The sequence below is a fragment of the Spirosoma panaciterrae DSM 21099 genome (genome assembly GCF_000374025.1).
Classification (GTDB): domain Bacteria; phylum Bacteroidota; class Bacteroidia; order Cytophagales; family Spirosomataceae; genus Spirosoma; species Spirosoma panaciterrae.
Genome location: NZ_KB893184.1, coordinates 230,685 through 405,892, shown reverse-complemented (window position 1 = coordinate 405,892; position 175,208 = coordinate 230,685). Strand labels below are relative to the sequence as shown.

At 49.5% G+C, this 175,208-nt stretch carries 164 protein-coding genes and 1 tRNA gene (1 of these 165 only partly in view); 74 read left to right on the top strand and 91 right to left on the bottom strand.

All coding sequences use genetic code 11. From position 1 onward, the window contains the following. A partial coding sequence (locus B153_RS38260) for a hypothetical protein (protein ID WP_026262203.1) occupies positions 1–258 on the top strand: 258 nt, incomplete at its 5' end. Between the two features lie 25 nt (positions 259–283). Here the strand turns inward: B153_RS38260 and B153_RS36690 are convergent. The 8 genes from B153_RS36690 to B153_RS0115905 form a co-directional block, all read right to left on the bottom strand. Continuing rightward, positions 284–1,378 (bottom strand): hypothetical protein, encoded by a 1,095-nt coding sequence (locus tag B153_RS36690; RefSeq protein WP_211221686.1) that lies wholly within the window; start codon positions 1,376–1,378, stop codon positions 284–286. A 38-nt stretch (positions 1,379–1,416) separates the two neighbouring features. After that, positions 1,417–2,235, bottom strand: a complete 819-nt coding sequence (locus tag B153_RS0115935) for a tetratricopeptide repeat protein (protein ID WP_020597731.1) — start codon at positions 2,233–2,235, stop codon at positions 1,417–1,419. Continuing rightward, the gene (locus B153_RS0115930; RefSeq protein ID WP_020597730.1) at positions 2,232–3,374 is read right to left on the bottom strand and encodes a hypothetical protein; all 1,143 of its coding nucleotides are present in this window, start codon (positions 3,372–3,374) and stop codon (positions 2,232–2,234) included. The genes B153_RS0115935 and B153_RS0115930 overlap by 4 nt, the downstream gene beginning before the upstream one ends. A 24-nt stretch (positions 3,375–3,398) precedes the next feature. Beyond that, positions 3,399–4,373, bottom strand: a complete 975-nt coding sequence (locus B153_RS0115925) for an AAA family ATPase (RefSeq protein ID WP_020597729.1) — start codon at positions 4,371–4,373, stop codon at positions 3,399–3,401. A 95-nt stretch (positions 4,374–4,468) separates the two neighbouring features. Beyond that, positions 4,469–5,665 (bottom strand): DUF4350 domain-containing protein, encoded by a 1,197-nt coding sequence (locus B153_RS0115920; protein ID WP_020597728.1) that lies wholly within the window; start codon positions 5,663–5,665, stop codon positions 4,469–4,471. A gap of 7 nt (positions 5,666–5,672) precedes the next feature. Continuing rightward, positions 5,673–6,503: a DUF4129 domain-containing protein gene (locus B153_RS35295; protein WP_020597727.1), complete on the bottom strand. Its 831-nt coding sequence runs from the start codon at positions 6,501–6,503 to the stop codon at positions 5,673–5,675. Continuing rightward, the gene (locus B153_RS0115910) at positions 6,487–7,416 is read right to left on the bottom strand and encodes a hypothetical protein (protein WP_020597726.1); all 930 of its coding nucleotides are present in this window, start codon (positions 7,414–7,416) and stop codon (positions 6,487–6,489) included. The genes B153_RS35295 and B153_RS0115910 overlap by 17 nt, the downstream gene beginning before the upstream one ends. After that, a complete protein-coding gene (locus tag B153_RS0115905) occupies positions 7,413–8,357 on the bottom strand; it encodes a stage II sporulation protein M (RefSeq protein WP_020597725.1) in 945 nt (314 codons plus the stop codon). Before B153_RS0115905 ends, B153_RS0115910 begins: the two co-directional genes overlap by 4 nt. 158 nt (positions 8,358–8,515) lie before the next feature. Between B153_RS0115905 and B153_RS0115900 the strand changes: the two genes are divergently transcribed. The 11 genes from B153_RS0115900 to B153_RS0115850 all read left to right on the top strand — a co-directional run bounded on the left by B153_RS0115900 (position 8,516) and on the right by B153_RS0115850 (position 23,841). Next, positions 8,516–9,211, top strand: coding sequence for an RDD family protein (locus tag B153_RS0115900; RefSeq protein ID WP_020597724.1), 696 nt, complete (start codon positions 8,516–8,518; stop codon positions 9,209–9,211). A gap of 53 nt (positions 9,212–9,264) precedes the next feature. Then, positions 9,265–10,464, top strand: coding sequence for a M20 metallopeptidase family protein (locus B153_RS0115895; protein WP_026262202.1), 1,200 nt, complete (start codon positions 9,265–9,267; stop codon positions 10,462–10,464). Between the two features lie 134 nt (positions 10,465–10,598). Continuing rightward, the gene (locus tag B153_RS0115890; protein WP_245564898.1) at positions 10,599–11,237 is read left to right on the top strand and encodes a gluconate 2-dehydrogenase subunit 3 family protein; all 639 of its coding nucleotides are present in this window, start codon (positions 10,599–10,601) and stop codon (positions 11,235–11,237) included. Between the two features lie 105 nt (positions 11,238–11,342). Next, a complete protein-coding gene (locus B153_RS0115885; protein WP_020597721.1) occupies positions 11,343–13,061 on the top strand; it encodes a GMC oxidoreductase in 1,719 nt (572 codons plus the stop codon). Positions 13,062–13,205: 144 nt separating this feature from the next. Beyond that, a complete protein-coding gene (locus B153_RS0115880) occupies positions 13,206–13,715 on the top strand; it encodes a hypothetical protein (protein ID WP_026262201.1) in 510 nt (169 codons plus the stop codon). 103 nt (positions 13,716–13,818) lie between these two features. After that, the gene (locus B153_RS0115875; RefSeq protein ID WP_020597719.1) at positions 13,819–15,240 is read left to right on the top strand and encodes an ATP-binding cassette domain-containing protein; all 1,422 of its coding nucleotides are present in this window, start codon (positions 13,819–13,821) and stop codon (positions 15,238–15,240) included. 277 nt (positions 15,241–15,517) lie between these two features. Further along, complete coding sequence (locus tag B153_RS0115870) at positions 15,518–17,671, top strand: T9SS type B sorting domain-containing protein (protein ID WP_026262200.1); 2,154 nt, start codon at positions 15,518–15,520, stop codon at positions 17,669–17,671. A 75-nt stretch (positions 17,672–17,746) separates the two neighbouring features. Further along, positions 17,747–20,197, top strand: coding sequence for an OmpA family protein (locus B153_RS0115865; protein WP_020597717.1), 2,451 nt, complete (start codon positions 17,747–17,749; stop codon positions 20,195–20,197). Between the two features lie 61 nt (positions 20,198–20,258). Beyond that, the gene (ispE, locus tag B153_RS0115860) at positions 20,259–21,065 is read left to right on the top strand and encodes a 4-(cytidine 5'-diphospho)-2-C-methyl-D-erythritol kinase (RefSeq protein WP_020597716.1); all 807 of its coding nucleotides are present in this window, start codon (positions 20,259–20,261) and stop codon (positions 21,063–21,065) included. 54 nt (positions 21,066–21,119) lie between these two features. Further along, positions 21,120–21,734 (top strand): cytochrome c oxidase subunit 3, encoded by a 615-nt coding sequence (locus B153_RS0115855; protein ID WP_020597715.1) that lies wholly within the window; start codon positions 21,120–21,122, stop codon positions 21,732–21,734. 130 nt (positions 21,735–21,864) lie between these two features. Next, entirely contained in the window at positions 21,865–23,841 is a 1,977-nt protein-coding gene (locus B153_RS0115850) for a M1 family metallopeptidase (protein ID WP_040761478.1), read from the top strand. A gap of 255 nt (positions 23,842–24,096) precedes the next feature. Here B153_RS0115850 and B153_RS0115845 read toward each other — a convergent pair whose 3' ends face one another. Beyond that, complete coding sequence (locus B153_RS0115845; protein ID WP_026262198.1) at positions 24,097–25,134, bottom strand: fatty acid desaturase; 1,038 nt, start codon at positions 25,132–25,134, stop codon at positions 24,097–24,099. A 229-nt stretch (positions 25,135–25,363) separates the two neighbouring features. After that, complete coding sequence (locus B153_RS0115840; protein ID WP_020597711.1) at positions 25,364–26,056, bottom strand: porin family protein; 693 nt, start codon at positions 26,054–26,056, stop codon at positions 25,364–25,366. Positions 26,057–26,334: 278 nt separating this feature from the next. Between B153_RS0115840 and B153_RS0115835 the strand changes: the two genes are divergently transcribed. From B153_RS0115835 to B153_RS0115820, 4 genes are all read left to right on the top strand, one after another. Next, the gene (locus B153_RS0115835) at positions 26,335–27,147 is read left to right on the top strand and encodes a lysophospholipid acyltransferase family protein (protein ID WP_020597710.1); all 813 of its coding nucleotides are present in this window, start codon (positions 26,335–26,337) and stop codon (positions 27,145–27,147) included. A 91-nt stretch (positions 27,148–27,238) separates the two neighbouring features. After that, positions 27,239–29,530, top strand: coding sequence for a DUF7133 domain-containing protein (locus B153_RS0115830; RefSeq protein ID WP_020597709.1), 2,292 nt, complete (start codon positions 27,239–27,241; stop codon positions 29,528–29,530). Between the two features lie 15 nt (positions 29,531–29,545). Continuing rightward, on the top strand, positions 29,546–30,373 hold the full coding sequence (locus B153_RS0115825) for a formylglycine-generating enzyme family protein (RefSeq protein WP_245564897.1): 828 nt from the start codon (positions 29,546–29,548) through the stop codon (positions 30,371–30,373). Positions 30,374–30,390: 17 nt separating this feature from the next. Beyond that, on the top strand, positions 30,391–31,086 hold the full coding sequence (locus B153_RS0115820) for a 3-keto-disaccharide hydrolase (RefSeq protein ID WP_020597707.1): 696 nt from the start codon (positions 30,391–30,393) through the stop codon (positions 31,084–31,086). A gap of 72 nt (positions 31,087–31,158) precedes the next feature. Here B153_RS0115820 and B153_RS0115815 read toward each other — a convergent pair whose 3' ends face one another. The 4 genes from B153_RS0115815 to B153_RS0115800 form a co-directional block, all read right to left on the bottom strand. Further along, positions 31,159–32,580: an inorganic phosphate transporter gene (locus B153_RS0115815; protein WP_020597706.1), complete on the bottom strand. Its 1,422-nt coding sequence runs from the start codon at positions 32,578–32,580 to the stop codon at positions 31,159–31,161. 215 nt (positions 32,581–32,795) lie between these two features. Next, complete coding sequence (rlmN, locus tag B153_RS0115810; protein ID WP_020597705.1) at positions 32,796–33,839, bottom strand: dual-specificity RNA methyltransferase RlmN; 1,044 nt, start codon at positions 33,837–33,839, stop codon at positions 32,796–32,798. 89 nt (positions 33,840–33,928) lie between these two features. Continuing rightward, positions 33,929–34,432 carry a CvpA family protein gene (locus tag B153_RS0115805; protein WP_020597704.1) on the bottom strand — a complete coding sequence of 168 codons (504 nt, stop codon included), beginning with the start codon at positions 34,430–34,432 and terminating at the stop codon, positions 33,929–33,931. Positions 34,433–34,532: 100 nt separating this feature from the next. Then, positions 34,533–34,982 (bottom strand): GatB/YqeY domain-containing protein, encoded by a 450-nt coding sequence (locus tag B153_RS0115800; protein WP_020597703.1) that lies wholly within the window; start codon positions 34,980–34,982, stop codon positions 34,533–34,535. Between the two features lie 159 nt (positions 34,983–35,141). Here B153_RS0115800 and B153_RS0115795 point away from each other — a divergent pair, with 159 nt between their 5' ends. Continuing rightward, positions 35,142–35,885: a pyridoxine 5'-phosphate synthase gene (locus B153_RS0115795; protein ID WP_020597702.1), complete on the top strand. Its 744-nt coding sequence runs from the start codon at positions 35,142–35,144 to the stop codon at positions 35,883–35,885. 71 nt (positions 35,886–35,956) lie between these two features. After that, complete coding sequence (gene mnmH / locus B153_RS0115790; RefSeq protein WP_020597701.1) at positions 35,957–37,006, top strand: tRNA 2-selenouridine(34) synthase MnmH; 1,050 nt, start codon at positions 35,957–35,959, stop codon at positions 37,004–37,006. A gap of 1 nt (position 37,007) precedes the next feature. On the opposite strand, the gene B153_RS0115785 is transcribed toward mnmH, so the two are convergent. The 3 genes from B153_RS0115785 to B153_RS38255 form a co-directional block, all read right to left on the bottom strand. Continuing rightward, positions 37,008–37,544, bottom strand: a complete 537-nt coding sequence (locus tag B153_RS0115785) for a hypothetical protein (protein ID WP_245564896.1) — start codon at positions 37,542–37,544, stop codon at positions 37,008–37,010. A 109-nt stretch (positions 37,545–37,653) separates the two neighbouring features. Continuing rightward, positions 37,654–38,064, bottom strand: a complete 411-nt coding sequence (locus B153_RS0115780; protein WP_020597699.1) for a putative toxin-antitoxin system toxin component, PIN family — start codon at positions 38,062–38,064, stop codon at positions 37,654–37,656. Then, complete coding sequence (locus B153_RS38255) at positions 38,057–38,266, bottom strand: hypothetical protein (RefSeq protein ID WP_040761528.1); 210 nt, start codon at positions 38,264–38,266, stop codon at positions 38,057–38,059. Before B153_RS38255 ends, B153_RS0115780 begins: the two co-directional genes overlap by 8 nt. A gap of 167 nt (positions 38,267–38,433) precedes the next feature. Here B153_RS38255 and prfA point away from each other — a divergent pair, with 167 nt between their 5' ends. Beyond that, positions 38,434–39,507, top strand: coding sequence for a peptide chain release factor 1 (gene prfA, locus B153_RS0115770; protein WP_020597697.1), 1,074 nt, complete (start codon positions 38,434–38,436; stop codon positions 39,505–39,507). A 72-nt stretch (positions 39,508–39,579) separates the two neighbouring features. Here prfA and B153_RS0115765 read toward each other — a convergent pair whose 3' ends face one another. From B153_RS0115765 to B153_RS0115750, 4 genes are all read right to left on the bottom strand, one after another. Continuing rightward, the gene (locus tag B153_RS0115765) at positions 39,580–40,068 is read right to left on the bottom strand and encodes a GtrA family protein (RefSeq protein WP_020597696.1); all 489 of its coding nucleotides are present in this window, start codon (positions 40,066–40,068) and stop codon (positions 39,580–39,582) included. Between the two features lie 126 nt (positions 40,069–40,194). Next, positions 40,195–40,953, bottom strand: coding sequence for a succinate dehydrogenase/fumarate reductase iron-sulfur subunit (locus tag B153_RS0115760; protein WP_020597695.1), 759 nt, complete (start codon positions 40,951–40,953; stop codon positions 40,195–40,197). A 70-nt stretch (positions 40,954–41,023) separates the two neighbouring features. Continuing rightward, positions 41,024–42,961: a fumarate reductase/succinate dehydrogenase flavoprotein subunit gene (locus B153_RS0115755; RefSeq protein WP_020597694.1), complete on the bottom strand. Its 1,938-nt coding sequence runs from the start codon at positions 42,959–42,961 to the stop codon at positions 41,024–41,026. A 112-nt stretch (positions 42,962–43,073) separates the two neighbouring features. After that, positions 43,074–43,769 carry a succinate dehydrogenase cytochrome b subunit gene (locus B153_RS0115750; protein WP_026262194.1) on the bottom strand — a complete coding sequence of 232 codons (696 nt, stop codon included), beginning with the start codon at positions 43,767–43,769 and terminating at the stop codon, positions 43,074–43,076. Between the two features lie 316 nt (positions 43,770–44,085). On the opposite strand from B153_RS0115750, the gene fabD reads away from it, so the two are divergent. The 6 genes from fabD to B153_RS38695 all read left to right on the top strand — a co-directional run bounded on the left by fabD (position 44,086) and on the right by B153_RS38695 (position 47,847). After that, a complete protein-coding gene (gene fabD / locus B153_RS0115745; protein ID WP_020597692.1) occupies positions 44,086–44,961 on the top strand; it encodes an ACP S-malonyltransferase in 876 nt (291 codons plus the stop codon). Positions 44,962–45,085: 124 nt separating this feature from the next. Continuing rightward, positions 45,086–45,156 (top strand) — tRNA-Gln (locus B153_RS0115740). Positions 45,157–45,504: 348 nt separating this feature from the next. Continuing rightward, a complete protein-coding gene (locus tag B153_RS0115735) occupies positions 45,505–45,699 on the top strand; it encodes a hypothetical protein (protein WP_020597691.1) in 195 nt (64 codons plus the stop codon). A gap of 96 nt (positions 45,700–45,795) precedes the next feature. After that, complete coding sequence (locus tag B153_RS0115730) at positions 45,796–46,173, top strand: hypothetical protein (protein WP_020597690.1); 378 nt, start codon at positions 45,796–45,798, stop codon at positions 46,171–46,173. Between the two features lie 143 nt (positions 46,174–46,316). After that, positions 46,317–47,540: a glucuronyl esterase domain-containing protein gene (locus tag B153_RS0115725; protein WP_020597689.1), complete on the top strand. Its 1,224-nt coding sequence runs from the start codon at positions 46,317–46,319 to the stop codon at positions 47,538–47,540. A gap of 178 nt (positions 47,541–47,718) precedes the next feature. Continuing rightward, on the top strand, positions 47,719–47,847 hold the full coding sequence (locus B153_RS38695; protein ID WP_281167737.1) for a hypothetical protein: 129 nt from the start codon (positions 47,719–47,721) through the stop codon (positions 47,845–47,847). Between the two features lie 147 nt (positions 47,848–47,994). Here B153_RS38695 and B153_RS0115715 read toward each other — a convergent pair whose 3' ends face one another. The 3 genes from B153_RS0115715 to B153_RS0115705 form a co-directional block, all read right to left on the bottom strand. Beyond that, on the bottom strand, positions 47,995–49,530 hold the full coding sequence (locus B153_RS0115715) for a RagB/SusD family nutrient uptake outer membrane protein (RefSeq protein WP_020597687.1): 1,536 nt from the start codon (positions 49,528–49,530) through the stop codon (positions 47,995–47,997). A 70-nt stretch (positions 49,531–49,600) separates the two neighbouring features. Continuing rightward, positions 49,601–52,951, bottom strand: a complete 3,351-nt coding sequence (locus B153_RS0115710) for a SusC/RagA family TonB-linked outer membrane protein (protein WP_020597686.1) — start codon at positions 52,949–52,951, stop codon at positions 49,601–49,603. A 48-nt stretch (positions 52,952–52,999) separates the two neighbouring features. Then, positions 53,000–53,869, bottom strand: coding sequence for a hypothetical protein (locus B153_RS0115705; RefSeq protein ID WP_020597685.1), 870 nt, complete (start codon positions 53,867–53,869; stop codon positions 53,000–53,002). Between the two features lie 397 nt (positions 53,870–54,266). On the opposite strand from B153_RS0115705, the gene B153_RS0115700 reads away from it, so the two are divergent. From B153_RS0115700 to B153_RS0115675, 6 genes are all read left to right on the top strand, one after another. After that, positions 54,267–54,641: a DMT family transporter gene (locus tag B153_RS0115700; protein ID WP_020597684.1), complete on the top strand. Its 375-nt coding sequence runs from the start codon at positions 54,267–54,269 to the stop codon at positions 54,639–54,641. Between the two features lie 342 nt (positions 54,642–54,983). Beyond that, positions 54,984–55,850, top strand: coding sequence for an STAS domain-containing protein (locus B153_RS0115695; protein WP_020597683.1), 867 nt, complete (start codon positions 54,984–54,986; stop codon positions 55,848–55,850). A 12-nt stretch (positions 55,851–55,862) separates the two neighbouring features. Continuing rightward, on the top strand, positions 55,863–56,261 hold the full coding sequence (locus B153_RS0115690; RefSeq protein WP_020597682.1) for an STAS domain-containing protein: 399 nt from the start codon (positions 55,863–55,865) through the stop codon (positions 56,259–56,261). Then, entirely contained in the window at positions 56,242–56,655 is a 414-nt protein-coding gene (locus tag B153_RS0115685; RefSeq protein WP_020597681.1) for an anti-sigma regulatory factor, read from the top strand. Before B153_RS0115690 ends, B153_RS0115685 begins: the two co-directional genes overlap by 20 nt. After that, a complete protein-coding gene (locus B153_RS0115680; protein WP_020597680.1) occupies positions 56,648–57,682 on the top strand; it encodes an ATP-binding SpoIIE family protein phosphatase in 1,035 nt (344 codons plus the stop codon). Before B153_RS0115685 ends, B153_RS0115680 begins: the two co-directional genes overlap by 8 nt. Beyond that, on the top strand, positions 57,666–59,339 hold the full coding sequence (locus B153_RS0115675; protein WP_020597679.1) for an ATP-binding protein: 1,674 nt from the start codon (positions 57,666–57,668) through the stop codon (positions 59,337–59,339). The genes B153_RS0115680 and B153_RS0115675 overlap by 17 nt, the downstream gene beginning before the upstream one ends. Positions 59,340–59,341: 2 nt before the next feature. Here B153_RS0115675 and B153_RS0115670 read toward each other — a convergent pair whose 3' ends face one another. Next, positions 59,342–59,737 carry a hypothetical protein gene (locus tag B153_RS0115670; protein ID WP_020597678.1) on the bottom strand — a complete coding sequence of 132 codons (396 nt, stop codon included), beginning with the start codon at positions 59,735–59,737 and terminating at the stop codon, positions 59,342–59,344. A 357-nt stretch (positions 59,738–60,094) separates the two neighbouring features. Between B153_RS0115670 and B153_RS0115665 the strand changes: the two genes are divergently transcribed. After that, positions 60,095–60,649 (top strand): RNA polymerase sigma factor, encoded by a 555-nt coding sequence (locus B153_RS0115665; RefSeq protein ID WP_020597677.1) that lies wholly within the window; start codon positions 60,095–60,097, stop codon positions 60,647–60,649. Between the two features lie 69 nt (positions 60,650–60,718). Here the strand turns inward: B153_RS0115665 and B153_RS0115660 are convergent, their stop codons facing one another. Beyond that, complete coding sequence (locus B153_RS0115660) at positions 60,719–61,036, bottom strand: hypothetical protein (protein WP_245564895.1); 318 nt, start codon at positions 61,034–61,036, stop codon at positions 60,719–60,721. 208 nt (positions 61,037–61,244) lie between these two features. Continuing rightward, positions 61,245–61,424: a hypothetical protein gene (locus B153_RS38250; protein ID WP_211221685.1), complete on the bottom strand. Its 180-nt coding sequence runs from the start codon at positions 61,422–61,424 to the stop codon at positions 61,245–61,247. A 98-nt stretch (positions 61,425–61,522) separates the two neighbouring features. Between B153_RS38250 and B153_RS0115650 the strand changes: the two genes are divergently transcribed. Together B153_RS0115650 and B153_RS0115645 are read left to right on the top strand one after the other, a co-directional pair. Then, on the top strand, positions 61,523–62,341 hold the full coding sequence (locus tag B153_RS0115650) for a universal stress protein (RefSeq protein ID WP_020597674.1): 819 nt from the start codon (positions 61,523–61,525) through the stop codon (positions 62,339–62,341). 23 nt (positions 62,342–62,364) lie between these two features. Then, on the top strand, positions 62,365–63,360 hold the full coding sequence (locus B153_RS0115645) for a 2-hydroxyacid dehydrogenase (RefSeq protein ID WP_020597673.1): 996 nt from the start codon (positions 62,365–62,367) through the stop codon (positions 63,358–63,360). A gap of 123 nt (positions 63,361–63,483) precedes the next feature. Here the strand turns inward: B153_RS0115645 and B153_RS0115640 are convergent, their stop codons facing one another. From B153_RS0115640 to B153_RS0115620, 5 genes are all read right to left on the bottom strand, one after another. Beyond that, positions 63,484–63,879 carry a hypothetical protein gene (locus B153_RS0115640; RefSeq protein WP_020597672.1) on the bottom strand — a complete coding sequence of 132 codons (396 nt, stop codon included), beginning with the start codon at positions 63,877–63,879 and terminating at the stop codon, positions 63,484–63,486. Between the two features lie 7 nt (positions 63,880–63,886). Next, positions 63,887–64,762, bottom strand: coding sequence for a universal stress protein (locus B153_RS0115635; RefSeq protein WP_020597671.1), 876 nt, complete (start codon positions 64,760–64,762; stop codon positions 63,887–63,889). Between the two features lie 51 nt (positions 64,763–64,813). Beyond that, positions 64,814–65,587, bottom strand: a complete 774-nt coding sequence (locus B153_RS0115630) for an LOG family protein (protein ID WP_020597670.1) — start codon at positions 65,585–65,587, stop codon at positions 64,814–64,816. Between the two features lie 90 nt (positions 65,588–65,677). Beyond that, a complete protein-coding gene (locus B153_RS0115625) occupies positions 65,678–66,178 on the bottom strand; it encodes a hypothetical protein (protein WP_020597669.1) in 501 nt (166 codons plus the stop codon). 30 nt (positions 66,179–66,208) lie between these two features. Next, positions 66,209–66,637 (bottom strand): pyridoxamine 5'-phosphate oxidase family protein, encoded by a 429-nt coding sequence (locus B153_RS0115620; RefSeq protein WP_020597668.1) that lies wholly within the window; start codon positions 66,635–66,637, stop codon positions 66,209–66,211. Positions 66,638–66,823: 186 nt separating this feature from the next. Here B153_RS0115620 and B153_RS0115615 point away from each other — a divergent pair, with 186 nt between their 5' ends. Both B153_RS0115615 and B153_RS0115610 read left to right on the top strand, forming a co-directional pair. Next, positions 66,824–67,651, top strand: coding sequence for a universal stress protein (locus B153_RS0115615; RefSeq protein WP_026262191.1), 828 nt, complete (start codon positions 66,824–66,826; stop codon positions 67,649–67,651). Between the two features lie 108 nt (positions 67,652–67,759). After that, positions 67,760–68,065, top strand: a complete 306-nt coding sequence (locus tag B153_RS0115610; RefSeq protein ID WP_020597666.1) for a rhodanese-like domain-containing protein — start codon at positions 67,760–67,762, stop codon at positions 68,063–68,065. Between the two features lie 93 nt (positions 68,066–68,158). On the opposite strand, the gene B153_RS0115605 is transcribed toward B153_RS0115610, so the two are convergent. The 6 genes from B153_RS0115605 to B153_RS0115580 form a co-directional block, all read right to left on the bottom strand. After that, complete coding sequence (locus B153_RS0115605) at positions 68,159–68,608, bottom strand: OsmC family protein (RefSeq protein WP_020597665.1); 450 nt, start codon at positions 68,606–68,608, stop codon at positions 68,159–68,161. A 57-nt stretch (positions 68,609–68,665) separates the two neighbouring features. Next, positions 68,666–70,078, bottom strand: a complete 1,413-nt coding sequence (locus B153_RS0115600) for an MBL fold metallo-hydrolase (protein WP_020597664.1) — start codon at positions 70,076–70,078, stop codon at positions 68,666–68,668. Positions 70,079–70,176: 98 nt separating this feature from the next. Then, the gene (locus tag B153_RS0115595; protein ID WP_020597663.1) at positions 70,177–71,382 is read right to left on the bottom strand and encodes an NAD(P)/FAD-dependent oxidoreductase; all 1,206 of its coding nucleotides are present in this window, start codon (positions 71,380–71,382) and stop codon (positions 70,177–70,179) included. 279 nt (positions 71,383–71,661) lie between these two features. After that, positions 71,662–72,144 carry a YeeE/YedE family protein gene (locus tag B153_RS0115590; RefSeq protein ID WP_157634712.1) on the bottom strand — a complete coding sequence of 161 codons (483 nt, stop codon included), beginning with the start codon at positions 72,142–72,144 and terminating at the stop codon, positions 71,662–71,664. A gap of 31 nt (positions 72,145–72,175) precedes the next feature. Then, positions 72,176–72,748: a YeeE/YedE family protein gene (locus B153_RS0115585; protein ID WP_020597661.1), complete on the bottom strand. Its 573-nt coding sequence runs from the start codon at positions 72,746–72,748 to the stop codon at positions 72,176–72,178. An 8-nt stretch (positions 72,749–72,756) separates the two neighbouring features. Then, positions 72,757–74,145, bottom strand: a complete 1,389-nt coding sequence (locus B153_RS0115580) for an OprD family outer membrane porin (RefSeq protein WP_020597660.1) — start codon at positions 74,143–74,145, stop codon at positions 72,757–72,759. A gap of 126 nt (positions 74,146–74,271) precedes the next feature. Here B153_RS0115580 and B153_RS0115575 point away from each other — a divergent pair, with 126 nt between their 5' ends. Beyond that, positions 74,272–75,597 carry a chloride channel protein gene (locus B153_RS0115575; protein WP_020597659.1) on the top strand — a complete coding sequence of 442 codons (1,326 nt, stop codon included), beginning with the start codon at positions 74,272–74,274 and terminating at the stop codon, positions 75,595–75,597. Positions 75,598–75,622: 25 nt separating this feature from the next. On the opposite strand, the gene B153_RS0115570 is transcribed toward B153_RS0115575, so the two are convergent. The 7 genes from B153_RS0115570 to B153_RS0115540 form a co-directional block, all read right to left on the bottom strand. Then, positions 75,623–75,997, bottom strand: coding sequence for a DsrE family protein (locus B153_RS0115570; protein WP_020597658.1), 375 nt, complete (start codon positions 75,995–75,997; stop codon positions 75,623–75,625). A 48-nt stretch (positions 75,998–76,045) separates the two neighbouring features. Continuing rightward, positions 76,046–77,116, bottom strand: coding sequence for a c-type cytochrome (locus B153_RS0115565; RefSeq protein ID WP_020597657.1), 1,071 nt, complete (start codon positions 77,114–77,116; stop codon positions 76,046–76,048). A 234-nt stretch (positions 77,117–77,350) separates the two neighbouring features. Next, on the bottom strand, positions 77,351–77,953 hold the full coding sequence (locus B153_RS0115560) for a class I SAM-dependent methyltransferase (protein ID WP_020597656.1): 603 nt from the start codon (positions 77,951–77,953) through the stop codon (positions 77,351–77,353). Then, positions 77,946–78,269, bottom strand: a complete 324-nt coding sequence (trxA, locus tag B153_RS0115555; protein ID WP_020597655.1) for a thioredoxin — start codon at positions 78,267–78,269, stop codon at positions 77,946–77,948. The genes B153_RS0115560 and trxA overlap by 8 nt, the downstream gene beginning before the upstream one ends. After that, the gene (locus B153_RS35285; RefSeq protein ID WP_020597654.1) at positions 78,241–78,474 is read right to left on the bottom strand and encodes a hypothetical protein; all 234 of its coding nucleotides are present in this window, start codon (positions 78,472–78,474) and stop codon (positions 78,241–78,243) included. The genes trxA and B153_RS35285 overlap by 29 nt, the downstream gene beginning before the upstream one ends. Next, positions 78,458–78,706, bottom strand: a complete 249-nt coding sequence (locus B153_RS0115545; protein WP_020597653.1) for a hypothetical protein — start codon at positions 78,704–78,706, stop codon at positions 78,458–78,460. Before B153_RS0115545 ends, B153_RS35285 begins: the two co-directional genes overlap by 17 nt. 9 nt (positions 78,707–78,715) lie before the next feature. Further along, positions 78,716–78,931 (bottom strand): YgaP family membrane protein, encoded by a 216-nt coding sequence (locus tag B153_RS0115540; RefSeq protein ID WP_020597652.1) that lies wholly within the window; start codon positions 78,929–78,931, stop codon positions 78,716–78,718. 141 nt (positions 78,932–79,072) lie between these two features. Here B153_RS0115540 and B153_RS0115535 point away from each other — a divergent pair, with 141 nt between their 5' ends. Next, the gene (locus tag B153_RS0115535; protein WP_020597651.1) at positions 79,073–79,516 is read left to right on the top strand and encodes a DsrE family protein; all 444 of its coding nucleotides are present in this window, start codon (positions 79,073–79,075) and stop codon (positions 79,514–79,516) included. Positions 79,517–79,571: 55 nt separating this feature from the next. On the opposite strand, the gene B153_RS35280 is transcribed toward B153_RS0115535, so the two are convergent. The 5 genes from B153_RS35280 to B153_RS0115510 form a co-directional block, all read right to left on the bottom strand. After that, complete coding sequence (locus B153_RS35280) at positions 79,572–79,997, bottom strand: DUF983 domain-containing protein (protein ID WP_020597650.1); 426 nt, start codon at positions 79,995–79,997, stop codon at positions 79,572–79,574. 196 nt (positions 79,998–80,193) lie between these two features. Continuing rightward, complete coding sequence (locus tag B153_RS0115525) at positions 80,194–81,609, bottom strand: MBL fold metallo-hydrolase (protein ID WP_026262190.1); 1,416 nt, start codon at positions 81,607–81,609, stop codon at positions 80,194–80,196. Positions 81,610–81,649: 40 nt separating this feature from the next. After that, positions 81,650–82,453 (bottom strand): sulfite exporter TauE/SafE family protein, encoded by an 804-nt coding sequence (locus B153_RS0115520; RefSeq protein ID WP_020597648.1) that lies wholly within the window; start codon positions 82,451–82,453, stop codon positions 81,650–81,652. Positions 82,454–82,546: 93 nt separating this feature from the next. Further along, positions 82,547–83,188, bottom strand: coding sequence for a Crp/Fnr family transcriptional regulator (locus B153_RS0115515; protein ID WP_020597647.1), 642 nt, complete (start codon positions 83,186–83,188; stop codon positions 82,547–82,549). A 213-nt stretch (positions 83,189–83,401) separates the two neighbouring features. Further along, entirely contained in the window at positions 83,402–84,394 is a 993-nt protein-coding gene (locus tag B153_RS0115510; RefSeq protein WP_020597646.1) for a 2-hydroxyacid dehydrogenase, read from the bottom strand. 209 nt (positions 84,395–84,603) lie between these two features. On the opposite strand from B153_RS0115510, the gene B153_RS0115505 reads away from it, so the two are divergent. The 3 genes from B153_RS0115505 (at position 84,604) to B153_RS35270 (ending at position 88,473) form a co-directional block, all read left to right on the top strand. Continuing rightward, on the top strand, positions 84,604–85,143 hold the full coding sequence (locus tag B153_RS0115505; protein WP_026262189.1) for a hypothetical protein: 540 nt from the start codon (positions 84,604–84,606) through the stop codon (positions 85,141–85,143). Between the two features lie 388 nt (positions 85,144–85,531). After that, positions 85,532–86,929, top strand: coding sequence for a vanadium-dependent haloperoxidase (locus tag B153_RS35275; RefSeq protein ID WP_083928210.1), 1,398 nt, complete (start codon positions 85,532–85,534; stop codon positions 86,927–86,929). Positions 86,930–87,048: 119 nt separating this feature from the next. Next, complete coding sequence (locus B153_RS35270; protein WP_020597643.1) at positions 87,049–88,473, top strand: vanadium-dependent haloperoxidase; 1,425 nt, start codon at positions 87,049–87,051, stop codon at positions 88,471–88,473. A gap of 46 nt (positions 88,474–88,519) precedes the next feature. Here B153_RS35270 and B153_RS0115490 read toward each other — a convergent pair whose 3' ends face one another. Both B153_RS0115490 and B153_RS0115485 read right to left on the bottom strand, forming a co-directional pair. Further along, complete coding sequence (locus tag B153_RS0115490) at positions 88,520–88,774, bottom strand: RNA-binding protein (RefSeq protein WP_020597642.1); 255 nt, start codon at positions 88,772–88,774, stop codon at positions 88,520–88,522. A 62-nt stretch (positions 88,775–88,836) separates the two neighbouring features. After that, positions 88,837–89,958 carry a L,D-transpeptidase family protein gene (locus tag B153_RS0115485; RefSeq protein WP_040761514.1) on the bottom strand — a complete coding sequence of 374 codons (1,122 nt, stop codon included), beginning with the start codon at positions 89,956–89,958 and terminating at the stop codon, positions 88,837–88,839. A gap of 180 nt (positions 89,959–90,138) precedes the next feature. Here B153_RS0115485 and B153_RS0115480 point away from each other — a divergent pair, with 180 nt between their 5' ends. After that, a complete protein-coding gene (locus tag B153_RS0115480; RefSeq protein WP_020597640.1) occupies positions 90,139–90,384 on the top strand; it encodes a FixH family protein in 246 nt (81 codons plus the stop codon). Between the two features lie 288 nt (positions 90,385–90,672). On the opposite strand, the gene B153_RS0115475 is transcribed toward B153_RS0115480, so the two are convergent. Continuing rightward, positions 90,673–91,077, bottom strand: coding sequence for an Hsp20/alpha crystallin family protein (locus B153_RS0115475; RefSeq protein WP_020597639.1), 405 nt, complete (start codon positions 91,075–91,077; stop codon positions 90,673–90,675). A gap of 279 nt (positions 91,078–91,356) precedes the next feature. On the opposite strand from B153_RS0115475, the gene hemC reads away from it, so the two are divergent. The 3 genes from hemC (at position 91,357) to B153_RS0115460 (ending at position 94,008) form a co-directional block, all read left to right on the top strand. Then, positions 91,357–92,283: a hydroxymethylbilane synthase gene (gene hemC, locus B153_RS0115470; RefSeq protein ID WP_020597638.1), complete on the top strand. Its 927-nt coding sequence runs from the start codon at positions 91,357–91,359 to the stop codon at positions 92,281–92,283. Continuing rightward, positions 92,280–92,717, top strand: coding sequence for a GNAT family N-acetyltransferase (locus B153_RS0115465; RefSeq protein WP_020597637.1), 438 nt, complete (start codon positions 92,280–92,282; stop codon positions 92,715–92,717). Before hemC ends, B153_RS0115465 begins: the two co-directional genes overlap by 4 nt. Positions 92,718–92,781: 64 nt before the next feature. Then, positions 92,782–94,008 (top strand): ABC transporter permease, encoded by a 1,227-nt coding sequence (locus B153_RS0115460; protein WP_020597636.1) that lies wholly within the window; start codon positions 92,782–92,784, stop codon positions 94,006–94,008. Positions 94,009–94,118: 110 nt separating this feature from the next. On the opposite strand, the gene B153_RS0115455 is transcribed toward B153_RS0115460, so the two are convergent. After that, a complete protein-coding gene (locus B153_RS0115455; RefSeq protein ID WP_020597635.1) occupies positions 94,119–96,293 on the bottom strand; it encodes a tetratricopeptide repeat protein in 2,175 nt (724 codons plus the stop codon). A gap of 109 nt (positions 96,294–96,402) precedes the next feature. Between B153_RS0115455 and B153_RS0115450 the strand changes: the two genes are divergently transcribed. Beyond that, positions 96,403–97,287 carry a DNA/RNA non-specific endonuclease gene (locus tag B153_RS0115450; RefSeq protein WP_020597634.1) on the top strand — a complete coding sequence of 295 codons (885 nt, stop codon included), beginning with the start codon at positions 96,403–96,405 and terminating at the stop codon, positions 97,285–97,287. Between the two features lie 111 nt (positions 97,288–97,398). Here the strand turns inward: B153_RS0115450 and B153_RS0115445 are convergent, their stop codons facing one another. Together B153_RS0115445 and gnd are read right to left on the bottom strand one after the other, a co-directional pair. Beyond that, positions 97,399–98,478, bottom strand: a complete 1,080-nt coding sequence (locus tag B153_RS0115445; RefSeq protein WP_020597633.1) for a fatty acid desaturase family protein — start codon at positions 98,476–98,478, stop codon at positions 97,399–97,401. Between the two features lie 147 nt (positions 98,479–98,625). Next, positions 98,626–99,522 (bottom strand): phosphogluconate dehydrogenase (NAD(+)-dependent, decarboxylating), encoded by an 897-nt coding sequence (gene gnd, locus B153_RS0115440; protein WP_020597632.1) that lies wholly within the window; start codon positions 99,520–99,522, stop codon positions 98,626–98,628. Positions 99,523–99,863: 341 nt separating this feature from the next. On the opposite strand from gnd, the gene B153_RS0115435 reads away from it, so the two are divergent. Then, the gene (locus B153_RS0115435; protein ID WP_020597631.1) at positions 99,864–101,237 is read left to right on the top strand and encodes a tetratricopeptide repeat protein; all 1,374 of its coding nucleotides are present in this window, start codon (positions 99,864–99,866) and stop codon (positions 101,235–101,237) included. Positions 101,238–101,306: 69 nt separating this feature from the next. Here the strand turns inward: B153_RS0115435 and B153_RS0115430 are convergent, their stop codons facing one another. The 8 genes from B153_RS0115430 to B153_RS0115395 all read right to left on the bottom strand — a co-directional run bounded on the left by B153_RS0115430 (position 101,307) and on the right by B153_RS0115395 (position 107,443). Then, the gene (locus tag B153_RS0115430) at positions 101,307–101,660 is read right to left on the bottom strand and encodes a VanZ family protein (RefSeq protein WP_020597630.1); all 354 of its coding nucleotides are present in this window, start codon (positions 101,658–101,660) and stop codon (positions 101,307–101,309) included. Beyond that, positions 101,657–102,382, bottom strand: a complete 726-nt coding sequence (gene gldF / locus B153_RS0115425; protein ID WP_026262188.1) for a gliding motility-associated ABC transporter permease subunit GldF — start codon at positions 102,380–102,382, stop codon at positions 101,657–101,659. The genes B153_RS0115430 and gldF overlap by 4 nt, the downstream gene beginning before the upstream one ends. Before the next feature lie 62 nt (positions 102,383–102,444). Then, on the bottom strand, positions 102,445–102,963 hold the full coding sequence (locus B153_RS0115420) for a DUF4199 domain-containing protein (RefSeq protein ID WP_020597628.1): 519 nt from the start codon (positions 102,961–102,963) through the stop codon (positions 102,445–102,447). Between the two features lie 25 nt (positions 102,964–102,988). Beyond that, entirely contained in the window at positions 102,989–103,540 is a 552-nt protein-coding gene (locus tag B153_RS0115415) for a DUF4199 domain-containing protein (protein ID WP_020597627.1), read from the bottom strand. Next, a complete protein-coding gene (locus tag B153_RS0115410) occupies positions 103,537–104,865 on the bottom strand; it encodes a dihydroorotase (RefSeq protein ID WP_020597626.1) in 1,329 nt (442 codons plus the stop codon). Before B153_RS0115410 ends, B153_RS0115415 begins: the two co-directional genes overlap by 4 nt. Before the next feature lie 100 nt (positions 104,866–104,965). Continuing rightward, positions 104,966–105,349, bottom strand: a complete 384-nt coding sequence (gcvH, locus tag B153_RS0115405) for a glycine cleavage system protein GcvH (protein ID WP_020597625.1) — start codon at positions 105,347–105,349, stop codon at positions 104,966–104,968. Positions 105,350–105,478: 129 nt separating this feature from the next. After that, a complete protein-coding gene (locus B153_RS0115400; RefSeq protein ID WP_020597624.1) occupies positions 105,479–106,534 on the bottom strand; it encodes an aldo/keto reductase in 1,056 nt (351 codons plus the stop codon). Positions 106,535–106,633: 99 nt separating this feature from the next. Continuing rightward, the gene (locus B153_RS0115395; RefSeq protein ID WP_020597623.1) at positions 106,634–107,443 is read right to left on the bottom strand and encodes an SDR family oxidoreductase; all 810 of its coding nucleotides are present in this window, start codon (positions 107,441–107,443) and stop codon (positions 106,634–106,636) included. 82 nt (positions 107,444–107,525) lie between these two features. On the opposite strand from B153_RS0115395, the gene B153_RS0115390 reads away from it, so the two are divergent. Next, positions 107,526–107,870: a MerR family transcriptional regulator gene (locus tag B153_RS0115390; RefSeq protein WP_020597622.1), complete on the top strand. Its 345-nt coding sequence runs from the start codon at positions 107,526–107,528 to the stop codon at positions 107,868–107,870. Between the two features lie 7 nt (positions 107,871–107,877). Here B153_RS0115390 and sov read toward each other — a convergent pair whose 3' ends face one another. Continuing rightward, positions 107,878–115,521, bottom strand: coding sequence for a T9SS outer membrane translocon Sov/SprA (gene sov / locus B153_RS0115385; protein WP_020597621.1), 7,644 nt, complete (start codon positions 115,519–115,521; stop codon positions 107,878–107,880). A 317-nt stretch (positions 115,522–115,838) separates the two neighbouring features. On the opposite strand from sov, the gene B153_RS0115380 reads away from it, so the two are divergent. Both B153_RS0115380 and B153_RS0115375 read left to right on the top strand, forming a co-directional pair. Then, entirely contained in the window at positions 115,839–116,648 is an 810-nt protein-coding gene (locus B153_RS0115380) for a Rossmann-like and DUF2520 domain-containing protein (RefSeq protein WP_020597620.1), read from the top strand. Continuing rightward, complete coding sequence (locus B153_RS0115375) at positions 116,638–117,672, top strand: WD40/YVTN/BNR-like repeat-containing protein (protein ID WP_020597619.1); 1,035 nt, start codon at positions 116,638–116,640, stop codon at positions 117,670–117,672. Before B153_RS0115380 ends, B153_RS0115375 begins: the two co-directional genes overlap by 11 nt. Positions 117,673–117,743: 71 nt before the next feature. On the opposite strand, the gene B153_RS0115370 is transcribed toward B153_RS0115375, so the two are convergent. The 4 genes from B153_RS0115370 to B153_RS0115355 form a co-directional block, all read right to left on the bottom strand. Next, positions 117,744–118,475, bottom strand: coding sequence for a DUF3891 family protein (locus B153_RS0115370; protein WP_020597618.1), 732 nt, complete (start codon positions 118,473–118,475; stop codon positions 117,744–117,746). 48 nt (positions 118,476–118,523) lie between these two features. Then, positions 118,524–120,266 (bottom strand): FAD/NAD(P)-binding protein, encoded by a 1,743-nt coding sequence (locus B153_RS0115365; RefSeq protein ID WP_020597617.1) that lies wholly within the window; start codon positions 120,264–120,266, stop codon positions 118,524–118,526. 306 nt (positions 120,267–120,572) lie between these two features. Beyond that, positions 120,573–121,310 carry a LytR/AlgR family response regulator transcription factor gene (locus B153_RS0115360; protein WP_020597616.1) on the bottom strand — a complete coding sequence of 246 codons (738 nt, stop codon included), beginning with the start codon at positions 121,308–121,310 and terminating at the stop codon, positions 120,573–120,575. Continuing rightward, on the bottom strand, positions 121,288–122,340 hold the full coding sequence (locus B153_RS0115355) for a sensor histidine kinase (protein ID WP_020597615.1): 1,053 nt from the start codon (positions 122,338–122,340) through the stop codon (positions 121,288–121,290). Before B153_RS0115355 ends, B153_RS0115360 begins: the two co-directional genes overlap by 23 nt. A gap of 192 nt (positions 122,341–122,532) precedes the next feature. On the opposite strand from B153_RS0115355, the gene B153_RS0115350 reads away from it, so the two are divergent. The 7 genes from B153_RS0115350 (at position 122,533) to B153_RS35260 (ending at position 131,769) form a co-directional block, all read left to right on the top strand. After that, positions 122,533–123,339, top strand: coding sequence for a hypothetical protein (locus B153_RS0115350; RefSeq protein WP_020597614.1), 807 nt, complete (start codon positions 122,533–122,535; stop codon positions 123,337–123,339). Next, positions 123,336–124,535, top strand: a complete 1,200-nt coding sequence (locus tag B153_RS0115345) for an acetyltransferase domain-containing protein (protein ID WP_020597613.1) — start codon at positions 123,336–123,338, stop codon at positions 124,533–124,535. Before B153_RS0115350 ends, B153_RS0115345 begins: the two co-directional genes overlap by 4 nt. 550 nt (positions 124,536–125,085) lie before the next feature. Next, the gene (locus tag B153_RS0115335) at positions 125,086–125,910 is read left to right on the top strand and encodes a metallophosphoesterase family protein (RefSeq protein WP_083928209.1); all 825 of its coding nucleotides are present in this window, start codon (positions 125,086–125,088) and stop codon (positions 125,908–125,910) included. Between the two features lie 25 nt (positions 125,911–125,935). Then, positions 125,936–126,799: a hypothetical protein gene (locus B153_RS0115330; protein ID WP_020597610.1), complete on the top strand. Its 864-nt coding sequence runs from the start codon at positions 125,936–125,938 to the stop codon at positions 126,797–126,799. Next, positions 126,789–130,178 carry a trifunctional glycoside hydrolase family 18/polysaccharide deacetylase/glycosyltransferase family 2 protein gene (locus B153_RS35265; protein ID WP_020597609.1) on the top strand — a complete coding sequence of 1,130 codons (3,390 nt, stop codon included), beginning with the start codon at positions 126,789–126,791 and terminating at the stop codon, positions 130,176–130,178. The genes B153_RS0115330 and B153_RS35265 overlap by 11 nt, the downstream gene beginning before the upstream one ends. A 91-nt stretch (positions 130,179–130,269) precedes the next feature. Next, positions 130,270–130,494, top strand: a complete 225-nt coding sequence (locus tag B153_RS37675; protein ID WP_157634711.1) for a hypothetical protein — start codon at positions 130,270–130,272, stop codon at positions 130,492–130,494. Positions 130,495–130,542: 48 nt separating this feature from the next. Next, positions 130,543–131,769: a DUF2252 family protein gene (locus tag B153_RS35260; protein WP_020597608.1), complete on the top strand. Its 1,227-nt coding sequence runs from the start codon at positions 130,543–130,545 to the stop codon at positions 131,767–131,769. Positions 131,770–132,367: 598 nt separating this feature from the next. Here the strand turns inward: B153_RS35260 and B153_RS0115305 are convergent. Genes B153_RS0115305 through B153_RS0115295 form a run of 3 tightly spaced genes read right to left on the bottom strand, consistent with a single transcriptional unit; the run spans position 132,368 to position 136,094 of the window. After that, positions 132,368–133,270 (bottom strand): hypothetical protein, encoded by a 903-nt coding sequence (locus tag B153_RS0115305; RefSeq protein ID WP_020597607.1) that lies wholly within the window; start codon positions 133,268–133,270, stop codon positions 132,368–132,370. 11 nt (positions 133,271–133,281) lie between these two features. Next, positions 133,282–135,780, bottom strand: coding sequence for an Hsp70 family protein (locus tag B153_RS0115300; RefSeq protein ID WP_020597606.1), 2,499 nt, complete (start codon positions 135,778–135,780; stop codon positions 133,282–133,284). Positions 135,781–135,791: 11 nt separating this feature from the next. Beyond that, positions 135,792–136,094, bottom strand: a complete 303-nt coding sequence (locus B153_RS0115295; protein WP_020597605.1) for a hypothetical protein — start codon at positions 136,092–136,094, stop codon at positions 135,792–135,794. Between the two features lie 194 nt (positions 136,095–136,288). On the opposite strand from B153_RS0115295, the gene B153_RS0115290 reads away from it, so the two are divergent. Together B153_RS0115290 and B153_RS0115285 are read left to right on the top strand one after the other, a co-directional pair. Next, entirely contained in the window at positions 136,289–137,326 is a 1,038-nt protein-coding gene (locus B153_RS0115290; RefSeq protein ID WP_026262186.1) for a M48 family metalloprotease, read from the top strand. Between the two features lie 454 nt (positions 137,327–137,780). After that, positions 137,781–138,050: a hypothetical protein gene (locus B153_RS0115285; protein ID WP_020597603.1), complete on the top strand. Its 270-nt coding sequence runs from the start codon at positions 137,781–137,783 to the stop codon at positions 138,048–138,050. 179 nt (positions 138,051–138,229) lie between these two features. Here B153_RS0115285 and B153_RS0115280 read toward each other — a convergent pair whose 3' ends face one another. From B153_RS0115280 to B153_RS0115270, 3 genes are all read right to left on the bottom strand, one after another. Then, complete coding sequence (locus tag B153_RS0115280) at positions 138,230–139,153, bottom strand: YihY/virulence factor BrkB family protein (RefSeq protein WP_020597602.1); 924 nt, start codon at positions 139,151–139,153, stop codon at positions 138,230–138,232. 268 nt (positions 139,154–139,421) lie between these two features. Beyond that, the gene (locus B153_RS0115275) at positions 139,422–140,189 is read right to left on the bottom strand and encodes a LytR/AlgR family response regulator transcription factor (protein ID WP_020597601.1); all 768 of its coding nucleotides are present in this window, start codon (positions 140,187–140,189) and stop codon (positions 139,422–139,424) included. Beyond that, positions 140,186–141,250: a sensor histidine kinase gene (locus tag B153_RS0115270; RefSeq protein ID WP_020597600.1), complete on the bottom strand. Its 1,065-nt coding sequence runs from the start codon at positions 141,248–141,250 to the stop codon at positions 140,186–140,188. Before B153_RS0115270 ends, B153_RS0115275 begins: the two co-directional genes overlap by 4 nt. Positions 141,251–141,583: 333 nt before the next feature. Between B153_RS0115270 and B153_RS0115265 the strand changes: the two genes are divergently transcribed. Further along, positions 141,584–144,211: a TonB-dependent receptor gene (locus B153_RS0115265; protein WP_026262185.1), complete on the top strand. Its 2,628-nt coding sequence runs from the start codon at positions 141,584–141,586 to the stop codon at positions 144,209–144,211. Positions 144,212–144,392: 181 nt separating this feature from the next. Beyond that, positions 144,393–144,986 carry a YceI family protein gene (locus B153_RS0115260; RefSeq protein ID WP_020597598.1) on the top strand — a complete coding sequence of 198 codons (594 nt, stop codon included), beginning with the start codon at positions 144,393–144,395 and terminating at the stop codon, positions 144,984–144,986. A gap of 97 nt (positions 144,987–145,083) precedes the next feature. Here the strand turns inward: B153_RS0115260 and B153_RS0115255 are convergent, their stop codons facing one another. After that, positions 145,084–145,320, bottom strand: coding sequence for a GlsB/YeaQ/YmgE family stress response membrane protein (locus B153_RS0115255; RefSeq protein WP_020597597.1), 237 nt, complete (start codon positions 145,318–145,320; stop codon positions 145,084–145,086). Positions 145,321–145,540: 220 nt separating this feature from the next. On the opposite strand from B153_RS0115255, the gene B153_RS0115250 reads away from it, so the two are divergent. Together B153_RS0115250 and B153_RS0115245 are read left to right on the top strand one after the other, a co-directional pair. Further along, entirely contained in the window at positions 145,541–148,600 is a 3,060-nt protein-coding gene (locus tag B153_RS0115250) for a PVC-type heme-binding CxxCH protein (protein WP_020597596.1), read from the top strand. A 126-nt stretch (positions 148,601–148,726) separates the two neighbouring features. Then, positions 148,727–149,668 carry a hydroxypyruvate isomerase family protein gene (locus B153_RS0115245; protein WP_026262183.1) on the top strand — a complete coding sequence of 314 codons (942 nt, stop codon included), beginning with the start codon at positions 148,727–148,729 and terminating at the stop codon, positions 149,666–149,668. Between the two features lie 109 nt (positions 149,669–149,777). Here the strand turns inward: B153_RS0115245 and B153_RS0115240 are convergent, their stop codons facing one another. Then, entirely contained in the window at positions 149,778–150,086 is a 309-nt protein-coding gene (locus tag B153_RS0115240; RefSeq protein ID WP_020597594.1) for an isoamylase early set domain-containing protein, read from the bottom strand. A gap of 287 nt (positions 150,087–150,373) precedes the next feature. On the opposite strand from B153_RS0115240, the gene B153_RS0115235 reads away from it, so the two are divergent. Continuing rightward, the gene (locus B153_RS0115235; RefSeq protein ID WP_020597593.1) at positions 150,374–150,577 is read left to right on the top strand and encodes a hypothetical protein; all 204 of its coding nucleotides are present in this window, start codon (positions 150,374–150,376) and stop codon (positions 150,575–150,577) included. Positions 150,578–150,641: 64 nt separating this feature from the next. Here the strand turns inward: B153_RS0115235 and B153_RS0115230 are convergent, their stop codons facing one another. Both B153_RS0115230 and pnuC read right to left on the bottom strand, forming a co-directional pair. Next, positions 150,642–151,616 (bottom strand): AAA family ATPase, encoded by a 975-nt coding sequence (locus B153_RS0115230; protein ID WP_020597592.1) that lies wholly within the window; start codon positions 151,614–151,616, stop codon positions 150,642–150,644. Beyond that, complete coding sequence (gene pnuC, locus B153_RS0115225) at positions 151,613–152,284, bottom strand: nicotinamide riboside transporter PnuC (RefSeq protein WP_020597591.1); 672 nt, start codon at positions 152,282–152,284, stop codon at positions 151,613–151,615. Before pnuC ends, B153_RS0115230 begins: the two co-directional genes overlap by 4 nt. Before the next feature lie 78 nt (positions 152,285–152,362). On the opposite strand from pnuC, the gene B153_RS0115220 reads away from it, so the two are divergent. Then, positions 152,363–153,556: a Gfo/Idh/MocA family protein gene (locus B153_RS0115220; RefSeq protein ID WP_026262182.1), complete on the top strand. Its 1,194-nt coding sequence runs from the start codon at positions 152,363–152,365 to the stop codon at positions 153,554–153,556. 592 nt (positions 153,557–154,148) lie between these two features. Next, on the top strand, positions 154,149–155,852 hold the full coding sequence (locus tag B153_RS0115210) for an AMP-binding protein (protein ID WP_020597588.1): 1,704 nt from the start codon (positions 154,149–154,151) through the stop codon (positions 155,850–155,852). Positions 155,853–155,900: 48 nt separating this feature from the next. Here the strand turns inward: B153_RS0115210 and B153_RS0115205 are convergent, their stop codons facing one another. After that, positions 155,901–156,326 (bottom strand): LytR/AlgR family response regulator transcription factor, encoded by a 426-nt coding sequence (locus B153_RS0115205; RefSeq protein ID WP_020597587.1) that lies wholly within the window; start codon positions 156,324–156,326, stop codon positions 155,901–155,903. Between the two features lie 237 nt (positions 156,327–156,563). Between B153_RS0115205 and cysM the strand changes: the two genes are divergently transcribed. The 4 genes from cysM to lolA1 all read left to right on the top strand — a co-directional run bounded on the left by cysM (position 156,564) and on the right by lolA1 (position 162,053). Next, positions 156,564–157,436 (top strand): cysteine synthase CysM, encoded by an 873-nt coding sequence (gene cysM, locus B153_RS0115200; protein WP_020597586.1) that lies wholly within the window; start codon positions 156,564–156,566, stop codon positions 157,434–157,436. Positions 157,437–157,486: 50 nt separating this feature from the next. Beyond that, complete coding sequence (locus B153_RS0115195) at positions 157,487–158,536, top strand: quinone-dependent dihydroorotate dehydrogenase (protein WP_020597585.1); 1,050 nt, start codon at positions 157,487–157,489, stop codon at positions 158,534–158,536. A gap of 181 nt (positions 158,537–158,717) precedes the next feature. Continuing rightward, the gene (locus B153_RS0115190; RefSeq protein ID WP_020597584.1) at positions 158,718–161,303 is read left to right on the top strand and encodes an FtsK/SpoIIIE family DNA translocase; all 2,586 of its coding nucleotides are present in this window, start codon (positions 158,718–158,720) and stop codon (positions 161,301–161,303) included. A 108-nt stretch (positions 161,304–161,411) separates the two neighbouring features. After that, positions 161,412–162,053, top strand: a complete 642-nt coding sequence (gene lolA1, locus B153_RS0115185; RefSeq protein WP_020597583.1) for an outer membrane lipoprotein periplasmic chaperone LolA1 — start codon at positions 161,412–161,414, stop codon at positions 162,051–162,053. Positions 162,054–162,116: 63 nt separating this feature from the next. Here lolA1 and upp read toward each other — a convergent pair whose 3' ends face one another. After that, positions 162,117–162,764, bottom strand: a complete 648-nt coding sequence (gene upp / locus B153_RS0115180; RefSeq protein WP_020597582.1) for a uracil phosphoribosyltransferase — start codon at positions 162,762–162,764, stop codon at positions 162,117–162,119. A 133-nt stretch (positions 162,765–162,897) separates the two neighbouring features. Between upp and B153_RS0115175 the strand changes: the two genes are divergently transcribed. Continuing rightward, the gene (locus tag B153_RS0115175) at positions 162,898–164,697 is read left to right on the top strand and encodes a hypothetical protein (protein ID WP_026262181.1); all 1,800 of its coding nucleotides are present in this window, start codon (positions 162,898–162,900) and stop codon (positions 164,695–164,697) included. 174 nt (positions 164,698–164,871) lie between these two features. Further along, positions 164,872–165,444, top strand: coding sequence for a D-sedoheptulose 7-phosphate isomerase (gene lpcA / locus B153_RS0115170; protein WP_020597580.1), 573 nt, complete (start codon positions 164,872–164,874; stop codon positions 165,442–165,444). A gap of 59 nt (positions 165,445–165,503) precedes the next feature. Here lpcA and B153_RS0115165 read toward each other — a convergent pair whose 3' ends face one another. From B153_RS0115165 to B153_RS0115155, 3 genes are all read right to left on the bottom strand, one after another. Next, on the bottom strand, positions 165,504–166,337 hold the full coding sequence (locus tag B153_RS0115165; protein WP_020597579.1) for a TPM domain-containing protein: 834 nt from the start codon (positions 166,335–166,337) through the stop codon (positions 165,504–165,506). An 8-nt stretch (positions 166,338–166,345) separates the two neighbouring features. Next, entirely contained in the window at positions 166,346–166,780 is a 435-nt protein-coding gene (locus tag B153_RS0115160) for a TPM domain-containing protein (protein ID WP_020597578.1), read from the bottom strand. Positions 166,781–166,858: 78 nt separating this feature from the next. Continuing rightward, positions 166,859–167,440, bottom strand: coding sequence for a LemA family protein (locus tag B153_RS0115155; RefSeq protein WP_026262179.1), 582 nt, complete (start codon positions 167,438–167,440; stop codon positions 166,859–166,861). A 206-nt stretch (positions 167,441–167,646) separates the two neighbouring features. Here B153_RS0115155 and B153_RS0115150 point away from each other — a divergent pair, with 206 nt between their 5' ends. Continuing rightward, a complete protein-coding gene (locus B153_RS0115150) occupies positions 167,647–168,435 on the top strand; it encodes an SDR family oxidoreductase (RefSeq protein ID WP_020597576.1) in 789 nt (262 codons plus the stop codon). Positions 168,436–168,444: 9 nt separating this feature from the next. On the opposite strand, the gene B153_RS0115145 is transcribed toward B153_RS0115150, so the two are convergent. From B153_RS0115145 to B153_RS0115130, 4 genes are all read right to left on the bottom strand, one after another. After that, positions 168,445–169,104 (bottom strand): response regulator transcription factor, encoded by a 660-nt coding sequence (locus B153_RS0115145; RefSeq protein WP_020597575.1) that lies wholly within the window; start codon positions 169,102–169,104, stop codon positions 168,445–168,447. 63 nt (positions 169,105–169,167) lie between these two features. Continuing rightward, positions 169,168–169,980: a sensor histidine kinase gene (locus tag B153_RS0115140; protein WP_026262178.1), complete on the bottom strand. Its 813-nt coding sequence runs from the start codon at positions 169,978–169,980 to the stop codon at positions 169,168–169,170. A gap of 153 nt (positions 169,981–170,133) precedes the next feature. Continuing rightward, positions 170,134–170,808, bottom strand: coding sequence for a hypothetical protein (locus B153_RS36685; RefSeq protein ID WP_020597573.1), 675 nt, complete (start codon positions 170,806–170,808; stop codon positions 170,134–170,136). 6 nt (positions 170,809–170,814) lie between these two features. Further along, the gene (locus tag B153_RS0115130; RefSeq protein ID WP_020597572.1) at positions 170,815–171,222 is read right to left on the bottom strand and encodes a hypothetical protein; all 408 of its coding nucleotides are present in this window, start codon (positions 171,220–171,222) and stop codon (positions 170,815–170,817) included. Positions 171,223–171,642: 420 nt separating this feature from the next. Here B153_RS0115130 and B153_RS0115125 point away from each other — a divergent pair, with 420 nt between their 5' ends. Next, positions 171,643–172,212 (top strand): acyl-CoA thioesterase, encoded by a 570-nt coding sequence (locus tag B153_RS0115125; protein ID WP_020597571.1) that lies wholly within the window; start codon positions 171,643–171,645, stop codon positions 172,210–172,212. A 193-nt stretch (positions 172,213–172,405) separates the two neighbouring features. On the opposite strand, the gene B153_RS0115120 is transcribed toward B153_RS0115125, so the two are convergent. The 3 genes from B153_RS0115120 to B153_RS0115110 all read right to left on the bottom strand — a co-directional run. After that, the gene (locus tag B153_RS0115120) at positions 172,406–173,434 is read right to left on the bottom strand and encodes a methionine synthase (RefSeq protein WP_026262177.1); all 1,029 of its coding nucleotides are present in this window, start codon (positions 173,432–173,434) and stop codon (positions 172,406–172,408) included. 61 nt (positions 173,435–173,495) lie between these two features. After that, positions 173,496–174,920 carry a Gfo/Idh/MocA family protein gene (locus B153_RS0115115; protein WP_020597569.1) on the bottom strand — a complete coding sequence of 475 codons (1,425 nt, stop codon included), beginning with the start codon at positions 174,918–174,920 and terminating at the stop codon, positions 173,496–173,498. 66 nt (positions 174,921–174,986) lie between these two features. Then, positions 174,987–175,208: the 3' portion of a GNAT family N-acetyltransferase gene (locus tag B153_RS0115110; RefSeq protein ID WP_020597568.1), read on the bottom strand. The gene runs 285 nt beyond the window's last position; the window shows 222 of its 507 coding nt (coding positions 286–507); the start codon falls outside the window, past its right edge; the stop codon is at positions 174,987–174,989.

Genomic DNA, 175,208 nt, shown 5'->3' with positions numbered 1-175,208 from the left:
GGTTTGAGCCAGTGTCAGGCACGCAGTGATGAGAAGTTAGACTACCACTTGAACGCGACGCTTAGCACGGTAAATGTTGCTCGTTTGTTGCTGGCGGCTGATGCTTCATTACTGAAGTCGATGAACGCTTTGGTTCGACGGGAAACCAACCGTCGGGTGTGGAAACTGATATATAGCCAACTCAGTTCTGATGGCTTAGTTGATATAAATCGGCTGGATAGCCTGAATTGCCAATTTTGGCAGCGCAGGGCGGCTTAGACTTAACTATAAACTGCTCACAGTATTAAGTTATGATACCATCTTTTATCCGAAACGTAAGCAGACAATAGGTATCTGTTGGCATTTGATCTTCATTCTGTTTTCCAGGCTCCCAGTCTGTTAACTTATTCTGGCAGATCATAAGCAGTTGATCGGTAATGCGGGTATCAAACGATCGTTTCTGATAATTTTCATCCACTTCGAGTACATTAAACTGTCCAGCTTCACCTTTGCAATTGACAACAAATCGAAAGCGAATAAGCCCTGATTGGCCGGGTTGATAGATGGACTTATAGTTCCGATCCACAACCTGGCGAATATCATAAAGCCTTCCGCGCCTGTATGAGAAGTAGGGGTATAGCTTAAATAACGGCGACACAAACCGATTACACGTCTGAAATCCTGTCGATTGGCAGCTGTAATCATTAGCGAGTTTTGTTCCCCGTCTAAAAATCAGACGATCTGCACCGGACTTATCGCCCAGGCATTCCAGTGTGTCGGCTAGCAGCCGGACCACTTGCAACGGATACTGAAAATTCCCGTCACAACTTTCGGTGTTGCCTTTGATGACCAGAAAGGGCGATTGACTAATCTGAGCCAGTCGCCAACATTGTATGGACCGGCCACCTGTTTTTGTATTTTCTATACACGAAGAGCCATCCTGATGAAAATGATAAAGCAAGCTATCAGTCTTCCACTCATAACCAATTATGGTTTCTCTGACGCTAGCCGAATCGATAGCGATATCTGTCAATCGACGAAAAATAGTCGGATAAGCGCCGACCAAATACAGATTCTGCTTTTGAAATGACCATTGCTTTAACGCATATACATTCGTATCGAGTCGAACTTTCCCATTAGTTATGGACCAGGTTGAGACCCTGGATGGCGGATTCACATCGATCAAACGAAGGAGGAAGGTGCTGTCGGCCCCTAATTTCATACTAACTGGATAGGCACGGCTAACCTGTTCATCAAAATCAATTCGTATACCTATCCAGGTTCCAATAAGCTGTTCCCTCGTGAGCGGCTGAGCCTGAAGAAACGCGCAATTCAATACAAAGAAGACCTTCACTATGGCTGATATACGCCATATTCTTGGGGTAAAAGAGTTATTCATTTTCCCAATTGAGCATAAATCGAAGTGCTTTATAAGCCTTAACGATCCTTGATTTTAAGGCTCTGGATAGACTCATCAATCTCAGACTCATAAACAGGGTTAAAGTCATCTTCCTGATAGTCGCCGGTTCGTTCGGCACGGAGAGCCTTAAAGAAAAAAGACGCATCCTGAAAGGCGGTTCGGGATTCGGCCATCCGATTTAGTTGCAACAGTGCCCGACCACGGTGGTAATAGACGAGCGCACTACGATTAAAATTTTTACCCGCTTTTTCCAGATCAGCCAACGCCTTATCCGGTTGGCTGGTAGCGATATAGCTCACTGCCCGGCTCACAAAATGTTTGTAATTAACCCATTCGGCACCGTGCTTTTCGGCTAAAGGGTCAATGGCCCTCGAAAACTGCTCGATGGCTTTCTGATGCTCTCCCTGACTTCGGTAGGCCAGTCCACGCAGGTAACTAACGGGATTGTAGCCTATTATATCATCGAAATTGGGAGTCAAAGCATCGTACGCGTCAAAATGGGCCAACGCACGAGGGTAATCCCGAAGCTGCGCCAGATAAAGCTCACCAACAATGCCGTGTTCTTTTGGGTAAAGCGCAGTTGTTTTCTCGAGCCAGACCATTGCCTGCTCATAGTCGCCCCGCCAAACATAATTGAACGCCCGGAACCGATAATTCTGTGCACTAGCCGACAAGGTATCCAACCGAATTCGCTCCCGTCGTTCCCGGAAAAAGAACTGGGGCGGCACAGTCCGATTAGCGGCCAGTGTTGAAGAGAATGACTGAAGAAATCGTTCGCCATCCTGCGCCCAACCCGACAGTGGAATCAGCAGATAAACAAGCCACCGTCCGTTCATGGCAACAATTCAGTTATATGCCCATCTTTCATCCGAAACGTAAGCGATACCCAGAGATCCGATGGCCAGCCGTCAGGGTGTTCGGGCTCTCGCAACGACGCATCGGTTGACACATAATTCCGACAAATTGCCGTTAGTTGACTAGTTATCTGAGGAGCGAATGTTTTAGGACAGTAGTCTTCTCCGAAACTGGTTAACGTAATTGGTCCTTTTTCGCCTTCGCAGTTGACCACAAATTGAATCTGGATCAAACCTGTTTCACCGGGCCGTTGCACAGGCTGATACTGTTTAGTCACAAACTTAAGTACGTCGTATCGTTTCTGACCGTGCGTAAGTGAGCGTTCAAACCAGGTAGGCCGAAAACAATTGCCACAAGCCTGAAAACCACTCGGTCGGCAGGAATCGCCAGGTGCCAGATGCCTGACGAGTTGAAACCGTTCGTTGGTTAGGGCATATCCGTTCCAGCCAATTGCTTCGAGCTGGTTAGGTCGCACGGAGCTGAGTTGCCAAAGTGGCTTATACCCTCTGAACGGAGTGTACTGATTGCCTCGAATAATCACAAACACCGATTTGCCAAACCGGGCTAATCGCCAGAAATGCGCCGTCCGCTGTTTTGTTGTGCGATTTTCGAGGCTTACTTTTCCATTGGCATAAAACGCCATAATCAGACTATCCGATTGCCAGACGTGCCCATTTAGTTGCTGATAAGCGCGGAGCGAATCGACAGGTATGTCTGTAAACCGACGAAGCACCATTGGATAATTCTTCCCAATCCGCAACAAATCGTTCTGTATTGTGACTAGTTGTGAAGCAAAATGAACCGTATCGAATCGCACAACACGACCCTGGACAGCCCAACTCGACACCTGCTCCTGCGCCGACCCATCGATCATGCCCAGATAATAGGTGCTGTCGGCTTCCAGTCGAATGTAGTTTGGTAATGGACAGAAAAAATCAATATCCTGCTCGGTATGCACACCGATCCAGGTACCCACTAGCAGCTCGCGTGTGGGTGTCTGGGCCCAAAGAAGACGGGTGCGAAAAAAGACGATCGATGCATAAATACTAACCAGAAGGCAAGCCCTATATAACCGATACAGCCCGTAACGTTGCCAACCTGTTTGCCTGCCATTTTCCATTTTTCACGCTTCCTGTTTCAATTCCTATCGGGGCACCTCAACTTTCTGTACTAACTGAGCGACTACTTCATCGGCTGTACCACCTTCCATTTCGCGTTCGGGTGTGAGCAATATACGATGGCGTAATACGGGGGCAGCCAGCTCCTGAACATCTTCGGGCGTAATAAAATCGCGTCCACGCAAGGTAGCCAGCGCCTTTGCACTATTCAATAAGGCTACTGAAGCTCGGGGGGATGCGCCTAAATACAACGATTTGTTGGCACGGGTAGCCTGCACGATCTGCGCGATGTAATCGAACAGTTTGTCTTCAACATGCACCTGATGGACCTGGCTGCGCAACGTAGCCAACTGATCGGCAGTCAGTACCGCATTGACGGCATCGATAGCACTGGCCAGATTCCGGCGTTCGTGGTGCCCACGCAGAATATCAACCTCTTCACTAACGACCGGATAGCCCACGACAACTTTAAACAGAAAACGGTCGAGCTGAGCTTCAGGAAGCCGATAAGTTCCCTCCTGCTCTATGGGGTTTTGCGTAGCCAGCACCATAAATGGCTCCTCGAGCAAATATGTGGTACCATCATTGGTAACCTGTCGCTCCTCCATCACCTCAAACAAGGCCGCCTGGGTTTTAGCAGGTGCCCGGTTTATTTCGTCAATCAGAACCAGATTTGAGAAAATGGGCCCCTGCCGGAAGGTAAAATCGCCCGTTTTGGGAACAAACACCGATGTACCAAGTACATCGGATGGCATCAGGTCGGGCGTAAACTGAATCCGGCTAAACCCTACCGACATGGTCTTAGCCAGAAGTTTGGCCGTCAACGTTTTGGCCACGCCGGGTACGCCTTCAATCAATACGTGTCCATCGGCCAGCAGTGCTGTAAGCAGGAGGTCGACTGTCTGGTGTTGCCCAACAATCACTTTACTAACCTCAGCCCGAATGGCATCAACGGCTGTTTTAAGCGGAGTCAGGTCTAAGCGGGAATCGAATGTGTCCATAGGATGTCTGAACCGGGATTTATGTGATTCAACTGACCGACCCTGATTGGCTTACAAAGAAAGCTTTATTACAAAATCAAAGTCGGTCAGTTGAATCAGCTAAATCCCGGTTCTGATTGTTTAAATTTTTCTATTGCCTGATTCAGCGTCAGTAAATCGAACTCTGAGAGTGAAATGCTCTTTTGTGCATTCCGCAAAAGCATTACCAACTCCGACGTTTCGACCAGTGGTACGCCACTTTTCCGGGCAAGCGTTTCGGTAAAATCCTTATCTAAAACCGTTGTATTGAGCCCATATCGCTCGCGAATATCCGCCAGAAAGTACTGAATTTTCTTGCGGGCAAGATTATCATGGTCCCCCTGCTGAAAATACATACGCCCAACGGTCTTCACAAAATCGAGCGACGTATTTTTTGGACTTTCGACTACCGGGATGATTCGTTGTGTGCGTTTGCCTGCCAAAATGGCATAGAACAATAAGCCAATCAGCACAAGGTAATACGCCCAATTCAAGGCTGGTTGTAAGCGAATGTACCGAAAAATTGACTGCTGATCCTCGCTAAAACGGCCCTGTTTCTCGTACTCGTCCCAATAGGTTTGTTGCGCAGGCAAATACGAAAGTGCCTTAAACGCATAATCGGAGGTCTTTGGGTCAAGTACATAATAATTGGTGAAGGCAAGAGGCAGATTATGAATAAAAAACTGGCCTTTCCCATACGTCACCCGCACAAAGACAGGCTCTTTACGGGCATTTCGCCCTAATACGGTTATGTTTTTCGGCTTTCTGATATCCAGAAAATTGCGCCCATCATCGTGAAAAAAATTATACCCACCTGCTTTTCGTAGTTGCGGATTAACGAGGTTCTGTCGGAGCGTTGTATCGGCTTCATTCTGCTCTTTCAGATCGGCCTTAAAACCCAGTGTCTCGCCCAGCGATTCAGGAATCGTATAAGCCGATACAAAGACGGTATTACCCTTCTTTACATAATCAAGTAATCGCAGTTGCTCGATACTGTCGGCCCGAAACTCCTGACAGATAAATACGTAGTTGCTCTGCCCAGAAAATTTAGTTTCGCCCAGAAAATTATAAATGGGCAAGCGTACCGTTTGCAAAGACGACTGTGGCAGTGCATCGGGCAGCAGTTCAAACAAGGCTTGCGTACCGAATGGTATTTTGTCGTCATTCTGGTACGTTGGCGACCAATCAATCGGTTTTGGACGATAATACTCAAAGAGCATATACGCCACCACCGTAATCAGCAAAATCAGCAGGTATTTATTCGGTTTTCGCAACGTGTGGTTAGGGTATAGACTGGATGGCTTTAGCCAATGGTGCCTGATTGAACTGTCGAAACTGATTTTGTATAGCCTGAAACCGCTGCTCGTCGACCGGGAAGTCGCCATACCAGACAAATTCAAATTGCTGCGTCAGGATTTCAAACTCCGGTTGTAATGGTGAATTAACCAGCTCGGCAACATACTGCCGATTGGTTTTATCGGGCTTATAGTGCACACGCCCTGCATCGGTCAAATGTTTTAGGGTTTGGAGGTAAAGCAACCGAACCGCCAGCCGGAAATTTCGGGAAGCCACGGCTTCTTCAATAGCTGTTTTGAAGTCAAGCTCATGGATATTTTCCGCCAGATTTTCATAATCCAGCGCGCTCGACTGAGCCTTTTTCGGGAACAGAAAACCCAGCACTTCAGCTTTCATGAGCAGATAAATCACAAAACAGGCAATAATCGCCAGAATCACATACTGCCAGATATTCTGATACGCCTTGCTGGATAGAAACTGGGCCAGCTTTCGGAACAGCCAGCTAAAGAAACGGGCAATCGGGTTTTCGGGGGGGGGCGCATCGTTGCCGTACTGATAGTCATGATCGGTTTGCAGATCGCGCAGGTGATCGGTTTCCGGGTATCGTACACGTATGGGCGAACGGTCGTCGCGGGCAGCCACATGGGCCGATCCCGATACGGGTTTTTGCTGTCCCAATGCACTCCCTGGATTACCGATCAGCCCAAAAAAAATGAAACTCCCAAAAGTCAATAAACGACATACCCGCCGAATGGACCGAGCGGCCGAAAAGCGAGAACTGAAACCTGATAACCAACAATCAATACGTTCCTTCATCCGATGCGCGAGGCTGGGTTGGGCTGGTGCCAATCGAATCAATAGCCGACAGTAATCCACGGCCTTCCTGACGTTCTACCAGATTAGTATACTGAAAACCAATGGCTACATAAATCAAGGTGCGAAGTAGAGTGCCGCCCACAGTAGCTATAACGTTCCCTAATATAAGCCAGAAACTAGCCACATTAGGCAGCAACTTCAACCCTGTCAGAACCCCAATAATCCCTGCGGGAACGGAAAACACCATTCCAACAATGGCTGAAATAATGCCCATCACAACGATCAATCCGAACGTCGACCACCACTTATCCCGAATCAAGGTAAAGCATCGGTTCCAGGTCTGGCTAAAATCAGTCTCCTCAAAAGTAGTAACGACCAGCCCTAATGACAGAACAATACCTACATATATACCTGGAATGGCAAAAAACATAGCCGCGACAAACGTAATAATCGCACTCAGGACACTGATCAGAACACCCCGGCCAATCAGGGGCTGCATTTCTTCCCATACGTCTGTAACGCTGATATCAATTGCCCCGGTAAAGCTCGTGGGTACATTGAGTTGCGTTTTACGGGCGTATACTTTCATATGGGCGTAGGTAGCCAGACTAACCGCCAGAATAGCGAGCAGGCTAAACAGCATCGTAATCCAGAACGCCGGAGAGAAAATACTTAGTGCCAAGGCATAACCAGCCGCAAAAGGAGCACTAGAATCCCTACCAGCATCTTCTGTCATTTTGCCAAGATCAAATATATTCGACTGCATCACCCCCGATGCAATACCCGCCACCAAAGCAACTGGCCCGACAATATACAGCAAGGCCAACCCCAGACTGCGAAAGTTCTGGGTGATGTATTGAAAGGTCGCGTTGATTTTATTGCCAAAATCACGTTGTTGAAAAAGCTGAATCATGGTTGCAGTTTACGGTTTAGGTGAATCGGGTAATACACAAAGTACCAGCCAATGAAAGTAGCCGAAATAAGAATGATGCCACCACTAACTACCGGAGGCAGGGTCATACGGGTAATAAAACTTTCGAGAAAGCCAGCCGTGATAAAAATAGGAACCAGTCCGATCGCGATTTTAAGTCCCTGCTTGACACCTCGCTTAAACGATTCCAGCCGCGTATAGGTACCCGGAAACAACAGGCTGTTGCCTACCGTCAGACCCGCACACCCCGCAATAACGATAGCCGAAATTTCGAGTGTACCGTGAATCCAGATTTTCAGAAGCGAGTCGATTAGAAGGCCCCGTTCGTAGAAGAAATACTGAAATGACCCCAGCATGACCCCGTTATAAAACAACATAGCGATGGTGCCAACCGAGGCAAACAACCCAAAGATGAATGTACGGAATGCCACAAAAATGTTGTTCATGGTAATCTGTACAAACATGGTGGCCTGGTCGCTGCTGTTATAAACCCCCAGCGGGTCTCCTTTTTTGATGTTTTCGAGGGTCATGTTTACATAGCCATCCCCCAGAATGAGCCGCACAAACGTATTGTCGTGAGCCGCCGAAACCCAGCCCAACACACAGGCAACCAGAAAGATTGCAGCCGCCAGCGCCAGCATTCGGTGCGACTGCCGAAACAAAAGAGGAAGCTCATATTGCCAGAACAGCCGGAAGCGTCCCCGATCATCCCGCCGATTCTGCATTAAACCCCGGTGCATCTGTCCGGCCAGACCATTGAGATAGCGCGTTACATTCGCGTTCGGGTAGAAGGTTCGGGCGTACGACAGATCATCCGTCAGTTCCACAAAGCGGTCTGTCAACTCATCCGGATCGCGGGTCGGATTCTGCTCAATGTCGCGCCACTTATCGGAGTTGCGTTTAACGAAAAGGGCTTCACGCATAGGAAGTCGTCGGTCTAGAGTCGTCGGTCGGCTGTGAAGGGTTAAATTAGTGAAGTTCCCAATGGCGACCAAGTTGGGCATTCGTTTTCTATAAAAAACTTTTGCCGAAACCGTCGTAACTTACGACTTTTGACTGACGACTTATTCATTTTCCCTGCATGGCTGTTGCGATTCGCACCTCCCAAAACGTTCTTCTGGAATACGAACCGGCCAGCATTGGTGAGCGCATTCTGGCCGCGCTTATGGATTATCTGGTGATTTTTGGCTGGCTTATTCTTACCCTGTTTCTGCCCACTTCGCTCGGCTATCAGATCAATAGCTTTTACAGTCTTTTTATTGCCCTACCCGCCATTTTTTACGACCTGCTCTGCGAGTCGCTGCTCAATGGGCGAAGCATCGGCAAGCTGGCCATGCGCATCCGGGTAGTTATGCTCGACGGATCACCGCCCGGCATTGGCGCCTATCTGATTCGGTGGTTGTTCCGAATTATTGAGTCGGGGGCCTTTTTAGGGGGCATTGTCCCCGTTATTACCATAGCCGCCAACGGCAAAGGACAACGCCTTGGCGACATCGCTGCCGGAACCACCGTTGTTCGGCTGAAACCGGCTGTTACACTGGACGATGTCGTTATTAAACCGTTTACAGATAATTACTTTGTTCAGTATCCCGACGTTCGGCTGCTTTCCGATCATGATATCCGCATTATCCGTAATGTAGTCCAGCAGGGTGATGAACCCCTTTTCCAGCGCACTGCCGATAAGATCAAAGAAGTGACCGGAATTCGTAGTGATTTAGGAAACCGGGAGTTTCTGCTTACCGTTATCAATGATTACCAGTTTATTACAACTCAGTAACGCGGCAGTAAAGCCGCAATTGTTTCATGAACGGCTCTTCGGCCGCGTTACCTATGCTTGATTCAATTAAATCGCTCGCCCGTCAATACGCGGCTGACATCACTCAGAACCGCCGATATTTACATGCTCATCCCGAACTCTCGTTTCAGGAGCGCAATACCGCCCGTTTTGTAGCCGACCAGTTGAAAGCCATCGGGATAACTCCGCAGGAAGGCATTGCCGATACGGGGCTCGTTGCCCTGATCGAAGGCACCAAAGGGTCGTCGGGCACAGCAAGGGTTGTTGGCTTACGAGCCGATATGGATGCTTTGCCTATCCACGAAGCCAATGATGTTCCTTACAAATCGACCGTCGATGGTGTAATGCATGCTTGTGGTCATGATGTGCATACCGCCAGCCTATTGGGTGTAGCGCGTATCCTGCATGTGCTGCGCGACCAGTTCGCAGGAACAGTCAAACTGGTTTTTCAACCCGGTGAAGAGAAAGCCCCCGGTGGCGCTTCACTCATGATTAAAGAAGGCGTACTCGAAAACCCAGCGCCCATTAGTATGATTGGGCAACACGTGGCACCTAACATTCCGGTGGGCAAAATCGGTTTCCGCGAAGGTATGTACATGGCCAGCACCGACGAATTGTACCTGACCGTTCGGGGCAAAGGAGGCCATGCCGCCATGCCCGACAACCTGATCGACCCCGTATTGATTGCATCGCATATTATTGTGGCTTTGCAACAGGTCATCAGCCGCAATCGGCCACCGGCCAGCCCCTCCGTATTATCCTTTGGCCGATTCATTGCCGATGGGGTTACAAATGTGATTCCCAACGAAGTAACCATTCAGGGTACGTTCCGCTGTATGAATGAAGAATGGCGGGCCGAAGGCAAACGACGCATGGTGAAACTGGCCCAGGGTATTGCCGAAGCCATGGGGGGCTCCTGCGAATTTGAGATCGTTCATGGCTATCCTTACCTGAAAAACCATCCTGAACTGACCCGTCGTGTACGAGCCGAAGCCGTGACCTATATGGGTGCCGACAATATTGTTGATCTGGATTTGTGGATGGCTGGCGAGGATTTTGCATTTTACTCGCAGGTGGTCGATTCGTGCTTTTATCGGCTTGGCACCCGCAACGAAGCCCGTGGCATCATTTCCGGAGTACATACACCTACCTTCGATATCGACGAAGCGGCCTTGGAAACCGGGGCGGGGCTTATGAGCTGGCTAGCCGTTCAGGAATTGGCCATGGGAGCCTAACACGAATTTATTTTTGCTCATACGATGAATGCTCCGAATAAAGAGTATCTCTGAATAGCACAAACGATTCCTTGATTGTTATACATTTGTAATTCCTTAATACGTTCTACCTGAAAGTCTAATTGCTATAACCTATGAACAGAAGAGATGCCCTCATGCGAGTGGCTGTGCTGGCCGGTGCAACCATGTCGTTGCCAGCACTCGCCGATACGCTTGAAGCCTCAGCCACTCGACGCGCCCTCACCGGCAAACCTGTCTTCTTTACGGCCGATCAGGACGCTACCGTTGCTGAACTGGCCGATACCATTATCCCGACAACCAAGACCCCGGGTGCCAAAGCGGCTAAGGTCAACGAAGTTATCGACGTTATTCTGAAGGACTGCTATAAACCCGACGATCAGCAACGCTTTGTCGAAGGGTTGGCTCAAACCAATAAGTGGAGCCAGGAAGCCTACGGGAAAGCGTTTGTACAGCTCGATCCGGCCCAGCGAATCGAAATCGTAAAAAAACTCGAAGCTGACGATAAGGCTCAGCGCGCACAAATGGCCCCAGCCAAATCGGTTGCCAAGGTCGAAAACTCTCAGGCTGACCTCCAGATGCCTACTGCCAAAAAACGGTACACGCCTTTCTATTCGATTCTGAAAGATTTGACGCTTACGGGCTATTTTACTTCTGAAATCGGCTGCACACAAGCACTTGAGTATGTACCTGTTCCGGGCCGTTACGATGGCTGTATCACACTCAAACCGGGCCAAAAGGCGTGGGCGATCTAATTCTAGTATGTAGGAGCGAAAAGTGAGGAGTGAGAATCCATCCGCAATCCGTTTGCGCTGGCATTCTCACTCTTCGCTCCTCACTCCTCACTCCTTAACAAAGACATGAACCTCAATATAGACGCAAAAAAAGATATGACCTACGACGCAATCGTTGTAGGATCAGGCATTTCGGGGGGCTGGGCCTCTAAAGAGTTAACTCGGTTGGGATTAAAAGTACTTATGCTGGAACGGGGCCGCGATGTAAAACACATTGAAGGCTATCCAACGGCGATGAACAACCCCTGGGATTTCCCTCACCGGGGCCGCATCACCACCCTGGCCGCTGAGGAATATTGGGCGAATATGCGGACTGGCTACACAGCCAATGAAGAATGGCGGCACTTTTTCGAAAATGATAAAGAAAATCCCTACCTCGAAAAACGGAAAGTTGACTGGATTCGGGGTTACCACGTCGGTGGTCGTTCGCTGATGTGGGGTCGCCAGAGTTACCGCTGGAACAAAGAGGACTTTATGGCCAATGGCAAAGAAGGTATTGGTGTCGACTGGCCCATCCGGTACGAAGACCTGGCTCCCTGGTACACTCAGGTCGAAACCTTTATCGGCGTTTCGGGCAATAAAGATGGTATTGACGTACTGCCAGATGGCAACTTCCTGCCCCCTATGCAGCTCAATTGCCTCGAACGGGAAGCCAAAAAACGAATCGAAAAAGCGTTCCCCAAACGACTCGTTACCATTGGTCGTACCGCCCACCTGACCCAGCCCCAGAAATGGCATACGGATCTGGGCCGTGCTGCCTGTCAGTTCCGTAATCAGTGTATGCGCGGATGCCCGTACGGGGCTTACTTCAGCACCCAGGCTGCTACCTTACCGGCCGCCATGAAAACCGGCCGATTGACGCTTCGCCCCGATTCAATTGTGTCGGAGGTATTGTATGACGAGAAAAAAGGAAAAGCAACGGGCGTTCGGGTCATTGATCAGAACACCAAAGAGGTTCGCGAATATTATGCCCGGATCATCTTCCTCAATGCGTCGGCCTTTGCCAGTACATCAATTCTGATGAACTCCAAGTCGCATCGGTTCCCAAATGGGATGGGTAATGATTCCGATCAGCTTGGCCGCAACATTATGGACCACCACCTGGCAGCTGGTGCGGCTGGTAGCTTCGACGGCATGGAAGACCAATATTATTTCGGGCGTCGGGCCAATGGGGTGTATATTCCTCGGTACCGCAACTGGAATGGCGATAAGCGCGATTACGTCCGTGGCTTTGGGTATCAGGGCGGTGCCGGTCGTGGTGGCTGGGGCCGTGGAAACGGGATGGAAGGTTTCGGGGCCGACTTTAAGGAAAGCCTGACCAAACCAGGTCCCTGGACCATGAGCCTGGGTGGCTTTGGCGAAATGATTGCCGACCCTAACAACCGCATGACCCTTTCGCCCGATCAGAAAGATAAGTGGGGATTACCCCTGATCGTTTTCGATGCAGCGTATGGCGAAAACGAAAAGAAAATGCGGATCGATATGATGAACGACGCAGCCGAAATGCTGGAAGCGGCTGGTTTCAAAAACGTGACGCCTTACAACGACACGACTAAAAATCCAGGCATCGGTATCCATGAAATGGGCACCGCCCGTATGGGCCGCGATCCTAAAACGTCGGTTCTGAATGCGCATAACCAGATTCACGCGGTCAAAAACGTATTCAATACCGATGGGGCCTGTATGACCTCGGCCTCCTGCGTGAATCCTTCGTTAACCTATATGGCGCTGACCGCCCGTGCTGCTGACTTTGCCGTGAAGGAAATGAAGAAAGGAAATCTGTAATACTTTTTTTTCCATTCAGAGGCAGGGAGAGCGAATCTTCCTGCCTTTTTTCATGAAGAAACGTACATTTTTAATTAAAATTTAAAACAACCCGCCATTAGTATAGTTATACCATAGAATATCAAGCAATAATAGAACTCAACGATGAAAAAAGGAATGATAATGGGATGTATGCTGGTAGCTGGTATCGCCCTAAGTGCAAGCGCACAATCGACAAATACGACGACGAACTCGAACGCGGGTACGACCGGAACAACACCAACCACCGGAACCCGGACCAATTCGGGCACGTACCAATCGCAGCCTCCAACCGGAACTACCAATTCGACCAATCCGGCAACCAACACGAATATGAGTACGTACCCAACCCAGCCTACGACTCCGACTACGGTGAATCCGCAGCCTACAACGGGTACCTACCAGACGCAACCCCAAACGGGTATCAACACCCCTACAACAACTGGGAACGGCACTACGTATAGCACAGGAAGCGGGGCTACAAATACAGGCACCACAACCACGACTGACCCACAAAGCACGATGGGTACGACCGATCGGTTAAATAATGGCACAACGGTTAATGGCACAAGCCGTACACGCAGTGGTACGACGACAACACCATCAACTACGCGCCCCCGATCAATGACCAACTAGACCACAAAGTCTGTTTCAGTAGCATCAATTATCGACTCCGTTCGGTAATCGATGATCGAAATACAATGAAGTAGGTAACTTTGCAAAGTTGCCTACTTTTTTTATGCCCCTTCCTACTGAATTAATTACGCTGAACGCCCTTACTATCCGTCGAAGCGGACAACCTGTTTTAACCGATCTAGCCTTTACCCTCCGTTCGGGCGAATGCTGGGCGATTGTCGGACCAACGGGCAGTGGTAAGACCAGCTTTCTACAAACGCTTGCCGGGCAATTTCACGCCCCACCAGGCGCACTCGTGCGTAAGGCTCGTACAGAATTCGTGTCATTCAAAGAAGAATCCAGCCGCTTTTCGTACAGCAGTTATTTTTACCAGCAACGCTATCAGGCTACCATGAGTGATGAAGGCACCGATGGCAGCTATACATCTACCCCAACCTTACGCGACTTTTTGCAACTGACCGACTCGAATGAATCAGCAGCCCTGGTCGAACGGTTGGGTTTATCTCCATTACTCGATCGCTCGTTCATTAAGTTATCCAACGGGCAAACCCGTAAAGCTCGTATTGGTAAAGCCCTGCTAAAACAACCGTCCGTGCTGTTGCTTGATAGCCCGTTTGTCGGTCTCGACGCCATTTTCCGCGCTGAACTTACCGATTGGCTTGGTGAGCTTATTCACCACGGGCTAACCCTGGTTCTGGTCAAAGAGCCGACTGACATTCCCGCCTTCGTGACACATGTGGCTGTACTGGAGAAAGGGCGAATGGTGTGGTCTGGTCCCAAAGAAGCCTATACCTATAGCCCGCCGGACCCTCCGTCGGTGGTCCCTCCTGCATTGCAGACCCCTCCTCCAAAATCAGACTTCGATGAAGCGTTTCGGCTTAGTGATGTAACCGTCCGTTATGGCGATACCATCATCCTGAATGCTCTTAACTGGGCCGTTCGGACAGACGAACGATGGGCCTTGTTTGGTCGGAATGGCGCGGGTAAATCCGTATTACTCAGCTTACTTTATGGCGACCACCCACAGGCGTATTCGAATGATGTACGGGTTTTTGGGCATCGACGCGGGAAGTCTGGAGAAAGTATCTGGGATGTAAAACGTCGTATTGGCTTTATTTCTCCCGAACTACATCTTTACTTTCCCCAAAGGCTGACCGCCCGCCAGGTAGCGCTCACTGGCCTGACCGACACGCTTACTCCACCCAGTCAGCTATCACCTGCTTCGGAATCGGATTTATCGACATTATTTGATTATTTCGGACTCACCCCGCTGCTAAATCGGACATTTGGCACCCTATCGGCCGGTGAGCAGCGATTGATCTTATTGATTCGGGCATTTATAAAAAATGCCCCTGTCTTACTTCTGGACGAACCCTTTCAGGCCATCGACGACAACCACGTTCAGTTGGCAAGGCAGTTGATCGACAGCTTCACCCATAAAACGATTCTGTTCGTTACCCACGATCAATCCGAGTTACCAGGCAGTATACATCAAATCTTTTCTATCAGTGTTACCACTTCCTAAGAAGCAAATAAATCCTTTTAACGGTTTTAGGTATACATATAATTAAACTGTTAACCGAAGCTAATCGTAACGGTCGGGTTTTGTAAACTAAAAGCCCTTTATGTTGGCATGGTTTATGAGGCCTAACGCGGCTATTTCCTACAGCCTTCCGAACTGACCATTCACTCACAAAATGGGCGAGGGAATCTGACAAATGCCTCAATCAACCGGGCGCATTGGCCGAAAAAAGGGGCTTGGCATGAAATTCGTCCTATATTCTGTCAAGCAACGTATATTGATGAGGAAACGACTACTGTATATTTTTATCGAAAGGTATGGGTGGCTATTCGTCTGGCTGATTTCATGGTCAGGCGTTAAGGCCACGTCTAACACCTACACCCCGGCCGATACCTGTCAGCACCCTGAGCCTCCCATCATCACAGGCTCGGCCAAAGCGATTTGCCGCAACGAACTTGTTTCTCTGACAGCCACCGGATGCGCAGGCACCGTCGTCTGGTCGAACGGGGATACAGGTTCCACCATTACCGTAAAACCGCAGCAGACAACGAAATATACCGCTATTTGCCGATCAAAACCAGGGTGCATCAGTTGCTTTGCCGATGTCTGGAAAATTACCGTCAACACACCCGAAGCGCCTACCGTAACAGCCTCATCAAAGCTTGTTTGCCCAGGGCAAACCGTCACAGTAACGGCAGCCAATTGTGCCGGAACCGTTCACTGGATTGACCAGAACGGAACGGAACAAACGACAGGTAAAACCTGGACAACAACCTTACAGACAACAGCCGTTTTCAGAGCCACCTGCGAACAAAACAATTGTACGAGCAACCCATCCATTCCTCGTGCGGTAGAGGTAGCCGTACCCCAGTCGCCCATTGTCTCTGCCGATAAACGTGACGTCTGCGTTGGCCAGCCTATCCGTCTGACGGCTTCGGGCTGCCTCGGCATCGTTCGCTGGACCGATGGAGCCGAGGGAATAACCCGGACCGTAACGCCTTATTCTTCAATCGACTATCGGGCCATCTGTCAGATTGGTTCCTGCCAGAGCGATAGTTCGCAGGCGGTTTCTATAAACGTTCGTTCGGCCAACAGCCCCCTCAATCTGCAAACCAATCTAACAAACAACTGCCCCTTTCAGACGGTTGACCTTTCGAAAGCAATTCGGAACAATGACGCTTCGATACAGCGGTATGAGTTTCGGTCCGAAGCTTCGTTGCTTGCTCCAGTGGTGCAATCGCCGGGAGCTGTTCTGGCAGGTACGTACTACATAGTTGGCCGAACAGTCGATGGCTGTTATACCAATCCGGTAGCTGTCCAGGTGGCCATCCAGTCCTGCCAGAATGCGATTCCGCCTTGTCTGAGCAACCCGGCTTTCGTAGCCATCCGACTCGATTCACTCGACCAGAACAAAGGCGTGGTTCGTTTAACGGCACAGCTAGGTGGTTCGGCCACCAAACCTTCCTGGCAAAGTGATGGTGGAGGCTTATTTACCAGTTCCGACATCATTGCCCGGTATCTATTCTCCGAAGTCGATCGTCAACGGGGAGCTACTTTGTTTACAGTATCGGTAGCCGACCCGGATGGCGATGGCCCTTGTGTGGGCGCATCGGCTCAGAAGCTGGTAACCGCACCTTCACGCGAAATTGTGGGGCTTAGTAAAAAAGTAGCTGAACCGATCTGGGTAACTGAGGGACAAAAGCGCCTGGTCGAATTAACCTATCAGTTCACGATTGCGAACCTGGGGAAGCAAGCCTTAAAAGACATACAGCTAGCCGACGATCTGGATGCAGCGTTTTCGGGTGCAGGTGCCCAGATACGCTCAGTTAGTGTCCGTGTCGATAGCAGCCTGATTGCCAATAAGAAATATACCGGACAAGGGGCCGATACGACTCTACTGTCAGGAGGACAAGTAGTGGCGGGCGAACAGGCCCATTCCTGGTTGACGGTCAGGCTGGATGTGAGTCAGGCTACTACCTTAACGTTCACGAACAAGGCCATGGTCCAGGCAGTTGATGCAACGGGCAATATCTGCCGCGATCAGTCGACGAATGGCCTTGACACCGACCCAGACCGAAATGGCAACCCTGCCGATAACGATGAGCCAACCGTAATCACCCTGCATTCGTTGCAGGGCGAAGAATATTCGAATGTGTTCATTCCGGAGGGTTTTTCGCCCAACGGCGACGGTGTAAACGATCGGTTTGTGATTCAGAATGTTCCTACCGGCATCACCGTACAGGTAGAGATTTACAATCGCTGGGGCCATCTGGTTTATCAGAATATGAATTATAAGAATGACTGGGACGGCACATCCAACCAGGGAATCAAAACAGCGGATAGTCGGCAGGGGTTACCAGATGGTACCTACTATTACCAGATTCGGCTCAGCGACGGACGTGAATTTGTTCGATTCCTGACCTTAGTAAGATAACTTTTGTAGCAATGATTTTTGGCCAATTTCGTTTGTCGAAGGGAGATAGTGCAGTTGGCCGTTGGGGGAATACCGATGCGTAATAAGTGGATCGTATGGATCATAGGCGGATTTCTGTGGCTAAGCAGTTTACAAGCTTGGGCACAGGTGGATTCGTTGCTGCAGCAGGCCGACCGTCTGCTCAGCTATAAGGCCTATGGACGGGCCATAGAAGCCTACTCGCAACTATTAAGCGAGCAGGCCGATCAGCTTACGCCCACACAAAAAATAACCGTGCAAAGTCAACTGGCTTTTGCCTACCGTCAGGTTGGCGACGGGCCCAAGGCGGAACGCTATTACCGGGATGCCCTGGCCGCTAATCCTGAGCCCAACCCTCAGCTACTTTTGCTTTTCGCCCAGACACTGGTTGGTAACGGCAAATTTCAGGAAGGGCAGAAAATGTTTGAGCGCTACGAGCAGCTTAAAGACAAACAACCGCCACGCACAGCGATAACGGCCTCTACAGCAGGCAGCACTTCGGCAAGCGCCCGTAAAGAACCCGTTAAGTATCGACTGGAGTTTCTGGACTTCAACACATCAGGAGAAGAGTTTAGCCCGGCTTATTATCAGGATGGCCTTGTATATGTAGCGGGAAAAAAAGGCGGCTCGGCTATCGAAACCACAGGCAGCGGTGGCGGAGCGGGATACCTGGATCTCTTTTATTTACCGAACCGTAATAACCTCAAGGTAAACAGTATTCTCAATGCTGACGGTACTACCAGCCGCCCGGCCAATCCATCGCCCCGAAACGACCGCTCTACCGAAAGCTATAGCCGTCAAACGCCCAATGATTCGCCAACCATACCCAATTTTGGGCAGGGCATTAATATTTCAGAAGGATTGGGGTATGCTGCCAATGCCAGTTCGCAGAACGTTTCGAAACGCTTTAGCCAGACCCTGAACACAAAATACCATGAAGGGCCAGCCACGTTCTCGCACGATGGCACACAGATCATTTTTACCCGTAACAATTACAATAATGGCCGGGCCAGTAAGAGTTCGGAGGGCGTCAATAAGCTTAAACTGTATACGGCTATTCAGGAAAATGGTGCCTGGACCGACATTGTGGAGTTGCCGTTCAACAGCGATGAATATTCGGTGGGGCATCCGACGCTAAATAAAAGTGACGAATTGCTCTATTTTTCTTCCGACATGCCTGGTGGTTTCGGAGGTACCGATCTGTATGTAACCCGCTTCCAGAATGGCAAATGGAGTCGTCCGGTCAATCTAGGCAGCACCATCAATTCGAAAGGCAACGAATTATTTCCGTTTGCCGACGATGCGGGCAACCTATACTTTGCGTCTGATGGCCGAAAAGGACTGGGCGGACTGGATATTTATTACGCTACTTTAGCGAATGGCATAACGGTTCAGTCGATTGAGCATCTGGATGCGCCAATCAACTCTCCGCAGGACGATTTTGGTCTCATTACCGACGCGAATCGCAAAGCGGGGTATTTCAGTACAAACCGACGTGATGGCAGCGACGACATTTATCGGTTTGTGCGCGAAAGCTCTCTGTATGGATGCCGCGACCTCACCATTCGCCTATACGATACGTTTACCGACCAGCCTTTAGATAGCGTCAGCGTAGTAGTTAAATCCAGCACTGAAGGGCAGCCCGATCAAACACTGGTTAGCGACCAGAACGGTCTTGTTCGTATCTGCCTTCCCGGAAGCAACGCGTTTACCTTCAAAGCCAGTCGCGATGGCTACATCAACAGCACCGTTGGTTTCACAACTCGCTCATTAGTCGATGACCAGCCTAGCCGACTGGAGATCGGGCTACTCAAGCCAACTGTTCCGGTCGATACCATTTCCGACGCCCAGTCGGCTCCTGCCCCTGCACTGACCCGATCGCGCATTCAGGGAACCGTTTTGGGCGAACATAACCGAAAGCCGCTCGCTGGGGTAAAAGTTCGACTTCGTAACGAATGCGATAACTCGACAAGAGAATATGTAACGGGGGCTGATGGCCATTACGCATTCGACATCAATGAAGGCTGCGATTATACATTGATTGCGTCAAAGCCGTCGTTTGGTACCAACACCAGTAAAATCAAGAAGATAGCCCCCAAGGCAAAGCCCAAGGAACTATCCGCTGATCTGAAAATGCTGAGTGTAGGCGACGTAGTGACCATCGATAACATCTATTACGACCTCGATCAGTTCAGTCTCCGTCAGGATGCCATGCGCGAACTCGACAAAGTAGTGGCCACCATGCGCAAATATCCATCGCTAATCATTGAAATCCGGTCGCATACCGACAGCCGGGGCGATGCAGAGCGGAATAAAGCTCTTTCGCTGGAGCGAGCCAAACAGGTTGCCAACTATCTGGTCTCCAAGGGAATTAGCCGACGACGAATGGCTACATTAGGCATGGGCGAATCGCAGTTGGTCAACAACTGCACCGACGGTGTAATCTGTACGGAAGCCGAGCATCAGCGAAATCGCCGAACCGAATTTAAAGTTGTCTCCATCAAGTAAATGATGAACTATAGCAACCTATTTTTACATCATCGTGTAAAAGCTTTAATTCATCGTTCACTTGATTGCGTTTCCTACCTGCAAAATCAATATTGGTCTTCGGATCACCGAAAAACGACCCGACGGCTATCATAATCTCCAGTCATGTTTTTATCCTGTAGCCTGGGGCGATGTCCTGGAAACCATTCCGGCAACCGAATTTAGCTTTAGCAGTAGCGGGCTACCCATTCCGGGCAGTGGGCAAAGCAATCTGTGCGTTCGGGCCTATGAGCTACTTAGAGCCGATTTCGATCTGTCTCCCGTGTCCATGCATTTACACAAGATTGTGCCCATTGGAGCAGGACTAGGCGGGGGATCGGCCGACGCAGCGTTTACACTAAAATTGCTGAACGATCAGTTTGATCTCGGCCTAAGCACGACACAGTTGGAAGATTATGCCCGACTGTTGGGAAGCGACTGTGCTTTTTTTATCCAGAATCGCCCGCTGTATTGTCTGGAGAAAGGTGATGTGTTCTCCGACATCGCGGTCGACCTGACGGGGTATTACATCCTGCTCGTTTACCCAAACCTGGCCATTTCGACAGCCGAAGCCTATGCGGGTGTACGACCCCATCCACCCGAACACTCGTTGTTCGAACAGGTACAGGCTCCAATCGATACCTGGCGCGATACCATCCATAATGATTTTGAAGACAGTCTGTTTCCCAGGTATCCAATTTTAGCCGACATCAAACAACAACTTTACGAAGAAGGCGCGGTCTATGCCAGCATGAGTGGCTCAGGTTCAACGGTATACGGTATTTTTAACGCACCAATAGCCCTACCCGGCCAATTTCAGGCCTACAACGTTTGGCAAGGGAAATTATAAAGCGCTTCCAATCGTTACTAAACCAACGAGTATTGATTAACAACTTCTGTTATCATGAGCAACTTCGTGACCAAACGGCGTGAGCCGTCTCGTTTTATGGTCTGGTTGGGCATCGCCAGCAGTACGATGCTTTTCACCATGTTGTTGGTTACCTACGTCGTTCGTCAAACCGCGTCAGATTGGTCTACTGTAAAATTACCCGTTGTCTTTTTGATTAGCACTGCCGTTATTCTGCTGAGCAGTTTAACCCTCAACAATGCCAAACAGGCATTCTGGCACGAACGGTTCGGGAGTTATCGTACCAACCTGGCCACAACGCTCGGGCTAGGTATTCTGTTTATGCTGCTCCAGGGCTGGGGCTGGCGTGATTTGTTCAAAGCCGGAATCCGGCTGGAAGGGAATCCGGCCGGAGGGTTCATCTACATCCTGTCTGGTCTGCATTTGCTTCATATTCTGGTAGGTCTGATTTTTCTGAGTATAGTTTTAGGAGAAGCTCTACTCCGTCGTCCGTACGTCGACGCCTTTGTGTATAGCGTAAATCCACCGAACCGCCTTAAAATCAAGCTCATCGCTTTGTACTGGCATTTTGTCGATGTGCTTTGGCTGGGCCTGTTTCTGTTTCTATTGGTCCATCATGGAATCAACTGGCAGCTCCCCATACGACCTTAGCTAATTTTAAGGCTTTATACCGTTATTTGTAGTAGAATATGAATCAGAAAGCTGGTTCTACCTTCGCAATCATCATCTGCCAATCGAAAAGTAAGTTCACGCAATTAATCGAGTTACGTATCTGAATTTCATGAGAAAAATCGCTCTTTGGGCAGGCTTCTGGGCATTCTGTGTCTCCTCCTTCGCCCAAACGTCTCCTTCGTCAACATCCACACCGGGTTCCAAATATGACCCACTGGCTTTATTTCACCCGTTGTTCAACATGCAACCGGGCAACGATTATCGCACCGGAAGTGGTGCTCCCGGCCCTAACTACTGGCAGAATCGTTCGGACTATCAGATCAATGTGACCCTCGACGATCAGCAGAATTCCATTACGGGCGAGGTAACGATCACCTACAAAAACAATTCGCCTGAGTCGTTAGCTTATTTATGGCTTCAGCTAGACCAGAATGCGTTCAGCGATACATCGAGAGCCACCAAAACGACCCCCGTTTCGGGCGGACGCTTTGGTAACCAGGGTTTTGCCGGTGGACTCACCATTTCAAGCGTAAGCGTCGATCAAGGCAAGGGTAAATTTTCAACCGTTCCTTACCTCGTTACCGATACCCGCATGCAAATTCGGCTGGCCGAGTCGGTAAAACCCAAAGGCGACGTTATAAAGGTTAAAATTGCTTATTCGTTTAAAATCCCTGAATATGGTTCAGACCGGATGGGGCAACTCCGACGGAAAGATGGTATCATCTACGAGATTGCGCAGTGGTATCCCCGCATGTGTGTCTACGACGACATTGAGGGCTGGAATGTACTACCCTATTTAGGAGCTGGAGAGTTCTACCTCGACTATGGCGATTACGAATATAATATTACCGCGCCCTGGGACCATATTGTGGTGGGTTCCGGTGAACTGCTGAATCCAAACGAAGTCCTGACAGCCGACCAACAGAAACGATTGGACCAGGCTCGTAAAAGCGACCAGACGGTGATTATCCGGGGCAAGGATGAGGTAACAAACGCCAACTCCCGCCCGAAGAAATCGGGAACCCTTACCTGGAAATTCCGCTGTGAGAATAGCCGCGATGTCGCCTGGGCTTCGTCGCGTGCGTTTGTCTGGGATGCTGCAAAAATCAACCTGCCTAGTGGCAAAACCGCCCTGGCCCAATCGGTTTACCCCGTCGAAAGTGCCACCAACGATTCCTGGAATCGCTCAACCGAATACGTAAAAGGCTGCGTTGAGTTTTATTCAAAATACCTCTACGAGTTCAGCTACCCCGTTGCCACAAACGTAGCCGGGATTGTAGGCGGGATGGAATATCCGGGCATCATCTTCTGCGATCACCGGGATAAAAAAGATGCACTTTGGGGGGTTACCGACCACGAATTTGGTCATAACTGGTTTCCCATGATTGTGGGCAATAACGAACGGAAATTCCCCTGGATGGACGAAGGCTTCAACACCTTTATCAACGGCCTGTCGACGGCCAATTTCAATAAGGGAGAGTACAACCGCGAACGGGGCACCATGCACGATCTGGCTCCGGCCCTGGCCTTCCCAACCGAGCCGATTATGACCATCCCCGATGTTCAGCAGCCCAGAGCTTTAGGCATTCTGGCGTATTACAAACCGGGTATTGGCCTCAAACTCCTGCGTGATGTGATTTTGGGTCCCGATCGGTTCGATTTTGCCTTCAAAAATTACGTGCAGCGCTGGGCCTTCAAGCACCCAACACCGTATGATTTCTTCCGCAGCATAGAGGATGGAGCCGGCGAAGACCTAGGCTGGTTCTGGCGCGGTTTCTTTTACGAAACCTGGCGGTTGGATCAGGGGGTTAAAGATGTCAAATACGTGGATGGCAGTGCTGATAAAGGCTCCCTAATCACGATCGAGAATCTTGACAAAATGGCCATGCCAGCCACTATTGAAGTTACTGAAAGTAATGGCAAAAAAGGCCGGGTAAACCTACCCATCGAGGTTTGGCAACGTGGTGGCTCCTGGACGCTTAAGTATAACTCTACATCACCCATCAAAACCGTTGTTGTCGACCCCGACGAGAAACTACCAGATATTAACCCCAAAAACAACACCTGGCGGGCCGAAGCCCAGTAACACCAACAAATCTGCAGACTAACCTGATGTTTTCAAATCTAAATCGGCTAAAGGGGGCTTGGCTCACACTTCGACAAAGTCTCCTTTAGGGGTAAAACAGGTGCAAATGCGTGCAGTGTCTATCTGGTCGAAGAAAAGTTTAAACAGCTTCTACATATAGTTGTAGAAAGTTGATCAGGTCCTTATCCAACAAAAAAGTCCTCGCTATAACAGCGAGGACTTTTTTGTTGGATCATTCAAAATCAAATGCAATAATCAGGCAGCCGTTTTAGCAGGTCTGTTCAAGGCTTGCGACTCAACCAATTCTAAGTCTGGCTTCGACTGGTCGGCTACGGTAACACGACCGCGCTCTTTCCGAACAATACGCGAATACAGCGAAATCTCCTGATCGAACAGAAAACGGAAGAACAACCGAACATACGAGGTATGGTATTTTAGGGTATCGTAATACTCAGGAGCCGACTTTTTAATTTCAGGGAGTTTATTCCAGGGAATAGAGGGAAAATCGTGGTGCTCGTTGTGGAAACCAACATTCAGATTTACTCCGTTCAATTGGCCATAGTAGCTGTAGGTTTCCTGCTCAGGGTCGAGTGTCAGGTAATGTTCCTGAATCCAGCGGGCGCCTAGTGGGTGCAAGCCTACCGAGAAGAACAGACAAAGCAGCAGGAAGGCCAGCGCTTTCCAGCCAAAGAAGAATACGATCACCGCATCGAACGCTACCTGCACGATGATATTGGCCGCCACCCACTTATCGATCACAGCGAGTTCGTGCATTCGAATGGTGCGAATGGCCTGAAAAATCGGGAAGAAAAGCAGCCAGATCGCTTTACCAATGGCGTAATTGTTGATGAGTTTTGCTTCGTACCAGTCGGGCAGGTCGGCATCCAGCTCATGTACACCCTGAAACGCATGGTGTTTGATGTGAAAATTCTTGAACGATAAAGCCGTTGGTAATACCGTTGGCAGGTTCGCGAAAATAGCCGCCCAGGCATTAGCTGTCGGCTTACGGAAAATCAAATTGTGGGCCGCTTCATGAATGCAAACGAATAAGGTGTGGGCCGGAAAGGCGCCAATGAACCAGGCAGCCGCCACCACAATCCACCACGACTGGTCGCGTACTAGCCAGGCCATGCCCACCATCATGGTCACACAGCCCAGAATAACCCAGAACGTAGTTGGGTTTTTCTGACCAATCAACCGTTTAATTTCAGGGTGTGCTTTGAGAATTTGTCGAGTACGGATACGGTGCGGTTCGGTCGAATTTGAACGAACAAAATCTGTGAATCTTGCCATAAATGAGATGTCGCCGGAACAACAGGGCCGCGCAGGCGGCTCAGTGAAAAAATAGACAGTAAAATTAACACAATTAAAGCTGTCAATCCTACTTAGCGAGTCGAAAATTGCCTGATTTTAATCATATTTCCATCCAATAAGAAAGGCGAAGCTGATTAGCTCCGCCTTTACTGATTCAGGTTGATTCAACAAATTCGTGTAGTGGGTGGGATGGTGAATGGTGGATTGGTTAATAACCTATCGGAAATGAGTACCCGATTGACAGCGCTACCCCACGATTCCGAACATTGACATTAACAACGGGTACCTGTATCTGACGAGTAAATCCTTGTGTGTAGCGGCCTTCGAAGAAGAATTTTCCGGGACCCGCATCCATCGCCAGACCTAAACCGCCTACAGCACCAACATCCCAGCGACTCAGTGTACCGCCGTAGTTAACATCCATGTCAAAGGGTTGGGTGGAAAATAAGGCCGAAGCGCGGGTCCGAATTCGCCCATCAACGGCGTAACTTACCGAAGGACCAACAATCAGGTAGGGTTGAACCGCGCCATCCGTCAGATTGATTTTTGCCAGCAACGGAATTTCCAGGTGTTGCGACTGGTAGGCGATGGTGGCACCGATGGGCAGATTAAAGCCCCCCAGGTTCAAATCCACACCTTCTTTTATGGCGACTCCTTTCTGAACGTAAGCAAACTCGGGCCGGAACGACACGCGGTCACTTAGCGGAATATCCAGAAAGATAGCCCCCGTTGGGCCGACCGTTGGGTATAAATCGGGCAGCAAGCTGCTTATGAAATCAGGTTTTGACGAAAAGCCCCAGTTGGCTCCTCCCCGAAGTCCAACTTGGACCTGGGCAAATGAAGAATGTGAACTAACAAGAGCTACAAAGGCAATGACGGTGGCAAGCACAATTCGTTTCATGGTTCTGAAGGGAAAAATTGAAATTGAAAAACTGAGTAACCTGAAGTTGATTGTGTAGAGCGTCGGCAATAGGCAGAAGGTGTATCTTTAAATGGTTTCGTTGGTTAGAGATACAGGAGCTGAAAAGGATTAATCGGATGAAAAAAAATTTTTTAGGTGCAGAAGTTTGTGACTCCGGTCAACGAATGATTTGCTGCTAATCAGGGCGTTGTATTTTTTCTTGAAAACATTGCAGCGTACTTTTAACTTTACCCGTTACCTACGACCCTATTACGAAAATGAACTATATCAAGCCAACTAAATTCAGCTACCTGCCGAAGTTTCTGATGCCGTTGGATATTCTTGGCCTGTTTGACTGCGATCCGTTCGGTAGCTCCCTGCTGCTCAGGCGAATACTTATTTGTATTGTGGGCTGGCTGACCTACGCCCGCTATACGGTCGTTAACCGCATTCAGATCGAAGGCACCGAAAATCTGGAGAACCTGCCCATCAACAACGTTCTGTTCCTATCCAATCATCAGACCTACTTTGCTGATGTCATCGCGTTCTTTCATATTTTCTGTGCTGTAAAATGGGGGTTTCAGAACACCATCGTTCCACCTATGTATCTGTTTGGCCCACGAGCGCGCCAGTATTATGTAGCGGCCTCTGAAACCATGAAGAAGGGCTTTGTTCCGCGTGTATTTTCGGCCATCGGTGCCCTGACCATCGAGCGTTCCTGGCGGGCCGAAGGGCGCGAAGTACAACGAAGTGTCGATACGTCGGCCAATGATAAAATTGCGAAAGCACTGGCCCACGGCTGGGTAGTTAGCTTTCCGCAGGGCACCACAACCCCCTACGCGCCCATCCGAAAAGGCACTGGTCACCTTATCAAGAACAACGAGCCCATCGTAATCCCCGTGGTGATCAACGGCTTCCGTAGGGCTTTCGACAAGAAAGGGCTACGTTTTAAAAAACGGAATACACTTTTGACCGTTCAATTCAAACCACCCCTGCCCTACAGCCCTGACGATACCGTTGATGATCTGGTTGCCCGAGTTCGCCATGCCATTGAACAGGACGCTCCCGAATGGGCGCAGGAGCAACGCTAAGTAACGCGGACATCCTGTCCGCCTAGTTGAGAACAACATATCTTCTGACAATGGGGACAGGATGCCCGCGTCAAAAATCACCCGCTTTACCATGAAATCCCTCTTATTCCCAACCGTATTTATTTCACTTATTGGCATCGCACTTAGTTGCAATAAAACCTCTACGACTACTTCGAAAGGTGATTTTAGCCGAGTTGTGCTGGACACAAATCCATCGATAGAGCCGCTATCGCCCGAAGCGAGTATAGAAAAGATCCAGCTACCACCCGGATTCCACGTCGAATTGGTTGCCAGTGAGCCTATGATTCAGGAACCCGTAGCCATTGCCTGGGATGGTAACGGACGTCTGTATGTGGCCGAAATGAACACCTACATGAAAGACGCCAATGGCACGGGCGAATATGCACCCACCAGTCGGATCAAACGGCTGGAAGATACGGATGGCGATGGTAAAATGGATAAGTCGACCGTTTTTATCGATAGCCTCGTTTTGCCCCGTACCATTCTTCCCGTGGGCGATCAGTTGCTGGTCGGTATCACCAATATTCAGCATATCTGGAGTTATCGGGACACAAATGGCGACGGAAAGGCGGATGAGAAAAAAATCGTTTTTCGAAACGATGTGATCGACTCCCGCAATCTGGAGCACCAGAACGGTGGCCTGATCTGGAACCTCGACAACTGGATTTACCCCACCCGCGACAACCTCCGGTACAAATACAAAGGCGGAAAACTACTAGCCGATACCCTGGTCGATAACATGATTGGCCAGTGGGGTATGACTACCGATAATTATGGCCGCCTGTTTTATTCCGAAGCCGGGCCGGGTCTGCCTGCTGTACAGATTCAGCAAAATCCAGCGTATGGAGCCTTGAATTTTGCCGATCAGTATACCGAAGATTTCACCAAGCCCTGGCCGATTATTGGTAACGTTGATGCGCAGGGCGGTCGGGAGGCCCTCCGCAAAGAAGACAATACCCTGAACAAATACACGGCGGGTTGCGGACAGTCTATTTTCCGGGGAGATCGGCTTCCGGCCGATATGCAGGGCGATTACTTCATTCCCGAACCAGTGGGCCGAATCATCAAACGGGGTAAGGTCATTAACCGAAATGGGAAAATCTACATCGAAGATGCCTATAAACAAAAAGACTGGCTGGCATCGGCCGATATGAATTTCCGACCCATCAACACCTACACGGGCCCCGATGGCTGTTTTTATATTGTGGATATGTATCACGGCATTATTCAGGAAAGCGAGTGGACCAAACCAGGTTCGTATCTGGGTAAAGTCATTCAGGACAAAGGCCTGTATAAAAACCGGGGAATGGGTCGAATTTATCGCGTCGTTCATGACGATTTCAAACGTGACACCCAAAAACCGAACCTACTCAATGAACCGGGTAGCCAACTCGTGACCTATCTGGACCATCCAAACGGCTGGTGGCGCGACAATGCCCAACTGCTTCTGGTTGTTCGAAACGACCAATCCGTTGTTCCGGCACTGAAACAAATTGCGATTGGACAAAAAGCCACCTTATCGAAGGCTCCCAGTCCGTTGGCTCGCATCCATGCCCTCTGGACACTCGAAGGGCTGGAAGCCATCGACAAGCCTACGCTTTTCAAGGCCCTTACGGATACCGATGCGCAGGTTCGTAAAACGGCCGTTTGGGTGAGTGAGGTTTATCTGACGAAAAAAGACCCGGAGGTAATTGAAAAACTGGCGGCTTTAACCGGCGACCCAAGCCCCGATGTTCGTATCCAACTGACCTTATCGCTTCGGAGCCACCCTACCCCTCGAACCCAGGCCCTTGTAAAACAACTACTGGCCGATAACCCCCAGAATGAACTGATGCAGTTTTCGTACAAGACCTTTACGGAATCGCAGAAAATGCTGCTGGCCGAACAGGAACGTACTCGGAACCTGAGCCCTGCCGATCGGGCACTAGTGACGAACGGAGCCACCATTTTTAAACAGTTATGCGCTACCTGTCATGGTCCTGATGGGAAAGGTATTATGGTGGCGGGCAGTACGCAGATGCCCGCTCCGCCACTCGTTGGCTCTCCGCGTGTGAAAGGCGACAAAACGCTGGTTATCCAACTGTTGCTCAATGGCATGAGAGGGCCTTTAGATGGTAAAACGTACCGGGATATGATGCCGTCGATGGGTAGCAACGATGACAAATGGATTGCGTCGGTACTTAGTTACATTCGGAATAGTGGCGAATTGGGCAACAAAGCCTCGGTCGTAACACCCCAGGAAGTGGCCGAAGTGCGGGCTACAACGCCCGTTATCCCTGGTGGCATGACCCAGCAGGAACTGGAAATATTTAAGCTGGGCCGTGCCGAACGAACCAACTGGAGCAAACCCGAAGCGAAATAATCCCCGTATCGGCTCATGATGAAAACACTTCGAATCAGTTGCTTCCTTATTGGATTGACAGCTCATCTTATGGCTCAGCCGACTACATTTACCAATTCGGTCGGTATGGAGTTTGTACGTATCCAACCGGGAAGCATGGTGGTTGGTCGCTTTCAGCCCCCTTATCCCAAAGCCCCCCTGTCGGACGAAGCGGCTAAAAAAAATGGGGTTCAATGGACGCAGGCCGAGTACCAGCTTGCCGAAAAACTAGTTAATCAGGATGCTCGCCCAGGGTTTACAGTTAGGATTCGGAACCCCTATTATATCGGCAAATTTGAAGTAACGCAGGCTCAGTGGAAGCGTGTGATGGGTACAAACCCATCTCTGTTCCAGGGGAACCGCGTCAAGGACGATGCCGACCAGCATCCGGTAGAACAGGTCACCTGGCAGGATACTCAGAAATTCCTTGCCAAACTGAACACCATCGACAAGAACCACCACTATCGACTGCCTACCGAATTTGAATGGGAATATGCCGCCCGTGCCGGAGCCGACGATGATATTCCCTGGAAAACGATCTGGGCATCGGCACAGATGGGTTCGCCGACGACCACTAGTGTAGGGCAGAAAACACCCAACGCCTGGGGCTTATACGATACGCTGGGCAACGTTTGGGAATGGGTACAGGAATACTACAATGGAAAACTCTTTGCTGATCCAACGCCCACTCGTTCGGGGATACAACACGTTTTGAAAGGAGCCTCGTTTGTCGGCGATGTTAAAAATGCCACGTACATGACCCACGCTGCTGGTCCTGGAAACGGTTGGGATGTCGGCTTTCGGGTTGTCATGGAAGCCAAGTAATAACCTCACCTGAACTCATGCACTTGCAAAAAATAACGTTCATTCTCTATCTCTCGCTGGTCGCTTGTCTGGCACACGCCCAGGTCGGAAAAATACCCACAGGCTTCATTCCCCTTTTCAACGGTAAAGACCTGAAAGGATGGCATACCAGTCGGACATCGCATCAGGGCACAACGGGCAATTTTTATGTCGAAAACGGAGTCATCACGCTGAAGCAGCACCCGTACGGGCAGGGAGGTATCCTGCTCACCGACAAGAAATACGGCAACTATGAACTGTATCTGGAGGCCAAAATTGATTCATTCTGCAACGGTGGTATTTTTCTGCGCTCCACCGAAAGCGGCATGGCTTATCAGGTTGAGCTGGCGACACCCGGTGGCCTGGGCGATCTGCTGGGCGAGCGCATGAGCGTGAGTAAAGGTGCGCAGGCCACCCATATCGCTAACGTGTGGAAGGCAGGCGATTGGAACACCTTTCGCATACGTATGGAAGGCGCCATTCCTCGTATTCGATTGTGGGTCAACGACGAGCTTATGTGGGATGTGACCGAGCCGAAAAATGATTTCATAGCCGATGCTACCTCGGGTATGATTGGGCTACAGGCGCACTGGTCGGCAGTGTATTCGGCAGCCGCAGACGCGTTCAATATGGCAGGCTCCTGGAAACCGGGCGCTGCTCACCGCTTCCGAAATATCGCGATTAAAGAACTGTAGAGGGCGAAATTCCACCGAGTTGAAAGCCTAAGACTTGGCTTTCAACTCGGTGGAATTTCGATCACCTTATAGTTACAGCAACCAGCGGAAGAAAATATAGAGAGAAAATGAAAGTAGAATCGAAACAGGCAGGGTAAGCACCCAGGCCAGCGCAATATTCCGAATGGTATCGGCCTGTAGGTTTTTGACCCCTTTGCTGGCCACCATGCTCCCGGCAATCCCCGACGACAGCACGTGTGTGGTACTTACCGGAAGCTTCAGCCAGGAAGCAAACCCGATCATACTGGCGGCAACCAATTCGGCCGAAGCCCCCTGTGCGTAGGTCAGGTGTTGTTTACCAATCTTCTCTCCTACGGTCACCACAATCCGACGCCAGCCGATCATCGTTCCTAAACCCAGCGACAAGGCAATCATCAGAATAACCCAGAAAGGGGCATAGTCCGTAAACCGGCGTAGTCCGCTTTCTTCGCCCAGGCTCTTGTTCAGTACGGCCATTTGAGCCGCACTAACATTAGCCCCTTCATCGGCCGTAATCTTTTTCATATTGCTGTTGATCAGCAATAAATCTTTCCGAACGTCCAGCCGTTTTTCATTGGGAATCTTGTTATCGACCAACGGCCCATTTATGAGCTTGCTCAGTTCAGCTAATTCTGATCGGGTTTCAACCAGCCGTTCCCGGTTGGCGGGCGAAAGCTGGCTCGAATCCAGGGTAGCAATGGTCTGTTCAATTCCGGCAATATTGGTTTGCATCAGCCGTGGATCAAGCTCAGATTTTATCGCAAAATGGTAAGGCACGATGCCAATCAGAATCAGCATAATCAGGCCTACTCCTTTCTGCCCATCATTGCTACCGTGAAAGAAACTCACCAGCGAACAGGTCAGAATCAGGACGCCCCGAATCCAGGAGGGCGGTTCTGTATTTTTCTTCGGCTCTTTAAAAAGCTGATCTTTAACGTCCTGGGATACGGATCGACGCAGTACGAACATCAGCACAATCGCCAGACTAAACCCTAACAGGGGTGACAAGAGCAATGCTTCGCCAGTCTCGATGGCTTTATCCCAGTTGACCGCTGCGCCGGTCTTATTTTCCGGAAGGGTAGAAAACGCCAGTCCAACTCCCAGGATTGAGCCAATCAGAGTATGCGAACTGGAACTGGGAATGCCAAAATACCAGGTGCCCAGGTTCCAGATAATAGCACTCAGCAACAAGGCCAGCACCATGGCTACACTATGATACACATTCTGATCGACCAGCAGTTCGACCGGCAACAGGTTAACAATCCCCATGGCTACGCCAATACCTCCCAGCAGTACACCCGTAAAATTGCATATCCCAGACCAGACGACCGCCACGGTGGGTTTCAGAGAATTGGTGTAAATAACCGTAGCGACGGCGTTGGCAGTATCGTGGAAACCATTGACAAATTCGAAGGCACAAGCAGCAAATAAGCTGATAAAAAGGAGGATAAAAACATCCGTTTCTAATCCAAACATAAGTGGAGTATCTTCAGTAAGTAGGCTAACAGTGGGTCCGTAAGCCAATGATTGCCACAAAAGTACGTCAAACTGGTCAGAGCAATGTTAACAAATTGTTAAGTAGAGACGCCGTGTATGAAGTCTCATGTGTGTCGGCCAGCCCATCCCCTCAACAGTAGATCACCCCACAAACCAACATACCATCTGGTCAGGAGACGCGAAGTGTCGCGTCTCTACTTTTTACCGGCCAATTGGCCGCAGGCGGCATCAATATCTTTCCCCCGACTTCGGCGGACATTGACCGTTACGCCTTTGGTATCCAGAAAGCCCGCAAACTTATCCAGCGTTTTGGGGTCCGTATTTTTGAAGTTGGCTTCGGCAATCGGGTTGTATTCAATAATATTCACTTTGGCAGGCACGCGTTTGGTAAATTTCCAGAGTTCCTGGGCGTCCTGAAGGGTATCGTTGAAGTTATAGAAGAGAATATATTCGAAGGTGATGCGTGTACCTGTCTTTTTGTAAAAATACCCCAGCGCATCGCCCAGAGCCTCCAGCGTGTTGCTTTCATTAATGGGCATAATCTGGTCGCGCTTCTGATCATTAGCCGCGTGCAGCGAGAGCGCCAGATTGAACTTAACCGCATCATCGCCCAGTTGGCGGATCATTTTGGCAATTCCAGCCGTCGATACCGTAATCCGCTTGGGCGACATGCCCAACCCATCGGGCGAGGTAATGCGGTCAACCGATTCCAGTACATTTTTGTAGTTGAGCAAAGGTTCGCCCATGCCCATGTACACAATGTTTGAGAGCGGGACATTATAGTTCTCTTTGGCCTGTCGATCAATGGTTACCACCTGATCGTAGATTTCAGCCGCATCCAGATTCCGCTTGCGATCCATGTAGCCTGTTGCACAGAATTTACAGGTCAGCGAACACCCTACCTGACTCGATACGCAGGCTGTCATACGATCTACGTCATCGTTGCGAAGCGCCGGAATGAGTACCCCCTCAACCAGATTGCCATCGAACAAACGAAACGAGGATTTAATAGTCCCATCGCTGCTGCGTTGTTCCTGATCGACAGTGAGCGGGCGGATTTCAAAATGTGCTTTTAGCAGTTCCCGCGTTGGCAGAGAGAGGTTTGTCATCTGCTCAAATGACAAGGCCGATTTTTTCCAGAGCCATTCCTGAATTTGTTTGGCCCGAAATCCCTGCTCACCGTGTTGGGTTAGCCAGTCTTTGAGTTGGGAGGTATTTAGTTTACGGATGTCCTGCATGGTCAATGATTGAATGATTGAGTGATAGAATGATTGAATAGCTGACGCAAGAACCTATTCAATCATTCTATCACTCAATCATTCATTAATTATTTTTCGGCTCGCCACTTTTTTCCGGCTTCCAGCCCTTTCGGTACCCAAACAGCGGCCTTATCCATAACTTTTGGCGCAATGGGCCGTACATAGGGGTACAGAAAAGCGTTTTCGGTATAACGCGCGGGTATGACGACGTTCATGTAGCTGAACAACCAAAGGATAACACTAATTCCAAACACCCAGGTAAAAAGCCCAACCGTAGCACCAGCCACGCTATCGAACGTCCCGAGTAGGGTATATTTCAGAGAGCGCCGAAGGGCCAGCCCCAACTGATTGACCATCAGCACCGTCGGAAAGAAGATTATGGAGAAACCCAATAGGGGCAAAACCTTTCGGGCCAGTTCGCGGCTGATGTACGGACTGAGCAGATCAATGCCGAACGCCAGAAACTTAAGCCCAACAATCATGGCTACCACAAAGGCGATAATGGCCACAATTTCGACCAGCAGCCCTTTGCGGTAGCCGTTAAAAGCCCCCCAGGCCAGGGGAATAAACATGAATACGTCGAGGCTGTTCAAAGAGCGAAAGAGTGAATGGCGAAAGAGCGAAAGAGTGATCCAGCCTTTTCGCTCATTCACTCTTTCGCTCTTTCGCTCTTTAAGAAAGTAGTTGCTTCACCATAGCCGAAATGGCTTTGCCATCGGACTGACCGGCGAGTTCCTTGGTAGCTACACCCATTACTTTACCCATATCCGACGGAGCCGATGCCCCAATGCGGGCCATGATTGCCTGAAGTTTTTCTTTCAGTTCGCTTTCCGACAATTGTTTGGGTAGATAATGCTCAATAACGGCTATTTCGGCTTCTTCAACGGCCAGCAGATCAGCGCGATTTTGCTGACGGTAAATATCCGCCGAATCTTTACGTTGCTTTACTGCCTTCGTTAAAATCCGGGTTTCATCTTCGGGTTTAAGATCGCCGGTTTGACCTTCTTTGGTTTCCTCCAGCAGAATCATTGACTTTACGGCCCGTAAGGCACGAAGTTTATCCTGATTTTTTGCCAGCATGGCCTGCTTAATATCGGCGTCTATTTGTTGCTTCAGCGACATAATTAAAAAGCGAAAGAGTGAATGAGCGAAAGAGCGGACACAGGTATCTGAACCTTCGCTTGATTGGCAAAGTTACAAATTTGTAATTCGTATTTCGCTCCGCTATGGTGAGCCGATTTCACTCATGCACTCTTTCATTCTTTCGCTCTTTAAGAAAAGATGACTCGTTTATCTGTTAATATCAACAAAATAGCTACACTCCGCAATGCTCGCGGTGGTAATAACCCAGACTTAGTTCAGGTTGCTCTTGATTGCGAGCGATTTGGTGCACAAGGCATTACGGTACACCCCCGCCCCGACGAACGGCATATCCGGTATCAGGATGTGCTGGATCTGAAAGAGGTCGTGACAACTGAATTCAATATTGAAGGCAACCCAGACGACCGTTTTATCGAGCTTGTCAAACGCGTTAAACCCGATCAGGTAACCCTCGTTCCCGACGCGCCTGATGCCATCACGTCGAATGCAGGCTGGGATACGGTCCGTTATGCAGAGCACCTTCGTCAGTTAATTGCTCTTTTTAAGGAAGATAATATTCGTGTTTCTATTTTCGTGGATGCTGATGAGCGTATGGTCGAAGGGGCCAAAGCCGTTGGTACTGACCGGATTGAATTATATACCGAACCGTATGCAACCCATTATGCAGTTAATCGGGAAGCAGCCATCGCTCCTTTTGTTAAAGCGGCCCAACGGGCTAACGAACTGGGGCTGGGACTAAATGCAGGGCATGATCTGAGCCTGGAGAACCTCCGGTATTTCGATGAGCACATTCCCGGACTGCTGGAGGTCTCAATAGGTCATGCACTGATTTGCGATGCTTTGTATTATGGCCTGGAAAATACCATTCAGATGTACCGACGCTGTCTGAACCAGGATGTATATGATTCAACTGAAAAACTCTGATTGGTTCTTTATTAGCTTTCTTTGAAAGCCTGTCAAGGTCGGTCAGTCAAATCAGTTAAATCCCGGTTCAGATGGTTCATCAACTTGCTGTTGACGATTTTTTAGAGAAAGCCCGACGGCTTCCGGTAATCGATGTTCGGTCGCCAGCCGAGTATCAACATGCCCATATTCCTGGCGCAGTCAGTATTCCGTTATTCAATAACGATGAACGGGCACAGGTAGGGACCAAATACAAGCAAGCGGGAAAAGATGCTGCAGTATTGCTGGGGCTTACCATGGTAGGGCCCAAGCTGGCCGATTTTGTCGTGCAGTCCAAAAAGGTAGGCCCTGTCGATAAAGAGGTACTCGTTCATTGCTGGCGGGGCGGTATGCGAAGTGGCTCATTTGCCTGGCTCCTCGACACCGCCGGACTTACAGCCTCAACGCTCGTGGGCGGCTACAAAGCCTACCGCAATGCAGTGTTATCGTCGTTTGCAGAGCCTTATAATCTGATCATTCTGGGCGGGAAAACAGGAAGCGGAAAAACGGACATTCTGAAAGAACTAGTCCAACAAGGCGAACAAATCATTGACCTGGAGGCTCTGGCCAATCACAAAGGGTCGTCGTACGGTGCCATTGGGCAAAAGCCTCAGCCTAGCAACGAGCAGTTCGAAAACCTGATTTTCTCGCAGGTAAGATTGTTAGATCCTTCCCGGCGCATCTGGCTTGAAGATGAAAGCCGAAGCCTGGGCAGTTGCTTTATCCCGTTATTGCTCTGGCAGCAAATGCAACAGGCCACTACCATTTTTGTAGATGTACCGAAAGCCCAACGAATCCATCGGCTCGTAACCGAATATACAGGTATCGATCACACTCTGCTCGTAGAAGCTACCGAACGAATCCGAAAACGGCTGGGTGGGAAAGCTACCCAGGATGCACTTGCCGCCTTAGCCCGACAGGATTATGAAGCGGTAGCCGATTTAACGCTGGCCTATTACGACAAGGCGTACATCCATGCGCTGGCCCAGCGCGATCCGGCACGTATTCAGTCGATAGAAACGGGAGAAGACAATCCGACAGAAACAGCCCGGCAGCTTATCCAGTGGGCCAACGCCCAACTGGCCAGCGGTGTTCTGCGGTAATTTATTTCCTGATTGAGGCATTCATCCGCCGAACTACTTCGCGCTTGCGGAAGCCTATGTGCCAGACAGCAAACGGTACTTCCTGCTTCCCAAAGCAGGCTTCACAGATGGGACTTTCGGCCGGAACTGCCAGATTATAAATAAATAAAGTGTCTGACGTTTTTTGGATATTTGCAGCGGCAGTCTGCTTCTGTTTAGCGGTGTAGAGATAAGCGGCCAGAATTTCGCGCTCCTTCGGATGAATGGCTTTATTCTGAATGTCGGCTGGTCCTAGCAGGCGGATGTCTACCGCATAACGATCCTCAATCGCTTTGGTCCGGCTCAGATTCTGCAATTGACAGAGCTTAGTTCGTGCGGCTGGGTCCGTTGTTTTCTGAAGAGCCGCAGTAAGTTCCTTTTGCACGGTAGCGCTCACCTTACCACCCAGATTATCAATCGTTTCGATCAGGTCGGCATCGGTGACTCGTTTGATTTTCGAATCGGCCATTTCCTGTTTCAATTCATTGGTATACTGCACCCTCTCGGGATTACAGGACATTAAAAAAGAGATTGATAAACTAAGAAGTAGTAATACACGGATCATAACGAAGCCTGTGAGTATACAATTTGGTAGCTAAAAAACACTTTATACGTTCGTTTAGCCTGTATCATAGTACTAGCAAAAATTCCTCTGCTTTAATGACTGAAAGCTTCGGAAAGTTAACAGATGAAAGAACCTCAAAATGCTTATCATCTGAAACAATGTAGTGAGCATTGCCCGCAAAAGCACAATCGACGAATTTATTGTCGTCTCGATCAACCGTTATTAGATTGAGAGTGAAGTAAGGTTCAATCCGTTCTACATTGGGAAGTAATAACAAAAAATCTAAAAATGTATGAGCTGTAGCTGTACCATAAAAACGGGTAATCAACTCTTCATATTCTAAAAGGATCTCATTTGAAACGACCATTTTGAATTCTTCTTCATATAATCTGTCGATTATGCGTTTCAATGAAGACTTACTTGATATAGCTCGTAAAACAACATTCGTATCAAGAACAACACGTACTTCAGGCATCCCTATTGGATTGCTTAAAAAACTCATCCGAGTATCCTTTCTCCTCCCAAACCTGGTCAGCTTCCTTGCGGAGTCTATCTAAAAAGAATTTAGCCATCACTTTTTTCAGTTCAAGTAGTGTTTCATCTGAAACACCTCTTGCGTAGAGCTTCAATAACTCCATCTGAACATTCGATAAAGGTGGCTGCAAATTGCCAGTCATATTCCTCATTAGATTATATATAAACAAAAATAATAAAATCAGCCCAATCCTGTTAGCAGAGCAACGTATCTCTAAGCCCAACTGAGAGGATTTTCGTAACTTTGTTTTTTATTTAATTGTCTTATTCGTTGCCATTCTGATTGGTGTGGCAAGTAAAGTTATAGATCATGCTCGAACAGCTAGAAGCCATTCGTGAACGCTTCGATGAAGTATCTCAACAAATTGTGCAGCCCGAAGTTGTTTCGGATCAGAAACGCTTCATGAAGCTGAGTAAAGAATACAAAGATTTAGAAAAGATTGTCGTGCAGTACCAGGCCTATACCCAACTGCTCGAAGAAATAGAGAACGCCAAACAGATTATCTCTACTGAAAAAGACGAAGATTTCCGCGAACTGGCCAAAGCTGAACTGGACGAACTCCTCCCCCGCCGGGAAACCATGGAGGAAACGCTCAAAGAGATGCTGATTCCGAAAGATCCCAACGACAGTAAAAACGTTATTCTCGAAATTCGTGGCGGTACTGGTGGTGATGAAGCGGCCATCTTCGCGGGTGATCTGTTCCGTATGTACCAGCGTTTCTGCGAGAAAATGGGCTGGCGCATGTCGTTAGTCGATTACACGGAAGGTACGTCGGGAGGCTACAAAGAGATTGTGTCCGAAATTGAAGGCGAAGACGTATATGGGAAGCTCAAGTTTGAATCGGGCGTCCATCGTGTACAACGCGTACCCGCCACTGAAACCCAGGGACGTATCCATACGTCTGCGGCCAGTGTCGCGGTTCTGCCGGAAGCGGAAGAGGTCGATGTTGAACTGAACATGAACGACATCCGCAAGGATACGTTCTGCTCATCGGGAGCAGGTGGTCAGTCGGTCAACACAACCTATTCGGCGGTTCGGCTTACGCACATTCCAACCGGGCTGGTCGTTCAATGTCAGGATGAACGCTCACAGTTAAAAAATTTCGACAAAGCCCTGACTGTTCTACGCTCCCGGCTGTACGAAATCGAATTGCAGAAGCACAACGAAGCGATTGCCTCTCAACGTAAAACGATGGTAGGTAGTGGCGACCGCTCCGATAAAATCCGTACTTACAATTACCCACAGAGCCGCGTAACCGACCACCGTATCGGCATGACGGTCTATAACCTTCCGGCCGTGATGGACGGCGACATCGGTGATTTCATTGAGCAGCTTCGGATTGCTGAAAACGCCGAACGACTTAAAGAGGGGGCAAGCGCCTAAAACGACCCTGTAGTAACGACTAAAGCCCTATCGCCCGGAGCCATTGAGTCAATGGTTCCCAGCGATAGGGCTTTATAGATTTAGTAAGCTCTTCAGTCGTTCATAGAAACCCGTATCTCGAAAGGTAAATTGCTTGTGCAATACATAGTTACTAACAAAGCTCATCCCCATACCGATAATCTGGGCAACAAGCTTATTGATGTTTACCTCTTTTACGGAAAATGGAATCAATACGGTCAGTGGTTTAAAATTGTTGACCGAAAAATCATACACTATGGAAGCTCCATAAACGGTGATGAGGCAGGAAATGATGGAAACAAGCGTAAACTTAATCGCTTCCCGCTTGGTCTGGGCTGAGTTTCGGGCGTTGAAGGCAAACAGTTTCGTCAGCACAAACCCAACGAAAAAAGCGACAACATAACCGATCAATAAAGCCTGCCGGTAACTGATCTGAAACCACTCCTGCAATAAACTTCCGGCAATTAACTGCAATGAAGCCCCAATGGCAGCAACAATAAAATAAGCCAGTACATCCCGGCGATTAAAAAGCTCACTTGCCATCGATACGTACAAAAAGACAAGTGAAAAAATAATAGTTTGTCATATTCTATCAGAAATCGACTACTTAAAAAAAATCCGGCCCTTCCTCATCGAGTAAGCACCGGATTTTTTATACCAATACACGAATCAACCCTGAATGTTGTCAGAGGTTAGTTTCGCGCCTAAATATTCACGGTTCAACCGGGCAATGTGGTCGAGTGAGATCGATTTCGGACACTCAACCGAACAGGCCCCTGTAAACGAACAGGCGCCAAACCCTTCAGCGTCCATTTGAGCTACCATTCGTTCAGCCCGCTCTTTATGCTCAGCCTTACCTTGTGGTAAAATAGCCAGTTGCGACACTTTCGCCGACACAAACAGCATGGCCGATGCATTTTTACAGGCCGCTACGCAGGCTCCGCAACCAATGCAGGCAGCCGCATCCATCGCTTCGTCGGCAATGCTACGCGGAATCAGAATTTCGTTGGCATCGGGAGCCGAACCCGTGTTGACGGAAACATAGCCGCCAGCCTGGATGATCCGGTCGAAAGCGAGCCGGTCTACCATCAGGTCTTTAATGACGGGGAAAGACCGAGCCCGCCAGGGTTCTACCACAATGGTATCGCCATCGTTGAACGAACGCATGTGCAACTGGCAGGTAGTAGCACCCGTTTGTGGGCCATGCGGCCGCCCATTGATGTACATGGAACAGGTCCCACAAATACCTTCCCGGCAATCATGGTCGAAAGCAACAGGCTCCTCGCCTTTGCGAGTCAGCGAATCGTTTAGTACATCGAACATCTCCAGAAACGACATATCTTCCGATACGTTATCCAGTTGATATTCGACCAGTTTACCCGGTGTATTACTATTTTTTTGTCTCCAGACTTTGAGATTGATTTTCATAGCTGTAGTGGCTAATCAATAGCCGTCAGCCGATCGGTTTCAGAACCGAACGATCGGCTGACGAATACTATTATTTGTAACTCCGCTGTGTCAGTTTTACGTTTTCAAATACCAGTGGCTCTTTGTTCAGGATTTCCGGTTTACCCTCACCCTGATATTCCCAGGCAGCTACATAGGCAAAGTGTTCGTCATCGCGAAGGGCTTCACCATCGGGGGTTTGGTACTCCTCGCGGAAGTGACCACCACACGACTCATTCCGGTGCAGCGCATCATCGACCATCAGCTCACCCAGTTCGATAAAGTCGGCAACCCGGCCAGCCTGTTCCAGAGCCTGGTTCATTTCTTCGGCATCGCCCAGCACTTTTGCATTCGACCAGAACTCGTTCCGCAACGCCTGAATTTTTTGCTTGGCAATTTTCAACCCTTCAGCCGAACGAGCCATACCGCAGTATTCCCACATAATATGGCCCAGTTCTTTGTGCAAATCATCGACAGGGCGATCACCTTTAATGCTCAGAAGTTGCTTGATCTGATCCTGGATTTTCTTTTCAGCCTCTTTGAAAGCCGGCGCATCAACGGGAATTTTGTCGGCTGGCCCAATCGTAGCCAGGTAATCACCAATGGTATATGGGATAACGAAATACCCGTCGGCCAGCCCCTGCATCAGTGCCGAAGCGCCCAGTCGGTTTGCACCGTGGTCAGAGAAGTTGGCTTCACCCAGGGCATACAGACCCGGAACGGTGGTCATCAGGTTATAATCGACCCACAAACCACCCATCGTATAGTGAACAGCCGGATAAATCATCATCGGCGTTTCGTACGGATTCTCTCCAGTGATTTTTTCGTACATCTCGAAGAGGTTACCGTACTTGGCTTCGATGGTTTTATGCCCATCGCGCTTGATAGCGTCGGCAAAATCGAGGTATACGGCCAGACCTGTTTTCGATACGCCACGGCCCTCATCACACATATTTTTCGCATTCCGGGAGGCTACGTCGCGGGGTACAAGGTTCCCGAACGATGGATACCGGCGTTCCAGGAAGTAGTCACGCTTATCTTCAGGAAGGTCGGTTGGTTTCAACTGGCCTTTCCGAATTTTCTCAGCATCTTCTACGGTTTTGGGTACCCACACCCGCCCATCATTCCGAAGCGATTCGGACATCAGCGTGAGTTTCGACTGGTAGTGGCCCGATACAGGAATACAGGTTGGGTGAATCTGTGTAAAGCAGGGATTGCCAAACAAAGCCCCTTTTTTGTGTGCCCGCCAGGCAGCCGTTACGTTACAGCCCATCGCATTCGTAGACAGATAGAATACGTTGCCATAACCACCCGTACACAGCAGAACGGCATGCCCTGAGTGCGATTCGATTTTCCCGGTGACCAGGTTCCGAACGACAATACCTCGTGCTTTGCCCCCTTCTACAACGAGATCAAGCATTTCGGTACGGGTATAGAGTTTCACTTTCCCGTTGGAGACCTGACGGCTCAGAGCCGAATAGGCTCCCAACAGCAGCTGCTGACCCGTCTGACCACGGGCGTAGAATGTCCGGGATACCTGAGCGCCCCCAAACGAACGGTTGGCCAGTACTCCACCGTATTCACGGGCAAACGGTACGCCCTGAGCCACACACTGGTCAATGATATTGACACTTACTTCGGCCAGCCGGTGAACGTTTCCTTCCCGAGCGCGGTAGTCGCCCCCTTTAATGGTGTCGTAGAATAGCCGGAATACACTGTCGCCGTCGTTCTGGTAATTTTTCGCGGCATTGATTCCTCCCTGCGCGGCAATCGAGTGCGCCCGACGAGGGCTATCCTGATAGCAGAACGCTTTTACATTATACCCCAGCTCAGCCAGCGAAGCGGCAGCCGAAGCTCCCGCCAAACCCGTACCAACTACAATAATATCGTATTTACGCTTATTTGCGGGGTTTACCAGCTTCAGCGCAAACTTATGCCGTGCCCATTTCTCGGCTAAAGGGCCTTCGGGGATTTTAGATTCCAGTTTCATGCTTTAAAGAGCGAAAGACTGAAAGAGCGAAAGAGCGAAAGAGTAACCCGCCATTATAGAAGTGAATTCTGACGCAGAATATTCGCCATTCACTCTCTCGCTCTTTCACTCTTTAAATTATATTGTGAACCTGTAAATACACGTAAATTGGCATGGCTGCGAAAGCTGCCGGAATGATGATGGCAAAAAAGTACTTGCCCAGAAACTCAATAACCGGGGTGTATTTTTTATGCCGGATGCCCAACGTCTGGAATCCACTCTGGAAACCATGCCATAGATGATAGCCAATAGCCACCATACAAATGACGTAGAGAACAACGTACCATAACTCACCAAAAGCCACCTGCACAACCGCATACAAATCCTTGTACTCCTTTCCATCGTACTCCGCCATGGGCACCGATCCGAAATGCATTTCGTACCAGAATGTTCGCATGTGAATAACAATGAACAGCAGCAAAATGGTCCCCAGAATACCCATATTCCGCGATGCCCAGGCACTGTTTGCTTCGGGCTTGCTGTAGGCATACTTGATGGGGCGAGACGCCTGGTTATGGCGCGTTAAGACAAAAGCCATCAGCGCATGAACCAGAATCGACGTGTAGAGGAGGTAGGAGATGGTGATAATAAGCGGGTTGTGGGTCATGAAGTAAGTATACTCATTGAAAGCCCGACCGCCATCGCCTTTAAATAACTGGAGATTTCCAGCCATATGTACAATCAGAAATGAACTTAGAAACAGTCCCGTCAGCGACATGATAACCTTTCGACCGAGGGAGCTGGATAGCGTTTGTGTTACCCAAGCCATAGGATGAACGACACGAAAAATTTAGTGGTAAACAATTGAAAAAAAGCCGGTTTGAACGGCGCATCAAAACTAAGCCACAAACCCGATGGAAACAAGTTATAGACCTTTTCTGAACGGTTTTATGGTTTATTTACAGCCGATATAAATTAATCGAAATCAACGACTGACCTGCTCAACACTACGTTGTAGGTGCTTGTTAGAGAAGTTGACACATTTCTGTGGAAATAGACAGCAAACGTAGCTTCGTTTTGAACAACCACAATAATCCATCTATTTTGCAGTCAATAGCCATTTTATTCACTAATAGGCTCATCCAATGAAAGCATACGTTTTTCCCGGTCAGGGTTCTCAGTTTCGGGGTATGGGGCAGGATCTCTACCAGGCCTCCGAAGCCGCCCGCCAATTGTTCGACCAGGCCAATGAGGTGCTGGGGTATAACCTGACCAGCATTATGTTTGAAGGCTCTGACGATGAACTCAAACAAACCATTTATACTCAGCCTGCCGTTTTTGTTCACGGTGTTGTACTAGCCCTCACAACGGAGTCATTTGCGCCTGCTATGGTAGCGGGTCACTCACTGGGCGAACTGGCCGCACTCACGGCTGCCGGTGTCCTGTCGTTTGCGGATGGACTAAGCCTGGCATCGGTACGCGCTACAGCCATGCAACGGGCCTGCGATCTGGCGCCCTCAACCATGGCCGCTGTACTGGGCCTGGCCGACGAAGCCATCGAAAGCGTATGTGCTGAGATTACTGAAGAAATTGTCGTTCCTGCCAACTACAATTGCCCTGGCCAGGTCGTTATTTCGGGCAGCGTAGCGGGTATTCAACTGGCCGAAGAACGGTTGAAAGCAGCCGGAGCCAAACGCGTTGTCCCACTGGCTGTCAGCGGGGCTTTCCATTCGCCCTTTATGGAGCCAGCCCGCACCGAATTTGCCGAGGCTGTCGAACGGATGACTTTCCACGCACCTCGCTGCCCGGTATATCAGAATGTAAATGCCCAAGCCGTTACCGACCCGGTACAACTTAAAGCCAATCTCATTGCGCAATTGACTTCGCCGGTTCGCTGGACGCAGTCCGTAGAGCGGATGGTAGCGGATGGAGCTACTGAATTTTTTGAGTGCGGTCCGGGAAAAGTTTTACAGGGTCTGGTCAAAAAGATCAGCCCAGCTACACCCGTGGCCGGAATTTAAGCGAGCTAGCCTGCTGTAAATCAATGTCGAATCGAATTTTCAGCTAAAAGAGACACTTTTTTTTAGATCAGAATTTGTTTTTAACTCCCATAATCTGTTACCTTTGCACTCGCAAATGCAAAATAGCCCGATAGTATAAGGGTAGTACGACAGATTTTGGTTCTGTTTGTCTAGGTTCGAATCCTGGTCGGGCTACAAAAAGCAAAGTGCACACTTCATTAAATCCCCTGTAAATTTCGCGTTTACAGGGGATTTTGCATTTCGGGTATTTTAAACCGATCATCGATTCGTACCGGGCCTTATCGAAGGTACACGGTTGTCTACTCCGCCGACCAGTGCCCGACTCGCCAACAAGCGGCATAGGAGGCATGGGGAAATGAGTACGCCCTATTTTTATTTTGCTATATATAATACAACTATGATACAGTAGCCGTATTTTTGCCATAAATCCATAGAGCAACGCTCCCGTGCCTGAATGTGCTTTCCCCGGCTCCATCAGGCCATATGTGTGGATTTTTCCAGGTCCTCTAATTACTCTATACTATGGCAAGCAAAAAACAGATCATTCGGGTCGCATTCGATGTTTTAGATGAACGGAATCATAGTCTCTTTACGAATGGCAATCTATCGATTACGGCTGCTGATCCCGATGAAGCGATTGATCAGGTATTTGCCCAGATGCAGCGACAGTTTAATCGACCGGATATTCGGCTTACACGCGTGCGTATATGTGCCTGAGCGGTTTTCCAGGCTCATAAAACCAGTCTGCCGGGGTGTACGGATGGGTTCTCTATGACCCGTCAACGTTTGGAATAGTAGACCATGACGTAAGGAATGAATCAACGTATTAGTTTTAACGATCTAGAGACATCACCCTATACTGAACTCGTTCGGAGTCTGGCCTTAGAATGGGCACTGGCCGAACTGCCTGCCCAACGGCTCACGTATGGAGATTATCTGACCAACATTCGAATATTGTTACTGACAACGCAGGATGCGAACCGGACCGCACAGATTGTGAAGGCTGTACTGACTCAGGCTATCAGGCTGCATAAACCCTCGGAGTGGGTAGAGCAGGAGTTGAAATTTGAAGGCATGGTGGAAGGAGCCGATCGGGCAGATTTTCTCCGCTTCGAGCTTCAGCAGGCTGGCACCCTGGACGATGCCACTTTGGATCAATATAATGAACGCATAAGGCGGTTTAATCCGTAACCGTATACGGCTTTATGCCCCCATCGGCTGCTTCGCATCTTAATTGACTGGCAAGTAATTCCGCAAGGCTGGCTGCTTATTCTCCCGATTCGTTTGCCGGATCGGCCCGATTTGTGGCCTACTACTTCAGCCGTGCATATCCAATGAGCAAGCTTAGTACAGTCTGTACGTCATTTTACGTCAGCCTTTTTCTGTTGTCTGTACTCACCCGTCTTCAGGCACAGCCACAGGTGAATTACGACGAAGCAAAGGTTCCGGCCTATACCCTGCCTGCGGTTTTAAAAACAACGACCAATCGGGCCATCCGCAACAAGACGGCCTGGGAAACGGAACGACGCCCTGAAATAATCCGGCTTTTTGAAGAAAACGTGTACGGGCAAATGCCCAGGTCTTACGATCGGCTTACATATTCGGTAACGAACGAAGATGCCCAGGCTATGGGAGGAAAAGCGACTTTGAAAGAAGTACGTATTGACGTGATCAACCGAACAAAACAGGTGACCATACACCTCGTTCTTTTTGTACCGAACCAGTCGAAAGGCCCCGCTCCGGTTTTTCTGCTGATCAACAACCGGGCTAAAGACAACACCGACCCGACCCGGATTCACAAAAGCGATTTCTGGCCCGCCGAAATGGTTGTTGATAGTGGTTATGCGATTGCGGCTTTTCATGTTAGCGACCTCGCTCCCGACGACACAATCCGGTACGCAACTGGAGTTTTACAACTTTATCCTGACCAGCTAACGGCGCCCAACGGAATGCGGGCCATTGGCGCCTGGGCCTGGGGGGCCAGCCGAGTGCTCGATTATCTGGAAAAGGATGCCGCAATCGACGCTAAAAAGGTGGCTGTAGTTGGGCATTCGCGGGGCGGAAAAGCGTCCTTGTGGGCGGCTGCCGAAGATCCCCGATTCGCCATGTGTATTACCAACTGCTCGGGCAATACAGGAGCCGCTTTATCTCATAGACGTTTTGGCGAAACGATCGCCCGAATCAACACTACGTTTCCCCACTGGTTTACGGACAACTACAAAAAATTCAATAACAACGAAGATGCGTTACCCGTGGATCAGCACATGCTGCTGGCTGCAATTGCCCCACGACCGCTTTACGCGACCAATGCATCGAAGGACCTGTGGGCCGACCCTACCGGGACGTTCCTGGCGTTAAAACAAGCCGAAAGCGTTTATGCTTTATATGGCCTGAAATCCCACCTTCCGGCCAATCCCCCGGCTATTAACCAACCGATCCTAAACGCCCCAATCGGCTACCATAACCGCGAGGGCGAACACAACTTAACGGCCTACGACTGGCGCAATTTCATCCAGTTTGCTAACCTATATTATAATCGTTCCCGAAAACGTAAATAAAGCTAGTACTCCGCTACCCGCTGCTTCGTCGATAGCCTAGTTTGAGAAACGAGTCAGGTCTTACCTTCAATTGTAACAATTTGATAACCTAAAAACGGGTGACTCCAGGCCATCAGGCAGTCCATACTAAAGAAGGACTCAGGCCATCGTCATGCTGGAACACTGGATTAACGAACTTATGAATTTACTGGCCGGTAACAGCCGCTATGTACGTTACTCGCCAACTCGCCAACGTCAATTCGTATTGGGAATTCTTGCTTTTCTGGTACTTACTCTCCTGCTCATCTACTTCGTCGACATCACCTGAGCAGCGAAGACAAAACCTCATCGATCAGAAACTTCGACATCTGGCCAGGTGCACAGATTTTTAAGCGTGTAGGCATCAGGCTACCCAGAATAAGTTGTCGACATATTCTGGGTAGCCCGACGCCCACGCGGTTGATGAATAGTCTATTTAATAGCCCGAATTCTGGTACATTCCCGTCGGATTCAGTTTGTATTCATTGAACGGAATGGGGTAGTAATAGTCTTTCGTACCGAAGTTCGATAACTGAGCCGTTCCATAACCCGACTGGGGTTTCGCTTTAAAATAGCTGACCAGTTCGGCGGGTGTAAAGAAGCGGAGCAGATCGAACCAACGCTGGTTTTCGAACGCCAGCTCAACACGCCGTTCGTGCAGAATCGCCAGTTTCAGCGTAGGGTATCGGGCGCTATAGGCTGGATCGGTTTTGGCCACGTTATAAAGTGGCAATTTGGCCCGTTCGCGCACCTGATCCAGAAAGCCAATCGCCGTCGCTTCATCGCCCAGATACATATTCACTTCGGCCAGCATCAGCATCACATCGGCATAGCGAATCAGCAGCCAATCGTTCCCACCATAGCCACTGGTTCCGGCCGTGGAACTGGCGTCCCGGAATTTGGTAATGAAGTAGTCCTTTACCACGGCTGCGTTGGCGTATTTGATCGAATAATCTTTCCGAATATCACCGTTCTCGTAATCGCTTACCAGGTCGGCCTTTACATTGCCGCCAACGCCCGTAGCTGTTTTGAGCGAATTGATGGTTTCGCCCTGCGCCTGGTTGCTGGCCGCAATGCTCGACGAGTAGTTAATATCGCCCTGTTTATAAACGATCTGGAAAATGGCTTCAGGGTTAGTTGTTTTCTTCGCTACGTCGAACACGTCGGCATACGGAATTTCCTTTAAGGTGCCGAACGTCCGCTTGTTGTAGGCGTTTGTGAGGTAGGTTTTTGCCTGCGCCAGATTCGCAGCCCGATTGGCCTGATCGAGTGTAGTTGCCATAGTCAGATACACCTGCCCCAGCAAGGCATTTCCGGCCACTTTCGATACCCGTCCTTTATCAGCTGCCGAACGAACATCCGGCAATGGACTGTTGACGACATCGGTCAGGTCGGCCACAATCTGTGCATATACGTTCTCTTTCTTTTCGCGAAACGTATTGGTCAACACTTCATCGGCTGTATTGAGCGGTTTTGTCACAAGCGGCACATCGCCCCATTTGCGCACCAGATGAAAGTACGTCAATGCCCGGATGAACTTCGCTTCGGCCTGATATTGAGCTTTTGTGTCGGCATTGGTAAAGGGGATGGTTTCAGAACCCGCCAGTACGCTGTTGGCCCGCGTAATGATCTGATAGAGGGCCGTCCAGTGGGTTTGCAGATACGAGTTGCTGGGCAGTAGCGAAAAATCGTTGAACTGAAACGGCTCACCGGCATTGGACTGGTTATCGTTCCGGCCGGTATTGTCGGACCGTTCTTCGGAAAACAAGCCACTCCCTTCCGCAATGCCGTTGTTGTTACGCAGGGAATTATACACGCCGTTCAGCGCCAGTAGTACATCATTTTCCGTTTTGTAGTAGTCGGAGGTCGCAATGGCGTTTGGATTGGTTTCGATCAGAAAATCCTGACTGCACGAACCCAGCAACAGCAGCGTTACTAGCGGAACGTAGCGAAGTAATGATTTAGATGTCATGGTTATGTCAAAATGAAGGAAGGAGGAAAGCCGACAGCGAACCGCGTACTCTCCTCTCGTCTGAGGTCAGTTAAAACGTGATGCGTGCACCCAGGTTGTAGCCACGAGCCAATGGGTATTTACCGTAATCGACACCCGGCGCCAGGTTAGCCCCGTTGTTGTAATCTACCTCTGGGTTATACCCTTTGTATTTGGTGATGGTAAAGGCGTTGTTGACGTTGATGTACAGCCGTAATCCGCTCACACGCGCTCTGGCTACCAGACTGGCGGGCAGATTGTAGCCCAGGGTCAGGTTCGTGCAGCGGAAGTACGAACCGTTTTGCAGATAAAAAGTCGACAGGCGGGTGCTGTTGCTTTGCGTCCCCCCCCGCGATGCGCGATACACCTGCCCGTTGCCCGGTTGATCTTCGGACCGATACCGATCAGCCACGACCGAATACTGATTACCCGAGCCTTCCATGTTGAACAGGTAATAGTCCTGCCCGTCGAGTACCTGACTTCCGTAAATACCATTGAACGAGGCATTAAAATCCAGAGCTTTGTAGCTGGCGTTTACCGAAAAACCGTAAGTAAATTTTGGATACGGGCTGCCAATCACCTGCTTATCTGCGTCGTTGACAACCCCATCGCCGTTTACATCCTGAAAAATCAGATCGCCGGGACGAAGTGGGTTGGTCGAAGCCGTTGACCGGGCGGGTCCTTTCAGCACATAACCTGCCGGGAACGACTGGGTAGCCGCATTATAAACCGCATTGTCGGCCGCCAGATTATCCATGTCTTTCTGGCGAACCATACCAATAGCCTTGAAACCGTAGAACATGCCGACGGGCTGGCCTTCCTGGGTAATGTGTGTGATGTATGACCGCTCAGCACCCGCCACCAGAATGGTGTTGGCACCGCCCATATTCAAAACTTTATTGCGGTTCAGCGAAATATTCCCACTCAGGTTCAGCTTAAAATCCGGGGTCGAAATGGCCCGGCCATCTATCTGCAATTCAACCCCCTGGTTCCGGATTTTCGAATCGCGCAGGTTGGTCAGGATGCTGGTAGCCCCCGAAATGGCTGAGATGGGCTGGTTGAACAGCAGGTTGTACGAATAACTCAGGTAACCGTTTGCAATCAGCAGGATCCGGTTGTTGAACAAACCCACGTCTACCCCCAGATTATACTGCGAGGTCGATTCCCAGCCGAGTTTCTGATCTTTGATTGGTCCGGAATAAAATGCGGTCTGAATGGTTCCAGATCCGAATACGGCTCCGGTCGGGCTGGCCATCGTTTGCAGGTAGTTGTAGTTGCCCACGTTGTAGTTTCCGGTAAGCCCCCAGCTTCCCCGCAGTTTGAGGGTCGACGAAGAACCGAATACATCGGCATAGAAGGGTTCGTTTGAAAGGGTCCAACCGCCCGAAATCGATGGAAAACTCCCCCAGCGGTTCAGGGGCCCAAAGCGCGACGAACCATCGGTACGGAAAGCAGCTGTCAGATAGTAGCGATCATCATAGTTGTACTCGGCACGCGCCAGATACGACAGCAGCGTTTCTTCCTGTTTGCCCGTGCCGGTAAATCCGACACTGCTCGTAGTGGTGGTCGCGTTTAGAAAGAAGTTGGTGGCGTCGGCTCCTTTGGCCGTGATTTCCTGAACGGCATCATTCTGAAACCCCTGCGCCGACACACTGATCTGGTCGAGGTTCGTCTTTTGGGCCGTGTAACCAATCAGCCCATTAATCCGGTGGCGGCCCAACTGTTTGGCATAGGTAGCCGTAAATTCAGCCAGCAGGTTTTGGGTATTGACCGTTAGCGCCTGAGCAGTAGCGGCAGCAATAGCCTGGGGCGAATAGGGTGGGTTGTTGCCGCTGCTCAGGCTGGTGGGCAGATAGTATTCATATTTTTCGTTGAAGGTTTGCATCCCAACGTTGGCTTTTGCAACCAGCCCCGGAATAATTTCGTAACTGGCCGTACCGTTGAACGTACCGCGAAGTCCTTTGCGGGTGATATTGGTCTCCATAGCCATAGCCACCGGATTCTCGATGGTCTGGTAGCCATAAACCGGCTGTTGAGCGGCCATTTCGTTTTTGATCAGATTGCCATTCTCATCACGCGCCCGGAAAATCGGCGCATAAATCAGCGCTCCCAGAATCGGCCCCTGGTTGAAGCGACCTTCCTGCACTTCGCGATTACTGGTGGAGGTTACGAACATACTGGTACCCACCCTAAACTTTTTGCTTACATCGGCATCGATATTGGCCCGAAAATTCAGCCGCTCCTGTTTCGTAGCCACAATAATCCCCTGCTGGTTCTGGTAACCGCCACTAATCAGGTAGCGAACGCCATTGTTACCCCCTGAGAAGGTTAGGTTATGGCGGCTCATCGGTGCGTTGCGGTATAGTTCGTTCTGCCAGTCGGTATTGTATTTGGGCGTGATCAGTTTCTGATTGGCGAAATCATAGAACTCCGTTGGGATACTGACCGAGGATGCATTGCCCACTTTAGCGATCCGGGTTGCATTATCATCGGAGAACATGGCGTCGGTCCAGGGTTTGCCGCTGTTCTGCACCAGGTCGCGATAGGTATTGTTCCGACCATCGATCACCAGTTGTGCAAATCCGCTGGCATCCAGCAGTTTTACTTTTTTAGCCAGTTGATTGATACCGTACTGGTATTCGTAATCAAACTTGCCTTTCCCTTCTTTACCTCGCTTGGTTGTGATGAGTACCACGCCCCCCGACGCCCGCGAACCATAAATAGCAGCCGATGCAGCATCTTTCAGAATATCGATGCTCTCAATGTCGTTTGGGTTGATGAACACGTCGTTGCCTGCCGGAAACCCATCGATCACATACAACGGATCGGAACTGGCGTTGATGGAGCCTATTCCTCGCACCCGAATTTTGGTACTCACATACGGAGCCCCGCTCACCTGCGACACCTGCACACCCGCCAGCTTACCGACCAGGGCCTGCCCCAGTGTAGGCGCAGCCACGTTTAGCTCGCGGGCTTTTACGTTGGAGATAGCGCCGGTTACATCACTTTTCCGCAAGGTCTGATACCCAACCGCCACTACTTCGCTCAACTGATTGACATCCTCTTTCAGGATTACCTTCAGCGTCGGTTGCGCCCCTACCGTAACCTCCTGTGTGGTAAACCCTACCGACGAAAATACCAGTGTGGCCCCCGTAGGTACATCCATCGAAAACTGACCATTCGCATCCGTAACGGTTCCTTTCCGGGTTTGCTTTTCAACGATGTTGACCCCCGGAATGGGTTGGTTCTGCTCATCGATGACCGTGCCACTAACCCGAACGAGCTGCTCAAGCCGCAAGGTGGTACGAGGGTTGGCCAGCGCTAATTGATGGCTGGCGAGCAGGCTGACCAGCAGCATCAGGCCAAAGAAATACCTGCTCAATGAAATTGAGTAATGATTCATGTCAAGTTGTATAAAATTGGATTAGTTGTACAGAGAAAGCCTGATTGGTTACCAGGAAAGGTTCATGAAATGCACGTTATTCTGCCGCGACGAGGTCACGGCAAGTCCGGTCAGCTTATCGCCAAGGAGCGTAAATCCCTCTAATTCATCCGCTTTGTCGATGTCAACGGTTTTAAGCACCTGTTCCCGCCCTGACTCAATAGACCGTTTGAGGTCAAGAAACGTAAATCGCCAGCGTCGTCCTTCAATTTGATTCTGAATCAGCACAAGCACCCCTTTCGATGGAATCCAATGCAGGTTTTGCACCCAGGGTGAGCAGGTAAATTTTTTAACCACTATACCGGGCTCACTGGTCTTTCTGGCTTTTGCCAGTAGTATAGGATCGTAGAGCCGCACTTCGTTGGCCTGAGCACCATAGTCGGCAGTGGCAACATACCATTTGTTCTGATAACGCACATATTCGGGCCGCGTACCCTGTATGCAGGCATCGTCCTCAATTGTATTCAGCAGGTTGTTGTCCAGCGTACCCGTCCGAAGCAGACCCGCCCAGTTGACCAGATAAATAACCGCCCGCCATTTAGTGCCTTCAGGATTCAAGCGAATGCTGTTACCGATAAATGTTGGCCCCGTCTGGTTGTAGGCAATACCAGTTGGGTGGTTGATCACATCCTGTCCATCGACCGTCAGCTTTACTTCCTGCCCCGTATAGGTAAGGGCATCCTTCCCGACCGTGTAAGCACGAATCATCCCGACTTCCCGATCTCCATACAAGTACACCTTATCCTGCTGATAGCTCACGCCCTGGCAGGCTCCAAGCGAATCGACAGTGAAAGAGGTAGTTAAGCCTATGGACAGGTCCCATCTGAAAAGGGAAGAAAGGCCCGTCAGACCAACCGCAATGAAGAGTAAAGTCTTCATTATCATGCATCTAGTGTTGAGAGAGTGTATTCAGCCAATCGACAAAAAAGAAAACTGAACGAAAGACTTTTCAGAAAAGCCACGAATGAAAGCGCAAAACAAGCAGTTAGAAATTACCCCAGTTTTACCGAAGTATTTCCAAACTGTTATGATTTCCGAGAACTCCAATCAGAACGCCCCATGTTTATCACTTCAACCATGGTAAAAGCTTGGCTTTCAGGACTATCTTTATGAATTGCCTGGTTTTAGAAACCCTGGGTGCCTACCAACGACTCCGATATTTTCAATCGCTCCTGATCCTTAATCAATCAATAATAACCTGGTAACATATAGATCATGCGCGTACTTTACCTTTACAGCGAGCCATTACCTTCTGAGTAAAAATACTCCGTTTATCATGTATGCCTGGTTATTTCTGTTCATTGCTGCACTCTTTCAAACCGGCTGGACGTATTCGCTCAAGTACATGGACTTCGATAAATTGACAGCTTTGCGCTGGAACTCATTCTATTTGCCTGGTGCGGGTTTACCAATCCTGGTACCCTTTTTAGGAAATATTGTATTTGGCCTGATCAATATGTTCTTTTTCTCACTGGCCCTCAAACAGATTCCCACACCCACTGCTTTTGCCATCTGGACGGCCATGACACTGGCGCTGGTCAAAGTGGTTGATGTGATGGTCCTTAGAGCCTCCTGGTCGGTTACCGAACTCTTTTTTCTTCTCCTGATTGGGCTAGGTATTATAGGCTTGAGAGCCTGTTCAGCCACCTAGCCTGGCCTGTAGCTTTCGCCAGCAGAGAGGCCGGGATGGCTCTCGTCAAACAGCATGGTCTGGATTCTGTTACAAATCGTTAGACGAGCCTTATGATCGCCCATGGGCTTGTTTATAGCACCAGCAATTCAGCAACCTTAAATGCCTTCCGAGATTAAAAGAATCAGGTTAATGGCTGGCTTACTATCGACCAATGAATTATTTCAACATATTTACATTTTATAGATCAAAGTCCGTCCAGGCAACCTTACTTTGCCTGGCTTTAGCTTCGCCACTCCCTAATAAATTACCGTAATCGTTAAGTAATTTTTACATTTGCTTGTTTTACAATCAACTTGCCTCATGACCAATAGCGTAGCTCAATTCCTAAAAAAGAATAAGGCCCTCCTTTTAGATACATGGATCCAGAAACAGTTAGCCAGCGATACCCTTCGGGACGATTTAATGACGAATGATGAACTCCGTCTGCAATCCGAAGAATTGGTTGATCTGCTGGTCAAGAGCGTGAACGACAATAATATTGAGCAAACCGAGTCGGCAAGTTTCGATGAATTGTTTGAACTCTTATCAGCCATTTCGATGTCGAGAGCCCGGCAAGGCTTTTCGCCCCGCGAAACTGGCCTGTATATTTTCAGCCTGAAAGAAGCCATTTTTGAGCTGCTTCAGCAGGATCTAAGCAGCGATCCTCTTCTGCTCTTCAAAACAAGCCTGAAATTCAATCGGCTGCTGGATAGCTTTGGCGTGGTTACGTTCGAAACGTTTATAAAAGGCCGTGAGGAGGTTATATTCCGGCAAACCGAAGAGATCAGCGACATTTCTACGCCCGTAATTCAGGTGTGGGACGGTATTCTTGCCCTTCCCATCATTGGTACGCTGGACAGCGCCCGAACGCAGGTGGTTATGGAAAGCCTTCTCCAGAAAATTGTTGACACGGGTAGCGGCATCGCTATTCTGGATATTTCCGGCGTTCCGGCAGTCGACTCCCTCGTGGCGCAACACCTGATCAAAACCGTCAGTGCGACCCGACTGATGGGTGCCGACTGCATCATCAGCGGTATCCGGCCCGAAATAGCCCAGACCGTCGTTCATCTGGGTATCGACCTGTCCAATATCATTACCAAAGCTTCGCTGGCCAGTGCCCTCAAACATGCATTCAGTATGAACAGGCTGACGGTGAAACGAGCAGAATCCGAAAAGAAAGTCTTATAGCGTCGTTACCCGATGGATAAAATACCAATTCTGCGAATGGGTGCCTTTTTGCTGGTTACCATTCAGGTCGATTTATACGATCGGTTAGCTCTGAACCTGGAAACTGATCTGGTAAATATGGTTCATAAAACGGGCGCTCGTGGCGTATTGATCGATATTTCGGCGGTATCGATCGTCGATTCATTTATGGGTCGTATTCTGGGGAATATCGCCAGCATGACACGGGTTCTTGATGCCGAAACGGTGGTTGTAGGGATGCAGCCTGCGGTTGCAATTACCTTAATTGAACTGGGATTATCGTTAAGTGGTGTTTATACGGCCCTCGATGTAGAGCGTGGCATGGCTCTCCTGCAAACGAAACTTGGCTCCGACGATGAACTGACCGACGATGATGCTGATTACACTGAGTAAAGACAGCATCGCCATCACCAGAGAGCAGGATGTGGTTCCCCTCCGCAACCGAGTCAAAGAGGTAGCTGTGAAAATTGGGATGGGCCTTGTTAACCAAACCAAGCTGATCACCGCTGCCAGCGAGCTGGTCCGAAACATGCTCCGTTACGCGGGCACGGGCACTGTACTGATTGAAGTGGTAAGCCGAGGCCGCGAAACGGGCGTACGTCTGACATTCTCCGACAAAGGGCCAGGTATTGCCGACATCAGCCTGGCCATGCAGGACGGTTACTCAACGGGCAAAAGCCTGGGTTTAGGGTTACCAGGCACCAGACGCCTGGTCAACGACTTCTCGATTCAAAGTGCTGTAGGCCAGGGCACTACAGTGACTATTTTAAAATGGAAGAATGGATAACTCCCCCCATGTACGCTTTCAGGCGCTTGATCGAAGTTATTTGTCGAGCATAAAAAAAGGCATCTATCAACTCGCAACGCTGGTCGGGTTTACGACACAACGGCTGAACGAAATTGATTTGATTGTAGCTGAGCTAACCTCTAACCTGATCAAACACGCGGGTGGTGGCGAGTTGCTGGTCCGGCACTTTCAGATTGCCAGCAATTCGGGGCTGGAAATTATTAGTATTGATCATGGGCCGGGTATGGCCGATCCGGCCCGAATGATGCAGGATGGCATATCGACCACCAATACGCTGGGGCATGGCCTTGGATCGATAAAACGCCTGGCGGACCAGTCGCAGCTTTACTCGATTAAAGGGTGGGGCACTATTGTATTGGTCAGAGTTTTCAAAAATCCATTGCCCCCACAGGCCAAAACGCTGGGATTCGAGTTCCGGTCATTACTGGTTGCCAAACCGGGCGAAACGATGTGTGGTGATGGGATTTACGTTAAAAAGACTGAAAACTTTATAAAACTTTTTGTGGGCGATGGCCTTGGTCACGGACCAGAAGCCTACACGGCTGTTCAGGCAGCTATCAATGCGTTTCGAATCTGTATCGAGCATCGCCCGGCCGACATCATCCGGTTTTTGCACCGCTCCGTAAATAAAACGCGCGGTCTGGTCGGTTCAATTGTTGTATACGACATACAGAACCATCGGTGGAACTGGTGTGGCGTTGGCAACATTTCGACTCGGCTAAGCGGGGCCATAACCAATAAGAATCTATTGTCGTACAATGGCATAATTGGTATGAATCTGCCCACAGCCATGAATGACCACTTTTTACCGATTGAACCCGGTCAGTTATTAATTATGTGTTCCGATGGGCTTCAATCCCGTTGGGACGCCAACAAATATCCTTTAATTCATCGCTACGACCTAACGGTTCTGGCAGCGGCTCTATACAAAGATTACGCCCGACAAACCGACGACGCGTCATTGTTTATCGGCCGAATGCAGGCTAACTATGGAGGAATTAGCTAAAGTACTGCTCGACAATGAAATGGACCTGATTCTGGCCCATAAACGCGCTATGAAATTAGCCGAACTGGCTGGACTGTCGCTGGCGGCCCAAACCACGTTCGCTACCGCTGTATCCGAAGTAGCCCGGTACAGTATGGAGCATGGTACTGAGCCTGTTCTGATGCTGGGGGCAACCGCTTATCAGCGCAGCCAGGCACTGGTGGCCGTGGTTAAAGACAAAAATCTTACCGTGGCCAATCCGCTCCATCAAGGCTTGCAATATGCCCAGCGCCTGGTCGAGAAGCTGGAAATCAGCAACACCGGACGCGAAAGTAAGATCACGTTGTCTTTCAATCTGCCCATCAGCCGCCGAATCAGTGCAGAACGTATTCAGGAGTGGAGGGCTCAGTTTATCACCGATCAGCCCCTATCGGCCTATGATGAAATAAAGCGAAAAAACGAGCAGCTACAGGAACTGTCGCAACGGCTGAAAGCCAGTGAGCAGCACTACAAACTGGTAACCAACTCCTTGCCGCTGATGATTTTTACGGCCAATCAGATGGGACAGCTCCTGTATGCCAACGAGTGGGTTACTGAATTTACGGGCCGATCCATCCAAAGCCTCAATCAGAGTAAATGGTCGGACATTATTCACCCTGACGATTACGGCGCTTTCTGGCAACTGTGGACCGAACAGGCCGTTCAGCATAAGCCTTTTCAGTATGAATTCCGGCTAAAAGAGAAAGCTACGCAGACGTATGTATGGCATTTGTTTTCCGTTCAGCCGGTTACCAATTACCTTGGTAAGGTGAATGCCTGGACTGGCTTCATGGTCAATATTGATGCGCAAAAGATTGTTGGCCAAACGCTCCAGGAAAAAGAAGAACTAAGTCGCGCCAAAGAAGAGCTGGAACAATCGCAGCGTAAACTGGAAACAACCATCAAAGAACTCAACCTGAGCAACGCCAAGCTCAGCCAGTTTGCCTACATAGCCAGTCACGACTTACAGGAACCTTTACGAAAAATTCAGCAGTTTGGCGATCTGGTCAAGACGCGCAGTACCACGCTGGCAAGCGACGATCTACTCTATCTGGACCGAATGCAGTCTGCTGCTGCCCGTATGTCGATCCTGATCAAAGACCTGCTCACCTACTCCCGTCTGTCGACCCGGCAGGAGGAGCCGATTGAAATTTCTCTGACTCAGGTGATCCACACCGCTCTGGACAATTTATCGGTGAGTGTTGAGGAGTCGATGGCCGAAATTACGGTAGAAGACCTGCCCGTGGTTGAGGCCGATGTCGCCCAGCTTACGCAGCTCTTCCAGAACCTGTTGAGCAACTCGCTTAAGTTCAGGCAGAAAGATACCAACCCAAAGATTCGAGTGTCGGCCTATACCGTTCAGTCTACTGATCTGCCCGTATCGATTAAACCAACCCGGCCATCGGCAGTATACACCTGCATTAGTATTGCTGATAACGGCATCGGCTTTGATGAAAAATATTTGGATCGAATTTTTCAGGTATTCCAACGGCTACATGGCAAAAATGAATTTGCCGGAACGGGCGTAGGGCTGGCCATATGTGAAAAGGTAGCCCAAAACCATGGAGGAGCCATCACGGCTACCAGCCAGCCAGGCCAGGGAGCTATCTTCAAACTTTACCTGCCACTGCTGCCCTAGCTTCACTTCTGTAGAGCGGGTAATGTTGCCAGTTGGAGTATACACTGCGCCTGCTTATTCAACTCGTTAATCGTCTGTGTATGATTCGCAAGTTTAGTACAGTAGTTGTTCTGATCGCTGGGAAGCGGAGCCTGGTACTGCTCCATATCGGTTGCTAACCTTTCCAGTTCCTGCTGCATCGTATTCAATAGCGATACTACCTGGCCAACAGGCAGTTGAACTTCACACGATTTAGTAGTTTCAGACGGCCCTTGCTGTGTTTTATACGCATTCAGGCACTTGACCAGTCGATTATAATTTGAATGAAAATCGGCAATAACCAGCAGCCAGTTCATCAACACATGCTTATAGCTTACTTCATGAATAAAGAAGCCATTCGGTGAAGATTTATCGTTCACACAACTATTTGTTTAACTTAAAAGGCATTTATAAGACACAAAGTTAAACAAAAGTCAATTTTACGCTCTTTGAAGCATTTATTTTTAGCCTATATCTACATAATCTTAGTTCTATTTTTGATTTAGTGACTCGAGATACCCACATACTCGTAACTACAAACCTTGACAAATACCTTCGAATTAAATAGTACTATATTGTTTAATTAAATAACTATTTGTATATTTATAATGTGTGTATATACACCGTTTAATAGATTCATTAAGTTTATACCCTGTATTTCAGACCTATATGGGAAAATAGTAAAATAATTAATTAAATTTGAAGAATAATTCTAAACTACTTGTTACCAATCCACCATGAAAGTTCACCTAAGTGACGAAGAGATGATTCGCCACTACCTACCCCAGCAGCCAAACCAATGTTTTGAAGCGCTCTACAATCGGTATGTAGGCAAGGTATATCAGCAATGTCTATCGATGACCAATGATTCTGAACAAGCTCAGGATTTCACACAGGATATTTTTCTGAAGGCCTTTCATAAGCTGGATGCATTTCAACAACGCTCAAGTTTTTCTACCTGGCTATACTCCATTGCCTATAATTACTGTGCCGACCAGATTCGATTAGCCCGGCGGATTCCTACTACCGATTTAACCGTTCACTTGCAGGAAACCCAAGCCGATTATGGCGATCCGCAACTCCATGAAGAAACCCTGCAACTCATGCGGGTAGCTATGGATCGGCTGACGGATGAAGAACGAAAACTACTACGATTGAAATATGAAGATGGGATGAGTATCGATGCGATTGCCCAGTTATATAAGCTCAAACCAAGTGCGGTTAAGATGCGACTGAAACGTAGCCGCGAACGTATACAGGCCATATGTGCCTCCCAATTGAGCCTTTACTAATCATCACCTATAGAAACGCACGAAAGCCCGGTATAACCGGGCTTTCGTGCGTTTCTATGTTCGCTACGTTTATTGCATGGCAATGGTACGGTTACTTTGCAGAACGGGCTTTGTCGACAAATTCACCTGCTTGCGAATGCTGCCTTCGCTGGATTTGATCTCCAGTTCATACTCGCCGTCGGCCAGATCGTCTACGTTCAATTTCATAGCGTACTTTTCTTCTTTCTTACCGATGTTCTGCTCAAACAGGACCTGGTTGCTCTTATTCTTCAATACGACAACGACTGGAATAGACGCTGATTTCTGAACAGCCACCCGAATTTCATGATTGGCCGTCACGTATGCACTGGCATCGAAAGAAAGCCCTTTAGGCGTAGTAGGATTCATTAACGTCGAAGCACTTACTAAGATTGACGCTGCGACTTTGCTCATTAGTGTTAACATGGTAGTATTTGTGTTATGTGTTTTGAATGTGTTGTTTACTGTGTTGTCTATAGGATTCCAAAGCCTGTGCCAATTCTCGCTAAAACCTAACAATCAGCTAGTTAATAAATTTACCATTGTATAATTCTGTCCGTAACTGGACAGGCTTCGTTCACTTGCGGACAAAAGTAGTGGACTGACCCACCCGGCTAAAAGCAGGATCTGACGAAGCGTCGAAATGGATCAATAGAATGTAGAAAATGGCTGATAAATGGCGTAGGTTCATCTGGGGCAACGCCGGTTTACGGACCGAGCGCTTACCAAAATCACATAACCGTCTGATTGCTATCATAGGTGCTGTAGCCGAATCGCTGTTGTTTTACAGCGTCATTTAACACGCAGGCGGCTTTGCTGCTTAGTTAGCCGAGCCTGCCCGTTTCTACTTCACTTATGAAAACGATTGTTCTTGCTACCGACTTTTCTGCGAATGCCAACCGGGTTGCCCAGTTTGCGGCCCAACTGGCGAATGAGCAAAAGGCCCGTCTTGTTCTCTTTCATGCCTTTCACCTCTGGCCCGATAATCCCGCCAAAGAAGGCGACTTCCCGCTGTCGGTAAACGCTATGCAGGCCAACAGTGAAAAGGCATTAAATCATCTTGCCCAGCAACTCGAAACGGATCTTGGCCTTACTATCCCCATTGAGTGCGTTGCTCAGGAAGGCCATACCATGAACGCCATCCGGCAGTTTACCAAAGCCCAACGGGCTGATTTACTCATTATGTCGACTGTGGGTACGGCCCCTCAGAGTGCTCAGTTGATGGGCAGTATTGCTACCAACATGGTTGCCGAAACCGAAGTCCCGCTACTGCTGGTTCCACCAGGCACGGGCTATGCCGGACTGAAAAACATTGTGTTAGGCATTGACCTGGCTGTACCGCCCAATGCCATTGCGCTGGAAACCGCCCTCACGTTTGCGCGGGAGTTTGGCAGTGTCGTCAACGTACTCTGCATCAGCGACACACCAGCGGCTCCTCAGGTAAAAGAGCGAGCTGAACTGATTCGTCGCCTGCTTAGTCAACAACCGCATACGCTAAGCATTGTAGGGGGCGAAGAAGTGTACACAACCCTTCTGGACTTTTCCCATACCAACAAAGCCGATCTGATCATGATGCTCCCACAAAGCCGAAGCTGGCTATGGCAGCTATTCTCGGAAGGAGAAACACAACGCATGGCCCGCCTGACTGATTTACCCTTACTGGCTATTGTTTAGATCGAACTCCGTTTGCCCACACTATGAAAATTGCCTTTTTTAGCTACCAGCCGTTTGAACAGCCGTTTCTGGAGTCGGCCAATCAAGCCACACAACATCAACTGACATTTATCCGTCAGGCCCTTTCGCCCGAAACGGCCATACTGGCGGCTGGTCACGACGCGGTATGTGTGTTTGTCCACGATCAGCTTAACGCGCCTACATTGCATCGCCTGGCCGATCTGGGAATTAAACGGGTCGCTTTACGCTGTACGGGCTATAACCACGTCGATATTGACGTCGCTCAGCAATTAGGCATTCAGGTTTTACGAGTTCCCAGCTACTCTCCTCACTCGGTGGCCGAACATGCGGTAGCCCTGCTGATGGCGCTGAATCGAAAAATACATCTGGCTTACCAGCGCACCCGAAAAAATAACTTTACGCTCGATGGGCTGCTGGGCTTTGATCTTTACGGCAAGCGGATTGGTATCATAGGCACCGGCAAAATCGGGGTGGCCTTTGCCCGGATCATGCTCGGCTTTGGCTGCCATGTACTGGCTTATGATAAAGTTCGATCGGCCGTTTTGCAACAACTGGGGGTAGAATACCGGACACTCCCTGAGCTATTATCCGCATCCGACATCGTCTCGTTACATTGCCCGCTTACGCCCGAAACGCATCACCTGATTAACCCCGATTCGCTCGGGCTGATGAAAACGGGCGCTTACCTGCTCAATACCAGCCGGGGAGGCTTACTGGATACACCGGCGGTACTCAACGCCCTGCACTCGGGTCAACTTGGCGCCTTGGGCATCGATGTCTATGAACTTGAAGAGGATTTCTTCTTTGCCGATTGGTCGGAGAAGCCATTACCAGATTCTGAACTGAATACGCTGACCCATTTACCGAATGTGGTAGTGACGTCTCATCAGGGCTTCTTAACGGCAGAAGCACTTGCTCAGATTGCTCAGGTTACTCTCAACAATTTAACCCATCCGGAGCAAGCTTACCTACCAAACAGTTGCGTTGTAGTTGGTTAATCAAACTAGTATGTGAGTGGTGAAACCAGTTCGGGCTTCCTGAACTGGTTTTTTGGTTTCCCGATACAAACAATCCCGCCACAGATGTTGGTAGCGGGATTGTCGGGATGAGGCCCTGCCTCCTTACAAGGCAGGCTGAGCGGACAGGTACTGGCGTATGTGGTTTTTGAATGTGCGGAAATCGCTATGAAAGCTATCCATTTCTTCGCGTAGGTACTGGTGGTTCTGACGCGTATCCTTATCCAGCACCTGATCGAAACGAACCCCTAAAGCCACCTGTTCATTCACTTCCTCTATCTCATTCAGCAGTCGCTTAATCCATCGGCGAAAATGATGAAGCTGGCTAATCTCGGTTTGCCAGGTATCGATGGGTATCGACGTTGGGTCTATAGCTTCGTTTAAGGTTCCGAGCAGGTCTTCCCAAAAGTTTACTTCCTGAAGGGCCAGCTCCAGTTCGCTGCGCCAGATTCGATGCAGCAGATGCACATCGGTAAGCTGGCGGTATTTTTCGGTTTTCATACGGGTATTAATCTAAGTACGTGGCAAATGGGATCTTATCGAATTTAGAGGATTCATGCCGCAGGGGCGCATCGTAAAGGGCCAGCAACGGAACCGTAGGCCGAAAGGCCATGGTGCGGCTCACACTTTTATGCCGAATAATGTCGAAAAAGCTTTTGTGATGCGGCAACATGACCAGCATATCGACCGTGTGCATCTTCAGATAGGTTCTGATACCCTGTAATACGTTGTCGTCGTAGATGGTATACGTGTCCGTAGTCACTTCCTGAAATGCATCCAGTATATATTGCCGACCTAATTCTGACGTTCGCGTTTCAGGCTTTTCCGGGTTCTCGATCGTTAATACCGTCAGGTCAGCGTCTTTTCGGCTTGCCAGATCGTTCAGTATGCGGAGCGACTGGGCATCGTTGACCGACCGATAATCCGTTGCCAGAACAATTTTTTCCAGGGGTCGAATGGGGGCAGACGCAGGTACCACCAACACATTTGTTTTCGCATCGCTGACCAGATCGGTGGCGACACTCCCCAACAGTTCGCTCCAGCCCGAACCCGTAGCCCCCAATACGACCAAATCATAGTGTTCTTTAACGAGCAATTGATTTACGATGCCCGCTGGCGAACCCATCACCGCCATGGTACGGTAGGTATGGTATGCAGGTGCCGATTGGCCGGTCATTTCGAGCCGGAGTTGTTTGAGCGATTGTTCGGCCATCTGCCAGCGTTCGGCCAGCAATGTGGCCCCGGCATATTCCATATCGGGTTCTATCGGGCAGGCATACAGCAAACAAAAGTCGGCCGCCGTATCGTCGAAAAGGGCCTGTGTATACGCAATTGCATGTTGTGAGGCCGCTGAAAAATCAGTTAATAAGAGGATTTTATACATGACACGTCTAAAAAAATAACCAGATAAGGTTGTTTATCGAAACCAACTCATTCATACTCGCTCCAGAAGCCACCATAAAGGCTTGCGCCGTTTAACGATCGTGTAGTTCTGCTGAACATACGTCCGAATATGTTGCTGAGCTTCCTCTACGTCGTCGGTTAAACAGACATACTGCAGATCGCTCTGACTGATCGTTCCGGCCTTTATCATATCCTGCATATAATTCAGCAATGGCTGATAATAATCGCGTCCCATCAATACCACCGGAAACTGGTGAATTACGCCCGTTTGCACGAGGGTCAGGGTTTCGAATAGCTCGTCCATCGTTCCCCAGCCACCGGGCATCACCACAAAGGCGTATGAATACTTCAGCAGAAGCACTTTCCGCACAAAAAAGAAGTCGATCGTAACGCCCGTATGCAAATACGGATTGGGTCGCTGCTCAAACGGGAGTCGAATGTTACACCCTACCGATCGCCCACCTGCTTCATAAGCCCCACGATTGGCAGCCTCCATCAGGCCGGGTCCACCCCCTGTCATGACGGTAAAGCCCAGGTCCCGAATGGCTCGCCCAACCTGACGCGCCAGTGCATAATAGGGATGCCCTTCACGAAAACGTGCCGACCCGAAAACCGTAACGCATGGCCCTACAAAGTGCAGCGTACGTAATCCTTTCAAAAATTGCCAGCCAACCTGTATGATAAACCGCAGTTCCGACCGTCGACCTTTAGGCCCGTCGAGTGCCTGCGTGAGTGTATCCATCACCAACGGCCGGATACGATGCTGGTCTGAACGCGTTTTGGGTGGGGTATCGGTTGGTATCATGGGAATAAGCACGGGGTAAATTTGAGCGCAATCCGACAAATCACTTCATGGCCTTAAGCCAATCTTAACGGTGTTGGCTATACGTTCATTCTAGTTAAACGGTAAAGCCAGGGTTTTAGAGTCTGTTTCTTTTTTCTCCAGCCGATTGTTTCCCTGGCGGTAAAGCTGGTAAAAAGCTGTTGCCATGAGCAGTGTAGCCGGAAAAGCGGCTGCAAAGCCGAGCGGGGTGATCGCCAGGCAGAAAATAATACCCCCCAGGCAGCCTGCTCTAAACCAATTCCCCTCCATAAACATCGATGCCGCAATAAGTAACTGACCCACGGCTATGCTTTGGACCATGGGCGTGATCATGGTTTCGAAAGGCCCCATGATAAATCGACGGTATAACGGGATGGCATAATCGGCAAAATCCTGATAGAGCCAGGGCGTTTCCAGCCCCGTACGGGTATTGATGATGGCGGCTCCCAGAAAGAGTATAAAGAAGCCTATTCGGGCTGCCAGCGGCCATCGGTAGCTAGCGATCCACTGTAACACCGACAGGCTATTGACCACTATATACACAGTAACGATGGTGGTATCAAGCGCTTCCATGATTGTATAGGTTAAACCAGGTTCTCAGACTTATTCTTTTGTTTCACTACGCCCCGTTTTGCTAAGAATCCGAATTCGGTATACGATCATGGGCTTCTCGGCAACCGATTCCGTAACTACTTCCTGCGTATACATCCGGGGGGCTACCCGGCCGGGCCCCAGGCGTTGTGCTACATCTGCACGTTCGTCGCCAGTCAATTCCTCATATTCACCCTGCACCACCACACTCCGCCAGTAGGTCGGGCTGGTTATTTCGTCTACCTCAAAACATACCTTCGGGTTTTGCCGAAGCAAACGGGTTTTCGTGCCTTCCCGGGTTTGACCATAGATGGCCTGCCCATCGTACAGATAGGCAACTGGCAACACCAATACCTGTCCGTCTGCATAGCAGCCAATGCGTCCAAAGAACTGATTACGCAGTACAAAATCGGTCACTTCTGGCGATAAGTCATGTAACATGGCTACTTGTAGCTAGGGGTTTGAATACCCAAAGCTACAGGCTCCGGGGTCGCTATAGGCAGAGCGCCGTCAGGCAAGCAGGTGATTATTATCAGTGATGAAAATCAGACCATTACCCCTCACTAATCAGTACAAATTCGGTTGCATTCCCGTTGTTTTGGCCCGAATCCTAAACAACTAATGGGTATGAACACGATTGTTGTCCCCTCTGATTTACGTACCGAAACCGATATGGCGCTGTCTGTAGCGGTCGATATTGCCCGCACCTCCGGAGCCACGATACAACTCGTCCATTCGGTTGTATACCCCCTACCCGTACCCGCCTACGCCGAAGCGGCCACGATTGCCGTAAACCGTACGCTGGAAGAATGCCAGGCTATTGAGCAGGAAGCCAGAACCGCACTGGAACGGCTGGCTACCAACGAGCAATACAAAGGAGTTACGATTGTACCCATCTTACTCACCAATGGCGAGGGTTTGGTCCATAACATTACAGACCAGGGAGCCGACCTGATTGTGATGACGTCGGAAGGGGCAACCGGGCTGGAAGAGTGGCTGATTGGCTCCAACGCCGAGGCCATTGTCCGCTATGCCAAATGCCCGGTACTTGTTGTGAAGCAACCCATTCCCCATTTCCAGCCCGAAACGATCGTTTGTGGCATCGACATCGACGACCGCCTGAAAGTAGCTCAGCAGTATCCGTTTCAGATGGGAAAACAGGGATTGCATCAGTTTCTTTACGTGACCACCCCGCTGGATAACCATGTCCCGGAGGGTGTACATGACTGGGTTAGCGAATTTGCCCGTTCACAGAACATTACCCAATTCGACTTTGCCGTTCGGCAGGCCCGAAACATCCCTGACGGCATCATCAACTATGCCGAAGAGGTCAATGCCGATCTGATCCTTCTGTTTACCCACGGCTACAAAGGCCTTCGGCATTTTCTGTCGGGCAGTGTAGCCGAAGATGTGCTTAATCATTCCCAAAAGCCGGTCCTGGTTATGCGTATCTGAGCCATTAAGCCTAAATCTCCGACAAATTCCTCATTGCGTGATATTTATCACGTAGTGACCACCGCATATTCCCGAAATTCACATCATCAATTAGAACCATTAATAACCATGATAAATTTATTAAAATCAGTATTTGGCGGTTCGGGCAATACCCAGCTTCAGGACGTGCTGGAACAGGGAGCCGTTATTGTTGATGTTCGCTCAGCGAGTGAATTTGCCGGAGGTCATGCCAAAGGTGCCGTAAACATTCCACTGGACCAGCTTGAGACGAAACTGAACAAAGTCAAAAGCTATCAGAAACCGATTGTAGTCTGCTGCGCTTCAGGCATGCGGAGTGCCCGCGCCAAAGCTTTCTTATCCAGTCAGGGCCTAACCAATGTACACGATGCCGGTAGCTGGCGGAATTTGAACTAGCATATTGCTAAACCGCGAGGGCGCAATAGACGCAAAGAAGTACTTATTCTTTGCGTCTATTGCGCCCTCGCGGTTTAGCAATATACCCGGCTGTTAATCGTATACCTGAAGCGAGATCTGGATTTTGGGTTCCATGATTACTTTCGATTGAATGGAGTTGGTGATCAGGCAGGCTTGTTCGGTCTTCTGAAGCACGCGCCGGGCTTTTTCCATATCGCCCTCATGATTAAGTAAAACATGGGGAAACAGCTTTATTTCACTGATCATCAACTTAGTACTTACGGATTCAAGCGTACCGATGGCCTGACAGTCGAAGTCTTCAAAATTCAGTTTTGAATTTTCGGCAATCGCCAGAAACGTTGTCATAAAACAGCCCGAAACGGCCGCCACCAGCAAATGCTCCGGCGACCAGATTCCTGGCATTCCCTTGGGAAATTCGGGGGGAGTAGCCACCTCAATCGTTTCGGTCAGATCGGGCGAACTGAGTCGGCCCAGACGAGCATATTGCCAGTCCAGGTTTACTTTATATTCATGCGTTTCCATGAGGATAAATAGAGGAAAAGTGAGCCTGCCGTACCTGACAGGCTCACGGTTATACGATTAAAGAAGCGTAGTTGGACAAACGTAATCAGTAACGGGCAGTTTGCCGGTTTGCTTGATGGCCGCAAACCCGCCTGCTACATCGATCAGGTTAGAGAACCCGCGTGCTTTCAGGATTGAGATCGCCACCATTGAACGATAGCCTCCGGCACAGTGAACGTAATACGTTTGGCTTCGGTCGATCCGAGCCATATTGTCGTTCAGATAATCCAGCGGCAAATTCTCGGCCCCTACCATATGCTCTGAATCAAACTCGCTTTTACGCCGAACATCGAGTACGGGTAAGTCGGGATTTTGCGCATAGCGTTCGGCAAATGTCCCGGCAGAAACAGACGTAACCGTATCGACTTCACGGCCTTCGGCCTGCCAGGTGGCAAACCCACCCTTCAAATAACCAATGCAATTATCGTAGCCTACCCGTGCCAGTCGTAGTACGGCTTCTTCGGCTTTCCCCTCGGGCGAAATGAGCAGAATCGGTTGTTTCAGATCGGGCACCAGTGTACCGACCCACCCGGCAAACTGCCCTTCCAGGCCAATATTGATCGAGTTTGGAATAAATCCTTTTGCAAATTCCTGAGCAGCGCGTACGTCGATCATCAAAGCCCCAACCTCATTGGCGGCTGCTTCAAACGCGGCTGGCGACAGCGCCTGAGTACCCTGTTGAATCACCTCATCGACCTGCCCATAACCCATTTTGTTGAGCACAGCATTTTTCGGGAAGTACTGCGGAGGGGGCATCAGGCCGGTAGTGACTTCCTTCACAAATTCCTGTTTCGACCGAGCGCGCAGGGCGTAATTGAACCGTTTCTGATTTCCCAGCGTGTCGATGGTTTCTTTGCTCATGTTTTTGCCACAGGCCGAGCCAGCACCATGCCCTGGATAAACAGTCACATCGTCGGGTAGAGTCAGGATTTTCGTATGCAGGCTATCGTACAGATACCCCGCCAGATCTTCGCGGGTCAGATCGGTTTTAACGGCCAGGTCGGGGCGGCCTACATCGCCAATAAACAAGGTATCACCCGTAAAAATGGCTGATTCTTTCCCATTCTCGTCAATCAGTAAAAACGTCGATGACTCCATCGTATGCCCCGGCGTGTGGAGTACCCGAATTTTCACGCTCCCTACCGAGAATTCTTCGCCATCTTTAGCCACATGCGCCGTATAGCCGGGCTGTGCCGTTGGGCCGAAAACGATGGTAGCCCCGGTTTTGGCCGCCAGATCGAGGTGGCCCGATACGAAATCGGCGTGGAAGTGTGTTTCAAAAATGTATTTAATCGTGGCCTCATCAGCAGCCGCCCGTTCAATGTACGGTTTGGTTTCACGAAGGGGATCGATGATGGCCGCTTCACCGTTGCTCTCAATATAATACGCAGCCTCGGCCAGACAACCGGTATAAATTTGCTCTACGTTCATGACATTTTGATGATTAAATGGATGCATCAAAATTGGCTGAAAGGCGAGGCTGCTTCTGTGATGTATGTTACAAAGACCGGATGATTATCGTCAGCTTTTCAGGCTTTTCCAGTCAGGATTCGGTGCCAGTAGAGCCAGGGCAACATATACTTTTTCAGCAGCCACATGGTCCAGCGCGGCACGGCCTGATCGAACGGGAATGTCATTTTAGGCTTGTTCGTGTAGTCGAATTCGGCCAGCATCAGTTTGCCGTATTCGGTCGGGATGGGGCAGGCCGTATACCCGTCGTACCTGGCACTGGACTGGGTTTTGTGTAGCTGTGCCAGTATATGATCGACCATGACTGGTGCCTGTTTGCGGATGGCAGCCCCCGTTTTTGAGGTAGGCGCATTGCTCACATCTCCACAGGCAAACACATTGGAAAAGCGCGTATGCTGAAACGTAAATTTATTGACCTCGACCCAACCCAGTGGTTGTGTCGGATCGGCCAGCGGGCTATTTTTTATGAAGTCGGGGGCCGACTGCGGAGGGGTAATGTGGGCCATATCGAATTGTATCGACTGCTTCTGCACATTTCCATCGGCATCTTTGCCTTCAAAATAGATCCTGTGATTTGGGCCATCCACTTCCGTAACGTTCTGAAGGAAATGGGTTTTGATCCGATACCGTTTCAGGAGCCCTTCGAGTGTCCGGGCAAACTCTTTTACGGCAAAAATGGCCCCAGCTCCCGATATATAATGAACCTCTGTTTTGTCAAGCACTCCATTTTTACGCCAGTAGTCGCAGGCCAAATACATGATTTTGTGAGGTGCCCCTCCACATTTGACGGGTGTGGCAGGGTTGGTAAATACCGCTACTCCCCCTTTAAAGTTTCGGATTAGCTCCCAAGTGTAGGGGGCTGTCTGAAACGAGTAATTACTCGATACCTGATTTTTACCCAGTGTTTCGCTGAAGCCTTTAATTTTGGCCCAGTCCAACTGAATTCCCGGCACCACTACCAGCGAATCGTAGGTATAAGTGGCTCCGCTTTGGCAGGTCACCTGATTCTGCTCAGGCTGAAAGGCGGTTACCGCATCCCGGATCCACTCGGCTCCTTCAGGAACGTAATCCTGTTCATCTTTTTCCGTATCCCGAATATCGAATTGCCCTGCGCCTACGAGTGTCCAGGCGGGTTGGTAATAATGTTTGGCCGAAGGCTCGATAATGCCCAGCTGTAAGGATGAAGCTTTGTGAAGCAGTTGAGCAGCCGCCGACAAACCGGCATTGCCCCCGCCCACTACCAGTACTTGAAAATGAGTAGTCATTCTTAGGAATAGTTAAATTTTTCCTAAAAATGAAACAATAAAAAGCGGGAGTATGTGACAATTGTTACATACTCCCGCTTTTAGCCATAAGGACATAAGTAGCTTAGTGAAAGCATATTAGACTATTTTTTGTCATGCTGACGAAGGAAGCATCTTCGCCAACAGCTTTTTTTACTGACCCGGAGATGCTTCCTTCGTCAGCATGACAAATTATCTCACTCAGAATACTCTAAAGTGAATTAGTCCAAGTACTTATGATTGATCAATTACATGAAAAAATTAGTGAGGCAATTTTTCGCGCAGATAGCCATATACCCACGTACCCGCCACTGCACTCAGCAAAGTCGCAATGACCACCATGTAGCCACTACCAATCTGGGCAAATAATGGGCCTGGGCAGGCTCCCGTAATGGCCCATCCCAACCCAAACAGTAGCCCTCCGTAAATCTGGCCTTTATTGAATGTTTTGGGATGAAACTCAACCCGTTCGCCCGAGAGCGTTTTTATATCGAACCGTTTGATGAGCCATACCGAAACCATTCCGACGACTACCGCCGAGCCAATGACTCCGTACATATGGAAGCTTTGCAACCGAAACATTTCCTGAATACGAAACCACGAAATGATTTCAGCTTTCACGAACACAATGCCGAATAAAATCCCGACCACCAGGTACTTAAGATTGGCGAGACCACTCTCAGTTTTTTTCATATCGTTGGGGGCATCGCACACCAACGCATCTGGGCTTACTGTATTTTGCATGATTTTTAGGAGAGCATCAAAGCCCATATCGTTAAAACAATTTCATTAAATGAGGTAGAATCAGGTGCGTCATGGTAAAACCACCAACCATAAAACAGCAGGTAGCTATCAGCGACGGCCATTGCAGGTTCGATAGGCCCATAATGGCATGGCCCGACGTACAGCCACCCGCCCAGCGCGTGCCGAAACCCACCAGAAATCCACCGAACACAAAAAATACCAGTCCTTTAAGTGTAAACAGATTGACCGTATCGAACAGATCGGCGGGCATCAGGCCCGAAAAGTCCCGGATGCCAAGTGCCTTCAGGTCGGTGACGGTAGCGGCCGACAGTTGGAACGCATCGGGGTTTTCCAGAAAATGGGTCGCCAGAAAGCCGCCGAGTACAGTGCCCGCTACAAAAAACAGATTCCAGATTTCTTTTTTCCAGTTGTATTGAAAAAACGGAATATTAGCAGGCAGACAGGCCGCGCATAGGTGCCGAAGCGACGACGAAATACCGAACGATTTGTTTCCGATGAGTAACAGCGTCGGAACTGTGAGGCCGATCAGTGGCCCGGCCACATACCAGGGCCAGGGCTTACGGATAAGGTCGATAAACTCCATGAATTGATTTATAAGCGATAGTTGAGAATTAAATTGATCTGGTGCATACCTACCCGATTATAGACGTAGCGGTTGTTGTCGTAGGTATTGCCAACGTCGGTTTTAAGTACCCACAACAGTTGAACATCCCAACTGTTCGGAAAATTACCGGAGCGGTAGGTAAAACTTAAATTGGTTTGCGTATAGGAAGGCATTCCGTACTTGTTTAAGACACTGTTTTTTACATCAGGTAACCGATAGTACCCAAAACTTGCTTCGGCTTTGATGTGGCTGGTGGGTGTAAAGAAGAGATTAGTATTCACGGCGGTCAGGTCGCCAAATCCTTCGTTTTTTTCCCGCATCAGAAATGTATAAAACGGGTCACGACCCCACTCGCGGGGCATCAGGTAGCGCCCTTCGGCCGTGATGCGCGTCGCGTTCAGGTAAGACGTCCAGCGGGTAGTCTGGTAGCCAACCCGCCCCGAAAAAATCAGCGAGCGATTACCGGGCTGGTCGTAAGCTTTGGCCGATTCGTCGTTTCCCCCGTTCCCAACCGTCCATTGGCGAGCCAGTTGAAGACCAGCCACAACCTGTCGCTTTTTTCCGGCTGGAATGCCCAGATCGGCTCGGGTGTAAGTCATATTGAAAATATTCTGTACATGCGTATCCCAAAGCTGAAGCACTACTTTGCCGACTTTCTGGGTTATAGCCAGTTGCGTAATACCCGCCGACTGCGTGTTTCCGGCATATTGTGAAGCCTTACCTGTAGCATCGACCCCAACCGGATACAATCCCATACTTTCGCCAATTGTGTACCAGCCCAGGGTCGAGCGGGGAGCGATTCGGGTCAGGTATTCGGCATGGATCTGGGTGTTGGGTCGCTCATTCCATTCCAGCACGATGCCCTCTACAAACGTGGGCGACATACGGCCATCCTGCGGATTAATAAACGGACTACGAGGTAGCTGACGGCCAAGCGTAATCCATGATTTTTTACCGAACACATACTGGGCATATACCTCTTCGAGTCGACTAAGCACCGCATGGTTGCCTGGATTTTGTCCATCAAACAAGCCAATTTCGTAACGGTTTGGCTGACCCGTTTGCGAATCGCGGGCCGCCAGATCGGACGAGAGCAGGTTCTTGCTAAAAAACGCCGTTCCGCCTACGGTCAGGTGGTTGAAAAGCCGGGGGGTCTGATACCCAAGCCCTACGCCAACACCCCACGCATACGCATCGCTCAACTCGCCCTGATTATCCGTTGCCATAAAAAACGACCGGGCGCGAATAGGAAAACGCTCGCGCCCAAGCCAGCGTTGCTGTTTGGCGGTCAGCGTATCAGGCTGATTGGCCCATACCGCCGTCCCGTTGGTCGTTAGCAGCGCCATCAATCCCAAAGCCAGTAAACGTCCGATCATGTCCTATGTTGTGTTGAATAATTTCACAAAACTCTTCAGGTAATCGCCCGTTTTCCGTGATAATTGTTACATAGCGCCAATTAAAGGCTTATCTTAACACATCAGCTTCTAACGGGTTAAACGAGCATGCGCATCCATGAAGAACTGGTTCTGTTATTTAGTGTCCTTAAGTGGGTTATTCTGTCGGTGCTGATTGGCTGTCTGACGGGTTTGGCTGCTTCGGGTTTTATTCTGTTTATCCATTATGTGATCGAGCAGAGTAACCACTACCAGTACGTGTTTTACTGGCTGCCAATCAGTTTTTTTGTCGCTAACCTGCTCAGTCAGTTTGTCCTGAAACAGCATGTTGGCACCGACGCCCTGATTGCGGCCATCAACCGAAATTACGGGAAGATGGAAGGAAGTTTTGTACCCACTAAAGTCATTAATGTCATTCTGATTCTGGCTACGGGTGGTTCGGCCGGAAAAGAAAGTCCATGTGCACAAATTGGGGCGGGATTAGGTAGCCTCTGTGCCACTCTATTCCGGGTCGACGATATGGACCGACGAAAAATGGTGCTATGCGGGTTTTGTGCGGGTTTTTCCTGCGTGTTTGGGGCGCCTATTGCGGGCGCCTTGTTCGGCATCGAATTACTGGCAGTAGGGGTAATTCTATACGATATGCTGCTTCCTGCGTTCGTAGCATCGATCACGGCTTACCAGATATCTTCAGCACTTGGCGTCACTTTTTTCTATTATCCACTTCAGTTTGTTCCGGCTTTCGGGCGGGGTTTCTTTCTGCAATTGCTGGGTGGGGGGATCATCTTTGGTTTATGTGCGTACGGGCTGATTCGGCTCATCCAGTCCTGTACATCGGCCGTAAACTCCATTCCGATCTGGCGGCCCTGGAAAGGGTTGCTGGGGGGGCTGGTGCTGGTTGGCCTGACACTTTTATTTTCGCGCGATTACCTGGGGCTGGGACTTAATTTGATGGAAAATGCGATAGAAGGCCATCCGGTCAAGCCTTACACCTTTCTACTCAAAGCGCTCTTTACGGTTATTACACTAACCATCAGTCGGAGTGGAAGTGTCATCACCCCCACTTTATTTATTGGAGCCACAGCGGGCAGTTTCTACGCCGACTTGATTGGAGCAGACCATTCAACCTTTGCCGCTATTGGTTTTGTCAGTCTGCTGGCTGGCGCGGCCAACACGCCCATTGCCTGTAGTATTTTAGCCATCGAACTGTTTGGAGCCGAGGTGGCTCCCTATGCAGCCATATCCTGCGTTATTAGCTTTCTGATGTCGGGCCATCGTAGCCTTTATGCATCGCAGGTTCTTACCATACCCAAATCCAGTGCGATACCGACCGAAACAGGTCAGGAATTCAAGGCTATTACGCCCCCGGTAATCCGGTGGCGACTTCACCGGCTCAACTGGTTAAAAAAGGTAATCCGACTTTTTCGAAGATAGCGATACCAGCCACCTGTACCGAACTTTATACTCCAGCCTTTATATAGGCCCAGCCCTGTTCCTGTTTCAGAATTAGTTCGATGATGGCTACGGGGACCGTTTCGACGGAGGGAAGCATATCCTCAAGTGTCAACTGTTTACTACGCAGGCTATTCTCACACACCACAATCCGAACCGCGTGATGATCAACAAATTGTTGCAAAGGCTGCGCGTAGCGTGTCTTACTAGCCGTGATCAGGTCAATACCGGGGCCATGAACCACAACTTCAACTTCGGCCTCGGGCCATATGGCCAGCAGATTTTTCAGATTACTGATCAAAGCTTGCTGCGAAGCCTCATCGGGCGAAACAAACTGAAAAATGACTCTATGCCCTTTACCCCTATCCGGTGTCCTATCCATTATAACGAACGTCCAATTTTACAACCAGCTACCCTCGTCGCGAAGCACTCATTTCGATTCGGAATGCGCGTTTTTGTAAGCCTCAATGGGTTTAAACGGTCCAAACTTATGCTGTTTTTCGGAAAACGAGTCGGCATAGGGCCCAAAAGGATGATCGACGGGCTTGCTGGCCAGGTTGGGCCAGTCGTTGCGTAGATCTTTGCCCGGTCGGGGCCTCGAATTGATAAAGGCGGCAAGGTCCCAGGCTTCCTCGTCGCTCAATTGCGGTTTATCCCAACTAGCTCCCAGCGGCATATTAGACTTAATGTACCCCGCCAGTCGTGAAAGGCGAAACAGCCCGGCTCCCTGGTTGTAGCTATTTGGTCCCCAAAGCGGTGGAAACGTATAACCACTCCCATCGGGTTTTGCTACGCCCTGCCCTGTAGTGCCGTGGCAACTCACACATTTCTGCTCATACGTCAGCCTGCCTTTTTCGGGATTGGCCGCACGGTCGAGATACGGTACTTTCCAGATACCCGATCCGTTAGGACTTTTGCCTTTAGGAATGCCATCGCCCAGAAACTGGATATAGGCGACAATGGCTTTCATTTCCCGGCTATTACTGTCTAGACCTTTACCATTCAGGCTGCGTTCAAAACAATCGTTTACCCGCTTCACGATGGTTTCGACCCTACCCGAACGTGCCCGAAATTTTGGATAAGTCGATGCCACTGTACTGTAGTTGTTTCCCCAGGGCTTCGTGCCCGCGTCAAGATGGCAGTTCTGACAGTTCATTCCGTTCGATGTATGCATTACCGTACCCATAGGTCCCAGATACAGAGCCGTATTGGCGATCAACTCTTTACCATAGCGGATCAGGTCGCCATTGGAAAGCGCGGCCAGCTTTGCCTCGGATGGTGTCTGCCAAAGCGGTTCCTCCGTCTTCACGGATAGGGCGGTCGATGAGCTACCGGACGAAGCCATCGGCTCCTCCCTTTTTGCCGATGCATCGATCCAGCCAACCTGGAATGCGATCAGCATAGCGGTAGCAATAACCGTAATAACCAGCAACCCTGCCAAAACCAGTAGGGTGCGCTGAAGGGATTGAATCGTTTGGTCGAAATGATCTTTAGCTTGCATACCTTGACCGAATCAAAGGCGCTTTACGTTCTGCGCAAAACACTACGTACCAGTACCTTTCAACGGATTAATGGAGTTTAAGCAAAGGTCTGGCTTCGAGAATTCAAACTCCGTAACAATAGTCACAGAGCCCGTTCAGCAGCCTTCGTTTTCAGAACGTCATTACAAACACGAACGCCACGGACTGAACCCGTGGCGTCGTCTCCGTTTAAGTTAAGAAAAGTGGGTAATCAATTACTTTTTTCGGGCCATTAGCCGAACTACACAGGCTAAGCCATTATGATACGCTCCTTCGTGGAGTTCAACGTTGGTTTCCTCAATTTTCAGAATTTCCAATTCCCTAAAGTCTTCCAGTAACTCAGCTTGGTTATACAGCATATCCGGGTCTTTAGGGCCGCCCGACCCCCGCCCCAACTGGTCTTTATGAAAAGCTTCCAGCACCAGATAGCCCGATGGCGTTAAAGTCGAAACCAGTTGTTGATGAACCTGCCGACGGTCAGCCGACGGGATATGCGCATAAATCAGCCCGACCAGATCGTAGGTATTGGCTGGTGCCGAAAATGCCTGTAGTGTACTGGTCTCATAGTGAATGGAGGTACAGGCCTCTGCTGCCAACTGCAAGGCTTTTTCACGAGCTATTATACTCTGATCAAAGGCATCGACAGCCCAGCCCATACGAGCAGCATAAACGGCATTGCGCCCTTCGCCCTCGGCGGGCAGCAAGAGTCGTCCTGGATTCAGAGCATCCAGGCATTCCTTAAAAAACGTATTGGGCTCAACCCCATAAATATAAGCCGGGTCCTGATAGCGAGCATTCCAAAACTCCTGGCTATACATGATTTGTTTCGAGCTGATTTACCACATATTCCAGTTGCCGGGCTTCGATAACGCCCGATTGCCGCCAAACAACCTGCCCCTTTCGAAACAGGATCAGCGTTGGTACGCCCTGAATCCGGTACGTACTGGCAGCGGCCGGGCTTTGGTCGACGTCGATTTTCAGAACCCGGACCCGGTCGCCCATGTGTTCGGCAAACTCTTTCAGAATGGGGCCCATCATTTTGCAGGGACCGCACCATTCGGCAGAGAAATCGACCAGTACGGGCGTGTCGCCCTTGATAATATCATTAAACGTTTCTTTTTTCTGCGTTTCCATAGGTGTTCATCAGTTTTTGGCCGAGTTGATGAAGCATATCGCCCAGCAATAATCCGGTGACTGCCCCCCAGATGCTCATGGACTGCCAGTGCGACTGAATAGGGCAATGGCCGGTCAAACAGCCAACTTCACGCCAGTACACAAAGCCAGCTACAGCACCCAGCAAGGCTCCTATCCACTGCCATCGGTTAATGTACTTCTTCATACGGTATCTCGTCCTGCGGTTTATCGGCCTTGACATTAGTGGAATGCTTTTGCCGGGGCATACCACAACCAGCCGCGCTACAGCCTACGTTCAGCAGACTTTGCAGCAGCAGTATCCCCCCCATAAGCCCCAGTAAAGGCTGACGGTCGACAAAGGCACTCCCGATAATAAGGATTCCAGCTACCAACCGGACCAGCCGCATGACATCCCATTTTTTTAATAAGGTTTCCATTCGTTCCTCTCAATTAGCGTGCTTTCGGATTCGATTGGTTCGGATGCCAAACGGCAGATACAACGGACAGGTACTAACCAGGCTGGTAGCGATGAATATTCCAGCAACGACTAAACTGATCATTCCCCACGTGCCCGTCAGTACATTGGTTGCAAACAGGGCAATCAATACAACGGCAACAATAACCCGGATGATTCGGTCAGCGGAACCCATGTTCTTTTTCATAGCCTTCTTTTTTTAGCTAAGTACGGGTTTCTGTACCGCTGCTTCCGTGATAAAAATCACATAACGAACTGATTATGTGCTATACTTTCGTGAAGTTTACTCGCAAGTCATAGTTATCCATTTTATTACGTCAATACGCTTATGAATTATCTGTCAATTGGCCTGACGGCATTCGTACTGTTTCTGGCTCAATCGGTTGTAGCTCAGCCTGATTTCCATGGTGCCAAAGCCACCAAATCAACCTATCAGGTAGTATATCAGTTGAATACTGACGATGAATCAAAGATTAAAGCTACTCTGAAAAACATTCAGAATGCCTTGGACGACACCCGGCTGAAAGGCAAACTGGAGGTCGAACTCGTCGTACATGGTGGTGGCGTGGTAGCCCTGAAAAAAGGCAGCCCGTTTGAACAAACCTTACTAGACCTGCAAAAACAGGGCGTTGTGCTGGCTCAGTGTGAGAATACCTTACGGGAACGCAAAATCAGCAAGGACGACATGTTACCTTTTATTGGCTACACGCCCAGCGGCAATGGCGAACTGATTATCCGTCAGCAGCAAGGCTGGGCCATTATTCATCCGTGATTCAACCACCTACCTCCAGCCGTAAGTGAGTTCGGGCAGGAGGTAGGTATCGACGTTATGGCAACACCTCCGAATGGGCTGTTGCTTTCACCGGGTTTGCCTCTGGTTTGGTTAGTTCGGGTCGATAATCCACAAAAAAGTTAATCCAGGTTCGCCGGGCAAGCCGAAAGAAGAAAGGAGTCAGAATAATAAGCGATGGCAGCAGGACAACCAGATAATAATCCAGATTGATGTCCAGTATGGCATAAAAGAGGACAAATGAGCTGATGATAAAGGCTACGTAATAGGCATAGCTCACATACATGGCACCCGTAAAAAATCCTGGTTCCGGCGAATAACGCAGATGACAATGGCTGCACGTTTCGTGCATTTTGTCGAACTGCTTCAGGTTATACGCACTTTTGCTCACAAAAAAATCGCCTTCCTGGCAACGTGGGCATTTATTGAAAAGAATGCTATAGAGTTTGCTTCCCTTTAACATGGCTGGTCGAGTTTATGTGCTGATGGGGCCGTTTGATTGCCTCCGATCAATGACCCAAAAGTAGATAGCTCGTTGACCACAATCCGTGACAATTGTTACACAGGAAGCTGATTCTGGTAAGTCATACGTTAAAAAAGGCGCTAACAGAAGCCCTCTCAGAACATCCACTAGCGCCTTTGCTTTTTAAGCGTCAAACCTATTTTTTCAGCGTGGTTGGGCAAACGTAATCAGTTGTGTGGATACGTCCGCTTTTCTGAATGGCGCCAAAGCCCCCAGCCACATCGATCACATTATCGTAGCCGCGCGATTTCAGAATGGATGCTGCCATCATGGATCGGTAGCCGCCGGCACAATGAATGTAGAACGGTTCGTTTTTAGGAAACTCAGCCATGTTCTCACTGATGTAATCGAGCGGAACGTTCTTCGCAGCATCGACGTGCTCAGCCGTAAATTCGCCCGGCTTCCGAACGTCGATCACCGAAATGGGTCCCTGCTGGAGACGGTCAGCCAGTTCATCGGCCGAAATCGATGCAATCGTATCCACTTCTTTACCACTGGTTGCCCAGGCCCCGAAACCACCTTCCAGATACCCCAGCACCTGGTCGTATCCGACGCGCGCCAGCCGGGTCAGGGTTTCCTGTTCGGTACCGGGATCGCACACCAGCAGAAGCTCCTGCCGAACATCGGGAACCAGCGCCCCTACCCAGGGCGCAAACTGCCCACCCAGCCCAATGTTGATCGAGTTCGGAATAAAGCCCTTCGCAAATGCCTGCGCCGAACGCACATCGAGCACCACCGCCCCCGTTTCATTGGCAGCCGCTTCGAAGGCTTCCGGGCTAAGCGGTTGCGCTCCCCGGTCCAATACCGTATCGATGCTTTCATACCCTTCCTTATTCATCCGTACATTTTGCGGAAAATATTTGGGAGGAGCCAGCAGCCCGTCGGTTACTTCCTGAATGAATTCGTCGCGGGTCATGGTAGCCCGTAGGGCATAGTTGAATAGTTTCTGGTTGCCCAGCGTGTCGGTGGTTTCCTTGCTCATGTTTTTGCCACAGGCCGAGCCAGCCCCATGTGCCGGATACACAATCACATCGTTGGGCAGGGTCATGATTTTGGTACGAAGTGAATCGAACAGATAACCCGCCAGATCATCCATGGTCAGGTCGGATTTCTGAGCCAGGTCGGGGCGACCAACATCACCAATAAACAGCGTATCGCCACTGAACAAGGCCTTTTCGTGGCCCTGCTCATCGACCAGCAGATAACAGGTCGATTCCATCGTATGCCCTGGTGTATGCAACACCCGAATTTTCACATTTCCCAACGGCAGTTCTTCCCCATCCTGAGCAATGTAGGCTTCGAAGCCGGTTTTGGCGTTGGGACCGTAAACGATAGTGGCGCCGGTTTGTTTGGCCAGATCGAGGTGCCCCGACACGAAGTCGGCGTGGAAATGGGTTTCCAGCACATATTTAATGGTAGCCCCTGCCCGTTCGGCCCGTTCGATATACGGTTTCACTTCCCGGAGTGGATCAATAATGGCTACTTCGCCCTGGCTTTCAATATAATAAGCCCCTTGCGCGAGGCAACCTGTATAAATCTGTTCTATGTTCATGGTCATTGGTGATTGACGAATGGAGATTAGATTGAGTCAATTAAAAAAGCAGCTCCTTAGCAATGATATACACGCCCATCATGAGTACAAACCAGCCAAAGGCCTTTTTAAGTTTCTCACCCGGCACATACCGCGACAGATAGGACCCCACAAAAATGCCTACTACCGACAGAGCCGTGAATTCGAGTAAGAACGGCCAGTCGACCTGCATGTTGGACAAATCGCCCAGAAACCCGATTAATGATTTGGCCGCAATGATGAGCAGTGAGGTTCCAACCGCCATTTTCATAGGCAGTCGCGCCAACAACACCAGCGCCGGAATAATCAGAAACCCGCCACCAGCGCCCACAATCCCCGTCAGCGTACCTACCAGTGCCCCTTCGAGAGCAATCAGGGGTAAGTTGAACTGTACGGCGTCTGTTTCGGCGCTGGTCTCCTTTTTTTTGTCCCGAATCATCGACAGCGAAGCAGCCAGCATAACCAGCGCAAAAAACAGCATGATGGCTACATTCCGGCTAAGGGCGAAGCTTGCCGTGGTAAACACCGGATCGGGAATGGCCGGAACCAGGTATTTGCGGGTTAAGAAAACAGCCAGAAAAGAAGGTATGGCAAAAACAAAGGCCGCCCGGTAATTAACCTGCTCGTTTCGCATGTAATTAACCGAGCCAACCAACGATGTAGTGCCTACAACAAATAGCGAATAGGCCGTAGACAGAACAGGGTTGATCCCCATCATGTAGACCAGAACGGGAAGTGTCAGGATACTCCCTCCTCCTCCAATCAGCCCGAGGCTGATGCCAATGAAAATAGATGCAGAAAAGCCAATTAGTTGAATTGTGGTCATGCCCGTCAAACTTTTAGGCAAAACAACCACATGGCCAGAAGGCTTTCCGTGATAATTGTTACATAGTCCGTTTAAATGGGTGACGAACGATGCTCAAGCACCCACCATCTCAATTTTTCCCCGTTGCAACTTAAGTTTATTCATTTTTTCGAGTTGTTTGAGCAAGCGCGAGATTACCTCCCGGGAGGTAGCCAGTTCATTGGCAATTTCTTCGTGGGTAATCGTTAGTTCGCGGCATTGGCAACTCTGTACTTTTTTCTGAAGATAGGTCAGTAGCCGTTCGTCCAGTTTATGAAAAGTAACCTCATCGATGGTCGTCAACAGATTGTCGAACCGTTTCTGATAGGTCTGAAACACAAACTGTTTCCAGGTCGAATAGCGGCATAGCCATTCATCTACTTTATCGACAGGTATGGCAATCAGTTCGGTTTCTTCCTCGGCAACGGCCGTAATTTCACTGCGCCGGCTGCCCAGGCAGCAGGTAAGCGACATGGCACAGGCATCCAGCCCGCCCAGGTAATAGAGCAACGCTTCGCGACCCTCCTGATCGGGGCGCAGGATTTTGACCGACCCCCGAATAATAATGGGAACCGAACGAATGAACTCGCCGGGCCGGATCAGGTACGCTCCTGTGGGTACTATTTTCTGCTGGCCAACTTTAGCCAGATCGTCAAGCAAAGCGTATTCAAACTGTCCTTTAAAGGTTTCCTGTAAGTAGTTCAGGCTTATGTTCATAGCGACAAACGGGATTGGACTCTATCGCTATCAGTAACCGAAACCAGCCAGAGCAAGTTGCATCTACCTGTAAAAAGCTCTGCGAGCGGCTCGGCCTCTCCTTAAACTATAACCTCACCTTTCAGGCTATGCTCCCACAGACCCGATGAAACAGAACGAATCGGAACCGGGAAGTGGTTAAACCAGCCGATAGAAAGACAGGTCTCATTGACCTTAGCACATCGACGCTTTCGTGACCAGTACGGTCTGCTGATTGTCGTAAAAACTAAACTGATTGAGCAGGAAACGAGCCGTTTGCCGCAGCGCTTCCTCGGTTAGGAACCCCTGATGCGCAGTCAGCAAGACACCAGGATGGCAGCGGAGCCGATTCAGCAGTTCGTCTGTAATCGGTTGGTCGGAATAATCGTAATGAAACCAGGGCCGCTCGTTTTCGTATACATCCGTTGCGTAGCCCAACAACAGCCCGGCATCCAAAGCGGCCAGAACGACTTCCGTATCGACGAGCGGCCCCCGAGCGGTATTCACCAGAATAGCGCCTGGTTTCAGGCTGGTCAATGATTGGGTATTGATCAGGTGATACGTTGATGGGGCTAGCGGGCAATGCAGCGATACAATATCGGCCTGTTGAAGAACCTTCTCAAGCAGCACATACCGGACACCATCGTCCATCAATTTCTGATCGGGTCGGATGTCGTAGGCCAGTACATGGCACCCAAACCCCAGCATAATCCGGGCAACTACCTTTCCGATACGTCCGGTACCAATGATGCCTACCGTTTTCCCGTGAAGGTCATAGCCCATCAACCCATCAATCGAGAAATTGCCTGCCCGTACCCGATTATGGGCTTCGGGCAGGTGCCGGATCATTCCTAATAGTAAGGTAACAGCCTGCTCGGCTACTGAATACGGCGAATGACCAGGTACGTGCAGGAGCTTCATGTTTAACGTTTCCAGGGCTTCCTGATCGACATTATCCAGCCCAACCGATCGCATAGCGACAATCGAAACCCCAATCTGCTTTAGCCGACCCAGCACCGATTGGCTCAGGTCGTCGTTTACAAAAGCGCAAATTGCCCGGTGCCCTTTAGCCAGTTCGGCCGTTTGGAGGGTAAGCGCTTTCGGAATAAAGGTTATCTGATGGTTACCGGCATATCGCTCAAACCAGGTCTGCTCAAAGGGCAAAGCGCTAAAAAAAGCAATGGTCATGGCAGCAGGGGTTTAGTTGGTTTGAGATCACCAAAAATGGTGCACTCTCAACCCATACGCCATGACCCTGCTCAGCTCACCGAATGATCGTATCCAGGCAGCCGAAAGCACTAAGCCTCTTTCTTTTCACTCTTATTCAAAAAGTTACAAATGGCACAAATCTTGTTTATTATTTATAAGCTTTCCTAAAGCTGAAGAAAACTGCTCTCGTGAAAAAAGTCATTTCCATCGGTCTTGTCGCCTTGTTGGGGTGTTATACATTAGCGTATATGCTCGTGGCCGTGACCAGTTGGTGGCAGGCAGAAAATGACCTGTCGGAACGACTTTCCGTCTATCGCTCAGTCGATAGCCTGGTCGAGTTCGAGATCGCGCTGAAAAACCGATTCGAACTCAGCGACATTGCCCGCACAACTTCCGATGGTTTTACCTACAACGGACATTATTATTCGGTTGTGAGTATGGAGCGGCACGGCGATCAGCTTTATATACTCGGTCTTGAGTTGAAAAGTCATTCGTTATGGCAGGACGATCTACTTTCCTTCCTGAATGGTCGTATGCACGAAGCTGGCCAGTCGCAACAAAAGGCCAACCAGTTTCTTAAGCTCTTATTGAAAGAATACTCTCCTGCCCGACAGGCCATTTTTAGGTTTCTGGCTCCTCATTGGCAACAAGCGATCCGAATACCCAACAAACCGTCTCTGCTGCTCGTTCGTGCCTTGCCTGTACATTCGCCCCCTCCAGAACGCTGAAAAAAGGGGATATTAACGTCGAATGGAGTTGCCTGAGATGGGTTGGCGAGTGGGCTGCACCTACAAAGCACTGTAGCCATACTAGTGGCAATCAGCACCCTCATTTTCGAGCCTACGTTTTGTCCCTCTACATCCAGAGTAGCCACTGTATGGGCTGAAACAAGTTAGCTGTCACTTTCTTACGGTCGCGATCTGCAACCCTGATCGATTATTGGCTTCTCTTCAGTCCTCTGAACAGTTGTAGGTTAAACTGGCGTACAAACTGACCAGATGGCTGCTCTCTTCTGGTGGCTGGCTTATGGCTAGCCCCTTCTATCCCGTACGTTAATCTGGGTTAGCGATAGCCCCGTTTCCGTACCCCATACTACACACTAAATTTCAGAGAGCGATGAACACCTGTATACATCCGTCAACACGAGTGCCCTCCCGCACAGGAAGGGCTATTTCCTATTGCGTAATCTGTTTCTGTATCGCAGTGGCGCTGGCCTGCCAATCCCCCAAACAGGACGTAGTGCCCGAAGCCACCGCATCCACTACGGATGCCTCCGTATCCCTACAGTGGATGGATCTGTTTTTGATTATCGATCGATATGCGCCTGGTTATCGCCCGCCGGTAGCCGCCCGGGCCCTGGCGTATATCGGCCTGGCTGCTTATGAAACCGTAGTGCCCGGTTCAGCCAATTACCAGTCCATAGCAAACAAATTTTCCGGTCTTAGCATCCCCAGGCCCGAAGCCGGTAAAACCTACCGCTGGGAGGTAGCCCTGAACGAGTCTTACTACCAGATGATGAAAGGCTTCTTTCCTCATATCGCCGACAAGGATAAGGCTAAAATCGACTCGCTCCATACAAAACTAACGGGCGGTCCTGGGGATGCTGATGAACTCAACCGATCCAGAAAGTTTGGTCTGGATGTGGCTACGGCTGTGATCGCTTATGCCAAAACGGACCTAGCGGGCGACGGGGCTTACCTCCGCAATCAGCCAGCCGATTATATTCCACCAACGGGTGTCGGCAAATGGCAACCTACCGCGCCCGATTATAGCCGGGCGCTGCTGCCCTACTGGGGAAAAGTCAGGACGTTTGTGGCCAGTGAAACCGACAAAATAGCCAAAGAACCACTGAATTACAGCACAAACATAAAATCGACGCTATTTGCCCAGGGACTGGAAATTTACACGGCAACTACTCCCCTGACCAGCGAAGAAAAGTGGATTGGTGAATTCTGGAGCGACGATATTTATCAGTTAACGTTTGAACCTGCCGGACGCTGGATTGCCGTTGCCAGAGAGGTGATTCGGAAGGAAAAGGTCCCGCTCGATAAGGCCGTGTATACCTTTGCCAAGGTGGGCATGGGCCTCAGCGACGTAGGGGTAGCCTGCTGGAATTCCAAATACATCTATAATGTGGAACGACCAATTACGTATATCCAGCGGACGATCGATCCAACCTGGCGAACGCGGCTGAATAATCCCATCAGCATTATGATTGGTGTTACCCCGCCCTTTCCGGCCTATCCATCCGGGCATTCGTGCTTTGGTGCCGCTGCTGCCGAAGTCCTTACCGACATCTATGGAGCGGCCTATGCCCTGACCGATCGGTGCCATGAAGGGCGAACCGAATTTAATGGTACTCCCAGAAGCTTCAATAGTTTTTATGAAATGGCTCAGGAAAATGCCTACTCACGTGTCGTACTGGGGGTGCATTACCGGATGGACTGCGAAGAGGGCCTTCGGATGGGCTATGCCATTGGGCGAAAAGTCAATCAGTTACCCTGGGCTCGATAAGGGTATTATCACAGGTTTCTAAAGCTATCCCCGCCCATAAACCGGGTGGGGATAGTCATTCACCAAACACCACTTCGGCTGGCAAACCATGTCCGATTCAACTATTTAACGAACAGATAATGAACAACTTACTCCAACGACCCCTTTGGCAGTTCTGTTTACTTATAAGCTTATCCTGCTCCCTAAAAGCCCAGCCCGTTCAAACGGTGTTGACCAGCCAGCAGATAGCTACTACCTGGGCCGATATGACCGTACGAATCATGACCAGGGCGCCAAAAAATACACCAACCTATGGTTCCAGAGCCATAGGTTATCTAGGGCTAACCATGTACGAAACGGTTGTTTACGCGTCCAGGCGGCATAAGTCCGTCATCCGGCTCCTGTCTGATACCCTCTCCTTGCCCAAGCCTGTTCCGGGGCAGGCATATTGTTGGGAACTCGCCCTCAACGCGGGGCAGGCCTACTTACTCAAAGCGCTTTACGCCTATACCGAAAAAACACAACCCATTGATTCGCTGGCAGCAGCCGTTCATTCTAACTATGCCGCACAGCTCGACCCAGCCATTGTGGAGCGGTCGGAACAATTCGGCAAAACCATCGCTACAAAAATTTACCATTGGTCAATGACCGACGGTGGGCATGAGGGCTACCAGCGTAATTTTCCCACCGACTACGTGCGACCTGTTGGTACGGGGGTGTGGGTTCCTCCACTGGTTGGTCAGTCGAACACCAAAATCCCTATGCACCCTACCTGGGGCCAGAACCGCACGTTTGCACCCCGTAATGGCCGATTACCAGCACCCAGGCCCCTGGTTTATTCCACAGATACCAGCAGTCAGTACTATCAGCAGTATAAAGAGGTTTTTGAGCGAAAAAAGTCGCTTAGCCCAACTGATCAGGCCATCGTGATGTGGTGGGGCGATGATCCTACAGAGACCTGCTCCCCTCCCGGCCATTCGTACAATCTGGCAACCATTGCGATTCGAAATAGCAATACCGATTTGGTAAAAGCCTGTGAAACCTACGCCCGGGTAGGCATGGCCGTAGCCGATGCCTTCATCTGCTGCTGGAAAACCAAATTTACCTATATGGTCGAACGGCCCTCCTCCTTCATCCATACGACCATTTCGCCCGACAAAAATAAAAAGCCCTGGTTACCTTTCTTCCTGGAACCACCCTTTCCTTCTTTCTATTCGGGTCATGCGGTTCAGTCGGCCGCTACCGCCACAGTATTGACCGAACTTTATGGCGATGCGTTTTCCTTCACCGATAACACCCATACGAATCGGGCACCCTATACTTACTACGCAGAGGAGGCTATTCTGGTGCAGTCGGCCTCGGCTCAGCAGCCTTACTATTATCCCAGCCTGGTCCGCCATACGCTACCTTACGAAGTTCGTCATTACCGCTCATTCTGGGAGGCTGCTCAGGAATGTGCCAACTCCCGATTGATGGGTGGTATCCATACCCGACATGACAATGAAGTGGGACTTTCGGAAGGCAGGAAGATTGGGCATAACATTAACGCCCTACGCTGGCATTGACAATAAACCTGTAGCTCATTTATATCGTATCGGGCTTTAGCAGGACTTAAGGGGTTGGTTTGGCCCGATCGGTTTCGATATACTGACCGTCGTTACCAAACACAGCTACTACCGGCTTGCCATCAAACACAAAATGGGCGTACGAATAATCGGCATTACGCGTCCATTTGACAGAGTCGACCTGACCAAATTTTTTGACAAATGCTTTCTCAACCGTTTCATTAGGCTCTTTGGTAGCTGCGCAAGCGATAAGAAACCCACCCAAGGCAAGGGTAATAACACCTTTCGTAATCCGTTTCATAGCATTCATGATTTAAGTAAAATAGGTTATTGACAGTATAGCACATGGGGTAAGGTCAGGGCCTATGAATCCAGTTTCCACCAGCCGTACACATCTTTGTACACCACAATGGCTCCCTGCTCATCTATGTCGAGCAGATTGTAGGTGACAATCACCGGAATGGGTTGCGGAATAGCGATCGGTTTCGGCTGGGCCTGTTTTTGACAGGTCGTTAAGAACGAGGCAGTAAATCGCGGTTTTCCCAGCACGATATTGGCCAGTTCAACGGGCTTTTCGACCCGGATACAGCCGTGGCTCAGCGTTCGCCTGTCATGGGCAAACAGAGCCCGTTGATTGGTGTCGTGCAGATAAATATCGTAGGGGTCATTTACATTAAATTTCAGAATGCCCAGCGCGTTGTCGCAGCCCGTCGATTGCCGAAGCCGGTATGGAAAGGTTTTGACCGTAAGTGCCGACCAGTTTACAGACTCAGGCGCAACAATCGCTCCTTTACCGTCTATGATTTGCAGGTTCATGTCGGCCAGTACACCAGCTGGATTTTTCCAGATTTTGGGTAGTAATTCGCTCACTGCTATCGAACGCGGCACATTCCAGTACGGATAGGCGACCAGCCCTGTAATTTGTGCATTGAAAAGAGGAGTCGGCGTACTGGTTTTTCCGACAATCACCCGACTGCTAAGCAGGGTAGCCCCGTCCCGATCAACCACCCGCAAAGTGGCCGAAGGGATATTCACAATCACGCGTTTGTCTGCCGGAAATCGATTGAGCCATCGGTAGAAATTCAGGGTCGATTTGACCTGCTCAATCGTCAGCGAATCGGCCATATAATCATCAACCAGACAACGTATGCAGTAGGCTTTGAGCTGTCGATACGTAGGATCGTGCGATTCCAGCGAATCCAGGAGTGGGCACCAGTCGCCACCTGCCCGAAACAGGGTAGTCAGCCGATTGATGCGAGCCGTATCAATCAGCTCTTTTAGCCCCTGATAGCCCAATCGTGCATGTGGCTTTCCGTAAACAATGTGCGTGAAATAAGCCCGCAGGCAGGTTGTATCAGGGGTAGCGCATGGTTCTTCTACACCGATTTCGCTGGCATACTGCCGTAGTCTTCCCCAATCGTCGGGCTGTTGGGCAAAGGCTAGCAGAGGCAAATAGAGCAGGGTGACTATCAGGCGGTTCAGCATAAAGAGGACGTACGAATGAAAGCCCAAAACTGCAACCGATTTATCGGCACCTGCCTGATAGAGATCAGTACATAGCTTGAAACCAGTCAATCGGTTTCCTGACGTATATCATAGACGGTGCCGATAAATGGGGTTATTTTTGATGCTGGAATACGTTTCGACACCTACTCTTTGTGAACCATGACATTCGAACCTGCTTCCCAAATTCTGGCTTTTGTTTTGCCGATGTCGTTTCTACGATGTAATCTGACCTTCAGCAAGCGAAATGGTGTGGAGGACGACATTCATATCCCTGTTCAGCCAACCAGTAAATCCAGGTATGTTGTATCGACGGATAAGCTTGCAAAGGGACTTTGGCGGGTATACCTCGAATGGTCGGATGGTCGCCGACAATACCACGACGAACAGGAAATCAGCATCGTCTGAAACGAAATGAATTAAGTAGTCATGGAAAAATAGTTTAGGATATGCTGCGAGAGCGTTTTTGTCATCCCCGACGCAGGAGGGAACTTCGAAAATCACTTTTTATCTCATTTTCGAAGTTCCCTCCTGCGTCGGGATGACAAAAAATAATCTAATGTATTTTCAATGACCTACTTATCTCCTAAAAAAGAGAGCTATAAACGCAAAAAGCCGCTTCCGTAGAAGCGGCCGAACTCATCTATAGGCAACAGAACCAACTCTGGGTTCCGGAAGAGATTCCCGGTCGTTTGCTTAAAACAAGTTTTTTATATCGATCCGACGATGCATCTGCTCTTCATCTTTGAAAGGCAGCATGACCATTACCCGACCCTGTTCATGAATGGCTTCAATATGATCAGCGTCGACAAAGGACGGAATGTCCAGTACCCGAAGGAACATAGGCACGGCCAGCCGTTGGCTGATCCCATCTTCCTGATGCTCACTTGTACCAACCAGTAAGGTATAGAGAACGAGTTTACTGCCCTCAACCAGCACATTAAACGAGTTGGCCTTGACACCAGGAGCGGACAGGGTGATAATCAGGCGTTCATCTTCCCGCTCTACGTTCATAGTGGTCTGACTAGATCCACCATAAAGGGTATTCAGCAAGTCGATCTGCCCGCCTGTTCCCTGAAACACGTTTTCTATCGCTTTCATAGTGGTGTTGTTTACTGTTCAATTACTGTACTATAGACAAACCTCGTGCCTAAAGGTTTATTTCCGACTTTTCGGTCAGTATGACAGGTAAAATCATGGAAATTTTACCGCAAAATGCCTTTTTGACACGTTTAAATGGCTTAATAATCATTTTTTGTGTCTACATACGCTTTTTCAGACTGTTGCGATTTCTGGGCTTTCTGTGGAAAGTCGGCCACACCACAATATCAATTCGTTGATGTACGGAAAGCTACTTTTCGCGCCGTATCTTTGTGAATCATGCATATTCGAATTGGAACCCGAAGTAGTCGCTTAGCCGTTTGGCAGGCCGAGCATATTCAAACCCTACTTCAACAGGGAGGCTTATCCTCCGAATTGGTTTTTATCGAAACCAAAGGTGATCTGGTGCTCGACCGATCGCTGTCTAAAATTGGGAGTAAAGGGGTCTTTACGCAGGAACTGGAAGACCAGCTTCGCGATGGTAGTATCGACATTGCGGTCCACAGTGCCAAAGACCTACCCTCCAGCTTACCGACCGATCTGACCATCATTGCCTTCACCGAACGCGAACAGGCCAACGACGTGCTCGTCAGTCGGGATGGCTCGCTTTCGCTCAGCAGCGGTCAGCCTTTTCGCATTGGCACTTCCTCTACGCGCCGGGTAGCCATGCTCAAACACTACTGCCCACATCTGACTACGGTTGAGATGCGGGGTAATCTGCAAACGCGACTTCGTAAGCTCGACGAAGGGCAATGTGATGCCTTGCTGCTGGCCTATGCAGGCGTTCACCGAATGGGCTACGACGATCTGATTGCCGAGCATTTACCCATTACCGAGTTTGTACCCGCTGTGGGGCAGGGAACCATCGCCATCGAAGCCGCTACGGCTTTAAACCCGTCAGTCAGCGAAGCCATTACCCAGATTGTCAATCATGCGCCAACGGCAGCCTGTCTCCGCGCCGAACGCGCCTTTCTGGCCCGACTGGAAGGAGGCTGTAGCATTCCGTCTTTTGCCCTGGCCCACTGGACAACCGATCAAACCATCAGCCTTACGGGTGGCCTCGTTAGTCTGGATGGCAGCCAGTTGCTTCGTGAAACCTTTACGGGCTCTCCGGCCGAAGCATCAGCCCTGGGCCATTCACTGGCCGAAGCCATTCTGGAACGGGGGGGCAATGTGATCTTACAGCAAATCCGCCAACAATTATGACCATTAAGATTGCCACCACCGACGCCGAAATAGAACGGTGTATCCCAGCCATGCTGGCCCTGCGTTCGCACCTGACTCCAGCCGACGCTCTCGACCGGATTCGTTCGCAGCAGCAAACGGATGGCTTTGTATTAGCTTATGTTGACACGGGTAATCCAGACGAAACGGTTCCGGCTGTTACGGGCTATCGCTACCTGAATTTCCTGTACAGCGGTAAAACCCTCTACATCGACGACCTGTCCACCCTGCCCGAAGCCCGTGGCAAAGGGTATGCTGGTGCTCTTGTGGATTTTATCATCGATCAGGCCCGGCAGGCCGGTTGCCAGTGCGTATCGCTCGACTCAGGTCAGAATCCGGCCCGGTACGATGCTCATCGGCTTTACCTGAACAAACGGTTCAACATTGTCAGCCACCATTTCAAGCTGGATTTGTAATCGTACTGTCATTCAGTAATTTGCAAAATACTTTTTCGAACCAATCAGCGATTAGCCCACGTCTATGAATCTTTTCCGAATTAGTTGGAGTAATCTGCGCGACAAGCCCCTGAGCAGCTTTTTAAGTGGGCTCCTGATGACGTTTGGTATTACGATTATCTCGTTGCTATTGCTGCTTAACAAACAGTTGGACGATCAGTTTCGGAAAAATATTCGGGGCATCGATATGGTGCTGGGCGCTAAAGGCAGTCCCTTGCAACTGATCCTGTCCAGTATTTATCAGATCGACTCCCCCGTTGGCAACATTCCCCTTGAGGAAGCCGAACGACTCTCGCGCAATCCCATGATCAAAACGGCCATTCCCCTGGCTATGGGTGATAACTATCGGTCGTTCCGCATTGTGGGAACCAACAAAAAATACCTCGATCATTTTGGCGCTACGGTTGCACAGGGAAAGTTATTTCAGAATGATCTGGAAGTGGTCATTGGTCCTCGCGTGGCGGATGTAACGGGCTTAAAAATTGGTGATACGTTTGCCAGTTCGCACGGGCTGGATAAGGATGGCGAAGAGCACGGCGATTCCAAATACAAGGTTGTAGGTATCCTGAACCCGACCAATACAGTAACCGACCAGCTTATTCTGACACCCGTGTCGAGCGTATGGGCCATTCATGCGCATCATGACGAACATCATGAAGAAGGCGAAGCCCACGAAGCAGACGAAGACCATGACGAGCATGAGGAAGAGCCCCGCGAGATAACCAGTATGCTCATCAAATTTCGGAATCCGATGGGTATGATGCTGGCACGGGGTATCAATAGTAACTCCAAGCTTCAGGCGGCCCTTCCCAATATAGAAATTAACCGACTGTTTTCATTGCTGGGTATAGGCGTAGAAACCCTCCGTGGGCTGGCCATCGTCATCATGCTGATTTCGGGAATCAGCGTGTTTGTATCACTGTATAATTCATTGAAGGAACGCCGTTACGAAATGGCCCTTATGCTGTCGATGGGTGCCACAAGGGCGCAGTTGTTTGGTATGCTGCTGCTGGAAGGAATCGTGCTGGCGTTGATCGGCTTCGTGCTGGGCCTAACCTTGAGCCGGATTGGCTTGTGGCTATTCTCAGGAAGCGTTTCGGATGAGTATCACTATAATCTGGCTGCCTTTGGCATCCTGCCCGAAGAGTGGGGACTGCTTGGCATTGCCCTTCTTATCGGCATCCTGGCCGCTGCCCTTCCGGCACTGGGCGTTTACCGGATGAACATCTCCCGTACATTGGCTGAAGAATAAAAAAAGTTTGAGGGGTGGCGAATGCCACCCCTCAAACTTTTTTAGAACGCGGTAAGAAGCCCGCAATCTTTAGCCCGTTTGCGCGGCTTTCTTACCGCGTTATTATTAAGCTAGTACTTATTGATGATCGAATCGGGCAGCACCTTCACATCGATTCCGTAGGCTTTCAGCAGATTCGCCCGGTTGTTCTGTCCATCAACATAAGCCGGGTTTACGACCATCGAGCGATTGTAGTAGTACGATGCCAACTCGATTTTCTGCCGATTATTTTGCGCCTGCCCTTCACCCTGATAAATTACCCCCAAGTTGTTGTAAGCTGGTGCATAGGCGTTGGCCGCCCGAATGGTCTGCTTATAATAATACTTGGCCGAATCGACGTTGGGCGTAATTTTCTGGAAAACATACGCCATTGAGAAATACGCTTCACCAAAGTTCGGATAGATACGGGTCGACTCCTGTAAATGGTCAAGTGCCCAGCGACCGTGGACATTCGCATGCGCAATATTCGTATCGATCAGTGCTTGTGCCTTCTTGATCTGTTCAGGTGTTGGCTTCGGCTTGATGGCATTGGTAGCATTCGCAATTGAATCCGCTTTAGCCCGATCTTTCAGCCCTTTCTCAATCCATTCATTGGCTACGTGTCGTTGCACCTGGCAGCTATTGGGCGCATAAGGAAGGGCCGAGTTGAACAGGATGAAATTGTTCTCCCAATCCCGGTTACGTTCCACCGTTTTGAATGAATACAACCCAGCCACAACGGCCATTAGCCCCAGCAGCGGTGCATAACGAACCAAGGCAGGTTTGGCAGTCGACTCATCTGATGAATTGGCCTGAACACGAACGAGCAGTTTCTGCAAAGCCCAGATCAGGATGAAGGCAAAACCCATCACGGCAGCATAGGCAAACCGTTCTGCAAAGATACCACCCCGCATCCAGATAAAGCCCAGACCCGGAGCCATCGTAACAAAGAACCAGAAGATACCAAAACCCCATAGCGTACGCTTCATAAACCCTTTCCAGCCTAACCAAACTAAAGCCAGCAACGACAGGAAACCAGCCCAGGTCAGTAAATCCCCTTTACTACCCGATGGAATCACATTGTAGGAGTAATCGTAGACCAGTGGGTGCGGTAAAATCAACAACCGGATGTAATACATCAGGAATTTGAAAGTTGTCGATTTCTCGGTCTGTAAAATCTTATATGGATAGTTGGCCCAGTCGACTGGCGGTGTTCCGCTCAGCGTACCAATCATCTTCTGTTTCTGGAAGAAGAACAAAGCGGCTACAATCAGGAACGGCCATAAACTAATCAGCGACTGCCACACATTCCGGCGGGCAAACCAGTACTGCATAGCCGGAATCAGCGCCAGACTCACAATAGACGATTCTTTCGACAGGAAGGCAAAATACAGCGATACACACGCCAGCCCTACCCAGCTTGCCGACAGCGACCCCATGATCAGCACACCAACGATACCTCCAAAAGTACTTCCCGTCAGACTGCTGCCAATGACCCAGCCGCCAACAATAGCAAACAGACCAAATAAGCCACCAAATAACCAGTCGCCTACCGGGCCTTTGTACCAGAACGACGAAGCCGATTCAAGATGCTTCCAGTACGACAGTAACATCAGCGAGATAAACAGGAAGCTCAGGATTTCATCGCGCCCTTTGATATTCGCGACAATCTCGGTATGGATCGGGTGAGCAATAAATACCAAGCCAATCAGAAAAGCAATGATCGTTTGACCGGGCAGCCACTTCTGAAGCAACGCGCCAATCGACAATCCCGTCAGGGCGTACAACCCGGCATTGATCATGTGGCTGATGTTCGGATTATCCTTGAAATACTCCTGCTCCATCGCAAAGGTGATCAGCGATAAGGGTCGATAATAACCCAGCGAAATATTGCTAAAATGCCAGAATTCGGTACGAAGCAGATCAGGTATACCCGCAAGCCCTTTCTTTACGAATAAATTCTGACCAACGGCCGCTATATCGTCGAGTGCATACTGATGCCCAAAGGTATTAACGTATAAAACAAAGCCTAACAGAGCCAGAGCCGCTACCGGCCACCAGACAACCGGGCGTTTTTCGATGGGTAAATCGGACGATGGGGGGGCTGCAGCCGCTTTAGAGACCGTTGGTCGCGTTACCGGCCGTTGAACAGGCTCGCTGACACGGGTAGAACTTGGCCGGGTAGAATTGGTTGCGGAAGTTTGAGTAGGTTTGGGAGATGCCGAACGAGGGTTCTCGTAGGCAGAGGGTTGCTTCTTTTTAGCCATGATAGCAGTTACTCATCTATTGAGGACGTATTAATTCTCTTCTGAAAATCAGATATTGACTACGTAGAGAATCACTACATTTATGGATTGATTGTAAAGTTCCGTAAGAATGTTAGCAAAATCAATTCAGATACGTTATCAGTTAAAAACATTTGCGTTCGCCATCGGAGCAAGCCTGCTCATAAGTGGCTGTGTTAGTGTTCGGCCAACCTTGCCCGGCACCAGCACAACGATTACACTAAATCGGGCCGACAACCTGGCCCTGGGTAATCCAAGCAACGCATCCAGCAACAGCCCCGATAATTACCTGATGGCCAAGCCGCAGTATACTTTATCGTATAACCGAAGCCGGGGCATTGCCAACTGGGTTAGCTGGCGGTTAACCTCAACCTCGAAAGGCGACAGCAAACGCACCAACGATTTCCGACCCGACCCCACTCTACCGACAGGCTGGTATGCCGCCCGCCCTTCCGATTATACCAATACGGGCTTCGACCGTGGTCATCTCTGCCCTTCCGACGATCGCGATGCAACGCCCGAAGATAATGCCGCTACGTTTCTCCTAACCAACATCGTGCCACAAGCCCCGCGACATAACCGTGAGGTCTGGAAAAATTTAGAAGAGTATGAACGTCAACTGATGAGCAACGGCAATGACGTCTATATTATTGCGGGGGTAAGTGGCACGGGCGGCACGGGTCAGAATGGCTACGCTACGTCGATAGCCAATGGAAAACTGACGGTTCCGGCTACGCTCTGGAAAATCCTGATTGTTGTTCCGGCTGGAGCCGACAACACCTTTCAGATTACCGAAAACACACACATTATTGCGGTCAATATTCCCAACGAACAATCGGCGGCCGACAAACCCTGGCGTGCTTATAGCACCAGCGTCGACAAACTCGAAGTGTTGACAGGCTACGATTTCCTGTCCAATGTTCCTACCGCTATTCAACAGGTGATTGAATCCCGAATCGACGGCGGAAATTTTTAGCCTTACAAAACTAATAAAGCAAAAAGCCACAGAGGAACTGTCTGGACATGTCTCTGTGGCTTTTTGCTTTATGTCGTACACCAGAATCGGTTCACCCTACCGAGTGGTAGTTTAGGCAACAACAACTTGTGGTGTTTCCAGAACGATCGCAGCAGCAGTTATGCGCTTCGTACGTCGACGTAAGAGGGCAATGGCTTCTTCTTCATTGGCAAAAGCTCCATTTACATTCACCATATTTTTCACCAGCACATCGTACCGCCTACGCATGAGCAGGAAAAAAATCTGGAGGAAATCAAGTCCATCGAAGATAATAGCCTGATTCTGGGCATACTTATCGATCGTTTTCAGGAAAAATGTAGGATGTTCCGTCCAGTGCATGCCCGGACGAACGTGGTGACTGATATGATAGCCATCGTTCCAGCATTTTTTATTGTATTTCACATTGATGCAGGTAATACTGTTTTTATAGGCATTACCTGGCTCGTCGCTATCGACAAACGCATGCTGCGTCCAGTTGCCCATCATGGCAATAACCCGATATACTACCAGCGGAAACAGAAATACCAGTACAGTAGCTGCCCAATTGATGTAGAGTAAAACACAGGCAATAGTCGCAAATATGATTTCACCCGTCAGGGCACGGGTAGCCAGTTTCGGGCGATTTTTCCGGCGCAGATAAGCCAGTAGATTACGTACCCCTACCACAAAGAAACGCCCAAAATAAGCCAGAAAGCTACGGAAGCTATCCCGCTGGAAGGTCATGGTGCTGCTGTCATCATCTTCAAGATTATTCTCGGGATGGTGCATACCAATATGGTGGCTGTAATAGGTTTCGGGAGTATGACCAAAAAAAGGCGCAACAATCCACGGCAGGTAATTATTCATCCAGCCATACTCCGATTTGAAGAACTGGCGATGGCTGGTGCAGTGAAGCATGAGCCCAAAAGGACCTTTAAAAACAAAGTTGCTAACATAAAAATGTACGGCTGCGATCGTCCACCAAACCCAGCCCGTCACAAAAGGCATAAATAGTAATACACTTAACGGGATCAGAACAAACGTAATGCGAAGGGTCAGGTAAATAAAAGGCAAGTCACGCTCATCTTTGATAAACTGAAGAAAAAAACGGTCAAACTGACTATAGTTTTTTTCTGTAAACGTAGGGTCTTTAATTGCGCCTAGAAGCTTCATATTAGCTTTTACGGTGGTTAAGAGTAAAAAAAAAGTTCAGAACATTTCGATATCGTTATGGACGACAATCGAAACTGTCCGAACCTTCGTGTAATACTAACGAAAAAAAGCGAACGGAATTGAACTATTTTTTTGTTTATGCGAAATTTATTTTTTCTCAACGGCGTGTCCGCCAAACTCATTCCGCAACGCAGCCACCACTTTTCCGGTAAATGTATCTTCTTGCAAAGACCGATACCGCATCAATAAAGACAGGGCAATAACGGGTGTTGGGACTTCAAGATCGAGCGCCGTTTCGAGCGTCCATTTGCCTTCGCCCGACGAAAACATTTTTCCCTTTATCGAGTCCAGGTTAGGGTCTTTTCGAAAGGCATCCTCCGTCAGCTCCATGAGCCAGCTTCGAATAACCGAACCATGATTCCACATTTTGGCAATGGCCTGAAAATCGAGCGAAAACTGGCTTTTAGACAGCACTTCGAACCCTTCAGCTATGGACTGCATCATCCCATACTCGATCCCGTTATGAACCATCTTCGTAAAATGGCCGCTGCCAGCCGGGCCGGTATAGAGGTAACCATCTTCAACCGAAATGTCCTTAAAAACCGCGTGTAAAGGCTCAATCACATCAGGATCACCACCAACCATGGTACAGGCTCCATTCAGCGCTCCACTCATACCACCACTGGTGCCGCAATCCAGAAAACCAATTCCTTTCTGTTTCAGGTATTCATACCGCCGGATCGAGTCTTTATAGTGAGAATTTCCACCGTCGATAACTACATCGCCCGGATTCATAAAACCCAGCAGTTGCTCGATCACTTTATCGACTAAAGACCCGGCCGGAATCATCAGCCAGAGAACTCGTTTCTCAGGAAGCGCATTGTACATGTCCTGTAAGGAATTAGCGCCTTGAGCACCTTCCTGCTTAACGGCCTCAACCAGTGCCTCATTGATGTCATAACCCACTACGGTATGCCCATGTCGCACTAAGTTACTGACAAGGTTAAACCCCATCTTACCCAAACCAATGAATCCAATATGCATAATTATCTACGATTAGATGACCAAGTTGGTAAATTCCTAATTACCTCTCGCTGAATGGTCCATTAGAATTCCATTAACTATTAATCTCAAAACCACATTACTGATGCATTGTTATTTTACATCAATCTTAAAAAGTTACTTATAAAGTTCTTTAGCCTGTTTTATAATCTTTTTAATCAAATTCGTTCATACTATACCACAAAAAAGTACATTATTTTTATATAGTTTACATAAACAGTAATAAAATCAAAAAATAGACAACAGATTTCTATCCATTATTACTGAAAATAGTAATAAAATTTTACATTTGCCTGAATACTATTTCATAAACCTAATCCATCATGTATAAGAATAAATTATCCGTAACTGCCTTACTGTTATTCCTCTGTGCAGTCGGGCGATTGGCCGTCGCTCAGCAAACAGCGGCTGACTTTTTTAACGAAGGCGTTCAGAAAAGTAATGCCAAAGACTACCCTGGTGCTTTACAGGCTTTTTCAACCGCTATCATCCTGAACCCGGAAAATGCACCCAGCTATTATAACCGGGCGTTGGCCAAAATCAGTTTGAACGACATTCAGGGGGCCAATCTTGATCTCGATCAGGCCATTGACCTTAACCCCAGCGATGCCAATGCTTATTTATACCGAGGGCTGAACCGAACTCGTCAGGAAGACTTTCGGGGCGCCATGCAGGATTTTAACCGGGCTATTGAACTCAATCCGAACGATGCCATACTCTATTATCAGCGCGGGCTATGCCGTCTTCAGATCAACTATACCAACAGTGCCTTAGCCGACTTCACAAAAGCGGCTACCCTGGCCCCTACCGATGCCAATATTCTAACCGCCCGGGGAACCTGTAAAATGCAGTTGAACGATTACAAGGGGGCGTTGGCCGACTATGGGCTGGCGCTGGAAAAAATGCCCAACAAAACTCAGGCGCTGAGTGGCCGGGGGTATGCCCGTTTTAAACTGGAAGATTATAAAGGCTCGATGGCCGATTTCAACCGGGCTATTGAACTCAGTAAAGACGAAGCCGATTTATATTACCGGCGTGGCCTCGTCAGATCCCGTTTAGGTGAATTTGATAATGCAGTAGCCGATTTCGACAAAACAATCCAGCTAAGCCCCAATCATTACAAAGCTCTATTTAGTCGTGGATTTGCGAAGAGTCGTCTGAATACAACAAAACAGGCCATCACTGACCTCGACAAAGCCATCGAGATGGGGTCGACTTCTAATCAGAGCAAGGCTTATTACAGCGACTTTATCACAACCAGTACATTACCTCTGTTTGGCTCGGTCGTACAGGATCGATATAAAGTGGTTGAGCTGGCCGACGACCGTTCCGACGCTTTTTTGGTACGGGGTATGTTGAAAAATGCGGCTGGCGATGGCAAGCTAGCCTTACAGGATTTGAATCGGGCTGTAGAACTTAATCCGACCAATGCCGAAGCGTATTTTATCCGGGGTATCGTTCGCTCTTCGCTGGGCGACCAACGGGGTTCAATGATCGATTGCAACAGTACAATCAAATTGAATCCACGTCATGCAGAGGCTTATTATTTGCGGGGAATCATTCGCTATGATTCGGGCGACGAGGCCAATGCCTGTATCGATATGAGCCGGGCTGGCGAGCTTGGCTACACACAGGCCTACAAAATTATTAGTGCTAAATGCAACACCATTCAACGGGCAACGGCAGCTAAATTATAAGCGTTAACTCGTTTCAGGCGTCAGGTTTCAGGTTGATTCATCCAGTCAGCCTGAAACCTGAAGTCGTTTTCAAACGAATCTATACTTCTGTGGAATCAACCGCGCCAAGCCAATACCCACAACGGCCCCAATGCTGTCAGCCAGCAAATCGATCCAGTCAGCACTCCGATTTATGGGCAGAATATATTGAAGCACCTCAATCAAAGCGCCGAAAAGCACCCCGGCAATGAGTACCCGCACTAGTGGAAAACCCGCCAGCGCCCATAAGAGCGTAAAGGGGGCAAAAATAAGAACGTGCAATAATTTATCACTCCATGATAACAGCTCATCTGGTATGTCTTCATGCGGTGTAAGACAACCAATCAGCATAATAATTGACCAGAGTATGGCCAGCCACCGAGACAGCGTTGGCGAAATTTTCATAAAGTTGATTTCAATCGATTGGTTGTCAGAAGAAGAAAAAATACGATCAAACTGATCAAATAGATCACATTTCGGCTGTCAATGACGCCACGCCCCAGTGATCGATACTGCTCATCCAGCGCCAGTAATGATACATAATATGAAAGGCCACCCAGTACGGACAGCCCCGCCAGCGAGCTTAAACCCACATACAACAGAAAGCTCACAAAGACGCCCAGAACAAAAGCTACTACCTGATTATCATTGAACGACGACGCCCACAGACCGATACCCACAAACACCCCCGCCAGAAGGATCAACCCAATATACGATCCAAATACCCCTGCCGAATCGATATTCCCTACAGGTGCACCAAGTTTATAAAGACTAAAATAATAAATGAGCGTTGGCAACAGGACAATGATAACCAGCAGCCAGCTTGCCAGAAACTTGCCCCCTATAATTCCCCATCGGCTAACAGGCTTCGTCAACAGCCATTCTAACGTACCGAGTCGTACTTCATCAGCGATAGAGCGCATCGTGATAGCAGGTACCAAAAACAGCAGCAGGTAAGGTGTTAGATTAAAAAATATGCCCATGTCGGCATAGCCGTTTTCCAGCAAGCTTGTATCCGGGAATACCCAAAGTAGTAAGCCCATGGCCGTCAGAAACACGCCCATGATGATATACGCAATGGGCGACGAAAAAAATTGACTGATCTCTTTACGGAAAATGGCCAGCACTTTTCGATTAGTGAAGTAGGTGAACGTAAGTAGTGAGGTAGGCAACCCGCCTACCAACTATCTTATTCAAACGGATTGTTTCTGTTCCGACGTATAAACGCGGCAATAATCAGCGAAAAAAGCAGCCCCAGAAGTATGGAGCCAATAACGCCGAACGCAAATAAAATTCCGGGGCTCTGGAATTTTTCCATGATGCTAATGGCACTGTCGATCTGTTCGTCCGACATTCCCTGGTCTTCCATTTGCTCACGGGCTTTATCAGCCGCACGCGTCATGATCCCCGAATCGATAACGGTCATGTAGAATACCGAAAACAAACTGGAGATGAACCCCGAAATAGCGGCTGTCAGTGTACCTAAGCCGACCCCCTCTCCGTAAGTCATGAAGCCCCCATTGAGCGTTCTGAACTCCCGCATGGCCAGAATGATGGCAGCGATGGTCAATCCATAGGCCACAAAACCCAGCGCGCGATTGCCGATGCTATCGGTTACGAACAGAATTATGGAGTAAATAATGGAAACAACGGCCAAAATAAGGCCCCATTTCAGCGCAACGCGGGTTGTCGAGATCTTTTCTTCCATCGCACAAAAGGTTTGGGTGAGTCAATTATTGCATAACACTGTAATCCTGCTTGCGAAATATTAGCGAAATAATCAGTACGGGTATCACGGCCAGCGCTGTTTTTTTTGTTAGTTCATCAGGCAGCAATACGGATGGCTCCATCGTACTGGCTTTTCTCCACTGCTCAGCAAATGTCTCAGGCCCAAACTGATCGGTAATTTGTTTTTTACCTTCGAGCAGGAGTTTCTTCGAATTGGCGATATACTCTGCAAAAACACCAGGATCGACCTGAGTCACAAAGAAATAAATAAGCCATCCCGTTATCAGCGCAGCCACCGTGTTGATCACGTAGCCAATCGTCAGCCCTTCCCACAGATGTAGCCGTCCATGGCCAATGTATTTCCGATAATACCAGACGGCACCGACCATCACGATAATATGAATGCCGTAATCCAATACCCGTATATTGCCCAACGCCGGTATACCCAGCGCATACAGACCCAGAAAATACACAAAGCATAAAATACCCGTTGCCAAACCTGCCAATAACGGAATCTTCAATAACGGTTGCTTAAAATAATTAAGAATACTTTTCATGATGTACGAATCAACTGGCCCTGATGAACAGTGCCGATAACGCATCCTGTGAATGCCATGCCAAGAAACGGTGAGTTTTTCGATTTAGAGAACGTTCGTTCATACACCCACGCTCGGGTTGGGTCAAAAAGCGTCAAACTGGCTAACTCCCCTTCGGCTATAGAATGGGATGGCAAGCGCAGAATTTCACGCGGACGAACGGTAAGCTTTTCGATCAATTGGGCCAGTGGCAGGTTCCGATTGTGCGTTAGGAGAACCGGAAAAACCGTTTCCAGACCAATCATGCCAAACTCAGCCTGATCAAATTCAAGATTTTTGCTTTCAGCATCCTGGGGCGAATGGTCCGATACGATTGCATCAATGGTTCCATCGGCCAGGCCTGCCCACAGAGCCGAGACATCAGCCGCAGAACGGAACGGTGGATTTACTTTCAGATTGGTATCGAAACCAGCCAGCGCCGAGTCGTCAAAAACCAGTTGATGCACCGCCACATCACAACTCACAGGCGCACCGGCCGCCTTGGCCTGTCGGATCAATTCGACCGAACGCGCCGAGGAAATGGTCGAAAAGTGAATAGCAGAGGGCACTGGGCCTAGGGCAGCGTCAGTACTCATCCCCACACCCCTCTGCCCAATACCCTCTGCCCCAAGCACATAATCCAGCAGCCGCAAGTCGCGCTCAATTATCAACTCTTCGGCCAGGGCAGGTAACCCTTTTAATCCCAATAACGTACTTTGGATACCCTCGTGCATCTGACCGAATCGAGTCAGTAACTGCTCCTCCGGCCGATTCATCAGCAAGCCATTGATTGGCTGGAGGTATTGCAGGGTTTTCAGTAATAAATCCGGGTTCTGAAGCGGATGTGTACCGTCAGAAAAAGCTACAGCGCCCGCCTGATGCAGATCGAGCATTTCTGTAAAGTCTTCACCGGCAGCCTTTTTGGTAACGGCAGCAATAGGATGTACCGTCACGGGTTGCCCTTCGGCCATGCGCCGAACGTAGCCCAGCATTCCCTTGTCGTCCACCACCGGCTGTGTATTAGGCAATACGGCAATATCCGTAAAGCCACCGGCAGCAGCCGCCCGACAAACACTGGTCAGGTCTTCTTTATGTTCATAGCCGGGGTCCTGCGCCAGCACGCGCATGTCGATCCAGCCCGACGAAACATGAAGGTTTTCCGATTCAACAACCGGAGTCTCTGTATCAGCAGACAGATTTTCGCCAATTTGACGAATCAGTCCGTTGTCAACCAGAATATCAACTACCTGCCCGTCGAACGACGAAGCAGCATCGACTATACGGGCAGAACGGATGAGAAATTGCATAAAAAACTTCCGCTGCTTTTTGCAAAGAGGGACTGTAAATGTGAAGTAATTATCTAAAAAAAAGGCCCCTTCGGAGCCTTTTATACATGCAGTTCATCAATCAGGCACCTACCAGTTTCTGGTACGCATCAGCCGTCAGCAGGTCATCTTTCTGGGTACCATCGGTCGGTTTCAGACGAATAATCCAGCCTTCGCCATAGGGATCGGTATTGAGCAGTTCAGGCTTTTTCTCAACGGCCGAGTTCAATTCCAGAATTTCACCTTCGATCGGCAAAAACAGGTCCGAAACGGTTTTAACGGCTTCTACAGCGCCAAAAACATCACCTTTTGCCAGCGTTTGGCCAACAGTATTGATGTCAACGAAAATAATATCGCCCAGTTCATGCTGCGCGAAATCCGTAATACCAACTACGGCCGTACCGTCCTCTTCGATCCGAATCCACTCGTGATCCTCCGTATAACTCAGTTCTGCGGGAAAATTCATTGTAGGGGTGATTATCTATGACACCTACAAAATACGGTAGCCTGTACCGAATTTGCAAACCACGCTTTACTTACCCAATCAGAAAGTCTGCCCTTGGTGACAAGAATCATACGTGGCTTTTCAGTACGGTTACTTTACAACAATCGATGGCGGGGTAAAATTATACGCTCCCAGCCGATCGCTGCTTTGGCGCTGAATCATCCACTGTGGGTAGGGTTTTGGGTTCCCACTTACCTGGTCGAGCTGTTCGAGTTGCTCATTGGTTAAGCTTACTTCTACGGCTTTGATATTGTCCAGCAATTGATCGGTATTTTTAGCCCCGATGATTACACTCGTAACCGCCGGTTGAGCCAGCACCCAGGCCAGGGCAATACGAGCCACCGACACACCGTGAGCATCGCCAATGGTCTGCATCACATCAATCATATCATACGCCCGATCCTGATTGACGGGAGGAAAATTGAACTCCAGCCGTCGCGAGTCGCCTTCGGGCTTATTGTCACGGGTATATTTTCCGGATAAGAACCCACCGGCCAGTGGACTCCAGGGCAGAATAGCCATGTTCTGGTCCTGCACCATCGGTACAATCTCGTTTTCGATGTCACGCCCGGCAATGGAATAGTAGTTCTGGGTCGAGATGAACCTGGTCCAGCCATATTTCTCGGCAATGCCATTGGCTTTCATCACCTGCCAGGCCGCCAGATTAGAGCAGCCAATGTAGCGTACTTTCCCACTGCGCACGACATCTTCCAGTCCACGCATCGTTTCTTCGAGCGGAGTAATTGGATCGAACCCGTGAATTTGATACAGATCGACATGATCCATTTGCAGGCGTTTCAGACTTCCCTCAATCTGCTGCATGATCTGGAATCGGCCCAGGCCCACCTGGTTTTTCCCTTCGCCCATACGCCCGCGCACTTTGGTGGCAATGACGAGTTCATCGCGCGACAACCCCAGCGACTTGATGGCCTGCCCCAGCAGCCGTTCGGATTCCCCGAACGAATACACATTGGCCGTGTCAATAAAATTAATACCATTATCGACGGCCGTTTTCACGATGTCGTTAACGGCATTCTGCTGAAGTTCGCCCATGGCTTTCCAGTAGCCATTTCCACCAAAGGTCATCGTTCCCAGGCATAGTTCAGAGACGAGTACGCCGGTATTTCCAAGCTGGTTGTATTTCATGTGTGCGTTAATTGGGTTTAATCATTCAACCTCTAAACAACCGAATTGTTAGTCGGATCCATTGCGGTCGAACTATGTAGAATAATGGCTTCACTGTATCTATTGAAAAAATCGCTGGTCTATTCCTTGCCGGAATGCTTCGTCACCTACTTGCAGGCGCAGGGCGTAAGTAGCCTGGGCATCCTCACCTGCTACATAGCGCAACTGGCTTTTACCATCCGTAGCGGCTACATACACCACTTCGGCAATTTGTTCAGGTGTTGAATACGTATCTAACCGTTGAGGGTCCGAAAATACAGCATATACTTTTGCCACTGAGTCAGTATAGGCTTCATGCTGAGCCGATACCAGCGAACGACCGGCAAAATCGGTTTTTATACCCCCCGGAGAAACGGTTTTGACACCGATACCAACTGTCGACAGCTCATACGCCAAGCTTTCGCTCCAGCCCTCTAAAGCCCACTTTGTAGCATGATATACTGAGTTGAACGGAAAAGTCACCAGACCACCAATTGAGGTAGTGGTAATAAACAAGCCTGATCCTTTTTTCCGGAAATGAGGAATAAAGGCCTGCGTAACCCGAATTACACCAAGTAGATTGGTTTCAATTTCCCGAACGATTTGTTCGTCGGTTGTACCTTCCAGTGGACCAAACAGCCCATAGCCTGCATTATTGAAAACGACATCTATATCGCCCATACCAATTACCTGTTGGGCTACACTTTGTATCTGGTCCAGGTTTGTAACGTCTAAAGGAAGCAACTGAACTCTTTCCAGTTGAGCCAACTCTGTATCCTGTTCAGGTTTACGCATAGTGGCAATGACATTCCACCCTTTATTGGCAAACAAAATCGTTGCGGCCTTGCCTAAACCGCTCGAGGCACCAGTAATAAAAATTGTTTTTGACATGGGTTTGAATGGTTTCATATTCGCATTATCAACAAAGTGGAGTTAACTCCAGAATTCCCACTACGCTGAATTTTTTAGAAATATGTATATCCGTGAGCTAGCCGATCGAACAGGTTTTACCGTCGATACAATCCGTTTTTATGAAAAGCTACATCTTATGCAAAGCCTGAGAACTAGCCGCCGAGGGCGTCGGCAGTACGATGAATCCCATGTGACTGCGTTATTACAGATTAAGTTCATCAAGGCGATGGGCTTTACACTCAAAGATATTCAGGAAAAATTCATGGACTGGTGGGCAGGGCGCTTAACCAATGCCGAAAAACGAGCTATACTGGAAGCTCAGCTTCAGAAAATGGACGAAGCAGCCGCCGAAATTGAGCAGGTCAGGCGATACCTAATCCATAAAATTGGCCTGTTTCCGGACTAGCCAGAGTCTATTCAGCCAGATTGAACTTCAACTGCACACCACCCGAGGTAGTGGCTCGCTTGAAGGAGTTGGAAACAAGCGGATCGTTGAAGGTACGGTCGAAATAGAGGTTGAAATTCAACCGGCGACTGACGATGTAGCTGATTTGCGGACGTAACTGGAAATTCACATTACCAGCCGTCACGGTCTGTTCAGCATCCAGTTTCCGCTGAATGGTGCGTGTATCCCGGAAGGTAAGCGCGCAGGAGAAAGTCAGGTCGTTTTTCAGCTTTTTATAGGCTCCATTGATGCGGAATGGAATCCGGACGTTTTGCCGGGTAAAGCCCAGCGACGCGGTCAGATCTTTGTTGCTCAACTCAGCCACCTGTGCATTCGACAAACTTAGAGCCACATCCCGGCTCTGGTTGTACGCCAATTGGCCACTAATCCGGTTCTTGGTCTGCACCTGAACCCCAATCATTGGGGCAAATTTCTCCGACATGGTAATGGTACTCATGGCTACAATGGGCATAAACTGGCCCAATTGGTTCGTCAGTGTACCCACCCCAAAGTCCTGCACAGCCAGATTGACATACGCGGCTCCATAATCCAGATTGGAGATGTAATTACCAACACTATAGGTCGATGTATAGCTGTGGTTGATGGTAAACGCACTAAACGCTTTCCTGATAAACCCTAAGCCTGAAAGGCCATTGTAGGTAACCTGCCAGTTAGGCAGCGGAAAATTGTAGAAGGGCGAAAACTTCGCTTTCTCTTTCTGCTGCCCACTATAGGCGGCAAAAAACGACGGAATCAGTACGTCCTGCGCATTCAGGTCGTAGGTTCCGGCCCGACCACCTTCCCGGGCCTGTTGGTTAAGTTTGCCCGCAAAATACGTCCGATAACTTTCCAGGCTGTCGAACAGCACCGATGTATTATCGCTCCGAAGCCCCTTAAAAGCCGTACGGAACGACCAGAACGACATACTGAATTGCCCACTCCGTACTGGCGACTGCGTTTCGAACGGTCCCCCCTGCGAGCCCGGTCGGAAATACTCCTGATAGGCATCCGTCCGGTCGAGACGCCAGTTTATCTGCATTCGGAAATCTTTGAACGGTTCGAGGGTAGTGCTGGCCGTAAACTTCTTGGTTATGTTCTGCTGGAAAGGTGTATTCAATACCGTACTGGGCGTCAGCCAGCCCTTTTGAGCTGCTTTGTAGGCAATGTTCCGATCCTGCCCACCTAGTACAAAAGCCAGTCCTGGTGCATTTTCGGCACTTAATCCGAACAATTTGGGCGACGGCAGAAAGCCCGGCAAAATAGTCGACTCCTGCAAATTGTACGAGAAGTTGATTCCGCGAACGGTGAGCAAAGCTCGTGTAAAGTTTTTCAGCACTTTACTATCCCCCCGCTCAATTTCTTCTATATCGCCGGGGTTTCGGGCGAAGTTTTTCCGAACGGGGGCAGGCGTATTGGCAAAACGCAGATACCGTATTTTGTTGTAGAGTCGAATCAAATCGACCCGGCCTGTTACTCCTCGTTCACGGTTGTTACGGATAATATTGCCAAACGGAACCCCCAGCGAATCGGCAATACCGAACGAGTTTGCCTGAAACTGGTAGCCAACGCCATAAGTAGCATCAGCGGCAATCCAGTCGAGCAGCGGAATTTTGTCGAGCGGCAGTCGATACGTAGCCCGAATGTCCTGCACAAAATTCTTGATCCGTCCCAGATGTTTGATGCTGTTCCAGATCGAGTCGCGCTTAGCCTGCGTATTAATGTCGCCCGCCGGTTCGTCAATGATCGCGTTGGCCTGGGCATGGTAGGTAAGCACCAGGCTACGGGTCAGGTTCCAGGTCAGATCGTAGTAGCGATTGAACAGGAAGTATTTTTCAAACTGTGGCAAAATCCCATTAGTCGTCAGATCCGACGAGCGAAGTTGGGTTTTGATATAACTCCGGTCCATGTCGGTTCGGATCGAAACCAATGACGGCACCAGCGTTACGTTGAAATCTTTCAGCCAGCGCAGGTAAGGAGCCTCGAACGACTGAACATTTTTGAATGGTTCGAACGCCCGTGGCTGAGCGCTGTAGGTATACGAAATGCCGCCTTTATTCTGCCGTTGCAGGTACTCCTGGGTCAGAATGTTCGTACGCTTCATGTCGTTGAAAGCATAGGTAAAGGCAAAGTTTTCAATATCCCAGAAGTGCGATTTAGCATTCGGGTTCGTCTTTACCTTTCTGACATTCGAGAAATTATAGCCGCGTCGGGTCGTATTGTCCTGCACCAGTTGACGATAGCTGTTGCGCTCTGCCTCGCTCGATTTGGTCGAAAGTGACGTTTCCAGGGGCATATCGGGATCGAGCGGATCGAAATGTGGATCGACATTCCGATGGTCGTAATTGACATAGAATGGAATCTTCAACCCCCAGGTGGCTGGCAGAAACTTATCGATGGCCAGAGCCGACGATAAACCAAACTCCGTAGTTGTTTCGAGGGCCCGATCCCCAATTCGACTTTGCACACCCCCAAAGCCAAAAGTTGTGATTCGCCCGGAAGCCGTCAGCGTACCCAAATCGGCCAGTTTCATGCTCAAAGCGGCTACGGCTGCCGTTCCCGCATGTTGGTCGTAGCCATTAGCCCGCAGTTCATCCACCCAGACGGTAAATGTTTTCGGTCGTTCGCCATCCCCCAGAATTTTCGGATTTCGCACGCCAATCATGATCGACTGAACCGAACTTAAATCGGGGTTACCGACTACCGTTATCTGATATACACCGTTCGAGGAAGTTTGTGTATAGGGCAGCGAAGTCTGGCGGCCAAATTCGCGGTTTCGATTTGCTTTCAGATTAATCAGTTCTGCCAGCGCAATATCCAGTTGGTTAGCAGCTGGCCAGATGGCATCGGCATCGGTCACGCTTGGGAGCGTAGCCACCAGACGAGGAATTTCAATTTCGTAGTAGTTGTCGGTATAATCCGTTCCAAGCCGCACAAACGCCGATACCTGCCCGCTCTCGTTGTCGGGGTTGTGCATATGCACGAACATTTTGAGCCGCTCGCGGAACAACAGATTGAAATTCGTGTTTTTGAACGCTCCACGAGAATCACCATCGCGCAGATTTGTCACGCTCAGGCGCATCGACTGTTCGTTCAGTTCAACAACGTTAGGCTGGGTGTAATCGCGGTCGCGAACGTAGCCGGGGGGTACCGAATAAACGTATTTATCGCCCCCCTGCGATGTTACCTGCGTACTGCTGTTCTCTTCAATATTGACCGTCGATACGGTAAAGTTGGCATCGTAAGGTTCGGGAACTTCCTGCAAACCGTGCTGATTCAGGTCGCCCGTATACTTACGGTACTGGTTGGCCTCCATCTGCAATTCAGCAAAGCGAAGGACTACCGGATTGTCGAAATCCGTCAGATACATCCGCATAAACCGGATGGATTTAAAGCCATTAATACTCCCTACCTTCCGCAGGTATTCCCGTACCGGAATTCGGAACTGATACCAGTTTACGATACCACCAGGAGCCCCCTTTGTAGGCACGGATACCTTATCGACAATGTATTTGTTTTGGCCTACTTCAATTTTTCCGGGTTGCAGATCCAGCTCGTATTCGTAATAGGCTTCGTTATCGTTGATGGTATTATCGATGTTAAGATCCTCAATATCGGGCAGGGTCGATGAGGCCGGTGTCAGATATTGGTTAGCGCTGGTATTTTCGGGGGAGTTATTCTCCATACCCATATACCGCTTGTAGCGGGCAATGATGTACTTCTGCTGATCGGCCTCATCGCCCAGATAAAATTTAAAATCATCGCCCGACGGATCGCCCTCGATCTGTGCCAATGCAGTAGGATCGGTAACCTTGGTTCGGATCGTATTCAGATAGTTTCTGTAAAAATCTTTCTCGGCTACTACACCAGCCGGAATGGTCGGCTGGCTGCTGAGGCCGTCCAGTCCGATATCCTGCTGCTCACGAGAACCACTCTGGAAAGCATTCGTCACAAACTGACGCGTTGGCGCCCGGCCCCAGGCCGTGGTTTCTGTACCCGGATTTCGGGAGCTAATGGCCGAATCGAGCGGGAAGCCATTCTCAAATTCGTAGCGACTGTCCTTGATAACATCTTCCGAAATATCGCCCAGGTTAAAGACCAGTTTTCCACCCCGTATACGGCCTGTGTTATCAAAAAACTGGCTCGCTTCTGGCCCGCCCCGAATTTTACCGGATTCACCGGGCACAAACGGGTCCATAAGCCAGAACGTGATGTTCTCGATGTTGGCATTATCGAAGTCGATGTCCGACGCAATAGCTCGGGTCACCGAACCAAAATTTCCTCTTGGATTAGGAAGGTGTCCGTTCTGATCGAGATTGGGGTTGTAGTTGTACATACCCCGTTCATTGGGGAAATACGCTACGTCCAGAATATTTTCAGGCAACTGAACAGGACGCGCCGACCGACCCGGAAACAACTCCTGCGGCAGGAATGGACGCTCATATACATGTGAATTGGCATCGTCCACATCAATATTGGAAGATACACCCAGCACACCCGTTGAACCGAAAATACTGGGATCAACCGTATAGACCGAGATCAGCGCCCGATTATAAGCATACGGCAATGGATCGGCAAAGGAACCTTGCGGAAACTGCTGTGGTGTAGCGCCTAACCGCCAGCGTGTCGGCTGACGAGTCAGGTCATAAATGGTACGAGCCGCTTCAAAATCGTCCAGATAGCTTTCGTTTCGCGCTCTTGGGTTCGTTCCCGGAAACAGTTGCGCGACCTCGCCCGTAAACTGCACCGTCGATAACTCCTTAGTCTGTACACCGGGCAAAGCGTCGAGCAGACGAGTCAGTCCGGGCGCATCTTTCCGAATGTTGGCATTCAGCCCGACAATCGTATTGTTGACGGGTTCATTACCAAGTGCCACCCGGGTGAGGAACCCGGCAGGCGTTTCTTTCATGTGCATGGCCGTTAAGCCAATGCTGATGTCGCGGCTGATGGCATAGTCCAGCCGGGTTCCGATCAGGGTCCGAATCTGGTTCTGGAACAAATCGGGCTGCTCGTAGCTGATTCGAATTTCACGCCCGGAATTGGTTACACTTTCGTTGATGATCCGTAATCGACCCGACTGGCCATCCAGCACATAATCCTGCCCCGGCGTCAGGGGAACGCCACCGGCCGTTACTTGAACCGACTGCTCATTGACCCCATAAGGCAGTTGAACATCAGCGCCATTGCCCGATTGGAACGACCCTTTCAGGAAAAATTTATTTCGTTCGGCAAGCTGAGCGGCATCAGCTTTTGTGGTCGTATAGAGCTGCCTGAACACATATTTTGCCTTTAGCGCATCTTCGTCCGCATCGAACTGCTTCTCCAGATACGACCCAAACGGCTCCAATACCGGGAAAATGATTTTTCCATACCGACTGTCGATCGTATAATTTTCAACGTAGTCGAAATTACCGTCGGGCTGAGCATCCAACTGCTGATTCAGTCGGTCCATACCAAAAAGCTGGACCAGGGGTCGGTTCTGTGTCCGACGGCCTTCCTGAAGGTTTGGGTTGTCGATACCCGTCAGGTCATCTTTATAAATAATCCGCAACTGGAAACCCTGACGCGTGATTTGGGATGTGCTGAGCGGATAGATGTTTTTCATCATCAGGTTCCACATCGGCAACTGAAGATTATTGCGCAGCGTCGATGACTTCAACAGCTTCAGCACCAGCACTTCATCGGCTCGTCGCGATTGATAATCTTCGGTCAATTCCCCCACTTTATACCGACGGCCCTGGTAGGTGTATTCGTAGGCAACAGCCAGAATCTCGTCGTTCCGAAGTGGCGTCACCAAAGAGATATAGCCAAGATCGGGTTGCAACCTGAACTCTTTATCGGTCAGCCGCTTAGCACCCCGAAGCAGGTCGTAGTCCGTTCCTTTGGCAAGCTGGAACGAGTTGACCAACTGATCGTTTGTCTGATCGATTTGCCGGAAAGGCTGGTTTGGCTGAGCGGTCAGCTTGGTAAACAAACCATTGGACGAGTTATCGGTTGGGGTTCGATTGTTTCGGGAGAACGGGGCCAGATTTCCATTGGTCTGATTGTAGGGGTTACCCTCGCCCAAATCCTGGAAGCCAACAATATTGCGAAGGGTTTCGGTGGTGTTGGTCCGGTTGGTCACATAGACTTCTACCCGCGTTACGTTCACCCCCGATGTAACCTGCGGCAGTGTTTTTAACGAAGCTTCGTAGTTGGCCCGGAAAAATTGCGACAGGAAGAAGTGCTGGTTCTCATCGTAATTATCAGCCCGGATTTCGAAGGGTCGGTTTGAGGTTCCTCCGCGCAGCACGATTTCATTCTTTCGCGAACGTTGCTGCGAAGCCACGAGTGTGGCGTTCAGTTTACCGAAACGCAGTTGCGTTTTGATCCCGAACAGATTCTGAACCCCCGGAATAAGCTGACTGTTGACGGCCCAACTGATGTTACCGACTTCCAGCCCCTGAATAATGCTCTCGTTCTGAGGGGTAAAATTGGGCATTCCGGGCATTGACCCATTCACACCGGGAATATTGGGAGCATTCGGCAAATTGGGCGCATTGGGTAAGCCCGGTAAACTCGGCATGCCCTGCCCTGTACCGAAGGCGGGGAGCCCTCCTCCTGGTCGGTAATTAAGTTTCAGCGCATTCTCGAAATTGAAGCTGGCCTTTGTGTCGAAGTTGGCCAATACGCCGAGCTTTTCACCAATTTTTCCGTTGAAGTTGATGCTGATCTGTTCGTTGAACAGGAAGTTCCCGGTCCGACGCTGACGAACCGGGTAGGCTGGATTATCATTGAACTGATAAAGATACCCAAAGTCGAGCGTAACAAAACCGTTTGGTTTGAAATCGACCTGACTACCGCCAAACAGCCGATCAATGACAGGCGGAAGCTCAAGTTTGGGAATCAGGCCCCGTCCGCTAATGGCGCTCTGCCCATCCCGTTTCGCGCCGTATTCGCGCCAGAGATTCTGTTCAAGCGTCTGATTCTGAATCTGATTATAGGTCGAGTAAGGGATCGTTTCGGCCGGTCGGTAGGGTAAGCCAAACTGCGACGGTGGTAATGATAATCCAGGGATCGGTTGCCCAGGGGCGGTTGTTGTGGAGGTAGCCGGGGTAATCGGTTCATTGCGCCCTGGTGTATTATTGGCCGGAGGAGCGCCCGATAACGATACCCCCGAACGTACGCGCTCCGTTACGCCAATCCCTCCGTTAGGGCCAAGCCGGAAATCGGTCGAAACACCTTTGGGGTCTCGTAAAATAAACGGAGATCGGGAGGGCCGCTCGGAGAAACGCGTTGCCCGGCGATCGGGCCAGTTTACGGTTGGCCGACGGTTGGCGCTCCGTGCCGCCCGGATGCTATCGTTTCGGTCCTGAATAGCCTGCTTAACCGAATCGGCCCGGGCAATGGCTTTCCGACGGGCTTCGGCCCGTGCCGAATCGTTGGCGGCCTGCTGCCGTCGGGCAGCCGCTCCTCGCCGGGCTGGTGCGGGTTGGTTCTGCCCGACTGTTACCCCTAATCCAAGCAATATCCAGCATCCCAGCGTCAGCCACCCATTTGCGCCAAATGAGAAACGACCAACGACGGAAAAAGCTTGATGGATAACAGGAATGTGAACAAAGTAAGGGTTCACCATTGAGGGTACTTTCGGGTTCAGAATTAGTAGCGTATGGAATGTCTTTCTATCAAACGGCCAAAAACGGCCCATTCGTCTAACAGATTAATAGATTTTTTAATAGGCTATACTTTGATTCGCTAAAGATAAGCCCCAAAATTAAGCATTAAGGTGATGTCATACGAATAGTTTGCTGTGATTGTCGATTAATTAATCCAGAACAGTAAAACGCCTTACAATTACCGGGCCATATTCTGTCTACATGATTGATCGGTTAGCAGTCGTAAGAGAAACGACCAATAGAAGCTCTGATTCAGGCAAAATGCCTATACTTGGGTATGGAAATTTCGTTTATCGGTGCAGGTAACCTGGCCTGGCACCTTGCCCCAGCGCTCGAAAACGCGGGGCATCACATCAATGAAGTCTATAGTCGACAGCTTCAGCATGCCCGACAGTTGGTAAGTAATCTATACGATGCCCGCACACACTCCGACCTGAATTTTGCCGACAGTCCATCACGGCTGTTTGTTCTGGCGGTTTCGGATCAGGCGATCGAAACGGTTTGCTCACAACTGGTTCTTCCCGAAAATGCCATTCTGGTTCATACCTCCGGCGGTCAGTCGCTTAAGAATCTGGAACACTGGATGGCCATTTACAGCGACGTGCCCATTCGGACGGGTGTTTTTTACGCCCTTCAAACATTTACCAGGGGGCGGTCGTTCATGGCTTTTGAGGGGATTCCTTTATGCATCGAAGCCTCTGACCCGTCAACCGAAGAAGCACTGGTGCAGCTTGGGCAGGACATTAGCGATATTGTCTACATCGTCTCGTCCGAAGAACGGCTTACCCTGCATATTTCGGCTGTATTTGCCTGTAATTTCACCAATCATCTCATGGCGCTGGCTCATGATTTAACGGTACAGCAAGGATTAGAATTCGATCTGCTCAAGCCGCTCATTTCCGAAACGTTTCGGAAAGGTCTGGCCGTTGGGAATCCAGCCGATGTTCAGACCGGCCCCGCTCGTCGGTCCGATCTGGTTACCCTCGACAAACATTTGACGTACCTGCAATCGCAACCCCGGCTTTCCGAAATGTATCAGGTGCTCACCGAAAGTATTCAACAGTATTATGCAACCCATGACTTATAAACACCTCATCATACACCTGTTTCTTGCCACATTCCTGACCCCTCTATGCAGCATCGCTCAATGGCAGCCCCAGTCGGTCGGTACCGATGCCAGTTTCCGGGCGGTTAGTGCGGCTAGTGCTGACGCTGTCTGGATTGGCGGCACCAAAGGAACTTTTGTCCGAACGGCCGATGGAGGCAGAACCTGGCAAACGGGTACGGTTCCGGACGCTCCAACGTGCGATTTCCGGGATGTACACGCTGTGGATGCGCAAACGGCTTACCTCATGAGCGCCGGACCCGCCGAAAAGGATCAGGCACGCATCTACAAAACGACCGATGCCGGGCAAACCTGGACGTTGCTTTATAAAACGGAACAAAAAGGGATTTTCTTCGATGGTATCGACTTCTGGGATAGTCAGCACGGCATTGTATTCAGCGACCCCATCGACGGACGCTGGGCAATCCTGACAACCGACGATGGCGGAAAGACCTGGCAACCTGTTCCGCCATCGGCATTACCACTCATGCAACCGAACGAAGCGGCCTTTGCGGCCAGTGGCACCAGTCTGGTGGTTGAGGGGAAACGAAACGTATGGATTGCGTCGGGGGGAGGCTTGGCCGGTCGTGTTTTCCACTCCCGCGACCGAGGTAAAACCTGGACCGTCAGCAATACCCCTTTGCCGGGTGGCGAAGCGACTGGCCTCTTTGGCATGCGGTTTTTCAGCGACAAAGTGGGTGTAGTGGTTGGAGGTAACTATAAACAGGAAAACCAGCCTGGTTCAAACGTAGCCATCTCTCGCGATGGTGGACAAACCTGGCAGACGGTTGCGCAAACCGATCCGGCAGGTCTGAAAGAAGCCGTTGCTTTACTCCCCGGAGATCGGTTGCTGACCATTGGCCCATCCGGCACCAGCCTGTCGGCTGATCAGGGGCAAACCTGGCAAAAGCTCGATACGGAAGGCTTTCATGCCATGGCCTGTGTGAAAGGCACCTGCTATGCCGTTGGAGCGAAAGGAAAGGTAAGCAAACAGGTGTTTAAATAAACCTGGGTACATCGAAACCGGATGTTGACAGCCGACCACCAAATCCATTACCGCATTGCGGCCTATCTCGCCTATTTGCCCTTTTTCAAAGTCCATTCATGGCGGAGGATATCCGCCTGTTGAATCGCTTCATACAGAACTTTATCGTCTTCAAAAGCCAACTGTTTAAGTTGAAAAGCTTCAACGCCTACAACAAACGAGTCCTCTTTAAAGGGCCAGGGTTCAACACACAGGCAGTTATCTTCCTGTTTCGAAACAAAATACGATTTGCCATCGGGCCCCTTACTAATTTCTAACCGGCGCCCCTCAGGTGGTAGCAAATCCTGACACAGGAGTAAAGAAAACGCATCACACCACTGCAGAAACGCATAAGCATACTGGGCCTGTGCAGCAGTAGCCTTCATCTTTCTCAACCAATCCCGTTGGTTTTTGCGCTGTTGTTCCAGGAATTCATCCATTTCAGGGCGTTCGTTTCGCAAAGGCTCATACAAAAATGAAGCGTGCATAGACACCATCAGTGCATTCCAGCGGCTCTTCTCCAGGGCTATTTCTACCATTCGGCGTGCCTGCGCTATTGAGTACATCTGGATATTGAAATCCAGCGGAGCCCCCGCCTGTGTCAGATGGTTACGTCCCTCCCAGGCATCCTGTCCGTCATCGTGTTCCGTGAGCGCCACCAGCGTTTCTGCCCAGTTGATGGGTCGCTTTTCGGTGGCCCATTGCAGCGCCAGTTGAAGCGCTAACAGTCCATGTGCCTGCTGATGAATGATTTCCCATCCGAAGTCTTTCGTACTAACAATCATACCTAATTTTCTTTTCTGTTCTCTGGGTTCAACCGACTGTTCAGCGTCTTATGCATTCGTTTGTGCGTGGTCAATCTGCAACAGGTGTTTGCCAATACGAGCAGAAGCAGCTTCAGCAAAATCCAGTCCTGAGTAATCCGGATTATACCCTCCGATGTGTGGCACTGCCATGATATAGAGCCGGGGGTTGGATTGCCCCTGCGGACCAACAACCTGAAAATCATCATTGATGGCCAGGCCCGGTACGGTCAGATAAAACGCCCCATCGGCGAGCTGCTCCACATCCTGATTGCCTTGCCGCAGGGCAGTCAGCCCCGCTTCATCCGACTGATAGCGCAGTCGCGCCCGGCTAATCGTCTGGTCTCTTATCAAGGTCTTAAATGGAAAATCTTCAAACGCTAGGTGTGGCTGGCCTATACAATCGACAAAGGTTTGATAATGTACCGACTGGGGCTGATCGGTATCTTCCGGGTTGTAATACGTTGCACCACCTTCCGGGTGAGGGGTAACTGTACTGTCTTCCCCAGCCGTTTTGAGGGTCAATACTCCAGCCTGATGGAGGGCTAATAGTTCCCGAGCCGACTGCTGTGGTACAAAAGCAATAACGATCGAGATTAACGGCATGAGCACTTTTTTCAAACGTTGGCTGTCTTCTGCCGAAAAATATTTGGCGGGGTAATTCAGGGCGTAGCTCAGCACCGCCAGCGTTTCTTTCCAGTGGATAGACTCATGCTTCCGGATGGATTGTTCGGCCTGCTGATATTCGTTTGCAAAGAGAACAAATGGATCCTGCTGCTCGCGCATACCCATGATCGCGTCGACGAAAGCCTCCAGGTTCATTTCTCGGATACGGTTATAGAAAACCGGGTCTTTCTTTCTCAAAGTTTCTTTGAAGACTTTATCAAAGACAAAATCAAGAGATAGAAATCCCTGGTTCTGTTGCCGATTGGCCGCAATCATATCTGGACTTAACTGGTCGTCCTGGGAGATCAGGGGCTCATCCAGATGAAACCGAATGGCAGGTAATAGCCCCTGCCGGGAATGCATCACCATCTGAAAATCGGGGACTGCCTCCGACCGATAATACCTAAGCTGTCCCGTTGCATCGTTTTCGAAGTGTCCGTTGTACCGGGCCAGTGTACGGATGGCGTCGATAGCTGTCAGAGAAGCCCCCCGGATGGCAACGGGATGATTCAGTGTCAGCGCGAGCTTAGTCGGTGGATAGGGCGAATCAAAATAACCGGGCACCTTGCCTTCGTGGCTAGTGGGCCAGTAATGGCCCGTACATACGATCACAACATCAACGTTGCGCTGGTGCTGGTCAGCGGTTTCTACCCATATGGTCTGACTGGTCGGTTCATCGCGGAGGTCCGTCACGGCGCAGTTGAAGTGGACTTGTGTTTCCAGCCCCCGAACCAGCGCTCGTTGTTGCAGTAAATCAAACTGAGCCGCCAGGTATTGCCCAAACAAAAGCCGGGGTACCACATGATAGGGGCTAACCTGGTGGGGATCAATCTGAAACTGTTCAAGCCGTTCCAATGGCTGCGTTTTTAGCCATTCAGGCAATGAGGTTATCAGTGTGGGAATTTCATTACCGGATACGTTGGTTACGTGTTCGACCCGGGCTCCGGCTGCACTATAAGGCATACCGGCACCCAGTTGACTGGAGCGCTCAAAGATCTCAATGCATAAGTCATTACGACCGGATTCAATCAAGCGTTTATACATAAACAATGCACTCGGCCCCCCACCCAGGATGGCAACGCGCAGTCGACGTGTTGGCGATGGCATAGCTAACTAATCCGTTACAGGTGGCAGATACTTGATACATTGGGGAAGGCTCCTTAAAGACGAGCAACCAACGGGCCGTGCTGATTCAGCGGCCGAAAAAAAGAAAAGGATTCTCATATGACTTACTAGTTACCAACCAAAGTCTATGATGAGCCAAATTGTTTATCCGTAAAGTCAGTCTTTTCCATGACCCTGTCATTATACGCAGAAAGAGTCGTAACAGGCATTGGCCACCTGCTCTTGCTCCTTGTGGCCGTGGGCTGGTTTATTGGGTATTCGCTCATCTGTTTTAGCGAACCAGCTCGGCTACGTATTGTTCTTAAATGGTGGTAAGCCTACCGTTCCGGTCTGTAACTTTCGGAGAAATACGCCTTTATATAATCGACCCAGCGGAAGTGTTTGGTTCACCAGATTAACCTGATCGGCATTGTAACTGATGAGTTTATCCCAGGCAATAATAAATGACTTGTGAATTCGAATAAACTTATCCTCAGGCAGTTTCTGCTCCATATACCCTAACTTTTCTGACGCTACATAAGCCTTTTCGTTCGTGTGCACCTTTATGTAGTCAGCAAATCCCTCAATAAAAACAATGTCCTTCAGGAAAATCTTTATTTGATCCCGGCCAACTTTAAAAAACATATACGTCTCTTCATAGCGGCTCAGAATCTGTGACGGCAACGCGGGTACCGTTTGATAGTGCAGGTATTTTGACACGGCCCTCATAAAGCGTTCCTGGGTAATTGGTTTTACTAAGTAATCGATCACGTCCAGGTCAAAGGCCGTCGCTGCATACTCCCGGTAGGCTGTCGTGAGAATGATTTTAGGCCGGGCCTTTATGGATCGTATCAACTCAAGCCCCGACAGTTTAGGCATCTGAATATCCAGAAAAGCCAGGTCGACCGGGTTCGTCTGCAAAAATGTGAACGCATCGACCGCATTGTCTAAAGAGGCTAAAACGCGAAAGCCGTTCAGCGTTGACAGATGCTGATTAAGGAGCGACCTGGCGGGTGCTTCATCATCAACGATTAAGCAGTTCGTCATTTTTTACCGTTTTTATCGTCAAACTAATCAAATACGAATGCCGCTCATCAATGATCGTGAGTTCATGCGTATCTGGATAAATGAAGGACAGTCTTTTTTTTACGTTCGCCAGGCCGATTCCCCCGGTAGTGGCTATAGGGGTCGCGCCTTGTTCGTCCTTACTATTGGCAATCTTGATCGAAAACTGCCCAGGCTGTCTGGAGATATCGATACGAATCCAGGAGAGTCCCAACGAGCCAGCCACTCCATGTTTAAAGCTGTTTTCGACCAGAGGCAATAAGAGTAAAGGCGCAATCTGGAGATCATGGATGGGCAAATAACTGGTAATGGCTACGTCCAGCTTATCGCCATACCTGTTTTTTTGAAGTTCGATGTAATGCTCAATGTAGGCAATCTCTGTTGCCAAGGGCACCGTTGCCTGATTGGCTTCATACAAATTATACTCCAGAAAACCCGACAGATGCGCAATCAATGAGGCTGTTTCCGGACTGGTTTGCAGGGCCGTAGCATATATATTATTTAAGGTATTGAACACAAAATGAGGTTGAACCTGCGCTTTCAGCAGGTCGAGTTCCGCCCTTGTTGTCTGTTGCACCAATTGCTGAACCCGTAAGCGTTCTTCATACCAGGATCGTATAAAATAATACAGGGCATATAAGCCGGTGATCGTGTACAGATTAACCAGCTCCACGAGCATTTTGCCCCCCGAAAACAAAGGCATCTGCTGGGCTTTCGGAAAGTACTGCGGATAAATAACGTAATAATTGATGTAGCGCCTGATGGTGAGCAAAAAAAGGGAGACCAGAACCAGATACAACCAATCGGTTGCCTTACTGGTCTCTGCCAATCGCTTCTTAATAAAGAAATGCACGGTGAGCCAGGAAAAAAGGAAGGCGACGGGCAGGGCCATGCAGGCGTTGATAAAGTAGTCGCCATAATTGCCATACAAAGACGCCAGCCCCAGCCACTGATACAGGAAATACAGCAGCCAGAAAACGATAGTAAAAGCAACGTCTCGATTCAGGTTCATTCGCTTGCCATTCCGAACTAAGGTAAGCGTTTTGATGGTCGGTGAGTTACTGGGGCTCCCACTTTTCGATCAACGACCTTTTTTTTCGGTGAACGGCGAATACCGATGAATTGGGTTGTGTACAGACAATCCATCTGGGCCTGAAGACTTGTCTCTATTTTTGAGCGTACCTCACTCATTACCCAGATCACCATGAAACAACTGGTGCAGATTGGCCGGGCTTTCTATGCGGTCGCCCTTTTTGTGTATGGTTGCCAACAAGTTTATTTTGGCAGCTTCCGGGATGTATTTTTTTCGGTCTATCAACATCACCTCCCCTTCCTGAATGCATTCGCAACTCTGTTCGGATTCTATCTGATCGTCACCGGCGCTTTACTGTTTGTACCCAGTACCCGAAAAAAAGCTGCTCTCCTGCTGGGAGGAATCTGGCTGCTGCTGTTTCTGGGAACCCACATGACCTATGAGCTGATCTCTGAGCCCAATAAACTGTACCATCTGGGGCTGTGGACAACGCCCTTGAAGGAGCTGGCCCTGGCTGGGGGAGCCTTTGTGGTCGCCTACTCGTTCAGGACACCCTCAACCGGCAAGCTGGCTCTGTTGGAAAAAATCATGCCCTATGGCAATCTATTTTTCCTCTACACCATGACGAGCTACGGTATCTCTCACATTATCTACGCTGAGTTTCTGGAAAGTACCGTTCCCAACTGGATGGCTAATCACCTGTTCTGGGTCAATCTGACGGGCATAGCCTTAACGGCTTCTGGCATAGCCATTATACTGGGGATACGGATTCGAATCATCGCTCTGTTGCTCTCGCTGATGATCTTTTTATGGTTCTGGCTGGTACATGTTCCCGGTGCGCTGGGGGACCCAGTAGGCAATCGAGGCAATCTGTTGGCCAGTGCTTTCGACGCGCTGGCGTACAGCGGAGTAGCGTTGCTGATTGGCCTCACCATGCCGAGGCAGAAATGGGTAGAGGACATCGAAAGCTGGCAATGACTGTACCAAACGGCCTGATCAACGAATTACCCGGAAACATGAAACGAAACAGCAGTATTGATGTTATGCGCGGTCTGGTGATGGTCATTATGGCCCTGGATCACGTGCGAGACCTGTTGCATACAAGCTCGTTGTCGCAGTCTCCTACAGACCTGACTACCACGACACCAGCGCTATTTTTTACCCGGTGGGTCACCTATTTATGTGCCCCGACGTTCGTATTCCTTTCCGGCACTTCTGCTTTTCTGTCCATGAATGCGAAACAGAATCTGGCCGATACAAGGCGATTTCTGGTTTCAAGGGGTATCTGGCTGATGGTGGTAGAGTTCAGTGTGGTCAATTTCGGCCTTTGGTTCGACCCTAATTTCTCAATCCTGATTTTTGAAGTGATTGCAGCCATTGGCGTGGGCTTTCTCATCCTCAGCGCCTTATTACCGTTGTCTTCCCAGACCATCACGTTTATCGGTGTTATGATTGTCGTTCTTCATGGGCTAGTCGCTTTAATCCCCGCTCCCCAGAGTGTGTTCTTAAAAGTACTGCTGTCGCTTTTTTCGCCCTCGGCGTTTCCATACGGTACGGGAAAACTCTTTCTGGTCGCTTACCCCCCGATTCCCTGGCTCGGTATTATGCTGATCGGCTACGGGGCCGGAACGTTTTTTACCTTACCTGAAAAGAGACAGCAAAAGATATTTCTGAAAATAGGCTTACTGTCGCTGCTCTTATTCAGCCTGTTAAGAGCGTCGAACCTGTATGGTGACCCGGTAAACTGGGTTACCCAGAAGACTACGCTATACACGTTTCTGGCCTTTATCAACGTAACCAAATATCCTCCCTCGCTGCAATTCTGTCTGCTTTTTCTGGGGATTATGTTTCTCATTCTTTCCCTGGTACAAGGCCTAAAAAACAACTGGACGGGTATTTTGTGTGTGTATGGCAAAACGCCCCTCTTCTATTTTCTGGTGCACTGGTATGTGATACACCCGCTTGTTTTTGTAATGGTCTTTCTGCAGGGATTCAAACCATCTGATCTGGTTTTCGGCTCGAACTTCGGCCGACCAAAGACGGGCAGCGGAGTTGAGTTATGGGCTATTTATTTGATATGGGGCTTCATTGTTCTGGTCATGTACCCGCTTTGTAAACGGTATGGAAGCTATAAGGAGCGACACAAAGAGCAAACGTGGCTCCGCTACATCTGAAGCGGGTAATCACATTCTTTCTGCACACAACTGGCTAGCATCTCGGGCTTGTCCATTCCACCAGTTAAAATTCTGGCAAACGCTTCCAGAAAGATGAGGGTGTTTAAACCTCTGCGTCTTCAGGGTATTTCGTCGCTTTACACAATCAACGGATACGCTGTAAATATACCTTTCGGGCGAGGGTTTGAATCCCCCCGCTGATTGCCAGCTTTTCTGAAGGCGGATAAACACTCCCGTCGATCAGGCTAGAAACGTGTCCTGGTCGGTAGCCAATCGAACTGGGTCCCATGCTGGTAGACCGTATACAAAAAATCAGAAAAAATCCACTGCTGAACGGATGTATCCAGGAAGGTTACACAGTAGTAGATAAGCAAAACTACTTAGCCCTCCCAGACTTGGCATTAATGCACGATTAAAGGCATTCAGGCGGCTTTCACTTCCAGACTTTGCGACAAAGCTAATCAAGGTTTAATATCCAGTTAATGCGGATTTTAAGTATAAATCCGTCCTTTGATGCCTAACGCAAAGTCTTTCGCCAGCCTTTTTGCTTATGAGACCTATCAGCCGCCGATTTTTCTTACAGGCTACTCTGGGTAGCGCATCCGTCGGCGTTTGGGCAGCTTGTCGCCCTGCGAATACGGCAACCCCTACCCCCGCTCCAGTACCATTGCGGTTCGCGGTAGCCTCGGATGGCCATTTGGGGGAACCGTCGACTCCATCAGATCAATACTATACAGATTTGCTGGCTGCTTTAACTCAAACGCACCAAACCACCCCTCTTCAGTTTGTGGTCATCAACGGCGATTTGGTGCACGAAGGAAACAATGGTTTATTGCCGAAAGCCAAGGCTTACCTGGACCAGCTGCCGGTTCCATACTATGTTACGCGGGGCAATCATGACCGGGTTAGTCTGGATACCTGGCAACAGTTGTGGGGCTATGGCACGAACCACATGGTGGAGCGTGACAACGTAACGCTTATCCTACTCGATACATCCAACGAAGCGGGCGACACACTCTGTGGGGATGATTCCTGGCTTCGGCAAACGATGAAATCAGTACGGTCCACGGTGCCAGCGTTTTTATTCATGCACATTCCGTTCATTCATAATGCACAGGCAACGGATATCTGTACAGGCATTCTTGGGGTTCTGACCGATTATCCGATTATTCGGGCGGTCTTCCACGGCCATGATCACACGAAAGACTTAAGCATCATGTACGGCCATACAGCCCTCCTCTTCGACGCCCATTTTGGCAGTAGCTGGGGAACCACTTATCGAGGGTTTCGGCTGGTCGAGCAGTCAAGGGAGGGCTTCTCGACGCACCAATATGACTTTACAGATAAACAGACCATAAACAGCCTTTCTTTCTAACCCCACGCCTTCCGTCCGAACCAGAATGACATCCCCGATTGCCATCACGCTATCCAACGTATGCCTGCTGCTATTTTTTACCTACTCCGCTGTCGGTCAACCCATTGCCAACAAAGCAACGACCGATACATTGACTGAAAATCCGATGAAAGCCATCCAGTTTAGCTACAGTTATATGAACCCGGTTAGCTACCGAGGCCGTACGTTTGGTGTTCATCAGTGGGGCATGATGCCGCAGATCACCTACCAAACGACTACAAACTGGCACGTGTACACAGTTGGCTATATATGGAATAATTTTCAGACATCGGAGCTGGGCAAGATCGACCTGGGCATTGAGAAAGAAGGCAAGTTAGGCAAGCACTTTATGTATACGCTGGGCTACGAACGCTGGCTTTTCCCGAGTGCCGATGTGGGCGAAACCCAGCCACTGAACAATTTTTTTGAAGCCTACCTATCGGGTGAGTGGCAGGATTGGAGTCCGGCCATTGGCAATTATTACATGGTCGGTAGCCAGCAGCTTTTGCAAACCGATGTACAACTTAGCCGATATGTTGGCCTAACTGACGGCACAAAGTGGTCGCTTTTTATGGAGCCGCTGGTCAAAGCAACGCTGGCCAATCAAAGCTATATCATCAATGGTCTGTATCAGACCACTCTCGACCGACGGGGCCGCCTGGTACCGTCGGCCTCTGACGTTCGTAAACCGTATGGATTCGTAGCGGCCGAACTCAATCTGCCCATTACGTTACAACAGCCCCGTTGGTCGCTCCTGGTCGACCCACGACTGGTAAAGCCGTTTAACACCCTACCTGGCGAGCGAACCAACGTATTCTTTTACGCTGTGGCAACACTCACCTATAGCCTGCCTATCGCCAATGGACACTAAACCAAAACCCGTTTTTTATACACCGTCGCGTCGTCGCTGGCGGGTATTTCGGAGCACATTGCTCATGAGCCTTCTGTTGGGAATAGCTTCACTGGTGGTGGCCATCTGGACGCTGTCGGAACGTGTTTTTCCGCAACTGCCAACCCTTCAGGATAACGAGAGTTCGTTTCAAAAGCTATCAGTCGTTGACAGTTCGCAGTCGGCGGCTCCGGGCAACAGCGGTGTACCAGCGGGATTTCATCGGCATTTACCGCCAGCAATCAGGAACAGCAGCCGCCCCCAGGTGCGGGCAGGTTTCTACGTCAATTGGGATGCTCAGTCGTACCAAACCCTACGGGAGCACGTCTCTGACCTGAACATGGTCATGCCTGAATGGTTTTTTGTGGGCAATAAAGCCGAACTCAGCACCGACATCGACCACGCGGCTGATTCCCTTATGAAACAGCATGCGGGCGTGGCCATTGTACCGATGATCTCCAATTTTTACCAGGGCAACTGGCGGGGGCAGAATGTACATCGGCTGCTGACTAGTGCCAGCTTACGGAAAACATTCATTGCTCAGATGCTGACCTTGCTCAATCAACACCATTATCAGGGCGTCAACATCGATTTTGAAGAGCTACGGGAAAACACCGATGAAACGCTGGTTTCCTTTATTCGGGAAGTGTACCAGGCTTTACACCCCAAAGGCTACCTGGTCACGGTCGACATTGCAGCTCTGAACGAAGATTATAATCTGCCTGCCTTACGCCCGTATGTCGATTATTTTATGCTGATGGCCTACGATAACCATTTCAGCACATCGGCACCGGGTCCGGTTGCGCCCTATCCATGGATCGAGTATGTACTGGAAGCGGCCTGCCGACAAATTCCTTCAGAACAGGTTGTGCTGTGTGTAGCCGGATACGGGTACGATTGGGCTAAAGGCGGCCAGGGCGTAGACGTTACGTATCAGCAAGCCATGGCCCGCGCCAACCGCCGATCGGCTACACCCATTCACTTTGACAATCAAACCTATAGCTTATCGTTTCGCTACGCCGACGATCAGGGCAAACCGCATACGGTCTGGTTCAATGATGCGGCCTCGGCCTATAACGTACTGCGGGCCGCTGAAGATTACGAAACCGCAGGAGCGGCTATCTGGCGACTTGGCTCGGAAGATGTGCGAACCTGGGCTTATTTTGGGCGGGATGTATCGCGTCCGGCCCTGGCGCGTACGCCCCTGAACTGGCAACAGTTGCAAACAGTACCGGCTTTACCCAGTGTCGACTACCAGGGAGAAGGCGATATACTGGACGTAAAAGCGACACCCCATCCGGGCCAACTTCGCCTGGAGTACAATGCAGCCGATCAGCTTATCAGCGAAGAACAGTACCTTACCCTACCCACGTCGTACGTAATCAGTAAAGTAGGGAAAGCGGACAAAACGCTAGTGCTCTCGTTCGATGACGGCCCCGATGAAACCTGCACGCCCCAGATTTTATCCATTCTGGAACGCGAACATGTACCAGCCTCTTTTTTTGTGGTGGGAATCAATGCGGAGCGTAACCTGCCTTTGTTACAGCGGATGGCAAAGGCAGGTTATGAAATCGGTAACCACACCACCTTTCACCCTGATTTGACCAAAGCGAGCGCGAGTCGGTTGTTTTTTGAACTGAATACCTGCCGACGATTGATTGAAAGTATTACGGGTCGTTCAACGATTCTGTTCAGACCACCTTACAATGCCGACAGTGAGCCGAATAAACCGGAAGAGCTACGGCCTATTGCCCTGGCCGAACAGCAACATTACTACGCTATCGGTGAATCCATTGACCCACTCGACTGGCAGGTGGGCGTTACTCCACAGCAGATTTTACACCGAATTCGGCAGCAGCAAAATTTGGGTAATATCATTTTGCTACACGACGCAGGGGGCGACCGCTCAGCTACGGTAGCAGCTCTGCCCGGCATCATTCAGTATTATAAACAACATGGGTATCGTTTCGCCACCATTGGCCAGCTCCTGAACCGTCCAGCCAGCGAACTTATGCCTGTAACACCCGTTCAACGGGCCGCTTTACTGACAGACCGGAGCCTGGTAGCGCTGCTTTATTATGGTCAACATAGCCTGAGCTGGCTTTTCCTGATCGGCACCGTACTGGCCATAGTGCGGGTTTTGTTTCTGGCTTTTCTGGCGATCCGTCAAACGAAGCAACCTATTACGCCGGTTGCGCCGTATCTGGGCCTGGTTAGTGTGATCGTACCAGCGTATAATGAAGAACTGAACGCCATCCGAACGGTCGAAAGCCTGCTGGCCAGTACGTATCCAGCATTAGACATTGTTTTTGTCGACGACGGCTCCCGTGATCAGACGTACAGTCGGGTTAGCGCGTATTTTGCCAACAACCTACGCGTTCAGGTCCTGACCAAACCTAATGGAGGAAAAGCGTCGGCGCTCAATCTGGGGCTAGCTCACGCAAAGGGGGAAGTCGTGGTCTGTATCGATGCGGATACGCAGTTGTTACCAGATGCTATTCGTCGTTTGGTGGCCCCTTTTTCCGATACAACTATTGGCGCAGTGGCTGGTAATGTACGCGTTGGCAACGACCACAATTGGCTCACCCGCTTTCAGTCCATTGAGTACACGACGAGCCAAAACTTCGACCGTCGTGCTTACGAGTCCCTCAATTGCATCACGGTGGTACCCGGCGCCCTTGGCGCGTTTCGTCGTACCAGTATGCTGGCCGTGGGGGGCTTCACGACGGACACACTCGCTGAAGACTGTGACCTCACGGTACGGCTGCTGCGGGCAGGTTACACCATTAAAACCTGTAACGAAGCGGTTGCCGTGACCGAAGCGCCAGACACGCTTCCGATGCTGTTGAAACAGCGCGTTCGCTGGTGCTATGGCATAATGCAGGTGGTCTGGAAACACCGGGATTTGCTGTTTCAATTCGACCGAACGAGCAAAGCCAGCAAAGCTGTGAGTTGGCTGGCCTTACCAAGTCTGGTGCTTTTTCAATTTGGGTTTCCGTTATTAACTCTGGTAGCTGAACTGCAACTGGTCCTATCGGTATTGACTGGCAGTTGGAGCCTTGTGCTGACCTATTTTACGGGTTTCTTACTTATAGATATGCTGGTAGCCGTTCTGGCTTACCGCCTGGAAGGTCGTTCGCTGCGGCCGCTCCTTTGGCTTGTGGCGCAACGGCTCACCTGGCGTTACCTGTTGTTTTGGGTTCTGGTTCGTTCTTATGCCAACGCCATTCGGGGCGAAGTAGCCTCCTGGGGGGCTTTGAAACGAACGGGCCAGGTATGGCTCCCCAAGCACACCCCTGACCCTATGGAACCCGTAGCCGTTCTGAACGAACCAATTAACCATACCATTCGAACGAGTTAAGCAGCCAGCACCTGCCCAACCCCGAAATGAATTAACCCAATCTTTCAGAGACTATAACCTATTAGCTGAATCGTTTTCAAATAGAACAAGAATGGAAAAAGTTGTTGATTATTCATTGGAATGGGACGTTAACCCTAATCGGCCAGATTCCTGGCGTATTATCATCACGACCACAAAGCATACTACGCCTTTCAGGTTGCCAATTGATACACCACAGGAGTTTCTGGCCGCAGCTCACATGCTGAGTAAGTCATCTGTAATGTATGATCTAAGTACAGGTATGTTGGTAGTGCCACAACGAGCTGCCGGAACCTAAGTGGTTTCTGGCTTATCTTTTACTAGCCAAGTCTGGGCCCCTACGCTTATGACCTACAACGAAAAACTACTTGACGACCTTCTGCAGGCAAATCAGGACCGACGACCCGATATGCTGATGCGGAAGTACGAAGCCATGCGGGAAAGTGCCTTCCGATTTTTTAGAGCTACCCCTTCGCTGTTCTATCAGGCTATGCCCCCCGAACTGCTGGCCGATACGTATCCGGTTTGCTGGAGTTGCGCGGACTTGCATCTGGAAAATTTTGGCTCCTTCCGGGGGAGTAATAAATTGGTCTATTTCGACATCAACGACTTTGATGAAGCGTTGTTGGCACCCGTTACGGTCGATCTAAGTCGGCTCATAACCAGCCTGTTTGTGGCAGCACCGTTGTGGCGACATTCACCTGAAACAAGCTGGCGGCTCGCTCATCGGTTTATAGCTACCTATCGACAAATGCTTTTGCTGAGTAAACCGCGTTCCATAGAGCGGCAGACCGCCAGGGGCATACTCAATGAATTCCTGAAACAGGTGGCCAGTCGATCCCGTAAAGATCTGCTTGTTCGACTGACGCACGGACACGGCCGAAAACGGCATATTCGTCTTATAAAAAACAGGTTCCTGCCCGTACCGAACGATGAACAGGATACCGTCTGGGATTGGCTGAAAAACGCGTTGCTGGAAGAGGCAAACTACACCTTACGAGATGTAAAGTTCCGAATGGCAGGCACAAGCAGTATCGCCTTGAATCGCTACGTAGCTCTGGTCGAAAGCCCCAACCGGAAACTCCATTTGCTGGACATAAAAGCGACCCGCTCATCGGTGGCCGAACCGTACCTGGCCATACGTCAGCCCCATTGGCCCAACCCGGCGAATCGTATCGTTGCGCTTCAGAATCGGCTTCAAGATGTACCACCGGCTAATTTATGGCCGCTTGCCGGACCCAACAACGACTTTTTTGTTGTTCGCTCCTTACAACCCCAGGCTGACCGGCTCGATCTGACCAGCAAGCGAATCTGGGGCAGGGATCGGTTGGGCATGTTAATAGACACGATGGCTCAGCTAACGGCTTCGGCTCATCTGCGAAGTGGGGGCCAACAAGGGTCCGCGATCACGGATGAATTAATTGCCTTTGCCGATAAGGCAACCTGGGTTTCTGAGCTGGTAAGATGGTCTGAAACGTACGCCCAACAGGTTTTTCTGGATTTTACCCAGTTCAAAACGGCCCTTAAAGCCGGATTCTTTTCGCGTCAGGTTATGTTGAACGAACAAGGCTAAAAAATACGGGTATCGACCAGGTCATTAACCTCCTGCTATTCTTCTTCCAGTTTGGTTTTATTCGCCTGCTTATCGGTCGGTATCGCTACGCAATGGCTGAACGTGTGTAGACCGATCTCAGGTTGTTTATATAATGCAGAACCCGGCCAGTATTGCTATTGACCGGGTTTTATATGAAAGCTATTTCTATCCCAATAAGTACGACACCCATTTGTCAGCCAAGGTATAAAAGACCTCAGACCAACCAGCAGGGCCTTATATAGCTCATCCGACAGCACTACTTGATATCAAACTGCCGGAACAGGGAAAACAGTAAATTTTTCTGAAAAATTATGCGTCAATTTTTGGTTGACGAAAACAATTTCGGCTGGCTATCGTTTTATGTCTGTATTCGCTGCTCGACGGGGATGCTGTGAAAGGCATCTGATTTTAGATCATAACTGCTCAAGTAAGCGAACCAAAAGCCAGGTGACTTTCCGTCGTCTGGCTTTCTTTTTAGTGGCAATACATCTCATTCAACCCATACTGCACAATTGGCAACCTAAGTTCAAGGGATGGATGCCCTCGCCGTCCGTTTTTCAGATTCACCCAGACTTTGTTAACGATGACAGTAAAGTGCGGCTTTAGCCAGCATGAATAATACCCAAAAAATCAGCCAGTAATTTCTTGTGTTCTTTTGAGAGTCACTACTCGCCTGAGGAGCCCCGGGGCTAAGGTGATAATTTTCCCGGTAGATGGCATAATTGTTTTTAATGGTCTTTTTGAGGTCTTCGTCGCACTTGATCCGCACAAGCTGATGGGTGATTTCGTACACGAAATGCCGCTGAGTGTGCTGAACCGTAACCGTATAATTGACCGCGTTCACGCAGAAACTATTGACGATTCCCCAAAAGGTATATTCCGGTAAACTGTTCAGAAAATCGGCCCAGTCATCGTAAACGATAAACCCGAACGCAGCCGAATCCCGCGCTGAATTTGGTCGTTCAATGGCAACTTCAAGAGCCATTACAACCTCGTGTATCTGCTCGTAAAGTATGCCCAGAATATCATTCTGATACGGGCTCGGCAACGCAAAGGCAACGGCCAAGGGCTCTTTTGCCTGACTGAACAGATGGTTTTTCAGCAGCCAGGCACAATGCGTCTGCAAGGCACTGGCCAGGGTCTGGTTCCAGAAATCGGTTGGCCCGCCCCCCCATCGTTTCTCGCTGATGGACTTAGCCGGAAAAGCGGCCTCTGTTGGCTTTTCGAGCCAGTCGAGTAAGGGCTTATCCTGGAAAATCAGGACATGTTCGCTCAGGTCCGAAACATCTTTCAACCGATCGATTGCTTTCAGGGCTTCATCTTTCGTATACTGCCTGTCGCCTACGGCAATGGTATAGCTGGGCGTCAGATTGAACTCGGCCAGCAGCTTTTTCCGCAACTGTCCTAACGATGCCGGGGTTAGTTCGCTGGGCAACAAGTTCAAGCCATCCAGGAGGTGTAAAGGCGATTGGTAAGCCATAGTTATACAGATCAGCTTAGTCCGGTGCCTTTAATTTTGGTTTCGATCACTTCCGTATTTCTCGCCAACCCCAGCAAATTCAGAAAAACCCCTCTAAGCTCATCGTAGTTCTGCCGATCCAGTGCTTTTTCGCCCCGTTTGATCTCGGCCTGTGCCCGCTGGTAATCCGTAAATTCATGCGGGAGTAAGCCAGCATAGATATGAAAGAAATAAGCCAGTAAAGTCGGTGTATACAGGACGGTATTATGATAGATCCGACGGCACTGAGCATACTGCCCTTCGACCCGAAAGTAATTGTTACCACGCATGGCCTCTGGTTCATTGGCTTTCAACTGCCGAATTTCTTCACGCTGTTTCGGTGGTAGTTCCTGCAAGGTCTCGGCCCAGTTTTGCAGCGACTCCATAAGATCGTAATACCGCTCCTTGGTTCGGATAACCCGGTTGCTCACCGGACCCGTCGTATAGAGCTGCCGGGCCAGTTTGCGCTTGGCCTCGTCGAGCTGATATTTCTCGTCGGTCAGTGTGTCGGGTTGTATCTGTCTGGCCTGTTCATACAGGATGCGGGCACGGTCGGTCAATTCCTGAAGTTGGGCGGCTGTTTCGTATTCTTCATTTTGCAGGGCTTTCTGCAAGTCGGAATCCAGTTGACCGCGTAATTCCTGTATTTCGTCGCGCAGCTTACTTAGGCTCACATACCGCTGAGTCGGGCTGAACACTTCATCAATCTGCTGATCGGTCATGCTCAAATGCAGGCTTACCGACACATCCCGCGACTCGCTCATGTCGATTTTAAGTTCTACATCCGAGCCTTTTATCAGATCGGCGGGCAAATCGGTAGCCCGTACTTCAATGACGCCGATGTTCTTATTGGTGCTAGGATGCTGGGTGGCATCACCTTCGAGCAGATTGATAATCAGACTTTCGTCCGAGTTTTTCCGAATAGTCCGGCTTATTTCCCGATAAATCGTTTTGGTAAGCGGCAGCACACTGTTTCGACTAAAAATCAGTTCACAACGGGTGGCATTGTTCATCAGATCATCAACCTCAATGCAGATGTCTTCGGGTAGCGGCTGGCCATACAGGCTGAACAACCCATGGGTAATCGTGATGGGTTCTACCCGAACAGGAACGGGATTATTATACCCATCATATACGCTGATCGTGAACGTATTAACGCGATTCGGCAATAGCCCGACAAACTCGCCAAAGCGGGATGTAAGTGGGCGTAGCGTAGTATCAAAACCACCATCCGTACGGGTGATCCGATAAAACAGCCCTTCGTCCATACCACTCGCACTGGCCGAAATGTATTCTTCGAGGTCTTTGGTAGTTTTGTTATACCCTGTTTGTATCTGAATGGCCGACACGGAATCGGTTGGCCCACTCTCTGATCGGGCCGCCTGCCGGGCCGGGGTATTCCCTGCAAAATAAGCCGCTCCAATGGCCACGGCTGTTGTTGGGTCAGCATCGGTATTGACGGGTAAGCCGGTACGTTCTGCCAGGGTAGCCCGAACATAGGGAATGTAGGTACTCCCTCCGATCAGTACAATTTCAGAAATAGCGTCGGTACTCAGATTATTCCGCGACATAATCGTTTCCAGCATGTCGATTGTATCGTCGATCCGGCCACGGATAACTGCATTAAACTGCTCACGTTCAACGGTTATCAGCAAATCAAGCTCATCACCCTCATCGGTTTCAAAGGTCACCTCAATTTCCGTCGACAATCGGGTGGTCAGTTCTTTTTTGGCTTCTTCAGCTTTCAGCAAAAGTACATAGTACAATTTCTCGTAGCGAGCCTTGTGCGTGAGCAACTGATTAGCCAGATCCATGAAGCCCGTTTGCCGAATAATTTCAGGAACGAGTACCTCCATAACCAGTGAATGATCGAAATCGACCCCACCCAGATAGTTATTTCCCTGGTGGTCCAGCACCCGCATTTCATTATTTTCGATACCAATCAGGGCTACATCAAACGTGCCGCCACCCAGATCATATACCAGCCATTTTCCGGACTCCTTCTCGGTGGTGTATTTATTAAAGTAAGCCAGCGAGGCCGCAATCGGTTCCTGCAACAAAACCACTTCCCGGAAACCCGCATCTAAACCCGCCTGCTTGGTTGCATTGCTCTGAACAGTATCGAAACTAGCCGGGATTGTAATGACAACCTGTTCGGGAATATCACCCGTATGAACAAAATTTTTGAGTTCTTTCAGCACCAGAGCCGACAGGTTGATGGGCGAGATCGTTTCCTGGCGCGAGGGTACAGAATAGGTCTCGCTGGTACCCATTTTCCGTTTGAAGCTCGAAAACACATTGAGTGGATCTTTCTGAAGCCATTCCCGTGCTTTGTCGCCTACCCATATACGCTCTTTACGGAAAGCGACGCAACTGGGTAGCGTTTCTTTGAGCCCAACCGGATTTTTGAAAACCTCCGCCTGTACTCCCGTAAACCGGGCAATCAGGGAGTTGGTTGTACCCAGATCGATACCAAAATTGATGGTTTGCATGGATAATGTATTTATACGCTCTCGACAATAACAATACCAGCCTGGACAATCTGGCCATTCTGGCTGACAATGGGCTTGATTACCTGCGTAATGGTTAAATTATCCATCGATTCCCCCGCTACACTGGCTTCAACGTCGGTCCGGGTTTCGGTATAGCGTTCGCCTTCGGGGTTGTGAAAGGTAATACCCAGTTCGGCCAGCGCCTGCCGTATACGCTGTATGGGCCGCAAGTACCCACTGCCCGAATGGCCCTCTTTTTGAGCCTTTTTTTCGAGCGCATGTACCTGATTCGCAATATCAATGAGGGGTTGCATGAAGAACAAACTACATTTTGAAACCGCAAGTTAAAAAGAATTGACTTATAGCCTAAATGTCACCTGTTACGACTTATCGATGCGCTAATGATCGGCCGATATCCTGCCTGATCTGGAAACTTGAAACAGCCATAAACTACAGCGAACCGTTTCTTCGTTATTCTGCCGTGTTGAACGATTAACCCAATCCGGTTATGCTTGTGAGAGTGGTTTTTTCCCTACCCATATTCGTTTTAAGTTCGGTCCTGTCAGGATCATTACTAGCCCAAATCCCTTCCTCGGGTTCATTTATTTGTAGTTACACAGGTAGCCACGTCAATACCGAAGTCGTTTGTTCGCCAACCACTAATTCGAATGTACACGCTGAGCGGGTGGTCGACCGGATTCTGAAACCGATTGGTCTGATGCGAAATTTCAAAGTTATCGAATGCTCCAATACGTCCAACTGTTTTGCAACCGTTTTGAAAGGTCAGCGATTTATTGTGTACGATGGCGCATTCATGCAGGAGATTGAGGATGAAACCGAAACCGACTGGTCGGCCATCAGCATTATGGCTCATGAGATTGGGCATCACTTACAGGGACATACCATCGATGGTCGGGGTGGGCAACCTCAGAAAGAAATCGAGGCCGATAAATTTTCAGGCTTTGTACTTCACCAACTCGGGGCATCGCTGGACGAATCGCTGGTGGCGGTACGAAAACTGGGTAACGAGCGGGCTACATCGACCCATCCGGCCAAACCCGAACGGATTGACGCCATTCGAAAAGGTTGGCTGGAAGCCGAGGCCATGTATCCCAAAAGCCGGGTTGTGGTGAAAACCCCGGCAGCCATGGCCCCTAAACCGATTGCCACCAATACGTCTGCCCCTGCTTCCCGCCCGGTGGTAGCCCCAAAATCACCGTCCAGAACAACCGTTGGCTGTGTTTCGGGCGACTGTGAAGATGGAACAGGGGTTTTCGTCTACCCTACGGGCGAACGCTATGCGGGTGAATTTGAAGATGGTGACAAACATGGCGAAGGTACGGAATACTACGCCGATGGGAAGGTTAAGTATAAAGGTGGTTTTCGCGATAATCTGCGCTGCGATTACGGCGTGTACTTCTACCGAAACGGCGATAAATACGCAGGCTGGTTTCAGAAGAATATGCCCAATGGAAAAGGGACCTACCGCTTTGCGGATGGGGATCAGATTACAGGCACTTTCCGAAACGGCCAGCCAGTACAATAGCTCACTTTTCGGAAAGCTAACATTTTGAGGCTTCCTGCGGCTGGCAATCGTCAATAGCAGGAAGCCTTTTCGGCTTTATCTGGCACTCCTTTTCTGGCTCGATCAATCGCTTATTAGATACCTCAAGTTCTTTATGAAACGGGATAAAGAGCAACCTCTAGCTCCTGTAGTCATATAATAAATTTATGAAACTTTTACAGGCTTTTACCGTCTTTAACTAGAACGAACGGCTGGTTATGAAATCCTCACCGGAAATGAACAGAAGAAAATTTTGTATGGATGTTTACGTTTATTCTAGTGGACGTACGCTTTTTTTTCGTGTAAAAACCCTTCATATGAGCTATACAAGTACAATTTGGCATAATTATAGATTATATTTTCATTAATTAGACAATTTTATCATTAAATAGTTAAATATTTGTTCTTTTTACGAAAATCACCAATAAAATAAGCTATGGGTGCCGTAGTAAAACTATCCATAAAGAATGTAATTGACCTTTGGTTTGCAGAAGATACACCAATCCGTCAGTACAGAGCCCGCATGAATCCGAGATTGTGGGAAATGTGCCAGCAAGTCAGTACTGATTTTGTTGCCCCTTCGGGACGGCAGTTGCCAGGCCAGTATCGCAAATCAGATAAAGTAGCTTTCGCTAAACTCGTTTTAGACCGTCTGGAAGAGCGGGAAGCACCCGTTGAAGACGATATGCTAGAGCTGACCTACTAAGGTCGATTAGTAACAAAATACTATAGGCTAATCCTGACAAACGTACGATTAGCCCAGTTGCGTAAGAGATTCATTACCTTACTGCGTTGGAATCTATTTGTAAATAAATTAGCCCTTTCTGATAGTACGAATCCACTATATATGTCCTTCTACTGTAGTCATTATCAACCAGCTACTACTCATTTTCGCTTCATTTTAGCAGGCTCGACCTCCTTCAACGTATAAGCTACCGCCTGCGAACTCGGCTCCGTAATCAAGTGCATCCAATCGCTGTATTGACGGGTAAACGAAGCCCCATAATAGAAGATCAGCGATGCATAAAAAACAAACAGGAGTACCAGTATAATAGCTCCTGAATGCCCATATAGTGAACCAAGCTGACTATGGATCAACAGTCGGCTTAGGATGCTCTCTCCGATTTTGAACAGGACACTGGTAAAAGCCGCTCCTAGCCAAACTGCCTGCCAGGTCAGGCGTACATCAGGCAGAAATTTGAACAGAATAGCGAACCAGACCATACGAATCAGAACTGAAGCAATTACATGACCTGAATCGGCCATGATCTGGTAATAACTTAGGGTCGAAAGCATCCAGTCGGTAGTGATTCGGCTTAAAAACTGCTCCAGCGCAACCGATAGGGTAAAGAGAATTCCAGAACCGATAATAATGGTCAGCGCAACCAGTTTGTTTCGTAAAAAGTAGACGAATGGATGCTTCGATCGGCTTTTCACATGCCAAAGCTGATCCAGCGAGTTTTTCACAATCGCAAACAAGGTAGTCGATGCCAGCAACACCAGAAAAATACTGAGCACGGTCAGTGAATGACTCGGTTTAGGCTGCTGCAAACGATGCGAAATCACCTCTAGCTGACGAGCCCCTTTGGGTCCAAATAAGTCGGCCAGCTCGTCAAATAGCTGCCCACTAACCCCCTGCGACTGCTCACCCAATATCGGACTCAGTAGGGTACTCAGTATGATAACGATGGGAGGAAGCGCAAAAAAAGCGAAGAACGCTGTGGCTCCGGCCATTCGGATTGGATCGTTGGCCTGTAGGTGCGTAAGCGCACTTTTCAGAAGTTGAAAAATCGGAATGACTTTTTTCAAGCGACAGACAGGGAAAGATCTCGTCTGAGTTAACCTCCATAGCCGGAATAAGGTTTTAGCCCCCTCGGCCTAAGCCACTCTAAAGCAACTTATTAGAACGGCCTGTTCATGGAATACCAACAAAAAGCCCGGCATACCATTGGTACACTGGGCTTTGCCTAAACCATTTATGGGTTAGCCTGGAGAATTAATCGTTGAGACGAAAACCCCATCGACAGGTAACATCTTGCCAATTAATCGGTAGACCTAACCCTATAACGTTCGGAATTTATAACCAGCGGCTGATAAACTCGCCAAAAGCATCTTTGTATTGATCACTCACCGGAATGGTGGTAGGGCCAATCTGCACCGAATTTCGGGTAACGGCGTTGACTCGATCAAGTGCGACAATAAACGAACGATGAATCCGCATAAACTGTCGGGCGGGCAGTTTCTCTTCCAGTGCCTTCAGGCTGGTCAACGAGAGCAGGGGCTTATCAGGCTCACTCTGCCGATAAACCTTCACATAATCCTTCAGCCCTTCTATGTACAGAATATCGCTGTACGAAACCCGTACTAATTGATATTCAACCTTCAAAAACAAATAGTCCTCACTCGATTCGGCAACGGCAGGAACGCTGGGCGATACAAGAATCGGCCTGTTTTCGGGTCGTTGTACGAGTTCAAAATAGTTGCGTGCCTTACTTGCCGCTCGCAGAAACTCCTCGTAGTTAAACGGCTTCAGCAGATAATCCAGCGCATCGACCCGGAATCCATCGAGAGCAAATTGGTCGAAAGCCGTAGTAAAAATGATTCGGGTCGTTTGCGCTCCCCGATTGCTGCGCTCCAGCACCCGCGCCAGTTCGAGTCCCGTCAGATCGGGCATCTGAATATCCAGAAAAATAACATCGACCGGGTTCTGGAGGATGTATTGCAGCGCCTGAACAGCGCTACTAAAACGCCCTGACAACGCCAGAAAGGGCGTTTTCTCAATAAAGGCACATACTAATCCCAGTGCCAGCGGTTCATCATCGACAGCTATGCAGGAAAGCGTCATGCCAGATTCAGCGTTAGTTGTACGTGGTATTCGCCAGCCATGGTATGCTCATTGATATAGAGCGTATACTGACCCGGGTAAAGCAGATCGAGCCGACGACGAGTATTGACCAGACCAATTCCGTTGTCCGTTTCGAGCGAGGGCGATTTCTGAGTAAATAACGTATTTCGCACATCCATCTGCAACTGATGATCCTGCTGCTGGACACTGATCCGAATCCAGCTTGGCTCCAGGGTGCTTACCCCATGTTTAAATGCATTTTCTACAAATGGCAGAAACAGCATCGGGGCAATTGACAGATCGCGCAGGGGCGAAGGGGTATCGAGCGTAACGGTCACCTTATCCGTCAGCCGAAGTTCCATCAACTGAATATAGTCGCTCAAAAAATTAAGCTCCTTACTAAGCAGGGTTGTTCCTGACTGCGTTTCGTAGAGTACGTAACGCATCATGCGCGAGAGTCGATGCAGTGCTTCGCGGGCCGTTTCAACATCGATCAGTGTCAGGGCATAAATGTTGTTGAGCGTATTGAAAAAGAAGTGCGGATTAATTTGTGCTTTTAAGAATGAAAGCTCCGAAGTGGTTTTGGCCTGTTCGAGCGCCAGCCGAAGATTGGCATCCATCTGCCACTTCTGCAATAGAGCCATACTGGTACTGATGCCCAATATCAGCAGGATGGTAAACAGATTGGGCTGAATCCAGCCGTAGTACTTGATCTTGCCACTACCGTCGGGATGAAAAGCGCGATGAACTAAGATGGGCAAATTAAAACTCCACTCAATAAAAGCCAGGATCAGCATCACCACCACGATAACCCCAAACAGTGAAAACAGATAACGGCTCGTTTGGCCGGGCAGCAGGTATCGGGGCACAAACACGTTGGCGTTCAGATAAAATACGCCAACCATCAGCACCAGGAAAATGCTCTGCCGAATCCAGAATACAGTAGGAAAATGAATCTCCGATATGAACGACTGAAAGAATAACAGATAGCCCATTAGCCCCCAGCCTAGCACATGACTCAGCAAAGGAACGTATCGACGAGAAAACAGCACTGCTCCCATAATTTGTAGTTTCTGTAGATTCCCCGATTTATATATTCCTGTTTATCAGCCTGACCAGCAGCCAAAACGACCAAGTCGATCCGCTCAAAGACGGGTACAAGTTGAGAAGAAAAACAGAATATCCAGCCCGCTAATCGTCACATTTACAGACTTCCCCGATAGTTTGGTCATTTTAACCGATGAATGGCCTGCTTTCGGGCTCCAGCCAGATCGACCGTCATTCATCGGCTAAAATGACCTTTCTGCCGACGTTCTCATTGCCTCGGTCTATTGCATTTTTTGAATTAAAACCGTCGCTATTGCTTTGCTTCGTCAATAATGACGTATACAACCATGAAAAAGCAATCCGTACGCTTATTAATAATGCTTGGGGTTTGGATGGGTCTGCTCCAAACAACCTATGCCCAGTTTGGCCCTCCGAGTGGCGGCCCCGGTGGCCCTGGCGGATTTAACCAGGACAACCGCCGTCAGAAAGCCGAGTTTACGGGCGTAACTGAAGAAACACCTAAAGGAAACGGAAAAATCAACGGTCTGCTGATCGACTCTACCTCTGGCAAACCTGTAGAATTTGCGACCATCGCCCTCATTAGCGTAAAAACCAACAAGCCTGTCGATGGCACTACATCGGATGCCAAAGGGGTCTTTTCCATGACCAAACTGGCTCCTGGCGATTATCGACTCCAATACTCCTTTATCGGCTATAAAAACCTGGATTCAAAACCCTTCACGATTGCCAAAGGCACCGAGATCAACATGGGTTCGGTGCGGCTCTCGGCCGACATTCGTACACTGAGCGAAGTGGTGGTAACGGGTCAGGCCGCCTTAATTGAAGAAAAAGTAGACCGACTGGTATTCAACGCCGATAAAGACATTGCCACGAAAGGCGGTGATGCGTCGGACGTTCTAAAACGTGTACCCATGCTTTCGGTCGATCTGGACGGGAATGTGAGCCTGCGGGGTAGTCAGAACATCCGGGTGCTGATCAACAACAAACCCTCTACGATTGTCGCGGCCAGTGTTGCCGATGCATTGAAGCAATTACCCGCCGACATGATTAAGTCGGTGGAAGTCATCACCAGCCCATCGGCTAAATATGATGCCGAAGGAGCCGCCGGGATTATCAACATCGTGACCAAAAAGAACACCTTGCACGGCCTGACACTGAACGTGGATGCCGGAGCCGGTTTGCGGGCGTCGAACCTGGGGCTGAACGGATCGTATCGGCAGGGCAAGTTAGGCATTACGCTGGGGGGATTTGGGCGAGCCATGTACAACCGAGCTTCTTCGACCCTCGATCAGACAACGTTGGTAGGTACCCAATACCAGAAAACCCACCAGGAGGGTACTGCTTTCGATAAACCACTTTTCGGCCAGTATAACCTCGGCTTCGACTACGACCTGGCTAAGAATCAGTCCCTCTCGGCCAACGTCCGGTTTGGCACCCGCAACTTTATTCAGCAACAAACCCAGTTGACCAATTCATCCATTGGCGATTCGCTATTGAGCTTAACCAATCGGGATGTCAACCGGAAAGACCTGTCGAATTCAGTCGATATGAACCTCGACTATATCCGCACCTTCAAACCCCAGCAGGAATGGAGCATTTCGACCCAGTACAGCCGCACGGGCCTGACCAATAATTTCTTCGCCGACATTATGAACGATGCCAACGTTCTGACCCGTCGGCAGCAGAATATCAACAACAACACCAATCAGGAATTAACCTTTCAGACCGACTACCAGACACCCGTAAAAAAGAACCAGTTGCTTGAATTTGGGGCTAAAGCCATCATGCGTACGGTCGATAGTCGCTTCAAATACCTGATTGGCGGTAGTACCGGCGAACTGGCGATTGATCCTTCCAATCAATCGGGTTCACTGGCTTATAATCAGAACATCGGAGCAGGCTATATCTCGTATACGTACGTAACCCCCAGCAAGTATACCTTCAAGATCGGTACGCGGTACGAATACACGGGTATTTCGGCCAAAGCCAATGAAAATACGCCACTGGCCATTCCCAACTATAGTAATCTGGTTCCCAGCATCAACGTATCGAAAAGCCTGAAAGGGGGCACTACCGTAAAGGCCGCTTACAACCGCCGGATTCAACGGCCCGGTCTGCAACAGTTGAACCCCAACCCGAACGCGGCTAACCCGCAGATGATTCAGGTCGGTAACCCGACCCTGAGCCCTGAGCTAACCGATAATGTCGAACTAAGCCTCAGTTCAACCATCAAAAAAGTTTATCTGAACGCGGCTGTTTTTGGTCGGTTAACGAATAATGCCATCACGCAGATCCGCATTCCATCCGATTCGCTGGCGGGCGGTATCATTACCACATTCCAGAATATCGGGGTTCAGCGCACGGTTGGCGCCAATGTGTTCTTCAACGCTAACCTGACACCAAAATGGAACGTCAACGGTGGCCTGGACGGTTATTATATGTACATGCAGGGCCTAACCCCCGGAGCCGATGGCAAGTCGATCACCATCAACAATTCGGGCGTAAGTATCGGTGGTCGGCTGATGAGCCAGCTACAACTCGACAAAGGCTGGAGCGCGCAGGTGTTCAGTTTCTTCCGGGGCCCTAGTCCGCAGTTGCAGGGAACAATGGGTAGTTTCTACATGTACTCGCTGGGGGTTCGGAAAGACCTGGCCAATAAGCGGGGGAGCATTGGCCTGGCGGCTGAGAATTTCGTGAGCGGGGGCGTAACCATGCGCACTACCCTGAACTCCCCCTTGCTTTCGCAGGAGAATGTTACACACTTATACAATTCTAACCTGAAAGTGACGTTTACGTATCGAATTGGTAAAATGACCTTCGAGCAACCCCGTCGGAAAGCTCGCTCGGTCAACAACGATGACGTGAAAGGTGGAGAAGGCGGCAACGAAGGCGGTGGTCAGCCCCAGCAGGCAGCACCCGCTGGTGGTCAGTCAGGTGGAGGGCGTCCTCGGTAAATTACCTGTTAAATCTACTTATACTGTGGGTAAATTAGAATCAGATTCTGTAGATTACCGATTATTATAAGGTTTTATACAAGCAACCTTTGCCCTGGTAGAGCCGTATGGTCAATTAAGTCAATACCTGTTTTGCTTTAACTTGTAGTTCCTGTTCACCTTAAATCTAGTTTTACAATCAATGAAAAAACAACTAAAATCTTTAGTACTGACAGCCGCTGCCCTGTTTGCTTTCTCAACTACCTACGCGCAAACCTGGGCGCTGGACAAAGCACATGCTAAAGTTGGCTTTACCGTTACCCACCTGATGCTATCGGAAGTAGATGGCTATTTCAAAACGTTCGACGCTAAAATTACAGCCGCTAAGCCCGACCTTTCGGATGCCGTTTTCGAATTCTCGACCGATATTAACAGCATCGACACAGGCAACGAACGGCGCGACGGCGACCTGAAAGGCGACCGATGGTTCGATGCGGCTAAATTCCCAACCATGTCGTTCAAGAGCACATCATTTAAGAAAGTAGCCGACAATAAGTACAAAGTCAGTGGCGACCTGACCATGCATGGGGTTACCAAGCCCGTTACCCTCGATGCTACGATGGTAGGTCCCAAACAAATGCCCGGTCGTGATGGAAAACCAGGCCCCGAAAAAGTAGGCTTCAAAATGACCGGACAAATAAAGCGTACCGATTTTGGCGTAGGCGGAGCGGGTGCTATGCCTGTAAGTGAAGAAGTGGAATTACGCGCTACGGGCGAGTTCACCAAGCAGTCGTAACGGACGCAATAAACTTAGACAATGAAGAAGCCGCTTTCCGGTGCTCTTTAAAGGGCATTGGAAAGCGGCTTCTTCGTTGTTTGCTACCCGGCACCTGTCAGAGCAAACGGCCCAGGAAAATAAGCACCACAGCGCCCCCTACCGCAATCAGCAGGTTCATCAACAGACCATCGTTGTCAGGATCGTTGCCCAGCTTCCGGGCAATAAATCCCCCGACAAATCCTCCAACTATACCCAGAATAACATTAATGTACCATGGATTATGACTTTCCATGATGCGGCTGGCAATATAACCTGCTATACCACCAAGCAGAATAGAATACAGAAAACCCATACGTTAAAGAATTTAGGTGAGATGCCATTCGGCACACAAGTGTACACAAAAGCGGCCAGAATGCTAGTATAGACAAATTAAATGCGCTATAGTCACAGTAACAATGGGTATAAATACCGTAAGAACGACTCTTTACCGTAGCAAAAAGACAATCTCTTCTTGGCATAAACACATGAATCGGTCATCCTCAGAGAACCTTCCTCTGTTTTCTCAACGAGCCATGCGTATCGCTGCCGCCAGCCTGATTATTGGCGGTACGTTTATCGGCGCTTTTCAGAATCGTAACCTCAACAGGGCCTCAGGATCGTACCTGAACAACCTGTTTGCTCAATTAAACGACGACGACAAACATGACCCTAAGTATGCCGTCGGGAGCCTGAATGTAGCCAACGGTCTTGAAGCAACGCTTTTTGCGGCCGAACCGATGCTCACCAATCCCACCAATATCGACGTTGATGCCCGTGGGCGTGTGTGGGTATGTGAAGCCTATAACTATCGACCCGCTATTAACGGCAACCCAACCCACAAAGAAGGGGACCGCATCGTTATTCTGGAAGATACGAATGGCGACGGGAAGGCTGACCTCACCAAAGTTTTTTATCAGGACCCCAGCATCGAATCGCCCCTCGGTATTTGGGTACAGGGCAATAAGGTCATCGTCTCCGACAGCCCGAATGTATGGGTACTCACCGACGAAAACGGCGACGACAAAGCCGATAAAAAAGAACTGCTTTTTACCGGCATCGGTGGCGAGCAGCACGACCATGGCATGCACACCTTCGTGTTTGGCCCCGATGGTAAGTGGTATTTCAACTTCGGCAATGAAGGTGGTCAGCTTCTCGATAAAGACAACAATGCCGTGGTGGATATTGCTACGGGCAAAACCATCAATAAACAAAATTTCAAACAGGGCATGGTGTTCCGCTGCGACCCTGACGGAAAAAACGTAGAGGTGCTGGGCCAGAATTTCCGTAATAACTATGAAATAGCGGTCGATTCGTATGGCACACTCTGGCAGTCGGACAACGACGATGATGGAAACAAGGGCGTTCGTATCAACTACGTCATGGAATATGGCAACTACGGCTATACCGACGAAATGACCGGCGCTGGCTGGCAAGCCAACCGCGACAACCTAGAACCCGAAATTCCGCGCCGACACTGGCACCTGAACGATCCGGGCGTGGTTCCTAATCTGCTCCAGACCGGGGCCGGTTCGCCTACGGGCATCCTTGTGTACGAAGGCAACCTGCTTCCCGAAACATTTCGGAATCAGGTTATTCACTGCGATGCCGGTCCAAACGTAGTGCGGTCGTATCCCGTACAAAAAGAGGGGGCTGGCTACAAAGCCCAGATTGTAAACATCCTGGAAGGGGCTCGCGATCAGTGGTTCCGCCCGGCCGATGTGTGCGTAGCTCCCGACGGATCGCTGATTATTGCCGACTGGTACGATCCGGGTGTAGGTGGGCATCAGGCAGGCGATCAGAACCGAGGTCGCGTGTACCGGGTAGCCCCTCCCAACTCCCCCTACACCATGCCCAAGGTCGATGTATCAACGACGGATGGCGCTATCGATGCCCTGCAAAGTCCGAATATGGCGATTCGCTATGCTGGTTGGCAAAAACTCCACAGCATGGGCGCTAAAGCTGAAAAATCCCTGGTTAAACTGTATAAATCATCGGCTAACCCACGGATGCAGGCGCGGGCGTTATGGTTACTGAGCCAACTGGACAACGGTAGGAAGTACATCGAAACAGCGCTGAAAAGCCCCAATCCAGACCTACGCATTACGGGGCTGCGAGCAGCTCGCGAACGGAAAACCGACATTATCCCCTACCTCAAACAGTTGGTCAACGATCCGGATACTCAGGTACGCCGGGAGTGTATCCTCGCGCTTCGTCGCAATACCTCGCCCGAGGCACCGGCGCTCTGGGCCCAGCTAGCCAGTCAATACGATGGCAACGACCGCTGGTATCTGGAAGCGTTGGGCATTGGTGCCGATGGCAACTGGGATAGCTACTATACTGCCTGGTTGAATCAGGTAAAGGGCGACCCAATCGCTAACGCAGCCGGGCGTGATATTGTCTGGCGGGCTCGTACTAAGGAGTCGGTTCCATTGCTGGCCAAACTGGCTGGCGACCCTACTGTACTGGTGAATCAGCGGCTTCGCTATTTCCGGGCATTCGATTTCAACCCCGGCGCAACTGAAAAATCTACGGCATTACTTGGTATTTTACAGACCAATAACGGCTCCACCGAAGTAACCAAATTAGCGTTGCGCCACCTGGACCCTGCTTTTGTACGCGATTCGCCTGTAGCAACGAATGCCCTTGCCAAATTAATCAACGATGTATACGGTACCCCTGAATACCTTGAACTGGTAACCCGCTTCGAACCCGTTTCTGAAAACAACCGTCTGAAACAACTGGCGCTGACCAAAGCCATGGATGGTATGGGCCGGGATGCAGCCCGTCAGTTGCTCAAACAGGGAGGAGCCCCACTGGTCTGGGACGTTTTGAACGGACCTGATGCCGAAGCCACAATGAATATGCTGATGGCTTTACGCCGAATCGGGAATAAGGAATCCATCAACATCCTGAAAACAGTCGCCCTGGATACTAAACGACCCGCTTCTGTTCGCAAAGAGGCCACCCGTTCGCTTGGAGGAAGCATGGAAGGCGCCGATCTGGTCCTGGACTTGCTCAAATCTGGTGCCATCACGGGCGATTACAAAAAAGCGGCTGCACAGGGCGTAAGCAACGATTGGCGGAAAAACATCCGTCAGCAGGCTGCCAGCTACCTCGACGGCGGACAGAGTGCCGAAGGTAAAAAACTGCCTGGTATTAATGAACTACTGGCCATGAAGGGCGACGCGGCAAAAGGCGTCAGCGTCTTCAAAAATAATTGTTCTATTTGCCATCAGGTTAACGGTGAAGGCATGGATTTTGGGCCGAAATTATCCGAAATCGGCTCTAAGTTGCCGAGAGAAGGGCAGTATCTGGCTATTTTACACCCCGATGCCGGTATCAGTTTTGGCTTTGAAGGCTGGGAGGTGAAGTTCAAAGACGGTAGCTCGATGACGGGAATCGTTTCCAGCAAAACCGAAACTGATCTGCAGATGAAATTTCCCGGTGGTGTAGTCCAGAATTACAAAATGGCCGATGTGGTTTCGATGAAGCAAATTGATTCGTCCATGATGCCATCGGGCCTTCAGGAAGCTATGAGTACGCAGGAATTAGTCGATTTGGTAGAATATTTAACCAGTTTGAAGAAAAAGTAACCGGGATTTAACGGATTCGTGGATTAATCTGATTTTGTTGATTTGCTTTCGCTGAAATGCTTCGAAGAAGCAAAAAACAAAATCTGTTTTCATCCATTAATCTGCTCAATCCAGGTTCAGATCATTATGCAACGACGCAATTTTGTAAAATCAACGTTGGGAGCAGCAGGCCTGGGGCTTACTGCTGCCGCCGAATCGGTAGCCGATAACTGGCACTCGCAGCCCGCTTTTCTGGCCAAGAACAATTTCAAGCTCAAGTATGCCCCTCATTTCGGCATGTTCGAAAACAGCGCGGGCAAAGACCCCATCGACCAGCTCAAATTTATGTCCGATATGGGTTTTACGGCGCTGGAAGATAATGGCATGATGGGCCGCGATGTGGCTTTGCAGGAAAAAATTGCTAAAGAGATGACCCGTCTGGGTATGACCATGGGCGTGTTTGTACTCGATAAAGGTGGCAATGGTCAGAATACGCTGGCCGCTGGAAAACCCGAATACATTGAAATTTTCCTGAATGGTTGCCGCAAAGCCGTTGAAACCGCCAAGCGAGTCAACGCTAAATTTACGACCGTTGTGCCCGGCGATTTCGAACGCAACTTACCCATTGGCATTCAGACCGGCCATGTCATCGACGCGCTGCGCCGAGGTGCCGACATTCTGGCTCCGGCGGGTTTGACGATGGTGCTCGAACCTCTCAGCGATACGCCCAACCTCTTCCTGCGTACCTCCGACCAGACCTACGAAATTTGCCGGGCCGTCAATAGCCCTGCCTGTAAGATTCTGTTCGACATTTATCATATGCAGAAAAACGAAGGGCACATTATTCCGCACATCAACTGGTGCTGGAGCGAAATCGGTTATTTCCAGATGGGCGATAATCCTGGCCGGAAGGAGCCGACCACGGGCGAAATCAACTACAAGAATATATTCAAGCACATTTACCAGAAGCAAAAGGCCGAAAACAAAGAGTTTATCTTTGGTATGGAGCATGGCAACTCGCAACCGGGTAAGGATGGCGAAATGGCCGTTATTAAAGCCTACGTAGAATCGGATAGCTTTACGGTGTAGGCTTTTTGTGCTTCTAAAGAAGGCAGAATTTCAACAAATTATAAAAGCAAACGGGTAATCAGGTCAATTATAAACCCTGATTACCCGTTTTCGTACGTAAATGTCTTTCTTAGAGAACAACGACCGAGTTCTCTTCACCGGCTACACCACTGGCTACGTATTTATCTGCAGCCCAATCGTTCGTCCATGTCGTGCCATCCAACACGTAGCGGAATTGGTACTCGCTACCTACGGGCAGTTCAACGGTTGTTTTATAAGAACCGTCTTTTTGCTTTTTCAGGGCCTGGGCGCTGATGTCCCATCCATTAAATTCACCGGCCAGGGCGACCGATTTTGCTCCATTGACGGCCTCAGCCGACAATTCAAACGTTACTTTCGCAATAGGTTTGCTTTTTAGAAATTGTTTGGCAACTGCCATAGAGGTACACTATTTGGTTTCAGTGCAAAATTATAGTACAAAATAAGTAATATCATAATTATCAGCACATTATAGGCAAAAATTCTTAAAATAATCTAATTATATGTAAGCTGCTTTATACTTTACAATCTAAGAAACGTACAATTTTCTTCAGACTTATACAAAGTCGATTCAGCCCCAATTACCAGCACACCATTAAACTGAAATTAAAATTTACTGCCAATAGGTTACCTTACTTACGAATCCGTATAAATGGCTAATTAACCATTCGAAATCTATTAAATCCTATGAAAAATTTCGTTAAATCAGCCTTGTTTGTAGCCGCTACGTTTTCGCTGGCCGTAGCTTGTCAATCGAAAAAAACGGAATCTGAACAGCCAGCATCCGATACCGCAACCGTCGTAGAAAGTGAAACCATCGTGAGAGGAGACAGCGCTGAAGTAATCACCGACTCAGCAAAAATTGTCATGCCTGATTCGACCAAAAAATAGATAGATCTAACCTTGATCCTGAAAAAGCTCCTGACTCCAGGAGCTTTTTCAGTTTATGCCTTTCTTACATCGGACTGGTGAGTAAGATGTCAATGCGTTTTTTACAGCTTACCAGTCGCTCATCATACCCTCCCCTGACCAGTTCGTACGCTATGTTACGACGTTCCAGAGCTTCCCGAAAACGGGCCAGCATTTCGGGTCGGCGATGGCGTTGATCACGCAGAGAATCGGCTACCCAGGGAACGTCGATATCCAGCAAAAGATATTGATCGTACTGCACCTGCTGCTCCAGTTCATACAATACAGGAGGTACATACTGGAAATAAATTTCCGAGTAAATCTGCGTGGTAATCAGATCGGTATCGCAGAACAGAATCCGATTAGCCAATCGCTCTGCCGCCTGCACCGCTTCGGTTTGCGCGTAGCCTATCTCAACAAGATCATCTACCGTAAACTGGTTGGACGTTAGAAACTGACGGGCCATTTCCGGTACAAATACCGTTTGAAAATTCGTTGCCAGTTGCTCAGCCAACGTTGTTTTTCCTACACTTTCCGGGCCGTACAGACAGACTTTCTTAACAAAATACGGTCGAACAACCTCTGGAATATAGGCCCAATACTGAGTCGGTTGCTGCCGGATCAATGTCGCTGAAACAGGCACTTGTTGCCGGGGAGGGTCGAAGGCAATATGAGTCAGTCCAGAATGATAAGCCAGCGGAATGGCATAGTCTTCCGACGAAAAAAAGACGCTCACAGCCGGAAACCGACGTTTGATGAACGCAGCCCAGAGTTTAGTAGCTTCCCAAAGTGGCAAGGTAGGGTCGTGGAAATCGTCGGATTCGGCCACAACCTCGATGGCTGGATAAGGGGCCAGTAATTCGGTCAGCCAGCGAAGCCGCAAATCGGGCGAAATCTCATCCTGAGAAGTAACGGTCATGGACACAATAAGCCGGTCGCATTGCCGTCGGGCAAACTCGATCAGCGCCAGATGTCCCTGATGTACTGGCATGAATTTGCCAAATACGAGCCCTGTTCTCATGATGCCATAGCCGTGTTGTAATTTCGGTATTCGCGGGTCCAGGTCCAGGCGCCAATAGCTGCCACAAAACAGAACACAAAATACTCAGCCCCAACGAATTTCACCCCTTTCACAAAGTACATGTAGGTCAAAAGTATATCGACCGCCAGCCAGACATACCAGCATTCGACGCGCTTTTCAATCATTAGAAACGTAGCCACAATACTCATAACCGTCGTAAATGAATCCAGATATGGAAAGGCGCTGGGCTTACTGAACAATACCGGAAACCACTCATGCAGATTACTCGCAAACGTACCGAGGATCACCGTAGCCATTACGCCTGAAACCGTCCAGACAATAAGCTGACGGCTCGGTATTCGGCTAATGCGGAGTTCCTGATGCTGATCGGCTTCATCCTGCCTGGGGTGCGTCCATCGCCACCACCCCTGTAAGTTGGTCACAAAGAAAAAGACCTGCAAAAACATATCAGGATAAAGCTGGATCTGGTAAAACAGAAAGAAAAAAAGCAACACGCTCACCGCCCCAATGGGCCAGCTCCAGACATGCGCCCGCGCCGAAAGCCAAACGGCCACTGCTCCGCTGGTGGCGCCAAAGAATTCCAGGTAACTCATGGGATAATCCCACACGGTAAAGAAAATAGATTCTATGTCAAAAAAATTGGGCATGTATCCAGTAATCAAATGGAGCTTCGCATCTTTATCGTTACGAAAGTACGCATTAACCTTTTACCCGAACTCTTACCTATGCAACGTATTGCCATGCTGGGGGGCGGCTTTATTGGCCGCTTCTACGCCGATTCCATTCATGGGCAACGCAGCCGCGACAAGGTGGTTGCGATCTATGCCCGCCGTCAGGAAACCGCCGACAAATTCAAAGCCGATTATGGCTGTAGCTTTGCATCGACCGATATGGAAGAGGTCATTGCGCATCCCGATGTGGACATGGTTTGTATCGCTCTACCGAACAACATCCACGAAACCGCCGTCAATCTTTGCGCCAAGCATAAAAAATCCGTCGTCTGTACCAAACCCCTCGGCCGCACGGGCGAAGAAGCCCTGCGGATGATGAAAACGGTAGAAGAAGCGGGCATCTTTGCCGGTTATCTGGAAGACCTTTGCTACACACCCAAATTTCTGAAAGCGTTGGATAGCGTCAAAAATGGCGCATTGGGCCGTATTCTTTGGGCTAAATCGCGCGAAACCCATCCCGGCCCGCACTCCGACTGGTTCTGGGACAAAGAGCAGGCTGGGGGCGGCTGTATGCTCGACCTGGGTTGCCATTGCGTCGAAATCTCCCGAAACTTTATTGGTAAAGACGTAAAACCCGTTGAGGTGATGTGTTGGGCGGCCACCCAGGTAAAACCCATCGAAGCCGAAGACCATGCCATAGCGCTGGTGAAGTACGAGAACGGGGCCATTGGTCAGTTTGAAGTAAGCTGGACGTTCCGGGGCGGTATGGACCTGCGCGACGAAGTGATGGGCACCGAAGGCACCATCTGGATCAACAACTTCCTGCGCACGGGTTTTGAGATGTTTTCGACCGGGAAAGGGGCCGATTATGTAGCCGAAAAAGCTGAATCGAACACGGGGTGGCTATTTCCAGTTGGCGACGAGGTAAATGATCTGGGCTATAACCATATGTTTACGGACATGTTCTCTGCGCAGGAAGAAGGGCGTACCCCCGCCGAAACCTTCTACGATGGCTACATTGTGAATGCCGTTCTGGATGCTGCTTATAAATCAGCCGAAACCAAACAATGGGAAAAAGTAGTCCTTCCAGTATGGCGTGGCCAGGAGGGTCTCAAACCCGAATCCACCCTGGTAGACTACGATGCTGACCACTATCTGATCAAACAGGAGATGACCCACGATGGTCGAAACAAGCTGATTTTAAAAGAAAAAGCCAGCGGCAAAATCATCGAACGGGATGTCGTTTAATGCCTGAGAGACTCATCACTTTCAGAAAATTCCCCAAACGAAAGAGAAAGAGAATATTCCATGGCCTTTGTGACTCGGTGGTGACAAAAATTATTGGAAATCCTGTTTTTTTGAAATTATTATTTATCTTGCAAGGGATGCACAAAATAAAAACGCCGGACTCATCTGCGTTCCGGCGTTTCGGCATTCTTTTCTTAACTTAAACGCTTATGGGGCGTCAATTGAATGACGCATTTTCCTGACTAATGTTGCATTTTAACATTACTGTTGTACAAATGGTCAAATAAATGTACAAGCGGTCAAACAAAAAACGCTGGACCTCAGGGCTCCGGCGTTTTTTGTTTGAATAATCTGCCCGAACCCCATCCTAATAGAACAATTTCTTTAAATTTGTGTACAGAGCGGAGAAAATCGAACATACGTTTGCGGCTCGCTAGTTAAGACAATTAGCCGTCCCAACCTGAGAGAAGCCTACAGCGAGACTTATCCGTTTAATTCAACGGATTGTATTCATAAAGCAGCCATTTACAAATTACCACTCTATCAAAACAAACTGAGCAAATACCTTTGCTTTTAAACCTGTCATTTCTACATGAATACGCAATCAGCTATTGACCGATACCCCTGGCGACGCTTTTATCCGAAAGAAGTCCCCTACGAAATTAACCCTGATGCCTATACGTCGTTGGTGGCTCTGTTTGAAGAAGGGTGCCAGCAGTTTGCCAACCGTCCGGCTTATGCCTGTATGGGCAAGCAAATTACCTTTGGCGAACTCAACGAATTGGCCACCCAATTTGCGTCCTTTTTGCAAAATGGCCTTCATCTTCAAAAGGGAGACCGGCTGGCCATTCAGATGCCCAATACCCTGCAATATCCAGTGGCGATGTTTGGAGCACTAAAGGCTGGACTGATCGTAGTCAACACAAATCCGTTGTATACTCCTCGCGAGATGCAACACCAGTTTAAGGATTCGGGTGCTAAAGCCATTGTAATTCTGGCCAACTTCGCCAGCAATCTGGAGAAAATTATTGACCGTACCGATATTCAGCATGTGATCGTTACACAGCTTGGCGATTTACTGGGCTTCCCCAAGAAGCAGATCGTTAATGCGGTGGTTAAATACGTCAAAAAGCTTGTACCCGCCTACAAACTTCCTGATGCCATCTCGTTCAACGACGCGCTGAGTCAGGGAAGCAAACAGCCGCTGAAACCCGTAACGATCCAAAATACCGACCTGGCCTTTGTGCAATACACGGGCGGCACAACGGGCGTCTCGAAAGGCGCCATGCTCACGCATCGGAACATTATCGCGAATGTGGAATGTCAGCATTACTGGATGAAACCCGGCCATATCCCGGATGGCGAAGGCATTATTGTGGCAGCCCTACCCCTCTATCACGTATACGCACTGACAACCAATGCTTTAGCCGCATTAAAGAGCGGAGCGATGAACCTACTGATCACCAACCCTCGCGATCTGAATGCGTTTATCGACGATTTAAAGAAATACAAGATTACGGCCTTTACCGGCGTCAACACCCTGTATAATGGCCTGCTAAATCACCCGCGCATCAGCGAGGTTGATTTCAGCCACTTAAAGGTTACCTCAGCAGGCGGTATGGCTCTTCAGACAGCCGTAGCCGAACGCTGGGCCAAACTAACTGGCAATACGCCCTGCGAAGGATATGGCCTCACCGAAACCTCACCCGTGCTTAGCTCCAATCCGGTCGATGGAACTGTACGGGTCGGTACCATTGGTATTCCCTGGCCCAGCACCGACATGAAAGTGATCCGGGAAGACGGCACCGATGCGCCTGTCGGCGAACCCGGCGAAATCGTAGCCCGTGGCCCACAGGTGTTTAAAGGCTATTACAATCGACCCGAAGAAACCGCCAAATCGATGCTGGGCGACTGGTTTAAAACAGGTGATGTGGCCGTGATGAATGAAGATGGTTTCTTCAAGATCGTTGACCGTAAAAAAGACATGATTCTGGTATCAGGGTTCAACGTCTACCCAAACGAAATTGAGGATGTAGTAGCACAATGCCCTGGTGTACTGGAGGTTGCCTGTATCGGCATTCCAGATGAAAAATCAACGGAGGTCGTTAAAATTTTCGTTGTCAAAAAAGATCCCAACCTCACTGCCGACGCCATCAAAGCGTTCTGCCGCGAAAACTTAACCCCTTATAAAGTGCCCCGCGTAATTGAGTTCCGAAACGAACTGCCCAAATCGAACGTGGGTAAAATTCTTCGTCGCCCGCTACGCGACGAAGAACTAGCCAAACTGAAAAAGTAAAGCGTGTTTCAGGTTTCGGGTTCATTACCTGAAACCTGAAACCACTAGTTAAGCCTCCATCGTCATAATTTCCTGCTGAAAACCTTTGACCTGCTTGATAAATCGGCTGGCCTTCCGACGCGACACTTCAATGCGATCGCCATTGACCAGGCTCACACTGAGCTGCTGACGGTCGGGGTGTACGGCTTCCAGATACAATAAGTTGATAATATTCTTTTTGTGCGGCCGAACAAATACTCTGGGCGACAAGCGGGTTTCCATTTTTTTCAGCGTAAGCGAAACCATCAACTGGCTCCCATCCGCAAAATGGAATAAGGTATAATTTCCCTCGCCTTCCAACCGCACAATACGATGCATGGGCATCTTCTTCCGACACCCCCAAAACGGTAAGGTTAGATCGGGCATAGCAAACTGACCGGCAATTTGCTCAACGTGCCTATCCGATAAAGGTTTAGCCAATAAAGTCTTTTTCATTTTGTGGAACGATTGAACAGGCGTGAATAAACAGAAAACTGTTTTTTTGCAAAAGCAATTTTAAACAAAATTCATTATCAAGCAATTAGCTAATCATAAATTATTTTAATCTGCCTAAGCCGCTCCGTCGAACTCGTTCTGGCACCCAACATCCGCATAAATTAGCCTTCTATTTTGCGAACTAATTGAGCGGGTTTAACCTTCTTCAACCTAAGAACAAGTTTCATCCGAATCAGCATGGCAACCCTGCTCGATTTAGTCGGCAATACACCTTTGGTTGAACTGAACCGACTCAATCCAAATCCAAACGTTACAATATACGGTAAACTCGAAGGCAACAACCCTGGCGGTAGCGTCAAAGACCGGGCGGCTGCCAGTATGATCCAGGGCGCGCTCAACCGTGGTGATCTTATGCCGGGTATGAAGCTGATTGAAGCGACTAGTGGCAATACGGGTATTGCACTGGCTATGATTGCCCGTCTCTACAATCTCGACATTGAACTGGTGATGCCTGAAACTTCGACACGAGAGCGAGTTCTGACGATGGAAGCTTTTGGAGCGAAGGTTATTTTGACCGAGACTATGGAAAGCGCCCGTGACTATGCCGAAGCGCAGGTACAAAAAGGCGATTACCTGTTGCTCAACCAATTTGCCAACCCTGATAATTACCTGGCCCATTACCGAACTACCGGCCCGGAAATCTGGCGCGATACAGCCGAGGCCATTACACATTTTGTGTCATCGATGGGTACTACAGGCACCATCATGGGTACGTCACGGTATCTGAAAGAGCAAAATCCGGCCGTTCAGATCGTTGGTTGCCAACCTACGGATGGGTCGTCGATTCCGGGGATTCGGAAATGGCCGGTAGAATACCTTCCTAAAATTTTTGAGCCGCAACGAGTGGATCGCGTCATCGAAATTTCGGCCGATGATGCCACCCAGATGACCCGTAAACTAGCCAGTACTGAAGGTGTTTTTGCGGGCATGAGTAGCGGTGGAGCCGTCCATGCTGCCGTTCAACTAGCCCAGGAGCTGGAAAGTGGTGTTATTGTCTGCATCATCTGCGACCGGGGCGACCGCTATTTATCGTCCGACTTATTTGGATAAACCCAATTGGTTTCGGCAGCCTTTTAGGTTTATGGACGTATTTTTGCAGCATGTACAAACGTATTATCCTACCGTTGCTGTTTCGTTTTGATGCCGAAACGATCCATCATACTGTCACTACGCTACTTAAATTCGCGCTGTCGATTCCCGGAGCCTCCTTTCTGTGCCGAAAGTTTTATGTGCTCGAAGACAAACGTTTAGCTCGTACCGTTTTTGGCCTGACGTTTCCCAATCCAGTTGGCATGGCAGCCGGGTTCGACAAAAATGCCGAACTGGTTAGTGAGCTTAGTGACCTTGGATTTGGGTTTGTCGAAATTGGAACCGTTACGCCACGCCCCCAGCCCGGTAATCCCCGTCCCCGCTTGTTTCGCCTGAAGGCCGATGGTGGGCTTATCAACCGAATGGGCTTCAACAACAAAGGCGTCGCCCCAGCGGCCGAACGGCTCCGGCAGTTTGCCCGCAATCGCAACGGAAATCCGGTGATCGTTGGGGGCAATATCGGTAAGAATAAGGACACGCCTAATGAGCATGCCCTGGACGATTACCTGATTAATTTCCGGGAATTGTTTGATGCAGTAGACTATTTCGTCGTAAACGTCAGTTCGCCCAACACGCCCGGTCTGCGCGACCTGCAGGAACGAGAACCGCTGACGAAGTTATTGGCTGCCTTGCAACAGGAAAATCACCAACGCCCTACGCCTAAACCCATTTTACTGAAAATTGCGCCAGACCTCACCAATGGACAGTTGGACGACATCATCGCTATTGTGAGCGAAACCCAAATCGCCGGGGTTATAGCAACCAATACAACCATCAGCCGTGCAGGGTTACGCACTGAACCGACTATTGTTGACCAAATCGGGGCTGGTGGTGTTAGTGGTCAGCCGCTGCGAAATCGGGCCACGGAAGTAATCCGGTATCTACATCAGAAATCAGGAGGGGCTTTTCCCATTATTGGTGTTGGCGGCATCACAACCGCCGAAGACGCGCAGGAAAAACTCAAAGCCGGGGCTAGCCTGGTGCAGGTATACACAAGCTTTATCTACGAAGGGCCTGGCCTGGCCAAACGGATCAATCAGCAACTTTTACAGGATCTGTAAACAGGCTCTTTCGCGCATCTTGTGCTGTACCCGTCAGGAGACGACTCCTTACCGACCGAATCAATCGCTAACTGGACTTTTTTAACCCGGTTGGTAAGATGTTGTAATATTTTGTAGTACTAAACTGTTTTTCGGTAAAAAGTGGGAAATTTACCTACCGCTACCGCCTAACCCCAAGTTTATGGCACAACCAACTACGTCTCCACGCCAGAATACGCTCCGACGTTCAGACGAACGGAACGAGCCACGTCCCCGATTACCAAACAACAAATCCAATAGCCGCTCTCCACGGTCTACTTTCAATTGGGGAGCCGCGCTGGACCGCTGGTTTACCGATCAGCGATCCGTACTTACCCTGGGTGTTTTGCTCATGGTGACGGCTGTTGGCTTACTGGTTGCTTTTATTTCCTACTTATTCAATGGCCCTGCCGACCAGAGTGTTGTTGGCGCTGCTTTTTCAGAACCATTGTCAGAAACAGCCAGCGAAACACGAAACTGGGTCGGGCTGGTGGGCGCTTACATTGCCCATGCGTTTGTGTTCCGCTGGTTTGGTGTGGGGGCACTAGCCATACCGATCATCGTATTTCTGGCTGGTTATAAACTAACCTTTGGAACCGAACTCCTTCCTCTGAGCCGGACTACTACAGCCTTGTTATTTGTAACCGTATGGAGTAGCCTAATGCTGGGGTATATTGTTTTAGTAACTGATTCCGCCACTACATCCAGCGTTTGGTGCGGAGGGATAGGTTATGAACTGAACGTCCTGCTGTACGGCTTGTTTGGCTGGGGCAATCTGGCGTTTATCGGTTTCCTGCTCTTCTTTTTTGTGGTGTATTTCTTCGATATACGGCACATTAAACTCCCCGAGTTCTCTCGTCCGGTACGCACAAAGCCGCGCAACCGTGTCGACAATCCCTTGCAGACGTACGAAGAAAGTGAATTTGAGCCCGAAGACGATGAAGCCTTTAATGGCGAAGATTTTGAGGAAGACGTGAAACCCACTCCAGCCCCTTCTCCTGCGAATACGTTCATAAAACCCGACCAGACCGAAACCTATACGGAGAAGGTACCTGAAGAAGAGGCCCCACCAGCCGATGTGATTGCGAAAACAACGGGTGTTACGCTTACGATCAAAAATCGGGATGCCGTAACCGAGGAGCCAATGGACACCGATGAAGCCAGTACCAGCCCAGCGTCGGTGCCAGAATCGGATCCATTCGAAGATGATGATCTGGTTTCCATACATGGGTTATACGATCCTACACTCGATCTGCCCCAGTATCAGTACCCCACCAACGACCTGCTGACGGATTACCAGAATAATCGGAAAGCCCAGGTTTCGGATGATGAACTGACGGCCAACAAAGAGAAAATCGAAACGACGCTCCGTAATTTCGGTATTGAAATCGACTCCATCCAGGCATCCATCGGCCCAACCGTTACCCTGTATGAAATTGTTCCGGCTAAAGGTGTTCGTATTTCCAAAATAAAAAGCCTTGAAGACGATATTGCGCTAAGCCTGTCGGCGCTGGGTATCCGTATCATTGCTCCTATGCCGGGTATGGGAACCATCGGTATCGAAGTACCGAACAAAAACCGTGAAATGGTTTCGATGCGGTCGATGATTACCAGCGAGGCTTTTTCGAATTCGAAGTTCGACCTGCCGGTTGTGCTGGGCAAAACCATATCGAACGAGATTTACGTGGCCGATCTGGCTAAAATGCCCCACTTACTGATGGCAGGGGCAACGGGGCAAGGGAAATCGGTCGGGCTTAACGTGCTGCTTACGTCGCTCATTTACAAGAAGCATCCTTCCCAATTGAAGCTGGTTCTTGTCGACCCGAAAAAAGTGGAGCTGACGCTGTTCAACAAACTGGAACGGCATTTCCTGGCGAAACTGCCCGATTCCGACGAGCCTATTATTACCGATACCAAGAAAGTGGTCAATACCCTCAACTCGTTGTGTATCGAGATGGATGCCCGTTATAACCTGCTGAAAGATGCGGGTTGCCGGAACCTGAAAGAGTATAACGCCAAGTTTGTAAAACGGCGGCTTAACCCCGAAAAAGGCCACCGCTTCCTGCCGTACATCGTTCTGATTATCGACGAATTGGCCGATCTGATGATGACGGCGGGTAAAGAAGTGGAACAACCCATTGCCCGACTGGCTCAGTTGGCGCGTGCCATTGGCATCCACCTGGTCGTAGCGACCCAACGACCATCCGTAAACGTGATTACAGGGTTGATCAAAGCCAACTTCCCGGCTCGGTTATCATTTAAGGTAACGTCGAAAATTGACTCGCGGACAATTCTGGATACGGGTGGTGCCGAGCAGCTTGTTGGTATGGGTGATATGCTGCTGTCGTCAAATTCCGAGATTATCCGGCTGCAATGCCCATTTGTTGACACGAATGAAATTGAAGAACTCTGCGAGTTCGTGGGCAACCAGCGCGGGTATGATGATGCCTATGCCCTTCCTGAATTTGTTGGTGACGATGGTGGCCAGAACGACGATAAAGATGTTGACCTGGGCAATCGTGACCCTATGTTCGATGAAGCCGCCCGTCTGATCGTCATTCACCAGCAGGGAAGTACCTCCCTGATTCAGCGCAAACTTAAACTTGGCTATAACCGGGCAGGTCGGCTGATCGACCAGTTGGAAGCGGCCAAGATTGTAGGTGCCTTTGAAGGCAGCAAAGCCCGCGATGTACTCGTGCAGGACTTACAGATGCTGGAAGACTTGCTCAAACGGCTGAAAGGCGACTAACCTGATTCCCTCACTGTTTCGAGCAACAATTAAACTTTTCCATTCACTTTCCCGTCTAAGACTTATAAGCGGGTTAAAACCTGTATGACTGCGTAACAACTATAAAAAATGAAGAAAATAGCATGTTTGCTAAGCGTGGCTTTCCTTACCGTATCGTTGGCCTTCGCTCAGAAAGATAAACGGGCTCAGGGCATTCTGGATGCCATGAGCAAACGATATAAATCCCTGAAATCGTACCAGGCCGCTTTTACCTACACCAGTGCCGGAGGTGGCGCGAAAGAGTCGTATAAAGGTGACCTGACGGTAAAAAACGAAAAATTTCACCTCATTCTGGGCGGGCAGGAAGTATTCACAGATGGCAAAACAATGTCGACCTACATCAAGGAAACGAACGAGGTTAACGTGCAGGATTATGATGCCAGTGGTGGTGGAGAACTGAACCCAACCCAGATCTACACAATTTATAAGCGAGGGTTTGATTATCGGTTTTTGAAAGAGCAGAAAGAAGGAGGCCGAACGCTTGAAGTCATTGAACTTACCCCTAACCGCCCCAAAAGCCCCATCGCCACCTTACAAATTTCGGTCGACAAGGCTGACAAATCGGTCCGAAACTGGCTCATTATCAATAAAGATGGCAAGCGAACTACGTATACGATTACCAAGTTTACACCGAATGTAAATGTGCCTGATTCGTATTTCGTTTTTGATAAAGGCAAATACCCCGGCGTCGAAGTAGTCGACCTTCGTTAAGCAGTATATGTGATGTATGATGTATGATATAGGATGTAGATCACTAGTACATCATACATCACCTTACACTTTCTCTCCGAAGGCCAGATCGCCGGAATCGCCGATACCGGGCACAATGTAAAAATGTTCGTTCAGGTGGTCGTCGATAGCGCCAAGCCATAGATGACACTGCGGAAGTTGCTGCTGTACATGCCGAATCCCTTCGGGGCTGGCAATAACGGCCGCAATATGGGTTTGGGAAGGAATGCCGTAGCGCAGTAAAGCATGGTAGACTTTTTCGAGCGAACGGCCTGTAGCCAGCATAGGGTCGCAAAGGATCAGGGGTTTCCCACTTAGATCAGGACTAACGATGTAATCCATAGCGATTTCAAATTCATCATCGCCAGACGATGAATACCCTCGGTAAGCACCGGCAAATGCGTTCTCGGCCCGGTCGAAATAATTGGCAAACCCCTGGTGAAAAGGCAGGCCAGCCCGTAATATGGTCGCCAGAACTGGCTGTTGGCGAAGCACTTGCGTGTTCGATACACCGAGGGGTGTTTGAACGTTGACCGATTGATAGGGCAATTTTTTGGAAATCTCATACGCCATCAATTCACCAAGTCGTTCAAGATTACGACGGAATCGCAGCCGATCCTGCTGAATAGACACATCTCGAAGTTCGGCGATAAATTGGTTCGCTAAGGAAGGTTGCTGGGCAAAAACAAACATGGTTTGTAGGCTTCTTTGCCTGTAAATTAGCCCCAAGGTTGGCGTATATCCAAACCAATTGCCTAATTTAAGCGGCTCATACGGTTCAACTTAGTTCTCAAGAAGCCCGACAGGGCCAATGTTAGTACAGTACATGCGCCACAACGGTTACGTTATCTGTTTCCTTTTCTTTTCGTTATGTGTACGGGCACAAAGTCCATTTGTACCGCTCAACGCTGATTACTACCACCTTATTGATCGACTTGAAATTCGCCAGAATCAGTGGGCGGATGGATTTCATAGCACTGTCAAGCCTTACAATCGTCAAAGCATTATCCAGTTGGCCGACAGTGTAGCCGCGCATCCCAAACGTAGCTTATCGGACACTGACTACTTTACGATCGAATACCTCCGCAACGATAGTTGGGAATGGGCAACGCCTTATGATACTCTGGGAAAAGATCCGTTTACCCGTCATTTGAGATCGCCCAGAACGGTTGGCGATAGCCCCCGACCGCTGTTGAAGCATTTCTATAAAAAGAAGGCGGACTTTTACAACCTGCAAACGCCCGACGTTGATCTGCACGTTAATCCGGTTTTCTATATCGGCCCCGGTCTTGACCGCACTTCATACAACGATGGCGTTTCCCCAACCGATCAGCAACCCCTGTTTATCAACACGCGTGGCGTGGAAGTACGCGGCACCATTGGCCGCAAACTTGGCTTCTATACCTATTTTTCGGATAATCAGGCTATTTTTCCAACGTATATCCAACAGTATGGCGATACCTACGGGCAGGGCCTTGAGTATGCTAGAACAGGTGTACTTCAGCGAACGGCACCTGGCGAGAGCTTTATAAAAGAATTTGGTACTCGGGGGGTCGATTTTCTCTCAGCACGCGGATACATTACGTTCAATACGCTCAAAGTGATCAACGTTCAATTTGGGCACGACAGAAATTTCTTCGGAAATGGCTTTCGGTCGCTGTTTCTGTCCGACAACAGTCCCGCCTATCTGTTTCTGAAGCTATCCACCCGGCTCGGTAAGCGTATTCAGTATACTAATCTTTTTACCTCGCTACAAAACACCCAGGCTCTGGTTCCTAAAGAAGAAAAGTTAATCCCTCCAAAATTTGCGGCTATCCACCATTTGAGCATCAACGTGACGGATTTCCTGAATGTAGGGGTATTTGAAGCCGAGGTCTTTAGCCGCGATCGACTGGATCTGAGCTATTTAAATCCGGTTATTCTGTATCGCTATGTAGAGTCTAGCCTGGGCAGTAAAGACAATGCATTTATTGGCATCGATCTGAAAGCGAATTTCCTGTCGCATTTTCTGGTGTATTCGCAGATTTTGCTGGATGAGTTTCGCTTAAAACCACTTCTGGCGGGGCAGGGTGACTGGACCAACAAGTTTGCTATTCAGGTAGGTGGTAAATACATCGACGCCTTTGATGTGCCGAATCTTGATCTACAGGTCGAGATGAATCTGGCGCGGCCGTATACGTACTCGCACGAATCCGGGCTGGATGTTAGCGCGGGGCAAACCAATTACGCGCATTATAGTCAACCCCTGGCGCATCCACTGGGCGCTAATTTTGTAGAAGGTTTAGGTATTGTTCGCTATCAACAGAAAAAATGGTCGTTCAACGGCATCGGGGGGGTTATGATGTACGGAGCCGATCCAGCAACCGACATTAACTATGGTGGCAATATTCTGAAAGATTATCAAACCTTAGTTCGCAGAGAAGGTAATTATATTGGTCAGGGTCGCAAAACCATCATTACCTATGCCGACGTACGCGCTTCATATATGATCCGGCACAACATATTTCTGGAAGGTCGGTTTCTGTACCGCTATCAGGATAGTCAGCTTCGAACCAATAGCTATGGCGAACAGGTAGGCAGTTTTGCCCTGCGCTGGAACCTCCCCTACCGTAACTGGGTATTTTAAGAGCAAATCATTTACTGTATTTAAGTCTCTAAGTGTTTTTCTGTCATTCCTCCTTCGTCGGAATGACAGAAAATACAGCAAAACTTTTATAACAATGTACTAATTTACCAACAGAGTTGGGTCTTAGTCACCAACTTCACAACTTTACAGCCGATAAACTTTATTACAGCATCAATGATTGATCTTATTCGTCAGGAATTAACCGAAGCCCAATCGGTTCTGGATACGTTCCTGGCCAACCCCGCCCATCTGGAAGCTATTGAACAGGCGGCTATCCTGATGGCCGACGCGTTAAAATCGGGCCACAAGATCATTTCCTGTGGAAATGGCGGCTCACATTGCGACGCTATGCACTTCGCCGAAGAACTTTCGGGCCGCTACCGGGACAATCGCCGTTCGCTGGCAGCTATTGCCATTTCGGATGTTAGCCACCTGTCGTGCGTTAGCAACGATTACGGCTACGAGTTCGTGTTCTCGCGATTTATCGAAGGATTGGGCAACGAAGGCGATGTCTTACTTGGCTTAAGTACCAGTGGTAATTCGGGCAATATTCTTAAAGCCGTAGAAGCCGCCCGTGAGAAAGGGATGAAGGTGATTTTGTTAACGGGAAAAGATGGTGGTAAACTGGCCGGTAAGGCCGATGTCGAAATTCGGGTGCCCCACTTCGGGTATGCCGACCGCATTCAGGAAATCCATATCAAAGTGATTCACCTGTTTATTCTGCTGATTGAGAAACAGGTGCTTTAGAAGGATTCGAGGGGCAATGAAGGCAATTTCTGCGCTCATCGCTCCTCGAATCAATTATCTTAATAATCTCCGCCAGCTCCACCGCCACCAAAGCTGCCGCCACCAAAGCCGCCGAAGCCACCACCACTACTTCCGCCACCGCTCCAGCCGCCACCTCCTGAGCTACCCCAACCCGATCCCCAGCCTGGAGTCGGCAGGAAAACAGGGCCGCCCCAGCCACCGCCCCGGTTTCGGTTGTTGCCTCCTCCTCCGCGATTCTTACGGGCAATGATGAAGATAATAATCAGAAAAACGATCAGCACAATAAAAAAGGTACCAGCCCCCTCATCGTCAGAATTGGATTTGGGGTCACCTTTATATTCTCCCTGAAGTCGCTGGATAATCTCGGTCGTTGCCGCATCCAGCCCCTGATACCACTGCTCCTGTTTGAACGCCGGAACGATGGTATTGCTGATGATGCGTTTAGCAATTGCATCTGGGACAGCGCCTTCTACACCATACCCTGTAGCAATGTAGATTTTACGGGTTTGAGTTGCCCACGCCAGAACCAGCCCGTTGTTTTTGCCCTGCTGGCCCACCCCCCATTTACGACCAACCTGAAAAGCGAAATCACCAATTGGGTATGGCTCCGTAGTTTTGACAATGACTATCGTAATCTGTGTAGATGTTGAGTCGTTATAAGCGCGAAGCTTCTGCTCTAGCTGGGTCCGCTCACTACTACTCAAAATACCGACAAAATCATTGACCAGACGGGGCGGGTTAGGCTTGTCGGGAATGACGGCATCCGTTGCTGTATCCTGCGCCCAGACACTGACCGAAAAAATCAACAGACAGATGGCGACGCCAAAGCGACGCACCCGGAAAAGGTAATTTATAATGAAGTGTACATTCACGGCAGTATTTAGTCAAACGAAATATCGTCGGAGAGTTCGTTGATATCGTCGCTGGTATAGGGAAAATAATGTTTCAACTGCTGGCCAGCCCGCTCAATGCCCAGGCTGAGCCCTTTGGCATAAGCGCCCTGTTTGAAATGACTGCGCAGTAGATCCTTTGTACTTTCCCAGAAATCAACCGGGACTTTAGCATCGATGCCTTTATCCCCAATAATGGCGAACTTCCGATCGGCATGGGCCAGGTAAAACAGAACGCCATTCTGGTCTTTGGTCTCATGCATACCTAGCTGAGCGAATACATCAATGGCCCGTTGTACTGGGTCTGCTTTTGAACAATGGGCTTCCACATGCACGCGTATTTCGCCCGATGTGGCTTTTTCGGCCTGTCGGATTGCCTCAACAATACGTTGCTGCTCGTCGGGAGAGAAAGGATTTTGGGGCATGATGCAGAGGGCTAAGGGCAGAGGGCCAGGGGCGAAGAGTCGATGATTCCCCTACCCCTGGCCCCACGCCCTATGCGATTAAAACTGAACCGTTGGAGCGCTTTGAGCCGCCTGTGAAGCTTCGAAGAAGCCTTTTACCGGGAAGCCGAAGATCCCTGCGAAAATATTGTTCGGAAATGACCGTACCGACTGGTTGTACACGCGAACAGCACCGTTGAAATCGTTCCGGGCTACCGAAATCCGGTTTTCAGTGCCTTCCAACTGCGCCTGCAACTCCGAAAAATTCTGCGTGGCTTTTAGCTGTGGATAGCTTTCGGCAACGGCCAGCAACCGCGACAGAGATCCGCTCAACTGATCCTGGGCAGCCTGAAACTTCTGAATATTCTCGGGGGTCAACTGGTCGGCTTCTAATTTTATGCTGGTGGCATTGGCCCGAGCCTGAATCACAGCGGTCAACGTGCTTTTTTCAAAATTAGCAGCGCCCTGTACCGTACGTACCAGGTTTGGAATCAGATCGGAACGGCGTTGGTATTGAGTCTGGACCTGAGCCCATTTTTCCTGAACATTTGTATCATTCTGAACCAGACCGTTGTAGGAGCTACAACCGTACATCCCCAGAATAAGGGCGATCACTATGACAACAATTAACGATTTTGACATGGTTTCCTGAAATGCAAAGGTTATTACTGGATTCAAAGTTGCCCAAAGCTACTAATTTGTTTAAGCAAAACTACGCCAGCGGTATTTTTCTCATCTTTGCCTACTGTTTGTATGGATGATTGGTACCTGTGCGTCTGTTTTCCAGATTTACCTATGATTTTTAGGTTCCTGAACCGATCTTTAGCGCTGGCCACAAACGAACATCCATGAATCTTGACTTACGCGGAAAAACAGCGCTGGTAGGCGGCAGCACACAGGGTATTGGTCGCGCCAGTGCCATAGAATTAGCCTTACTGGGCGCTACTGTCACCTTGATCGCTCGCAATGAACAGAAGTTAAAATCGGTGCTGGCCGAGCTGGATACAACAAAGGGACAAACGCATCACTATATAGTCGCCGATTTTAGCCAGCCGGGCGCTGTACAGACAGCCGTTACTACCTATTTGGAGCGCTTTCAGGATGTTCATATTCTAGTCAATAACACAGGTGGCCCTCCGGGTGGGGCTTTGATCGATGCCCAGCCCGACGAATTTGTCCAGACATTTCATAATCATTTGCTCAACAACCAGGCTTTAGTGCAGGCGGTTGTTCCGTCGATGAAACGCCTGGGTTATGGCCGAATCGTCAATATTATATCCACATCGGTTAAACAGCCGATTGTCGGCCTGGGCGTTTCCAATACGATTCGGGGGGCGGTGGCGCAATGGGCAAAGACCTTATCGCTTGAAATCGGCCGCTTTGGTATTACGGTCAACAATGTATTGCCGGGTTATACCCAAACAGCCCGGTTAGAATCTACACTGGCGATACGGGCGAAAGCTTCTGGCAAATCGGAAGAAGAAGTTGCCACTCAGTTGGCCCAGGAAATCCCCATCGGACGGTTTGCCACACCCGAAGAAGTAGCCGCTGCAGTAGCCTTTCTGTGTACGCCCGCAGCCGCATCGATCAACGGCATTAATCTACCCGTCGATGGCGGGAAAACGGGAAGTCTATAAATTCCCAACTCAGACCAGGTTATTTTTAAACGCATACGCCACCATACCGGCCGTGTTTTTGGTGCCGGTTTTTTCAAGGATGCGTAGTCGATGGCCTTCCACCGTACGAGGGCTCAGGAATATTTTCTCGCTGATCTCATTAGTCGATAATCCTTCACAGATTAGCATTAATACCTCTTTTTCGCGTTCTGAGAGGAGGATTTTGCTATTATAAAAGGCATTCACAGGCTTATTGACCGTCGGCTTGTTGGTCATTTTGCGAAGCATCGCTTTGGACACAAATTCGTTTAGGTAAACGCCTTCGTCCATCACTTTTCGAACGGCTTTTTCGACTTCTCCGGCTTCAGCATCTTTGAGCAGGTAGCCACTAACCCCTTTCTCCAATAAATGCAGCACCATCCGATCTTCATCGTGCATGGTGAGTACTACAATTTTGATAAGCGGATGGTTTTCGCGCAGGTAATCGGCCGTAGCCGTACCATCCATAACAGGCATCTGTAGGTCCAGAAGTACGACATCCGGTGTTTTCCGGGCAATTTTCTCGATCAGTTCCTGCCCGTTTCCGGCTTCCAGAATCAACTCAAAATCATGAATCTGGCCAAGAATGGTTGCCATCCCGACGCGAAAAAGGGTATGATCGTCGCAGAGGGCCAGTTTAATTTTTCGCATAGAGGAGGGTAGAGTTTAAGGATATACCGATTGAGGCACAGGAGCGTCCATCCGGCGGCCAAATTAACTCAATAAATCAACAGGCTGTGCATCATGGAGCTGAACCTGCACATGAATCCGTGAGCCCCGGCCAGGTGCCACATCGAACGTAACATGGCCATTCACAACATTCAGGCGGCTTTCAATATTACGAAGCCCTAATCCTGCTTTCCGATTTTCCATCACCGCATCAAAATCAAAGCCTACTCCATCGTCGATGACCGATAGGCGGACTTCATTTTCAAAACGAATCAGGTGAATGGTGATATGCCTGGCGCGGGCGTGCCGAATGGCATTATTGAGCAACTCCTGGGCAATCCGATAGAGCATCAGTTCGAGAGCAGGCAGAAACCCAAGTTCTGGTTCAGGATAGACCAGCTCCACCTCAATGTCATTATCCGTGGCCCGATCGACCAGTTCCTCCAGAGCGGCCAGCAAACCAAACCGTTCGAGGGTGGTTGGTACGAGGTTTCGGCTTATTCGCCGAACATTGGTCATGGTTTCGTCGATCATGGACCGCGTTTTCTGAAACTGAAAGCCAACCTGTACTTCCCCGCCTACCTGCTTCTCCAATTGGTTCAGGCTCATCTTCGTGATCGAAAGCATGGTGCCGATTCCGTCGTGCATATCTTCGGCAAGTCGTCGGCGTTCTTCTTCCTGCCCTCGGAAGGTTGCTTCCATCAGCTCCCGGCGGTGCTGCGCCTGCAATTCTTTAAATGCCAGTTGTTGTTTGGCCTGTTTTTGCTGGTAATAGGCCACGAAAATGATGATGAACACTGCCATCATCAGGAGTACGGCCGTACCCACAGCAATTACAAAACCAGAGTCCATCGACATAATTCTATTCCAGCACCATGTAAACAACGTAAAATTGAGCAATCCGCCACTGAAAGTCAACGAATTAAGACTTCGATTGAGCGAGCGGCAACATTTCTACTGTAATTAAGTCACCCACTATAAACTTATCAACTATCTGTAAGCTGAGCAAGTTTAAATTCGATTTTCTTCATCGTATCGGCTCAGCCAGATGCCTATGCTTGCCAGTACACAAAAAAGTATGTAGAAAATCAGGTTGGTATACCAATACTGACGGAATATGTCGGGCCTGGCATCTTTCGACAAAACTTTATCACTTAAAAGGAATATAAAAAACGTGCCACAAAAGTATAAAAGTAGCCCGCTGCTCACCCAGAACATGGAATACAGAACAATATTCTTTACGTTCATTTCAGCCAAAACGCGCTCGAAAAAAATCAGAATCAGAAATAATCCATAAACACGTACTGTAGAGAAATTACCTATCGAAAAATCAGTTGTCGAATAAAAAAGACAATTCAGCAGGAAGGCCAATAAACCACCCCAGATGATTGCTTTTCTGTACGTTGTTGAAGCAATTCGGCGGTTAGTGTAAAAGAGAAGCGCTAAAAAAATTAATTCAATAAATGAAAAAAGATTATAGATAAATAAATTATTTGTTCGACTATAGGCTAATATATTAGAACTAATATCTCTTAAGAAAACAAGGAAAAAGAAAGCAACAAGCAGCTTATTTTCATTCTTTGTATATTTTAGAAATAATAACCCCGTTAGCAGTGGTAACAGAGTTATTATTTCGGCAATAAACGCGACAGGGTACTCCTCAAATGAGGTAAACAAATGCTCCATTCTCTACTAGTTACCACAAAATTGTGGGCAGGGTCTTCCATCGCCCACTACCATATCGCCATCGTCACCACCGTCGTCTTTCAGACCGCTCTGGCTGGCTGGAATGGGTAAATCACGCCCTCGCTCATCCACACCCGTGAGCAAAACGCGGGGCTTGAGCTGGCCTTTTCCTGGCTCGGTGGGCTTACCATTCTCATCTTCCCATCGCTTGGCATAGTGGACCCGGATGCCCACACATCCTTTCTGCTTCAGCAATTGATTGATTTTGGCAGCGCCGAAAAATTCGGAACGGGTATATTCATCTTCTTTCAATCCACAGGCCAGTTTGGCACTGCGGTACGTTTCTTTCATGGGGACACTTTCTTTCGGGTTCAGAAAGCGCCCAACCTGTTCATTAAATACAGAATCTGTCATGCTGGATGTAAGGAGTAAAAGTAGGTGGTACCAGGTTGTATAAGGTGGATATGGTCGGAAAGCCAGTCGAAAATACGACAACCAGCACTGTATAACAAGTTTACCCAAAGTCTACTTAAAGGCGTTACATACCTATAAAACAGCCACTTAACTATAAACCACCGAACAACTAATACGTAGTTCTACGCATTAAACTGCGGATTTCTGCCTGATGTACCTGGGGTCATCAAAATCCGGGATTCTGCTCTGAAATGACTGCGGGTTTATAGGCTACCTTTGTCAGGTAGCTGACAACTTATCGGCAACGACACTTTCTCATAGGTTAGGTAAATGAAAAATGCCAACGCAACTTGCGCTGGCATTTTTTTATGTTTGGCGTTCGAACACCTATATCGCTCACTAACCTCAATCTGCCTACTTATGACAGCCAAGCCTGTTAGCTATTCACGTACTACGCTTACTGAGTTGATGATTCCATCGTATGCCAACTTTGGCGGACGTGTTCACGGCGGTATTCTCCTGTCACTGATGGATAAAGTTGCCTATGCCTGTGCTGCCAAACACGCTGGGCAATATTGCGTGACGGTATCGGTAGATGGTGTCAACTTCCGCCAGCCAGTTGAAGTGGGCGAACTGGTTTCACTGCTGGCTTCGGTCAATTATGTGGGTCGTACATCACTGGTTGTCGGAATAAAAGTAATAGCCGAAAATGTACGACTAGGTACTGTGAAGCATACCAATACCAGTTACTTTACGATGGTTGCCAAGAACGAAGCCGAGCAACCCACCGAAGTTCCTCCTCTTTTGCTCGAAACGCCTGAAGACGTACGCCGTTTTCTGGAAGCCATGAAACGGAAGGAATTACGTACTTCATACAGCGAACATTTTGACAATGCCCGAACCCGTATGCTTTTGAACGAAAACCTTGACAAACTCCAGCAGGAACGCTGCCAGCTTACCGATAGCCTGAACCGGGATTTAACAGATTAAGTGATTTACAGGATTTTGTTGGTTCGATTTTCAAATGAATTCATATTGGGCCACTCCTTGATTGCACGATATGAGTATGCCGCATTGTAGTCATACGAATTGCATTATCCATCTTAATCCAAGAACAACATAGGTTTTACTGGCGTCTCACTAACAAAATCCTGTAAATCAATCAAATCCGTTAAATCCTGGTTCAGAGTTCAGCCCGTACTAATTTGGCACCGGCCACCATGTTCGTTAGTTTTTGTTTGGCAGCCCAACGGGCCGTCTGACTAAGGCCACAATCTGGGGCTACAGCCAGTTTCTCTGCTGGAACATAGGGGAGGCACTTTCGGATTCGTTCGGCAACATCCTCAGGTGTTTCGATATAGTAGCTTTTAACGTCGATAACTCCCACGGCCACATCGAACCGTTCGGCAAATCGTTCGAGCAGGTTTACTTCCGAAAAATTTAGTACCGTCATCTCGGTATGCAACTCGTCTACGTGCATATCGAGAAAATCGGGCAGCATGGGTGCGATGGTCTTTTTCCCTACCGAACGGCCTTTATAATTCCCGAAACATAAGTGCATCGACAGGCGCGTTTTTCCAACACCTGGTGCCACCGTCCGGTTAAAAATATCGACGAATCGTTTGGTATCCTCCCGGTAGGCATAGCACGACATGGATGGTTCATCGACGCAGATTTCGGGTACACCCAGTTCGACTAGTCGGGCAATTTCCTGACTGACCAGGGGTAGTATGGCCTCGGTCACCTCCCAGCGATCTTTATAAAGATGTCCGGGCAGTAATCGGCCACTCAGTGTATACGGTCCAGGGATCGACACCTTAATGCCCTGCCCTTCGGGGGCCAGCCGCTTTAGTCGCAAATACTCCTCAACAACGCCTAATCCTTTAGGGGCTGTAAGAGGTTCAAGAATGTTATGTTTCCCACGTTGATCATGAGCGGGTGGCCCAAACCGACGCAGTTCCGTTTCATTGTTCTGAATGCCGTGGATGTAGCCGTAGAACGACAGATTAAAATCGAAGCGAGTTTGTTCACCGTCGGTGATCACATCCAATCCAGCCGTAACCTGATCGTGAACTGAGGCAATCACGGCATCTTCAATGAGTTCGTTAATGTCGGCAGGGCCGAATTGCGTTAGGTTCTGACTCGAAAATTCGAGCCAGCCTGGAAAAGGCATTGACCCTACAACGGTCGTTTTGATAGGAACAGGCTGCACAGGTTTTGTTGAGTTTAGGGGTTGATACGATCATTATTTGGTACGAATAGGAACCAGGGCACTAGGTAGCCTTCGGAATTTTCATGGCAATCGGGTCCCAGTGGATTACTTTTCGTTGGGCTGCGCTAAGGTTGGCAGCCAGCGACGGAGCAGCGGCCCGCAGGCCAAACTCGGCATCTTCCCGAACCAGTGATGGGTTGTTTTCCCGAATGGCATTGAAGAATACAATCATATGGTCGAGCCGGTCGTCGTAGCCATCCGGAGCCGTGTAGGTAACCACAGGTTCGTTCTGTACGGTTCGGGTAAACTGGCTGGCCGGGTATTTCTGCTCATATTGTCGGATGAACTCCTCCTGCATGGCCTGTGGATAGGTAAACAAGGCATCGTAACCCCGGCTGTACATGGGCGCATTGGGCCGTTTGAGCCGATTCATAACGAACGAATTCCAGCCTATATCAATAACGCCTTCTGTACCAACCAGCCGGGTATGAATATCGCCACCCGCGCCCGTAGCCAGGTTTACGCGGGTAGTAAATTGAAACGAGGGATGCTTGTCCGTTTTGGGATAGTCCATCATAGCCGTTACCAGATCATACGCATCGCGCCCATCTTTCCAGAAATTTAGATCCCCGAGCGCAAAAATCCGGTTCGGCCCCAGCGAGCCCGTAATGGTATGAACGCCCGTAATCAGGTGCACAAACAGGTCGCCCGCTACCCCTGTACCGTAATCTTTGTAGTTCCGCCAACGGAAAAATCGCTCCGCCTGAAAAGGGTGTTTGGGGGCATCACCCAGGTATCGGTCCCAATCCAGGTCTTTGGGGTCCAGATTGGGAGGCATCGTATACTGCCAGGCCCCTAATGCATCCGTCCGATCCAGAAACGTTTCTACCGACGTCAGTTCACCGATGTGTCCGGCCTCATAACGCCGTTTGGCTTCAAGCACAGCCGAGGCACTTGCCCGCTGGCTACCCACCTGAAATACTTTGCCTGATTTCTTGTGAGCCGCAATAACGGCCTGCCCTTCTTCGATGTGGTGTACCATGGGCTTCTCGCAGTACACATGTTTCCCGGCTTTCAGTGCCGCAATCGAGATATGGTCGTGCCAGTGATCGGGTACACAAATCAGAACCGCGTCAACCTCTTTCCGGGCAAGTATTTCCCGATAATCGCGGGTGGTGAACAGATCCGGACCCCACACTTCCTTTGCCCTTACCAATCGCGGATCGTATAAGTCTGCCACAGCGACTACCTTCGTACCGGGTACTTTGAGCGCACAATCAAGATCGTAATGACCGATGATGCCAGCCCCGATCAAACCAATATTGATGGTGTCGGCCACGGAGCGAGGCTGTATGATCTCAATCAGATGTTCGCGATGGGCTGTTTTTGAGGCAGCAAAGGTTTCGGCATCAACCAGGGTAGTTCCTCCGGCCAGCAAAGCCGACGTACCTCCGAGCCGACGGAGGAATTTACGACGTGAATGCATAGGTAGGGTTTATTTGCAGGAAGCCGAAATTACAATTTTACCGATAAAAAGTACTACGCTTACGCGCTACCGAGTTGGGTATTCCCACCAAAGCATGTCTTCAATTTGATCGAACAACCGAAATCCGCACTTTTCCAGCACTTTCTGAGAGGCTACGTTTTCGGCCTGTGTGTCGGCAATTACCCGCTGAACATCAGGCTGTTTGGCTGCCCATGTAAGGAGCCCACCCACCATTTCGGTCATGTAGCCCTGCCGATGTACAGCGGAGTATGTACCGTAGCCAATTTC

Bases quoted from the DNA above. Each gene is read 5' to 3' on its own strand.
- B153_RS36690 (WP_211221686.1), bottom strand. From the start codon at position 1,378: ATGAATAACTCTTTTACCCCAAGAATATGGCGTATATCAGCCATAGTG.
- B153_RS0115935 (WP_020597731.1), bottom strand. From the start codon at position 2,235: ATGAACGGACGGTGGCTTGTTTATCTGCTGATTCCACTGTCGGGTTGG.
- B153_RS0115930 (WP_020597730.1), bottom strand. From the start codon at position 3,374: ATGGAAAATGGCAGGCAAACAGGTTGGCAACGTTACGGGCTGTATCGG.
- B153_RS0115925 (WP_020597729.1), bottom strand. From the start codon at position 4,373: ATGGACACATTCGATTCCCGCTTAGACCTGACTCCGCTTAAAACAGCC.
- B153_RS35295 (WP_020597727.1), bottom strand. From the start codon at position 6,503: ATGAAGGAACGTATTGATTGTTGGTTATCAGGTTTCAGTTCTCGCTTT.
- B153_RS0115910 (WP_020597726.1), bottom strand. From the start codon at position 7,416: ATGATTCAGCTTTTTCAACAACGTGATTTTGGCAATAAAATCAACGCG.
- B153_RS0115905 (WP_020597725.1), bottom strand. From the start codon at position 8,357: ATGCGTGAAGCCCTTTTCGTTAAACGCAACTCCGATAAGTGGCGCGAC.
- B153_RS0115900 (WP_020597724.1), top strand. From the start codon at position 8,516: ATGGCTGTTGCGATTCGCACCTCCCAAAACGTTCTTCTGGAATACGAA.
- B153_RS0115895 (WP_026262202.1), top strand. From the start codon at position 9,265: ATGCTTGATTCAATTAAATCGCTCGCCCGTCAATACGCGGCTGACATC.
- B153_RS0115890 (WP_245564898.1), top strand. From the start codon at position 10,599: ATGAACAGAAGAGATGCCCTCATGCGAGTGGCTGTGCTGGCCGGTGCA.
- B153_RS0115885 (WP_020597721.1), top strand. From the start codon at position 11,343: ATGAACCTCAATATAGACGCAAAAAAAGATATGACCTACGACGCAATC.
- B153_RS0115880 (WP_026262201.1), top strand. From the start codon at position 13,206: ATGAAAAAAGGAATGATAATGGGATGTATGCTGGTAGCTGGTATCGCC.
- B153_RS0115875 (WP_020597719.1), top strand. From the start codon at position 13,819: ATGCCCCTTCCTACTGAATTAATTACGCTGAACGCCCTTACTATCCGT.
- B153_RS0115870 (WP_026262200.1), top strand. From the start codon at position 15,518: ATGAGGAAACGACTACTGTATATTTTTATCGAAAGGTATGGGTGGCTA.
- B153_RS0115865 (WP_020597717.1), top strand. From the start codon at position 17,747: ATGCGTAATAAGTGGATCGTATGGATCATAGGCGGATTTCTGTGGCTA.
- B153_RS0115855 (WP_020597715.1), top strand. From the start codon at position 21,120: ATGAGCAACTTCGTGACCAAACGGCGTGAGCCGTCTCGTTTTATGGTC.
- B153_RS0115850 (WP_040761478.1), top strand. From the start codon at position 21,865: ATGAGAAAAATCGCTCTTTGGGCAGGCTTCTGGGCATTCTGTGTCTCC.
- B153_RS0115845 (WP_026262198.1), bottom strand. From the start codon at position 25,134: ATGGCAAGATTCACAGATTTTGTTCGTTCAAATTCGACCGAACCGCAC.
- B153_RS0115840 (WP_020597711.1), bottom strand. From the start codon at position 26,056: ATGAAACGAATTGTGCTTGCCACCGTCATTGCCTTTGTAGCTCTTGTT.
- B153_RS0115835 (WP_020597710.1), top strand. From the start codon at position 26,335: ATGAACTATATCAAGCCAACTAAATTCAGCTACCTGCCGAAGTTTCTG.
- B153_RS0115830 (WP_020597709.1), top strand. From the start codon at position 27,239: ATGAAATCCCTCTTATTCCCAACCGTATTTATTTCACTTATTGGCATC.
- B153_RS0115825 (WP_245564897.1), top strand. From the start codon at position 29,546: ATGATGAAAACACTTCGAATCAGTTGCTTCCTTATTGGATTGACAGCT.
- B153_RS0115820 (WP_020597707.1), top strand. From the start codon at position 30,391: ATGCACTTGCAAAAAATAACGTTCATTCTCTATCTCTCGCTGGTCGCT.
- B153_RS0115815 (WP_020597706.1), bottom strand. From the start codon at position 32,580: ATGTTTGGATTAGAAACGGATGTTTTTATCCTCCTTTTTATCAGCTTA.
- rlmN (WP_020597705.1), bottom strand. From the start codon at position 33,839: ATGCAGGACATCCGTAAACTAAATACCTCCCAACTCAAAGACTGGCTA.
- B153_RS0115805 (WP_020597704.1), bottom strand. From the start codon at position 34,432: ATGTTTATTCCCCTGGCCTGGGGGGCTTTTAACGGCTACCGCAAAGGG.
- B153_RS0115800 (WP_020597703.1), bottom strand. From the start codon at position 34,982: ATGTCGCTGAAGCAACAAATAGACGCCGATATTAAGCAGGCCATGCTG.
- B153_RS0115795 (WP_020597702.1), top strand. From the start codon at position 35,142: ATGACTCGTTTATCTGTTAATATCAACAAAATAGCTACACTCCGCAAT.
- mnmH (WP_020597701.1), top strand. From the start codon at position 35,957: ATGGTTCATCAACTTGCTGTTGACGATTTTTTAGAGAAAGCCCGACGG.
- B153_RS0115785 (WP_245564896.1), bottom strand. From the start codon at position 37,544: ATGTCCTGTAATCCCGAGAGGGTGCAGTATACCAATGAATTGAAACAG.
- B153_RS0115780 (WP_020597699.1), bottom strand. From the start codon at position 38,064: ATGCCTGAAGTACGTGTTGTTCTTGATACGAATGTTGTTTTACGAGCT.
- B153_RS38255 (WP_040761528.1), bottom strand. From the start codon at position 38,266: ATGACTGGCAATTTGCAGCCACCTTTATCGAATGTTCAGATGGAGTTA.
- prfA (WP_020597697.1), top strand. From the start codon at position 38,434: ATGCTCGAACAGCTAGAAGCCATTCGTGAACGCTTCGATGAAGTATCT.
- B153_RS0115765 (WP_020597696.1), bottom strand. From the start codon at position 40,068: ATGGCAAGTGAGCTTTTTAATCGCCGGGATGTACTGGCTTATTTTATT.
- B153_RS0115760 (WP_020597695.1), bottom strand. From the start codon at position 40,953: ATGAAAATCAATCTCAAAGTCTGGAGACAAAAAAATAGTAATACACCG.
- B153_RS0115755 (WP_020597694.1), bottom strand. From the start codon at position 42,961: ATGAAACTGGAATCTAAAATCCCCGAAGGCCCTTTAGCCGAGAAATGG.
- B153_RS0115750 (WP_026262194.1), bottom strand. From the start codon at position 43,769: ATGGCTTGGGTAACACAAACGCTATCCAGCTCCCTCGGTCGAAAGGTT.
- fabD (WP_020597692.1), top strand. From the start codon at position 44,086: ATGAAAGCATACGTTTTTCCCGGTCAGGGTTCTCAGTTTCGGGGTATG.
- B153_RS0115735 (WP_020597691.1), top strand. From the start codon at position 45,505: ATGGCAAGCAAAAAACAGATCATTCGGGTCGCATTCGATGTTTTAGAT.
- B153_RS0115730 (WP_020597690.1), top strand. From the start codon at position 45,796: ATGAATCAACGTATTAGTTTTAACGATCTAGAGACATCACCCTATACT.
- B153_RS0115725 (WP_020597689.1), top strand. From the start codon at position 46,317: ATGAGCAAGCTTAGTACAGTCTGTACGTCATTTTACGTCAGCCTTTTT.
- B153_RS38695 (WP_281167737.1), top strand. From the start codon at position 47,719: ATGAATTTACTGGCCGGTAACAGCCGCTATGTACGTTACTCGCCAACT.
- B153_RS0115715 (WP_020597687.1), bottom strand. From the start codon at position 49,530: ATGACATCTAAATCATTACTTCGCTACGTTCCGCTAGTAACGCTGCTG.
- B153_RS0115710 (WP_020597686.1), bottom strand. From the start codon at position 52,951: ATGAATCATTACTCAATTTCATTGAGCAGGTATTTCTTTGGCCTGATG.
- B153_RS0115705 (WP_020597685.1), bottom strand. From the start codon at position 53,869: ATGAAGACTTTACTCTTCATTGCGGTTGGTCTGACGGGCCTTTCTTCC.
- B153_RS0115700 (WP_020597684.1), top strand. From the start codon at position 54,267: ATGTATGCCTGGTTATTTCTGTTCATTGCTGCACTCTTTCAAACCGGC.
- B153_RS0115695 (WP_020597683.1), top strand. From the start codon at position 54,984: ATGACCAATAGCGTAGCTCAATTCCTAAAAAAGAATAAGGCCCTCCTT.
- B153_RS0115690 (WP_020597682.1), top strand. From the start codon at position 55,863: ATGGATAAAATACCAATTCTGCGAATGGGTGCCTTTTTGCTGGTTACC.
- B153_RS0115685 (WP_020597681.1), top strand. From the start codon at position 56,242: ATGCTGATTACACTGAGTAAAGACAGCATCGCCATCACCAGAGAGCAG.
- B153_RS0115680 (WP_020597680.1), top strand. From the start codon at position 56,648: ATGGATAACTCCCCCCATGTACGCTTTCAGGCGCTTGATCGAAGTTAT.
- B153_RS0115675 (WP_020597679.1), top strand. From the start codon at position 57,666: ATGGAGGAATTAGCTAAAGTACTGCTCGACAATGAAATGGACCTGATT.
- B153_RS0115665 (WP_020597677.1), top strand. From the start codon at position 60,095: ATGAAAGTTCACCTAAGTGACGAAGAGATGATTCGCCACTACCTACCC.
- B153_RS0115660 (WP_245564895.1), bottom strand. From the start codon at position 61,036: ATGAATCCTACTACGCCTAAAGGGCTTTCTTTCGATGCCAGTGCATAC.
- B153_RS38250 (WP_211221685.1), bottom strand. From the start codon at position 61,424: ATGATAGCAATCAGACGGTTATGTGATTTTGGTAAGCGCTCGGTCCGT.
- B153_RS0115650 (WP_020597674.1), top strand. From the start codon at position 61,523: ATGAAAACGATTGTTCTTGCTACCGACTTTTCTGCGAATGCCAACCGG.
- B153_RS0115645 (WP_020597673.1), top strand. From the start codon at position 62,365: ATGAAAATTGCCTTTTTTAGCTACCAGCCGTTTGAACAGCCGTTTCTG.
- B153_RS0115640 (WP_020597672.1), bottom strand. From the start codon at position 63,879: ATGAAAACCGAAAAATACCGCCAGCTTACCGATGTGCATCTGCTGCAT.
- B153_RS0115635 (WP_020597671.1), bottom strand. From the start codon at position 64,762: ATGTATAAAATCCTCTTATTAACTGATTTTTCAGCGGCCTCACAACAT.
- B153_RS0115630 (WP_020597670.1), bottom strand. From the start codon at position 65,587: ATGATACCAACCGATACCCCACCCAAAACGCGTTCAGACCAGCATCGT.
- B153_RS0115625 (WP_020597669.1), bottom strand. From the start codon at position 66,178: ATGGAAGCGCTTGATACCACCATCGTTACTGTGTATATAGTGGTCAAT.
- B153_RS0115620 (WP_020597668.1), bottom strand. From the start codon at position 66,637: ATGTTACATGACTTATCGCCAGAAGTGACCGATTTTGTACTGCGTAAT.
- B153_RS0115615 (WP_026262191.1), top strand. From the start codon at position 66,824: ATGAACACGATTGTTGTCCCCTCTGATTTACGTACCGAAACCGATATG.
- B153_RS0115610 (WP_020597666.1), top strand. From the start codon at position 67,760: ATGATAAATTTATTAAAATCAGTATTTGGCGGTTCGGGCAATACCCAG.
- B153_RS0115605 (WP_020597665.1), bottom strand. From the start codon at position 68,608: ATGGAAACGCATGAATATAAAGTAAACCTGGACTGGCAATATGCTCGT.
- B153_RS0115600 (WP_020597664.1), bottom strand. From the start codon at position 70,078: ATGAACGTAGAGCAAATTTATACCGGTTGTCTGGCCGAGGCTGCGTAT.
- B153_RS0115595 (WP_020597663.1), bottom strand. From the start codon at position 71,382: ATGACTACTCATTTTCAAGTACTGGTAGTGGGCGGGGGCAATGCCGGT.
- B153_RS0115590 (WP_157634712.1), bottom strand. From the start codon at position 72,144: ATGCAAAATACAGTAAGCCCAGATGCGTTGGTGTGCGATGCCCCCAAC.
- B153_RS0115585 (WP_020597661.1), bottom strand. From the start codon at position 72,748: ATGGAGTTTATCGACCTTATCCGTAAGCCCTGGCCCTGGTATGTGGCC.
- B153_RS0115580 (WP_020597660.1), bottom strand. From the start codon at position 74,145: ATGATCGGACGTTTACTGGCTTTGGGATTGATGGCGCTGCTAACGACC.
- B153_RS0115575 (WP_020597659.1), top strand. From the start codon at position 74,272: ATGCGCATCCATGAAGAACTGGTTCTGTTATTTAGTGTCCTTAAGTGG.
- B153_RS0115570 (WP_020597658.1), bottom strand. From the start codon at position 75,997: ATGGATAGGACACCGGATAGGGGTAAAGGGCATAGAGTCATTTTTCAG.
- B153_RS0115565 (WP_020597657.1), bottom strand. From the start codon at position 77,116: ATGCAAGCTAAAGATCATTTCGACCAAACGATTCAATCCCTTCAGCGC.
- B153_RS0115560 (WP_020597656.1), bottom strand. From the start codon at position 77,953: ATGTATAGCCAGGAGTTTTGGAATGCTCGCTATCAGGACCCGGCTTAT.
- trxA (WP_020597655.1), bottom strand. From the start codon at position 78,269: ATGGAAACGCAGAAAAAAGAAACGTTTAATGATATTATCAAGGGCGAC.
- B153_RS35285 (WP_020597654.1), bottom strand. From the start codon at position 78,474: ATGAAGAAGTACATTAACCGATGGCAGTGGATAGGAGCCTTGCTGGGT.
- B153_RS0115545 (WP_020597653.1), bottom strand. From the start codon at position 78,706: ATGGAAACCTTATTAAAAAAATGGGATGTCATGCGGCTGGTCCGGTTG.
- B153_RS0115540 (WP_020597652.1), bottom strand. From the start codon at position 78,931: ATGAAAAAGAACATGGGTTCCGCTGACCGAATCATCCGGGTTATTGTT.
- B153_RS0115535 (WP_020597651.1), top strand. From the start codon at position 79,073: ATGAATTATCTGTCAATTGGCCTGACGGCATTCGTACTGTTTCTGGCT.
- B153_RS35280 (WP_020597650.1), bottom strand. From the start codon at position 79,997: ATGTTAAAGGGAAGCAAACTCTATAGCATTCTTTTCAATAAATGCCCA.
- B153_RS0115525 (WP_026262190.1), bottom strand. From the start codon at position 81,609: ATGAACATAGAACAGATTTATACAGGTTGCCTCGCGCAAGGGGCTTAT.
- B153_RS0115520 (WP_020597648.1), bottom strand. From the start codon at position 82,453: ATGACCACAATTCAACTAATTGGCTTTTCTGCATCTATTTTCATTGGC.
- B153_RS0115515 (WP_020597647.1), bottom strand. From the start codon at position 83,188: ATGAACATAAGCCTGAACTACTTACAGGAAACCTTTAAAGGACAGTTT.
- B153_RS0115510 (WP_020597646.1), bottom strand. From the start codon at position 84,394: ATGACCATTGCTTTTTTTAGCGCTTTGCCCTTTGAGCAGACCTGGTTT.
- B153_RS35275 (WP_083928210.1), top strand. From the start codon at position 85,532: ATGAACACCTGTATACATCCGTCAACACGAGTGCCCTCCCGCACAGGA.
- B153_RS35270 (WP_020597643.1), top strand. From the start codon at position 87,049: ATGAACAACTTACTCCAACGACCCCTTTGGCAGTTCTGTTTACTTATA.
- B153_RS0115490 (WP_020597642.1), bottom strand. From the start codon at position 88,774: ATGAAACGGATTACGAAAGGTGTTATTACCCTTGCCTTGGGTGGGTTT.
- B153_RS0115485 (WP_040761514.1), bottom strand. From the start codon at position 89,958: ATGCTGAACCGCCTGATAGTCACCCTGCTCTATTTGCCTCTGCTAGCC.
- B153_RS0115480 (WP_020597640.1), top strand. From the start codon at position 90,139: ATGACATTCGAACCTGCTTCCCAAATTCTGGCTTTTGTTTTGCCGATG.
- B153_RS0115475 (WP_020597639.1), bottom strand. From the start codon at position 91,077: ATGAAAGCGATAGAAAACGTGTTTCAGGGAACAGGCGGGCAGATCGAC.
- hemC (WP_020597638.1), top strand. From the start codon at position 91,357: ATGCATATTCGAATTGGAACCCGAAGTAGTCGCTTAGCCGTTTGGCAG.
- B153_RS0115465 (WP_020597637.1), top strand. From the start codon at position 92,280: ATGACCATTAAGATTGCCACCACCGACGCCGAAATAGAACGGTGTATC.
- B153_RS0115460 (WP_020597636.1), top strand. From the start codon at position 92,782: ATGAATCTTTTCCGAATTAGTTGGAGTAATCTGCGCGACAAGCCCCTG.
- B153_RS0115455 (WP_020597635.1), bottom strand. From the start codon at position 96,293: ATGGCTAAAAAGAAGCAACCCTCTGCCTACGAGAACCCTCGTTCGGCA.
- B153_RS0115450 (WP_020597634.1), top strand. From the start codon at position 96,403: ATGTTAGCAAAATCAATTCAGATACGTTATCAGTTAAAAACATTTGCG.
- B153_RS0115445 (WP_020597633.1), bottom strand. From the start codon at position 98,478: ATGAAGCTTCTAGGCGCAATTAAAGACCCTACGTTTACAGAAAAAAAC.
- gnd (WP_020597632.1), bottom strand. From the start codon at position 99,522: ATGCATATTGGATTCATTGGTTTGGGTAAGATGGGGTTTAACCTTGTC.
- B153_RS0115435 (WP_020597631.1), top strand. From the start codon at position 99,864: ATGTATAAGAATAAATTATCCGTAACTGCCTTACTGTTATTCCTCTGT.
- B153_RS0115430 (WP_020597630.1), bottom strand. From the start codon at position 101,660: ATGAAAATTTCGCCAACGCTGTCTCGGTGGCTGGCCATACTCTGGTCA.
- B153_RS0115420 (WP_020597628.1), bottom strand. From the start codon at position 102,963: ATGGAAGAAAAGATCTCGACAACCCGCGTTGCGCTGAAATGGGGCCTT.
- B153_RS0115415 (WP_020597627.1), bottom strand. From the start codon at position 103,540: ATGAAAAGTATTCTTAATTATTTTAAGCAACCGTTATTGAAGATTCCG.
- B153_RS0115410 (WP_020597626.1), bottom strand. From the start codon at position 104,865: ATGCAATTTCTCATCCGTTCTGCCCGTATAGTCGATGCTGCTTCGTCG.
- gcvH (WP_020597625.1), bottom strand. From the start codon at position 105,349: ATGAATTTTCCCGCAGAACTGAGTTATACGGAGGATCACGAGTGGATT.
- B153_RS0115400 (WP_020597624.1), bottom strand. From the start codon at position 106,534: ATGAAATACAACCAGCTTGGAAATACCGGCGTACTCGTCTCTGAACTA.
- B153_RS0115395 (WP_020597623.1), bottom strand. From the start codon at position 107,443: ATGTCAAAAACAATTTTTATTACTGGTGCCTCGAGCGGTTTAGGCAAG.
- B153_RS0115390 (WP_020597622.1), top strand. From the start codon at position 107,526: ATGTATATCCGTGAGCTAGCCGATCGAACAGGTTTTACCGTCGATACA.
- sov (WP_020597621.1), bottom strand. From the start codon at position 115,521: ATGGTGAACCCTTACTTTGTTCACATTCCTGTTATCCATCAAGCTTTT.
- B153_RS0115380 (WP_020597620.1), top strand. From the start codon at position 115,839: ATGGAAATTTCGTTTATCGGTGCAGGTAACCTGGCCTGGCACCTTGCC.
- B153_RS0115375 (WP_020597619.1), top strand. From the start codon at position 116,638: ATGACTTATAAACACCTCATCATACACCTGTTTCTTGCCACATTCCTG.
- B153_RS0115370 (WP_020597618.1), bottom strand. From the start codon at position 118,475: ATGATTGTTAGTACGAAAGACTTCGGATGGGAAATCATTCATCAGCAG.
- B153_RS0115365 (WP_020597617.1), bottom strand. From the start codon at position 120,266: ATGCCATCGCCAACACGTCGACTGCGCGTTGCCATCCTGGGTGGGGGG.
- B153_RS0115360 (WP_020597616.1), bottom strand. From the start codon at position 121,310: ATGACGAACTGCTTAATCGTTGATGATGAAGCACCCGCCAGGTCGCTC.
- B153_RS0115355 (WP_020597615.1), bottom strand. From the start codon at position 122,340: ATGAACCTGAATCGAGACGTTGCTTTTACTATCGTTTTCTGGCTGCTG.
- B153_RS0115350 (WP_020597614.1), top strand. From the start codon at position 122,533: ATGAAACAACTGGTGCAGATTGGCCGGGCTTTCTATGCGGTCGCCCTT.
- B153_RS0115345 (WP_020597613.1), top strand. From the start codon at position 123,336: ATGACTGTACCAAACGGCCTGATCAACGAATTACCCGGAAACATGAAA.
- B153_RS0115335 (WP_083928209.1), top strand. From the start codon at position 125,086: ATGAGACCTATCAGCCGCCGATTTTTCTTACAGGCTACTCTGGGTAGC.
- B153_RS0115330 (WP_020597610.1), top strand. From the start codon at position 125,936: ATGACATCCCCGATTGCCATCACGCTATCCAACGTATGCCTGCTGCTA.
- B153_RS35265 (WP_020597609.1), top strand. From the start codon at position 126,789: ATGGACACTAAACCAAAACCCGTTTTTTATACACCGTCGCGTCGTCGC.
- B153_RS37675 (WP_157634711.1), top strand. From the start codon at position 130,270: ATGGAAAAAGTTGTTGATTATTCATTGGAATGGGACGTTAACCCTAAT.
- B153_RS35260 (WP_020597608.1), top strand. From the start codon at position 130,543: ATGACCTACAACGAAAAACTACTTGACGACCTTCTGCAGGCAAATCAG.
- B153_RS0115305 (WP_020597607.1), bottom strand. From the start codon at position 133,270: ATGGCTTACCAATCGCCTTTACACCTCCTGGATGGCTTGAACTTGTTG.
- B153_RS0115300 (WP_020597606.1), bottom strand. From the start codon at position 135,780: ATGCAAACCATCAATTTTGGTATCGATCTGGGTACAACCAACTCCCTG.
- B153_RS0115295 (WP_020597605.1), bottom strand. From the start codon at position 136,094: ATGCAACCCCTCATTGATATTGCGAATCAGGTACATGCGCTCGAAAAA.
- B153_RS0115290 (WP_026262186.1), top strand. From the start codon at position 136,289: ATGCTTGTGAGAGTGGTTTTTTCCCTACCCATATTCGTTTTAAGTTCG.
- B153_RS0115285 (WP_020597603.1), top strand. From the start codon at position 137,781: ATGGGTGCCGTAGTAAAACTATCCATAAAGAATGTAATTGACCTTTGG.
- B153_RS0115275 (WP_020597601.1), bottom strand. From the start codon at position 140,189: ATGACGCTTTCCTGCATAGCTGTCGATGATGAACCGCTGGCACTGGGA.
- B153_RS0115270 (WP_020597600.1), bottom strand. From the start codon at position 141,250: ATGGGAGCAGTGCTGTTTTCTCGTCGATACGTTCCTTTGCTGAGTCAT.
- B153_RS0115265 (WP_026262185.1), top strand. From the start codon at position 141,584: ATGAAAAAGCAATCCGTACGCTTATTAATAATGCTTGGGGTTTGGATG.
- B153_RS0115260 (WP_020597598.1), top strand. From the start codon at position 144,393: ATGAAAAAACAACTAAAATCTTTAGTACTGACAGCCGCTGCCCTGTTT.
- B153_RS0115255 (WP_020597597.1), bottom strand. From the start codon at position 145,320: ATGGGTTTTCTGTATTCTATTCTGCTTGGTGGTATAGCAGGTTATATT.
- B153_RS0115250 (WP_020597596.1), top strand. From the start codon at position 145,541: ATGCGTATCGCTGCCGCCAGCCTGATTATTGGCGGTACGTTTATCGGC.
- B153_RS0115245 (WP_026262183.1), top strand. From the start codon at position 148,727: ATGCAACGACGCAATTTTGTAAAATCAACGTTGGGAGCAGCAGGCCTG.
- B153_RS0115240 (WP_020597594.1), bottom strand. From the start codon at position 150,086: ATGGCAGTTGCCAAACAATTTCTAAAAAGCAAACCTATTGCGAAAGTA.
- B153_RS0115235 (WP_020597593.1), top strand. From the start codon at position 150,374: ATGAAAAATTTCGTTAAATCAGCCTTGTTTGTAGCCGCTACGTTTTCG.
- B153_RS0115230 (WP_020597592.1), bottom strand. From the start codon at position 151,616: ATGAGAACAGGGCTCGTATTTGGCAAATTCATGCCAGTACATCAGGGA.
- pnuC (WP_020597591.1), bottom strand. From the start codon at position 152,284: ATGCCCAATTTTTTTGACATAGAATCTATTTTCTTTACCGTGTGGGAT.
- B153_RS0115220 (WP_026262182.1), top strand. From the start codon at position 152,363: ATGCAACGTATTGCCATGCTGGGGGGCGGCTTTATTGGCCGCTTCTAC.
- B153_RS0115210 (WP_020597588.1), top strand. From the start codon at position 154,149: ATGAATACGCAATCAGCTATTGACCGATACCCCTGGCGACGCTTTTAT.
- B153_RS0115205 (WP_020597587.1), bottom strand. From the start codon at position 156,326: ATGAAAAAGACTTTATTGGCTAAACCTTTATCGGATAGGCACGTTGAG.
- cysM (WP_020597586.1), top strand. From the start codon at position 156,564: ATGGCAACCCTGCTCGATTTAGTCGGCAATACACCTTTGGTTGAACTG.
- B153_RS0115195 (WP_020597585.1), top strand. From the start codon at position 157,487: ATGTACAAACGTATTATCCTACCGTTGCTGTTTCGTTTTGATGCCGAA.
- B153_RS0115190 (WP_020597584.1), top strand. From the start codon at position 158,718: ATGGCACAACCAACTACGTCTCCACGCCAGAATACGCTCCGACGTTCA.
- lolA1 (WP_020597583.1), top strand. From the start codon at position 161,412: ATGAAGAAAATAGCATGTTTGCTAAGCGTGGCTTTCCTTACCGTATCG.
- upp (WP_020597582.1), bottom strand. From the start codon at position 162,764: ATGTTTGTTTTTGCCCAGCAACCTTCCTTAGCGAACCAATTTATCGCC.
- B153_RS0115175 (WP_026262181.1), top strand. From the start codon at position 162,898: ATGCGCCACAACGGTTACGTTATCTGTTTCCTTTTCTTTTCGTTATGT.
- lpcA (WP_020597580.1), top strand. From the start codon at position 164,872: ATGATTGATCTTATTCGTCAGGAATTAACCGAAGCCCAATCGGTTCTG.
- B153_RS0115160 (WP_020597578.1), bottom strand. From the start codon at position 166,780: ATGCCCCAAAATCCTTTCTCTCCCGACGAGCAGCAACGTATTGTTGAG.
- B153_RS0115155 (WP_026262179.1), bottom strand. From the start codon at position 167,440: ATGTCAAAATCGTTAATTGTTGTCATAGTGATCGCCCTTATTCTGGGG.
- B153_RS0115150 (WP_020597576.1), top strand. From the start codon at position 167,647: ATGAATCTTGACTTACGCGGAAAAACAGCGCTGGTAGGCGGCAGCACA.
- B153_RS0115145 (WP_020597575.1), bottom strand. From the start codon at position 169,104: ATGCGAAAAATTAAACTGGCCCTCTGCGACGATCATACCCTTTTTCGC.
- B153_RS0115140 (WP_026262178.1), bottom strand. From the start codon at position 169,980: ATGTCGATGGACTCTGGTTTTGTAATTGCTGTGGGTACGGCCGTACTC.
- B153_RS36685 (WP_020597573.1), bottom strand. From the start codon at position 170,808: ATGGAGCATTTGTTTACCTCATTTGAGGAGTACCCTGTCGCGTTTATT.
- B153_RS0115130 (WP_020597572.1), bottom strand. From the start codon at position 171,222: ATGACAGATTCTGTATTTAATGAACAGGTTGGGCGCTTTCTGAACCCG.
- B153_RS0115125 (WP_020597571.1), top strand. From the start codon at position 171,643: ATGACAGCCAAGCCTGTTAGCTATTCACGTACTACGCTTACTGAGTTG.
- B153_RS0115115 (WP_020597569.1), bottom strand. From the start codon at position 174,920: ATGCATTCACGTCGTAAATTCCTCCGTCGGCTCGGAGGTACGTCGGCT.